Source organism: Haloarcula sp. H-hyl2 (assembly GCF_056934385.1).
In genome coordinates, this window is the sequence record NZ_JBRIIJ010000001.1 from 164743 (window position 1) to 384492 (window position 219750).

The 219750-nt window shown below is 66.8% G+C and carries 224 protein-coding genes and 1 pseudogene (1 of these 225 only partly in view); 112 read left to right on the top strand and 113 right to left on the bottom strand.

The window, feature by feature from the left end; genetic code table 11:
- The 4 genes from Hhyl2_RS00910 to Hhyl2_RS00925 all read left to right on the top strand — a co-directional run.
- Window positions 1-274: the end of a 4-phosphopantoate--beta-alanine ligase gene (locus Hhyl2_RS00910; protein ID WP_483548827.1), read on the top strand. The gene continues 473 nt to the left of window position 1, outside the view; 274 of the gene's 747 nt are visible here — the last part of the coding sequence; its start codon lies beyond the left edge, outside the window; it ends in the stop codon at window positions 272-274.
- The gene (locus tag Hhyl2_RS00915) at window positions 271-2814 is read left to right on the top strand and encodes an AAA family ATPase (RefSeq protein ID WP_483548828.1); all 2544 of its coding nucleotides are present in this window, start codon (window positions 271-273) and stop codon (window positions 2812-2814) included. Before Hhyl2_RS00910 ends, Hhyl2_RS00915 begins: the two co-directional genes overlap by 4 nt.
- Window positions 2815-2857: 43 nt before the next feature.
- Window positions 2858-3646 (top strand): hypothetical protein, encoded by a 789-nt coding sequence (locus tag Hhyl2_RS00920; RefSeq protein ID WP_483548829.1) that lies wholly within the window; start codon window positions 2858-2860, stop codon window positions 3644-3646.
- A gap of 89 nt (window positions 3647-3735) precedes the next feature.
- The gene (locus tag Hhyl2_RS00925) at window positions 3736-4662 is read left to right on the top strand and encodes a sulfide-dependent adenosine diphosphate thiazole synthase (protein ID WP_483548830.1); all 927 of its coding nucleotides are present in this window, start codon (window positions 3736-3738) and stop codon (window positions 4660-4662) included.
- 367 nt (window positions 4663-5029) lie between these two features.
- On the opposite strand, the gene Hhyl2_RS00930 is transcribed toward Hhyl2_RS00925, so the two are convergent.
- Both Hhyl2_RS00930 and Hhyl2_RS00935 read right to left on the bottom strand, forming a co-directional pair.
- On the bottom strand, window positions 5030-5356 hold the full coding sequence (locus Hhyl2_RS00930; RefSeq protein WP_483548831.1) for a VOC family protein: 327 nt from the start codon (window positions 5354-5356) through the stop codon (window positions 5030-5032).
- A 23-nt stretch (window positions 5357-5379) separates the two neighbouring features.
- Window positions 5380-6108 carry a class I SAM-dependent methyltransferase gene (locus Hhyl2_RS00935; protein ID WP_483548832.1) on the bottom strand — a complete coding sequence of 243 codons (729 nt, stop codon included), beginning with the start codon at window positions 6106-6108 and terminating at the stop codon, window positions 5380-5382.
- 286 nt (window positions 6109-6394) lie between these two features.
- On the opposite strand from Hhyl2_RS00935, the gene Hhyl2_RS00940 reads away from it, so the two are divergent.
- The 4 genes from Hhyl2_RS00940 (at window position 6395) to Hhyl2_RS00955 (ending at window position 10099) form a co-directional block, all read left to right on the top strand.
- A complete protein-coding gene (locus Hhyl2_RS00940) occupies window positions 6395-7363 on the top strand; it encodes a transcription initiation factor IIB (protein ID WP_483548833.1) in 969 nt (322 codons plus the stop codon).
- A 66-nt stretch (window positions 7364-7429) separates the two neighbouring features.
- Window positions 7430-8314 carry a methyl-accepting chemotaxis protein gene (locus Hhyl2_RS00945; protein ID WP_483548834.1) on the top strand — a complete coding sequence of 295 codons (885 nt, stop codon included), beginning with the start codon at window positions 7430-7432 and terminating at the stop codon, window positions 8312-8314.
- 37 nt (window positions 8315-8351) lie between these two features.
- On the top strand, window positions 8352-9386 hold the full coding sequence (locus Hhyl2_RS00950; RefSeq protein ID WP_483548835.1) for a DNA-methyltransferase: 1035 nt from the start codon (window positions 8352-8354) through the stop codon (window positions 9384-9386).
- Between the two features lie 23 nt (window positions 9387-9409).
- Window positions 9410-10099: a type I 3-dehydroquinate dehydratase gene (locus Hhyl2_RS00955; protein ID WP_483548836.1), complete on the top strand. Its 690-nt coding sequence runs from the start codon at window positions 9410-9412 to the stop codon at window positions 10097-10099.
- A 5-nt stretch (window positions 10100-10104) separates the two neighbouring features.
- Here the strand turns inward: Hhyl2_RS00955 and Hhyl2_RS00960 are convergent, their stop codons facing one another.
- Window positions 10105-10308 carry a DUF8007 family protein gene (locus tag Hhyl2_RS00960; protein ID WP_483548837.1) on the bottom strand — a complete coding sequence of 68 codons (204 nt, stop codon included), beginning with the start codon at window positions 10306-10308 and terminating at the stop codon, window positions 10105-10107.
- A 197-nt stretch (window positions 10309-10505) separates the two neighbouring features.
- On the opposite strand from Hhyl2_RS00960, the gene Hhyl2_RS00965 reads away from it, so the two are divergent.
- Both Hhyl2_RS00965 and Hhyl2_RS00970 read left to right on the top strand, forming a co-directional pair.
- Complete coding sequence (locus tag Hhyl2_RS00965) at window positions 10506-11120, top strand: DUF8052 family protein (RefSeq protein ID WP_483548838.1); 615 nt, start codon at window positions 10506-10508, stop codon at window positions 11118-11120.
- Window positions 11117-11746, top strand: a complete 630-nt coding sequence (locus Hhyl2_RS00970; protein ID WP_483548839.1) for a DUF6517 family protein — start codon at window positions 11117-11119, stop codon at window positions 11744-11746. The genes Hhyl2_RS00965 and Hhyl2_RS00970 overlap by 4 nt, the downstream gene beginning before the upstream one ends.
- A gap of 30 nt (window positions 11747-11776) precedes the next feature.
- Here the strand turns inward: Hhyl2_RS00970 and Hhyl2_RS00975 are convergent, their stop codons facing one another.
- From Hhyl2_RS00975 to Hhyl2_RS01000, 6 genes are all read right to left on the bottom strand, one after another.
- Window positions 11777-13606 carry a carbon starvation CstA family protein gene (locus tag Hhyl2_RS00975; RefSeq protein WP_483548840.1) on the bottom strand — a complete coding sequence of 610 codons (1830 nt, stop codon included), beginning with the start codon at window positions 13604-13606 and terminating at the stop codon, window positions 11777-11779.
- Between the two features lie 73 nt (window positions 13607-13679).
- Window positions 13680-14654 (bottom strand): ArsA family ATPase, encoded by a 975-nt coding sequence (locus Hhyl2_RS00980; RefSeq protein WP_483548841.1) that lies wholly within the window; start codon window positions 14652-14654, stop codon window positions 13680-13682.
- Window position 14655: 1 nt separating this feature from the next.
- Complete coding sequence (locus tag Hhyl2_RS00985) at window positions 14656-14952, bottom strand: DUF7990 family protein (RefSeq protein ID WP_483548842.1); 297 nt, start codon at window positions 14950-14952, stop codon at window positions 14656-14658.
- Window positions 14953-14995: 43 nt separating this feature from the next.
- A complete protein-coding gene (locus Hhyl2_RS00990) occupies window positions 14996-15220 on the bottom strand; it encodes a hypothetical protein (RefSeq protein ID WP_483548843.1) in 225 nt (74 codons plus the stop codon).
- Window positions 15221-15300: 80 nt separating this feature from the next.
- A complete protein-coding gene (locus Hhyl2_RS00995; protein ID WP_483548844.1) occupies window positions 15301-15711 on the bottom strand; it encodes an SRPBCC family protein in 411 nt (136 codons plus the stop codon).
- A gap of 42 nt (window positions 15712-15753) precedes the next feature.
- A complete protein-coding gene (locus Hhyl2_RS01000) occupies window positions 15754-16071 on the bottom strand; it encodes a hypothetical protein (protein ID WP_483548845.1) in 318 nt (105 codons plus the stop codon).
- Between the two features lie 99 nt (window positions 16072-16170).
- Between Hhyl2_RS01000 and Hhyl2_RS01005 the strand changes: the two genes are divergently transcribed.
- From Hhyl2_RS01005 to Hhyl2_RS01015, 3 genes are all read left to right on the top strand, one after another.
- Entirely contained in the window at window positions 16171-16350 is a 180-nt protein-coding gene (locus Hhyl2_RS01005; RefSeq protein WP_483548846.1) for a DUF8107 family protein, read from the top strand.
- Window positions 16351-16440: 90 nt separating this feature from the next.
- Entirely contained in the window at window positions 16441-16857 is a 417-nt protein-coding gene (locus Hhyl2_RS01010; protein WP_483548847.1) for a zinc ribbon domain-containing protein, read from the top strand.
- Entirely contained in the window at window positions 16854-18125 is a 1272-nt protein-coding gene (locus Hhyl2_RS01015) for an MFS transporter (protein ID WP_483548848.1), read from the top strand. The genes Hhyl2_RS01010 and Hhyl2_RS01015 overlap by 4 nt, the downstream gene beginning before the upstream one ends.
- Window positions 18126-18152: 27 nt before the next feature.
- Here the strand turns inward: Hhyl2_RS01015 and Hhyl2_RS01020 are convergent, their stop codons facing one another.
- Both Hhyl2_RS01020 and Hhyl2_RS01025 read right to left on the bottom strand, forming a co-directional pair.
- Entirely contained in the window at window positions 18153-18260 is a 108-nt protein-coding gene (locus tag Hhyl2_RS01020) for a fasciclin domain-containing protein (protein WP_483548849.1), read from the bottom strand.
- A gap of 62 nt (window positions 18261-18322) precedes the next feature.
- Window positions 18323-19489: a 3-dehydroquinate synthase II gene (locus tag Hhyl2_RS01025; RefSeq protein ID WP_483548850.1), complete on the bottom strand. Its 1167-nt coding sequence runs from the start codon at window positions 19487-19489 to the stop codon at window positions 18323-18325.
- A gap of 219 nt (window positions 19490-19708) precedes the next feature.
- On the opposite strand from Hhyl2_RS01025, the gene Hhyl2_RS01030 reads away from it, so the two are divergent.
- Window positions 19709-20716 (top strand): MinD/ParA family ATP-binding protein, encoded by a 1008-nt coding sequence (locus tag Hhyl2_RS01030; RefSeq protein ID WP_483548851.1) that lies wholly within the window; start codon window positions 19709-19711, stop codon window positions 20714-20716.
- Here the strand turns inward: Hhyl2_RS01030 and Hhyl2_RS01035 are convergent.
- The 4 genes from Hhyl2_RS01035 to trpC are packed head-to-tail and all read right to left on the bottom strand — an operon-like array spanning window position 20713 to window position 24501.
- Complete coding sequence (locus tag Hhyl2_RS01035) at window positions 20713-21516, bottom strand: 2-amino-3,7-dideoxy-D-threo-hept-6-ulosonate synthase (RefSeq protein WP_483548852.1); 804 nt, start codon at window positions 21514-21516, stop codon at window positions 20713-20715. The two genes, Hhyl2_RS01030 and Hhyl2_RS01035, sit on opposite strands and share 4 nt — an antisense overlap.
- A 26-nt stretch (window positions 21517-21542) precedes the next feature.
- Window positions 21543-22376, bottom strand: coding sequence for a tryptophan synthase subunit alpha (trpA, locus tag Hhyl2_RS01040; protein WP_483548853.1), 834 nt, complete (start codon window positions 22374-22376; stop codon window positions 21543-21545).
- Window positions 22376-23710, bottom strand: coding sequence for a tryptophan synthase subunit beta (gene trpB, locus Hhyl2_RS01045; protein ID WP_483548854.1), 1335 nt, complete (start codon window positions 23708-23710; stop codon window positions 22376-22378). The genes trpA and trpB overlap by 1 nt, the downstream gene beginning before the upstream one ends.
- Window positions 23707-24501: an indole-3-glycerol phosphate synthase gene (gene trpC / locus Hhyl2_RS01050; protein ID WP_483548855.1), complete on the bottom strand. Its 795-nt coding sequence runs from the start codon at window positions 24499-24501 to the stop codon at window positions 23707-23709. The genes trpB and trpC overlap by 4 nt, the downstream gene beginning before the upstream one ends.
- 94 nt (window positions 24502-24595) lie before the next feature.
- On the opposite strand from trpC, the gene Hhyl2_RS01055 reads away from it, so the two are divergent.
- Complete coding sequence (locus Hhyl2_RS01055; RefSeq protein WP_483548856.1) at window positions 24596-25066, top strand: MGMT family protein; 471 nt, start codon at window positions 24596-24598, stop codon at window positions 25064-25066.
- Here the strand turns inward: Hhyl2_RS01055 and Hhyl2_RS01060 are convergent.
- Both Hhyl2_RS01060 and lonB read right to left on the bottom strand, forming a co-directional pair.
- A complete protein-coding gene (locus Hhyl2_RS01060) occupies window positions 25061-25909 on the bottom strand; it encodes a lysostaphin resistance A-like protein (protein WP_483548857.1) in 849 nt (282 codons plus the stop codon). The genes Hhyl2_RS01055 and Hhyl2_RS01060 overlap by 6 nt on opposite strands.
- Window positions 25910-25913: 4 nt before the next feature.
- Window positions 25914-28019 (bottom strand): ATP-dependent protease LonB, encoded by a 2106-nt coding sequence (gene lonB / locus Hhyl2_RS01065; RefSeq protein ID WP_483548858.1) that lies wholly within the window; start codon window positions 28017-28019, stop codon window positions 25914-25916.
- 171 nt (window positions 28020-28190) lie between these two features.
- On the opposite strand from lonB, the gene Hhyl2_RS01070 reads away from it, so the two are divergent.
- From Hhyl2_RS01070 to Hhyl2_RS01080, 3 genes are all read left to right on the top strand, one after another.
- Entirely contained in the window at window positions 28191-28763 is a 573-nt protein-coding gene (locus Hhyl2_RS01070; RefSeq protein ID WP_483548859.1) for a nicotinamide-nucleotide adenylyltransferase, read from the top strand.
- Entirely contained in the window at window positions 28760-29518 is a 759-nt protein-coding gene (locus tag Hhyl2_RS01075) for an SAM hydrolase/SAM-dependent halogenase family protein (protein WP_483548860.1), read from the top strand. Before Hhyl2_RS01070 ends, Hhyl2_RS01075 begins: the two co-directional genes overlap by 4 nt.
- 80 nt (window positions 29519-29598) lie before the next feature.
- Entirely contained in the window at window positions 29599-30015 is a 417-nt protein-coding gene (locus Hhyl2_RS01080; RefSeq protein WP_483548861.1) for a DUF5059 domain-containing protein, read from the top strand.
- 338 nt (window positions 30016-30353) lie between these two features.
- Here Hhyl2_RS01080 and Hhyl2_RS01085 read toward each other — a convergent pair whose 3' ends face one another.
- The 3 genes from Hhyl2_RS01085 to thsA form a co-directional block, all read right to left on the bottom strand.
- Entirely contained in the window at window positions 30354-31706 is a 1353-nt protein-coding gene (locus tag Hhyl2_RS01085; protein ID WP_483548862.1) for an APC family permease, read from the bottom strand.
- 140 nt (window positions 31707-31846) lie between these two features.
- On the bottom strand, window positions 31847-32548 hold the full coding sequence (locus tag Hhyl2_RS01090; RefSeq protein WP_483548863.1) for a hypothetical protein: 702 nt from the start codon (window positions 32546-32548) through the stop codon (window positions 31847-31849).
- A 203-nt stretch (window positions 32549-32751) separates the two neighbouring features.
- Window positions 32752-34311, bottom strand: a complete 1560-nt coding sequence (gene thsA / locus Hhyl2_RS01095; protein ID WP_483550541.1) for a thermosome subunit alpha — start codon at window positions 34309-34311, stop codon at window positions 32752-32754.
- 176 nt (window positions 34312-34487) lie between these two features.
- Here thsA and Hhyl2_RS01100 point away from each other — a divergent pair, with 176 nt between their 5' ends.
- Window positions 34488-35297, top strand: coding sequence for an amidohydrolase family protein (locus tag Hhyl2_RS01100; RefSeq protein WP_483548864.1), 810 nt, complete (start codon window positions 34488-34490; stop codon window positions 35295-35297).
- Window positions 35298-35306: 9 nt separating this feature from the next.
- Here the strand turns inward: Hhyl2_RS01100 and Hhyl2_RS01105 are convergent, their stop codons facing one another.
- The gene (locus tag Hhyl2_RS01105) at window positions 35307-36209 is read right to left on the bottom strand and encodes a glycosyltransferase family 2 protein (protein ID WP_483548865.1); all 903 of its coding nucleotides are present in this window, start codon (window positions 36207-36209) and stop codon (window positions 35307-35309) included.
- A 51-nt stretch (window positions 36210-36260) separates the two neighbouring features.
- Window positions 36261-36965, bottom strand: coding sequence for a class I SAM-dependent methyltransferase (locus Hhyl2_RS01110; protein ID WP_483548866.1), 705 nt, complete (start codon window positions 36963-36965; stop codon window positions 36261-36263).
- Window positions 36966-37134: 169 nt separating this feature from the next.
- On the opposite strand from Hhyl2_RS01110, the gene Hhyl2_RS01115 reads away from it, so the two are divergent.
- From Hhyl2_RS01115 to Hhyl2_RS01125, 3 genes are read left to right on the top strand one after another with little or no spacing between them, the layout of a single operon-like run.
- Window positions 37135-37404 carry a MarR family transcriptional regulator gene (locus Hhyl2_RS01115; protein ID WP_483548867.1) on the top strand — a complete coding sequence of 90 codons (270 nt, stop codon included), beginning with the start codon at window positions 37135-37137 and terminating at the stop codon, window positions 37402-37404.
- A 15-nt stretch (window positions 37405-37419) separates the two neighbouring features.
- Window positions 37420-38190, top strand: a complete 771-nt coding sequence (locus Hhyl2_RS01120; protein WP_483548868.1) for an MBL fold metallo-hydrolase — start codon at window positions 37420-37422, stop codon at window positions 38188-38190.
- A gap of 49 nt (window positions 38191-38239) precedes the next feature.
- Entirely contained in the window at window positions 38240-38980 is a 741-nt protein-coding gene (locus Hhyl2_RS01125) for a YkgJ family cysteine cluster protein (protein ID WP_483548869.1), read from the top strand.
- A 47-nt stretch (window positions 38981-39027) separates the two neighbouring features.
- On the opposite strand, the gene Hhyl2_RS01130 is transcribed toward Hhyl2_RS01125, so the two are convergent.
- The gene (locus Hhyl2_RS01130) at window positions 39028-39432 is read right to left on the bottom strand and encodes a TRAM domain-containing protein (RefSeq protein WP_483548870.1); all 405 of its coding nucleotides are present in this window, start codon (window positions 39430-39432) and stop codon (window positions 39028-39030) included.
- Between the two features lie 215 nt (window positions 39433-39647).
- Here Hhyl2_RS01130 and Hhyl2_RS01135 point away from each other — a divergent pair, with 215 nt between their 5' ends.
- A complete protein-coding gene (locus tag Hhyl2_RS01135) occupies window positions 39648-39890 on the top strand; it encodes a DUF7123 family protein (protein WP_483548871.1) in 243 nt (80 codons plus the stop codon).
- 57 nt (window positions 39891-39947) lie between these two features.
- Here the strand turns inward: Hhyl2_RS01135 and Hhyl2_RS01140 are convergent, their stop codons facing one another.
- The 5 genes from Hhyl2_RS01140 to Hhyl2_RS01160 form a co-directional block, all read right to left on the bottom strand.
- Window positions 39948-40559 (bottom strand): winged helix-turn-helix transcriptional regulator, encoded by a 612-nt coding sequence (locus Hhyl2_RS01140; protein ID WP_483548872.1) that lies wholly within the window; start codon window positions 40557-40559, stop codon window positions 39948-39950.
- A gap of 48 nt (window positions 40560-40607) precedes the next feature.
- Entirely contained in the window at window positions 40608-41783 is a 1176-nt protein-coding gene (locus tag Hhyl2_RS01145; protein ID WP_483548873.1) for an SPFH domain-containing protein, read from the bottom strand.
- A 65-nt stretch (window positions 41784-41848) separates the two neighbouring features.
- Window positions 41849-42418, bottom strand: a complete 570-nt coding sequence (locus Hhyl2_RS01150; RefSeq protein WP_483550542.1) for an NfeD family protein — start codon at window positions 42416-42418, stop codon at window positions 41849-41851.
- Between the two features lie 37 nt (window positions 42419-42455).
- Window positions 42456-42818: a DUF7312 domain-containing protein gene (locus tag Hhyl2_RS01155; RefSeq protein WP_483548874.1), complete on the bottom strand. Its 363-nt coding sequence runs from the start codon at window positions 42816-42818 to the stop codon at window positions 42456-42458.
- A 39-nt stretch (window positions 42819-42857) separates the two neighbouring features.
- Window positions 42858-44549: a sensor histidine kinase gene (locus tag Hhyl2_RS01160; RefSeq protein WP_483548875.1), complete on the bottom strand. Its 1692-nt coding sequence runs from the start codon at window positions 44547-44549 to the stop codon at window positions 42858-42860.
- A gap of 136 nt (window positions 44550-44685) precedes the next feature.
- Here Hhyl2_RS01160 and Hhyl2_RS01165 point away from each other — a divergent pair, with 136 nt between their 5' ends.
- The 3 genes from Hhyl2_RS01165 to map are packed head-to-tail and all read left to right on the top strand — an operon-like array spanning window position 44686 to window position 46830.
- Window positions 44686-45537, top strand: coding sequence for an isoaspartyl peptidase/L-asparaginase (locus Hhyl2_RS01165; RefSeq protein ID WP_483548876.1), 852 nt, complete (start codon window positions 44686-44688; stop codon window positions 45535-45537).
- A gap of 33 nt (window positions 45538-45570) precedes the next feature.
- Window positions 45571-45888: a hypothetical protein gene (locus Hhyl2_RS01170; RefSeq protein WP_483548877.1), complete on the top strand. Its 318-nt coding sequence runs from the start codon at window positions 45571-45573 to the stop codon at window positions 45886-45888.
- A 45-nt stretch (window positions 45889-45933) separates the two neighbouring features.
- Window positions 45934-46830, top strand: coding sequence for a type II methionyl aminopeptidase (map, locus tag Hhyl2_RS01175; protein ID WP_483548878.1), 897 nt, complete (start codon window positions 45934-45936; stop codon window positions 46828-46830).
- A gap of 10 nt (window positions 46831-46840) precedes the next feature.
- On the opposite strand, the gene Hhyl2_RS01180 is transcribed toward map, so the two are convergent.
- Window positions 46841-47038 (bottom strand): DUF7835 family putative zinc beta-ribbon protein, encoded by a 198-nt coding sequence (locus tag Hhyl2_RS01180; protein ID WP_483548879.1) that lies wholly within the window; start codon window positions 47036-47038, stop codon window positions 46841-46843.
- A 242-nt stretch (window positions 47039-47280) separates the two neighbouring features.
- Here Hhyl2_RS01180 and Hhyl2_RS01185 point away from each other — a divergent pair, with 242 nt between their 5' ends.
- From Hhyl2_RS01185 to Hhyl2_RS01195, 3 genes are all read left to right on the top strand, one after another.
- The gene (locus Hhyl2_RS01185; RefSeq protein WP_483548880.1) at window positions 47281-47820 is read left to right on the top strand and encodes an HIT family protein; all 540 of its coding nucleotides are present in this window, start codon (window positions 47281-47283) and stop codon (window positions 47818-47820) included.
- Window positions 47821-47900: 80 nt separating this feature from the next.
- Window positions 47901-48788, top strand: coding sequence for a Rieske (2Fe-2S) protein (locus tag Hhyl2_RS01190; protein ID WP_483548881.1), 888 nt, complete (start codon window positions 47901-47903; stop codon window positions 48786-48788).
- A 47-nt stretch (window positions 48789-48835) separates the two neighbouring features.
- A complete protein-coding gene (locus Hhyl2_RS01195; protein WP_483548882.1) occupies window positions 48836-49750 on the top strand; it encodes a cation diffusion facilitator family transporter in 915 nt (304 codons plus the stop codon).
- Between the two features lie 7 nt (window positions 49751-49757).
- On the opposite strand, the gene Hhyl2_RS01200 is transcribed toward Hhyl2_RS01195, so the two are convergent.
- Together Hhyl2_RS01200 and Hhyl2_RS01205 are read right to left on the bottom strand one after the other, a co-directional pair.
- Window positions 49758-49970: a hypothetical protein gene (locus Hhyl2_RS01200; RefSeq protein ID WP_483548883.1), complete on the bottom strand. Its 213-nt coding sequence runs from the start codon at window positions 49968-49970 to the stop codon at window positions 49758-49760.
- Window positions 49971-50033: 63 nt separating this feature from the next.
- Complete coding sequence (locus Hhyl2_RS01205; RefSeq protein WP_483548884.1) at window positions 50034-51317, bottom strand: tRNA (N(6)-L-threonylcarbamoyladenosine(37)-C(2))-methylthiotransferase; 1284 nt, start codon at window positions 51315-51317, stop codon at window positions 50034-50036.
- Window positions 51318-51468: 151 nt separating this feature from the next.
- Here Hhyl2_RS01205 and arlH point away from each other — a divergent pair, with 151 nt between their 5' ends.
- On the top strand, window positions 51469-52245 hold the full coding sequence (gene arlH, locus Hhyl2_RS01210; RefSeq protein ID WP_483548885.1) for an archaellum protein ArlH: 777 nt from the start codon (window positions 51469-51471) through the stop codon (window positions 52243-52245).
- Here arlH and deoC read toward each other — a convergent pair whose 3' ends face one another.
- Window positions 52246-52902 carry a deoxyribose-phosphate aldolase gene (gene deoC, locus Hhyl2_RS01215; RefSeq protein ID WP_483548886.1) on the bottom strand — a complete coding sequence of 219 codons (657 nt, stop codon included), beginning with the start codon at window positions 52900-52902 and terminating at the stop codon, window positions 52246-52248.
- An 85-nt stretch (window positions 52903-52987) separates the two neighbouring features.
- On the opposite strand from deoC, the gene Hhyl2_RS01220 reads away from it, so the two are divergent.
- From Hhyl2_RS01220 to Hhyl2_RS01230, 3 genes are all read left to right on the top strand, one after another.
- On the top strand, window positions 52988-53824 hold the full coding sequence (locus Hhyl2_RS01220; protein WP_483548887.1) for a DUF63 family protein: 837 nt from the start codon (window positions 52988-52990) through the stop codon (window positions 53822-53824).
- Between the two features lie 40 nt (window positions 53825-53864).
- Window positions 53865-54905, top strand: a complete 1041-nt coding sequence (locus Hhyl2_RS01225; RefSeq protein WP_483548888.1) for an NAD(P)-dependent alcohol dehydrogenase — start codon at window positions 53865-53867, stop codon at window positions 54903-54905.
- A gap of 65 nt (window positions 54906-54970) precedes the next feature.
- Entirely contained in the window at window positions 54971-55453 is a 483-nt protein-coding gene (locus tag Hhyl2_RS01230) for a hypothetical protein (protein ID WP_483548889.1), read from the top strand.
- Window positions 55454-55458: 5 nt separating this feature from the next.
- Here the strand turns inward: Hhyl2_RS01230 and Hhyl2_RS01235 are convergent, their stop codons facing one another.
- The gene (locus Hhyl2_RS01235) at window positions 55459-55677 is read right to left on the bottom strand and encodes a hypothetical protein (RefSeq protein ID WP_483548890.1); all 219 of its coding nucleotides are present in this window, start codon (window positions 55675-55677) and stop codon (window positions 55459-55461) included.
- A 79-nt stretch (window positions 55678-55756) separates the two neighbouring features.
- Here Hhyl2_RS01235 and Hhyl2_RS01240 point away from each other — a divergent pair, with 79 nt between their 5' ends.
- Together Hhyl2_RS01240 and Hhyl2_RS01245 are read left to right on the top strand one after the other, a co-directional pair.
- Entirely contained in the window at window positions 55757-56482 is a 726-nt protein-coding gene (locus Hhyl2_RS01240; RefSeq protein WP_483548891.1) for a guanosine phosphorylase, read from the top strand.
- Between the two features lie 70 nt (window positions 56483-56552).
- Window positions 56553-58001 (top strand): HPP family protein, encoded by a 1449-nt coding sequence (locus Hhyl2_RS01245; protein WP_483548892.1) that lies wholly within the window; start codon window positions 56553-56555, stop codon window positions 57999-58001.
- On the opposite strand, the gene Hhyl2_RS01250 is transcribed toward Hhyl2_RS01245, so the two are convergent.
- Window positions 57998-59164 carry an NAD-binding protein gene (locus Hhyl2_RS01250; protein ID WP_483548893.1) on the bottom strand — a complete coding sequence of 389 codons (1167 nt, stop codon included), beginning with the start codon at window positions 59162-59164 and terminating at the stop codon, window positions 57998-58000. The two genes, Hhyl2_RS01245 and Hhyl2_RS01250, sit on opposite strands and share 4 nt — an antisense overlap.
- 106 nt (window positions 59165-59270) lie before the next feature.
- Here Hhyl2_RS01250 and Hhyl2_RS01255 point away from each other — a divergent pair, with 106 nt between their 5' ends.
- Genes Hhyl2_RS01255 through Hhyl2_RS01265 form a run of 3 tightly spaced genes read left to right on the top strand, consistent with a single transcriptional unit; the run spans window position 59271 to window position 62907 of the window.
- Window positions 59271-60488: a potassium channel family protein gene (locus Hhyl2_RS01255; protein ID WP_483548894.1), complete on the top strand. Its 1218-nt coding sequence runs from the start codon at window positions 59271-59273 to the stop codon at window positions 60486-60488.
- Window positions 60485-62590 (top strand): cation:proton antiporter regulatory subunit, encoded by a 2106-nt coding sequence (locus tag Hhyl2_RS01260; protein ID WP_483548895.1) that lies wholly within the window; start codon window positions 60485-60487, stop codon window positions 62588-62590. Before Hhyl2_RS01255 ends, Hhyl2_RS01260 begins: the two co-directional genes overlap by 4 nt.
- A gap of 41 nt (window positions 62591-62631) precedes the next feature.
- Window positions 62632-62907 (top strand): ubiquitin-like small modifier protein 1, encoded by a 276-nt coding sequence (locus Hhyl2_RS01265; protein ID WP_483548896.1) that lies wholly within the window; start codon window positions 62632-62634, stop codon window positions 62905-62907.
- Window positions 62908-62925: 18 nt separating this feature from the next.
- On the opposite strand, the gene Hhyl2_RS01270 is transcribed toward Hhyl2_RS01265, so the two are convergent.
- Window positions 62926-63819 (bottom strand): N-acetyltransferase family protein, encoded by an 894-nt coding sequence (locus Hhyl2_RS01270; RefSeq protein ID WP_483548897.1) that lies wholly within the window; start codon window positions 63817-63819, stop codon window positions 62926-62928.
- A gap of 60 nt (window positions 63820-63879) precedes the next feature.
- Window positions 63880-65127 (bottom strand): Glu-tRNA(Gln) amidotransferase subunit GatD, encoded by a 1248-nt coding sequence (gene gatD / locus Hhyl2_RS01275; protein WP_483548898.1) that lies wholly within the window; start codon window positions 65125-65127, stop codon window positions 63880-63882.
- Window positions 65128-65231: 104 nt separating this feature from the next.
- Here gatD and Hhyl2_RS01280 point away from each other — a divergent pair, with 104 nt between their 5' ends.
- Window positions 65232-65732, top strand: coding sequence for a hypothetical protein (locus tag Hhyl2_RS01280; RefSeq protein WP_483548899.1), 501 nt, complete (start codon window positions 65232-65234; stop codon window positions 65730-65732).
- Here Hhyl2_RS01280 and Hhyl2_RS01285 read toward each other — a convergent pair.
- From Hhyl2_RS01285 to Hhyl2_RS01295, 3 genes are all read right to left on the bottom strand, one after another.
- A complete protein-coding gene (locus tag Hhyl2_RS01285; RefSeq protein ID WP_483548900.1) occupies window positions 65727-66374 on the bottom strand; it encodes an ArsR/SmtB family transcription factor in 648 nt (215 codons plus the stop codon). The two genes, Hhyl2_RS01280 and Hhyl2_RS01285, sit on opposite strands and share 6 nt — an antisense overlap.
- Window positions 66375-66425: 51 nt before the next feature.
- Window positions 66426-67931: a hypothetical protein gene (locus Hhyl2_RS01290; protein WP_483548901.1), complete on the bottom strand. Its 1506-nt coding sequence runs from the start codon at window positions 67929-67931 to the stop codon at window positions 66426-66428.
- 107 nt (window positions 67932-68038) lie between these two features.
- Window positions 68039-68683, bottom strand: coding sequence for a DUF1405 domain-containing protein (locus Hhyl2_RS01295; protein WP_483548902.1), 645 nt, complete (start codon window positions 68681-68683; stop codon window positions 68039-68041).
- A gap of 124 nt (window positions 68684-68807) precedes the next feature.
- Between Hhyl2_RS01295 and Hhyl2_RS01300 the strand changes: the two genes are divergently transcribed.
- Together Hhyl2_RS01300 and Hhyl2_RS01305 are read left to right on the top strand one after the other, a co-directional pair.
- A complete protein-coding gene (locus Hhyl2_RS01300) occupies window positions 68808-69182 on the top strand; it encodes a DUF5802 family protein (RefSeq protein WP_483548903.1) in 375 nt (124 codons plus the stop codon).
- A 24-nt stretch (window positions 69183-69206) separates the two neighbouring features.
- Complete coding sequence (locus Hhyl2_RS01305) at window positions 69207-69530, top strand: DUF7126 family protein (protein ID WP_483548904.1); 324 nt, start codon at window positions 69207-69209, stop codon at window positions 69528-69530.
- Here the strand turns inward: Hhyl2_RS01305 and Hhyl2_RS01310 are convergent.
- The 3 genes from Hhyl2_RS01310 to Hhyl2_RS01320 all read right to left on the bottom strand — a co-directional run bounded on the left by Hhyl2_RS01310 (window position 69513) and on the right by Hhyl2_RS01320 (window position 72397).
- Entirely contained in the window at window positions 69513-70187 is a 675-nt protein-coding gene (locus Hhyl2_RS01310; protein ID WP_483548905.1) for an MBL fold metallo-hydrolase, read from the bottom strand. The genes Hhyl2_RS01305 and Hhyl2_RS01310 overlap by 18 nt on opposite strands.
- Before the next feature lie 127 nt (window positions 70188-70314).
- Window positions 70315-71277, bottom strand: a complete 963-nt coding sequence (locus Hhyl2_RS01315; RefSeq protein WP_483548906.1) for a WD40/YVTN/BNR-like repeat-containing protein — start codon at window positions 71275-71277, stop codon at window positions 70315-70317.
- 247 nt (window positions 71278-71524) lie between these two features.
- Window positions 71525-72397 carry a MogA/MoaB family molybdenum cofactor biosynthesis protein gene (locus Hhyl2_RS01320; protein ID WP_483548907.1) on the bottom strand — a complete coding sequence of 291 codons (873 nt, stop codon included), beginning with the start codon at window positions 72395-72397 and terminating at the stop codon, window positions 71525-71527.
- A 141-nt stretch (window positions 72398-72538) separates the two neighbouring features.
- Here Hhyl2_RS01320 and Hhyl2_RS01325 point away from each other — a divergent pair, with 141 nt between their 5' ends.
- Window positions 72539-72892 (top strand): DUF7977 family protein, encoded by a 354-nt coding sequence (locus tag Hhyl2_RS01325; RefSeq protein ID WP_483548908.1) that lies wholly within the window; start codon window positions 72539-72541, stop codon window positions 72890-72892.
- Between the two features lie 70 nt (window positions 72893-72962).
- Window positions 72963-74717: a histidine kinase N-terminal 7TM domain-containing protein gene (locus tag Hhyl2_RS01330; RefSeq protein ID WP_483548909.1), complete on the top strand. Its 1755-nt coding sequence runs from the start codon at window positions 72963-72965 to the stop codon at window positions 74715-74717.
- Window positions 74718-74742: 25 nt separating this feature from the next.
- Here the strand turns inward: Hhyl2_RS01330 and Hhyl2_RS01335 are convergent, their stop codons facing one another.
- Genes Hhyl2_RS01335 through Hhyl2_RS01345 form a run of 3 tightly spaced genes read right to left on the bottom strand, consistent with a single transcriptional unit; the run spans window position 74743 to window position 76845 of the window.
- Complete coding sequence (locus tag Hhyl2_RS01335) at window positions 74743-75573, bottom strand: hypothetical protein (protein ID WP_483548910.1); 831 nt, start codon at window positions 75571-75573, stop codon at window positions 74743-74745.
- Window positions 75574-75610: 37 nt separating this feature from the next.
- The gene (locus Hhyl2_RS01340) at window positions 75611-76171 is read right to left on the bottom strand and encodes an NUDIX hydrolase (RefSeq protein ID WP_483548911.1); all 561 of its coding nucleotides are present in this window, start codon (window positions 76169-76171) and stop codon (window positions 75611-75613) included.
- A 26-nt stretch (window positions 76172-76197) separates the two neighbouring features.
- Window positions 76198-76845, bottom strand: a complete 648-nt coding sequence (locus tag Hhyl2_RS01345; RefSeq protein ID WP_483548912.1) for a helix-turn-helix domain-containing protein — start codon at window positions 76843-76845, stop codon at window positions 76198-76200.
- Window positions 76846-77156: 311 nt separating this feature from the next.
- Between Hhyl2_RS01345 and Hhyl2_RS01350 the strand changes: the two genes are divergently transcribed.
- From Hhyl2_RS01350 to Hhyl2_RS01365, 4 genes are all read left to right on the top strand, one after another.
- Window positions 77157-77573: an SRPBCC family protein gene (locus tag Hhyl2_RS01350; protein ID WP_483548913.1), complete on the top strand. Its 417-nt coding sequence runs from the start codon at window positions 77157-77159 to the stop codon at window positions 77571-77573.
- 55 nt (window positions 77574-77628) lie between these two features.
- A complete protein-coding gene (locus tag Hhyl2_RS01355; RefSeq protein WP_483548914.1) occupies window positions 77629-77928 on the top strand; it encodes a CGCGG family putative rSAM-modified RiPP protein in 300 nt (99 codons plus the stop codon).
- 2 nt (window positions 77929-77930) lie between these two features.
- The gene (locus tag Hhyl2_RS01360; protein ID WP_483548915.1) at window positions 77931-78998 is read left to right on the top strand and encodes a radical SAM protein; all 1068 of its coding nucleotides are present in this window, start codon (window positions 77931-77933) and stop codon (window positions 78996-78998) included.
- A 145-nt stretch (window positions 78999-79143) separates the two neighbouring features.
- Complete coding sequence (locus tag Hhyl2_RS01365) at window positions 79144-79788, top strand: helix-turn-helix domain-containing protein (protein ID WP_483548916.1); 645 nt, start codon at window positions 79144-79146, stop codon at window positions 79786-79788.
- Here Hhyl2_RS01365 and Hhyl2_RS01370 read toward each other — a convergent pair.
- The 8 genes from Hhyl2_RS01370 to Hhyl2_RS01405 all read right to left on the bottom strand — a co-directional run bounded on the left by Hhyl2_RS01370 (window position 79785) and on the right by Hhyl2_RS01405 (window position 86191).
- Entirely contained in the window at window positions 79785-80951 is a 1167-nt protein-coding gene (locus Hhyl2_RS01370) for a hypothetical protein (protein WP_483548917.1), read from the bottom strand. The two genes, Hhyl2_RS01365 and Hhyl2_RS01370, sit on opposite strands and share 4 nt — an antisense overlap.
- Before the next feature lies 1 nt (window position 80952).
- Window positions 80953-81183: a DUF2249 domain-containing protein gene (locus tag Hhyl2_RS01375; protein WP_483548918.1), complete on the bottom strand. Its 231-nt coding sequence runs from the start codon at window positions 81181-81183 to the stop codon at window positions 80953-80955.
- A gap of 24 nt (window positions 81184-81207) precedes the next feature.
- Window positions 81208-81366 (bottom strand): zinc ribbon domain-containing protein, encoded by a 159-nt coding sequence (locus Hhyl2_RS01380; RefSeq protein WP_483548919.1) that lies wholly within the window; start codon window positions 81364-81366, stop codon window positions 81208-81210.
- 36 nt (window positions 81367-81402) lie between these two features.
- On the bottom strand, window positions 81403-81912 hold the full coding sequence (locus Hhyl2_RS01385) for a GNAT family N-acetyltransferase (protein ID WP_483548920.1): 510 nt from the start codon (window positions 81910-81912) through the stop codon (window positions 81403-81405).
- A gap of 71 nt (window positions 81913-81983) precedes the next feature.
- Window positions 81984-82973: a DoxX family protein gene (locus tag Hhyl2_RS01390; protein ID WP_483548921.1), complete on the bottom strand. Its 990-nt coding sequence runs from the start codon at window positions 82971-82973 to the stop codon at window positions 81984-81986.
- A 253-nt stretch (window positions 82974-83226) separates the two neighbouring features.
- Window positions 83227-84531: an aspartate--tRNA(Asn) ligase gene (gene aspS / locus Hhyl2_RS01395; RefSeq protein ID WP_483548922.1), complete on the bottom strand. Its 1305-nt coding sequence runs from the start codon at window positions 84529-84531 to the stop codon at window positions 83227-83229.
- Window positions 84532-84566: 35 nt separating this feature from the next.
- Entirely contained in the window at window positions 84567-85502 is a 936-nt protein-coding gene (locus Hhyl2_RS01400) for a phosphotransferase family protein (RefSeq protein WP_483548923.1), read from the bottom strand.
- Window positions 85499-86191, bottom strand: a complete 693-nt coding sequence (locus Hhyl2_RS01405) for an HAD family hydrolase (protein WP_483548924.1) — start codon at window positions 86189-86191, stop codon at window positions 85499-85501. Before Hhyl2_RS01405 ends, Hhyl2_RS01400 begins: the two co-directional genes overlap by 4 nt.
- A 101-nt stretch (window positions 86192-86292) precedes the next feature.
- Between Hhyl2_RS01405 and Hhyl2_RS01410 the strand changes: the two genes are divergently transcribed.
- From Hhyl2_RS01410 to Hhyl2_RS01420, 3 genes are all read left to right on the top strand, one after another.
- The gene (locus tag Hhyl2_RS01410) at window positions 86293-86778 is read left to right on the top strand and encodes an Lrp/AsnC family transcriptional regulator (protein ID WP_483548925.1); all 486 of its coding nucleotides are present in this window, start codon (window positions 86293-86295) and stop codon (window positions 86776-86778) included.
- A gap of 149 nt (window positions 86779-86927) precedes the next feature.
- On the top strand, window positions 86928-87389 hold the full coding sequence (locus Hhyl2_RS01415; protein WP_483548926.1) for an NAD-binding protein: 462 nt from the start codon (window positions 86928-86930) through the stop codon (window positions 87387-87389).
- Window positions 87390-87391: 2 nt separating this feature from the next.
- Window positions 87392-89593 (top strand): APC family permease, encoded by a 2202-nt coding sequence (locus Hhyl2_RS01420; protein WP_483548927.1) that lies wholly within the window; start codon window positions 87392-87394, stop codon window positions 89591-89593.
- 87 nt (window positions 89594-89680) lie between these two features.
- Here Hhyl2_RS01420 and Hhyl2_RS01425 read toward each other — a convergent pair whose 3' ends face one another.
- Window positions 89681-90400, bottom strand: coding sequence for a phosphoglycerol geranylgeranyltransferase (locus Hhyl2_RS01425; protein WP_483548928.1), 720 nt, complete (start codon window positions 90398-90400; stop codon window positions 89681-89683).
- A 347-nt stretch (window positions 90401-90747) separates the two neighbouring features.
- Between Hhyl2_RS01425 and Hhyl2_RS01430 the strand changes: the two genes are divergently transcribed.
- On the top strand, window positions 90748-91464 hold the full coding sequence (locus tag Hhyl2_RS01430) for a DUF547 domain-containing protein (protein ID WP_483548929.1): 717 nt from the start codon (window positions 90748-90750) through the stop codon (window positions 91462-91464).
- Window positions 91465-91502: 38 nt separating this feature from the next.
- The gene (locus Hhyl2_RS01435) at window positions 91503-91904 is read left to right on the top strand and encodes a Rieske (2Fe-2S) protein (protein ID WP_483548930.1); all 402 of its coding nucleotides are present in this window, start codon (window positions 91503-91505) and stop codon (window positions 91902-91904) included.
- A gap of 389 nt (window positions 91905-92293) precedes the next feature.
- On the opposite strand, the gene Hhyl2_RS01440 is transcribed toward Hhyl2_RS01435, so the two are convergent.
- Together Hhyl2_RS01440 and Hhyl2_RS01445 are read right to left on the bottom strand one after the other, a co-directional pair.
- Complete coding sequence (locus tag Hhyl2_RS01440) at window positions 92294-94774, bottom strand: DNA topoisomerase I (RefSeq protein ID WP_483548931.1); 2481 nt, start codon at window positions 94772-94774, stop codon at window positions 92294-92296.
- A gap of 159 nt (window positions 94775-94933) precedes the next feature.
- The gene (locus tag Hhyl2_RS01445; RefSeq protein WP_483550543.1) at window positions 94934-96232 is read right to left on the bottom strand and encodes an aryl-sulfate sulfotransferase; all 1299 of its coding nucleotides are present in this window, start codon (window positions 96230-96232) and stop codon (window positions 94934-94936) included.
- Between the two features lie 195 nt (window positions 96233-96427).
- Between Hhyl2_RS01445 and Hhyl2_RS01450 the strand changes: the two genes are divergently transcribed.
- Window positions 96428-96985: a hypothetical protein gene (locus tag Hhyl2_RS01450; protein WP_483548932.1), complete on the top strand. Its 558-nt coding sequence runs from the start codon at window positions 96428-96430 to the stop codon at window positions 96983-96985.
- Here Hhyl2_RS01450 and Hhyl2_RS01455 read toward each other — a convergent pair.
- Window positions 96982-97836 carry a hypothetical protein gene (locus Hhyl2_RS01455; protein WP_483548933.1) on the bottom strand — a complete coding sequence of 285 codons (855 nt, stop codon included), beginning with the start codon at window positions 97834-97836 and terminating at the stop codon, window positions 96982-96984. The genes Hhyl2_RS01450 and Hhyl2_RS01455 overlap by 4 nt on opposite strands.
- A gap of 132 nt (window positions 97837-97968) precedes the next feature.
- The gene (locus tag Hhyl2_RS01460; RefSeq protein WP_483548934.1) at window positions 97969-98967 is read right to left on the bottom strand and encodes a hypothetical protein; all 999 of its coding nucleotides are present in this window, start codon (window positions 98965-98967) and stop codon (window positions 97969-97971) included.
- A gap of 187 nt (window positions 98968-99154) precedes the next feature.
- On the opposite strand from Hhyl2_RS01460, the gene Hhyl2_RS01465 reads away from it, so the two are divergent.
- Window positions 99155-100504, top strand: coding sequence for a winged helix-turn-helix transcriptional regulator (locus Hhyl2_RS01465; protein WP_483548935.1), 1350 nt, complete (start codon window positions 99155-99157; stop codon window positions 100502-100504).
- A gap of 261 nt (window positions 100505-100765) precedes the next feature.
- On the opposite strand, the gene gatB is transcribed toward Hhyl2_RS01465, so the two are convergent.
- A complete protein-coding gene (gene gatB, locus Hhyl2_RS01470) occupies window positions 100766-102280 on the bottom strand; it encodes an Asp-tRNA(Asn)/Glu-tRNA(Gln) amidotransferase subunit GatB (protein WP_483548936.1) in 1515 nt (504 codons plus the stop codon).
- Between the two features lie 141 nt (window positions 102281-102421).
- Between gatB and Hhyl2_RS01475 the strand changes: the two genes are divergently transcribed.
- Genes Hhyl2_RS01475 through Hhyl2_RS01485 form a run of 3 tightly spaced genes read left to right on the top strand, consistent with a single transcriptional unit; the run spans window position 102422 to window position 107346 of the window.
- Window positions 102422-102730: a DUF7518 family protein gene (locus Hhyl2_RS01475; RefSeq protein ID WP_483548937.1), complete on the top strand. Its 309-nt coding sequence runs from the start codon at window positions 102422-102424 to the stop codon at window positions 102728-102730.
- Between the two features lie 21 nt (window positions 102731-102751).
- On the top strand, window positions 102752-106336 hold the full coding sequence (gene smc, locus Hhyl2_RS01480; protein ID WP_483548938.1) for a chromosome segregation protein SMC: 3585 nt from the start codon (window positions 102752-102754) through the stop codon (window positions 106334-106336).
- Between the two features lie 2 nt (window positions 106337-106338).
- Window positions 106339-107346, top strand: coding sequence for a segregation/condensation protein A (locus tag Hhyl2_RS01485; protein WP_483548939.1), 1008 nt, complete (start codon window positions 106339-106341; stop codon window positions 107344-107346).
- Here the strand turns inward: Hhyl2_RS01485 and Hhyl2_RS01490 are convergent, their stop codons facing one another.
- From Hhyl2_RS01490 to tnpA, 3 genes and pseudogenes are all read right to left on the bottom strand, one after another.
- The gene (locus Hhyl2_RS01490; RefSeq protein ID WP_483548940.1) at window positions 107347-108558 is read right to left on the bottom strand and encodes a cation:proton antiporter; all 1212 of its coding nucleotides are present in this window, start codon (window positions 108556-108558) and stop codon (window positions 107347-107349) included.
- A 33-nt stretch (window positions 108559-108591) separates the two neighbouring features.
- A complete protein-coding gene (locus Hhyl2_RS01495) occupies window positions 108592-109080 on the bottom strand; it encodes a cation:proton antiporter regulatory subunit (protein WP_483548941.1) in 489 nt (162 codons plus the stop codon).
- 129 nt (window positions 109081-109209) lie between these two features.
- Window positions 109210-109599: pseudogene (gene tnpA, locus Hhyl2_RS01500) on the bottom strand (IS200/IS605 family transposase); the annotation flags it as partial.
- A gap of 63 nt (window positions 109600-109662) precedes the next feature.
- On the opposite strand from tnpA, the gene Hhyl2_RS01505 reads away from it, so the two are divergent.
- Together Hhyl2_RS01505 and Hhyl2_RS01510 are read left to right on the top strand one after the other, a co-directional pair.
- Window positions 109663-110967: an RNA-guided endonuclease TnpB family protein gene (locus Hhyl2_RS01505; RefSeq protein WP_483548942.1), complete on the top strand. Its 1305-nt coding sequence runs from the start codon at window positions 109663-109665 to the stop codon at window positions 110965-110967.
- 69 nt (window positions 110968-111036) lie between these two features.
- Entirely contained in the window at window positions 111037-112203 is a 1167-nt protein-coding gene (locus Hhyl2_RS01510) for a site-2 protease family protein (protein WP_483548943.1), read from the top strand.
- Window position 112204: 1 nt separating this feature from the next.
- Here Hhyl2_RS01510 and Hhyl2_RS01515 read toward each other — a convergent pair whose 3' ends face one another.
- On the bottom strand, window positions 112205-112855 hold the full coding sequence (locus Hhyl2_RS01515; RefSeq protein WP_483548944.1) for a hypothetical protein: 651 nt from the start codon (window positions 112853-112855) through the stop codon (window positions 112205-112207).
- A gap of 558 nt (window positions 112856-113413) precedes the next feature.
- On the opposite strand from Hhyl2_RS01515, the gene Hhyl2_RS01520 reads away from it, so the two are divergent.
- Complete coding sequence (locus Hhyl2_RS01520) at window positions 113414-113677, top strand: hypothetical protein (RefSeq protein ID WP_483548945.1); 264 nt, start codon at window positions 113414-113416, stop codon at window positions 113675-113677.
- Window positions 113678-113727: 50 nt separating this feature from the next.
- Window positions 113728-114006 carry a hypothetical protein gene (locus Hhyl2_RS01525; protein WP_483548946.1) on the top strand — a complete coding sequence of 93 codons (279 nt, stop codon included), beginning with the start codon at window positions 113728-113730 and terminating at the stop codon, window positions 114004-114006.
- Here Hhyl2_RS01525 and Hhyl2_RS01530 read toward each other — a convergent pair.
- Window positions 114003-114710, bottom strand: a complete 708-nt coding sequence (locus Hhyl2_RS01530; protein ID WP_483548947.1) for a phosphoribosyltransferase — start codon at window positions 114708-114710, stop codon at window positions 114003-114005. The genes Hhyl2_RS01525 and Hhyl2_RS01530 overlap by 4 nt on opposite strands.
- 71 nt (window positions 114711-114781) lie before the next feature.
- Entirely contained in the window at window positions 114782-114931 is a 150-nt protein-coding gene (locus Hhyl2_RS01535) for a hypothetical protein (RefSeq protein WP_483548948.1), read from the bottom strand.
- Window positions 114932-115025: 94 nt separating this feature from the next.
- Between Hhyl2_RS01535 and Hhyl2_RS01540 the strand changes: the two genes are divergently transcribed.
- From Hhyl2_RS01540 to Hhyl2_RS01555, 4 genes are all read left to right on the top strand, one after another.
- The gene (locus tag Hhyl2_RS01540; RefSeq protein WP_483548949.1) at window positions 115026-115937 is read left to right on the top strand and encodes a PhzF family phenazine biosynthesis protein; all 912 of its coding nucleotides are present in this window, start codon (window positions 115026-115028) and stop codon (window positions 115935-115937) included.
- Between the two features lie 85 nt (window positions 115938-116022).
- On the top strand, window positions 116023-118332 hold the full coding sequence (gene ppsA, locus Hhyl2_RS01545; RefSeq protein ID WP_483548950.1) for a phosphoenolpyruvate synthase: 2310 nt from the start codon (window positions 116023-116025) through the stop codon (window positions 118330-118332).
- Between the two features lie 43 nt (window positions 118333-118375).
- Complete coding sequence (locus Hhyl2_RS01550) at window positions 118376-119278, top strand: RAD55 family ATPase (protein ID WP_483548951.1); 903 nt, start codon at window positions 118376-118378, stop codon at window positions 119276-119278.
- 40 nt (window positions 119279-119318) lie between these two features.
- Window positions 119319-119783 carry a DUF3592 domain-containing protein gene (locus tag Hhyl2_RS01555; RefSeq protein WP_483548952.1) on the top strand — a complete coding sequence of 155 codons (465 nt, stop codon included), beginning with the start codon at window positions 119319-119321 and terminating at the stop codon, window positions 119781-119783.
- Window positions 119784-119797: 14 nt separating this feature from the next.
- Here the strand turns inward: Hhyl2_RS01555 and Hhyl2_RS01560 are convergent, their stop codons facing one another.
- Entirely contained in the window at window positions 119798-120448 is a 651-nt protein-coding gene (locus tag Hhyl2_RS01560) for a DUF7504 family protein (protein ID WP_483548953.1), read from the bottom strand.
- Window positions 120445-121374: a GAF domain-containing protein gene (locus Hhyl2_RS01565; RefSeq protein ID WP_483548954.1), complete on the bottom strand. Its 930-nt coding sequence runs from the start codon at window positions 121372-121374 to the stop codon at window positions 120445-120447. The genes Hhyl2_RS01560 and Hhyl2_RS01565 overlap by 4 nt, the downstream gene beginning before the upstream one ends.
- A 122-nt stretch (window positions 121375-121496) precedes the next feature.
- Between Hhyl2_RS01565 and mfnA the strand changes: the two genes are divergently transcribed.
- The 5 genes from mfnA to icd all read left to right on the top strand — a co-directional run bounded on the left by mfnA (window position 121497) and on the right by icd (window position 128044).
- Window positions 121497-122549, top strand: a complete 1053-nt coding sequence (gene mfnA / locus Hhyl2_RS01570; RefSeq protein ID WP_483548955.1) for a tyrosine decarboxylase MfnA — start codon at window positions 121497-121499, stop codon at window positions 122547-122549.
- A 425-nt stretch (window positions 122550-122974) separates the two neighbouring features.
- The gene (locus Hhyl2_RS01575; RefSeq protein WP_483550544.1) at window positions 122975-123559 is read left to right on the top strand and encodes a YqaA family protein; all 585 of its coding nucleotides are present in this window, start codon (window positions 122975-122977) and stop codon (window positions 123557-123559) included.
- A gap of 156 nt (window positions 123560-123715) precedes the next feature.
- Window positions 123716-124393, top strand: coding sequence for a LiaF transmembrane domain-containing protein (locus Hhyl2_RS01580; RefSeq protein WP_483548956.1), 678 nt, complete (start codon window positions 123716-123718; stop codon window positions 124391-124393).
- A gap of 73 nt (window positions 124394-124466) precedes the next feature.
- Entirely contained in the window at window positions 124467-126593 is a 2127-nt protein-coding gene (metG, locus tag Hhyl2_RS01585) for a methionine--tRNA ligase (RefSeq protein ID WP_483548957.1), read from the top strand.
- Window positions 126594-126781: 188 nt separating this feature from the next.
- Complete coding sequence (gene icd / locus Hhyl2_RS01590; RefSeq protein ID WP_483548958.1) at window positions 126782-128044, top strand: isocitrate dehydrogenase (NADP(+)); 1263 nt, start codon at window positions 126782-126784, stop codon at window positions 128042-128044.
- Between the two features lie 33 nt (window positions 128045-128077).
- Here icd and Hhyl2_RS01595 read toward each other — a convergent pair whose 3' ends face one another.
- Both Hhyl2_RS01595 and Hhyl2_RS01600 read right to left on the bottom strand, forming a co-directional pair.
- On the bottom strand, window positions 128078-128881 hold the full coding sequence (locus Hhyl2_RS01595; protein WP_483548959.1) for a DUF7537 family lipoprotein: 804 nt from the start codon (window positions 128879-128881) through the stop codon (window positions 128078-128080).
- Window positions 128882-128927: 46 nt separating this feature from the next.
- A complete protein-coding gene (locus Hhyl2_RS01600) occupies window positions 128928-129266 on the bottom strand; it encodes a cupin domain-containing protein (protein WP_483548960.1) in 339 nt (112 codons plus the stop codon).
- A gap of 79 nt (window positions 129267-129345) precedes the next feature.
- Here Hhyl2_RS01600 and Hhyl2_RS01605 point away from each other — a divergent pair, with 79 nt between their 5' ends.
- Together Hhyl2_RS01605 and Hhyl2_RS01610 are read left to right on the top strand one after the other, a co-directional pair.
- Complete coding sequence (locus Hhyl2_RS01605) at window positions 129346-129870, top strand: DUF5817 domain-containing protein (RefSeq protein WP_483548961.1); 525 nt, start codon at window positions 129346-129348, stop codon at window positions 129868-129870.
- Window positions 129867-130220, top strand: coding sequence for a hypothetical protein (locus tag Hhyl2_RS01610; protein WP_483548962.1), 354 nt, complete (start codon window positions 129867-129869; stop codon window positions 130218-130220). Before Hhyl2_RS01605 ends, Hhyl2_RS01610 begins: the two co-directional genes overlap by 4 nt.
- Window positions 130221-130251: 31 nt before the next feature.
- On the opposite strand, the gene hmgA is transcribed toward Hhyl2_RS01610, so the two are convergent.
- The gene (hmgA, locus tag Hhyl2_RS01615; protein ID WP_483548963.1) at window positions 130252-131463 is read right to left on the bottom strand and encodes a hydroxymethylglutaryl-CoA reductase (NADPH); all 1212 of its coding nucleotides are present in this window, start codon (window positions 131461-131463) and stop codon (window positions 130252-130254) included.
- A 48-nt stretch (window positions 131464-131511) separates the two neighbouring features.
- Window positions 131512-131931, bottom strand: coding sequence for a DUF8059 family membrane protein (locus tag Hhyl2_RS01620; RefSeq protein ID WP_483548964.1), 420 nt, complete (start codon window positions 131929-131931; stop codon window positions 131512-131514).
- Window positions 131932-132148: 217 nt separating this feature from the next.
- Here Hhyl2_RS01620 and nadA point away from each other — a divergent pair, with 217 nt between their 5' ends.
- The 6 genes from nadA (at window position 132149) to Hhyl2_RS01650 (ending at window position 139626) form a co-directional block, all read left to right on the top strand.
- Window positions 132149-133279, top strand: coding sequence for a quinolinate synthase NadA (gene nadA, locus Hhyl2_RS01625; protein WP_483548965.1), 1131 nt, complete (start codon window positions 132149-132151; stop codon window positions 133277-133279).
- Between the two features lie 2 nt (window positions 133280-133281).
- Window positions 133282-134871, top strand: a complete 1590-nt coding sequence (locus tag Hhyl2_RS01630; protein ID WP_483548966.1) for an L-aspartate oxidase — start codon at window positions 133282-133284, stop codon at window positions 134869-134871.
- Window positions 134871-135677, top strand: a complete 807-nt coding sequence (nadC, locus tag Hhyl2_RS01635; RefSeq protein ID WP_483548967.1) for a carboxylating nicotinate-nucleotide diphosphorylase — start codon at window positions 134871-134873, stop codon at window positions 135675-135677. The genes Hhyl2_RS01630 and nadC overlap by 1 nt, the downstream gene beginning before the upstream one ends.
- 94 nt (window positions 135678-135771) lie before the next feature.
- Window positions 135772-137511, top strand: coding sequence for a PAS domain-containing sensor histidine kinase (locus tag Hhyl2_RS01640; RefSeq protein ID WP_483548968.1), 1740 nt, complete (start codon window positions 135772-135774; stop codon window positions 137509-137511).
- Between the two features lie 130 nt (window positions 137512-137641).
- Window positions 137642-138940, top strand: coding sequence for a hypothetical protein (locus Hhyl2_RS01645; protein ID WP_483548969.1), 1299 nt, complete (start codon window positions 137642-137644; stop codon window positions 138938-138940).
- Between the two features lie 38 nt (window positions 138941-138978).
- On the top strand, window positions 138979-139626 hold the full coding sequence (locus Hhyl2_RS01650; RefSeq protein WP_483548970.1) for an RNA 2'-phosphotransferase: 648 nt from the start codon (window positions 138979-138981) through the stop codon (window positions 139624-139626).
- Here Hhyl2_RS01650 and gpmI read toward each other — a convergent pair whose 3' ends face one another.
- The gene (gene gpmI, locus Hhyl2_RS01655) at window positions 139627-141186 is read right to left on the bottom strand and encodes a 2,3-bisphosphoglycerate-independent phosphoglycerate mutase (protein ID WP_483548971.1); all 1560 of its coding nucleotides are present in this window, start codon (window positions 141184-141186) and stop codon (window positions 139627-139629) included.
- A 130-nt stretch (window positions 141187-141316) separates the two neighbouring features.
- On the opposite strand from gpmI, the gene Hhyl2_RS01660 reads away from it, so the two are divergent.
- Window positions 141317-141709 (top strand): DUF7522 family protein, encoded by a 393-nt coding sequence (locus tag Hhyl2_RS01660; protein ID WP_483548972.1) that lies wholly within the window; start codon window positions 141317-141319, stop codon window positions 141707-141709.
- On the opposite strand, the gene Hhyl2_RS01665 is transcribed toward Hhyl2_RS01660, so the two are convergent.
- Entirely contained in the window at window positions 141710-142642 is a 933-nt protein-coding gene (locus tag Hhyl2_RS01665; protein WP_483548973.1) for a sodium:calcium antiporter, read from the bottom strand. It abuts the gene before it with no gap.
- Window positions 142643-142765: 123 nt separating this feature from the next.
- On the opposite strand from Hhyl2_RS01665, the gene Hhyl2_RS01670 reads away from it, so the two are divergent.
- Window positions 142766-144016: a DNA double-strand break repair nuclease NurA gene (locus Hhyl2_RS01670; protein WP_483548974.1), complete on the top strand. Its 1251-nt coding sequence runs from the start codon at window positions 142766-142768 to the stop codon at window positions 144014-144016.
- On the opposite strand, the gene Hhyl2_RS01675 is transcribed toward Hhyl2_RS01670, so the two are convergent.
- From Hhyl2_RS01675 to Hhyl2_RS01690, 4 genes are all read right to left on the bottom strand, one after another.
- Window positions 144017-144313, bottom strand: coding sequence for a HalOD1 output domain-containing protein (locus Hhyl2_RS01675; protein WP_483548975.1), 297 nt, complete (start codon window positions 144311-144313; stop codon window positions 144017-144019).
- Between the two features lie 109 nt (window positions 144314-144422).
- A complete protein-coding gene (locus Hhyl2_RS01680) occupies window positions 144423-144899 on the bottom strand; it encodes an Lrp/AsnC family transcriptional regulator (protein ID WP_483548976.1) in 477 nt (158 codons plus the stop codon).
- Between the two features lie 7 nt (window positions 144900-144906).
- Window positions 144907-145245 carry a DUF7113 family protein gene (locus Hhyl2_RS01685; RefSeq protein WP_483548977.1) on the bottom strand — a complete coding sequence of 113 codons (339 nt, stop codon included), beginning with the start codon at window positions 145243-145245 and terminating at the stop codon, window positions 144907-144909.
- A 56-nt stretch (window positions 145246-145301) separates the two neighbouring features.
- Complete coding sequence (locus Hhyl2_RS01690) at window positions 145302-146084, bottom strand: endonuclease/exonuclease/phosphatase family protein (protein ID WP_483548978.1); 783 nt, start codon at window positions 146082-146084, stop codon at window positions 145302-145304.
- A gap of 127 nt (window positions 146085-146211) precedes the next feature.
- Between Hhyl2_RS01690 and Hhyl2_RS01695 the strand changes: the two genes are divergently transcribed.
- Both Hhyl2_RS01695 and Hhyl2_RS01700 read left to right on the top strand, forming a co-directional pair.
- Window positions 146212-148059 (top strand): ATP-binding protein, encoded by a 1848-nt coding sequence (locus Hhyl2_RS01695; RefSeq protein ID WP_483548979.1) that lies wholly within the window; start codon window positions 146212-146214, stop codon window positions 148057-148059.
- Window positions 148060-148208: 149 nt separating this feature from the next.
- The gene (locus Hhyl2_RS01700; protein WP_483548980.1) at window positions 148209-148913 is read left to right on the top strand and encodes a DUF4396 domain-containing protein; all 705 of its coding nucleotides are present in this window, start codon (window positions 148209-148211) and stop codon (window positions 148911-148913) included.
- A 7-nt stretch (window positions 148914-148920) separates the two neighbouring features.
- Here Hhyl2_RS01700 and Hhyl2_RS01705 read toward each other — a convergent pair whose 3' ends face one another.
- Window positions 148921-149787, bottom strand: a complete 867-nt coding sequence (locus Hhyl2_RS01705; protein WP_483548981.1) for a class 1 fructose-bisphosphatase — start codon at window positions 149785-149787, stop codon at window positions 148921-148923.
- Between the two features lie 139 nt (window positions 149788-149926).
- The gene (locus Hhyl2_RS01710; protein WP_483548982.1) at window positions 149927-150712 is read right to left on the bottom strand and encodes a sulfite exporter TauE/SafE family protein; all 786 of its coding nucleotides are present in this window, start codon (window positions 150710-150712) and stop codon (window positions 149927-149929) included.
- A 127-nt stretch (window positions 150713-150839) separates the two neighbouring features.
- On the opposite strand from Hhyl2_RS01710, the gene Hhyl2_RS01715 reads away from it, so the two are divergent.
- Both Hhyl2_RS01715 and Hhyl2_RS01720 read left to right on the top strand, forming a co-directional pair.
- Window positions 150840-151538 (top strand): hypothetical protein, encoded by a 699-nt coding sequence (locus Hhyl2_RS01715; RefSeq protein WP_483548983.1) that lies wholly within the window; start codon window positions 150840-150842, stop codon window positions 151536-151538.
- A gap of 43 nt (window positions 151539-151581) precedes the next feature.
- Complete coding sequence (locus tag Hhyl2_RS01720) at window positions 151582-152013, top strand: universal stress protein (protein WP_483548984.1); 432 nt, start codon at window positions 151582-151584, stop codon at window positions 152011-152013.
- 1 nt (window position 152014) lies between these two features.
- On the opposite strand, the gene Hhyl2_RS01725 is transcribed toward Hhyl2_RS01720, so the two are convergent.
- Window positions 152015-152458, bottom strand: a complete 444-nt coding sequence (locus tag Hhyl2_RS01725) for a universal stress protein (RefSeq protein WP_483548985.1) — start codon at window positions 152456-152458, stop codon at window positions 152015-152017.
- Window positions 152459-152652: 194 nt separating this feature from the next.
- On the opposite strand from Hhyl2_RS01725, the gene Hhyl2_RS01730 reads away from it, so the two are divergent.
- A complete protein-coding gene (locus tag Hhyl2_RS01730) occupies window positions 152653-153354 on the top strand; it encodes a DUF4013 domain-containing protein (protein ID WP_483548986.1) in 702 nt (233 codons plus the stop codon).
- 6 nt (window positions 153355-153360) lie between these two features.
- Here the strand turns inward: Hhyl2_RS01730 and Hhyl2_RS01735 are convergent, their stop codons facing one another.
- Window positions 153361-154509, bottom strand: coding sequence for a KaiC domain-containing protein (locus tag Hhyl2_RS01735; RefSeq protein WP_483548987.1), 1149 nt, complete (start codon window positions 154507-154509; stop codon window positions 153361-153363).
- A 191-nt stretch (window positions 154510-154700) separates the two neighbouring features.
- Window positions 154701-154976: a PadR family transcriptional regulator gene (locus Hhyl2_RS01740; RefSeq protein ID WP_483548988.1), complete on the bottom strand. Its 276-nt coding sequence runs from the start codon at window positions 154974-154976 to the stop codon at window positions 154701-154703.
- A gap of 273 nt (window positions 154977-155249) precedes the next feature.
- On the opposite strand from Hhyl2_RS01740, the gene Hhyl2_RS01745 reads away from it, so the two are divergent.
- The 4 genes from Hhyl2_RS01745 to Hhyl2_RS01760 all read left to right on the top strand — a co-directional run bounded on the left by Hhyl2_RS01745 (window position 155250) and on the right by Hhyl2_RS01760 (window position 158669).
- Window positions 155250-156767: a TraB/GumN family protein gene (locus Hhyl2_RS01745; protein ID WP_483548989.1), complete on the top strand. Its 1518-nt coding sequence runs from the start codon at window positions 155250-155252 to the stop codon at window positions 156765-156767.
- Window positions 156764-157396 carry a site-2 protease family protein gene (locus Hhyl2_RS01750; protein WP_483548991.1) on the top strand — a complete coding sequence of 211 codons (633 nt, stop codon included), beginning with the start codon at window positions 156764-156766 and terminating at the stop codon, window positions 157394-157396. Before Hhyl2_RS01745 ends, Hhyl2_RS01750 begins: the two co-directional genes overlap by 4 nt.
- A gap of 42 nt (window positions 157397-157438) precedes the next feature.
- On the top strand, window positions 157439-158440 hold the full coding sequence (gene purM, locus Hhyl2_RS01755; protein ID WP_483548992.1) for a phosphoribosylformylglycinamidine cyclo-ligase: 1002 nt from the start codon (window positions 157439-157441) through the stop codon (window positions 158438-158440).
- A gap of 103 nt (window positions 158441-158543) precedes the next feature.
- Complete coding sequence (locus Hhyl2_RS01760; protein WP_483548993.1) at window positions 158544-158669, top strand: hypothetical protein; 126 nt, start codon at window positions 158544-158546, stop codon at window positions 158667-158669.
- Window positions 158670-158693: 24 nt separating this feature from the next.
- Here Hhyl2_RS01760 and Hhyl2_RS01765 read toward each other — a convergent pair whose 3' ends face one another.
- Together Hhyl2_RS01765 and Hhyl2_RS01770 are read right to left on the bottom strand one after the other, a co-directional pair.
- Window positions 158694-159236, bottom strand: a complete 543-nt coding sequence (locus tag Hhyl2_RS01765; protein ID WP_483548994.1) for a CBS domain-containing protein — start codon at window positions 159234-159236, stop codon at window positions 158694-158696.
- Window positions 159237-159282: 46 nt separating this feature from the next.
- Window positions 159283-159651 (bottom strand): DUF555 domain-containing protein, encoded by a 369-nt coding sequence (locus Hhyl2_RS01770; protein WP_276180407.1) that lies wholly within the window; start codon window positions 159649-159651, stop codon window positions 159283-159285.
- A 256-nt stretch (window positions 159652-159907) separates the two neighbouring features.
- Between Hhyl2_RS01770 and Hhyl2_RS01775 the strand changes: the two genes are divergently transcribed.
- From Hhyl2_RS01775 to Hhyl2_RS01795, 5 genes are all read left to right on the top strand, one after another.
- Window positions 159908-160078: a hypothetical protein gene (locus tag Hhyl2_RS01775; RefSeq protein WP_483548995.1), complete on the top strand. Its 171-nt coding sequence runs from the start codon at window positions 159908-159910 to the stop codon at window positions 160076-160078.
- A 52-nt stretch (window positions 160079-160130) separates the two neighbouring features.
- Window positions 160131-160862 carry an archaeal proteasome endopeptidase complex subunit beta gene (gene psmB, locus Hhyl2_RS01780; protein ID WP_483548996.1) on the top strand — a complete coding sequence of 244 codons (732 nt, stop codon included), beginning with the start codon at window positions 160131-160133 and terminating at the stop codon, window positions 160860-160862.
- Window positions 160863-161363: 501 nt separating this feature from the next.
- On the top strand, window positions 161364-162725 hold the full coding sequence (locus tag Hhyl2_RS01785; RefSeq protein WP_483548997.1) for a phosphohexomutase domain-containing protein: 1362 nt from the start codon (window positions 161364-161366) through the stop codon (window positions 162723-162725).
- Between the two features lie 58 nt (window positions 162726-162783).
- A complete protein-coding gene (cdd, locus tag Hhyl2_RS01790; protein WP_483548998.1) occupies window positions 162784-163176 on the top strand; it encodes a cytidine deaminase in 393 nt (130 codons plus the stop codon).
- Window positions 163173-163997: a nucleoside phosphorylase gene (locus Hhyl2_RS01795; protein WP_483548999.1), complete on the top strand. Its 825-nt coding sequence runs from the start codon at window positions 163173-163175 to the stop codon at window positions 163995-163997. Before cdd ends, Hhyl2_RS01795 begins: the two co-directional genes overlap by 4 nt.
- Window positions 163998-164004: 7 nt before the next feature.
- Here Hhyl2_RS01795 and Hhyl2_RS01800 read toward each other — a convergent pair whose 3' ends face one another.
- Complete coding sequence (locus Hhyl2_RS01800) at window positions 164005-164325, bottom strand: hypothetical protein (RefSeq protein WP_483549000.1); 321 nt, start codon at window positions 164323-164325, stop codon at window positions 164005-164007.
- Window positions 164326-164516: 191 nt separating this feature from the next.
- Between Hhyl2_RS01800 and Hhyl2_RS01805 the strand changes: the two genes are divergently transcribed.
- Window positions 164517-165293 (top strand): class I SAM-dependent methyltransferase, encoded by a 777-nt coding sequence (locus tag Hhyl2_RS01805; protein ID WP_483549001.1) that lies wholly within the window; start codon window positions 164517-164519, stop codon window positions 165291-165293.
- A 253-nt stretch (window positions 165294-165546) separates the two neighbouring features.
- Here the strand turns inward: Hhyl2_RS01805 and Hhyl2_RS01810 are convergent, their stop codons facing one another.
- Complete coding sequence (locus tag Hhyl2_RS01810; protein ID WP_483549002.1) at window positions 165547-166710, bottom strand: NAD(P)/FAD-dependent oxidoreductase; 1164 nt, start codon at window positions 166708-166710, stop codon at window positions 165547-165549.
- A 147-nt stretch (window positions 166711-166857) separates the two neighbouring features.
- The gene (locus Hhyl2_RS01815; RefSeq protein WP_483549003.1) at window positions 166858-167391 is read right to left on the bottom strand and encodes an HTH domain-containing protein; all 534 of its coding nucleotides are present in this window, start codon (window positions 167389-167391) and stop codon (window positions 166858-166860) included.
- Window positions 167392-167493: 102 nt separating this feature from the next.
- Between Hhyl2_RS01815 and Hhyl2_RS01820 the strand changes: the two genes are divergently transcribed.
- The 3 genes from Hhyl2_RS01820 (at window position 167494) to Hhyl2_RS01830 (ending at window position 170852) form a co-directional block, all read left to right on the top strand.
- Window positions 167494-168411: an NAD-dependent epimerase/dehydratase family protein gene (locus Hhyl2_RS01820; protein ID WP_483549004.1), complete on the top strand. Its 918-nt coding sequence runs from the start codon at window positions 167494-167496 to the stop codon at window positions 168409-168411.
- An 83-nt stretch (window positions 168412-168494) separates the two neighbouring features.
- Window positions 168495-170078: a hypothetical protein gene (locus tag Hhyl2_RS01825; protein WP_483549005.1), complete on the top strand. Its 1584-nt coding sequence runs from the start codon at window positions 168495-168497 to the stop codon at window positions 170076-170078.
- Between the two features lie 3 nt (window positions 170079-170081).
- Complete coding sequence (locus Hhyl2_RS01830) at window positions 170082-170852, top strand: PH domain-containing protein (RefSeq protein ID WP_483549006.1); 771 nt, start codon at window positions 170082-170084, stop codon at window positions 170850-170852.
- Window positions 170853-170905: 53 nt separating this feature from the next.
- Here the strand turns inward: Hhyl2_RS01830 and Hhyl2_RS01835 are convergent, their stop codons facing one another.
- Window positions 170906-172477: a sensor histidine kinase gene (locus Hhyl2_RS01835; protein ID WP_483549007.1), complete on the bottom strand. Its 1572-nt coding sequence runs from the start codon at window positions 172475-172477 to the stop codon at window positions 170906-170908.
- A 72-nt stretch (window positions 172478-172549) separates the two neighbouring features.
- Here Hhyl2_RS01835 and rocF point away from each other — a divergent pair, with 72 nt between their 5' ends.
- On the top strand, window positions 172550-173464 hold the full coding sequence (gene rocF, locus Hhyl2_RS01840) for an arginase (protein ID WP_483549008.1): 915 nt from the start codon (window positions 172550-172552) through the stop codon (window positions 173462-173464).
- A gap of 63 nt (window positions 173465-173527) precedes the next feature.
- On the opposite strand, the gene Hhyl2_RS01845 is transcribed toward rocF, so the two are convergent.
- The 5 genes from Hhyl2_RS01845 to gyrB all read right to left on the bottom strand — a co-directional run bounded on the left by Hhyl2_RS01845 (window position 173528) and on the right by gyrB (window position 180044).
- A complete protein-coding gene (locus Hhyl2_RS01845; protein ID WP_483549009.1) occupies window positions 173528-173860 on the bottom strand; it encodes a DUF7521 family protein in 333 nt (110 codons plus the stop codon).
- Window position 173861: 1 nt separating this feature from the next.
- Window positions 173862-174221, bottom strand: coding sequence for an ArsR/SmtB family transcription factor (locus tag Hhyl2_RS01850; protein ID WP_483549010.1), 360 nt, complete (start codon window positions 174219-174221; stop codon window positions 173862-173864).
- A 92-nt stretch (window positions 174222-174313) separates the two neighbouring features.
- The gene (locus Hhyl2_RS01855) at window positions 174314-175519 is read right to left on the bottom strand and encodes a hypothetical protein (RefSeq protein WP_483549011.1); all 1206 of its coding nucleotides are present in this window, start codon (window positions 175517-175519) and stop codon (window positions 174314-174316) included.
- Window positions 175520-175668: 149 nt separating this feature from the next.
- The gene (gyrA, locus tag Hhyl2_RS01860; protein WP_483549012.1) at window positions 175669-178119 is read right to left on the bottom strand and encodes a DNA gyrase subunit A; all 2451 of its coding nucleotides are present in this window, start codon (window positions 178117-178119) and stop codon (window positions 175669-175671) included.
- Window positions 178116-180044 carry a DNA topoisomerase (ATP-hydrolyzing) subunit B gene (gene gyrB / locus Hhyl2_RS01865; RefSeq protein WP_483549013.1) on the bottom strand — a complete coding sequence of 643 codons (1929 nt, stop codon included), beginning with the start codon at window positions 180042-180044 and terminating at the stop codon, window positions 178116-178118. Before gyrB ends, gyrA begins: the two co-directional genes overlap by 4 nt.
- A gap of 233 nt (window positions 180045-180277) precedes the next feature.
- On the opposite strand from gyrB, the gene Hhyl2_RS01870 reads away from it, so the two are divergent.
- The 4 genes from Hhyl2_RS01870 to Hhyl2_RS01885 all read left to right on the top strand — a co-directional run bounded on the left by Hhyl2_RS01870 (window position 180278) and on the right by Hhyl2_RS01885 (window position 184947).
- Window positions 180278-182665: a DNA topoisomerase VI subunit B gene (locus tag Hhyl2_RS01870; protein WP_483549014.1), complete on the top strand. Its 2388-nt coding sequence runs from the start codon at window positions 180278-180280 to the stop codon at window positions 182663-182665.
- Window position 182666: 1 nt separating this feature from the next.
- Entirely contained in the window at window positions 182667-183770 is a 1104-nt protein-coding gene (locus Hhyl2_RS01875) for a DNA topoisomerase IV subunit A (protein ID WP_483549015.1), read from the top strand.
- A gap of 83 nt (window positions 183771-183853) precedes the next feature.
- Window positions 183854-184012 (top strand): hypothetical protein, encoded by a 159-nt coding sequence (locus Hhyl2_RS01880; RefSeq protein WP_483549016.1) that lies wholly within the window; start codon window positions 183854-183856, stop codon window positions 184010-184012.
- Between the two features lie 83 nt (window positions 184013-184095).
- On the top strand, window positions 184096-184947 hold the full coding sequence (locus tag Hhyl2_RS01885; RefSeq protein WP_483549017.1) for an NAD(+)/NADH kinase: 852 nt from the start codon (window positions 184096-184098) through the stop codon (window positions 184945-184947).
- Here Hhyl2_RS01885 and Hhyl2_RS01890 read toward each other — a convergent pair.
- Window positions 184944-185231, bottom strand: a complete 288-nt coding sequence (locus Hhyl2_RS01890) for a DUF8006 family protein (RefSeq protein ID WP_483549018.1) — start codon at window positions 185229-185231, stop codon at window positions 184944-184946. The two genes, Hhyl2_RS01885 and Hhyl2_RS01890, sit on opposite strands and share 4 nt — an antisense overlap.
- Before the next feature lie 122 nt (window positions 185232-185353).
- Between Hhyl2_RS01890 and Hhyl2_RS01895 the strand changes: the two genes are divergently transcribed.
- On the top strand, window positions 185354-185917 hold the full coding sequence (locus Hhyl2_RS01895; protein WP_483549019.1) for a response regulator: 564 nt from the start codon (window positions 185354-185356) through the stop codon (window positions 185915-185917).
- Between the two features lie 72 nt (window positions 185918-185989).
- Here Hhyl2_RS01895 and Hhyl2_RS01900 read toward each other — a convergent pair whose 3' ends face one another.
- Entirely contained in the window at window positions 185990-186586 is a 597-nt protein-coding gene (locus Hhyl2_RS01900) for a hypothetical protein (protein ID WP_483549020.1), read from the bottom strand.
- Between the two features lie 92 nt (window positions 186587-186678).
- Between Hhyl2_RS01900 and Hhyl2_RS01905 the strand changes: the two genes are divergently transcribed.
- Window positions 186679-187251, top strand: a complete 573-nt coding sequence (locus Hhyl2_RS01905; RefSeq protein WP_483549021.1) for a response regulator — start codon at window positions 186679-186681, stop codon at window positions 187249-187251.
- Between the two features lie 34 nt (window positions 187252-187285).
- Here Hhyl2_RS01905 and Hhyl2_RS01910 read toward each other — a convergent pair whose 3' ends face one another.
- Complete coding sequence (locus Hhyl2_RS01910; RefSeq protein WP_483549022.1) at window positions 187286-187909, bottom strand: TetR/AcrR family transcriptional regulator; 624 nt, start codon at window positions 187907-187909, stop codon at window positions 187286-187288.
- 247 nt (window positions 187910-188156) lie between these two features.
- Here Hhyl2_RS01910 and Hhyl2_RS01915 point away from each other — a divergent pair, with 247 nt between their 5' ends.
- The 3 genes from Hhyl2_RS01915 (at window position 188157) to Hhyl2_RS01925 (ending at window position 194113) form a co-directional block, all read left to right on the top strand.
- Window positions 188157-190085: a COG1361 S-layer family protein gene (locus Hhyl2_RS01915; protein WP_483549023.1), complete on the top strand. Its 1929-nt coding sequence runs from the start codon at window positions 188157-188159 to the stop codon at window positions 190083-190085.
- 1 nt (window position 190086) lies between these two features.
- Window positions 190087-192606 carry an efflux RND transporter permease subunit gene (locus Hhyl2_RS01920; protein WP_483549024.1) on the top strand — a complete coding sequence of 840 codons (2520 nt, stop codon included), beginning with the start codon at window positions 190087-190089 and terminating at the stop codon, window positions 192604-192606.
- A 103-nt stretch (window positions 192607-192709) separates the two neighbouring features.
- Window positions 192710-194113 carry a dihydrolipoyl dehydrogenase family protein gene (locus Hhyl2_RS01925; protein WP_483549025.1) on the top strand — a complete coding sequence of 468 codons (1404 nt, stop codon included), beginning with the start codon at window positions 192710-192712 and terminating at the stop codon, window positions 194111-194113.
- A gap of 18 nt (window positions 194114-194131) precedes the next feature.
- Here the strand turns inward: Hhyl2_RS01925 and Hhyl2_RS01930 are convergent, their stop codons facing one another.
- The 11 genes from Hhyl2_RS01930 to Hhyl2_RS01980 form a co-directional block, all read right to left on the bottom strand.
- A complete protein-coding gene (locus Hhyl2_RS01930) occupies window positions 194132-194929 on the bottom strand; it encodes a DUF7847 domain-containing protein (RefSeq protein ID WP_483549027.1) in 798 nt (265 codons plus the stop codon).
- Window positions 194930-194969: 40 nt separating this feature from the next.
- Window positions 194970-196898 (bottom strand): sensor histidine kinase, encoded by a 1929-nt coding sequence (locus Hhyl2_RS01935; RefSeq protein WP_483549028.1) that lies wholly within the window; start codon window positions 196896-196898, stop codon window positions 194970-194972.
- Window positions 196899-196965: 67 nt separating this feature from the next.
- On the bottom strand, window positions 196966-197700 hold the full coding sequence (locus Hhyl2_RS01940) for a 5-formyltetrahydrofolate cyclo-ligase (protein ID WP_483549029.1): 735 nt from the start codon (window positions 197698-197700) through the stop codon (window positions 196966-196968).
- Window position 197701: 1 nt separating this feature from the next.
- Window positions 197702-198562, bottom strand: coding sequence for a DUF8054 domain-containing protein (locus Hhyl2_RS01945; protein ID WP_483549030.1), 861 nt, complete (start codon window positions 198560-198562; stop codon window positions 197702-197704).
- Between the two features lie 42 nt (window positions 198563-198604).
- Entirely contained in the window at window positions 198605-199141 is a 537-nt protein-coding gene (locus tag Hhyl2_RS01950; protein WP_483549031.1) for a DUF7974 family protein, read from the bottom strand.
- Between the two features lie 41 nt (window positions 199142-199182).
- Window positions 199183-200508, bottom strand: a complete 1326-nt coding sequence (locus Hhyl2_RS01955) for an ABC transporter ATP-binding protein (RefSeq protein ID WP_483549032.1) — start codon at window positions 200506-200508, stop codon at window positions 199183-199185.
- On the bottom strand, window positions 200498-201586 hold the full coding sequence (locus tag Hhyl2_RS01960) for an ABC transporter ATP-binding protein (protein WP_483549033.1): 1089 nt from the start codon (window positions 201584-201586) through the stop codon (window positions 200498-200500). The genes Hhyl2_RS01955 and Hhyl2_RS01960 overlap by 11 nt, the downstream gene beginning before the upstream one ends.
- Window positions 201583-202620 (bottom strand): ABC transporter permease, encoded by a 1038-nt coding sequence (locus Hhyl2_RS01965; RefSeq protein ID WP_483549034.1) that lies wholly within the window; start codon window positions 202618-202620, stop codon window positions 201583-201585. The genes Hhyl2_RS01960 and Hhyl2_RS01965 overlap by 4 nt, the downstream gene beginning before the upstream one ends.
- A 2-nt stretch (window positions 202621-202622) precedes the next feature.
- Entirely contained in the window at window positions 202623-203576 is a 954-nt protein-coding gene (locus tag Hhyl2_RS01970) for an ABC transporter permease (RefSeq protein ID WP_483549035.1), read from the bottom strand.
- Window positions 203577-203600: 24 nt separating this feature from the next.
- Window positions 203601-205589, bottom strand: a complete 1989-nt coding sequence (locus tag Hhyl2_RS01975) for an ABC transporter substrate-binding protein (RefSeq protein ID WP_483549036.1) — start codon at window positions 205587-205589, stop codon at window positions 203601-203603.
- Window positions 205590-205771: 182 nt separating this feature from the next.
- Window positions 205772-206914 carry a PGF-CTERM-anchored ABC transporter substrate-binding protein gene (locus tag Hhyl2_RS01980; protein WP_483549037.1) on the bottom strand — a complete coding sequence of 381 codons (1143 nt, stop codon included), beginning with the start codon at window positions 206912-206914 and terminating at the stop codon, window positions 205772-205774.
- Window positions 206915-206973: 59 nt separating this feature from the next.
- On the opposite strand from Hhyl2_RS01980, the gene btuC reads away from it, so the two are divergent.
- From btuC to Hhyl2_RS01995, 3 genes are read left to right on the top strand one after another with little or no spacing between them, the layout of a single operon-like run.
- Window positions 206974-208041 carry a vitamin B12 ABC transporter permease BtuC gene (btuC, locus tag Hhyl2_RS01985; RefSeq protein WP_483549038.1) on the top strand — a complete coding sequence of 356 codons (1068 nt, stop codon included), beginning with the start codon at window positions 206974-206976 and terminating at the stop codon, window positions 208039-208041.
- Window positions 208038-209213, top strand: a complete 1176-nt coding sequence (locus tag Hhyl2_RS01990; RefSeq protein ID WP_483549039.1) for a heme ABC transporter ATP-binding protein — start codon at window positions 208038-208040, stop codon at window positions 209211-209213. Before btuC ends, Hhyl2_RS01990 begins: the two co-directional genes overlap by 4 nt.
- Before the next feature lie 52 nt (window positions 209214-209265).
- A complete protein-coding gene (locus Hhyl2_RS01995) occupies window positions 209266-211626 on the top strand; it encodes a DEAD/DEAH box helicase (RefSeq protein ID WP_483549040.1) in 2361 nt (786 codons plus the stop codon).
- Window positions 211627-211631: 5 nt separating this feature from the next.
- On the opposite strand, the gene Hhyl2_RS02000 is transcribed toward Hhyl2_RS01995, so the two are convergent.
- On the bottom strand, window positions 211632-211940 hold the full coding sequence (locus Hhyl2_RS02000; protein ID WP_483549041.1) for a HalOD1 output domain-containing protein: 309 nt from the start codon (window positions 211938-211940) through the stop codon (window positions 211632-211634).
- A gap of 192 nt (window positions 211941-212132) precedes the next feature.
- Window positions 212133-212546, bottom strand: a complete 414-nt coding sequence (locus Hhyl2_RS02005; RefSeq protein WP_483549042.1) for an Lrp/AsnC family transcriptional regulator — start codon at window positions 212544-212546, stop codon at window positions 212133-212135.
- Window positions 212547-212648: 102 nt separating this feature from the next.
- Between Hhyl2_RS02005 and carA the strand changes: the two genes are divergently transcribed.
- Complete coding sequence (gene carA, locus Hhyl2_RS02010) at window positions 212649-213695, top strand: glutamine-hydrolyzing carbamoyl-phosphate synthase small subunit (RefSeq protein ID WP_483549043.1); 1047 nt, start codon at window positions 212649-212651, stop codon at window positions 213693-213695.
- A 122-nt stretch (window positions 213696-213817) separates the two neighbouring features.
- Here the strand turns inward: carA and Hhyl2_RS02015 are convergent, their stop codons facing one another.
- The 4 genes from Hhyl2_RS02015 to Hhyl2_RS02030 form a co-directional block, all read right to left on the bottom strand.
- The gene (locus Hhyl2_RS02015; RefSeq protein WP_483549044.1) at window positions 213818-214246 is read right to left on the bottom strand and encodes a DUF6069 family protein; all 429 of its coding nucleotides are present in this window, start codon (window positions 214244-214246) and stop codon (window positions 213818-213820) included.
- Window positions 214247-214303: 57 nt separating this feature from the next.
- Window positions 214304-215941 (bottom strand): histidine kinase N-terminal 7TM domain-containing protein, encoded by a 1638-nt coding sequence (locus Hhyl2_RS02020; RefSeq protein ID WP_483549045.1) that lies wholly within the window; start codon window positions 215939-215941, stop codon window positions 214304-214306.
- 137 nt (window positions 215942-216078) lie between these two features.
- A complete protein-coding gene (carB, locus tag Hhyl2_RS02025; protein WP_483549046.1) occupies window positions 216079-219330 on the bottom strand; it encodes a carbamoyl-phosphate synthase large subunit in 3252 nt (1083 codons plus the stop codon).
- Window positions 219331-219453: 123 nt separating this feature from the next.
- On the bottom strand, window positions 219454-219684 hold the full coding sequence (locus tag Hhyl2_RS02030) for a hypothetical protein (protein WP_483549047.1): 231 nt from the start codon (window positions 219682-219684) through the stop codon (window positions 219454-219456).
- Between the last annotated feature and the right edge of the window lie 66 nt (window positions 219685-219750).

A 219750-nucleotide genomic window follows, 5' to 3' on the forward strand; every position in this document is an offset into this window, starting at 1 on the left:
CGTGCTCGTGCCCCTGGAGGACGGCGACCGCGCCGAAGCGCTGGGCGAGATGGGCAAGACCGAACTGGTCGTCGATCTGAACCCACTCAGCCGGTCGCCACAGGTCGCGACGGTGCCCATCGTCGACAACATCATCCGGGCGATGCCGACCATGATCGAGCACGCCCGCGATCTGGCCGATGATCCGGCGGCACAGCAGGCCGCCATCGACGAGTTCGACGCCGAGGCGGCGCTCGCGGACGCGAGAGAGCGCATCCGGGAGGTCGAGGAATGACGCTCTCGCCCTACATCGACGTCGACGAACGCGTCCCCGAGGAGCAGACGGTCCGGGAGGCGCTCGCCGACCGGACGCTGACGAAACTCGGCGACGACGAGCGCCTCGAACGCCTCCACCGGGTGTTCTACCCGGTCTTCCGGGTGGCGTACACCTACGAGACCGGTGAGGGGAAACTGTTCGGGACCGAACGACGACGCGCGACCGCACTGCTGGACGGTCTCTGGGCGGACAACGACCGAGCGCTCTCCCAGTACAGCGACGGTGCCCAGGATATCTTGCGACTGCAGACCGACAACTTCGATCTCGGGACCGAGACGCCGACGCTGGGGCGGTCGGTGCTGTTGCAGTTCCAGGGGACGACCGACGACGCGGCCTCGATCATCCCCAGTCGACTCACCGAGTACCGCGAACAGAACGCGGGAACGGCCAACGTCTTCCTGCGGAAACTACGCGAATCCTACGGGCTCCCTGGGGATTTCGACCCCGACGGCTTCGACGAAGTGACCCAGGTCGATCGCATCTACCTCCCGTTCTGGCTGGCCGAGTACCACTCGCCACACACCGAGGATGTCGTGATGGTCTCGTTCCGGGACCCCGACGCGCCGACCGACGAACTGCGCCGGCACGCCTGGCTCGCGGAGTTCGTCAGCGAGGATCCCCGTCGGCTGGCGACCTACGGCTACGAGGTCGACCCCGACCGCCTCGAGAAGGCTATCCGCGACCGCGTCGACCAGCCCGACGACGAGGGTCGGCAGGGCGGGCGTGAACGGTCGAGCAACACCGACCCGGCCGACGAACCAGACGGTGCGCCGACGATCAACCGCCGTAGCCCCTCCGACGACGACACCGTCGTCCAGCCCGACGGCATCGAGATGGACGCCGACTCGCTGGTCGATCCCAACCCCGAGCGGAGCTTCGCCGACGTGGGTGGGATGAGCGAACTCGTCGACACGCTGAACCACAAGGTCGTCAGGCCGCTCCAGAACCCCGAAGCGTTCGAGGAGTACGGCATCGGCGTCGTCAACGGCGTCCTGCTGCACGGGCCGCCGGGCTGTGGGAAGACCCACGTGGCTGGTGCGCTGGCCGGCGAGGTCGACCACAGCTTCGTCGAGGTGACGCCCGCCGACGTGACGAGCAAGTACATGGGCGAGCCCGCCAAGAAGGTCGAGGAGCTGTTCGAGATCGCGCGGGCAAACGCGCCGTGCGTGCTCTTCATCGACGAGATAGACGGCATCGCGAGCTCCCGCAGCGGCGAGGGCAACATGAACGCCAGCGAGCAACAACTGGTCAACCAACTGCTCACCGAACTCGAAGGCATCGCGGAGGAGGACGTCGTCGTGGTGGCGGCGACGAACCTCGTCGAAGACGTCGACGACGCGATCCGGCGATCGGGGCGCTTCGACGAGCGCGTCGAGGTGCCGCCGCCGGACGCACGGGCCCGCCGACAGATCCTGGCCCTCCATCTTGCAGGGCGACCGACGGTCGAGGACCTCTCGCTGGACACCGTCGTCGAGGAGACGGCCGGTTTCGCGGCCAGCGACCTCGAACTCGTCGCGGAGAACGCCGCCAGAGAGGCGCTGCGCGAGGACGCACCGATCGGCACCGATCATCTCATGGCGGTCGTCGAGGCGTCCGAGACGAGTATCGAGGACTGGGTCGACCCCGCGGACGTCGCCGTCGACGGGGTCGTCCAGCCCGACGGCGTCGACCTCCAGGCGTCCAGTCTCGTCGAGACCGACGTCGGTCGGGACTTCGCGGACGTCGGCGGCATGGACGATCTGAAAGAGCGACTCCACGACACCGTCATCGACCCGCTGGAGAACGCCGACACCTACGCCGAGTACGGTATCGACGTCCTCTCGGGGCTGTTGCTGTACGGGCCGCCGGGCTGTGGGAAGACCCACCTGGCCGGAGCACTGGCGGGTGAACTCGACCACAGTTTCGTCGAGGTCACGCCCGCCGACGTCGCCAGCAAGTGGATGGGCGAGCCCGCACAGAACGTCACGGAGGTGTTCGAGGTCGCACGGGCAAACGCGCCGTGTGTTTTGTTCATCGACGAGATCGACGGCATCGCCGGCTCGCGGCACGGCTCGATGAACACGAGCGAGCAGCAACTGGTCAACCAACTGCTGACCGAACTCGAAGGTGCATCCGACGACGACGTTGTCGTAGTGGCGGCGACGAACTTCGTCGAGGACATCGACGGTGCACTCCGTCGGTCGGGGCGTTTCGACGAGCGTGTCGAGGTGCCCCCGCCGGACGCAACGGCCCGCAAACAGATCCTGCAGATCCACCTCCAGGACCGGCCGCTGGGCGAGGAGATCGACTGGGAGCCGATCATCGAGAACACCGAGGGGTACGCAGCCAGCGACCTCGAACTGCTCGCCGAGGACGCGGCCCGCGAGGCGCTCCGTGACGGCTCGGAACTCATGCAAGAGCATCTGGAGATCGCGGTCTGGGAGACCCATTCCAGCATCGAGAACTGGTCGGGCCGGGACCGATACGAGGCCGCCGACGGGACGACGGCACTGGACTGACCCGGCGGGACCTTCTTGCGCGTTCGGCGCCTACCTTCGAGAGATGCCCGTCTATCCCTCGGTGCGTGACCACGGCGTAGAGCTGTGCGAGCGGGCCGGCTACGAGATCGAGGCGACGGCGGACCGGCGGACGACGCCCGCGGTGGCCGTCCCGACGCGGGAGGCGATCGGCCTGGTCGACGCCGAGGACCCGCGTCCGGTGGCCGTCGAACCGCTCACCGAAGCCGACGTCGGCCCGGCGGGACTGGTCCCACGCTTTGCCGACGCGCTCCGGGAAGGCCGCGACTGTCTGTTCGTGGTACCTTCGACGGAAGCAACGGGGACGACGCTCACACAGGTCGTCGCGACGGTCCTTGGCGAGCCAGCCTGCGTCGCCGACGACGGTCCAGATGGCAGGCACTTCTACAAGGGGCCGGACAGGATTCCGCTCTCGGACGGGAGCTACGCCTGTGCCAGGGCACCGACGGCGGATCTCCAGTGGCGCGAGATCCCCGTCGCCGAGGATCGACCTCGTCTGGAACTGGGCGTCGGGACCGAGATCGTCGCTGTCTTCGAGAACGTGGACGCGCTCGCTGCCGCGGAACGCCACGCGTTCCAGCACGCCTACCGCCGGGCGACGGATGGCCGCTTCGAGGTCACCGCCCAGGGTGAGGTGATCGAGCGGTACCCCGGCCCGACGGCGATGCGCCGGAACGGCTACGCTCCGGTGCCGATGCCCATCGTCCCCGAACACCTCTTTCCCGAGGGTGCGAACCTCGGCCGCTGGGCGGTCTGCCAACCCGACGGCGGGGAGCAGATCCTGACGGCTGCAGGGCTGCACGCTTGGTCCTGACGGCTTCTTGCGGTCGGTTCGTTCGCTCGGCAGCCACGGCGCCGGACACCACAACACATTTTTACCACGCTATGATATCACTAAGTGGTATGCAGAACTTCGACCAGTTCAGCGACGTCGGCGAGGCGGAAGTGACACGCGCGATCGGGCAGGAGTGGACCGAGGAGTTCATGGACTTCTCGGATTCGGAGGTCATCATCGTCGGGGGTGGTCCCTCGGGACTGATGGCCGCCACGGAGCTCTCAGAGCGTGGCGTCCAGACGATGGTCGTCGAGAAGAACAACTATCTGGGTGGCGGGTTCTGGCTCGGGGGCTTCCTGATGAACAAGGTCACCGTCCGTGATCCGGCCCAGGAGATCCTGGCCGACCTCGACGTGGACTTCACACAGTCCCAGGACAGCGAGGGGCTGTACATCGCCAACGGGCCCGAGGCCTGTTCGGGGCTCATCAAGGCCGCCTGCGACGCCGGCGCGAAGATGCAGAACATGACCGAGTTCACCGATATCGTCATCCGCGAGGACCACCGCGTCGGCGGCATCGTGATGAACTGGACGCCGGTCCACGCGCTGCCCCGCGAGATCACCTGTGTCGACCCCATCGCTGTCGAGGCGGACCTGGTCATCGACGCGACGGGTCACGACGCGATGGCAGTCACGAAACTCGACGAACGCGGTGTCCTCGAATCCACCTCGATCGAGGCCGGCGACGCCGGCATGGACCAGACCGACGACGACACCTACGGCGCTCCCGGCCACGACTCGCCCGGCCACGACTCGATGTGGGTCAGCGAGAGCGAGGACGCCGTCGTGGAGCACACCGGCCTCGTCCACGACGGCCTCATCGCGACGGGGATGGCCACTGCGACGACCCACAGCCTCCCGCGCATGGGCCCGACCTTCGGCGCCATGCTCGTCTCGGGCAAGAAGGCCGCCCAGGTCGCACTCGACGAACTGGAGGTCGACGCGCCCGCGGTGGATCTGTCGAGTCAGGGAGTCGCGACGACTGCTGACGACTAACCACTTTTTACGCGGGGGGTTCGGCGAGCGCGGCGCGCTCGCCTCAACCCCCGCGCAAAAACTTGGGGAAAAAAGCGGGACCGTCGCTTCGCTCGGTCCCGTGAAACCGCGCCTCCGGCGCGGTATGCTGGCGGTGACCGCAACCGCCCCGCTCCACTCGGTACAACGACCGCCTCGCCCAACTCCGCAACCGTGTATTTTCGCTCTTCCGCCCGCGACCGCCACGGCCCTCCCCAGCCGACTCGCTCACTCGGGCTCCCTACGGTCGCACCTCGCTACGCTCGTCCCTCGCGCGGCGCCGAGCCGCGACGGGACGCGGCCCGGCGCGCGCCGACGTTTGAGATGTGGTGAGTGTGGCGACGGTCCGCTACTCGAACGTCTGGAACTCGACCGTCCGGCCCTCGGGGTCCGTCGCGAAACACTGGTAGATGTCGTAGGTGTCGTTGAACGCCGGTGGGTCGCCGGGGTCGTCCAGGGCGTCGTAGGCCGCGTCCACACCTGTGCGGTCGGGGAAGACGAACGTCACGATGCCCTCGGTGTCGGCGTCGTCTCTGGCACAGAAGCCAAAGCGGAAGCCGCCAGCCTGGAGGATGGTGCAGTCGGGCTGTTCGAGCCACACTTCGGCGCCGAGGCCGCGGTAGAAGCCGACTACCTCGTCGTGGCGCTCGGTGGCGAAGAAGACGATGCCGTCCATGGGTCCGCTGTGGTCGGGCAGGCTCAAATACCCACCGCGGACCTGTTGCCGTCGAAGCCCGCCGTTCCGGTGACGACCAGCGTCTCCGTCGCGCCGGGCTGGAACTCGTAGGGGACCGGCCAGCGGTCGACCGTGAGGCCGCAGCCACGGAGGCGGTCGACCGTCGGTCCGAGCAGACTCGATTCATTCTGGTCGAGGCTGTGCAGCGGGAACACGCGGACCTCCTGGCGGGCCACGCGAGCCAGTTCCAGCAGCGCGTCGACGTGGAAGTCGGCGTCCAGTCGGTCGTCGTACAGGAACAGGAGGTTCCCCGAGAGGACGATATCGACGCTATCGGTCGCCAGTGGGAGCGTGGGGAGCGCACCACAGAGGTACCGACTGGGGCGGTGTGCGTAATCTGCGAGGAACCGTTCGGCTGCCGCACGGAGGTAGCGGCCACGCGTCTCGGGGTCGCCGTATTCGTCCCAGACGAACCGGTCCGGGTCGGCCTGCAGTTGCGCGACGGTGCGCTCGACGGCGTCGGTACAGACCGGTTCGAGTTCCGCCACGGGCGGCCCGTATATCGGGTCGACCGCCACCGCCCGGTCGGCTATCCCGGTGGCCACGGCGGTGAACGATCCCGGCCCGCCTGGACAGTCCAGTACCGACTGTCCGGCGAGGGCCCCGGCATCGAGCCCGAACATCCGGCAGTACTCCCCGAACGTCCGGCCGATGAACCGGTAGTCCTCGTTCACCTCGAACTGTCGAGACATAGAGTACAAATACATACACTGATGTATAACTTTGACCATCGAATGTTCTCGGGATCGAGCCAGTTTCCACCGGTAATACTCCGGAACAACCCCGGAGAGGTTGTCTATATGGGTATTTCAATGGTGGACGTTGGAGAAGACAGAGCAGGTTCTCGTGGCGTGAACGGCCGCTCCTCGAATCGATACCACAGCGTTTAAATCACTTTCGACCGAAGCCAGGCTTACCGATTGCCTCCGGGTTTCTCTAGGCCTTACCCTGCCCGGTGAGCACCCGCCTTCGCAACCAATGAGCGAACACACCCGCACACGACGACGAACCGAGGAACAGACAGAGGAATCCGAATCTGCCTCGACAGAGACGGCCTGCCCCGAGTGCAGCGGCACGCTCGTCATGGACGACGAACACGGCGAGACCGTCTGCCAGGACTGTGGCCTGGTCGTCGAGACCGACGAGATCGACCGCGGCCCCGAGTGGCGCGCCTTCGACGCCAGCGAGAAAGACGAGAAGTCCCGCGTCGGTGCCCCCACGACGAACATGATGCACGACAAGGGCCTCTCGACGAATATCGACTGGCGCGACAAGGACGCCTACGGCAATTCCCTGTCGGGCAAGCAGCGCCAGAAGATGCAGCGTCTGCGCAAGTGGAACGAGCGGTTCCGTACCCGCGACTCCAAGGAACGGAACCTCAAGCAGGCACTCGGCGAGATCGACCGCATGGCCTCCGCACTCGGCCTGCCCGAGAACGTCCGCGAGACCGCCAGCGTCATCTACCGGCGCGCGCTCGACGAGAACCTCCTGCCCGGACGGTCCATCGAGGGCGTCTCGACCTCCTCGGTGTACGCCGCGGCCCGGCAGGCCGGCGTCCCGCGCTCGCTCGACGAGATCACCGAGGTCTCCCGCGTCGAGAAGAGCGAGATCGCCCGCACTTACCGCTACGTCGTCCGTGAACTCGGTCTGGAGGTCGCGCCGGCCGACCCCGAGAGCTACGTCCCTCGCTTTGCCTCCTCGCTGGAACTCTCCGACGAGGCCGAGCACCGCGCCCGCCAGCTCCTCCAGAACGCCAAGGAGCAGGGCGTCCACTCCGGGAAGTCCCCGGTCGGGCTGGCCGCTGCGGCCGTCTACGCCGCCGCGCTGCTGACCAACGAGAAGACCACCCAGGCCGCGGTCAGCGAGGTCGCCGACATCTCCGAGGTCACCATCCGCAACCGCTACCACGAACTGCTGGAAGCCGAGCAGGACCTCCCGGTCGCCTGATCCGGCGAAATCACCGCTGATAACTGCGGAGGTACGTTTAATTCGCTGGCTCCCGGTCGGTCTCCTATGGCCTCTGATATCGGTAACACCGGCATAGACGGTGTCGGTGACGTTTCCGGCGACAACCTCGGGAACGCGATCGACGAACTGCTCCGGGTCTCTGAGAACGTCTCGTCTAGCTCACAGGAGATCAGCGATCTCGCGGACCAGCAATCCGAGAACATGCGCGAGGTCGCCGGCGAGGTATCGAACCTCTCGGCGACGGTCGAAGAGGTCGCCTCTAGTGCGAGTCAGGTCCGCCAAGTCAGCGACGAGGCCAGGGAACTCGCCGCCGAAGGTCGCGACGTCGCCGACGACGCCATCAGCGCCATGGAGTCCGTCGACGAGGCCAACACAGACGTGTCCGAGGACGTCAAACAGCTCCAGGAGCGGATCGACGAGATCGACGAGATCGTGGAGGTGATCAACGATATCGCCGACCAGACGAACATGCTTGCGCTGAACGCCTCTATCGAGGCCGCCCGTGCCGGCGAAGCGGGCGAGGGCTTCGCCGTCGTCGCCGACGAGGTCAAATCGCTGGCCGAGGAGTCCCAGCAGAACGCGACCGAGATCGAACAGCTCGTCGCCAACATCAAGTCCGACACCGAGGAGACCGTCGACAGCATCGACCACGCCAACGAGCAGGTCGAGTCCGGTATCGAGCAGGTCAGCCGGACCGTCGAGATCCTTCGGGAGATCGACGAAGCCGTCGAGGAGGCCGCCCGCGGTGCCGAGGAGGTCGCCTCCGCGACCGACGAGCAGGCCGCCTCGACCGAGGAGGTCGCAAGCATGGTCGACATGACCGCCGAGAACGCCGAGGAGGTCGCCGAACAGATCGAACAGATCGCCGCGGCCAACCAGGAGCAGACGGCCAAGATCACCGAGGTCCAGAACGAACTCGACAGCCGATAACCGCAAGACACGAGTCACCCCGCCTTCTCGGGCCGGTATGGAGACGACACATCGGGTCGTCACCGGTGACGCCCGCGACCTCTCGCTGCCCGACGACAGCGTCGACCTCGTCGTCACGTCGCCGCCGTACCCGATGATCGAGATGTGGGACGACATCTTCGGGGACCTCGACCCGGCCATCGCCGACGCGCTGGCGACCGACGATGGCGACCGGGCGTTCGAGTTGATGCACGACGTGCTCGACGAGGTCTGGGCGGAGGTCGCCCGCGTTCTCGCTCCGGGTGGCATCGCCTGTCTCAACGTCGGCGACGCGACCCGCTCGCTCGACGACGGCTTTCGCTCGTACCCCAACGCCGCCGAGGTGACCGCACGTGTCACCGACCAGGGACTGCGAGCACTCCCGGACATCCTCTGGCGCAAACCGACCAACAGCGGCGCGAAGTTCATGGGGTCCGGGATGGTCCCGCCCAATGCCTACCCCACGCTCGAACACGAGCACATCCTCATGTTCCGGAACGGGGAGCGCCGCCGCCTCGAACCTGGGGCGACCCGGCGCTACGAGAGCGCGTACTTCTGGGAGGAGCGCAACGAGTGGTTCTCGGACCTCTGGGAACTGCCCGGCGAGACCCAGGACCTCGAAGACGGACTCCGGGACCGCTCCGGTGCGTTCCCGCTGACGGTCCCCTACCGATTAGTCTCGATGTTCTCGGTGTACGGCGACACGGTGCTCGATCCGTTCCTCGGGACCGGCACGACGACGCTGGCGGCGATGATGGCCGGCCGAAACTCCGTCGGCGTCGAGCGCGACCCCGAACTGCTGGCGGCACTGGACGACCGGGTCGAACGGGCGCCAGCACGCTCGCGAGAAATCGCCAGCGAACGGCTGGCTGCCCACCGTGAGTGGGTCAGCGAGCAACGCGAAGCGGGGACCGAACCGGGCTACAGCGCCGAATACTACGACTTCCCGGTCAACACGAAACAGGAGCGCGAGCTCCGTCTCTACGCCGTCGAGGACGTCGACCGAACGGACGAGGGGTATCGCGCCACACACGTCCCCGTCGAGTCATTTTAGTCGCCGTCCGGCCAACGGCGGGTATGGAGTTCGAGACGTTCACGCTGCTGGCGGCGACAGACGACCTCTCGGTCGAACCGGCCGCCCGCGACCACGCCGACGGCGTCGAGTTGCGGATGGACTTCGCGACCGAGCCACTGGCACAGCTCGATGCCTACGACGGCAGCCTTCCCGTGCTCGTCACCAACCGCGTCGACTGGGAGGGCGGCGAGGCCGCCGACACAGCGGGGCGGTTGGACACCCTGGAGCAAGCGCTCGAACACGAAGCTGTCACCGCGGTGGATCTGGAACTGGCGGCACTGGACGGCGGCGGCGACCACGACGCTGGCCGCGTGGCCGACGTGGCCCGCGACCAGGGCGCGTCGGTGGTCGTCTCGACCCACGACTTCGAGGCCACGCCCGCCCAGGCCGCCATCGTCGACCGTCTCGAACGCGCCTGCGAGTACGGTGACGTCGGGAAGATGGCCTCGACGGCCCACTCGCCGGACGACGTCCTGGCGATGCTGGGGGCTACCCGCGAGTGTACGGCGGCGGGCCACCGCGTCGCGACGATGTGTATGGGTGCGGCGGGGCGCCATTCACGGGCGGTCGCGCCGCTGTACGGCTCACGGATCGGGTACGCGCCGGTCGACCCAGCGGACGCGACTGCACCGGGGCAGTACGACCTCGCGACGCTGCGGTCGCTGGTCGAGCAGTTAGAAAGTGAGGCGTGAGTACACTACCGACCGTAGGTCAGGCGCGTCGCCCAGTCGTCCAGTCGCCGTTTGATGCCGGTCAGCCACGCTCCGGGGGAGACGCGCCGGGCGTCGGCGTCGTCGACCTCGATACGGCCGCCGGCGAACAGGTCTTCCCCGTCGCCGTCCGTCGTATCGACGACGGTGGTCATGCTGCACCGGCCACACGCTTCACGGTCGTTCCCCATCGTTCCTTCACAATTGTCGGCGGACGGGAATAAAGCTTGTCGCGAGCGGGCCGACGTTTTACGTGGGACGCCGTTCTGCGCTGTGGTATGTGCTGTCATCACGAGTCGCTCGCGGCTAGCCGACCGGTACGGGACGGGAGCCAGGGGGCCCAACAGAGCGTCGGAGCACCGGTAGCTGTTGCAGCCGAGACAGGGCCATGAGTGGGGCCGACCAGGAGCATTCGGGGGCCGACGCAGCGACCCAGGAGGCCGACCTCCCGACCTGGGAGGACGACTACCTCCAGCGGGTCGCCGAGCGACTCAAGTTCAACTACGACCTGGAACGGGCGTCGACGGCCGGCGGCGAGCGCTTCGATATGTACGGTCGCCTGTCGATCGAGAGCCAGAAGCAGTTCCTCCACCAGTCGATCAACTGGGCCAACTACGAGACGGTCGAGCACCTGTTCGCCCGTCGGGTCGACGGCGTCTCGCGGGCCGACCTCGACGCGCTGGTCGACCTCGGCCACGACCTCGCCGAGGAGTGGATCGAGGCCGACGAGGAACACCAGGGCACCGAGTTCACGTTCGTGCTGGTCGCGCCCCAGATCCCCGACGCGGTCCGGTCGTTCGTCGACGGCTTCCGTGACCGGACACTGTTGCGCTACGGCTACTACGGCGACTACGAGGTCAACCTGGCGGTCGTCGCGCCCGAGCGGGAGGACGTGGTCGCCAGCAGCGAGGCCGACACGGCGGCGGCGTTCGAACTGTGGCGCGACCCCGAGGACGTCGCGCCGTCGGGGCTGCTGGGCCGGCTCAGAGCCTGGCTGGGATGACCCGGCCGGTCCTCGCTTGTCTGCTCGTGCTCGCAGTTACCGCCGGCTGTTCCAGCGGTGGCCCGTCGCGAGCGGTCGTCGAAGGGTCGTCCGCGACGATAGCCGACGGAGCGCTGTCGGCGACCGGGTACGAGCACGTCGGCACGACTACCAGGACACTGAACACGACCGTCCACGCGTCGATCAGCGGCGACGTCCAGCTGAACGCCGACCGGCCGGTCACCGCGACCACGCCCGTCGCGACCTACCGGCGGGCGACCGACGCCGGGCCGGCGCTGGCCCTCGTGGCGACGGCCCCTGCCGTCCGACCGATAGAGAACCAGCCGGTGGTCCGTGACCCCCTGGCGACGCTGTCGACGGCGGCCCTCGTCGAGTACGTCCAGTCGACGTACACCGTCGAAGAACTCTCGAAGAGCGGGAACAGAAATCTTTCCTTCCTGAGTACCAGTATCGGTGCGGGTACCTACACCGCTACTGGCCAGGGCGAGGACCAGTCGACCTCGGTTGGGGTGACCATCGGCACCGTTCGCCACGAGGGGGAGTTCGTCACCGTCGTCGCCGTCCGTCCATCCTCGTCGGCGGATGCCGAGCGGTTCGAGCGACTCCTCGCCGGTGTCACGCACTGAAAAAACGAGTCCGCAGTCGGGTCGTACGGATCAGTCGTCGGCCGGAGCGGCGCTGGGCTGGTCGCGGACCGACTTGATGTTGCTGTAACCGATCCAGACCAGCGACAGGGCCAGGCCGACCAGGACCAGCGCCAGGACGATCTGGACCGCCACCGAGATGCGTGCGAAGATGCCCGCACTCTCGGCGAAGCCGCCCTGGATGAACTGCTGGTAGAGATTCTGGTACAGCGAGAGGTACAGCAGCGCACACACCGTGATGACCGTCATCAGGGCCATCGGGACGCCGGTGCTGATGAGTTGTTTGTCGTCGTCCCAGTTGGCCAGCCAGACGGTCGCAGTCAGCAGCGCCAGCGCGGCCAGGAGCTGGTTGGCGCCGCCAAAGAGCGGCCAGAGACTCGCCCAGGAGCCACTGGCGACCAGTGCGTACGCAAGCAGACACTGGATGGTCGCGTTGCTGTATCGGTTGATGCCGACCTCCTGGATCTGGCGGACGACGACCATGTCGGCGTCGGGCGTCCCGACGATCTCCTCGGCCATGTACCGGCCCAGGCGAACCGCCGTGTCCGTCGAGGTCAGCAGGAAGCTCACCAGGACCAGCGCCATGAACGGCGCGCCGAGCGAGGTCGGGATGCCGAAGCTCGTCAGCATCACGCTCCCGCCGCTGGCGAAGTTCGGGAGCGCACGGCCGATACCGCCGCCGGCCGTGACGCCTGCGACGGCGACGGTCCCCAGCGCGACGGTCGCGAGCAGCCCCTCGCCGAGCATCCCGCCGTACCCGATCGGGCGGGCGTCGGACTCCTTGTTCAATTGTTTGGCCGTGGTCCCCGAGGAGACCAGCGAGTGGAACCCGCTGATGGTCCCGCAGGCGATGGTCACGAACAGGAGCGGGAACAGCGGCAGCCCCGCCGTCCCCATGAACCCGTAGTACGGTTCGAGGTTGATGACCAGCGGCTCGCTCGCGGTCCCCAGCAGCGTGCCGACGATGACCGCAACTAGCGCGCCCCCGACCCCTGCATACAGCAGGAACGACGAGAGGAAGTCACGCGGCTGGAGTAGTGTCCACACCGGGAGCACGGACGCGATGCCCGCATAGACCAGGATAACGGGGATCCAGCCCGCTGTGTTCGCGCCGAGGGTCCCTGCCGCGGGGACCAGCGAGGCCGCGCCAGAGCCCAGCAGGACGATCGTCCCGGCCGGATAGGAGCCGGCTTCGGCGGCCGGGAACAGTGCGATCGGGAAGTTGACGCCGACCCAGACCCCGGCGAACACCGCCGAGACGAAGACGGCTGTGCCGGGCAGGAACGGCAGGTCCAGCTGGTAGAGGTACACCCCGAACACCAGCGCCAGGGCGATGTAGACGAAACTCGCCGTCGCTGCCTGCGGATAGGCGTTGAAGACGATGGCGACGACGAGTGCGAACACCGCGACGACGAGGATGATCGTCAGGAACGCGAACCACAGCAGCATCTTCTTGCCGCGCTCGCCGACGTACTCGCCGATGATGTACCCGATCGACTTCCCCTCGTGGCGGAGGCTCCCCGACAGCGAGACGAAGTCGTGGACGCTCCCCATCAGCGGGTTGCCGATGGCGATCCACAGCAGCGCTGGCACCCACCCCCAGACAACGCCGGCGGTGATGGGGCCGACGATGGGTGCCCCGCCGGCGATGCTGGAGTAGTGGTGCCCCAGCAAGACCGGTTTCTTCGAAGGTACGTATTCCTGTCCGTCTTCGTACTTGTGCGCCGGTGTCTGGTTGGAATCGTCGAGTTCGACGAACTGTGCGAGGTATCTCGAATAGCCGAGATACCCGATACTGAACGTGATGAGCGTCGCCAGGACGAGCCAGATTACCTGTACCATGATAGGATACCTCACGCATGCCTGCGAAGGAAAGATATTTAACAATTATGGGGGATAGCCCGAGAATAACCCCCTATCGGGTCGTCGGCGGTGTCGCCGCTGTCGCGATGGCCAGTTCCGCGGCGACCTCGGCCAGGAGATTCCCTTTCACCTCGGAAACGCGCTGTTCGATGACACCGACGACCGGTTGCTCGAACTCCTCACGGATGCGGTCGAGGCGCTTCTGTTCGGTCCGATGTCGCTCACGAAGGTAGGTCGCCCCGGTTCCGGATTCGCCGTCGTCCGGCGCAGGGGCGACCTTGTTGACGACCAGGCCGCCCACGGTCAGGCCGGCGTCCGTGAGGTCCGTGACGGCACGGTGGGACTCCTCGATGGAGAGTTCGTCCGGGTTGAGCACGAGGTAGAACATCGCCTCCTCGCGGAGGGTCTCACCGGCGAACTCGAAGTTGGCTTTCCGTTCACTGAGCCGCTGGAGGATCGGATCCTCGTCGAGTTTCTCGCGGGCCTCCGTATCTCCGACAGCGGCCTTCTCGAAGAGATCCACGCTCTGTTCGCGTTTCGCTGCCAGCCGTTCGATCCACGATTCGAGGAACTCCGGGAGTGCGAGCAGTCGGAGCGTCCCGCCCGTCGGCGACGTGTCGAAGATGACCCGATCGTACGCCTCGCTGTCGCGCATCACGTCGATGAACCGGTCGAACAGCGCGGCCTCGTAGGCGCCCGGCGTCCGGTGTGCGAGTTCGATCTGGCGGTCGATCTCGTTGACGATTGCGGGGCTCACCTGGTCGGACATCGACTGTTTGATCGACCGCATGTGGCGCTGAACCTCCTCGTCGGGGTCCAGTTCCATCGCCCAGAGGTTCTCGTGTCCTTCGACGGAAGCAGGGTCGTCGTCGAACTGCTGGTCGAAGACGTCCGAGGTGCTGTGTGCGGGGTCGGTCGAGACCAGGAGCGTCCGTAACCCCTCGCCCGCACAGCGCAACCCGTACGCACTGGAGACGGTCGTCTTGCCCACACCACCCTTCCCACCGAAGAAGACGAACTTGTTCATGTCAGAAGTGGTATTGCTGGCCCTTCCGTTCGACGAGCGACTCACGGTCCCACATCCGCCGCTCCCATTGGACGAACTCCTCGGTGAGATACGGCAACAGTTCCGCGGTGTAGTACGAGATAGGGCTCGGAATGCCGAAGGCGTCGGCGAAACAGGCGAACATGAACACGTCTGTCGTGTCCTCGGCCTCCTTCTCGATCTTCTCGAAGGACGGGTGTTCGATCATCCCGTGATAGAGGCCGTGGAGCCACTCCTCCAGCGTGTCCAGATAGGCCTGGATGCGGTCTGCGGAAGTCATGTGTGCGGCTACCACACGCTTCCCTCATACGTGTTCCGGCGGCTCAACACGCACACCCGGTCGACCCAGGGGAGCGCTCGAACCGCATCTGGTCGTCGCACTCCGGACAGGTCGGCGGTTCGGACTCCTCTACCTCCACGTCGCGGATCCGCACGTCGCAGTCGTCACACCAGTACGCACCCTCCGAACGCTCGTCTGTGACGTCACCCCGGTTCGCGGATTCTGTCGACGCCTGCATGATCGCCTTGACGGTCGTCAACATGCCCATGAGGGCACGTTCTGGAGTCTCGAACATAAACGTTCGTGCAGGACTGGGTTCGGGTTGTGGCTGGCTCCAGTCCCGGTCGCTCAGCCCGTCGCGTCGTCGATGCCGTCGAGGAGGCGGTCGAGTTCACCCCGGCGTTTCCAGGCGGCGATGCGGTCGCTCACCGCGGACACCGGGAGGCCGAGGCTGACCGACGAGCGGATGGTGACGTCGCATCCGTGGTCTCGCGGCGCGTAGGACAGTGTCGTCGTCATCGCCTCGAAGGGGCCCTGCTGGCCCACCTGGCGGTACTCGTAGCCGTTCTCCAGCGACTCGAAGACGAACACCGCCTCCATCCCACCGCCGCTCGCGGTCACTCGCACCCCGTCGGTCGTCTCCTCGGTGGCGTCGACGGTGAACGTCCCCTCGTGTTCGAGGACGGTCGGCGGCGAGAGATGGCGTTCGAGTTCCGCCGGCGACCCGTCGACGAACCTGACGCGTTCGACCTCGCGCATGAAGGCTGTCTCACTGCGGGCGGATTTAGTTCCAGGGGTTGATCAGCCTGCGACGAGTGGCAGCGCGAGCACGGCGACGAGCAGGAAGCCGCCGACGAGTCCGTACACCAGCCGTCGGAACCGGACGGGGGCGGGAATCTCGGCTCGCAGCCCTGGTCGCTCCGTCCAGACGTACCGGTAGTACGCGAGGGCTGTCGTCGCGACCGTCACGGCGCCGGCGATCGCCAAACCGACCGGGAGAGATGCGCCGAAGGTCATCACGTAGATGGGGCCAAAGGAGAAACAGAGGGTGAATCCCAGAGCGCTGACCACGAGGAACGGGACCGGATCCACGGGCGTGCCGTCGCTGTTGTGCAACATCATCGTGTCTTGGCGCCGCGAGGGTATGAATGCTATCGTGTCATCGATTGTCCACGAACGTCCCAACAGTTCAAAGTACGTCGCGCTGGCAGAGTCGCTATGGCATCCGACGGGGACATCAGGGTCCTGCTGGTGCTGGATCTGGTCCTCTCTGTGATCTTCAGTACCGTCGTCGTCTGGGGATTGAGCGTCGTCGGGCTAGCTGCGTTCACCGTCGAGACGGTCGCCCTCTGGACGCTCGCGCTGGCCGTGCTGACGTACCTGGTCGTCCTTCGGTAACGGCAGCTCGGGGGCCGCCGGTGGCTGCCCGCACACGGTCCGCCCGGACCTTCGGAAGATATAGGGGCATGGCTGTCACACATCGGAGGTATGACCGATACGGGGCGCAAGCGACCGTGGCTCGCGGTGTTCCTGGCGTTCATCTACCCGGGACTGGGACACGCCTACCTCCGGGAGTGGTTGCGCGCCGTCCTGTGGTTCGGCCTCGTGTTCAGTACCACGACGTTGCTCGTCGGCGAGGGCGACCTCCCCACCGAGTTCTCGGTCGAGGCGTTCCTCGCTGCCTCCCGGAGCCTCCCGATCGAGGTGTCGGTGGCGTTGCTGACGATCACCGTCCTCAGCATGGCCGACGCCTACTGGATGGCCACCCGTGAGAACCAGAGTGTCGCCGTCGAGGCCGACATGCAGTGTCCGAACTGCGGGAAGGAACTGGACGAGGACATCGACTTCTGTCACTGGTGTACAGCCGACCTGTCGACGCCCGAGGACGCTAGCACCGAACGGTGACAGAAGACGGGACGGCCTCGCCCGCGTTCCGCTGGGTGCTCGTCGCCGTCGCCGCCGGTGTGATGGGCGCGGCCGGCACCTACCAGTTCGTCTGGAGTTCGATCAGCGGCGCTGTCGGAACACGAGTCGGTGCGTCGGCGACCGAACTCGGGACGATATTTACTGCCTACGTCGTCGCACAGACCGCGGTCCAGTTCCCCGCCGGGAGTATCAGGGATCGATACGGGCCGCGGGTGATCCTGGCGCTGAGTGGTCTGTTCCTGGCCAGCGGCTACGCCGGTCTCGCGGTCGTCCGGTCGTACCCGCTCGCGGTCCTCGCGTACACGCTGGGTGGGGTCGGCTGTGGCATGGCCTACACCGTCGCGGTCAACACGCCGGTCAAGTGGTTCACTGCCCGCCGGGGCCTGGCGACGGGCGCGGTCACGATGGCCTACAGCGCGGTGAGCGTCGCCGCCATCCCGTTGTTACAGTCCCGGCTGGGCGTCTCGTACCGCGGGACGCTGCTGGCCCTTGCCGCGGCGGTCGGCGGAATGGGGCTGCTCGCCGCAATCGTGCTCAGGGACCCGCCGTCGGGCGAGGCGGCGGCGACTGACGAGGACACGACGACCGGCGACGACACCGTTCGGCTGGACGCGTCCGACGCGGTCGGGTGGCGTTCTGTGGTCCGGACCTGGCAGTTCTGGGTCTTCTACGGCGTCATGCTCGTCGTCAACGGCGTCGGCTTGATGCTCATCGGGCAGTCCGTCGGGTTCACGACGGGCCTGGGGCTCGGACCGGGGACGGCGACCACGGTCGCCTCGGTGATCGCGCTGGCCGACGCGGGCGGGATCGTCGTCGTGAGCGCGCTCTCGGACCGCCTGGGTGGCGAACGGGCTGTCGGTGGCTCACTGCTCCTCTGTGGTGGCTCGCTCGCCGGCGCGGTGATCGTCGGGAGCCGTGGAATCGCGCCGCTGTTCGTCGTGCTGGTCGGGGCGACCGCCTTCTTCCGGAGTCCGGTGTTCGCGGTGTTCCCGTCGCTGATCGGCGAGTACTACGGACGGGCCCGCTCCTCGGAGAACTACGCGCTCGTCTACTCGGCGAAGATCCCCGGTGGCGTCTTCGGCGGGACCGTCGCCGGGTTCATGATCGCCCGTCTGGGTTGGGGGCGGTCGTTCCTCCTCGGGGCCGGCCTCCTCGTCGTCGCCGGTCTCGCGGCACTGGTGCTCCGCCCGGACGGACTCGCCGCCGAGAGACAGCGCGGGACGCCCGAACAGGAACCGGAGCAGTGAGCGACAGACACCCGGCTCCTCGGCTCGCTACGGCAGCAACACGCCGTCGATGACGTGTACTACGCCGTTGGACGCCTCGATGTCCGTCGTCGTGATGCCGATACTCCCGTTCAGCGTCGTCCCGTCGATGGTCACCGTATCGCCCGAGAAACGACGGCTAAGTCCGGATTACCGGCCGATATGCCGACCCGAAGCGATCACTTCTCGATGATGCTCTCTTCGATCTTCTCGCCGAAGTGCGTCGCCGTGTCCTCGTAGTAGACCAGCAGTTCGTCGCCGGGTTCCAGATCCGTCACCGCGGTCCGGCCCTCGCGGGTGTGGACCTTGATCGTCTCGGCGTTCTGGAGGAGCGTCTCGATGCGGTCGCCGTCTTCTGTCTCGGCCTGGACCCGGAACATCGGGCGCTTCTCGATCTTCGCGCGGCCGACGATGGCCTCGCGGGTGTGGCCCTCGCTGTCGACAACCTGGACCTCGTCGCCGGACTGCAGTTCCGAGAGGTACTTCGTGCCGCCGTCGGGCGTGCGGACGTAGGCGTGGACCGCGCCGGCGTTGACCCGGAACGGGCGGGAGGCGACGTAGGGGGACTCGGCGGTCTCGGCGTGGACGAAGAACAGGCCACGGGCCATCGAGCCGACGAGCATCCCCTCGTCGTGTTCCATCAGGTTGCCCGTGTCGATACAGACCCGGTCGGCAGAGCCGGTCTGCTCGACGGCGGTGACAGTCGCGTACTGCAGGTCCAGTTGTTCGCGACCGACGGCATCCCGGACCTCACAGGTCTTGCGGATCTCGTCGACGTCGTCGGTGTCCAGCAGGACGCCGTCGGCGCCGTGTTCGAGCGTCTCGTAGGCGGTGCGGGCGTCCTCGGCGGTCTGGACGCCGGTGATGAGTTCGGTCTCGTCGCCGACCCGCGCGATGAGGTTCTCCAGCGGGATGATCTGCCAGTCCTCACCGATGACGATGGTGAAGTCGGCCTCGGTGGCGACCGCTTCGGCGAAGGCCTCGTAGTCCTCGTCGAAGATCCGGACGTACCCTCCGTCGGTGGTGGTGCCGTTTCGCCGCAGCGTCGAGAGGTCCGCAGAGCCAGAGAAGTCAGAGGGTAGGTCGACGGTGCCGTCGCCCTCGCCGTCCTTCCCGACGATGGTGGCGTCGCTGGCCGACGCCTCCTCCTCGGCCTCCATAACGTGGACGTCGCCGTTCGAGAAGGCGGCGATGTTGACGGCACCGAGTTCCTTCACCCGGTCGACGTCGCTCTCGTCGACCAGGACCCAGTCGACGCCGGCCTCGAGGCCAGCGGTGATGCGTCGCTTCCGTGTCTCCCAGTCGCCGACCTCGTCGTCGGCTTTGAGCCACACGCTTCGTGTCATACGCCCACGTGTGCGACGCCGGGGCTTGAACGTGGCGGATTCAGCAACGCGGGCGCAGTCCCCCGGAACGACGACTGCCGTCTGGCCAGCCCGCCGAGGATCGAACCCCTCGATCTCACCGGATTAGGATGTTCCTACGGGGTGAATCCCATCGGGTAAGTGAACGTATAACAAAGATACTCGCTCACTATAGTCGGGGCTACAGGGGTTCGGTGTCAGATGGCAGACAAGGTAAGCAACGTGTACGCGGTGGCAGGCGCGAAGGGCGGCGTCGGCAGGACGACCACCAGTATCAATCTGGGTGCGGCGCTGTCGGCGGCCGGTTACGAACCGGTCGTCGTCGAGGTCGACCTGACGACGGCGAATCTCGTCGACTACCTCGACGTAGATATCGACGTCACAACGGCGCCGACGCTCCACGATGTCCTCGCCGGGGACGCGCCCGTCGAGGCAGCCACCTACGCGGCCGCCGACGGGCTGGATATCGTGCCGAGCGGGACCGGACTGGAACGCTTCGGCGGTGCGAACCTCGACGACCTCCCGGAAGTCTTCACGGCACTCCAGGAGCGCTACGACGTGGTCCTCGTCGACACACCGGCGGGCCTGGGGTCGGCGACGGCCCGGCCGATCGAACTGGCCGACGCCGTCGTGCTCGTCTCGACGCCCAGGATTGCGGCCATCCGAGACACCGACCAGACGCGCAAACTCGCCGGCCGGGCCGGGACCGACGTCCGAGGGTTCGTGCTGACGATGTCCGGCCAGGGTGACGGACCGTGCGCCGAGCACGTCGCGGGGTTCCTCGACGTCGATCTGCTCGGGCACGTTCCCGAAGACGACGCGGTCCCGCACGCACAGGACCGGGGGAAAGCGGTCGTCGAGTACGCCCCACACAGCGGTGCTGCCGTCGCGTACCGGAAGATAGCCCGCGGGCTGGTCGGGTCGACGCCGGTGGTCGCCAGCGAGGAGCGCTCGGCCTGGTCGAAGAGTGCCTTCGAGACGCTCCAGTCTGCCGACGAGTCGCCAGCGCGGGCCGCTACGAACTCGTCCCAGCAGCCCGAGGAGACTCCGCCGCAGCGACCCGACGGAGGGCGTGTCATCGAGGATGAGGCAGGGGCGGGGTCCACTGGCGCGTCGGCCGACGAGCCAGCGGGTGCGGAGCCAGCAGACCCCGAGCCGGCGGCTCCCCGGTCTGTGGCCCAGAAAGTGCGATCGGCGCTCGGCCTCTAGGCTTCGACCGCCAGCCCTGCTTCGTGGAGGGCGTCGACGGCGCTGGCGTCGTCGTGGACGACCGCGGCGACGGCGCGCGCGATCTTCTCCGGTTCGTCGTGCTGGAAGATAGAACGGCCCATCGAGATACCGGAGCCGCCTGCGTCCATCGTGCCCCGGACCATCTCCAGGGTCTCCTGGTCGGTCCCCTTCGAGCCGCCGGCGATGACGACCGGCAGCGAGGTCGATTCGACGACGTGCTGGAAGCTCTCGGCGTCGCCGGTGTAGCCGGTCTTGACGACGTCGGCGCCCAGTTCCTCGGCCAGCCGGACGGCGTGGCCCACCGCCTGGTTGTAGTCGTCGGCTGCGGGGTCGATGTCGGGGCCCCGTGCGTAGGCCATCGCCAGGACCGGGAGGCCGTAGCGGTCGGCCTCGGTCGTCAGCGCCGAGAGCTCCTCGATCTGCTCGGGTTCGTAGGTGCTGCCGACGTTGATGTGGAAGGAGACGGCGTCGGCGCCGACCCGGATGGCGTCCTCGACGGTGCCGGTCGTGCGCTTGTCGTTCTCGTCGGGCCCGATGGTCGTCGACCCGTTGAGGTGGACGATGTAGCCCGCGTCGTTCTTGTTCGGGTGGACGCGGTCGGCGATGCCCCGCTGGGTGAGGACGGCGTCGGCGCCCCCGCGTGTGACCGCGTCGATAGTCGATTCGATGTCCTTCAGTCCTTTGACGGCTCCCATGGTGATTCCGTGGTCCATCGGGACGATGACGTACCGGTCGTCTGTCCCGATGCGTGTGAGCCGTGCGCGTTTCCCTGTGTTCATGATATGAGACAGTGTGGCAAGTACAATTATGTGCGTTCCGGTTGCGGCCGGTTCTGTGCGCCCCGCGTGGCACCCTCCTTCAGTTCGCGGGCCTTCGCTGCCAGTCGGTCGGCGACGGCGTCGGTGTCGTCGTCGTTCTCGTGGCCCTCCGCGACGATATCGACCAGGGCGGAACCGACGATGATGCCGTCGGCACCCGCCGAGACGATCCGTTCGGCGTGGTCGCCGGTCTTGATGCCGAAGCCGACGGCCTTCGGGACGTCCCAGTCCGACAGGCGAGCCAGCGACTCTTCGGTGGCGTCGTCGACGTCGTCGCGCGCGCCGGTCACGCCCAGGCGGGCCTGGACGTAGACGTAGCCCGAGACCTGCTCTTGCATCCGGTCGAGTCGGTCGCCCTCTGTCGTCGGTGCGACGATGAACACTAGGTCCAGCCCGAACTCGTCACAGGCCTCCCGGAGCGGCCCGGCCTCCTCGGCCGGAAGGTCGACGACGACGAACCCCTCGATGCCGACCGCGGCGGCCTTCTCGACGAACGGCCGCGGTCCCTCCTCCTCGCCGTACTGGAACACGAGGTTGTAGTAGGTCATACAGACCAGCGGCACGTCGACGTCGAGGTCCTCGACGAACTCGAAGTAGCGCTCGACGGTCATGCCCGCCGCCAGCGACCGGACGACGGCGTCCTGGATGGTCTTGCCCTCCGCGATGGGTTCCGAGAACGGCAGGCCGAGTTCGATCAGGTCGGCCCCGCCCCGCTCCAGGGCCTCGATGTAGGCCTGCGAGGCCTCGTAGTCGGGGTCGCCCGCCGCCAGGTAGGGGACGAACGCGGGGTCGTCGCGCTGGAAGACACGTTCGAGTCCCATCAGTGATCGCCCTCCGTGTGGCCGCCAGGACTCATCATCCCACCGGTGTCGAAGACGGACATGTCCGGTGCGATATCGAGGTCCCGCTTGCTCGTCTCCTCGATGACCGTCTCCAGGTCCTTGTCACCGCGGCCCGAGACGTTGACGACGACGGTGTCGCCGACCTCGTCGTGGTACTCCTCTAGGTACCCGAACGCGTGAGCGGTCTCCAGTGCGGGGATGATCCCTTCGTCCTGGGAGAGGCGGTGGAACGCCTCCAGGGCGTGGTCGTCGTCGACGTTGACCGGTGTCACTCGCTCCTCGTCGACCAGATGGGCCAGTTCCGGCCCGACGCCGGCGTAGTCCAGCCCCGCCGAGACCGAGTGGGACTCCATGATCTGGCCGTCCGAGTCCTGCAGGAGCTTCGTCCGCGCGCCGTGGAGGACGCCCTCGTCACCGGTCGAGAGCGTCGCCGAGTTGGGGGCGACGCCGCGGTCCTCGTCGACAGCCAGCGAGGAGCCGCCGGCCTCGACGGCGTACAGCGCGACACGGTCTCGCGGCTCGTCGCCGCTCGACTGTTCCGGGGAGCGTGGCTCCCCGTCGTCCTCGACGAACGCCGCGAACGCCCCCATCGTGTTCGAGCCGCCGCCCGCGCAGGCGATCACCGAGTCCGGAAGCGAGCCGGTCTTCTCGATGGCCTGCTCGCGGGCCTCCTCGGAGATGACCGCCTGGAAGTCCCGGACCATCTTCGGGAAGGGGTGCGGGCCGACGACGCTGCCGATGACGTAGTGGGTCGTCTCGACGGTGGTCGCCCAGTCGCGCATCGTCTCGGAGATGGCCTCCTTGAGCGTCCCGCGCCCGACGGTCACCGGATTCACGTCGGCCCCGTTGATCCGCATCCGGAAGACGTTGGGTCGTTGCCGAGCGATGTCGGTCTCGCCCATGTAGATCTCACAGGGCATGTCCAGGTGGGCGGCTGCCATCGCCGTCGCGGTGCCGTGCTGGCCGGCGCCGGTCTCTGCGATGATGCGCTCTTTGCCCATGTACTTCGCCAGCAGCACCTGGCCCAGGGCGTTGTTGAGCTTGTGTGCGCCGCCGTGGAGCAGGTCCTCGCGTTTCAGGTAGACGTCGGTGTCGTACCGCGCCGAGAGCTGCTCGGCGTACTGCAGCGGGGTCGGCCGGCCGCCGAAGTCGGCCAGTCGCTCACGGAACTCGTCCATGAAACCGTCCTCGTTGTTCAAAACGTACCGCTCGTAGGCGTCCTCCAGCTCCTCGATGGCCGGCATCAGCGCCTCTGGTACGTACTGTCCGCCGTACTCGCCGAATTTGGGGTCGTGTGCGTCCTCCGTGCTCATGTCTGTGTCTCCGCGTTCGTCAGTCGTCGCGTGTTCGCTGCCACGTCGGTGTCCGCGCCGTGGTCCATGATGGCCGAGCCGACCAGCAGTGCGTCGGCACCGGCGCTGCGCATCCGCCGAACGTCGTCCGGCGTGTGTATGCCGCTTTCGGCAATGAGGGTGACGCTCTCAGGGGCCGACTCGCTCACCCGCTCGAACGTCCCCAGGTCTACGTCGAGTTTCGCCAGGTCGCGGTTGTTGATACCGATCACGTCGGCACCGGCGTCGACGGCCTGTTCGACCTCGCGTTCGGTGTGTGCCTCCACGAGGACCTGGAAGCCCCGGTCGCGGGCCGCAGTCACCAGGTCGTCCAGGTCGTCGGTGCCGTCTTCCTCCAGGAAGCGGACGATGAGCAGGACGACGTCGGCCGCGACGACGTCCAGCTGGTCCTCGTGGAGGACGAAGTCCTTGCGCAGGACGGGCACGTCGACGGCCTCGCGGACCTGCTGGAGGATCTCCGCCGAGCCGCCGAAGTGGTCGGGCTCGGTCAGCACCGACAGCGCCGCCGCGCCGCCTGCGACCATCCGCGTTGCGAGCGCGACCGGATCGTCGGTCCGCTCGCCATCGGTCGTCGGGCTGGTCGGCTTGATCTCCGCGATCAGCGGCACGCGGCCGTCGTCCTCGGCGTCCTCGAACGCGGCGGACAGCGAGCGCGCGTCGACGGCGACCCGCTCGCCGCCGCCACCGCGCTCGCGCGCCGCCGCGAGTATCGACTCCACTTCCGGTGCGATTGTACCCACACTGTCGTCCATTACTGAACACTAACGTACAGAAGTGTACATAAGGGTTGTCTTCGGCGCCGACCGGGGGCGCACGTTGAAGGGGTGAGCGGGCCACAGGCAACGCATGGACACGCCGACAGACGACGCTGGCATCTACGCGCGGGAGTCGGACTACCTCGACCGGTACGTCCAGTTCGGGGCGGCCGGTGACCGGATCATCTCGCTGTCGTTCCCGACACATCCCGAGGACGTCACCAGCGACGAGCACGCGCTGCTGGACCGCATCGACGACTACCTCACCGGCACCGAGGACGACTTCCGGGACGTCACCGTCGGGCTGACGGTCCCGACCGATCAGCGCCGCGTGCTGGAGGCGGTCCGCGAAATACCCTACGGCGAGAACGCCACCGTCGAACAGGTCGCGCGGATGACCCCCGATCTGGACTCGTCCGACCAGGAGGATCAGACTGCGGTCCGCGAGGCACTGGCGGGCAATCCCGTCCCGTTGCTCATCCCGGACCACCGGGTGCGCGACGGCCCAAGCGCCGCCCCGCCGCCGGTCGAGCAGAAACTCCGGTCGCTGGAGGGGCTATGACCACAGTCGTTCGATCCCGAGTCCCTCGTGGACACCCAGTTCCAGGGCGTTGACGAGGTAGTGCGCGACGACGACGGCCAGCAGGCTGTCGGTGACGATGAACAGGCCGGCCAGCCCCAGGCCGAGCGTCCCCGTGACGACGATTCCGACACGTCCCTGGGCGCCGTGGCCGAGCGCGAACGCGACCGAGGAGACGATGGCCATCGCCCACGCCGGCGCGCCCAGGCCGGCGACGGGGACGCCGATGGCCGCCGCGCGAAAGAGCAGTTCCTCGACGATGGCGATGATCGGCAGGATGACCCCCAGGAGGACCACCCAGCCGCCGACGGTGTCCGGTGCCAGCAACCCGCGGACCGACTCGTCGAAGGCCATGTCGAACCCCGCCGCGAGCGACGCGGCCGCCTCGTTGCCCAGCCAGAAGCCGACGCCGGCGGCGACGCCGATGGCGAGTGCCGGCCACCCCGTCGAGAGCGGCGCGGCCGTGACACCGAAGGCGCTGGCCGGGATCTGGAAGTAGAACGCGCCCGCCAGCAAGAGCGCACCGAACAGCCCCTGTGTGAGTGCGACGTTCGCGAGCAACGCGCCCGTGGAGATGTCCGCTGGCTGGCTCGCCCGCTGCGATTCGATCCAGCGTCGCCGTCTTGCGCTCTCGGGTGTCTCGAAGCGGGGAATGACGGGATCGGTGGCCGGCCCGTCGGCGTGGTCGTCCAGCGACGGCACGCCCTCGGCGGTCGCGGAGAGCGCTCGCTCGTCGTCGGTGAGTCCCTGCGAAAGGCGTGCGAGCGCGAGCAACGCGGTCAACAGAAGTCCCGTCAGGCCGACGAAGGCGGCCCAACCGGACACGGCTCTACTGCGGGCTGGGGCTGCCGCCCTGGCGGCCGACCTCGTGTTCGAGGGCCTTGCCCGTGATGGACTTCAGGCGGTCGACCAGCGAGTCCTTCTCGGTCTCGCCCGACAGCGCGACCTCCAGGACCTCCGAGATGTGGGAGACGGGGACGATCTCGATCATGTCCTCGTACTCCTCCTCGATCATCACGTCCTGGGTGTTGGCTTCGGGGATGATGACCGTGTCGAGGCCGGCCTTGGCGGCCGCCTCGATCTTGTGGGTGACACCGCCGACCGGGAGCACGTCCCCGCGGACGGAGAGCGACCCGGTCATGGCGATGTTCTGCTCGACGGGGACGTCCTCCAGCGCGGAGATGACCGCCGTCGCGACCGTGATGGAGGCGGAGTCGCCGTCGACGCCGCCTTCGCCGGCCTGGACGAACTGGATGTGGACGTCCTTCTCGGAGATGTCCTCGTCGCTGAACTTCTTGATGATCGCCGAGACGTTCTGGACGGCCTCCTCGGCCATCTCCTTGAGTTGGCCGGTCGCGATGACCTGGCCGGGGCCCTGCGAGGGCGTGACCTCGGCCATGACGGGCAGGACGATCCCGCTGTCCTCGCCCATCACGGCGAGCCCGTTGACGCGACCGACGACGTCGCCGGTGTTGACCGTCAGTTCGTAGTCCTTGCGGCGCTCGATGTAGTTGTCCGCGAGCTGTTGCTCGATCGAGCGGCTGCGGCGCTTGGCTCGCAGGACGTCCGAGCGTTCGGTGCGGTCCTTGTCCTCGGCGCGGGCGATGTCGCCCGCGACGCGGACCAGGCCACCGAGGTCGCGGAACTTCAGGGTCAGGTGACCCTTCCGACCCGCACGGCGGCGGGCTTCGAGGATGAGTTCCTCGACGGCGTCCTCGGTGAAGTGGGGGAGTCGCCCGTCGTTCTCGACCTCCTGGGCGACGAACCGGGCGTACTTCCGGCGCATCTCGGGGTCGTCCTCGATGGTGTCGTCCATGTACACCTCGTAGCCGTACCCCTTGATACGGGAGCGCAGCGCCGGGTGCATGTTCTCCATGGCGTCGAGGTTCCCGGCCGCGATCATGATGAAGTCACAGGGGACGGGTTCGGTCTGGACCATCGCACCCGAGGAGCGCTCGGACTGGCCCGTGATCGAGAACTCGCCCTCCTGGATGGCCGTCATCAGCTTCTGCTGGCTGCGGATGTCCAGGGTGTTGATCTCGTCGATGAACAGGACACCCTTGTTGGCCTTGTGGATGGCGCCGGCCTCGACGCGGTCGTGGCTCGGAGTCTCCATGCCGCCGGACTGGAACGGGTCGTGGCGGACGTCGCCCAGCAGCGCACCGGCGTGGGCGCCGGTCGCGTCCTCGAAGGGGGCGGTCTTCTGGCTGGCGTTGCTGATCAGGAGGTTCGGGATCATCGCGTCGCTGCCCCGCGATCCGTAGCGGAAGGCCAGGTAGATGACACCCGCTGCAAGGATGCCCAGCAGGATCTGCTGGACGATGATCAGCGAGTAGCCGATCACGATGGCGATGATGATCCACATCAGGAAGGTCCGCATCTGGTTGCGCTTGCGGGCTTCCTCCTTGTGGGCATCGACGATCTGTTCGCCCTTGCCGCTGGGAACCGTCCGGACCTTCGGCTCGTTCCCGTCGTCGGGGTTGTGATAGACGAGAACGTCCTGGAGTTCCTCGCGGGGGAGCAGTTGGCTCATCGCCTTCGCCAGCATCGACTTGCCCGTTCCGGGCGAGCCGATCATCATCACGTGTCGGCGCTGCTTTGCGGCTTTCTTGATCACGTCTCGGGCGTGGTCCTGCCCGATGACCTGATCGACGAGGCGGTCGGGGACCTCGATGTCGGCGGTCGAATCGATATCGAGACCGCCAAGCAGGTCCTCCTCCTCGCCGTCCAGGTGTGAGTCTCCCTCGACCTCGACGTCGCTACCGAGCGTCGTCTCGGACGAGGTGCCGTCATCGCTTCGTGGCTCGTCGACCGTCGGCTCTGACCCCTGGTCGTCACTGGTCTCGCCAGGGCTGTCGGCCGCCGTGGCCTCGCCGGCGTCGGACTCGTCCTGGCCGGCGTCGGGAGCCGCGTCTTGTTCGGTATTGTCGCTCATACAAACGTTGCTAACATCGGATTTCAAGGGCTGTCTACTGATATACTTTCTCCCCGTATCCGGCACCGACACACACCGAAAACCGCCAGACTGCGTCGGGGTACAGCACAATCGAACTGTCCCTGCTGTCCCGTCGTCGGGTTTATGAAACCACCAGTCACACAGTGGGGTATGCGTGGTTTCTACATCGGGCGGTTCCAGCCCTATCACGACGGCCATCACGCGATGGTCGAGCGGATCACCGACGAGGTCGACGAACTCGTCCTGGGGATCGGGAGCGCCGACGACTCCCACACGACTCACGACCCGTTCACCGCGGGCGAGCGCATCATGATGATCACCAAAGCGGTCGCCGAGTTCGACCTGACGACCTACGTCGTCCCCCTGGAAGACATCAACCGGAACGCCGTCTGGGTGAGTCACGTCCAGAGCATGTGTCCGGACTTCGACGTGGCTTACTCGAACAACCCGCTGGTGGTACGGCTCTTCGAGGAGGGCGGCATCGAGGTCCGTCAGTCGCCGATGTTCGACCGGGACCGCCTGGAGGGCAGCGAGATCCGCCAGCGGATGATCCACGACGAGTCCTGGCGCGACCGGGTCCCGGACTCGGTGGTCGACGTCATCGAGGAGATCCACGGCGTCAAACGCCTCCAGCACGTCTCGGACAGCGACTCCATGGACCGCTACACCGCAGAGGACGAGGAGATCGACGAACCCGGTGTCGGTGACCCCGCGGATCAATGATCACACTCGCGTCGGACTTCGGGTCGCCGTATCCGGCGGCGATGAAGGGCGTTGTCTGCCAGCGGAGCGACGCCCGTATCGAGGATATCGCCCACGACTTTCCCCGGCAGGACGTCCGCGCCGCGGCGTTCTGGCTGACACAGACGCTGCCGTACTTTCCGCCGGCGGTCCACTGCGTGGTCGTCGACCCCGGCGTGGGGACCGACAGAGACGCGGTCGTCGTGCGTGCGGGCGATCACGCCATCGTGGCGCCGGACAACGGAGTCGCGCTCCCGGTCGCTCGCGCGCTCGGGGACGACGATTTCGAGGTGTTCACCTGGGCCTACGAGGACCCGGCCAGTTCGACGTTCCACGGCCGGGACGTCTTCGCGCCCGCCGCGGCGGCGGTTCACGAGGCCGGCGTCGACGCCCTTTCGGCGATGGAGCGGACCGCCCGGACCGACGACTTCGTCGACCTGCAGTTCCCAGTTGCGGAGACGACCGCCGACGGTGCGAACGGCGAGGTGCTCGTCGTCGACGGCTTCGGCAACGTCATCACGAACGTTCCGGGGAGCGTACTCGACGGCCGCTTCGGGGGGCGTATCGAGGTGGCCGACGAGTCCGTCCCGGTCCGGCGTGCCTACGCAGCCCTGGCACCGGGCGAGCGACTCGTCACCGTCGGGAGCCACGGCAACGTCGAACTCGCGGTCAACCAGGGGCGGGGCGACGCGGCCTTCGACGTCGACGTCGGCGACCCGATTCGGCTGGGACTGTAGCCGAACACGTTCGGCTTGCCACGTTTTAGGGGGGCCAAAAATAGATGGCGTTGAGTGCTTTAGGGGAACCTAATCCAAATATGCCGGAGAGACGAGACCTGTTGAAGACCGTTGGAATCGCCGCGACTGGCCTGCTCGCCGGCTGTCCGGACTCGACTTCGAGTGCGGAGTCCGGTGACCAGGAGACGACGGCTACGGCCACGGCGACCGAGGAACCGACGGCCACCCAGGAGCCGACAGAGGTCGACGCGATGACGGCTGTCGCGGCCGAGTGGTCCGTCTATCGCGCCCGGCTCTACGACGCAGTGGCGCTGGGTCGGGCCGGTGCCCCCGCCGCCGGTGCAACCGTCGCCCAGAACGTCTTCGCTCGCTTCGAGGGCGCCGTCCAGTCCGGCCAGAGCTACGTCCACACCTTCGAGACGACCGGTGAGCACGGCTACTTCTGTGTCCCCCACGAAGCGGCCGGGATGAAAGGAACTATCGTCGTCGAGGCCTAACTTTAGGCCGACCGAAAACCGGTGGCTTTTTGTGTTTTAGGCAAACCTAGAAAATTGTATGCCGGGTCACCGACCACACAGATGGCCGCCAGCAGTGGGAGGAGCGAGCGTGGTGGCAGGCACCGGTCCCGCCGTCGGTCGACCCGGAGCCAGCACGACGACGGGGGGTGTTCGCCAGGGGCTGTAGCTGTCCATGCTCGGTTCGTGGCTGCGCGGCGGCGTCTACCGTGGGCACGGTTCTGCCGCCGCACACGCGAGTCCCGGCTCGCGTCTGTCCCATCTTCTCGCCCGCACGAGCGGGCATCCCGGAATCTCCCAGCAGTCTTCGCGTCTCCCGCTTAGCCCTGGGTGTGTCCCGACTCGATCGGGTCGAACTGCTCTATCTCCCGCTCGATGTACTCCCGTTCGAAGTAGAGGAGTTCGACGCCGACGACGGTGACGGCGACGACGAGCACCGCATAGAACGTCGCCGGCTCTCTCGAATAGAGGTTCCACAGCATCAGCGGGAAGAACACCGCCGAACCGACCGTCCCGACGGCCGGCGGGAGCGCCCACACCTCGTCGGCGTCGCGCTGCCGGAACGCGAGCGCACACGCCCCGCCGAAGACGACGATGAACGACAGCGACGCGAAGGACGTGATGGCGCTGAGCGATCCGACAGCCGCGAAGGCCGCGGTGACGCCGCCGACGAGCAGCAGGATGCGCTCCGGTGCACCGTCGGCGTCTGCATCACCGATGTCGTCGGGCAACAGGTCGTCCGTGAGCAGTCCCTGAGCGAAGTGCGCCGTCGAGAACAGCGTCGCGTTGATGGCGCTCCCCGTCGAGAACAGCGCCGACGCCGAGAGCAGGACGGCACCGGCCGTCGCCAGCCCGTACGGTTCTGCCATCGTCGCCGCCGCGTCCTTCAGCGCGACGTGGGGATGGCTGGTGAGCGCGTCGGGCACTAGCGTGACCGTGACGACGCCGACGAGGACGTAGACGGCGACGGCGACCGGGATGGAGATGTAGACCGCTCGCCGGATGGTCTCGACGGGGTCCTCGATCCGACCCTGGTCGTAGAACAGCAGTTGCCAGCCCTGGAACGCGACGAAGGAGATGGCCGCCGCGACGATCGGACCAGGGCCCGTCAGTCGGCCGAGACCGAGCGCCAGCGAGACGTCACCCCGGTTCGCGACGTAGCCCAGACCGACCACACCGAACGCGACGAGGATGGCGACCTTCAGCCCGACCAGGACGGTCTCTGCAAGCCCCGTCGAGCGGGCCCCCAGAAGGTTCAGTCCGACGAACGCCGCGACCGCCAGCACCGAGACGACTGGCCGGGTCGGCAGGCCCGCGACGCCGTCGGGCAGCCCCAGCGCGACCGTGAACTCCGCGAACGCGAACGCGTACATCGCCATCGACCCGACGTAGCCAAAGAGGAGCGTCCAGCCGACCATCCCGGCCAGCGTCGAGTTCCCCAGGTAGGACTGGACGAACGAGACCGTCCCGCCACGGGTGTCGCCGAGATCGTTGAGCGCGTTGTACGAGTAGCCCGCACACAGCGCGACGACGCCGGCCAGTACGAAGGCGGCCCACGTCGCTCCCATCGTGATGCCCGCGACGACGCCCAGCACCGCGTAGATACCGCCACCGATCATCCCGCCGAGCGCGATCGAGACCGCAGCTGTGAGTCCAAGGTCTCCGTCGCTCATTGGACCCGGGGCTTGCTGGGCGAGATAAAAGAACGTGGTGTCGCACTAGGCGGACGAGGAGTGCGAAAAATTGCTAGCTGGGGCGCTCACGGCCACGCAGCCGCGGTTCTGGCCGCCTGGATCGATACTGTCCCACTCCGTCACGAATCCTCGACCGACGCGAACCCGCTCACCTCGATCCAGCCGTCCTGTGGCCCGCGCAGTCCGACGAACAGCCGTTCGTAGTACATGTCGACCCCGCGACGCGGTGCCTCGTAGCTGTTCACGCCGTTGTGGACGAGTCTGATTCCGACGTCTGCCTCGGGCGGTGCGTCGTAGGCGACGTACACCCGGCTCGTGTAATCGAAGCAGGTCTGCCCCGGGTCGGGTCCCGCCACGTTCGGACAGGGGCGTTCCCGGCGGCCGTCTCTCGGCCCGATCACCGGTTCGTTGCTGTACGGGTCGCTGGTATCGATGACTCCGTCGGCGGGTACGGTCGCTCCGAACTGGGTGACCGAGTAGCGGCGGCCGTCCGGCTGGCGCTCGGCCGGGAGCTCGTCGACCTCGATCCGGACCATCCGCCCGTGGTCGGTCTCGATCACGCTGTAGCGCCACGACTCGGGCGCGTCGGCGGTTCCGTCCCGGATCGCCGAGGCGACCGGGCTCTCACCGGCCGCCGAGACCGGGAGCGGGAGATACAGCGTCACGTTCGACAGCGTCGCGTTCGTGTCCAGCGAGACGCCGTAGCCGTACGTGCTGTCCTCGACGACGGGCGGCGACGTGACGGCCGGCCCGAACAGGAGGACCGCCACGACCAGGGCGACGAGGGCGAGCCCGATTCCGGCCTTCGTAGTGGGTCGCACGTGTGATCGACTCCCGATGGGCGGACGTTCTCTATCGACCTCCGAATAGGTACGGGCTTGGTTTCGGGGACTCGCGTCTGCTCGCTCCCGGCGAAATAAAAATACGAGTTCCGACCGCCAGCTTCGAGGGTCGCTACGCGACCTCGCTTAACTCGACTCGAACTCTCGTCGAGTTAGTCGCTCGCGCTGAACTGCTCGCGTGTCTAACTCGACGAGATGACGTCGTCGATACGGACGATCATCGTCGCGGCCTCGGTCGCCGAATCGACGGCCTCGCGCTTGACTGCGGCGGGGTCGAGGATGCCGTACTCGACGGGGTCGCCGACGACGCCGGTCTGCCCCTCGCTGATGACGCCGGCGATGCCCTCGCTCTCGTGTTCGGAGCGGAGGTCGACGAGCGCGTCGATGGCGTCCAGCCCGGTGTTCTCGGCGAGCGTGCGGGGGAGGACGTCGACCGCGTCGGCGAACGCTTCGACGGCCAGCTGCTTGCGGCCCTCGATCGAGGCGGCCTCGTTACGGATGTGGTCGGCGATGGCGATCTCGGTCGCGCCAGCGCCGGGGACGACACCGCCCTTGTCCAGGGCGGCGGTGACGACGTCCAGCGCGTCGGTGAGTGCGCGCTCGATCTCGTCGACGACGTGCTCGGTCGAGCCGCGGGCGAAGACGGTGACGGACTTGGCCGCGGCGCCGCCGCGGATGAACGTCACCTCGTCGTCGCCGTGCTTCTCGACGGCGACGCTGTCGGCGTGGCCCAGCGCGTCCTCGGTCAGGTCGTTGACGGAGCCGACGCGCTTGGCGCCGGTCGACTCGACGATGTCCTTGGCCGTCGAGGAGTCGACGCTCTTGGCGACGAAGATGCCCTCTTTCGCCAGCGTGGCGGCGACGAGGTCGGCGACGCCCTCGGTGACGAAGACGACGTCGGCCCCGCTGTCGACGATGGCCTGCGCGTAGCCCTGGAGCTCCTGCTCCTCGGCGTCGAGCGCGGCGTTGAGTTCGTCGACGTTCGTGACGTTGTAGCTGGCGTCGATGTTGCTCTCCTTGACCTCCAGCTCGGCGTCCAGCACCGCGATGTCGGCGTCGTCGACCGACGTCGGCATGTTGTCGTGGACGGGCGTCTCGTCGATGATGACGCCCTCGACCAGTTCGGTCGCCGACGAGGCGGCGCCGGTCTGGGTGTGGATCTCGATGTTGTCGCGGACGACGCCGTCGTCGGTCTTGGCGTGCCGGACCGCGTCGACGACGACCTCGGCCAGACGGTGGGCCTCGACGTCGCCGGTGCCCTTGCCGGTCATCGAGGACTCGGCGACTTCGACGAGCGTGTCGTCGTCCAGATCGACGTCGAGGACGTTCTCCTCGATGGACGCCTGGGCCAGCTGGGCCGCAGCGTGGTAGCCCTCGACGATGGTCGTCGGGTGGACGTCGTCGTCCAGCAGGTCCTCTGCCTTCGCGAGCAGTTCACCGGCCAGGACCGACGCCGTGGTCGTCCCGTCGCCGACCTCGTCCTCCTGGGTCTGGGCGACCTCGACGATCATCTGCGCCGCGGGGTGCTCGATGTCCATCTCCGAGAGGATGGTCGCGCCGTCGTTCGTGATGACGACGTCCCCGTCGTCGGAGACGAGCATCTTGTCCATTCCGCGGGGGCCGAGCGTCGTCCGTACCGACTCGCTGACGGCCTTTCCGGCGGAGATGTTCGACGACTGTGCGTCCTTGCCGTGTGTGCGCTGGGCGTCCTCGTCGAGAATGAAGAGGGGCTGGCCGCCCATGCGTCGCTGGCCAGATGACATATGTGGGTTACCTCACCTAAGTCATCGTAAGCGGTTCTATATAAAAGTATCGAACAGGGGCGCCCCCGTGACCGACCGACGACGCGGGTACACTCCCCGTCGGACGGTCCCCCGCGGCGATGGTTTAATGCGGCGGTACGCGTACCGTAGGGGTGATGCTCGAACTGGAGCACGGGTTCCGTATCGTCGACGTGGCGGGCCAGATAGAACCCGACGAACAGCGCCGGCCGCGACCCGGTATCGGCGGCGCCGAGCAGTTCGAGCGGGAGATGCGTCAGGCCGGCATCACGCGGGCGCTCGTCCACCCGAAGGCACGCGAGGGGAGCTACCTGAAGGCCAACAACGCCGTGGCACGGACGACAGTCGAGCGGCCACTGGTCGTGCTCGCCCGACTCAACGGCGCACGGGAGGTCGGTGACGGTCCGACGGCGACACTCCGGAACCTCGCCAGTCGGCGTGGGCCCGAACACGTCTCGCCGGAGGACGTCGAGCAGTTCGCCTACGACGACCGGTTCTGTGGGTTCGTCCTGGACCCTGCGGTGGACGGCCTGCCCGACGAGGCCGTCCTCGAAGAACTCGCCGCCGTCTCACAGCCGGTCCTGGTCCACGGCGGCGAGGCGTTCCCACCCGCCGCAGTGGCCGACACGCTACTCGACGGTGGCTTCCCGGTCGTCCTCTCGCATTTCGGTGCCCATCCGCTGCGCCGGGACCTGATGGAGGAGGCCATCGAACTGCTCGACAGCTACGGGTCGCTCTATCTGGACACCAGCGTCGTGCGCTACCGTGACCCGCTGGAGCGGGCCATCCGCGAGCATCCCGACAGGGTCTGTTTCGGCAGCGGTGCCCCGGACGCCCATCCCAACGTCGCCGTCATGGAGATTCTCACGCTGGATGTCCCCGAGGACGCGATGAAGAAGGTGTTCTCGAACAATCCCGGCCGCGTCTTCGAACCGCTCGCGCCGTAGTCCGGCCCGCTAGCGCCAGTCGTAGACCGTCACCGCCCGGTCGGCACGCACCGAGCGACCGTTCGGGTTCCGTCTCTCGGTCCGATCTCTGACGGATGCGCCCAGCCCGTCTTTTATCCCCCGGCCGATACCGGCCACGACCTCCCGGCCCGTCCCGACCCACTCCGAGAGGGCCGTCTCGTTCCTGGCGACGCCTTTCAGCGCGTCGGCGCCGTCGCGCCCGGCGTGACTGGCGATCCGCCGGACGACGGTCGGTCGGGGGCCGTAGTTCTTCACGAGCCGATAGGACAGCGACTGGTACTTCGACCGCCAGTCGGTCGCCAGCATCCCGCCGTCGGACTCGAACTCGCGGCTGGCGGTCATCGTCCCGTCCCAGATGACCTCGTGGTCGGTCCCGGCCAGACGGTGTGCCAGGTCCCGCGCGCCGCCGACGTCCAGGTACTCGTCGAAGCCATCCAGCGCGTCGAGTACCTCGCGTCGGAACGCAACGTTCCCCGGATTGAAGTACGTCACCTCCCGGCCGGCGATGGTCCGCATCTCCTTGGTCTCGGTCGTCAACCCGGCCGTTAGATGTTCGTGCGTGGGGCCGGTGACGACGTCGCCGGCGGACAGTCCGGCTCGGACCGCCTCGGCCCATCCGGCCTCCACCGAGAGGGTCTGGTCGATCAGCGCGACGGCGTCGCCGGTGATCCTGTCGAGGCCGGCGTTGCGCGCCGTGTTGACCGACCGGTCGGCGATCTCGACCAGTACCGAGACGTCCTCGTGGTCCCGGACCATCCCCGTGGTCCCGTCGGCCGAGGGGCCGTTGACCACGACGACTTCGGCCTCGGGTACGTGCTCGGCGAGTGCGTCCAGACAGCCGGAGAGTTCCTCCCGGCCGTTCAGTGTCGGGACCACCACCGATAGCTCCATACTACCCGGTACTTCGCCGGAACTGCATAAATGTCGCGGGGTTGTGACCGTCTAGACGTGGGTGTTCCAGTACGAGACGGAGGCGACCTTCTCGCCCAGCGGTGTCCCCCCGATGACCGTGTCGATCGAGCGGAACGAGGCCGCCAGTTCGTTGGGGATCTTCCGGTAGAATCCGTACGGAAGGACCCAGTCGTGGGTGGCCTCGGTCAGTTCGAGTCCGGCGCCGTCGAGCAACCGGTCGACCTCCCAGCGCGAGTAGAGCCGCGAGCCCATCGGAAGCGCCCAGTTGTAGATCGAGCGCGTCGAGAACCGATTGAACGTGTCGAAGACGACCTGTTCTTTGGCCACTCTGCGCATCTCTGCGAGGAACGCTGCCGGGGTGTCCGCCAGATGGAAGAAGCGCATCGCGAGCACCGCGTCGAAGTGGTCGTCGGGGAACGGGAGCCGAGCGGCGTCACCACGCATGAACTCGACGTGATCGTCGACACCGACCGCCGCGGCCTTCTGGCGGCCCTGCTGGAGCATCGGACCCGAGATATCGAGTCCGACGATGTCGGCGCCCCGCTCGGCGAGCATGACGGTGAACCGTCCGGTACCGCAGGCGACCTCGAGGATGCTCCGATCCTCGACAGGGCCCAAGGCGTCGAGGACGGCCTGCTTCTCCCGGCGGTCGATGAGCCGGCCGCCGCGAGAGAACCGCTTGTCCTCGTACTCCTCGGCCACGTTGTCGGCCTGGTACCACTCCTGCCCTTTCACGACTCAATCGTCCCCACTGGGGGAATAAAACGATACTGGAATCGTCGGTCGGTTGTGAACCGTCACACGGCGTGCGTGTTTAAGGTATCATAATACAATCCATACACTCCGTATTGTATGATCATACATATAGCCAACTTTTACGAGGATGTTTGCACTCTTGTCCAGTATGAGCTCGATTTCCGACGAAACGCTGGCAACCCCCTTCGCGACCGACGAGTTCCGCGAGCGGCTCCGTGATCTGCCGCCGAGCGCGAAACTCGTCGCGAAGGTACTGGAGGACGAGGCGCCGCTCTCGCAGGGACAACTGGCCGACGCATCGTTGCTCCCGGACCGGACCGTCCGCTACGCACTGAACCGACTCGAAGACTCCGGACTCGTCGAGTCCCGCTATAGCTTCACCGACGCACGCAAACAGGTGTACTTTTTGTCGACCTGACCGTCACGTTCGATGATGGACTGGACGCGGGTCGCGGTCCCCGTGGCGACGCGTGCACCGACAGGAGAGACTGCTGCCTACGTGCTCGACGATACACTTCTCGTCGACCCCGCCGCCCGCAGCGACGCGCTCGACGCCGCCGTCGGGGCCGCCGACGTCGACCACGTCGCGGTCACGCACCACCACCCCGACCACGTAGGCGCGCTCGCGCACTATGTCCGCGAGACGGGTGCGACCGTCTGGGCCCGCGAGGGACGGACGGCCGCCTTCGAGCGCGCGACCGGACTGGCGCCGGACCGGACCTTCGCCGAGGGGACGACGATTCCGACCGCCGAGGGGTCGGTGACGGTGCTGGACACGCCCGGTCACGCCCCCGAGCACGTCGCCTTCGCCGCGGACGAGGCGGTCGTGACGGGTGATCTGGCCGTCGCGGCCGGGAGCGTCGTCGTCGGCGCCCCGGAGGGCGACATGCGCGCTTACCTGACCTCGCTCCGGCGCCTCGCCGCCAGGGAACCAGCTCGCCTCCTGCCGGGCCACGGCCCCGTCATCGAGGACCCGACGGCGACTTGCGAACGCCTGCTGGGACACCGACTGGACCGCGAGGCGCGCGTTCGCGCGGCGGTCCTCGACGGTGCCGTGACCCCCGACGAGGTGCTGGACACTGCCTACGAGAAGGAGCTCTCCGGCGTTCGGGACCTCGCTCGTGCGACGGTCGTCGCCCATCTGGAGAAACTCGCCGTCGAGGGGGACATCTTCTGGGACGGCGAGCGGGCGACGCCCGCGTGAGGTCGGTCCGCGACACGCACTTTTTCCGCGTCCACGCGAAACGAAGGGTATGGAGTCGCTCGAATCCGAACTGGCCCGCGCTCGGGACCTCGACGTGGGGGCACTCGCCGATGCTATCGAGGCCATCGGGTTCGAGTGTACGCGCTGTGGCGCCTGCTGCAAAGCCGAATCCGGGTGTGAAAGCGAGGTCGACGAGGACGACGGCGATCCACACACGGCGACGGTGTTCCCAGACGAGATCCGGCGGTTGCAGGCGACCGGCGACTACGACTTCCGTGACGTCGCCCGGCCGATGCCGTACGGGCTGACCGACGGCCCCGAGGGGCCCGAGGGCGAGACCTTCGAGTGGGCGCTCCAGACCGACGACTGTGGCGACTGCACGTTCTACGAGGAGACCGACGGCGTCGGCGCCTGCACCGCCCACGGGGACCGGCCGCTCATCTGTCGAACGTATCCGTTCAGCGTCGCGCTCGGTGGGACCTCCCAGCCGATGGGCGAGATCGTCGACAGCGTCTCGCTGGCCAACCCCGGTGCCAACGAAACCGACGACGACTCTGGAACGCTCCAGGCCCACGAGTGCGAGGGACTGGGTCGCGATATCGACCGTGCCGACGCGGAGGAACTGGCGGCAGCGCTGAAAGAACGGGCCATCCGTGAACTGGAAGAAGCGATCGGCGTCCGGGAGCAGTACCGGCCGGTCGAGACCGGCCACGGCGAGGTCGTCGTCCACGATTCAGAGGGGCAGAAGCGTCCGGACGGGACGCCGATCGAGACAGAGCGAGAGGGGTGACCGAGACGTGACTCACCGGCCGTGGGATGGCTGCCGCGGTGGTCGGCCTAGATGTTCTCGTCGAGGATCTCGCCGACCGCGAAGTTCGATTTGACCTCCGTCACTTCGATCTTGACCCGCTCGCCGATCTCGGCACCGGGGACGATGATGACGTAGCCACGCTCGACGCGGGCGATGCCGTCGCCCTGCTTCCCGATATCCTCGATCTCGACGTAGCGCGTCTCGCCGGGTTCGACCGGGGGCTGTGGCTGGTCCGGCGGCGTCTCGCTCACCGACGCCTCGCTCGATTCGGCTTCCTCGTCTTCTGCAGAGATGAGTGCGACGCGATAGGTACCGCCCGCCTCGACGGCGCCGGTCTCGACCTCGCGGCGCGGCACCTCGACGACGTACCGGTCACCCTCGTCAGTCACGTCAGCACTGAACAGACACAGGAGTTTCTCCGAGATTTCCAATGTAGTAGACCTCCGTTTTCGCTACTGTTCGCCCACCACCATAGAACTGCCGGACGCTTCACCGCCTGTTTTCCCCCTGTACCAACCACCGGGTCGAGGCCGCTGTGGCGGTGTCGATTCAGGATAGCTTACCAGGAAAACCGCAGGACGGCGCGGCGTTAACCGACTGTACCAAACCCCCTAAGGGAGTCTCGGGTGTACCCTGATACGTACCAATGAGCGCGACCGCACAGGCGACCGATGCCCCACTCTCGGACAAGCAGCGTCGAATCCTGGAGTACCTCGAAGCCAACGCCGATAGCCAGACCTACTTCAAATCACGGCTCATCGGCGAGGAACTCGATATGTCCGCGAAGGAGGTCGGCGCGAACATGACCGCCATCGCCAACAGTCCCAACACGCTCGACGTCGAGAAGTGGGGCTACTCCTCGTCGACGACCTGGATGGTCGACGCCTGAAACTGGCCGTTCTGACTCGATATACCCACTACCCCCGCTGCCGTTTCTCCGCACCGTTCAGGGATCGTACCGGAGCAGCGAGTCCGCCTCGCCGGCCAGCGCCGCGGCGTCGTCACCGAACGAATCAGCGTACCGGACGACCAGCGTCAGCACTGTCTCCGGCTTCGTGATGGTGTAGCCGTCGGTCCGCGAGAGCAGGCTGGCCGCCTCCAGGTCGCTGGCGTAGTTGCTCACCGTCGGTCGGGAGACGCCGAGTTCCGTCGCCAGCGCCGAGGCCGTCACGTCGGGGTTCCGCAGGAGCGTCACGAGCATCCCGCGGGCCGTCTCCCGGCGGAGGAACCCCAGGATGACCTGTTCGGTCTCGGAGAACTGCCCGGCCGGGAAGTACCGGCGGTAGTCCCCGTCCTTCCGGGAGGCGACGACGTTCTCGTTCTCCAGGCGGTGGAGGTGGTGCTGGGTCTCACCGGTACCCAGTTTGAGGTCGTCACGGAGCTTCGAGAAGTGCGTGCCGGGGTGGGCCGAGACGTAGCCGGCGATCGCGCCGGGCGCGTCACTGTCGCTGGACTCGTCGCCGTCGCCGAAGCGGGCGAACGGGCTCGCTGCGCCCAGGGCAGCGAAGCGGCGGAGCGTGGCCCGCTTGTCTTCGTCGACCGTCCCGTCCCGACCCATAACTGTATAAGGGAAAGCGATTCCGCTGTAAAAAGGCTTCGGCCTCGATCAGGAGGACTTCTCGCTGCCGTCGTCGTCCGGGCCGCCGGCGACGTCGGTCTTGTTACCGCTGTCGATCTCGGCGTCCATCTGTTCGATCATCTCGTCGGCGCTGTCGACGCCGGCGTCCTCGCCGTGTTTGATCTTCTGGGCCTCCTCCTCCATGGCCTCGACGTCGACCTCGGCCTCCTCGTCGATCTGGCCGAGGATCTCCTCGATGTCGTCCAGGCCGAGCATCTCGCGGGTCTCGGCGTCGAAGTCGAGTCCTTCGAGGACGTGGCCGTTCTCCTTGACGTCCGAGCCCTGGAGGTGCTTGCCGTAGCGGCCGACCAGCGACGTGAGTTCCTGTGGGAGGATGAACTTCGTCGACTCGCCCTGACCGATCTCGGCCAGCGTCTCCATGCCCTTGTCGATGACGGCGCGCTCGCCCATCGACTCGGCGGATTTCGCACGCAGGACCGTCGAGATCGCGTCACCCTGGGCTTCCAGGATCTGGCTCTGCTTCTCACCCTGTGCGCGGATGATGTTGGACTGCTTGTCACCTTCCGCCGTCTCGATGGCGGAGCGCCGTTCACCCTGGGCTTCCAGGATCATGGCACGGCGTTTCCGCTCGGCGGAGGTCTGCTGTTCCATTGCCTGCTGGACGTCCTTCGAGGGGTTGACCTCGCGGACCTCGACGCTCTCGACGCGGACACCCCACTCGTCGGTGGGTTCGTCGAGTTCTTTTCGGATGCGCGAGTTGATCTCCTGGCGCTTGTTGAGCGTGTCGTCCAGTTCCATGTCACCCAGGACGGCACGCAGGGTCGTCTGGGCCAGGTTCGAGACGGCGCGCTCGTAGTTGTCGACCTCGAGGAACGCCTTCTTGGGGTCCATCACCTTGATGTAGACGACGGCGTCGGCGGTCACTGGCGAGTTGTCGCGGGTGATCGCTTCCTGCCGCGGGACGTCCAGCGTCTGGGTCCGCATGTCGAAGCGGGTGACGTCCGAGACGAACGGGTAGATGAAGTGGATACCCTGGTCGAGCAGGCCACGGTAGGTCCCCAGCACGGTGTAGGCACCTTGCTGGTACGGCCTGATGATCACGACGCTGGAATATACCAGCGCGATGGCGATGAGCAGGAACACGACGGCGACGAATCCGATGATGCCGCCGAGAATTTGCAGCGGTACTAACGCGGGGAGCATGACGCTTCGAACTCCGGGTCGCTGAAAGAAAAGCCTTCGGTGTCTGTGTCACATACTGACGCGTCTCACGCCTTCTCGGATTCGGTCGATCGCTCGCGGTCCCGCTCCAGCGCCCGGTCGATGTCGTCGTCGGTCGCCGAGACCCGTTCGACCTTCAGAACGTTGCCGCCGCCCGGGTCGACGACCATCACTTCCGCTCCCTCCTCGATGGTCCCGTCGATGCTGCGGGCCTGGTAGTAGGGGTTGAAGCCGCCGTCTTCGAGTTTGACCTCCCCCTCGGATTTGGTGACTCGCTCGGTGACGACGCCGAACTGGCCCTTGAGCGAACTCGAACTGAGCGTCTGGCCCCGTCCCGGCGCCGCGAAGTCCAGTTTCCGGTAACCCCACAGCGTCACCGCCGTCGTCGCCAGCACGACGATGGTGAGGACGATGGGTGCGAAGATGCCGAGGCTCGCGGGGATGAACAGTCCGACCAGCCCGGCCGTCAGGAGCGCCACACCCAGGACGAAAAAGTGCGTCCCCGGCGCCAGCGCCTCGCCGACGATGAGGGCAGCACCGGCGAGAAACAGCAGGATCGAGAGGGACATACCGAACAGTGGGTCGACCTGGGCGGGGGCGAGGACGGGGGCGACCAGCGAGCCTACCATACACTCCAGTAGGGGCGGCGCAGGATTAAGTGTCAGGGTTGGTCTGGACGAACAGCCCGTACAGCAGTGCCGCGCCGACGGCGACGACGGCGGGCAGTCCGAGCATCACGCTCGGGGAGGACAGCGCCGCACTGGCGAACATCCCGCCGATGGCGAGCAGGCCGATGTAGACCCCGAGTGCGACGAAGACGACGCTCTCCAGGCGTGGCCGGCCGGGCGTCACCTCGATATCCGGCGCGAACGTCCCGACCTCGCTGCTCTCGGCCTCGATATCCTCGTCGGGGTCCTCGACCCTGATGACGTCGGCCTCCGTCGCGTTCTCGTACTCCTCGACGAAGCGACTGTTCCCGTCTCCGTCGGTCGCTCGCCGCTCGTCCCCGTCGTTCATATCTCTCGGTAGCGGGTGCGCCTACAAAAGGACTTGTGACTACGGTGCCCGCTCCGTCTCGACGCCGGTGAAGACGAATCGGGCACCCTCGACCGACTGGTCGACCCTGACCGTCCACCCGTGGGACTGGGCGACGGCCCGGACGATGGCGAGACCGAACCCGGTTCCACCGTCGCTCGTCGTGTAGCCGTACTCGAAGAGCTGGTCGGGGTCCGCAGTCGAGAGTCCGGGGCCGTCGTCGGCGACGTCGAACCCGTCGTCGAGCAGTTCGACGGTCACGGTCGGATCGGTACCACCGTGCTCCACGCTATTGCGAAAGAGGTTTTCTAGCAGCGTGAGCAGCCGCGTCCGGTCGGCGTGGATGGTCCCGGCTGTCGTGATGGAGAGCCGTGCGTCGGCCGTCTCGACGTTGTCCCAGGCGTCAGTGACGACCGACCGGAAGTCGAGCGGTTCCTGCTCGGTCACGTCACCGCCCTGGCGAGCGAGCGTGAGGACATCCCCGATGATCTCGTCCATGCGCTCGTGGGAGTCCTCGATGGAGTCGACGTACCGGCGGAGTTCGGGGTCGGAGAGTTCCGAGTCGAGGACGTTGGTGTAGCCGTCGGCGACCTGGAGTGGGTTCCGGAGGTCGTGGCTGACCGTCGCCGCGACCTGATCGAGGCGGTCGTTTCGCGCCTGGAGTTGCTGGCGTGACTGTTCGAGCTCGGTCACGTCGCGCAACAGTAGAGAGTGTCCGATCCGGTGTCCGGTGTCGCGCTGTTCGATCGGTGCGACCCGCAGCGAGTAGTAGCGCGTCTCGCCATCGCGTGAGAGCGTGATACGGCTGGTCTGGTCGGCGGCTGGCAGCGTCACTTGCCCTGCGAGTTCCGGGCAGGCGGTCGCGAACGACGCCCCCTCGTGGCCGGGGAGGTCTGGCCACATCGTCACCGCCTCCTCGTTGTAGTCGACGACGCGTGTGGACTCGTCGACGACGATCACCGCGTCCGAGAGTGTCTCGACCAGGCGCGTCCTGGCGACCGGCGCGATGTCGAACAGTCCCATGCCGAAGACGCCGACGGTCGTCGCGACGATGAACGGCAGCGCGCCGTAGCCGCCGTACTGGAAGGACGGGACGGGGCCGAGCCCGAGAACCGAGGTAACGTTTCCCGTCCCGACGCCGACCGCGCCGGCGAACAGCAGTGCCGTCCGGAACCGACTGCTTCGGCGAGTCCGCCCGATGAACCGTGCGAGGACGAATACGCCCGTCAGGACGAACGCGTAGGTGATGACGAGAAAGAGGAAGTACACCGGGCCACGGACAGCACTCCCGTGGAAGAACGGTTCCTGGACCTGAATCACGTCCGTTAGAAGCAGACGGTGCCGCGGGTTCGTCACCGCCAGCACGGCGTAGCCGCCGACGACGAACGCCGACGCGGCCTGCACCCAGCGGCGCCGATGGAGGTCGCTGTCCGTGTACGCCGCGACGAAGGCGACCCACAGGAAACTCGCGACGAACCCGGTGAACTTCTCGCTGACGACGAACAGCCGCGCGAGGCGCCACTCGGTCGTCAGTACCAGCCCGATCAGTTGGGCTTGCCAGACGATCCCCGCGACGAAGATGAGCGCGAGGTACAGCCGGACGCCACGGACGCTGTGCTGTGTCCGCCAGAGGACGCCACCGACCAGCAGCGACAGGATGATCGTGACGACGGGTGGCAGGAGATGCGCCACGACGACGGAGTGAGCCGACACAGCCGTTCTATCTGATGAATGATTATCAATATACCGGCGACTACGCCGTCAACTCCCGAACTTCGCTGTGTTCACGAACCATCGGAGTGGCTACCGCGGGGCAAGCGACTTTCGGGATGGCGGCCGACCTCGCTGTATGCATCTCATCGTGCATGGCGGCGCAGGACGTTCCCCCGAACTGCCCAGTGAGCGCCGCGAGACGTTGCGGGAGGCGGCCGAGGATGCGCTGACGGCGACGACCCCGCTGGACGCGGTCCTCGCGGCAGTCCGTCCACTCGAACGGGCGCCGACGTTCAACGCCGGTCTCGGTGGCGCCGTCCAGAGCGACGGGCAGATCCGGACCGATGCGGGCGTGATGACCGACGACGGCACTGCGGGCGCAGCGTGTTCGATGGCCGGCGTCGTCCATGCGGCCGAGGTCGCACGAACTGTCGCGACGGAGACACCCCACCTGCTCGTCGCCGGCGAGCCTGCTGTCGACCTGGCGGCCGCCAGCGGTATCGAGACCGACGCGGACCTCTGGACCGACGAGACGCGGCGCCGCTGGGAGGCGACCGACCCGCCCGGCGACCTCGACGAGGCCCATCTCCAGTGGGTCCGGGACCGCTTTGGCGGGCACGACACCGTCGGTGCGGTGGCAGCCGACGGCGATCACCTGGCGACGGCAACCTCGACGGCCGGGCGATGGTACGCCCTGGCGGGCCGGGTCGGCGACGTGCCCCAGCTGGGCGCGGGGTTCTACGCCGACGAGCGTGGCGGCGCGAGCGCCACCGGCGAGGGCGAGGCCATCGCTCGGTTCGGCCTGGCCCGCCGTGCGGTCGCGGCGCTGGATACCTACGGTCCACAGCAGGCCGCCAGCGAGGCTATCGACGCCTTCGAAGCCGAAACCGACGGCCGTGCCGGGGTCGTCGTCATGGACCGGGCCGGCCACGCCGGCGCGGAGTTCAACACGCAGGCGATGCAGACCGCACGGGCTGGCCCGGAGTGAAGGTTTATCAGTGATAGCGGCGAATTTCGGCCTGTGAACCTCGCTTTCGTCGCTCTCGCGTTGACGTTCTCCCTCCTCGCAGCCCTCGTCGCCGGCCGTGACGCAGCCGGGAGAGGCGCTCCCTGGGGACGCGTCGCTGTCGCAGTCGGCGGCGTGACGCTCCTCGGCTGTGGTGGCGTCCTCCTGGGCAGCGACTCGCTCGTCGCCGCCTACGCCGCTGTAGCCGGTGGCCCCGTCGTCGTCACGTCGCCCCGGGTGGTGTTCGCGCTCGTGTTCGTCGTCGCCGCGCTCGTCACCGGCGTGGTCCTCTCGGGCTACGGCGCCCTCTCGCGGTCCAGGCCAGACGCCTGAGCGACAACGGCAAATGCTTTCACCCACAGCCCACTACGACGGGGCATGACAGACGTTGACCTCCAGGCCGAGCAGTACGAGAAGTGCCGCGAGGCCGGCGAGATTCTGGCACAGGTACGCGACGAGGCAGCCGAGCGGGTCGAGGTCGGCGCCAGTCACCTCGAACTCGCCGAGTGGGCCGAGGAGAAGATCCGAGAGCTGGGCGGCGAACCCGCCTTCCCGGTCAACATCTCCATCGACGAGGAGGCCGCCCACGCGACCCCCTCGCGCGACGACGACGCCACGTTCGGTGAGGAGATGGTGAACCTCGACATCGGCGTCCACGTCGACGGCTGGCTCGCCGACACCGCCGTCACGGTCGACCTCTCGGGGCAGGACGAACTGGCCGAGGCCTCCGCAGAGGCACTGGACGCCGCGCTGGAGGTGGCCGGCCCCGGCGTCGACGTCGGACGGATCGGTGCGGCCGTCGAGGACGTCATCGAGGGCTACGGTTTCAATCCGGTCGTCAACCTCACCGGGCACGGCCTGGGCCACTGGGAGCAACACACCGCCCCGAACATCCCGAACCGGGAGGTCCAGCAGGGCGCGGTCTTAGAGACGGGCGACGTCGTCGCTATCGAACCGTTCGCCACCGACGGCGGCGGGAAGGTCCAGGAGGGCGCCGACGAGGAGATCTTCGCGCTCGAACGCGAGGGTAACGTCCGGAACCGGCAGGCCCGCCAGGTGCTCGACCAGATCACGGAGGAGTTCCGCACGCTCCCCTTCGCCGCCCGCTGGCTCGACTCGCCGCGGGCGGAGATGGCGCTCCGCCGGCTCAAACAGCAGGACATCGTCCACGGCTACCCCGTCCTCAAGGAGAAGGACGGCTACTACGTGAGCCAGAAGGAACATACCGTCATCATCACCGAGGACGGCTGTGAAGTGACCACGCGGTCACGGTAAGCAGGGCTTTTCAGGCGTTGTTCATCCGGATCTTCGTCGTCGCACCGCAGACCTGGCACTCGCTGACCCGGTAGGGCTCTCGCGAGAACGCGGCGTTCTCGGGCTTCTCGCTCTCGGTCAGGATCTCGACGCTGACAGCGTGGGGCGTCTCGCGACCACAGTCCGCACAGGCTTCGGCCATGTCGGGGTCGTGGGGTGTCGTTGCCATCGTGGTCGAGGAGACGGTGACAGACCGCATAAAAACCCAGTTCAGTTCGGCTCCGTTCAGACCGTTTATCGCCGGATGGCGGCCGGATAGCTACGAAACGAACAGAACCCGGACCAGCGCTTTCAGACACCGTTCTGTGCCGGTTTCGAGCGGATGGAGGGATTGAACGGCCGAAATATTTAAATATCAAAAGGTGGCCGCGGTCGAAGTCGTTTAGGACCCACTTGCCCGACTGTCCGAGCATGGACCAGGTGTTCGCGCCGTGGCGTATCGAGTGGGTCGAACGCGAGGAGAACGACCCCGACGTCGACTGTGTGTTCTGTGCGTTCCGGGACGATGGGGCCGACCGGGAGAACCGGGTGGTCGCACGGAGCGAGCGGTCGTTCGTCCTGTTGAACAACTACCCGTACAACCCCGGCCACGTGATGGTCATCCCGCACGACCATACCGGCGAGTACGGTGACCTGGACGAGGCGACGCTGCTAGACCACGCGCGACTCAAGCAGCGGACCTTCGACGCCCTGGAGACCGCACTCGGTCCCGACGCGTTCAACGCGGGGCTGAACCTGGGTGGCTCCGCGGCCGGAGGCTCCATCGACGACCACCTGCACACGCACGTGGTCCCGCGCTGGGACGGCGACACGAACTTCATGCCGGTCGTCAGCGACACGAAGGTCATCGTCGAGGCCGTCGCGGACACCTACGACCGGCTCCACGAGGCCTTCGCCGGACAGGACGACGCCGAGATGCCCGCTCCCGACAGCGCGGTTCGTTTCGCGTAGCCCGCGACCGATTTCCGGATTCTGGAAAGCGGTCCCACCCCTCTTGTCGACAGCACCGGCAGAGACGATTGTGGTCTCCGATGACGGATACACCTCCTCCAAACGACGGGCAGTCCGACAAATATCCTCCCGAATCCGACCGCCGCCGCTTCGTCAAGGGGATGGTCGGTGCCGGCGCGCTGGCCAGTGTCACGACCGCCGGCCAGTTTGCCGTGGACGCGACGACCGACCAGAGCGGTGTCGGTGGCGGTGGCGCCACCTACGTCGGCATCAACAACATCGACGGGCCGGCAGGCCGGCCGATGCCACTCCTTCCACTCGAAATCGAGGACGGCGCGCTGAAGGGTGTCTGGCCCGAGGTCGTCGAGAAGACCAAAGGTGACCGAACCTATCGGGTGGCCGAGCAGGAACTCGGCGGCATGACCTACTCCCAGCGGTGGTTCCAGTACTGCGGGCTGGAGGTCACCGAGGGACTCCAGCCGGACCCGGACCGTGACCCGTACCTCCGGTCGGTCGGCCGCTACCAGTGGCAGTCTGCACTCGAAGAGGGCTCGAAACTCCGTGTCGAGCAGTTCGAGGACTACGAGGAGTGGGGCAACGGTATCGGGAACGCCGGCCTCGGGAAGCCTGCCATGGCCAACTGGCGGTCCCAGGGCGACGTGACGACACCGATCCAGATACAGGTGTTCCGTACCCCCGAACTCCCGAAGATGATCGCCGGCGAGGGGGAGTACGCCGACCTCTCGGAGTCCGTCAGGACCTTCCTCGAGGCCGCGACCGCCCAGGACTTCATGGCCTGGATCAACAAGTGCACCCACCTCTGCTGCAACCCCGGCTACAAGACGATTCCCGGGAGCGCGAACTTCGGTGCCGAGGATCTCGTGTACTGCAACTGCCACCAATCGGTCTACGACCCGTTCCGACCCATCGAGAAGACGTTCGTCGCCCGCCCCCGCCCCGTCGAGTGATTGCGCGGGCGAAGCGGCTTTGACGGGGGGCCGTCTACCATCGCCCGATGTCACGCCGCTCGACGCTCCGGCGGGTCGGCCTCCTCGTGCTCGGTGTGAACCTCCTGCTGGTGCTGCTGAAGGGGGGCGTCTGGGCGGTCACCGGCAGCCTCGCCGTCCAGTCCGAGGCCGTCAACAGCGCCGCCGACACCGTCTACTCGCTGGTCATCGTCGCCGGCCTCTACCTGACGACCCAGCCCCCGGACTTCGAGCACCCACACGGCCACGAGCGCATCGAACCGTTCGTCTCGCTGTTCGTCGCGGCCGGTATCTTCGTCGCCGGCGGCGTCGTCTTCTGGCAGGCGGGCGCGGCGCTGCTCTCGGGCGATGTCGCTGTCACACAGGGCCCGGCTGCCGTCGGCGTTCTGGTGTTCTCAGCGGTCGCGAAGTACGCTCTCTATCGCTACTGTCTGGCTGCCGGCGAGGAACGGAACTCCCCGGCGCTGGTCGCGACCGCGAAGGACAACCGCAACGACATCCTCACCGCGGCGGCGGCACTGGCCGGTGTCGCCGGCGCACTGCTGGGGTTCCCGCTTGCGGACCCGCTGGCTGCGCTCGTCGTCGCCGTGGGGATCCTCTACACCGGCGTCGAGGTGGTCCGGGACAACGTCGCGTATCTGGTCGGTGCCGCACCGCCCGAGGAGCTCCGCAAGGAGATACTCAGGCGGGCACTGGCCCATCCCCAGGTCCAGGGGGCCCACGACGTCATCGCCCACTACGTCGGCCCGGAGATCGACGTCAGCCTCCACATCGAGGTCGAGGGCGACCTGACGCTCCGGGAGGCTCACGACATCGAGACGGCCGTCATCCAGTCCGTCAAGGAACTCCCCGAGGTCGACGACGTGTTCGTCCACGTCGACCCGAAGGAACTGGGCGAGTGGAAAGACGACGACGAGGTCGAGCGGCTGGCCGACCTCGAATGACCACTCGTCAGCCGGCGTCGTACCGTTCGAGCACCTGCTCGAAGTCCCGGTCGAGGAACTCGGCGACGTAGGCCTCCCAGCAGTCCGGGCACAGGCGGTCGATCCGGGTCGGCCGGGGTCTGTCCACGAAGTCCCGCCGGACGAGTTCCGTGTGGTTCGCTGTCCCCGGAAACGCCTCCCCACAGCGACCACACTCGTAGGTCGGTTGTCCCTCGGTCATACGTGGCACTACGGACCGTTCGCACATAGTTGTACGCCGGCTGATACCGACCGTAGCCGTTCGTCAGTCGGCCGCCAGCGGCGTTTCGAGCGGTTCGCCGAACGCGTAGACGGTGTTGTGGCTCGTGATCTCGACGTCGACGACATCGCCCACTTCAAGCCCGCGTTCCTGGGCGTCGGCGATGACGACCTGTCGGTACGCCTCGTCGTAGCCGACCAGCGACTCGTCGGTACCGTCCTCGACGAGCAACACCGAGGACTCCCGGCCGAGCATCTCCTCGTAGGCCCCGCCGGTCACCTCCATCTTCAGGTCGGTCATGGCCTTCGAGCGGTCCTTCTTGGTCTGGCCGCCCAGCCCCTTCATGTCGGCGGCGTCGGTACCGGGCCGCTTCGAGAAGCGTGTGACGTTGATCTTCTCCGGGCGGGTCTCCCGGAGCAGCGCCATCGACTGCTCGTGGTCCTCGGGGTCCTCCGTCGGGAAGCCGACGATGAAGTCCGTCGAGAGCGTCCAGTAGTCCAGTGCCTCGTCGAAGGCCTCGACGACCTCGACGTACTCGTCGACGGCGTGCTGGCGGCGCATGTCCGCGAGCACGTCGTCGCTGCCCGACTGGACCGGCGCGTGGATGAAGTTGTACAGTTCGTCGTGTTCGGCGAACACTGCTGCGAGTTCCTCGCGCACGCCGTGCAGCCCTTTCGGGTTCGCCATCCCCACGCGAACCCGGAACTCGCCGTCGATCTCGGTACAGATGCGGTCGAGCAACTCGGGTAGCAGGCTCTCGCCCTGGTTGGTGTCCCAGCCGTAGACGCCGGTGTCCTGGCCGGTGATGCGCAGTTCCTTCGCGCCGGCGTGGACCAGCGCGCGGGCCTTCGCGACGTTCTCCTCGACCGAGGGTGAGTCGATGCGGCCGGTTGCCTGCTTGGTGATGCAGTACGAGCAGTCGCTCATACAGCCCCGGGCGATGGGCAGGATGCCGACGACGCCGTTCAGGACCGTCTCGGTGTCGGGCGTGACCGTCGGACACTCCCCGTTGAGGACGTGCTGGGGCACGTCGTCCCAGTGGAGGATCTCGGCGTCGACGCCGGCATCGGTGAATTCCTCGCCCTGTGCCAGCGCCATACAGCCGGTGACGACGAGGTCCGCCGGCGTCTCGGCGTCCAGTTCCTTGGCCCGTTCGAGCATGTTGCGCTCGGTCTTCTCCAGGACGGTGCAGGTGTTGAGGATCGCCACGTCCGCCGATTCGGGACTGTCTGCCGGGTGGTGGCCGCCCTCCCGGAGCGCCTGCTCGATCTGCTGGGTTTCACCTCTGTTGGAGGTGCACCCGTACGTCTCGATGTGATAGCGGGCCATCTGCAGTCGTCGTACACTTCTCCCGCGCGGGCAAAAGGACGACGATTGGGGGTCGTCGGGCCAAACTGGCTCCGGGATTCTTGTGTGTGGCACCCCCACGAGGAGACGTCATGCCCCGTCGAACAGCGCCCACTATCGCACACACCAACCGATGAGCCCGTCCGGAACCATCCAGCCGCCGCCGTCGCGGTCGCCGCTCGCCCCGGACCTGCTCGCGCTGGGACTGGGCCACCGCGATCGACTGACCGCGGAACTCGGTGGCGGCCTTCCCCAGCGCAGTATCGTCCTCGTCACCGGCGAGTACGGCGGCGGGAAGAGCGCGCTGGCACAGCGGTTTACCTACGGCCTCTGTGAGGAGAGCCATCAGGTCACCTACCTCTCGACGGAACTGTCGGTCAGTGGGTTCATCTCGCAGATGCACTCGCTGGATTACGATGTCGTGAACCACCTCCTGGACGAACGGCTCCTCTTCCTGTTCGGCGAGACTGCCCCCCGGTACGAGGGTGACCGGCTGAACTTTCTCGAACGGCTGATGACCGCGCGGGACATGTGGAACGCCGACGCCATCGTCATCGACGCCTTCGACGCCATCCTCCGCAACGACGAGTCCTTCGACGCGCTCGTCCGCGAGGGCGAGCAACGCCAGGCCGCCCTGGAGATCATCTCCTTCTTCCGGCGGCTGGTCAGCAACCGGCGCGTGCTCGTACTCACCGTCGACCCGACGAACCTCCCCGACGGCGCGCTGGCGCCGTTCCGCTCGATCGCTGACGTGCTGTTGGAACTGGAGACGACGACCGTCGGCAGTAGCGTCCGGCGACAGATCTCCGTCCGCCGGTTCGCCGGGATGGGCCAGCAGGTCGGCGACAGCATCGGCTTCTCGGTCAGGCCGGGCGTCGGGATCGTCGTCGAGAACCGCGGCGTGGTGTGACTACCACTCCCGCTGGTCGGCGTCGTCGTGCTGCTCGCGCCACTCGCCGACGATCACGTCCCCGCTGGAGGCGCCGATCCGCTCGGCGCCGGCCTCGAACATCGCTTTCGCCTCGGCCCAGGAGCCGACGCCGCCGCTGGCCTTGACTGGGAGGTACTGGCTCAGCAGTTCGACGTCGGGAACCGTCGCCCCTCCCTCGGAGAAGCCGGTCGCCGTCTTCAGGAACGCTGCGTCGGCATCGACGGCCAGCTGACCCACGCGGTGGAGTTCGTCCGTGGTCAGTAGCGGCGCCTCGACGATGACCTTCACAGGGATCGGGACCGCGGCGACGACCTCCGCGATCTTCTCCCGGACCGCCTCGTCCTCGCCGGCTTTCAGGAGCCCGACGTTACAGACCAGGTCCAGTTCCTCGGCGCCGTCGTCCCAGGCCTGTCGCGCTTCGGCACAGGCGGCGTCGGGGTGGCCCTGGCCGTGGGGGAAGTCGATCACCGTCGCCAGCGTGACGTTGGCGTACTCTGTCGCCAGCGGGAGATAACAGGGCGGGATGCAGGCTCGCATCCCGTACTGCAGTGCCTCGTCGAGGCAGCTCCGCACGTCCTCGGGGGTCGTCGTCGGTCCCAGGACCGTGTGTTCGATCCGGTCGGGAACGTCGTCCATACGGCGGGCAACGACGGGCCGGTACGTAAACGTCTCGGCGATCAGGGCCGGAACCTTTTCCCGCGCCCGGGTCCCCGCCTGGGGTATGGTACTGCCGACCGGGTTCGGGTTGCCGCCGGTCCCCTATCTCATCGCGCTCGTCTCGGGGGGCCTGCTGGTGACGGCGCTGTTGTACGCGGTGGAACCGCCCGTCGACCAGCGGACCGTCGCAGCACTGGCGCCGTGGATGGCCGTCGGCGGCGCTCTGCACGCGTTCAATCAGCCACCGATCGAGGCCTACGACGCGGTCTATCAGCCGCTGTTCGGGACACCGGCAGTCTATCTCACGACCTACGTCGTCCTCGGCGTGGCCTGGATCGCAGCGTCGCTGTTCGGCGTCCGGAGCGGCCACGACGAGACCGTCACGCGGAACCTCGGGCTCATCGGGACCGGCGTTCTCACGGTCCTGCTGGTGATCGCGGTGACGATGGCACTGAACGCAGGACGGCTGTTCCTGCTCTGGCCGACAGTGGCAATCGTCGCGTCCGTCGTCGTCGCGGCCGTCGTCGTCCTCATCGTCGCGCTCTGGCGGACACCGGTCGTCGTCCGGGCGCGCTTTGCCGCGCCGGTCGTCGTCTTCGCACACACCTTAGACGGCATCTCGACGGCCATCGGGACCGATATCCTCGGGATCGGCGAGCGGTCGCCGGTCCCGCGAGCGATCATGGAGTTCGCCGGCAGTCTGGAGGCCGCCTCGGTGCTGGGCCGTGGCTGGCTCTTCGTGGCGGTCAAACTCGTCGTCGCCGTCGCCGTCGTCCTGCTGATGCACCAGTATCTGGAGGACGAACCCGTGGAGGGTGGGCTCCTCCTCTCGCTCATCGCCGCGGTCGGACTCGGGCCGGCGACGAACAACCTCGTCCTGTTCCTGTTTCTCGCCCCGTAAGTAACGAATATTTATCATAGATCGGTCCCCAGTGGGCACGATGCGCGCAGCACGACTCCACGAGTACACACACGACATGGCGGACGGGCTCTCGATCGACGAGGTCGACGAACCGCAGGTCTCGACGAGTAGCGACGTCGTCGTCGAGGTCGAGGGCGCCGGCTGGTGTCAGACAGACAATCACATCATCGAGGGGATGTGGGAGCAGTACGTCGAGCAACCGCTCCCCATGACGCTGGGCCACGAGAACGCCGGGACCGTCGTCGAGACGGCCGAGGAAGTCGACATCGTCGACGAGGGCGATCAGGTGATCTGTCACCCGGTCCAGACCTGTGGCACGTGCCGGCCGTGCCGGCAGGGCGAGACGATGTACTGCGAGAACCAGTCGTTCAACGGATTGACGACCGACGGGGGGTTCGCCGACGAACTGCTGACCAGTGAACGGTCGGTGATCCCGCTCCCCGACGGCGTCGACCCGATCGACATCGCACCACACGCCGACGCGGGGATAACGGCCTACCACGCGGCGAAGAAGGCCGTCGACGGCCTCAATCCCGGTGACACTGCGGTCGTCATCGGTATCGGTGGTCTGGGCCACATCGGGCTCCAGTGTCTCACGGCGATGAGCGCCGCCGACATCGTCGCCGTCGACATCAAACAGTCAGCACGGGACCTCGCAACCGAGCTGGGTGCTCACTACACCGTCGATCCCGAAACTGCAGACGTCGCCAGCGAGGTCGACGACATCAGCGACGGGGTGGGTGCCGCGCAGGTCCTCGATTTCGTCGGTGCGGACCAGACGACCGCGCTCGCGCCGGACCTCTGTGCCGCCGGCGGCGACCACCACATCATCGGGTACGGCGGTCACATCCACGAACCGGCCCAGGCGCTGGTCAACGGGGAGTTCAGTTTCCGCGGCAACATCGTCGGTCGGCACGCCGAACTCCAGGAATTGGTCGCGCTCGTCGAACGTGGCGACGTCAGCCTCCATACGACTCGGTACGACCTCGAAGACGTCAACGACGTCGCGGTCAGTCTCGAGAACCGGGAGATCGACGGCCGAGCGGTCATCACTCCCTGAGCCGCCGTCGCAGTCCCTCGTCGCGGTCCGCAACGCCCTTTGTGCTGCCTGTTCCATCGGTTGGTATGCTCGCCCTCCCGCTCGGGCAGTGGGTCCTCGCGTGTCTCGTCTCCGGTGCCGTGGCAGCGGCCCTGCTGAACATCCCGATGTACGTCCAGCCACAGGGGTATCTGCCGGCCTACGTCGCCGCGGCGGGGCTCCGTCGATGTGATCCCGACGAGGTGGGACAGCCACTCGCTATCGTGGTCCACCAGGTCACCGGGACGGTCGCGCCACTCCTCTACGGTGCCGTCGTTCTGGCTGTCTCGGCGGTGTTACCGACGGCGCTCTCGATCAACAGTGTACCGGCGATGCCCCATCTCGTCGGCGTCACAGTGCTCACGGTGTTCCTCTACGTATTCTTCGAGCGGATCGCGATGCCGCGTGCCGGGGGCAGTCTCAGAGAGGACGCGGAGCCCATCGTGCGCCAGTGGGTGCTGTCGGTGTTCATCTACGGTGTGACGCTGGCACTGCTCGTTCCGGTGATCGTCAGGCAACTCGTCTTTTGACCAGGTCACTCGTCCCGGCGCGAGAGGTTGCGGTACATCACGGCGTACAGTGCGATGGCCGCGAGCACACCGAACGGGACGCCGGCGATCCAGGGTGGCCCGGCGCCCGCGTTGGTCCGCTGGGCCGTGAGCACGGCCAGGCCTGCGAGCCCGAACCCGGCGACGAGGGCGAACATCCCCGGACCGAGCATCCGTCTGTCGAACAGTGAGAGGTCGTCGCTCATACCGCCGAGACGACCGCCGGCCACCTGACTGTTCCGCCGAACCCCACGGTTTTTCGCCCCGGCCGGTACAAGCGCGACCATGGCGAAACAGCCACATCTGCTGGTCGAACCGGGTGACCTGAACGACGTCGCGCTCATCCCCGGCGACCCGGGCCGGGTCGACCGCATCGCGTCCCACTGCGAGGACAGCGAGACCGTCGCCCAGAACCGCGAGTACAAGGTCGTCAACGCCACCTACGAGGGCCGTGACCTGACGATCTGTTCGACCGGCATCGGCTGCCCGTCGGCCGCCATCGCCGTCGAGGAACTGGCCGCTGTCGGCGTCGAGACGTTCATCCGTGTCGGGACGACGGGGGCGCTCCAGTCCGACATCGAGATCGGGGACATGGTCGTCGCCACGGGCGCCGCCAAGGACGAGGGGACCAGCAAGCGCTACGAGGACGTCTCGGTGCCGGCCGTCCCGGACTACGACGTCCTCTCGGCGCTGGTCGACGCCGCCGAGGCCAACGACGAGGACGTCCACGTCGGCCCCATCGCCAGCGACGACGCGTTCTACGCGGAGACCGACGAGTACGTCGCCGACTGGGAGGAGGCGGGCCTGCTGGCCGTCGAGATGGAGGCCGCGGCCGTCTTCTCGCTGGCCCGCCGGAAGGGCCTGGCTGGCGGTGCCATCTGTACCGTCGACGGGAACCTCGTCGAGGGGACCCAGAAGGGCGAGACCGAGGCCGACGAACTGCCCGAGAAGGCCCGGAACAACGTCGAGCGGGCCATCGAACTCGGCCTGACGGCCGCTGCGTCGCTGTAGGGCGGGCGACGGTTCGCACATCTCGTGAGCGGTGGTTTTACGCCGGCGAGGCCGTACGGGTGAGACAGCGATGCTCGACGAGTACAGGGAGCGTCTACGCGCCGGCGTGCGACGTCTCCACCGCATCGAGCGGCGTGAACTGCGGGAGTTCCGGCGCTGGATGGAGACGACCGACCACCTCGTCCACCTCTCGATGCTGGTCGTCGTCCCCCTGCTCATCGGGCTGGTGACCGCGCTGGCCAACGCCGTCCCCGAACTGACGTTCCTCCTCTTTCCGCCGCTGGCCTCGGGGACCTACACGCTCTTCGTCGACCCGACGGGCAAGTACTCCAGCCCGGGTCGGTTTATCGCTGGTCTGACACTCGGTGCCGCCTGCGGGCTCGCGGCCCTGTGGGTTTCCCAGGCGTTCCTGGTGACTCCCCCGGGGACGTTCGGCGTCAACGCTATCGCAGCAGCACTGGCTGTGCTGTTGACCGGGCTGCTCACCTGGCCGCTGAACATCGAGGAGCCGTCCGGCTACGCCACGGCGCTGCTGACGCTGTTGCTCCAGCCGTCCCAGCAACTTCCCTTCCTGGGCAGCATCTTCCTGGCGAGTTCGCTCGTCGCTGCCGTCTTCACCGTCTGGCGCGAGCGGTTCTACGACCGCCGGGCAACGTACCTCTACGAGTCGACCCACGGCGACGACCACGTCCTCGTCCCGATGCGCGGTGAGACACCCGGCCGGACGGCCCTGCTGGGGGCACGGCTGGCGGCCGCCCACGACGCCGGGAAGGTCGTCCTGTTGGACCTCGTCTCGAACCAGGACATCGCGGCCGCGGAGCGGGCCCTGCTGGACGACCGGGCGACGGACATCGACCCTGATGTCACCGAGGACGGACCACCGCTGGACGAGGACCTGTCCGAACGCGTCGACGCACTCGAAACCGAGGCCGGTCGGATCAGGACCCGCGCAGGCGTCCCCTGCGAAGTGGTCGTCGCGGTCGGCGACGGCGACGCGGCGACGACGACGCTGCATACTGCCGACGAGGTCAACTGCGACCTGATCGCTGCACCCTACGAGAGCGAGCACGGGGCGCTGACGCCGTACCTCCGGCGGTTGCTCGGCGGCGATACCGACGTGCTGGTCCACCGTTCGCGGACCGAGCGGACCCGCTGGAAGCACGTCCTGGTCTCGGTCCGGCGGGCCAGCGACGTCGCGCACAACATGGTCGACTTCGCGACGCGACTGGCGGGTCGGAGCGGCCGGGTGGCTGTCGCGACGTGTATCGGGGACCGGTCGGACCGACGGCGCGCCGAGGAGATGCTGGCGAATCTGGTCGAACCGTTCGACGGCACCTTCGAGACGCGGGTCGCTCGGTCGGAGGTCCAGTCGTTCCTCGCCGACACGGGCTCACAGTACGACCTCGTCGTCATCGGTGCCAGCCAGGACCGCAGCGCCGCCTCGCGGTTCATCTCGCCGCCGACGTTCGAGCGACTGGAAGACGTCGATGCCGACGTCGCCATCGTCGACCGGAACTAGATGTCCGGCTCATTCTCCTCGACTTCGAGGATACTGTCCGCGATAGTCTCCATCCCTTCCCGGCCCAGCGCCGACTGGACGATGAGGTGGCCCCCGATGACGGCCGGGCTGATGACGGTGTCCGCGCCGGCCCGACGGAGCTTCTCGATGTTCTCGCGGTCCGTCGCCGCGGCCACCAGTGTTGCGTCCGGATTCATGTTGTTGGCTGTCAGCAGTGCCAGCGCGTCCTGTGCGTCGTCGTTCGTCGCAGCGACGACCGCCTTCGCGTCCTCGATGCCGGCCCGCTGGAGCGGTTCCTCGTCGCTCGGGTCGGCCGTGAGGACAGCGATGTCTCGCTGTTGCAGTTGCGTTGCCGTCTCCGAATCCGGCGTGACGACGATGAACTCCACGGCGCCGGAGAGTTCTTCGAGTATCGGTTCGGTCAGGTCGCCATAGCCCAGGACCAGCACGTGGTCCTGGTACAGTTCCAGTTGTGCGTCAGTCATGTTCCCGAGTGCCTCCGAGAGTCGTTTCTCTATCGCGGGCCCCAGCAGTGACCCCAGCGCGATGGCGAAGCTCGCGGTCCCGAGGACGACCACCGACATGGCGAACAGCGTCGCCTGCTCACTCGTCGGCGTGACGTCGCCGTAGCCGACGGTACTCGCCGTGACCAGCGTGTAGTAGAACGCGTCGGTCAGCGTCGAGACGTTGCTGAACTCGTCCCGGAGCGCGAAGGTTCCGACAGTCCCGTACACCTGCGCCCCGATCAGTGCCGCGCCGGCTGCCAGCTGTGCCGTCGAGAGGTCGATGGGCCGGTCGAACCGCCGGCGATTGAACAGCATCGTCGGAATCGACAGCAGCGAGAGGACGACCAGCGGTACCGAGACCGGCGAGGACTGGACGAGTCCCTGGGCGGCCGAAACCGGCAGCAGGATAACTGTCACGTACCACGCCAGCCGGAGCCGGCGACGGAGGCCGACGACGCCGACCAGCAGCGTGAAGCCGGTGAGCGCCCCGGTGAAGCCAGCGGTACGCTGGATGCTCCGGGGGATATACACCGCCAGCGGCCCGAACGTGGGCACGTCGCTGATACTGGCGACGCCGGTCGCGAAGGAGAAGATGGCCACCACTGTCGGGAGGAGGATGGCCGCCCGTGCGCTCACCCAGTCCCGTGGCTGGTCCATACCTCCCTCTGTCTGTGTACTGTGGCCTAAATGTACTGCCTCGGTCCTCCGCTGTGGGGTGGTCGGTGCCGGAAGCGATTTACTATCGGACATACACGGTGAGGACATGGCTTCGCTCCCGGTCGAAATCCTCCTCGGCGTGTACCTGGGGCTCCTCGTGGGCGTCATCCCGGCGCTCGTCTCCGGCGGACTGGGGTTCACGTTCAAGTACTTCACCGGGGTGACGCTCCCCGGGTTCGCGGTCGTCGTGCTGGCGATCGCGCTGGCCGGGGTCAGCGGCGGGCTGCTCGCGCTTGCCGACCAGTCGATCACGTCCTTGCCGAACGCAGAGCGCGTCGTCACTGCCATCCTCGTCGTCGCCATGGTATCGCTGTACGCCCACGCGAAGGGCGACCAGCTGGGGGGGACGATGCCGAAACGCCTCTCCCTGCAGTCGCTTCGCGAGCGGAAACTCTCGACGGACCTGGCGGATCTGGTCGGTGGCCGTGACGAGGTGCGCATCCACGTCGTTGGCGAGGTGGCCGACATGGAGGGGTACCCGCCGCTGTCGGAACCGCTCCGGGCGGAGATCCGCGGGAGCGAGTGGACGTTCCCGGTCGACCTCCGCATCGGCGAACTGGAGTCGCGACTGGCCGACCGACTCAAGACAGAGCACGACCTGGGCGACGTGGCGGTGAGCATCGACGAACGCGGCCAGGCGACGGTGGTCGCCGCACCGCCCTTTTCGGGGCTCTCGAAGCGTGTCGGCGATGGCCGCCACGCCGTCTCCGTCGACGCACTCCTGCCGACGGGGCTCGCCCGCGGCGACGAGGTGACGGTGCTGACCACCGACGCCCAGGTCCGCGGGACCGTCGTCAGCGCCCGCTGTGAGGGATCGAAACCGGTCGAGACGCCCGAGGAACCGGACGTCGACGCGACCGAGAAACCGCCGACGCCGGTCCAGGCACCGACGACCGACGGCGGCCAGGGGCGGCTGACGGTCGGCGTCCATCGCACCGACGCCCAACCGCTCTTGCGGGCCTCGCAGGCGAAGGTGGTCGTCGAGCCACGGGGCACCCGCCGGGAGTTCGAACTCGTCTCGTTGCTGCGACGCGCCGGGAGCCGCTTCCAGCGGGTCACTATCGGGGCCAGCGGTGTCCTCGACGGCCGGACCATCGGCGAGGTGCACGTCCGTGAGCAGTACGGTGTCGCAATCTTCGCGGTCCGCAAACAGAGCGGCTGGCAACTCGCACCCCGTGGGGACACGGAACTGTCGGTCGGTGACGACCTGTACGTCGTCGGTCCCCGCGACGCCCTCACCGCGTTCACGGAGGCGGTCGCATGACTGTCGACGTCCTCGCCCTGGCGCTCCAGGGCGTCGTCCCGGACGACGGGACCATCACGGAACAGGTCGTCAGCGCCGTCGCCAATCTGATCGGGATGGGGATCGTGGCCGGGTCGCTGTCTGGGACCGTGGCCTTGCTGTACCGCTGGTACGTTCGCGAGCGAGTCCCGGAGGGGCTGGCGATCCTGGTCGGCCTGAGTGCCGTCGCGATCCTCATGAGCACGACGACGGCGCTGGGACAGGTCATCGGCGGGAGCGAGGACGTCCTCGAAGCGGAGGCGATCCTCGCCAATCTCGGCGCGTTCGTCGTCGGCGGTCTGGGTGCCTACACCGGGATCCGGATCGGGGACAGGGTGGGGACCGACCTGTTCGTCGCCACGGGGGGCCGGGAGATCGACGCCGACGTCAGCGAGATCGTCCGGACCGTCGGGCGGGTCACCTCGGTGACGCTCCCCGAGGAGATCGACGACATCGTCGGCTACGACCCGATGCCGGCGGAGACGAAAGAGAAACTGGCCGGGCGACGGTTCCTCTTTCCCCGGCGCCTGACCAAGAACGAACTCCGCGAACGGCTGGTCTCGCGGTTGAAGACCGACTACGGCGTCGGCCACGTCGACCTGGAACTGACCGGCGACGGGGCCGTCGAGTATCTGGCCGTCGGGTCCCGGGCGGCCGGTATCGGCCCCACCCTCCCGCCGGCGACGAACGCAGTGGCGATCCGTGCCGACCCGGCCAACGCCGCCAGTGCCGGCGATCTGGTCCAGGTCTGGGAGCCCAACCCGCTCCGGCGGGTCCTGACCGGCGAACTCCGCGGTGTCGCCGGCGAAGTGGTGACCGTCGCCATCGACGCCGCCGACACGCAGAAACTCGACCCCAGCCAGCAGTACAAACTCGTCACGCTCCCGGTCCAGGACCGCCCTGATCGGGAGTTCGCGTCGCTGCTCCGGGCCGCCGACGAGACGCTCGGGACGGCCACCGTCGAACCGGGGAGCGACCTCGACGGCGTCACCGTGGGCGGCGTGCAGGCCACCATCGTCGCCATCACGCGCGAGGACGCCAAACCCGAGCCGATCCCCTCCAGAGGGCGCGTCCTGTCCGCCGGCGACGTCCTCTATGCCATCGCCACACCGGAGACGCTCCGCCGTCTGGAAGCCGCTGCCGTCGGCGACGATCCGACCGATGTCGACGCCGGCGGTGCGCCACCGGCGGTCACGCCGGCCGTCGAGAGCGACCCGGCCGACGAGGACGTCGCCGGGCCACCGGACGCTGCCCAGTCGGCAGCACAGACCGGGCAGTCGGACAGCGAGTCGTCCCAGCCACCCGAACCGAGCAGCGAGAGCGAGCCAGGGGAGACGACGGCTGTGGCCGACGAACACTCCGAGGACGCCGACGAGTCGGAGGACGAAATGACCGATGGGGTAGACGATGGCGAAGCCGACGAAGCGGAGTCCGAGGAAACCGACGAGCCAGCAGACGAGACGGATGCCGACTCGACCGGAGCAGCCGACGACGGACAGTCGATCGTCGAGACACTCGGAGGGACACCCGAGCCGCCCGGCGACGACGAACCCGACACGGGGTCGGGAGCGGACGACGACACGGCAACGGCGAGCGACGAGGAAGAATCCGCTACGGATGCGTCAGCGGAACCGGCTTCGACCGACGACGACACGCCAGCCGAACCGGCCTCGACAGACGCTGATTCACCTGCAGAACCCGACTCGGCCGACACCGACCCGTCGACAGCCGACGAGACGACCGCGTCCGACGCCGACGGCGACGAGGAGACCGAGTCGGACGAGGACGTCCTCGATTCGTTCGCGGGCGACCAGCCGATCCTCGGAGCCAGTGGCGACGCCGGCGAGGAAACGGACTCGGAGACCGATCCGGCAGTCGACACCGCCGACAACATCTTCGAGTCGCTCAACGAGGGCGACGACGAGGACGTCGATCTGGACGCACTCCTGCAGGGTGACGACGAGGACGTCGCCGTCTGGGACCCCGACGAGGTCGCCGGTGAAGGTGACGCTGCCGACGCGGACGATACGGGCGGCGAAAGTGACCCCGACGGCGACGACGAGGACGACACCGACCGCGTCTGACCTTCGGAATCCTCTTTAGTTCCTGGCTGTGCCGTTCTGGTATGGAGTGGAAACTGTTCGCACACCTCCGGGACGTCGCCGGTGGCGACACAGTCGCGGTCGACGTTCAGGAGGAGGCGACCGTCGGTGCCGCGCTGGACGCGCTGGTCGAGGGCCACCCGGCGCTGGCCGCGGAGGTCTACGAGGACGGTGCGCTGGTCGACCACGTCCGCCTGCTGGTCGACGGCGAGGACCCGTTCGCCGGCGGCGACGGGCTTGACACGGTCGTCGACGAGGACGCCGAACTCGCGCTGTTCCCGCCCGTCAGCGGCGGCTGACGCGGCGGACTGTCTCTCTCAGGCGCCGGTCAGATCCGCCGAGAGGACGAACGTCGGCCAGTCGCTCGTGTTCGCGCGGACGTAGGCCGCCTCGGCGACGTGGCGTGGCGTCTCCGGAATAAACACCCTCGTCCCCTCGACGCCCAGGTTCGCCGCGTCGGCTCTGATGGCGTCGAACAGGGCGTCGGCCGCGTCGGTGTCCTCCCAGGTCCCGACGGCGTACTCCGCGAGCGTCTCCTCGCTGGTCGCGTCCTGGGTCGTCCGCACACGGCAGGCCATCGCCCGCGTGCCGTTCCCGGTGACCGCGAAGACGGCCTGTTCGTCGGCCAGTCGTTCGAGCCGTTCGGGGGTCAACTCTGCGACGGCCCAGGACCTGTCCGTGTCCAGCGTGACGCCGGCCATGGCCGTCCGCCCGTCGCTGTGGGTCCAGTAGCTCCAGGCGGTCGTCGGGTCGTGTTCGACCGGCATCGACGGCTCGACGTCGGCCGGTTCGGGGTGTGCCCAGCGGAACGCGCTCTCGGGCTGGAGTCCGGCTGCGACGGCCTGTCCGAGGCCGGCGTCGTTCCACGAAAAGACCATCCCACGGGCAACCGTCGCGCCCCGGTCGCTGGCCCACTCGAAGAGGGTCCCGAGCATCGCCAGCCCGTAGCCGGCGCCCCGATGGGCCGGGTCGACGCGGATCCCCTGGACGTAGGCCTCGTGATCGGTGACCATCGCCGCCTGACAGAGGCCGACGGCGGTCCCGTCGCGGTCGACGACGACCGTCCGCTGGTCCGGGCCGTCGCTGTCGACCCAGTCGTGGAACACCGCCGGGACGTAATCGCTCGTCTCGCGGTCGTCCCAGACGTCCTCGACGACCGATACCACGTCCTCGTAGTCGTCGTGCCGGGCCTGTCGGACGGTCGGTGACATACCTCCATCTGGCGGTTGCCAGTGTCTTGAAACTTCGTCGTCGGAAAACGTTCTCGCCGATTACAACCAGGGCGTCGACCGCTGCTGGATTTCGCCCGCTAGCGGCTCCTGAATTGTGTCTGCGACGTCGCCGGCGTTCTCCAGCGCCCACATCAGTTTCACCTTGGCGGTCCCCGGGAGCATGTCCTCGCCCTCGATGACGCCGGCGTCGAGCAGGTCCCGGCCGGTGTCGTAGACGCGGTCACAGACCCGCCCTTCCAGACACTGGCTCGTCATCACGACCGGGATATCCAGCGCGGCGATGGCGTCGATCCAGTCGGTATTGACGTGGCCCAGGCCGGTCCCCTCGATGACGATACCGTCGCTGTCAGCGGCGGCGGCCTCCAAGAGGGTCGCGTCCATCCCCGGCGTGAACTTCACGAGTTCGACGTCGGTCGCCAGGTCGTCGGCCAGCGCCAGGTCGGTCTCGCCACGCTGTGCGTACTCCCGTCGGAAGGTGACCTCGTTGTCGCCGTCGGTGTCGTAGTCGACCTCGCCCAGCGGCTTCGCGCCGACGGTCTCGAAGGCGTCACGGCGCGAGGTGTGGTTCTTCCGGACGCGGGTCCCACGATGCAGCGCACACCGGTCGTCGGCCTCGTCGGCGTGCATACAGACCAGCACCTCCGCGCAGTCGCTCGTGGCGGCCTCGACGGCACAGACCGCGTTCATGACGTTGTCCGAGGAGGGGCGGTCCGCCGAGCGCTGGCTCCCGGTGAAGACGATGGGAACCGGCGTGTCGAGCATGAACGCCATCGCGGCGGCGGTGAACTGCATCGTGTCGGTGCCGTGCATCACGACGACGCCGTCGGCACCGGCCTCGATCTCCTCGGAGATGGCGTCGGCGAGGTCCTGCCAGACCGCTGGGGTCATGTTCTCCGAGAGGATGTTCGCGACGACGCGGCCGCGGTAGTTGGCCATCCCGGCCAGGTCCGGCACCGCCCGGAGGACGTCCTCGGCGTCGAACTGTGCGGTCACCGCGCCGGTGCGGTAGTCGACGGTCGAGGCGATGGTCCCGCCCGTCGAGATGAGTGACACCGTCGGCAGGTCCTCGTCGAATTCGATCTCCGACTGTCCCTGTTCGTCCTGTGCGCTCTCGACGTCGTAGACGTCTGCTTCCAGCACCTCCACCTCGGCATCGTCGCGGTCGACGCCGACGTTGTAGCCGCCGTCGAGCTTGATGGCGAGGTGCTCGGGCGTACTCGACGGGAGCAACACGCCCTCGTAGGTCTGGTCCGCGCGGTCGACGCGGACGCGGTCGCCTGCGTTCATGGGCGCTCGTTCCCGCCGGCGCGACTTGAACCCATCCGTTTGTGCTCTCCGGAAGCTGACACGCACCCGAAAGGTCCATGGCCCTCGGCGTGCCACTCGTAGGTATGTCCGAGCGAACCGAGGAGCGGACCCGCGAGGTGGATACAACCGCCGATACCGATACTGGCGTCGATATCGGTGGTCTCGGTGGGTCCACCACGACCGAGCGCGCAGCCACCGAGGCGGACACCGACGAGGGTGGGAGCTACGTCTCGGCAAGGGCGCTCCTGTTCGCGCTCGTCGCCACCGGGGGCGGGGCCGTCGCAGGGAGTTTCGTCCCGCTGATTCCCTTTTCGGCGATGCTCGGTATCCCCGTCGGTGCGTTCCTCTACGGCCTGGTCGCGAGCGAGCGCCGGTACGTCGAGACCGGGTTGGCCGGCGGCCTGGTCGCGGGCGTCGGCGTCGTCCTCTCACTGTTCTCACAGCTCGCGCTCCGGGGTGTCGCCGGTGGCAACGTCGGCGCCGGTCGGCTCTTCCTGGTCGCGGCGACGCTCGGCCTGGTCGCCTCGCTCGTGGCCCACTACTTCGGACGGGACCTCCGTGCCGGACTCACGCAGGACCTATAGTAACTGCCAGCCGCTCTCGGTCTGCTCGACGACGTGCTGTGAGGCCAGCCGTTCCAGTGCCTGTTCGACCATCTCTGGTGGTGCTTCGACCTCGCTGGCGAGGGCTGGAACCGAGTCGACGCCCGACGCGAGCGCGCTGACCAGTTCGGCGTAGAGCCGCCCGTCGCCGTCCTCGACCGCGTCGTCGATGCGGTCCCGGACCTCCGTCGCGCGGCCCTGGACCCACCGCTGGGCCAGCGAGAGTTCGTTCTCCAGTTGTTCGAGGCGTTCGAGTTCGCTGGCGAGGTCGCCCAGCGTCTCGTCGTCGGTGTCGCCGATGTCGATACTGATGTGCCGGCACCGGGACATGTCGAAGCCGGGGTTGGTCGGATAGGCGCTCTTGGTCCCGAACTCGTATGGCGAGACCCGTACTTCCAGCCGCAGGTTCCGGGAGATAGAGAAGTACTTCCGCCGCTTGTCGTCGGTCCGTGAGGTGACCAGGCCCGCGTCCTCCAGTTTCTGGAGGTGGTCGATGACCGCCTTCGGGCTGACGCCCAGATACTCGCTGATCTCCGTGATGTAACAGGGTTTGTGAGCGAGCAGTCGCAGGATACGCCGTCGATTGGCGTTCCCCAGGAGGTCAAGCAACTCGGCGGAGTCCATTCACCCGAGGGTAGCGGGTCGCAGTAGAAAAGAGTGACTCCTCAGGCCCCTCTATGGTGGGCCGCCGCCGCTTCCGGGCGGACCTCCGCCACCGCTGCCGCCGTTGCCACCGCTGCCGTTGTTCGGTGGTGCGCCGCCATTCCCGGGAGAACCGCCATCGCCGCCGTCACCACCGTTGCCGCCGTTGCCACCGTTGCTCGGTGGGGCTCCTCCATTCCCAGGAGAACCGCCATTGCCACCGTTACCGCCGTTGTTCGGTGGTGCACCGCCATTCCCGGGAGAACCGCCACCACCGCCGTCGCCGCCGTTACCGCCGTTGCTCGGAGGTGCACCGCCATTCCCGGGAGAACCGCCACCACCGCCGTCGCCGCCATTGCCGCCGTTACCGCCGTTGTTCGGTGGTGCGCCGCCATTCCCGGGAGAACCGCCGTCGCCGCCGTCACCACCATTCCCGCCGTTGCCGCCGTTGCCGCCATTACCACCGTTGTTCGGTGGTGCACCGCCATTTCCAGGAGAACCGCCATCGCCGCCGTTACCCGGTGGGCCACCGTTGCCGCCGTCACCAGGCTGGCTCCCGTTATCTCCGTTATCTGGCGGGCCCCCATTGCCGCCGTCACCGGGTTGGCTCCCGTTGTCGCTGTCGTCAGGTGGTCCCCCCTCACTCTCGTTGTCGTCCGGCGGGCCGCCCTCACCCGGCCCGCGGTCATCTGGTGGCCCGCCCTCGTCAGGCGGACCACCGTCGTCCGGCGGTCCTGGGTCCTCCGGTGGGCCCTGATCGCTATCGTTGTCGTCCGGCGGACCACCATCGGACGGCGGACCTGGGTCAGCCGATGGCCCTTGATCGCTGTCGTTATCGTCCGACGGACCGGCATTGCCGGGCGGTCCGGCGTCGTCCGGTGGCCCGCGGTCCGATTCGTTCTCGCCTGGTGGTCCACGCTCGCTCTCGTTGTCCGGCGGCCCGCGTTCGCTCTCGTTCGGCGGGCCCGCGTGATCGGGTGGCCCGGCGATGCCGCGCGCGATCTCGGACACCTCGGGTCCGGTCAGGTTGCTCGCGTTCTGTTTGAGCCGTTCGAGACGCGTCTCGTTGACGCCGGTCTCCTTCGCGGCGTCGTCGGTCTCGTTGACGGCTGTCTTCAGTGCCGTGATGCGAGCGGCGAGGCGGCTCTTCTGTGCGACGTAGGCCTGTTTCGGGAGCGAGCCGTTCTCGAACTTCTCCCTGAGCGAGTCGTTCTGCCGCTGGAGTCGTTCCAGCCGGCGTTCGAGTCGACTGGTCCGGTTCCTGACGAGGTCGTCCCGATCGTTCTCCTGTGCCTGCTCGAATCCGGCCCGCCACATCCCGGATTCGACCGTGTCGTCTGTCGCTGCCGAACTGGCTTGGAGGAAGGCCGTCAGCTCTGTCCCCAGGGTCGTCTCGTTAGGGCCGGCTTCGGCCTGTACCGACGCCGTGGCTGTCCCTGGCTGGGTACCGAGGTCTCCCATCGCGTCCTGTGCAGCGACCGCTGGCACACCGGCGATCACAACGAGGACAGCGACCAGCAGGACGTGGCGGTGGCGCATCTACCTACAGCTATTGCCATACTGTGGTAAAAATAGGGGCCTTCGTTCGGACGGTTCACTCCCTCAGGATATCACCTCAGACCGTCCAATAGTGTTTATAAACGAACCTAATCCAGTTTCGGCAGGAGCCACCAGGCGAGGCCGACCGAGGCGACCGAGAGGGCAACCGTCGCCGCGGGAAGCACGATGCCGGGTTCGTAGCGAAGCGGTGGATAGTAACCGAAGCCGTAGTCGAGGATGTCGTTGCCCAGCGCGAGCACCAGCGCCGTCGCGAGTGCCCCGCGAGTCGTCCGGGCGTAGTGGGGGACGAGCAGTCCTTCGGCGACGAACCCCAGGTGGGTGATGATGATGCCGAAGTACGCCCACGGCGCCGGGAAGTAGGCGTCGAACCCGAGGTTGAGCGCGACCACGGTCCAGAGCCCCATCTTGACGAGCCAGACGAGCGCCAGTGTGTGGAGATACGCAAGCGGCAGCGACACCGGGACGTCGTCGAGTGAGCGCCCCAGGAACGGGACGAGCGTCACGAGCGACAGGGTCATGAGGAACAGCGCTGCCGGCGAGTCGGCGTACAGCGGCCAGAGGAACGTCGAGACCTCGGGCATGGTGTCGACGTAGAACCGCACGCCGACGAGCATCGCGACGACGTTGACCAGCAGCAACCAGATCAGACTCGGCGTGTTCTCCAGGTAGTACCGGGCGTATCGACGTGGCAGCGGCCCGCGGTTCACGCTGGACGCTCGCTCGCTGCTCATACCGGGTCGCCGGTCGCTCGGGGCAAAGCCCTGTCGGAGTCGCCGCGGGCGGTGGGTTTGTCCGTCGACAAAAGCCTGTGGGCCAGCGTTTATGCGTGTCGATAACACACATACAGCTGTACCGATGTTCGAACAGTTCTCCCGAGGCTACTATCTCGGCCGGCTCTACGTCGAACCACACGACGACGAAGCCGCCACGATGTGTCGCGAGCAACACGAGCGAGTCAACCAGCAGCTATACGCCACTGGCGAGGGGGTAGAGCGTACAGACCTCCCGCTGGTGATGAAACTCGGCTCGCAGCATTTCACGGTCCACGGCGACGACGGGATGCCGGCCGACACGCTCGCGGTCCCCAGAACACTACTGGACGAGCAGCGATTCGAGAACCCGCCGGACCTCCGTGAGGTGTTCCTCGCGAAGGCCGACCACGCACGACAGCTCCTCTCTGTCACCGGTGACGCCGCCGACCGGGGGCCGTGCTGGAACCGAACACATTAACGCCTCGAAGCTCCCCGACAACGTATGAACATCGTCATCGCCGGGCCCGACGAGGACGGACTGGGTGAGGCACTCGCCAGTCTCGACGCCGATATCCGGGCGACGGACATCGCGAACCGACCGGGACTGGAGGAAGCCGGCATCCACGACGCCGACGTCTACCTCTTGACGGAGATGCGACAGGCGACCTCCATCGCCGTCGCGAAGGACCTCAACCCGGACCTCCGGGTCGTCATCTACGCCGAGGGGTCGCTCCCGGACTTCGCCAGCCGCCAGGCCGATCTCGTCGTCGACCCGAACCTGCTGGGGCCCGACGCCGTCGCCGAGGAACTACAGGCGAGCGGCTAGGTCGGCCAGTCGGTCCATCCCGCCGCGTTCGAAAGGGGTGCCGTGGCCGGGGACCGCGATCTCGACGTCCGGCGCCCGCTCGACCAGCGACGTGATCGACTCCCGAACCGTCCGGGTGTCGTAGCTCAGATGCCAGGGAGAGGGGTGGAACTGCCCGTCGCGTTCTCGGACGACGTCGCCCAGGAGCCCCGCCGATAGCGCTTCACTGACGTAACTGACGTGGCCGGGGGTGTGTCCCGGCGTGTGATAGACGGTGAAGCTCCCGATGGTCTCGCCGTCAGCGAGCGGTTCGATCGGGAGGTCGGGAACGTCGGTCAGTGTCGAGGCGAGTCGCTGGAACGCGCCCTTGTGTTTGCCGAGCGGTGGCGACCGCTCGCCAGCGACGTACTGCGCGTCGGCAGCCCCGACGTAGACAGTGGCGTCGGTTCGCTCGAACGCGGGGAGACCGCCTACGTGGTCGAGGTCGTAGTGTGTCAGGAGGATGCGCTCGACGTCCCGGCGCTCGAAGCCAGCCTCGATGAGCCCGGCGATAAGCCGGTCACCGTGCCAGGGCATCCCCGTGTCGACGAGCGTCAGCGTCCCCCCGTCGTCGACGAGCGTCGCGTTGACTCCCGTAAGATCGTACCACCAGACGTCGTCACCGAGAGACTGAACCATACCCGGGTGTAGGAACGCCGTCGTCAAAATCCTTCTCTGCCAACACCTATGGTAACTATCAGCAATCGCTGCATGGCCGGTCGGACTCTGGAGGGCCGAAGTCACAGATCACCTCTCGCCGCGTCGGTTACCGTTCGAGGATGATACCGCCAGCGCCGACAGCGATGTCGGTCCCGCCGCGGACGACACCTTTCAGGTTCTGGCCACTGGGGGTCGCCTGCTGGACCCACTCGCTGTCGAGGTCGTACACTGCCCCGCCACCGCCGACTGTGAGGCCGTCGTCGTCGCCGTCGGTGACCTCGATGTCGCGCAGGCTCGCGTCGCCAGTATCCGCAGGCGTCCACTTCGTCCCGTCCCAGTGGAAGATCATCCCGCCGCCGCCGGCGATCCAGACGTCGTCGAAGCCGTCCGAGTCGACGCCGTAGAAGTTGACGTTGGCGTCGGCCAGCCCGATCTTGTCCCAGGTCGCCCCGTCGGCGGTCTGGAAGACCGACTTGTTGCCGTCGACGATGTGGCCCTTGCGGTCGTCGAAGAAGTCGATGGCGTTGATCGCCGCCCCGGAGCCTGGCGTGACGTACTCCCAGGTCTGGCTGGCGCCGTTCTCGAAGGAGTAGTACACCTTCCCGGAGTCGCCCGCGACGTAGACGTTGGCCTCGCCCGCCGGTCCCGTCACCGAGACGTCGTTGAAGTTGTTGGTCACGTCCATCGGCGCGCTGTGGTCGGTCAGGACGCCGGACTCGACGTCGTACTCGCCGATGGCGCCCGAGGAGCCGACGAACCACAGGCGCTTGCCGTCGTCGGTCACGTCCGCGCCGTAGAGGTTGTTCCCGTTCCCGGTCGGGCCGCCGTCGAGGATCTTCTGCCAGCCCAGCGGTGTCCGTTCCAGGACCACACCGGCACCACCCACCGCGTACGCACCCTCGCTCGTGTACTCGACGTCGTGGAGGGTGTTGCCCGTGGGCGACTCGACTGCGGTCCAGGGTGACTGCGCGGCCGCCGACCCCGAGAGGGCCGTGAGACCTGTCGCCGCAGCAACTGACGCTCCGATACCCTTGAGCATGCCGCGTCGCGTCGCAGTTCGATCGAACATTGCAGGCTCACCTGGTGTGCGAGAACTACTTGAAGGTAGGAAGCGATTTACGCTCTTCATTCGGTTTAGAGCGTTTGTACGGCCGATTCTAGACGGTCTTGTGTGGTTTAGCGGCAACTGGGAGGCCGAGTCGGTCAAGCGAGACAGAGCGTCGTCGGTTCACCCGTTTTATCGAACCGGACGGCGATTAACACGTTTTATTCGTTTTATGCGGTCGATTTCGCGGCGAAAACCGGTCCGAACCCCGCTATTCGAGTTCGGCGACGATCGCCGGTGCTTCGGTCACGACGACCTCCTGAACGGCCCGGTTCGCCAGCTTCCGCTCGCCAGGGAGACAGAAGACCGGACACCCACCAGTAATTCCTGCCGCCGTTCGGACACCGACGACACCCGTCCCGGCCTGGTAGAACAGCAGGTTCCTGACGACTTCACCGAACCCGGGGAGGACCTTCTCGAACAGCGGGTGGACCGCCTCGATGACGACGTCGGACTGTGCGACCCCGGTCCCGCCGACACTGACGACGGCCTCGACGTTCGGTCGGGCGACGAGGCTGTCGATGGCCTGTTGCACCTCGTCGTACCCGCCCTGTAGCTCCCGTGTCGCCGTCACCGTGTGGCCGGCCGTCGTCAGGCTGTCGGTGAGTCGTTCGGTGACCGGGTTGGGATCGCCCTCGGGCGTCGTCGCGTCCCCGACGGTCACGAGTGCCACCTCGACCGGACGCACCCCGCCGCGTGCCGTATCTGCGGTCGCCGTTCCGCGCTCGATGTGGTCGCTCGCTATCGGGCCGGTGTCCGAGGGCTCGTCGGTCACTGCCGGTTCGGTGTTCGGCGCCGATTGCTGCTCCCTCGTGGGCGGTGCTGTCTGGTGCTCCTGTGTGTCGTCCGCTGGCTCCTCTGCTGGTGTTGTCTCGCCCGCGTTCTGCTCCACCGAGGGTATCTGGTCGGACTCCCGACCCACGGGCGCTGCCCCGCTGGGTTCCTGCTCGGTCGACTGTGACTCGTCGGTCGACTGCGACTGTTCTTCCTCCCGGTCGTCCGCTGTGTCGCCCTCGTCGTCCCGGTCCTCGTCGGACTCGTCGCTGACCCCCCGCCGCGTATCCCGTGACTGGAAATCGACCATGGTGGTACGTGTACAGCGGCGGATAAATAGCCCGTGGCCACCGGAATGGACCGCCAGCGTTTTGCGGCCGCTGGCCCGACTGTCGGCCATGAAGCGTCGTGAGCACGGTCACAGGGCCGCCGTCATTGCCCACACCGCGTCATGAGTGACGACGCGGCGGACGAACGCGTCACCATCGACAGCGACGGCTCGGTGACGGTCACCGACGAATCTGGGTCCGACGAGACTGCCAGCGGCTACGACCGACCAAGCGGCGAACCCCCGCGGCAGGCCGAGCCTGGCGAGTTCGGCTGGCACGGCTGGCTCCTCGTCGGGGTCCTGTTCGTCGCGTTCATCGTCGTCCCTGGGGCTATCCTCTTCCTGCCGGCCGCACAGGGTGTGGTCCGCTCGCTGGGGCTGACGCTCCGTGATGCCTACCTGACGCTCCCGCTGATCCCGGCGCTCGGTCTGGGAGCTGTGGCAGTGTGGTCCGCGCTCCGGTCGCGGCGCGTGTGAGCGCACCACAGTATCATTGCTTGTAACGCCGGGGAACGATTTATGCTCGGGTTCGCTGTAGCTCCGCTCGATGCTCCTCTCGGTCGTCCTCCTGGCGGCCGTTCTCGGGATGTGTGTCGCCTTCCTGGTCTGGCTCCACCGCGACCGCCCGGGTGCGGGCCCCCTCGCGGCGTTCGTCGTCGCGGCCAGCCTGTGGGCCGTCGCACACGGGCTGGAACTGGCCGTCCCCGACATCGCGACGATGCGCTGGCTGTTCCAGGCCCAGCTGACCCTCTCGGTCGTCATCCCGGTGGCCTGGCTGGCGACCGTGCTCGAATACAGCGGACGTCCGGAGTGGCTCAACAGACGGCGCCTCGCGCTCTTGCTCGTCGAACCCGGTGTGTTCGTCACGCTCGTCTGGTCGAACCCGGCCCACAGGCTCGTCTGGGAGGGAAGCGCGACGACGCTGCTCGGTGGCACCAGCGCGCTCGCGCCCGAGTGGACACTGGTCTACTGGGGCCATCTCGCGTACATCCTGGCACTGATCCTTGGCGGGGGCGCCCTGCTGGTCAAGACGATGTTCCGTACCAACGAGTCGTTCCGGGGCCAGGCACTCGTCCTGTTGCTCGCGATCACCGCGCCGACCGTCGCCCAGGCGCTGTACGTCCTGGATCTACTCGCGATACAGTTCGACCCGACGAGCCTCGGCTACGTCGTCTCGGGGGTCGTGCTGTCGGGCGCGCTGTTACGTGGACAACTGCTCGACGTGGCGCCGGTGACGCGTGATTTGGGCCGCGAGGCGGTCTTCGCCGAGATGGACGACCAGGTCGTCATCGTCGACGAGGCGGGGCGGATCGTCGACGTCAACGAGTCCGCACTGACGCTGTTCGACTGCGAGCGGGACGAGATACAGGGCGAGACCCTCGCTGCGTTGCTCCCGGCGCTGTCGGCGACGGTCCCCGAACCGGGCGAACATGCCCAGACGGAGACGGAACTGGAGCAGGACGGTGTCGTTCACTACTACGACGTCAGGGTGACGCCGCTGTACCGGGCCTACGGGGTCGTCTCGGGCCACCTCGTCAGCCTCCGGAACGTCACCGAACGGCGCCAGCGTGAGCAGCGCATCGACGTCCTCAACCGCCTGCTGCGGCACAACATCCGCAACGAGATGAACGTCGTCCGGGGCAATGCCGACATGCTTGCCGACGAGGTCGGCGACGAGGAACGGCGCCGCATCGACCGCATCCGGGAGACGGTCGACACTGTCGTCGACCGCAGCAACAAGATCGGCCAGGTCTCCGAGTCCCTGGAAGACGAGGCCGTCCGTCCCGTCCGTCTGTCGAGTCTGCTCGATCCACTCGTCGCGGCGGCCAGCGAGACCTATCCGGAAGCGGACATCTCCCTGTCGTGCGCCGACGACGTCTGGGTCTCGGGTGCCCCCTCGCTCTCGCTGGCCTTCGAGGAACTCGTCGACAACGCGGTCGAACACGGCCGGGACGACACCCACGCTGGAGCGGGGACGGAGGGTGGGGCAGCAGCGACCGGCCGAACCGACGGCGGCGATACGGTCAGCGTCGAGATCGACGTTCACCGCCGTGAGGAACCGCCAGCCGTCGTCGTCACGGTCGCGGACGATGGGCCTGGTATCGCCCCCCACGAACGGGAGGTGATCCAGGCGGGCGAGGAGACACCGCTCCAACACGGCTCCGGGGTCGGCCTGTGGCTGGTCGCCTGGGTGGTCCGAAACGTCGGCGGGACCCTCTCGTTCGAGGACGGCCCCGGAACGACCGTCGCCGTCGGCCTCCCGGCCACCGACCCGCCGACGGACGACTCGCAACAGGGTTGATATTCGACGGAGAGGGGGTTACTTCTCAGAGGACGCCGGCCGTCAGCGACATCACGATGGCGCCGCCGAGGAAGACGAGTATACCGGCCACGCCGATGCGAGGGATGTTGCTGGCGAACCGCTGCAGGTTCCGGTTCCCCGCCGACGCGACGACCACGGGGTCGACCAGGCGGCCGGTGTCGGCCCGCCCGACGACGACCACCTCGTCGCCCGGCGCGACTGCCCGTTCGAGGACGCCATCCTCGACTTCGCCGTACAGGAAGGCGAGACTGGCCCCGGACGGGTCGACGCGGACCTGCCCGTACTCGCCGACGAGGTCGAAGGGCGTCTCACTGCGCTCGACGTCGAAGAGTCCCTGCGCGCGGGTGGTGTCCGGGCTTCCGTAGTTGCTCCCGGCGACCCGGCCGGCCTCGACTGCCAGGACGGACCGGCCGCTGTGTGGCGCCGTCACCGTCCCTGCGCCGACGGCCTCGGCCGTCCCGGTAACGGCGACAGTCCCCGACGACGGGAGATCACCGGGCGTCACGACGGCAGCGTTCCTGATCGTCGTCGCGACCCGGTAGTGTCGCCCGCCGTGGACGAGCATGAACGCGCCGGCGGCGGCGACGACGAGGCCGAGATGGTAGGCCGTGATCCCGTCGTCGCGACCGCCCAGCGGGGGTGGCGAGCCCAGTGCGTAGGTCAGGGCTGTGAGCCCACAGACCAGTCCGAGCAGTACCGCTGCCCCTGCCGCCCGCTCGCGGTCGGCCCGGAGGGAGGCGACGAGGCCGACGTCCTGATACCGGTCGACGGCTGCCAGGACCACCGCGACGACAGACAGCGGGAGGACGAACTCCCAGAGGAACCCGGAGAGCATACCCACCAGTCACCCAGAAGTGGAAAAAGCGTACCGTCTACCGTTCCTCGTCGCGTCGCATCGCGATCTCGAACCACGGACAGAGACGCAGTTGGCGGTAGTACTCGGGGTGTTCGCGGAGGCGCTCGTAGGGGACCCACATGAGGCCGTCGACCTCTTCGGGGTTGGGGTCCAGTGTCGTGTCGTGCAGCGTGGCCTGCAGAACGGCACAGACCTCCCACTCCAGGCCGGCGTTCTCGTAGTAGCGTTTGTACTCGAAGCGGTCGGTGACCCGCAGGTTGTCGTACTGTTCCGGCGAGATGCCCAGCTCCTCTTCGAGTCGCTCGCGGGTCGCTTCGACCTGTGTCTGGCCCTGGACGGGGTGTGAGGCGACGGTACCGTCCCAGTGGGTGTCCCAGAGGCGCTTGGTGGCGGCTCGCTGGGCCAGCAGGATCCGGTCGTTCTCGTCGAACAGCAGCGCAGTGAAGGCGCGGTGGCGGACGCCGTCGCCGGTGTGGGCGTCGAGTCGGTTGACCAGCCCCTCCTCGTTGTCGTCGGCGTCGACTGCGATGACGTCCTGCTCGGCGTTCTCGTGAACCTCGGCCGCGTCGTTGCTCATTGTCGAGTCAGTCACAGCGGGGATTCTTACGCGCTTCGACTCGGCGCGGCCTCCAGTTCGGCGACGAACCGTTTGAGGACCTGCTCTTCGGCCCGGTGGAGCGTCTCGCTGCAGGTCGACTTCGCGATACCGACCGTCTCGGCCAGTTCCGTCAGCGAGCACCGGCGTGGCGTGTCGTAGTATCCCTCTTCGACGGCCGTCTGGACGAGTTCGCGCTGGCTCTCGGTCAGCACCGGTTCTTCGGTGACGTGTTGCTGGACCTTCTCGACGGTGAAGGGGATGCCGAACTCGTCGAGTTGTTCGCCCAGTTCAGAGAGTCGCTCCCGTGGGGCCGTGATCTCCCAGATGGCTTGCCCGTCGGTCAGGGTGAACGGCATCTCCAGGGGGATACCCGATCCCTGGATCGGGAACAACAGCAGCGGCGTCGAGGTCTCGAACTGGATCAGCGCCGTGTCCTCGCGGTTCGAGAGGATCTCCATCGACGTGACCGGGTCGCGCCCCTCGATGTCCCGCAGGACGGCCGGGAGGTCCGCTGCGGTGACCTCTGCGAGGCCCACCCCGGACTCCTCGCCGGGCAATGCGGCCAGCACTCTGACGGTGACATCGTGTTGCCGGGAGACGTCGCCGATCCAGATGTCGTCGGGCACCGTGAGCGTGAGTTCAGCGCGTGGCATCGTTCCTACCCGAATATATTCGGTGGCCCCACTGGGCCGTGTTGCCGAACATGTTCGGTTAGGGTGCCACAGCTATCAGTGTGTTGGCTAGTCTCTCAGACCGCGTCCAGCAGCCGCCGGTACTCGTCGAGGGCCTCGCGGCCCCGCTGGAGCCGTCGCGCCCGGCAACGCCTCGATGGTACACAGAACCTCCCTGTTCGCGCGGACGAGCGGCGCACGCCGGGCGAGTTCGCTCTCCAGCGGAAAGAGCTCGAAGACGAACATGTGCGGCCCTGGCGAAGGCTTATCCCGCCGGCCGGTCGCCATCCGATATGGAACGTGTCTCGGTCTCCAGAACGTTCGACGCCGGTCCCGAGGCTGTCCGCGACGCGATGGCCGACCTCGAAGCGTTCATGCTCGGTGCGGGGTTCGACGACGTCTCCGTCGAGGGTGACACCATCACCATCAACAACCGGGTCGGGTTGTTCGACATCGAACTCGTCCTCGACGTCGTCGACGCCGAGACGGCGCTGGCCTACGAGCAACGGGACGGCGTCTTCGAGTCGATGCGGACCGAGTACCACGTCGAGGAGACCGACGGCGGGACGACGGTGACGGCGACCACCGAGTACGCGGCACTCGACCTCGCCGTCGTGGGCCAACTGCTGGACTCGACGGTCGTCGACCGCCAGCGACGCAAGGAACTGAACGCACAGTTCGACTGGCTGGCCGATCGGCTCCAAGCATAACCACCCGAACATGTACGGGACAGGACGGACCGCCGCGGCGACGTAACGTCCCGGTATGAGCCACGCCCACGAGGACGTGCCGCCGGTGACCGAGGCGGTCCACGACAACTCCTGGTCGGCGAACCTGGAGCAACCGGTCCACGCCGAGAACCGCGAGGTGGTCGTCGAGCAGGCCATCACGGCTATCGAACACACGACCGCGGGCAATCACGTCAACCTGGTGACTCACGGCGAGAACGGCCATCCCGAGCGGTACCTGTTCGAGCCGCTCCGGGCCGAGTTCGGCGACAAGATCGGTATCGAGTACGTCCAGCAGTGTGGCTGTGGCGGCCACGTCACCCGGGTGTTCCTGTGATCATGTACGGGGACATGGACCTCGACGAGCGGCCGCTAGTGCTCATCTGGGAGCTGACCCAGGCCTGCGAGCTGGCCTGCAAGCACTGCCGGGCCGACGCCCAGCCCCGACGGCATCCCCAGGAGCTGACGACCGCCGAAGGGAAGGCGCTGCTCGACGACGCCCGCGAGTTCGGGGAGGGACAGCTGGTCGTCCTCTCCGGCGGGGACCCGCTGGCCAGGGACGACGTGGTGGAACTCGTCGACTACGGCACCGACCAGGGGCTCCGGATGACGCTGACGCCGAGCGGGACCACGTCGGTCACCCGCGAGCCGCTGGCGGACCTCTCCGATGCCGGTCTCCGGCGGCTGGCCCTCTCGCTGGACGGCGGCGACGCCGTCGCACACGACACCTTCCGTGGGGAAGGCGGGAGCTTCGAGGCGACGATGGCGGCCGCGCGGGCGGCCGACGACCTCGACATCCCGCTGCAGATCAACACCACGGTCTGTGCGGAGACGGTCGATCAGTTACCCGCCATCCGGGACCTCGTCGCCGATCTCGGTGCCGTCCTGTGGTCGGTGTTCTTCCTCGTCCCGGTCGGCCGCGGCCGCGTCCTGACGCCCATCTCTTCGGACCGAGCCGAGCGGGTGATGGAGTGGCTCCAGACGGTCAGCGCCGAGGCGCCGTTCGGCGTCAAGACGACCGAGGCACCCCACTACCGTCGCGTCGGGATGCAGCAGGCCGAGGACGGCGGCCCGACCCGGCGGATGGGCGTCCGCGCCGGTAAGGGGTTCGCGTTCGTCAGCCACACCGGCGAGGTGTTCCCCTCGGGGTTCCTGCCGAAGTCGGCCGGCGACGTCCGCGAGGAGAGCGTCGTCGACATCTACCGCGACTCCGAGTTGTTCCAGTCGCTCCGTGACGACGACGCACTCTCGGGGAAGTGCGGGGCCTGCGAATACCGCGGCGTCTGTGGCGGCAGTCGGTCCCGTGCCTACGCGACGAGCGGCGATCCACTGGCGTCGGACCCGCTGTGTGATTACGTGCCACCGGGCTACGAGGGGTCGATTCCCGACCAGCACCCGGCTGATTGAGAGAGCGTTGTAGCGACCGCGTAGGACGCCCCGGGTCCGCGGTCAGCGGTACCGGAACCAATCTACAACCTTCGCTCTGAGGGGGTTTTTCAGTCACTGGGAACGGGCGACCCCCGTTTTATGGCAGTGGTACGCACACTCGGATATGAGTGACTCGGGTATCAGGGTCGAACTGTCGGTCGACTCCCCCGGTGCGTGTCCCGTCGCGGACGTCACCGAGGAAGTCGGCGCCTCGGTGACGGACGTCTCGCGCAGCAGTCCACAGGGCGACGGGCACGTCGTCGAGGAGTTCACGACGGACGGCGACGCCGACGTCGTCGAGGCGTATCCGGGTGCCGAACAGGTGTTCGCCGCGGGCGACGGCGGTCGCTTCCGCTTCGAGCGCGACCGGACCGACTGTGTCTGCGAGGCCGTCGAGACGTTCGAGTGTCCCGTCGCGGACATCCGCTCGGTCGACGGCCGACTCCTGTTGACCTTCCACGCACCGGACGTCGACCGCGTCCGCGCGATCGTCACGCGCCTGAAGGACCTCTACGAAGGGGTTTCGCTGCGCTCGCTCCGCCGTGACGGCGAGGAGACGGCGATGGACACCACCGTCGTCGACCGGAACGTCCTCACCGACCGCCAGCGGGAGGTTCTGGAGACGGCCGTCGAGATGGGCTACTTCGAGTATCCGAAGGGGGCCAACGCCGGCGAGGTCGCAGAGGCGCTCGATATCTCGGTCTCGACGTTCGCCGAGCATCTCGCGGCGGCCCAGACCAAGCTCATGGACTCGATCCTCACCGATTAGCCCTGCCGGCGGAACGCGGCCAGCAGGAGCCAGCCGTACAGGCCGGCCCCGGCGACACCGCAGAGCCCGCCAGCGGCCGCGAGTTCCGAGATACCACCGAGCACCCCGAGTAGCTGCCCCCCGAGTCCTACGACCAACAGTCCGATAGCGAGCAGTGCCGTCCGGTCCGACGAGAGCGCACTCTGGCCGACGGTCGGTGGGTAGAACTGGAACGTCGCGCCGACGACGGTCAGCCCCAGAAAGCCCGCGAGCATCGCTCGGAAATGTGCGCCGACGAGCGTCGCGTCACGGCCGGCCAGCACTGCTGTCAGCGCGAGCGCCACGCCGACCACCCCGAAGCCGACGGCGGCGAGCACGGCGTAGAAGCCGACACGGCGCCGGTCCGAGCGGACGAACAGGACGGCGTAGGTCACCGCGAACCCGACGATGGCGACAGCTTCGAGGACGCCGCCAGCGAGGAGCAACTGTCGTTCGAACAGCCCGCCGGCCAGCAGCAGGGGCGCCACCGCGCCCGTCGGCAACACGAGCCAGACGAGTGTGCGGGGCGGCCGGGTGACGAGAAAGCGCGGGAAGAGTCGGAGTCCGACACCGAACACGAACAGCGCCGCAGTACCGGCCGCCAGGAGGTGCGATATCTGTACCGGCACGAGCCAGGTGTCGCCGACGACGGGGAGTGCCACGGCGACCGCCGCCGCTGCGAGGTACAGCAACCCGATCGGGAGGACCGCGTTGGCGAGTCGGTCGACCGGCTCCCGGTGGGCGTTCGCGCCGCCGGTCCCCGTGGCTGCGCCGGTGCGGTTGGTCCTGATCGTCCAGCCGACCGTGCCGACGAACACTGCTGCGCCCAGTCCCCAGAGTACCCCTCCCGCGGCCCCGAGCCACGGTGGCCCGATCTGTGCGCCCGCCAGCCCCAGCGTCCCGACGACCGACAGCGGCAACTGGACGGACGGTGCCCGCGGGAACGCCAGATTTCGCTCGAAGTACGTCGGGACCAGCGCGTATGCCTTCCCGAACAGGACGTGCAGGACGAAGCCGTACAGGCCGAGGACGACGACGGTGCGACGGGTCGCCCCCACGGCCATCGCGACCTGGAACGTGAGGAAGAACAGGGCGCTGGCGGCGACGAACCTGCGGGCCCCGCGCGTGACCCGCGGCGCGCTCATCTCAGGCCGGTTCGATGTGGACGTGCCACTCGTCGTCGGCGACCTGTTCCGTCTCGTGGGCGTAGCCGCGCGCTGCGAGGACCTCGTAGAGCGGGACCGGCTCGAAGCTGTTTACGAGTTCGAGCGACTCCTCGTCCCCCAGGTCGCCCAGCGCGCTCATGATGTGGGGAAACGGTTCGCCGTCGATGGTCCTGACGTCGAGCGTCCGGGCGTCACGCTGTTCCGTGGCCATACTGGAGTGGACGGCTGCTGTCGGTCAGACGCTTGTCCCGAACGTGTTCGCCACGGTGAACGCCGCGGTGCCGACGGCGGCCCCGCAGACCGGACAGCCGGCCGCCAGCAGTCGCTCGCGCGCCCCGGCGTCGACCTCGACACGGGCCCCACAGTCGGGGCAGGTGAACCGATACGTCGACATCGGTATCGGAACGTCCCGCGACGGCGGCAAAACCCCTCAGCCATCATTCTGTGGGATTTCAGGTGCGATCCGGCGACGCATGGTCCTGAACGGCACTGTCACGCCGTCTATCTCGCGCTCGCTCGTCCCGACCTGCTCGTAGCCGTTGCGCTCGTAGAACTCGACGGCGTTGAGCGAGGCGGAGAGTTCGACCGTCTCGATGCCGGCGAACCGGGCAGCGGTCTCCAGTTGCTTCAACAGCGTCGTCGCGATTCCCACACCGGCGTAGAACGGGCTGACGAACAGCGCGTCGAGTCGCTGTTCGGGGAGCTGGAGGACGCCGTATCCGACGACCGTCTCGTCGATGGTAGCGACCCTGATCTCGTACTGGTCCGCGGACGGGGAGGCCTCGAAGGCGTCTAAGTTCTCTTCGTCGGGCGCCCAGGCCCGTAACTGACGCTCGTCGTACCGCTCGTCCTCGATGCCGAGGATCGCTGCACGCTTGACCGACAGCATCGTGCCCGCGTCGTCGGGCCTGGCCTTGCGGAACTGGACGTCGTCTACCACTTGCGGCGGTCGGTAATTGTGGGAAATAAACGTTCCGGCCGAACGACGTGTGTACGAAACGAATGGATGACTCACCGTCGCTGATGGAGCCATCCCCCCACCGAACGCTCTCGTCCGAAGACGGCGCGCTCCAGCGAGAGTCGTCCGGCGCCCGAGAGCGCCAGTGCGAGCGCGCCGAGGATAGTGAGTGCCATGACCTCCAGGGTCACCGCGTTGCTGCCGGCGTAGCCCGCCGGGAGCACGAGGTAGAAGACACCGCCGAACAGTCCGGCGACCGCGAGCGCGTTGTACCGGGTCAGCACACCCACGACGAGCAGGAGACTGCAGCCGAGTTCGGCGGCAGTGATCACCGTCGGCATCGGTGTCGTCGCCGGAACGAGCGGCAGGGACGACAATCCTTGCTGGACTCCGAACATCGGGTTCACCGGGTCCGCAGGGCGTCCCAGGAGTCCGATACCGAACCGGCCGAGCCCCTCGTATATTCCCACGACGGAAACTGATAGTCTGGCCGGAACCGGCGCCCACTCACTGGGATCGAACGCGTCGAGTCGATTACGGAGTCCAGCCGCGCCGAGGACGTCGCTCAGCCAGCCGAGCGGACGCAGTTCACGTCCGAGGACGGCCCGTTCCAACGAGAACTGGCCGGCACCCCAGAGCGCGAGTGCCAGTCCCAGAGCGGTCGCCGTCGCCGCGACGTAGAACTCCATGTCGACCCCGGTCGGTTGTCGGACGAGGACGGTCATCGTACCCATCGCCACGGCGGCCAGCAGTCCTCCGACGCGGGTGAGTACGCCGACAAGGAGCAACAGGCCCGCGAGCAGCTGTGCGAGCGTGATCGCCCAGCCGAACAGCGTCGGCGCTGGGAGCCCCTGTTGCTGGAACAGGAACACGAAGTAGCTGACGCTGTGGTGGTCCCGCGGCCCGATGCCGAAGCGTGCCAGCGAGCGGGCGAGCAACACGCTTGCGAGCGCGATCCGAGCGACTACCGGGGCGAGTCGATCGACCGATACCGTCGTGTTGATCGGCAGTGCATCCGTGACTGTCGTGTTCGACGTGGGCATAGCTGCAGGACTCGTAGCCGCTGGAATAAAGGCTCGGAGAACGGCCGTTCTCGTCTTCAGTTGACAGGTCTGCCGACCCGATGTCGGGCAAATCGACTCCGACTCGAAGCGGTACGTCAGAACGAGTTGATCGACGAGTCTCGATCGGTAGCGGTCCTGTCTCAGGGACTCAGTCGTTGACGATCCCGCGGGAACAGAGAGAGACTCGCTCTACTCGCCTCTCTGGCTCCCGCTCGCCAGTCAACGGTGAGTCCTACGGACTCAGCCGTTGACGGTCTCGCGGGAACAGCACCGCTTCCCGGATGTTCTCCAGCCCGAGCATCGTCATGATGAGCCGTTCGCCACCGAGGCCCCAGCCGGCGTGTGGCGGCATGCCGTACCGGAACATCTTGGTGTAGTACTCGAAGGCTTCGGGGTCGAGGCCCTGCTGTTCGAAGCCAGCGACGAGCTGGTCGTAGCGGTGTTCACGCTGGCCGCCGGAGACCAGTTCCATCGACGGGTGCATCATGTCGAAGCCGGTCGAGACCGCCTCGTCGTCGTCGTGGTCCTTGATGTAGAAGGGCTTGATCTCGCTGGGCCAGTCGGTGATGAAGTAGTGCTCGCCGACCTCCTGACCGAGGACGTGCTCGGCCTCCGTCGAGAGGTCGTCGCCCCAGACCAGCGGCTCGTCGAGTTCGCCGGTCGCGTTGATGCGGTCGATGGCGTCCTGGTAGGTCAGTCGCGGGAACTCGCCCTCCGGCGCTTCGAAGTCGTCGGCCAGGTCCAGTGCTTCGAGCTGGGCCTGACAGTTCTCGGCGACGGCCTCGTAGGCCGACTTGACGACGTGCTCGCAGGCGTCCATCGCCTCGGTGTGGTCGAAGAAGGCCGACTCGAAGTCGATCGAGGTGGCCTCGTTGAGGTGCCGGGGGGTGTTGTGCTCCTCGGCACGGAAGATCGGGCCGATCTCGAAGACCCGTTCGAGGCCGGAGCCGACCATCAGCTGCTTGAACAGCTGGGGGCTCTGGTTCATGAACGCCTCGCGGCCGAAGTACGTGATCGGGAACAGCTCGGTGCCGCCCTCGGTCCCCGTGGCGACGATCTTCGGCGTGTTGATCTCGGTACAGCCGATCTCGCGGAAGGCGTCCCGGACCGCGCGGAGGACCTCGGCGCGGATCTCGAAGATGGCCTTGACCTCGGGCTTGCGGAGGTCCAGCGTCCGGTTGTCCAGCCGCGTGGGCAGTTCGGCGTCGACCTTCCCCGAGGGGTCCAGTGGCAGTTCGGGGTCGGCCTCGGAGATGACGTCGACGGACTCGGGCGTGACCTCGACGCCGGTAGGCGCGCGGGGCTCCTCCTCGACGGCGCCGGTGACCGAGATGACCGATTCCCGGTGGACGTTCAGCCCGGTCTCGACGAGGTCCTCGTCCATCTCGTCTTTCTCGAACTTGACCTGGATCTTCCCGGTCGTGTCCCGCAGGATGAGGAAGGCGATACCACCCAGATCGCGAAGCTCGTGGACCCAGCCGGCGACGGTGACCGTCTCGCCGGGTTCGGCGTCCGCTGTGTAGGTTCGGTCGTCCATACCTGCCCGTTTGGGGGGATGGACTTAAACTCCGTTTATTCGATTCCGTCGGCGTCCAGCCACTCGGTCAGCCACTGCCGATGGACCGTGACCGCGTCGTCGCCCGTCCGTTCGGGGTAGTGGGGCCGGGTCACCACTCCCTCGGAATCGACTGCAGCGGTGACGACGGCGGCGACGCGGTAGGCTCGCGGGACCGCCGGGAGGGAGCGCACATCGCGATAGCCGGCGCGGAACGCCGACCGGAGTGGCTCCGGGTCGGTGCCGTACCATCGGGCGACGAGGTGTTCGGTCTTGGCCACCGACAGCGCCGGATCGGCGGCGCAGGGGTGGTCCCAGTCGAGGACTGCAGCGAGACCGCCGTCGGAGAGGAGCGCGTTCCCCGGCCGGAGGTCCCAGGGGAACAGCCGCGGTCGGCGCATCTCGGATGGTGGTTCCAGCGTGGACGCCAGCGCGGGGCGCAGATCGTCGAACGCGGGGGGAAGCGCCGCCAGGCCGTCGTCTGCGGTGGTGGCGAACGCTTCGGGTGGTGTCAGCCCGGCCGCGACCAGCGATCCCGTCTCGTCGACTGACAGTGGCCCGGCCGACGCGAAGGGGAACGCCTCGTGGAGCCGCGCGAGGACGGTTCCGAACTGCCGGGTGATCGTTCGTCGCCGTTCCGGCGACAGTCTAACGAACCGCTCGTGGAGGTCCGCACCGTCGACGTACTCGGTGACGAGATACCCTCTGTCTCCGAGCCGGCCATGCGCGACCAGCCGTGGGACTGGCACGCTCGTCCGGTCGGCGACGGCGCCCAACAGCACCGCCTCCGTGTGGATCGCGTCGGCGTCGTCGGCCACCTGGACGACCAGTGCCGGTCGGTCGGCGTATCGCGCTACGACCGTCTCCTTGTGGTTCCCCTGTCGCGGCCGCGTGATCGTCTCGGGCGGCCGGTCGGGGACAACGCGCCGGAGCACGCGCTGGGCGTCGGTCACGGCTGGTGGACCCGATCTGTCTCCGACAGCACGTCCAGCAGGTCGTCCAGCCGGCCGAGGATGTACTCGGGCTCGTACCCCTCGGCCTCGCCCGACGTTCGCGGGCACCAGGCGGCCTGGAGGCCGGCGGCGTGAGCACCGGCGACGTCGTAGGCCAGCGAGTCGCCGACGTAGAGCGTGGTTTCGGGCGCGGTTCCCAGTTGCTCACAGACATCGAGAAACGGCTCGGGATGCGGTTTGCGTCGCGGGCGGTCCCCGGCGTAACAGACGGTTCCGACGCGCTCGTCGAGGCACAGCGTCTCGACTTTCGGCCGCTGGCGGTGTGCCGGGCCGTTGGTCAGCACACCGACCGGGCCGCTGTCGCAGGCCGCCGACAGCGCCCGCTCGGCACCTTCACGGAACGCGACGGCACCCCGATCGACGGCGTCGAGCAGGCCGGCAGCCATCTCGTCGGCCGGGACGCGTCTGTGACCGTACTGTGCAGCGACTCGGCGGAACCCCGCCGCGAGATAGGACTGCTCGTTCGACGGTCCCGGCGGCCCCTCTAGCGCCGCCCACAACTCCTCGGCGGCACCGAACGGAGCCAGGTCGACGGCGTCGAAGGCCGCGGCGTACAGCGTCGCCTCGTCCTGTGTGGACTGACACAGCGTGCCGTCGAGGTCGAAGACCACACCGGCTGGGGGATCCATAGCCACGGAAGGGGATCGCTGGAAAAAAGCCGTTCGGTGGGACGGGGAATCGGCTCGGAGAACCCTGAACGTTTGTACCACGCCCCGTCCAAGCGGCGGGTATGACCGACGACAGGTACCAGATCGACGACCTCGACCGCCGGATCATCCACGCGCTCCAGCAGGACGCCCGACACACCACTGCAAGCGAAATCGCAGAGTCCTGTGACGTCTCCGCCCGTACCGTCCGCAACCGGATCGACCAGCTCGAAGCCAACGGGATCATCCAGGGCTACGACGTCGATGTCGACTACGAGGCGGCGGGCTATCAGCTCCACACGCTCATCGTCTGTACCGCGCCGATACACGAACGCGAGGAGATCGCCCGTCGTGCACTCGACGTCGACGGCGTCGTCGCGATTCGCGAGGTGATGACCGGGGCGGACAACGTCCACGTCGAGGTCGTCGGCGTCGACAGCAACGACCTCAGCCGGATCGGACGGGACCTCAACGACGTGGGCCTGGAGGTCGTCGACGAGGACCTCATCCGCAACGAGTACACCCGCCCGTTCCACCGGTTCGCCTCGACGGCCCCCGACGACGAGTAGTTCTGTAATAGGAGTTGCAATCTACCTAAATTTCCGCATCGGAACTAGAAGCTAGGTATTTATCCCCTCTCGGAATAATACTGTGGTATGAACGGTTCTGGACCGTCGGTGACGCCCCGGCGGCCCCGGGTCGCCGGTCGTCTCCACCCATGCTATCCGAACGTATATCCCGAGAGAGGCTCGCACGGGGACAGGACCCACTGTCCGTCCTCGTCGTCACGGACCGGTTCGCTGGTGCGGTCATCGCAGCCGAACTGACACCGACCGCGACAGTCAGTATCGTCACGGATATCGAACCTATCGCCGCCCGCGTCGGTGACGTCGACGCGACGATCGGCGATCCGATCGCGGCCGAGTCGCTCGCGGCGGCGAACGCGAGCGACGTGGCGGGTGCCGTCGTCGTCCTGCGACGCGACCGCCACGCACTCCTGGCGGCACAGCTACTGCGCACCCGGTTCGATCTGGATCACGTCGCGGTCCTGGTCGACGACCCCGAACTGCTCGACGCGTTCGAGGGCATCGCGACCGTTGCCGTCCCCGAGGGCGACGTCCTCGCCGCGGCGGCGTGTGCACAGTTCGAGGACTCACTCGCCGCCACGCATCTGGACTGACGATGCCGAAGGACCTCGAACGCGATCTCGGACTGCCGGCAGTCGTCGCTATCTCCATCGGGGCGATGGTCGGCAGCGGTATCTTCATCCTGCCCGCGCTGGCCGTCAAAGAAGCCGGTGCTGGCGTGATCCTCGCGTACCTGTTCGCAGGCGTGCTGGTGCTTCCAGCGGCGGTGAGCAAGGCCGAGATGGCGACGGCGATGCCCGAAGCCGGTGGGACCTACGTCTACATCGAGCGTTCGATGGGGCCGCTGCTGGGGACCGTCGCCGGCGTCGGGACCTGGTTCTCGCTGTCGTTCAAGGGCGCACTCGCGCTGGTCGGTGGCGTCCCCTACCTCGTCCTGGTGTTCGACCTCCCGGTCCGTCCGGTCGCGGTGGGCCTCGCGGCGCTGCTGATCGTCGTCAACATGGTCGGTGCAGAACAGACCGGGCGACTCCAGGTCGGAATCGTCGTCGTGATGCTCGCGGCGATGGCCTGGTTCGTCGTCGGCGGCGGTCCGGCCGTCGAGACGGCGTCCTACGGTGGGCTCTGGAGCTACGGCGTCGAGGGGATCTTCGCCGCGACGGGGCTCGTCTTCGTCTCCTACGCCGGCGTGACGAAGATCGCCAGCGTCGCCGAGGAGGTCGAGGACCCCGACCGCGTGATCCCGCTCGCGATGCTCGGATCGCTCGGGGTGACGACGCTGTTGTACGTCCTCATCGTCGCCGTCATCGTCGGCGTCGTCCCGCTGGAGACGATCGCCGGGAGTTCGACGCCGGTCGCCGACGCGGCAGACGCGACGCTGGGGGCCGCCGGCGTCGGTGCGGTCGTCCTCGCAGCCCTCCTGGCGCTTGTCAGTACCGCCAACGCGGGAGTACTGTCGGCTTCGCGATACCCCTTCGCGATGGCCAGGGACGGCATCGCACCCGCGGTCCTGAGCAGCGTCAGTGATCGGTTCACGACCCCAGTCAACGCGATCACGCTGACCGGCCTCGTGATGCTGGTGTTGATCGCGTTCGTCCCGATCCTCGAAATCGCGAAACTCGCGAGCGCGTTCAAGATCCTCGTGTTCGCACTCATCAACGTCGCACTCGTCGGCTTCCGCGAGTCGGACACGGCAGCCTACGACCCCTCCTTCGAGTCCCCGCTGTACCCGTGGACACAGATTTTCGGCGCGGTGACCGGCCTCGCGCTGCTCACGCAGATGGGGACGGTCGCGATCGTCGGTGCGGTCGTCATCGTCGTCGCGAGCGTGCTCTGGTATCTCGGCTACGTCCGCGGCCGGGTCACCCGCGAGGGTGCGATCCGGGAATCCGTGCGCCGGACCGTCGGCCAGCGGGCGATGGAGGAGACCAGGACGGCACTCGAACCGACGCCGGGCGAGACCGTCCTCGTCGCGCTCCCGGAGGGCGCACCTGCCCAGAGCGAGCGCTCGCTGGTCGATCTCGCTGCGACGCTCTGTGCCGACGACGGCCGCGTCGTGGTGGTCCAGTTCGACGAGGTTCCCGACCAGACGCCCCTGCGGTACGCCGCCGATGTCCAGTCGGTGACCGACGCCGAGTTCGAGCGCCGGACCGACGAACTCGCGGCCCACGTCGACACGCCCGTCGAGTACGGCGAACTCGTCAGCCATCACCCTGATCGGGCAGTCGCGAACGCCGTCACCGACCTCGGTGCGGACCTTCTGGTGGTCGACCGCGACGCGACCTTCGAGTCCGCCGTCTTCGGCGATAGCGTCGCCCGGATCGCCGACAGGGCCGACTGTGACACGCTGGCGGTCCGGACCGGCCAGCTCGCGGATATCGACACCGTCTCGCTCGTGACGACCCGCGGTCCGTACGACCCGCTGAAGGTCCGTCTGGGCGACGCGATCGCCAGCGAGACGGGGGCCGCCCTGCGGTTCGTCTACCCGCTCGCCGAGGACAACTCCGGCGAGCAACTCCGCGTGCTCCGGGAGTACCACGACGACCTCGCCGAGGCGTGTTCGGTCCCGACCGCCTGTACCTTCGCCCGCGGCGACGCTATCGACGCCACCGTCGCGACCGAGGACCCCGCGAGCAATCTCGTCGTCCACAGCTGGGCAGGTGGCCTGACGGCCCACCGCTCGGGACGCGCCCGGGCGACCCGCGCGGCGATCGACGGTGCCGGGCAGGCGGTCGTGGAGGTCCATCCGCGGACCGACAGCGGCCCCCTCCGCCGCCTGATCGACAGACTCGCGTTCTGAACTGTCGGTTCACGCACGGCTCTCGCGGGGGAGACACAGCGGAGAAGTGGGTGACTGAGCGGTGGTTCGCGTCGCTGGCGTGACCGGTCAGCGGTCGGCGGTCGCCGCGTGGGCGTCTCTGGCCCCCTCGACGGTCTCGCGGACGGCCTCGACGCCCTCGTCGTGGACTAGATCGCCGACGACGATGGTGTCGGCGTACTGGGCCATCGTCCGGGCGGACTCGTAATCGCCGATCCCGCCGCCGTAGAACAGCGTCGCGTCGTCGATGGCGTCCGCGGCCGCAGCGACGACCTCTGGATCACCGAGCGTGCCCGAGTACTCGACGTAGACGATCTCCTGGCCCAGCAGGTGTTCGGCCGCTTCGGCGTAGGCCGCGACCTCCTCGGCGTCCAGATCGCAGTTGGCCTGTGTGTAGGTCGCGACGGAGGCCTCGGGGTTCATCACGATGTAGGCCTCGGTGAAGGTCCGTGACCAGTCGATCTCGTCGTCGATGCGGATCCACTCCTTGTGGGCGCCCGTGATCCAGGTCACGTCGCCGGCGTTCATCACGACGGGGACGAGATAGCCGTCGTGGCGGTCGCTGTGGACGACAGACGCCGGATTGGATGGTTCGATGTAGACGGGGATGTCGTACTTCCCGCAGGCCTCGACGACCCGCTGCATCTTCTCCTCGGTCATCCCGGTGGTGCCGCCGACCTCGATGGCGTCGGTCCCGGTCGCTGCCACGTCCTCGAATGTCTCGCCGTCGACCAGCGTCTTGTCGGGGTCGATCTTGACGATGTGGTCCCAGTCCGCCCAGTCGCTCATACCGCAGTGACGTTCGTCTGTCGGCATAACCGCTTCGGATGGGCCGGGCGTTCTGGTATCTCTCATCTCGTGTCCGCTAGATCCCCCTCGTCTGCTTCCTCTGTCCACCGCCAGAAAGCCCCCGGCCCCTTTCAGTCCCGCCCGCGACGACAGCCACACCCTCCCCAGCCGACTCCGTCGCTCCCTGCGGTCACTCCGTCGTCCCTCGCACGGTGTCGTCTCGCGACGGCGCGCGAGACAGCGTGCGCCTGGTTGGTTCGTGGGGTGGCTGTCGCAGTTCCGGTGGACGGGCCACGGTCGAACACACCCGCACAAGCCTTTTCGAGGGGCCTGCCCTCCTGTTCGGTATGCAGCCCCAGGCGGCGACGCCGACGGCGCTGGCCGCGGACCTGCTCGTCGCGACGCGCGTGGGCGACGACCCAGACCCCCTTCTGGAACGGCTGGCAGTGCTCGACGAGACGGCACTCGACACGGTTCGCGAGGACCGAGCGACAGCGCTGGCGTTCTGGCTCAACTGCTACAACGCGGGGACGAACGTCCTGCTGGACCGCCGGCCCGACCTCTACGAGAGCCCGCTTCGGTCGCTGCGGTTCTTCCGGGCGCCGGCGGTGACCGTCGCCGACCACCCGCTCGGGCTGGATACTATCGAGCACGGCATCCTCCGGGGATCGCGCTCGAAGTTCGGCCTGGGCTATCTCCCTCGCTTGCTGCCCGACAGCTTCGAACTCCGCTATCGAATGGCCGACCCCGACCCGCGGATCCACTTCGCGCTGAACTGCGGTGCGGCGAGTTGTCCGGCGATCCGCGCCTACGAACCCGACTTCGTCGACGAGCAACTCGACCTGGCGACACGGGCGTATCTCGACGAGACAGTGACCTACGACCCAGCGGCGGACGTGGCGCAGGTCCCGAGGGTGTTCCGGTGGTTCCCCGGCGACTTCGGCGGGCGAGCCGGAACGAGAGCGTTCCTCCGGCGGTACGAACAGATACCGACGGATTCCAGTCCGACGCTCCGCTATCTCCGGTGGGACTGGTCGCGCGAGGACCCGACGTTCGTCGAGTGACCAGCACGCCTTAGCCGCTGGCGCCCGAGGCCGACGCTATGCACCAGTTGACGACCGTCGAGGCCGTCCACGAGGACGGGTCGTTCCTGTTCACCGCGACCGATTCCTACGGCGACCTGGAGGAGATTGTCGTCGTCCCCTGCGAGGACGGCGTCGAAGCCTGGGTCAACACCTGCACGCACGAACAGCAGCGCTTCGACACCGGCCGCGGCGTGCCGATGCGGGACGGGCAACTGATCTGTCCTCGTCACGGCTCGCTGTTCGACGCCTGTTCGGGCGACTGTGACAACGGCGAGGCCGCTGGCACCACGCTCCCCGGCGTCGCCCTCGCCGAGCGCCACGGAACGGTCTTCCTGACGGACGACGACTACGAGTTCCACCACGAGGGCGGGATCGACGACGACGACGGCCCGAGTTCGACGTCGCACCTGCAGCTGTAGGCGGCGGTTGCGGTCGCGGTCGCGGTGGCGGTTGCGGTGGCCAGGAGCGAGTGCCGCGACGGCAGTCGCGGCCGAGCGAAGACGGGGAAGGGCAGGGCTGTGCCGGGAGCATACCGCGAGCGGAGCGAGCGGTTTCACGGGACCGAGCGAAGCGATGGTCCCGTTTTTTCCCCACGTTTTTGCGCGAGCGGTGGCCGAGCGCAGCGAGGCCACCCGAAGCGGAAAAAGTGGTTGCCGGCAGGGCTGTGTGTGAAGCATCCGGCGAGCGGAGCGAGCCGGTTCACTCGGCCGAGTGTAACGAGGCCGAGCAGTTTTTCCCCATGTTTTTACAAGGAGCGGTTCGCGCGCCGCGAAGCGGCGACGCGAACCCGACGAAGTAAAAAGTGGTCTTACGCCTCGAGTTCGCTCTGCCACTCGCGGACCTGGCTCGCACTGACGCCCTGGACTTCGGTCGCGACGGTGTCGGGGTCGGCCTCGCGGAGGGCGTCGAGGTCGGCGACGCCGGCGGCCTCCAGCTTCTCGGCGGTCGCCCCGCCGATGCCGTTCAGATCTTCGAGGTCCTCGACGGCGTTGCGGGCCTTGTACTCCTCGTAGTTACAGATCGGACAGCCCAGTTCCCAGGGGTCGTCGCTGTCGGGGTCGACCACGAGTTCCGGGAGGTCGTGGTCCTCGCAGAAGGTGTCGGTGACCTCGATGTCGCCGTTGCGCGGCAGCGGCAGCGAGTAGTCACAGTCGGGATAGCGCGTACAGCCCACGAGCCGCGACCCGGAACGGAGGTGCTTGATGGCGAGTTCGCCGCCCTCCTCGTCGTGGCACTCGGGGCAGGGGCCGATGACCTCGTCCTCGCTCTCGTCGGCGGCCTCGGCCTCACAGCGGGGGCAGCCGTGGACGAACGTGTCCCGGCCGGCCAGCATCTTCACGTGATGCATGTCGTGGTCCTCGCAGACCTCCTCCAGGACGAGTGGGTCGCCCGTCGAGGGGAGTGGGAGTGTGTTGCGACACTCGGGGAAGCCGTCACAGCCGACGAAGTACGAGCCCTGGCGCGACCGGCGGAGCAGGAGGTCCTCGCCACATTCGGGACACGGTCCCAGCGTCTTGTCGGCCTTCAGGGACTCCTGGAGGTGGTCGCCGATGTCCTCGCGGGACTCACGCAACTCCTCGAAGACGCGTTCGAGCATCTCGCGGGACTCGTCGGTGACCTCGTCGAGTGTCACCTCTCCGTTGGCGATACGGGTCATGTCCCGCTCCAGCTGGGCGGTCATCTCCTCGCTGACGACGTGGTCGGCGAACTCCTCGGCGGCCTCGACGACGGCCATCGCCAGCGTCGTCGGCCGCGGCGGGTCGCCCTCGATGTAGCCCCTGTCGTACAGCTTTTCGAGGGTATTGTGTCGGGTCGACTTCGTCCCGACCCCATGCTCCTCCATGGTCTGGATGAGCCGCGACTGGCCGTACCGGCGCGGTGGCTGGGTCTGTTTGTCTTCCATCCGGACCTCGCTCATCGCAAGTTCCTCGCCCTCTTCGACGTCGGGGACGTGGTTCTCGCTGGCACTGGAGTACGGGTAGACGGCGTGGTAGCCCGCTTCGACCAGGCGCTTGCCGTTGGCCTTCAGCGAGCGGCCCGCGGCCTCGGCGACGACGCGCAGGTGCTCCCAGGTGGCGGCTTCGGCGACCGTCGCGAAGAACCGTCGCACGACGAGTTCGTAGACCTCCCATTCGTCCTCCGAGAGATCTGCCTTCGAGGGTAGCTCACCTGTCGGGTGGATCGGCGGGTGGTCGGTGGTCTCCTTGTCGCCCTCCGTCGGGACGATATCGTCCTGTTCGAGCAGGGACTCCGCGTCCTCGCCGAACGCCGACCCGACGAACTCGTCGAGCAGCGCGTCGGGTTCGAGGTCCTCCGGATAGACCGTGTTGTCGGTCCGGGGATAGGTGACGTAGCCGGCGGTGTACAGTTCCTCGGCGATGGACATCGCGCGCTGGGCGGAGTAGCCCAGCGAGCCGGCCGCCGAGATGAACGCGGTGGTGTTGAACGGCGTGGGCGGGCTGTCGGTACGGGTTCGGCGTCGGACGCTCGTGACGGTCGCCGCGCCGACGCTCCGGAGGTCGGCGTAGGCGGCTTCGGCGGCGCTCTCGTCCCAGACGCGTTCGGCCTCGGTGCCGTCGTCGTCGTAGAAGTACTGGGCCTCGAAGGCGATGTCGTCCTTCTGGAGGTCGGCGAACAGTTCCCAGTAGTCTTCGGGCTCGAACGCCTGAATCTCGCGTTCGCGGTCGACGATGAGCTTCAGCGTCGGCGACTGCACGCGGCCGACGGAGATGAAGTCGTCGCCGAGCTGGCGGGCCGACAGCGAGAGGAAGCGGGTGAGTGCGGCCCCCCACACGAGGTCGATGATCTGGCGGGCCTCGCCGGCGGCGGCGAGGTCGAAGTCGATGTCGTCGGGGTCGGCGAACGCCTCGCGGACCTCCCGGTCGGTGATCGAGGAGAAGCGGACGCGGCTGACCGGAACGTCGGTCTCCTCGCGGATGAGTTCGTAGGCTTCCTTGCCGATGAGTTCCCCCTCACGGTCGTAGTCGGTCGCGATGACGGCCTCGTCGGCGCGGCGGGCCAACTGCTTGAGGGTCGTCACGATGTTCTCCTGGGTCGGTTCCTTGGTCACGTCGGCCGAGATGAGTTCGACCGGTTCGACGTCGCGCCAGTCGCTGTACTCCGGGGGGAAGTCGACGCCGACAACGTGGCCCGAGAGGCCGACGACGCGCTTGTCGCCCCATCGGTAGACATTGACACCGTTGCGTCGCTCGGCGGACGCACTCCCCTCCGAGAGGATCTCCGCGATGCGGCGTGCGGCGTTGTCCTTCTCGGTGATTATCAGTTCCATCGGACACCACCTGCTGTTGTCATTGGTCCAGATAGGCCCGGAGCTGTTCTAAAGTGTTTCGGGCGAAATCGATGGACAGCGCGGGTGTGCGCGGCGTCTGCGCCCGCTCGCGTACGCGTGCGAGAGGTGTATCGAGGGTGCCTCTGCCCAGATGGATTCCTACCGGTCGCCGAGGCGCCTTCGCCCGTATCGGACTCCCTCTGTGAGAGCCCACCCGACGAGGAGGAGGCCGGCCAGCAGCGCGTAGAAGAGGTCCCAGCCGCTCATCCATACCGGACGCAACCAGGGCGTGTAGTGGCCCCAGAGGGCCCCGACCTTGATCGCGGAACCCTCCAGCGGCGTCTCTGCGAACGTCGCCTCGATGAACGTATCGACGGAGGCTGTCTGGTTGCTCCCGGCGGTGAGGTTCGCACTCCCGGTGATCTTGTAGCTGCCCGTAGCGTCCTGCTCGCGGATGGTGGGGCCGTTCGACCCGTCACCGTGGGCGACACGCTCGGCGTCGTAGGGGCCCCAGGTGGCGTAGTACTCCCAGACCACCTCGCCGGTCGGGGTGACTTCGATGACCCGGTGGTTCAGCGTGTCGGTGATGAGCGTGTTGCCGTTGGGGAGCCGATCGGCGTCACGCGGCCAGTTCAACTGGCCCGTGCCGACCTCCCAGGTCAGTGTCCAGGTCCCGTTCGTGTAGGCGTACTCGACGACCCGGTCGTTGTGGCTGTCGGCGACCAGGATGGTCGGTGTCCCGCCCTCTCCTCGCAGGAAGTCGGGGTTGTGCTGCTCGTTGAGGATCGAGTGATCGTCGTCCTCGCCCAATCGCAGTTCGATCTCTTTGGTCGTCCGGTTGACGAGGATGACCTGGTCGAAGTTCCGCGGCGAGGCCAGGAACTTGTCCTCACCCACCGGATCGATGTCGTTGCTGTGGGTCCAGTCCGGGCTCTGGCCCCCGTCGGTGCTGTCCGGGTAATGGTCCCGGTACCGCCACCGCCAGGTCACCGAGTCGGTCGTCAGGTTGTAGACGAGGAGTTCGTCGTTGGAGACGCCCTCGCTCTCGTTCCAGGCTCGCATGTGCGAGATCGCCAGTGCGGTGTCGTTCAGCATGTCCACGTCGTGGGTGTCCTTGTACGGGAGGAGGCGCTCCCACTGGCGTTCCTTCGTCTCGGGATCGAGTTCGTACACCAGCGTCTTCCCGTCCCGCGGCGAGACAACGAGCAGGTTCCCGTTGGGGAGCGGGTCGACGTCGAAGAACCATGCGTCGGTCCCCACCCTGCTCGTGTAGGTCCACTCGTGACGGCCGCGCTCGTCGACCGCTACCAGCCGGGCCGGTTTCTTGGGGTTCGTGTTCCCCCGGAAGGTATACCCCTGCGTACTGACGACGGTCGTTCCCTCGGCCGGGGACGTGACGGTACCGCGTTTGAGCGTCGAGGCCTGCTCCTGGTCGGCGGTCACGGCGCTGATTGCCATCGGTGCGAACAGCGAGACGACGAGGAGGGCGACGACGAACCGAGCGACGGTCGCTCGGGAGCGGTCGGCGGGAAGCACACCCCCGTCTCGGACAGCCCGCGGATTAACGCTTTTGAGTCGAGACGGCCCCGTACTGGCGGGCTGGTCACCCACCAACTCCGATGGCCTCTTGTCGCCGTGGCTCCGAGCAGGCGCATGGACAGTCGGTACGTCAAGGTACTTCGCGCGGCCGGGGCGGCACTGGTGTTCGCGACGGCGGCGTTCCACCTCTGGTGGGGGCTCCCCCGCAGCATCGTCTACCTTCAGGCCGCCGAGGGGCTGTTCCTCCGGGGGCTCCCGCCGGACCCGCGCCCCTTCTTCTTCGTCGCGTTCGCCGCGGTGTTGCTCGCTGGGCCGTATCTCGTCACGCGACGCCTCGTCACCCTCCGCAACGCCTATCTCGCGGGGATGGTCATGCTCGTGGGTTCGATCGGTGCCTGGGTGTTCTGGCACGCGACCGGCCACGGCGCGTTCCTCGTCGACGGCTTCGAGGCTGCTGGGGGCGGCACCGGCCACCACGGTGGGAGCCTCCTCGTGCTCATCCTGGACCACTTCGTCACCGAACCGGTCGAGTCGGCGATCAAGACGATCGAGTTCTTGGGCGTCGCTATCTTCGTGACTCTGCTGTGGAAAGACCCGGCGATCATCCCCGACCAGGGCGAACGCGACACCGGGTCCGCCGACGCCGAGGCCGGAGAGTCGGCCGAGAACTAACTCTCGGCCGTCGTCTCTTCGACGAATACTGTCGCGGCCCGTGTTCCGCCGGGCCAGGACAACTCCACCGTCAGTTCCTCGCCGGCGGATCGTTGCATCGGCGTCTCGCTGGCCCCCCAGGCAATCTCTGTCGTGAACTGTCGCTCCTCGTCGGCTGGAACCTCGTGCTCGACGACCGTCGGATACACCGTGAAATGTGGGACCGTCGCCCGGAACGTCCCGTCCCGAGTGCCGACGTTCGCCACGGTGAGGTCAGCGACGAGCGTCTCGGTCGGCTGGACCCGCCCTGGAAGGGAGAACTGTCGGACCTCGAAGGCCGGATCGCCGGTCAGGCGCTGCCGCGCCGATCGACCGAGTTCGTGGATCGGCTGTCCGCGGTAGGCGAGCGTCGCCCGGTCGATGGTGTCCCGCACCGGAACGACGAACCCGGTGACCGTCTCGTCGTCGTCCACCCCGTCGCTCGTTCTGGCGATGGCGTCGAAATTGACGTACGACCCCTTCGGCCGTTCGGGGGCGTACTGGGTGCTGTCGACTCGGAGCGCGAACCGCTCGGGATGGATGGTGCTGTCGTCGCGGTAGCTGGCGAAGACGAACTGATAGCCGTCGGGTGCGCCGGTGACCACGAGGCTGTCGACGTTGGCGACGTGAGCGACGCTGTCGGTCACCCAGACGGCGCCTAGCTGCGGGGTGACACTGTCGGAACTGTCGGTGGTGGGAGTCGTCGACTGGTCGCTGGTAGCCGGCGCGCCGGTCTCGGGGGCCTGGAACGTGCCGTCGAGACAGCCACCGAGTCCGGCACACAGGCCGGCGACACTGCCGAGGAGAGCTCGGCGGGAGGGTTCAGGGGGCATACCGATAGCTGCCGGAAGCACTACTAAATGTCTTCTGCTGGACTGGTACTGCTGAAAGAACGAGCGGGCCGAAGTGGGGGAATACGGGTTCAGGTGGGCGCTACCACTGCAACTGCTGGATTGCCGATCGATTTACAGGCCGACGATGCCGCTCGCAGTACCGTTCGCGGACGCATTGCCCTCGGCACTGGCCGTCGTCTCCGCGTCGATGGTCGTCTGGGCGTCGGCGTCCGACTCGGCGGTCGCGTTCGATTTGCTCTCGGCGTCCGCATCGGCATCACTATCGGCGTCCGCGTCACCGTCGACGTGGACGGCCGCGTTGGCGTCGGCGTTCGCGGTCGCGTTCACGTCCGCGTTGGCGCTGGCGTTCGCGGTCGCCCGGGCCTCGGCAGCCGAATCGGCCGCGTTGTCGCTGCCAGCGTTGCCGTTGTCGGCCTGGGACTGGGAAGCGTTACCCTGGCTACCGCGGTCGCTGGCGTTGTTGCCCTGTGCGTTCTCGTTTGCGGGCGCTGCGGGCTCACCGGGGCCGCCGGCGAACAGTTCGACGACCATGTCGATGACGACACTGGCGTCGAAGCCGTTCCCGTTGTCGCCGGACCGGTCGGCCGCGGACTGGTTCTGCTCGCTGGACTCGCTGTCGTCGTCGGTCGGCATGGGCTGCTCGCTCTCGTTTGCGGACTCCTCTTCGGCAGTCTCGTTGTTCTCGGTCGCGCGGGCGTCCGAGTCGGTCTCGACGTCGACGGTGACCGTCATCGTCCGCTCGGCGGCCACCTCGCCGGCGAGGGTGACGACACCCTCTGCGTCGACATGCTTACTTTCGAGCTCGACGTCGACGGCCGCGGTGGTCCCGGGCGTGGGGACACGGATCTGTCCCTCGGCGTCGGTCTCGTACTCGCCCTCTGCGGCGACGTCGGCGTCGCCGACGGCGTCGATCTCCACGGACGCGTTCGAGACGGCCTCGCCGTCAGCTTCGACGGTCACCACGGTCTCGTTCGCCATGGTGTGGACCGTCACGGTCAGCGACTCGCTGGCTGTACTACTCGCGTCGCCGCTGGCCGCGGCCGCCGGCGCGATACCGGCCGTCGCCAGCAGCACTGCCATCACGACTGTCAGTGTGGTTCGTCCAATCATCGTCCACTCGGATGGAAGGGGGATTATTAAAAGGAGTTTCTGACAAAACCGTCCAAAGGTAGGAAATAGGGTGATAGATGATCTCTTGGGCACGATCTCTGAATTACGATGGGTACTTAAATCGCGCGCGGTCGGGCACAAGATACTTGCGTCTCTCTGGGAAACTAGCCGTCGACAGGACCAGTCGATGACTCGGTCGACCATCGCCCTCGCGGTCGGGCTCGTCTGCTGTCTGTTGCTCGCTTCGGGTCTCGGAGCGGCAGCGACGGTGGGCGGGAGCGGTGTGACGCAGCACCAGGTCGCGGACGACGGCGTCGTCTCCGGGGACGACACCACGGCCAGGAACACGACAGACGGGGTTTCCGAGACGACGGAGAACACGACCGAGGCGGTCAGTGATACGACCGAGAACGCCGTGGATCCGACAGAGAATACAACGTCGACGGTCAGCGACACCACGGAGACGGTAGACGACACCACCCAGAACACGACGGAGACAGTCAGCGACACCACCGAAGCGGTCGACGATACCGCCGAAACCGCCGCCGACGCCACAGCGAACACCAGTGAGACAGTCGGCGATGCAGCCGAGAACGCCGCGGACACGACGGAGTCGGCCAGCAAGTCCGCCGAATCGACGCTGGCGAACGCGACTGCGCCTGCGAACCAGGCGTCGACGCCCGGCCAGGCCCAGGCGACGCCCCGGACGAACGCCAACAGCACCGCGCCACGGGCGGCCAACGCCTCGGCTGCGAACGCGTCCGGGACCGCAGCCAACGCTTCCGCCGGGGCGGCCAGTGGGTCCGAGCCGCCGGGACTCGGGGGTGAGATGCCGACGCCGGACGGGAAGACCGTCGCCGTCGGCGTCGGTGCGACCGTGGCAGCCGGTGCGGCGGGCCGTGCCTACGTCGGCGCGACCGGTGGGAGCCCCACGGCAGCCAGCGGCGTGGCCCAGTCCAGCGTCCCACTCGTCCGGGCCGCCTACCGCGACGTCGTCGACCGGCTCTGGCGGTTCCTGGGCCTGGCCGGCTACGCGCTGCACTCCGGCGACACGCTGGAGCACGAGACGCGCGCGGAACTGGCGTCGGCTATCGAGGACAACCCCGGCGCGTACCTCTCGGAACTGGCCGACGCCAGCGACGCCTCACTGAGTACCGTCCGCTACCACCTCAAGGTCCTCGAACGCGAGGCGCACGTCACACCGGTGAAGATCCGCGGCAAACGGCGCTACTTCCCCGGCGACGAGCGGGCCGACGAACTCGCCGCGGCGCTGGCCGACGACGCCACGGAGAACGTCCTCCGTGCGCTCGCGAGCGTCGGGCCGGCCTCGGTGTCGGCGCTGGCCGACGAACTCGACCGGGACCCCAGCACCGTCACCCACCACCTCGACCGCCTGCAGGAGGCCGGCCTCGTCGACCGCGAGCGCGACGGCCGGTCGGTCCTGAACAGCCTCTCGCCCACCGCCGAGGCAGCGATGGCGCCCCGCGTCGAGGAGGGTCAGCGGTCGACGGTGGCGGGGTCGAGTCCCAGCGACTAGAGACCACCTTTTTGCGGTTCGGGTCGCCGTAGGCGACCACTCACCGCAAAAACGTGGGCGAAAAAGGCCGGAATCTCGGCCTGCGGCCTCGATTCCGGGGTCCTGCGGGAGCACCGCGACCGCAGGGCTCGAAAGACGAGCACAGCGAGTCTTTCGGTGAACCGGCTCGCTCCGCTCGCCGGATGCTTCACACACAGCCCTGCCCTTCCCCGTCTTCGCTCGGCCGCGACTGCCGTCGCGGCACTCGCTCCCGGCCGACCGCTACGCTTCCAGTTCGGCCCGTAGCCGCTCGTTGACGTCGCCGGGGTCGGCACTGCCGCCGGTCTTCTGCATCACCTGTCCGACCAGGAAGTTGATGGCGCCGCCTTCGCCGTCGTGGAAGTCCTGGACGGCATCGGGGTTCTCCTCGATAGCCGCCTCGACGGCGTCCTGGACGGCGTCGCCGGAGGTCTTGCCGAGGCCCTCGCGCTCGACGATGTCGTCTGGCGCGGCACCGTCGTCGAGCATCCCCCGGAGGACCGTCTCGCGGGCGTTCTTGGCCGTGATCTCGTCGTCGGCGACCAGTTCGACCAGGCGCATCACGTCGTCGAAGCGGTCGTCGACGTCGGTGATCGCCAGGTCGCGGTAGTTCAGTTCGCCAAGCAGGTTGTCGGCGACCCAGGTCGCCGCCAGGTCGGCGTCGAACCGCTCGGCGACGTTCTCGAAGAAGTCCGCGACCTGTTTCGTCGAGGTGAGCTTCGAGGCGGCCTCCTCGCTGAGGTCGTACTCCGCGACGAACCGTTCGCGGCGGGCGTCGGGCAGTTCCGGGATCGACAGTTCCGCCTTCCAGTGGTCGACCCGCAGCGGCGGGAGGTCGGCCTCACGGAAGTAGCGGTAGTCCTTCTCCTCTTCCTTCGAGCGCATCGAGACCGTGTTGCCGTGGGTCTCGTTGAAGTGGCGGGTCTCCTGCTCGACCGCGCGACCGGACTGGATGAGCTTCCGCTGGCGCGAGGCCTCGAACGAGAGCGCCTGTTCGGCGCCCTTGTGGCTGGAGATGTTCTTGACCTCGGTGCGGTTGGCGTCTTCCAGGACCGACTCGTCGATGTCGCCCTCGTCGCCGACCTCCTCGGCGTCGACCATCGAGAGGTTCGCGTCGATGCGGAGACTGCCGTCGCGGCTGGGGTCGAAGACGCCCAGATATTCGAGTACCTCCTCCAGTTTCTCCAGGAACGCTCGGACCTCGCCAGGTGCCCGGAAGTCCGGTTCCGTGACGATCTCCATCAACGGCGTGCCGGCGCGGTTGTAGTCGATCAGCGTGTAGTCGGCTCGGTCGATCGAGCACGTCCGGGACTCCAGTGGGCCGGTGCCCTCGCGGACGTGCTTGATCGAGCCGGGGTCCTCTTCGAGGTGGGCCCGCCGGATGTCGACGGCCCGGCGGTCGCCTTCGACGGCGAAGGCGAGTTCGCCGTCCTGGCAGATCGGTGCGTCGTACTGCGTGATCTGGAAGTTCTTGGGCAGGTCGGGGTAGTAGTAGTTCTTGCGGTGGAACGTCGTCTCCTCGGGGACGTCGGCGTCGATGGCCTTCCCCACCTTCACGGCGGCCTCGACGGCGCCCTCGTTGACGACCGGCAGCGCACCGGGGAGCCCGAGACACACCGGGCAGGTGTGGGTGTTGGGCTCGTCGGTCGGCGCAGTCGAACAGCCACAGAAGATCTTCGTGTCCGTCTCCAGCTGGACGTGGACCTCCAGCCCGATGACGGCCGCGAGTTCGCGGGACTCGGCGGCTTGTGCAGTCATTACCCGCCGTTCGGTGTCGGGTGGCTAAAGACTAACGACCACGTGCGAGCGCGAAGATGGGAGCGACTAGTCCGGTAGTTGTCAGAATCCATGATATTGTCTGACGTAGGTATAAGTGGCCAGGCCGGAACGTGTGTTGATATGAGCGACAATCGCGTCGCGGAACTGGAAGCACGCGTCCAGGAACTGGAAGCATCCGTGGAAGGACTCACCGACGAACTCGTCGAGTGCAAGGTCCGTCTGCGCGAAATGGAGAACGCCGTCGACGGGGAAGTGGGCCCCATCGCCAGTCAGCAATCCGACGTCGAGGAGGAGGTCGACGCGGAGGCCGCGGCCCCGGCCGATACACCTAACACCGAGGCCCCCGAGGAACCGGCCGAGGAGGGAGCCGAGGTGCCCGCCGACGCCGAGTCCACCGAGGAGTCCGAGTCGGACATCATCGTCGCGTAGGGACCCGGCCTACCACACCGCATGCACATCAAAGAGCTCGTTCTGGACAACTTCAAGAGCTTCGGTCGGAAGACCCGAATCCCGTTTTACGACGACTTCACTACCATCAGCGGTCCGAACGGCTCTGGAAAGTCCAACATCATCGACGCCGTCCTCTTCACGCTCGGCCTGGCCCGAACGTCGGGCATCCGGGCCGAGAAGCTGACCGACCTCATCTACAACCCCGGCCACGCCGACGAGGACGCCGAGGTCTCGGGCGAGCGTCAGGCCAGTTGCGAGGTCATCCTCGCCAACGAGGACCGCACGCTCTCCCGGTCCCAGGTCGTCAACGCCGCCGGCACCGAGGACGTCGGCGACGTCGACGAGATCGCGATCAAACGCCGGGTGAAACAGACCGAGGACAACTACTACTCCTACTACTACATCAACGGCCGCTCGGTCAACCTCTCGGACATCCAGGACCTGCTCGCACAGGCTGGCGTGACTCCGGAGGGATACAACGTCGTCATGCAGGGCGACGTCACCGAGATCATCAACATGACCGCCGGCTCCCGTCGGGAGATCATCGACGAGATCGCCGGTGTCGCCCAGTTCGACGCCAAGAAGGAGGACGCCTTCGAGGAACTGGAGACCGTCCAGGAACGCATCGACGAGGCCGAACTCCGCATCGAGGAGAAACAGGACCGCCTCGACCAACTGGAAGACGAACGCGAGACGGCCCTGGCGTACCAGTCGCTGCGTGAAGAGAAAGAGGAGTACGAGGGCTACCGCAAGGCAGCCGAACTGGAGGACAAACGCGCCGAACTGGACGCCGTCGAGGCCGAGATCGACGATCTGGAGGCCGAACTCGCGGAGCTCCAGGCCGAACTCGACGAGCGCCAGGGGAAGGTCGTCCGGCTCGAAGACGAACTCCAGGCGCTGAATCAGGAGATCGAACGCAAGGGCGAGGACGAACAGCTCGCCATCAAGCGCGACATCGAGGAGATCAAGGGCGACATCGCCCGCTTCGAGGACAAGGTCGAGGCCGCCGAGGAGGCCGTCGAGGAGGCCGAGAACAAGCGCCGACAGGCGTTCGTCCAGATCGACCGCAAACAGGAGACCATCGACGACCTGGAGAGCCAGATCCGCGAGACGAAGGTCGAACAGTCCAACGTCAAGGCCGACATCGCCGAGAAAGAGACCGAACTGGCCGACGTTCAGGAGCGCATCGACGCCGTCGGCGAGGAGTTCGAGGAGGTCAAAGACGAACTCGAAGCCAAACGCGACCGACTGGAGACGCTCAAGAGCGAGCACAACGACCTCCAGCGCGAGCAGGATCGCCTGCTCGACGAGGCCCGCCGGCGCTCCAACGAGGAAGACGAGAAGCGCGCCCAGATCGAGGAGTGCGAACAGCGCATCCCCGAACTGGAGGCCGACATCGAGGACTTAGAGACCGAACTGGAGAAGGCTCGAAAGAACAAGGCGACCATCGGCGAGGTGGTCGACGACCTGCGGGCGGAGAAGCGCGAACTTCAGTCGGACCTGGACGAACTGGAAGACGAGATCAGCGCGAAACAGCAGGAGTACGCCGAACTCGAAGCGAAGGCCGGCCAGGAGGGCGACTCCTCGTACGGCCGCGCGGTAACGACCATCTTGAACAACGACTTCGAGGGGGTCCACGGCACCGTCGGGCAACTCGGCGGCGTCGACCCCGAGTACGCGACGGCCTGTGAGACGGCCGCTGGCGGGCGACTCGCCCACGTCGTCGTCGACGACGACGGCGTCGGCCAGCAGTGTATCGACTACCTGAAATCGCGCAACGCCGGCCGTGCGACGTTCCTGCCGATCACGAAGATGCAGCGCCGGTCGCTCCCCTCGTTGCCGAGCCACGACGGCGTCGTCGACTTCGCGTACAATCTGGTCGACTTCGACTCGGAGTACGCCGGTATCTTCGCGTACGTCCTGGGTGATACCGTCATCGTCGACGACATGGACACCGCCCGGGACCTCATCGGCGACTACCGGATGGTGACCCTGGAGGGCGACCTCGTCGAGAAGAGCGGCGCGATGACCGGAGGGTCGTCCTCGGGGACGCGGTTCTCCTTCTCCGGCGGTGCGGGCAAACTCGAACGCGTCGCCCAGCGGATCACCGATCTGGAGGACGAACGCGAGAGCGTCCGCAGCGACCTCCGGGACGTCGAAGGGCGCCTCGACGACGCGCGTGACCGCGAGTCAGACGCGACCGAGCAGGTCCGTGACATCGAGGCCCAGATCGAACGCAAGCGGGAGGCGCTCGACGACACCGAGGACCGCATCGCGGAACTGGACACGGAACTGGCCGAGATAGCCGCCGAGCGGGCCAACGTCGCCGACGAGATGGACGAACTGGAGGCCGAGATCGCGGACAAAGACGAGGAGATCGACGCCGTCGAGGCCGAGATCGAGGACCTGGAAGCGGAGGTCCAGGACTCCGAACTGCCGGCCCTGACAGACGAGCGCGAGGCCATCCAGGCCGAGATCGACGATCTGGAGGACCGGCTGGACGACCTGGACGGGACGCGTAACGAACTCGAACTGGAGAAACAGTACGCCGAGGACGCCGTCGAGGACCTCCACGACGACATCGAGGCCGCCCAGAACCGCAAGGCCGAACAGGAAGAACGCATCGAGGAGTTCGAGGAACAGGTCGCAGACAAACAGGCGCTCAAAGCCGAGAAGGAGGCGAAGATCGCGGACCTCGAAGAAGAACTGGCCGACCTCAAGGCCGAGCGAGAGGATCTGCGCGAGGACCTCTCGGTTGCCAAGGAGTCCCGCGACGAGCAGCAGGCCGAGGTCGGCGACGTCGAGCGCGACCTGGAAGACGCCCGTGAGGACCAGAACCGTCTGGAGTGGGAGATCGACGAACTCGAAGCGCAGGTCGGCGACTACGACCCCGAGGATGTCCCCGACCACGACACCGTCGAGGCCGAGATCGAGCGCCTCGTCGGCGAGATGGAGGCCTTAGAGCCGGTCAACATGCGCGCTATCGACGAGTACGACGACGTCGCGGCCGACCTGGACGATCTGGAGGAGAAACGCGAGACGCTCGTCGAGGAGGCCGACGGCATCCGCGACCGCATCGACACCTACGAGGCCCGCAAGAAGGAGACGTTCATGGAGTCGTTCGACGCCATCAACGAACAGTTCCAGGAGATCTTCGAGCGGCTCTCGAACGGCACCGGTCACCTCCACCTGGAGGACGAGGACGACCCCTTCGAGGGCGGCCTGACCATGAAGGCCCAGCCCGGCGACAAGCCCATCCAGCGGCTCAACGCCATGTCCGGCGGGGAGAAGTCCCTGACGGCGCTGGCCTTTATCTTCGCCATCCAGCGGCACAACCCGGCACCGTTCTACGCACTGGACGAGGTCGACGCCTTCCTCGATGCGGCCAACGCCGAACTGGTCGGGGAACTGGTCGACGAACTCGCCGGCGACGCGCAGTTCGTGGTCGTCTCGCACCGCTCGGCCCTGCTGGAGCGCTCCGAGCGCGCCATCGGCGTGATGATGCAGGGCGACAACGTCTCGGCCGTCACCGGGATCGACCTCTCCGGCGACGGCCCCGAGGAGGAGGCACCAGCCGACGATTGACCATGTCAGACGACGACATCCCGCTGGATATAACCGGACACGAGGACAGAGAGCCGCCACGCGGCTCTGATAACCGAACGGGGAGCGATTCGACCCGTGAGGACAGGGAGCCGCCAGGCTCCGGCTCCGACGGGTTGTTCGGTGCCGACGGTGAGTCCACCCCGGACCCGGCGGACGACACCGAACAGGCTCCGGCCGACGAGGACGCAGCCAGCGACGAAGCCGACGGGGAAGAGGTCGAACCCGTCGAGGTGCTCGTCCAGCTGGCCGACGACGGGGAGATCGACCCCTGGGACATCGACGTCGTCGAGGTCACCGACAAGTTCCTCGACCACATCGACGACGCGGACCTGCGGACCTCCGGACGGGTGCTGTTCTACGCCTCGGTGCTCATCCGGATGAAGAGCGACGCGATGCTGGGCGAGGGCGAGGACGCCGAAGAGCCAGCAGAGCCCTGGGAGCAGGCGATGACGGAGGACGCCCCCATCGAGGACCCGGACCCGTTCAGCGCCCTGGAGTCCGAGATGGACCGGCGGCTCGAACGCCGGCGGGCCCGCGGGATGCCCCAGACGCTGGACGAACTGGTGCGTGACCTCCGGGAGGCCGAACGCGACTCCTGGTGGAAGGAGTCCCGCGAGTACGACACCAGCGACTCCCCGAGCGGCTACGACCGCGGGACACAGGAACTGGACTACCGGGCGACCGACGACTTCCGGATGGACGACGAGCCGACGGCCGCGGACGTCACCGGGACGGCCCACGCCGAGGACATGGACGCCATCATCGAAGACGTCCACGCGGCGGTCCGGGAACACTACGATCAGGGTCGCGAGGAGGTCCTGTACAAGGAAGTCAGCGACGCCGGCGGGACCCGCGTCGAGACCTTCCTGGGGCTGCTCTTTCTGGCCCACCGCGGGCAGGTCCGTCTCCAGCAGGACGACCTCTTCGGTGATCTCTGGATACAGGACCCGAACGCGGCGCTGGGATCGGAAGAAGCGGTCGCCGACTGACTACTCGGGCCCGAGGCGGGCTATCACGGCCTTCTCGATCGGTTCGGAGTACTGCATCAACAGCGTGCCGAGGATGCTCATCACGAGCACGTAGCCGACGGCGAAGGAGTACAGGGAGGTGGCCATCGCGGTCGGCAGCGAGGTCCCGGCGCCGGTCAGTGCCACCGCGGCGATGATGAGCGAGAACTCGCCGCGGGTGACCATCCCTAGTCCGACCCGTGTCGAGCGCCGGGTGTTGAGTCCGTAGACGCGACCGCCGAGGTAGCCCGAGAACGCCTTCGTCGGCACGGAGACGACGGCGGCGACGGCGACGAGGCCGGCGACGCCGGCGACCAGAACAGGGTCCGTCTGGACGCCGATCCAGAAGAAGAAGACGGCGGCGAATGTGTCCCGGATGGGTTCGAGCAGTTCTTCGAGGTCGTGGACATGGGAGGTCGAGGAGAAGGCCATCCCGACGAAGAAGGCGGCGACGGCCTCGCTGACTCCCAGCGCCAGGGCCGCGCCGGCGATCAACACGGTGATACCGACCGCCCGGAGGACGGTGAACTCCCTGGAACTGGTCGCCAGCGACCGCTCGAACCAGGCGGTCCCCAGGTAGACTACGAGCACGAGCGCGAGGATGAAGCCGACGGCGACGCCGACGGAGGTGGCCGTCTCGGCGATGTCGTCCCCGCCGGCGACCAGCGCCGCGGCGATGGTCAGGTAGACCGCGATGAAGAGGTCCTCGAAGACCAGCGTCCCCAACAGCGGGTCGGCCTCGTCGTTGGCGATCCAGCCCAGGTCGATGAGCGACTTCGTGATGATAGCCGACGAGGAGATGTAGACGATGCCGGCCACCAGCAGCGCCGCCAGTGGATCGCCGAAGAGCAGGAACCCGACGACGAGGCCCGCCGTGAAGTTGACCAGAAGGTCGACGGTCCCGGCACGGACGATCTGCTCTCTGCTCTCGACGAGGCGACTGGGATTGAACTCCAGGCCGAGGAAGAAGAGGAGGAAGACGATGCCCAGTTCGGCGCCGATCTCGACGAACTCGGTCGACTCGACGCTGGGCAGTGGGTAGCCAGCGATCGATAGCTCGCCGGCGACCGACGGCGACAGGAGCATCCCGACGACGATGTAGAAGGGGATGACCGACTTGTCGAGCCGCGTCGAGAGGACACCGGCGGCCGCGATAGCTGCGAACATCACGCCGACTTCCAGCAGATTCGCCACGGCTCGTCACCTCCGACAGGCGTGGGGCAGCACCTACGCGTCCCCCGCCAGCAGCTCCTCGAACTGGTCGCAACTCGCCCGGTCCCCGACAACGACGAGCGTGTCCCCAGGCTGGATCTCGGTCTCGCCGAGCGCGGACGCCAGGACCTCCTCTCCCCGTTGGATAGCGACCACCGTGACGCCGGTCCGCTGGGCGACGTCGGCACTGCGGAGCGTCTCGCCGACCAGCGGCGAGTCGTCCTCGACACCGTACCACTCCAGTAAGGTCCCCTCGGTCAGCATCGTCTCGACCTTGTCCGAGGCGACCGGCTGGAAGTACGCCCCTTCGAGGATGGTCCCGACGGTCCGGGCCTGCCGGTCGGAGAGTTCGAACAGTTCCTCGGAGTCGGCGTCTTCGCCAGCTTTCAGGAAGACCTGCCGCTTCCCGGTGTTGTGGGTGACGACGACCAGCCGTTGGCCGCCGCCGATATCTATCTCGTGTTTCTTCCCGACGCCGGGAAGGTCGCTCTCGGTGATGTCCATACGTACGCCGTCGGCGTGTATCACCATAATCCTCCGGGCTGGATGGACGCTCGGACCCTCGACGGCAAACAGGTCTAAACGAAAAGCAGCGCGAGTTCCCCGCCCCACCGTGGACGGGGGTGAAGCGCGTCACTCCGGCGCGTGTTCCGTCTCCTCGATATACCGTTCAACCACGTCCTCCGGCACCGCTCCTGTCGTCCCTACGTAGTATCCGACTTTCTAGAATCCACCACCCCAGAAATATGCCTCCCGAATCTCAGGGAATTGTTCCAGTAAGTGCTTTCCAGAGTACGACTTGAACTGTCGAGCGATGTCCGCTGGACTGTGCTTCGGGTCTGTTTGCACGAACAAGTGAAAGTGGTCGTCTACAATCTCCAACGCCAGAATCTCGTGCTCGAAGTGGTCAGCAGTCCCACCAAACAACTCCCACACATCGTCCTCGACTACATTGAGAACAGGGTGGCGGTACTTCGGACACCAGACGAAGTGATACTTGCAGGAACTAACCGAGTGTGCATGACATCAGGGACTCCTTCATCCCAAATCTACAAATTTATGACAGTCTGAAACGATTATCAACGTATGGGTGAGGAAGCCACGAAGACGATTCAGACGCGTCTTCACGTAGCGTCTGGTGAGCGGTCGTGGCTTCACGACGCCCGCCTCGCCTCACGCGAGATTTTCAACGACACTATCCGCCTCAAACAACGTGGGTACACTCGTACCGAAATCCAACGGGAGGTTGACCGCGACGACTTCTTGCGGAACAACAAGTGCGCAGTCGTCGGCAAAGCCCTTGAAACATGGGACTCCTACCAATCACTCAAAGAGTGGTGGGAGAATCAAGACGACCCTGACGGAGGGAAGCCGACGCCGCCGAGTACGGACAAATCTGGTGCATACCCGCTCGTGATGGCCCACACGGAAGGCTACCGCCTCACCGTGGACAACGACACAGAGCGCGTCCAGTTCCGCATCAGCCCGAAACCCTACAAGAAAGTGAAAGGGCATTTGCGCGGTGAACCGGACGCGATGGACGAACTTCGAGACGCCCTCGCGTCGGATGAGGTGGATGTGGGGCAGGCCGAACTCCTGTACCGCGATGGCATGTATTACCTACACGTCACGGTCACACGCGAGTTCGACGTGCCCGAACCCGACACCACTGATACTGTGGTCGGCGTGGACATCAACGAGCGTAACGTCGCTCTCACCGCCCTTGACCGCGAAACGATGCGAACGAAGGGCACACTCGTCCTTGACTACGGACGAGTCAAGCGGGAACGCCAACGTTACCACACCATCACCACTCGCTGTCAGGAACACGGCAAGACGAGCATCCACCACCAGCTCAGTGACAAGGAAGAGCGATTCACTGGGTGGGTGTTGCATCGGCTTTCCCGTACTGTTGTGGAGTTCGCAGAGCAGTTCACGAACCCGATTATCGTGTTCGAGGATATGAGCGGTATCCGCGACGAAATCACATACGGGACGTATATGAACCGCCGGTTGCACAAACTGCCGTTCCACAAGTTCGAGACGTTCGTCTCATACAAGGCGACGTGGCAAGAGATACCCACGGACACGGTGGACGCGTACCACAACTCGAAGACGTGTTCCTGCTGTGGTGAGCGCGGGTATCGGAAGGGGCGACGGTTCCGGTGTACAAACGACGAGTGTGGCGTGGTGCAAGACCACGCCGATCGGAACGCGTCGGTGAACATCGCGTGGCGCGAGACAGCGAAACTTGACGGTGACGAGTCGGATTACCGGACTCACAAAACCCAACCACAAGTACGGTTGGTGCGTCTGTCCGGGTCGGGGCGTGTAAGCCGCCCAGCCTCATCCCGCTCGCTTGCCGAGCAGGGAGTGCTAGCGCACGGCTGAGGGAATTAGAAAAGCCTCGGGCCACTGCGCCCGAGGGAGTTTATACGGGTCGAGTCCCTAGCCGGCACGATGAGCGAGGAGCCGCTCCCAGGTGAGTTCCCCGGCCACGAGCAGTCGGTCGGGGACACCCACGACCGGACCCGCCTGCCGTCGGACCTCCCCGCCCCGGGACTGCTGGCGGCGACGTTCCACGTCTACGAGGTCGACGCGTCGACCGACGAGGGGGTGAAGTACTACGGGGAGCCGGTCGTCGACAGCGATCAGGTCCTCCAGCGGATCGGGCCACGGTTCCGCGAGCGGGGCTACCGCGTCACGCTCCGCGAGGAGATGGGCGAGTACGTCCTCGTCGCCCAGCAGCGCTCGCTGGGTGTCGACGGTATCCCCTGGACGAACGTCCTGCTGGCCGTGGCGACGCTGCTGTCGACGCTCTTTGCCGGCAGCCGCTGGTACGGGCTGGACGTGCTCGGCGACCCGGCGAGTATCCTCGCCGCGTGGCCGTTCGCCGCGGGCGTCCTGGGGATCCTGGCCATCCACGAGTCCGGCCACTACGTGCTGAGCCGGTACCACGAGGTCCAGGCCAGTCTCCCGTATTTCATCCCGCTGCCGTTCAACGTCATCGGGACGCTGGGTGCGGTCATCAAGATGCAGGACAACATCCCGGACCGGCGGGCGCTGTTCGACATCGGCGTCGCTGGCCCGCTCGCGGGGCTGGTCGCGACGGTCGTCGTGACGGCCATCGGCGTCACGCTGCCGCCGGTCGAGGTGGCCGGTGGCATCGTCACGCAGGTCCAACTCGGGTTCCCGCCGCTGATCCAGGGCATCGCGGCGCTGGTCGGCGAACCGCTCCAGTATCCGGGGCGGACGACGCTGGTCAACCCGGTCGTCATCGCCGGCTGGGTCGGTGCGTTCGTCACGTTCCTGAACCTGCTCCCGGTCGGCCAACTCGACGGCGCCCACATCGTCCGGTCGCTCGTCGGTGAGCGGTTCGGAACCGTCCAGTTCGCGGTCCCCATCGCGCTGTTCGGTCTGGCGGGCTACCTGCTGGCCTTCGAGAGCGGACAGGGGGCGTTCCTCTGGGGGTTCTGGGGCGTGCTGGCGCTCGTGTTCAGCCGGGCCGGCGCGGCGACGCCGTTCGACGAGACACCGCTGGACCGCCGTCGCATCGCCGTCGGCGTCCTGACGCTGGTACTGGGGGTCCTCTGTTTCGTTCCGGTGCCGCTGGTCGTGTCGGCATGAGTCAGATCCCGTAGGGGTCGTAGTCGGGCCGCGTATCGGTCCCCGGCGGGCAGTCGTACAGGTCACGGAACTCCGCGAGCACGTCGTCTGCGCCCCTCGCGAACAGGACGGCGACGCCAAACGGGCGACTGTAGCGGTCGGCGCCCGGCGGATCGGGGTCGATGAACAGCGCGTGTGTCGCCGGCTCGCCGACGCTCGGTAACGCCGTGAGCCACGGCTCCAGCGGGAGGAGGCCGGTAAGGATGCTCGGGACGAACGAGCCGCCGGGTAGTGGCTCGCGCGGCTGGACGTACACCTCCGCGACCGGGTCGCCGTCCTCTTCGAGGATCGCTCTGGCGGGCTGGCGCATCCCCTCCTCCCACAGCTCCGTCGCGACCGCGGGCGGGTCGGCGTCGACGGCGAAGTCCATCGTGACGCCGCCGGTGCGCTCGACGGACTGGATCGACCAGGGTTCCTCCTCGTCGTCGGGGTCGCCGGCCAGGGTCGCTTCGACGAGGTCGCCGGTCCGCAGGTCGTCGACGAGGGGCTGGCGGTCGCCGTAGCCCGACTGGAACACCGTGTACAGCCGCGTCCCGTCCGTGTCGAAGAAGTTGATGTGGGGCACCGACTCGACGACCCGGAAGACGCGGAACGTCCCCGTTCGTTCCTCCATGCCCCTCGTAGCGGGTCCACCCTCAAGACTCCGCGGGTCCCTAGCAGCAGTGTATTGCTCTATGAACGTGAGTTCGAACAGCCAGAAAGCCCCCGCGATTTCGGCTCCCGCGACTCGCTGTCGTCCGAAAGGCGCTGCGCGCCTTTCGTGATCACGAGAGAGCTTTGCTCTCTCGAACGACGCTCCAGTAGGTGCTTGCGTCACCGGGAGAGCTCGCTCTCCCGAGCCCGCGGCGAAGCCGCGGACGTCGGGGTTCGCCGAACTCGCGGCCCCTTTCAGTCCCACCCAATGCTGATTGGCCAACCGGCTACGGGTGGGACTGAAAGAGGCGGCAGGCTCCGGGAAGGCGGCCGACGTAAGGACCGCAACGCAGTGAGTAGCGAGGGACCGGAGGTCCCTCGGACCATGCGAACGGCGGCTTTGCCGCCGTGAGCAGAGACCGCAGCGAGGCCCCCGACCGGAGCCTGCCGGGGCTTTCTGGCTCTCAGCAGTCTCTCTGGCATGAACGACAACTCCTAGCGGGCAAAGCACAAGACGCCGGGCGTTGTTGGTTCGACCATGAGCCAACAGGCGGGAGTTCCGGAGCCGGAGCCCGAGGAGTTGCTGGCGGCGGTCGAACGGCTGCTGGACGAGACAGTCGACCGCGAGGAGGCGATCCACCTCGAAGCCGACGACCTCGCGGTGGACGTGCCGATCCGCTTTGGCGACGACTCGCCGCGGGCGACCTGGAAGTTCAACGGCGGCGTGACCGTCGACGTCGACGGCATCAGGGGCCCGCTCCGTGAGTGGATCGCGCTCCACGAGTCAGAGCGGGACGACTAGATCGGTCACGAAAACGTTTCAACGGAGCGACTCGAACTGCCGACTGTCCTATGACTGGCAACGACTGCGACACCCTCGATGAGGATCCGGAACGAGCGGCAGAACGGTCGGCGACCGTCGGCGGCTTCGTCGGCGCGGTGCTGGGCTCGCCCGGTGGCCCGGTCGGCGCGAGCATCGGGGGGCTCGTCGGCGGGTCGACCGGCTACGCGGTCGGCTACGCGCTCGGGGAGGCAGAGCAGGACCGGCGACACCGTGACGACGATGACGACGGACCGGTCAGCGTGCCCGTCGACGAGGAGGACGGGGACGACGATGACGACGACAGCTAATCGTCGGTGAGTTCCCAGGCGTCGGTCCCGTCGACGGTCGTCGGGGTGACGACGTCGCGACGCTCCATCTCGTCGAGGACTTCGTCGAGTCGGCCCGGCTGTGCGACCTCCATCGAGATGCGTGTGACGTCGTGGTACTCCTCCAGTAACCGCCGGAGGTCGTCGGCGGTGTGGACCGACTCGTCCGACTTCTCCATGACGCCTTCGAGCAGTTCGATCATGTCCTCGACGAAGTTCCAGGGGTAGACGACCCAGGACCAGGTGTCGAGTTGTTCGCCGACGAAGTCGGGTTCGTGCTCGCTGGTCTCGAGTAGCTGGAGCGTCGCTGTCCGGACGCTCGCCGGGTCCTGCTCTCTGACGCACTCGGCGGCCGTCGAGATGGAACCCCCGGTGTCGGCGATGTCGTCGACGACGAGGACGTCCTTCCCCTCGACGGCGCCGTCGGCTAGCGGATAACGGATCTGAGGCTCGCCGCTCTTCTGTGCCGTGCCGACGTAGTGTTCGACCTTGAGGCTGGCCAGGTCGTCAAGTCCGAGGAAGTCACACAGGCACCGCCCGGCGAACCAGCCGCCACGCGCCAGCGCGACGATGACGTCCGGTTCGAAGTCGGCGGCTTTCACGTCGTCGGCCACGTCACGGCAGAGCCCGTAGATATACTCCCAGTTGGTGATGGTACACGGGAACTCCTCCGGTAACTCGCCCATATGGCATCGCGGGTACGGCGGGACTTAACCGTTTCAGGATGTCGGTCATACTGACGGGATAGCCAGCAGTATCAGTTCAGCAGGGGGTTATCGACCGTCTCGAAGCGGTGGCCACACGACGGACAGGCGACGACCTGTGGCGACCGTTCGACGACCGTGAACCGTCGGCTCCAGCCGATGTGGCCGCAGTCGGGACAGCGACGGACGAGCGGTGGGAGCATAGGTGGGGGTACGCGAGCGCCGGGCTTGAACGGAGCGGGACTCGCGTGCCAGTCACCAACAAAGGTTATCAGCGGCTCCCCACAACGGGCGGGCATGGAGACGAGACAGGCGCTGCTCGTCGATGCGTTCGCCGAGGAGCCGATGACGGGCAACCCCGCCGGGGTCGTGCCGGACGCCGAGGGACTGACCGACGACCAGATGCAGTCGATCGCCACCGAACTGGGGGCCAGCGAGACGGCGTTCGTCCTGCCGGCGACCGACAGCGAGGCCGACCGGCGACTGCGCTTTTTCTCGCCGGAGCAGGAGATCGACCTCTGTGGGCACGCGACGATCGCCGCCCACGCCTACCTCTCCGAGCGGGCGCTGATCGACGCCGACCAGCACACGATGGCGACGGCGACCGGCGTCTTCGAGGTCGAGACCAAGGAGAACGGCATGGTCTGGATGGAACAGGGCGAGGCCGACATCCGCACAGTCGACCTCGACGAACAGCGGGTCGCCGACGCGCTGGGACTGGACGTCGCGACGCTGCGGGACGTCGGCGCGGACCTGCCGCTCTCGGTCGGTGACACCGGGTTCCCGTGGCTGCTCGTCCCGGTGAACTACTTCGAGCATCTCAGCAGCGTCGAGCCCGACGTGACTGCCATCGAGGAACTGTGCGAGGCGGTCGACGCGAAGGGTATCTACCCGTTTACGTTCGATACCATCAGCGGCCAGGCGACGCTGCACGGGCGCGCGTTCGCGCCGCTGGCCGGCATCGCCGAGGACCCCGTGACAGGCACCGCTGCAGGGGCCTGTGGGGCGTTCATCAGACGCCACGGTGCCATCGACAGCACGGTCGAACAGGTAGTCGTCGAGCAGGGCCACTTCCTCGATCGACCGGGGACCGTGACAGTCGATACCGATGGGCGCGAAGTGTGGGTCGGCGGTCGCGGCGTCACGACGCTGTCCGGCGACTGTACCGTGCCGGATGCTACCAATGATGACGACATCATCGAGATATAATTTTCTCGATTTCGAGTGAACAGAAGCCGGGAATGCCGCGACCGGAAAGACCATACTTGTCGTTCATGAAGGTCCCGATGAGTCAATGCCAACACTGTGGCTCGACGATATCGGTGCCGGCGACCTCGACGTGGTCGGCGGCAAGGCAGCGTCTCTCGGAGAACTCACCGCGGCCGGCCTCCCGGTCCCGTCGGCGTTCGTCGTCACCGCCGACACCTATCGCTCGTTCATCGAAGCGTCGGGAATCGACGAGGAGCTGTTCGCCGCGGTCGACATCGACAGCGACGACTCCCAGGAGCTCGCGACGGCAGCAGAACATGCACAGGAACTCATCCTGGAGACGGAGACGCCACCGTCGGTACGTGAGGACCTCCTGTCGGCCTACGACGAGATGGGCGACTCGGACGTCGCGGTCCGGTCGTCCGCGACCGCTGAGGACCTCCCGGACGCCTCCTTCGCCGGGCAGCAGGAGACGTTCCTGAACGTCTCGCGTGTCGACCTGCTGGATCGAGTCAAGGAGTGCTGGGCCTCGCTGTTCACCCAGCGTGCCATCTACTACCGCCAGGAACAGGGCTTCTCGCATACGGACGTCGACATCGCGGTCGTCGTCCAGGAGATGGTCGACGCCGAGAAGTCCGGCGTGATGTTCACGAGCCACCCCTCGACCGGCGCCCCGACGGCCATCCTCGAAGCCGCGTGGGGACTCGGTGAGGCCGTCGTCTCCGGGGCCGTCTCGCCGGACAACTACGTCGTCGACCGCGAGAGCGGCGAGATCGAGGATGTCACCGTCGCCGACAAGAAGGTGATGTGTGTCCGCGGCGAGGACGGCGAGACCATCGAGCGCTCTGTCCCCGAGGAGAAGCGGACCGAGCGGGTCCTCTCGGCCGACGAGATCGAACGCCTGCTCGCGATCGGCGAACAGGTCGAAGAACACTACGGCGAGCCACAGGACGTCGAGTGGGCGATCGACGACGACACCGTCTACGTCCTGCAGTCCCGGCCGATCACGACAATCGACGAGGAGACCGCCGAGGCGGCCGAGACGACCGCCGGTGAGCAGGGCAACAGCGCCGACGCCGGCGTCGCGGATGGCGGCGAGATGCAGGCCCCAGAGGACGTCCGCCTGACCGGCATCGGATCGAGTCCGGGGACGGTGACCGGGACGGTCAGCGTCGTCACCAAACTGGACAACCTCGACAAGGTCTCGGAAGGCGACATCATCGTCACCGAGATGACGACGCCGGACATGGTGCCGGCGATGAAACGCGCGGCCGGCATCGTCACCGACGAGGGCGGGATGACGAGCCACGCCGCCATCGTCTCGCGCGAACTCGGCGTTCCGGCTGTCGTCGGCGCCGAGGACGCGACCGACAAACTCCGGGACGGCCAGACCGTCACACTCGACGGCGACATGGGGACCGTCGAGCAGGGAACGTCGGTCACGACCGAGGACGACGACGAGCCCGAACCGGCCGCACAGGCCAGCAGCGAGCACTCCCCGGTCAAGCCGATGACCGGCACCGAAGTGAAGGTCAACGTCTCCATCCCGGAGGCTGCAGAGCGGGCCGCGGCGACCGGCGCCGACGGCGTCGGCCTGCTGCGTATCGAGCACATGATCCTCTCGACGGACAAGACGCCCGCCCGCTACGTCGAGGACCACGGCGAGCGGGCCTACATCGACGAGATCGTCGAGGGCGTCCGCACCGTCGCCGAGGCGTTCTACCCCCGCCCGGTCCGAGTCCGGACGCTCGACGCCCCGAGCGACGAGTTCCGACAGCTCCAGGGCGGCGAGGACGAACCCAGCGAGCACAACCCGATGCTGGGCTACCGGGGTATCCGGCGGTCGCTGGACCGGCCCGGCGAGTTCAAACTCGAACTCCGGGCCTTCGAGCGCCTGTTCGACCTGGGCTACGACAACGTCGAGTTGATGCTCCCGCTCGTGACCGACGCCGAGGACGTCATCCGAGCGAAGTCGCTCATGCGCGAGGTCGGTATCGACCCCGAGAAGCGCCACTGGGGCGTGATGGTCGAGACACCTGCCAGCGCGCTGTGCATCGAGGAGCTCTGCGAGACGGGGCTGGACTTCGTCTCCTTCGGGACCAACGACCTCACCCAGTACACGCTGGCGGTCGACCGCAACAACGGTAACGTCGCCGGCCGCTTCGACGAACTTCACCCGGCCGTGCTGGACCTGATGGGGAAGGTCATCGGTACCTGCCGCGAGGCGGACGTGGCCACGAGCATCTGTGGCCAGGCCGCCTCGAAGCCCGAGATGGTCCAGTTCCTCGTCGACGAGGGCGTCACCTCCATCTCGCCGAACATCGACGCGGTCCGTGACGTCCAGCACGAGGTCAAGCGGGTCGAACAGCGGCTCCTACTCGAATCGGTTCGCTGACAGGCGCCATACGATTTTTCACGCCAGTCGTCGTCGCTTCGGTATGACTCCCTCTGCACCGGAAGCAAAGAGCATCAGTGCGGGCGTCTCGTACATACCGTTCGGGATTCCAGGACTTGACGGGAACGTCCGCGGCATTCCGACCGGGAGTACCGTTCTGTTGGCTGGGGCGCCCGACGCCGGCGGGGACGCGTTCGGCTACACGAGTCTGGCGACGTTGATGCTGGCCAAACACCAGCCGGAGATGGTCCCGAACCGACTCGCCCGTCGGAGCGAGGCCATCCCGGAGTCTGTCACCTACGTGACTCTCTCGCACGACCGCGACCACGTCTACAGCGAACTCGACGCGGTGCTCGACGGCTACCAGTTCGAGACGCTGACGGACAACATGACCGTCGTCGACTTCTCCCAGCGGTTCATGGAACTGCTGCCGGTTCCGAAGGCGCTGTTCGACGCCCGGCGGGGCGACAGCGACATCGAGACCGCCGAGCAGCCGGCGGCCGACAGCACGCCGGCCGACGACGCCACCTTCGGCAGCCTCCTGGAGGATATCAGCGAGGCGATCGCCGACTCCACCGACGATATCCTCGTGATCGATTCGCTGTCCGACATCGAGCGCGCGACGGAGTTCGGCCTCTCGAAGGGCCGCGAGATCGCTTTCCTCATGGGGCTGCGGGAGGCCGTCGTCAACTGGGAGAACGTCGCGTACGTCAAACTCGACCGCCGGGCCAGTGACGTCCGTGACGACGACCGCATCCACGGACTGCTCCACGGCGCCGTCTACTTCTACTCCAACGACAAGGGGTTCGAGACCTACCGGACGATGCGTGTCGGCTCGTTCGGCGGGGCGCTGGACTCCGAGCGACAGATGGTCTTCGAGTCGCTGGTCGGGCCGACGGGCTTTCGCGCGAAGGCCACCAAGAAGATCGGTCCCTCGAACTGGTAGCTCGGCGAACGCTTATGCTGGTATCGCTCCCGCTGGACGTATGGGTTCGATCGGCCAGTCCGTCCTGTTGATCGCGATCGGCGTCGCCTTCGCCGGGATCGGTGGCTACCTCTACACCGACCAGCAAGCGGCCATCGAGAACAGCGTCCCCATCGAGGGGACCGTCGTCTCCGCCGGGGTCGACGTCGACCGACCGTCCGATCCGGACGACGCGGTGAGCTACTACCCCGAGATCACCTATCGCTACGAGTACGAGGGCCAGACGTACACGAACGACAACGTCTTTCCGGGGAGCGGTCGCCAGAGCACGTCCGAGTCACGGGCCCACAGCATCGCCGCGGAATACGCCGAAGGCGAGACGGTGACGGTCTACGTCGATCCGAGCGATCCACAGCAGTCGTTCCTCGTCAGGGAGAGTTCGGAACTGTTCCACTTCGTCTTCGTGGGGATCGGTGTCTTCGCCGCCCTGGCCGGCGTCGTCTCGCTCGGGCGGCGAGTGATCTGAATCGAACGACTGGCTCAGAGCGAGACGGTGACGGTGTCGTCGGTCCCCGACAGGCCAGAGATCGTCAGTTCCGCCTCTCTGCGTCCGGTTTTCTCGACCTCGATGTGGGCCGAGAAGGAGGTCGTGAGCCCGCTGACGATGCTCCGGGCATCGCCACCGACGTCGGCACTGGTGTCGACCGCGCAGACGCCGATGCCGTCGCCACGCCGGAGGTCGGTCAGAAAGCTGGAGTTGAGGAACCGGTAGACAGAGCGCGTGTCGTCGACAGCCTGACAGAGGCTCGAACACAGCAGGATGCCGGTGCGGAACCGGTCCGTGTCCTGCTGGGACTCGGCGACGAGCGAGGAGAAATCCATCCCCAGACGGGTGAGGTCGCTGACGTCGTCGATAGTCTCGATGTTCGATCCGCTCCGGCCCTCGCCGGTCAGGACGTACGAGCGGTCGCCGGCCTGCCGACGAGCGCTATCGAGCGACCGCTGGACGGACCGCCCCGAGAGATCGGTCGCGAGGACGACACTGCGCTCGTCGGTATCGGGTGCGACCAGCCCGTGGAAGACGCTCTCCAGCGCGTCGCTGTCGTCGCCGGTCAGCAGGATGCTCGTCCCGCTCGGGATGGGGCCGATAGCGCCGTCCTCGACGTCGAACTGACTCTCGACGGCGCTCATCGTTCCACCTCCACGGCGTCGGCGGCTGGATCGGGGGTCGCGTCCGCCCCTGCCTGTGCGTCACGGAGCGACTGCCGGAGTTCGAGGATCTCCATGGCCGTCTCGGCGAACTGCTGGAGTCGTGCACGCTCCTCGTCGTCGTAGCTCCGGACCTCGTAGTCGATGAGACAGACCTGTCCGATGACGTGGCCGTCCGGTGTCGTCATGTTGGCGCCGGCGTACGAGCGGATGCCGAGGTTCGCCAGTTGCGTGTTCTCGCTGAAACGGCTGTCCTCGCGGATGTCCTCGACGACCATCACGTCCTCCTGGAGCATACTGTGGGTGCAGATCGTGTCCTCGCGGGTCAGGGAATCCCAGTCGCCGCCGTGACACGCCAGGAAGTTCTCCTCGTCGCGTTCGATGAGCCCGATGAAGGCGATGGCCGCGTCGAAGTGATCGGCGATGAGGTCGGTCAGCCGCTCGAAACTGTCGGTGATCGGGAGTGACTCGACCTCGTAGCGCGCCAGCGCGTCGAGGCGGTCGCCCTCGTCGTCGGGCGCGAGGAAGCTGACCTGGGCGCTGTGTTCGATAAGGTCGTTGGTGACGAACTGGAGCCGTTCCTCGGCGTCCGGTAGATCCCGGTTGAGGTACTCGACGATGGTCTCTTCGAAGGAGCCCGTGTCTATCTCGTCGGGGGTCCGGCCGGTAAAGAGGACGCTCGGCGTCTGTGGTGCGAGCTCTCGAACCGCCGCGACCACGTCGAGTCCGGTCCCGTCGGCGAGGTCGTATGCCGTCACCACACAGACCACCGGTTCCTCGTCGAGCAGTTCCTCGGCCTCCGAGAGAGTGGTCGCCGTCAGTGCCTCCAGCGAGTCGTCGGCGTCGATCGCCTTCGATACGTCGTCGATCCGTGCTTCCGTGTCGATGCAGAGTACGCGTCTACTCATCTACGGCCCAGTCACGATATGATGTAAAAAGGACGATACCTAACGGAATCAGTGCTGATAACTGGAGCGCCGGTCGGTCGAACAAAACCGATAAACCGTTTGCCCCCGGTATAACGGGTAGAATGCTTCAGCGGGCCGAGCCACAGGAGTTCGAACGTGTGCTCTCTTCGATGTGCACCGTCCCCCACCCGTCGGCCCGCGAGGCGGCCGAACGGTTCCTGGCGACCAATCCCGGCGATCCCGGCACCTACGAGACTGTCTCGGAGTTAGAGACGGAGGCCGTCGACTACCTGGGCGAGGTGACCGGCCTCGACGACCCCGCCGGCTACGTCGCATCCGGCGGGACCGAGGCCAACATCCAGGCGGTCCGCATCGCGCGCAACCGCGCCGAGACCGACGACCCGAACGTCGTCGCGCCCGTCCACGCCCACTTCTCCTTTACCAAGGCCGCGGACCTGCTGGACGTGGAACTGCGGACCGCACCCGCACGCGACCACCGGGTGAACGTCGACGCGATGGCCGAACTGATCGACGAGGACACTATCTGTGTGGCCGGGGTCGCCGGCTCGACGGAGTACGGGTACGTCGATCCGATTCCCGCTCTCGCCGACCTCGCGGCCGACGCCGGCGCGCTCTGTCACGTCGACGCGGCCTGGGGCGGGTTCTACCTTCCGTTCACCGACCACGACTGGCACTTCGGCCATGCCGACGTCGACACGATGACTATCGACCCCCACAAGGTCGGGCAGGCGGCGGTACCGGCCGGTGGGCTGCTCGCACGCGACCGCTCGCTGCTGGACGACCTGGCCGTCGAGACGCCCTATCTGGAGTCGACGAGTCAGTTGACGCTGACCGGCACGCGCTCGGGCGCCGGCGTGGCCTCGGCCGTCGCCGCGATGGAGTCGCTGTGGCCCGCCGGCTACCGCGAGCAGTACGAGCGCTCGATGGCCAACGCCGAGTGGCTTGCCGACCAGCTCGACGCCCGCGGCCACGAGGTCGTCGGTCCGGAACTCCCGCTGGTCGCGGCCGATCTCTCGGTGCCGATGACCGACGAACTCCGCGACCGGGGCTGGCGCGTCTCCAAGACCGGCGCCGGCGAGATGCGCGTCGTCTGTATGCCTCACGTCACCCGGTCGATGCTGCGGTCGTTCGTGGCGGACTTAGATTGGTACTGAGTAGAGCCGCGAGCGGAGCGAGCGGCTTTTTCGCCCACGTTTTTGCGGCGAGTGGGTCGCAACGCGACCCCGAACCGGAAAAAGGTGGTCTCGTATGCCTCACGTCACCCGGTCGATGCTGCGGTCGTTCGTGGCGGACTTAGATTGGTACTGAGTAGAGCCGCGAGCGGAGCGAGCGGCTTTTTCGCCCACGTTTTTGCGGTGAGTGGGTCGCAACGCGACCCCGAACCGGAAAAAGGTGGGGTCCGATGCTGCGGTCGTTCGTAGCGGATCTGGACTGGTACTGAGTAGGGCTGCGTCTCGCCGTGTGAAGGGTAAATTCTGGCTCTGCGGAACCGCTACGTACTGGCTATCGGTTTCCCTTCTCTATAGCCCTCTGGAGAAAACATACCAAGGTTTAGAAACCCCTGATTGCTATGGAGGGTGTGGACCTGGTAGCACCCATCCAGGCGCTGGTCATCCTCGTCGGTGACTGTACGTCGTCGGGCACGGCGTTGACCCCGCTAGAGGAGGCTGTCTGTACGGCGACGGGCCCGACCGGCCTGGGTATCATCGGTCTCTACTCGTTCCTCATCGCGTTCATCTTGCCCTTGCCCAGCGAGGTCGTCCTCGTCCCGGCCGAGACACTCCGACTCGGGCTGTCGACGACGGGGAACATGGCGGTCATCATCGTCGTCAGCGCGTTCGGGAAGGCCGTCGGGAGCCTCTTTGCCTTCCACATCGGCCAGGAGGCCAAGGAATACGGCCCGCTGGTCCGGCGCATCAAGAACTCGCGGTTCGACATCATCGAGTGGTCCGAGCGGAAGACCATCCAGATCGCGAAACGCTACGGCTACGTCGGCCTCGCGCTGGCGCTGTGCGTTCCCTTCTTCCCCGACACGCTCTCCATCTACGCATTCACCGTTCTGGAGGAGGATTACCTGCGGTTCGGTGCCGCGACGTTCGCCGGCAGCGCGGGCCGCCTCCTCGTCACGCTCGGACTCGCCGGCGGGACGCTCGCGCTGCTATGACATCCTCCGCACCGTAAACAGAGGGGGAGCGTGGCTCCCTCAAGCAGTCGGGTGTAGCCCGACGACGGCGGGACTCCCTCGCTGTTGAAAGGTAGTCCGCGGCGTGCCAGCACCTCTCAGCACAGTTTCATGTGCTAGCCAGGACGATATCTACGTATGAGCCAGCGACGCCTCACCGCCCAGACCTTGCTCGGTGCGATCATCGTCCTCGTCGGCCTCGCGCTGCTCGCGCGCTCGACGGGGCTGTTCGACGTCGGGAGCCTGTTCGTCTTTGTCCCATCGCTGTTCATCGTGCTGGGGCTGTACGCTCTGGTCACCAGCGGGTTCCGGAACATCGTCGGCCCGCTGCTGGTCGTCCTCATCGCGACCGCGTGGCAACTGGTCGCGCTGGACGTCCTCGCGGCCGGTGACGTCCTCCAGTTCTGGCCGCTCCTGATCGTCCTGTTCGGTCTGTCGCTGCTCCTCGGACAACGCCGCGCTCGTGCCCGCAGCCAGAACAGCGATGACATCATGGCGTTCGCGTTCTTCGGTGGCGCCGACCGCCGTGTCACGTCCGCGGAGTTCCGGAGTGCCGACCTGACGGCCGTGTTCGGCGGCGTGGAACTGGACCTACGGGACGCGGGGATCACCGATCCGCCGGCCCACGTCAGCACCACGTCGATCTTCGGCGGGACCGAGATTCGCGTGCCGCCGGAGTGGAACGTCCGGATCGACGTGTTGCCGATCTTCGGCGCGAGCGAGGACAGCCGGCCACGCCGCGACGAGGAACACGAGACCGTCGACCTCGTGGTCACCGGCTTCGTCGCCTTCGGCGGGCTGGAGATTCTGGACTGAACTGGGCTGAAACGACATTCCCGACCGCCCGGAAACCGCCCCCCTTTTGACCCGTGGGCGGCACACAACGGGTATGAGTCACGACGAGTTCCCGACGGACCAGCCGGCGGTGGTGACCTGTGGGTTGCCCTACGCCAACGGCGACCTCCACGTGGGCCACCTCCGGACCTACGTCGACGGGGACGCCCTGTCGCGTGCCCTGCGTCGCATCGGCCAGCAGACAGCGTTCGTCTGCGGGTCGGACATGCACGGGACGCCGGTGGCGGTCAACGCCGCCGAGACGGGCGTCGAGCCCCGCGAGTTCGCCCTGGAGTACCACGAGACCTACGCCGAGACGTTCCCGCAGTTCAACGTCGAGTTCGACAACTACGGCCACACGGACGACGAGACAAACACCGAACTCACCCAGGAGTTCGTCCGGTCGTGGGTCGACAACGACCACGTCCACGAGAAGGAGATCCAGGTCGCCTGGGACACCGAGGAGGACCAGCCCCTGCCCGACCGCTTCGTCGAGGGGACCTGTCCGTACTGTGGCGAGCAGGCCCGCGGCGACGAGTGCGACGAGGGCTGTCAGCGCCACCTCGAACCCGGTGAGATCGAGGACCCGGTCAGTACCATCACCGGCAACCCCGCCGAGTACCGGGAACGGAAGCACAAGTTCCTCCGCCTGGCGGACTTCCAGGAGTACCTCCAGGGCTTTCTGGACCGCCTGGAGGGGACAGACAACGCCCAGAACCAGCCCCGCGAGTGGGTCGAGGGCGAACTGCAGGACCTCTGTATCACGCGGGACATGGACTGGGGGATCGACTACCCAGGTGAGGATGGTGACGGTGAGAATCTCGTGCTGTACGTCTGGGTCGACGCGCCCATCGAGTACGTCGCCTCTACGAAGCAGTACTCCGAGCGGGTCGGCGCCGACGGGTACGACTGGGAGGATGTCTGGAAACTCGACGGCAAGACCGAACACGGCACCCAGTGGGACGACGACTGGAGCGCCGACAACGGCGAGATCATCCACGTCATCGGCCGTGACATCATCCAGCACCACGCCGTCTTCTGGCCGGCGATGCTCCGTGGGGCGGGCTACAACGAACCCCGGACCATCCTGGCGACGGGCTTCGTCGGCATCGACGGCAAGGCGTTGTCGACCTCCCGGAACCGAGCTGTGTGGGCCGACGAGTACCTCGACGCCGGCTTCCACCCCGACCTGTTCCGGTACTACATCGCGACGGGCGCGGGCCTGGAGATGGACGTCGACTTCTCGTGGGACCGATTCGCCGAGCGGGTCAACGGCGAACTCGTCGGCAACGTCGGCAACTTCGCCTACCGCTCGCTGCTCTTTGCCCACCGGAACTACGACGGTACCCCCGACGCGGACGTCAGTGCGGACGTCCAGCAGCGCATCGAGGACGCCATCGACGAGTTCGAGACGGCCGTCCGGGAGTACGACATCCGGTCGCTGGCCGACGTGGCCATCGAACTCTCGAACTACGGTAACGAGTACATCCAGCGCAACGAGCCCTGGAACCTCGTCGGCGAGGAACCCGAGGAGGCCGCCCAGGTCATCCGCGACTGCGTCCAGTTGACGAAGGCCGTCGCCGTCGTCATGCAGCCGGTCATGCCCGGCAAGGCCGAGCGGCTGTGGGGCCAACTGGGCGAGCGCGGCTCGGTCGCCGACGTGACGCTGGACACCGCACTGGAGGCCCCGCCAGCCGAGTTCGACGAGCCCGTCGAGCTGTTCGAGCAGGTCGAGGACGACCATATCGAGGCCCTGGAGGAACAGCTCCAGCGCCGCGTCGAGGCCGCGAACGAGGACGCCGAGGACGAGAGCGACGACGAAGAGGGTGCCGACGAAGCGGTCGACCTGGAACCGCTCGTCGAGGAACGGATCGGCTTCGAGGACTTCGAGGGCGTCGACATGCGCGTCGGCGAGATCGTCAGCGCCGAGCCGGTCGACGGTGCGGACAAGCTCCTCAGACTGGAGGTCGACATCGGCCACGAGGTCCGGCAGGTCGTCGCCGGGCTGGCCAAGCTCCACGACGTCGACGACCTCCCGGGCACGCGTGTCATCCTGCTCGCCAACATGGAGAAAGCCGAGCTGTTCGGCATCGAGTCCGACGGGATGGTGCTGGCGGCCGGCGACGAGGCCGACCTGCTGACCACCCACGAGGACGCGCCGCTGGGTACCCGGATCCAGTAATCCCGCGAACATCGTACGACGGTCTTTTCGGTCGTCGCTGTCCCGACACTACCGACGGGTCTCGCGAAGACGTGACAGACTACCAATTTATCCTCGGGCTGTCCGGCCACCCTACGTTCGTGTGTCTCACGTTACCGTTCTTGTAGCAAAACGGCAATTCTTTACGCCCCACTATCGATGCCCGAGATATGGGATACGATTACGACAAAGTGGAGGTGCCCGACGAGGGTAACCCGATCGAAGTCACAGCGGACAACGAGCTCGACGTCCCCGAGAACCCCATCATCCCCATCATCCACGGGGACGGGATCGGGACCGACGTCGGCCCCGCCGCCCAGAAGGTCCTCGAAGCCGCCGCGAACGCCACTGGTCGTGACATCTCCTGGATGCGCGTCTACGCCGGGCAGTCGGCCCGCGACAAGTACGACGAGAACCTCCCCGACGACACCGTCGAGGCGATCAAGGAGTTCAACGTCGCCATCAAGGGCCCGCTCACGACGCCGGTCGGCGCCGGCTTCCGCTCGCTGAACGTCGCGCTGCGCAAGACGCTGGACCTCTACGCGAACGTCCGGCCGACCTACCACCTCGACGGCGTCCCGTCGCCGGTCTCCGAGCCCGAGAAGATGGATATGGTCACCTTCCGGGAGAACACCGAGGACGTCTACGCCGGCATCGAGTGGGAGGCCGGCACCGACGAGGTCGCGGAGGTCAAGGAGTTCGTCGAGGAGGAGATGGGCTTCGACAGCACCATCCACGACGGCCCGGTCGGCATCGGCGTCAAGCCGATCACGGAGTTCGGCACCAAGCGGCTGGTCCGCGAGGCCATCGACTACGCCCTCGAAGAGGACCGCGACTCGGTCACGCTGGTCCACAAGGGCAACATCATGAAGTTCACCGAGGGCGCCTTCCGTGACTGGGGCTACGAGGTCGCCGAGGAGGAGTACGACGACTCCGTCATCACCGAGGACGAGCTGTGGGAGGAGTACGACGGCGAGGCCCCCGAGGACGCGCTGGTCGTCAACGACCGCATCGCCGACAACATGCTCCAGCAGCTGCTGACCCGCACCGACGAGTACGACGTCATCGCGACGATGAACCTCAACGGGGACTACATGTCCGACGCCGCAGGCGCACAGATCGGTGGGCTCGGCATCGCCCCCGGTGCGAACTTCGGTGAGGCTCGCTGTCTCGCAGAGCCGGTCCACGGCTCGGCGCCGAAGTACGCCGGCGAGGACAAGGTCAACCCGACCGCGATGATCCTCTCCGGGCGCCTGATGCTCGAGTACATGGGCTGGAAGGACGCCGGCAAGCTCGTCCGTGACGCCGTCGAGGAGACCATCTCCAGCGGCCAGGTCACCTACGACCTCGAACGTCAGATCGAGGGCGGCACGAAGCTCGCGACCAGCGAGTTCGCAGACAAGGTCGTCGAGAATATAGAGAAGCTCGCGTAACGCGGCGCCACCCGACTTCAGTTTTTTCTGACGCTACTCCGCGGTCGAGAGCGTCGCGTTCGCGACCCAGTCCGGTCGATCGACGGTCGTCCGCCCCTCGCGGGTGACGCGAGTCTCGCGGACGATGTGGATCTCGCGCCCGCTGAGTGTCGCGTCGTATTCGAGCCGTGCTGCGACGATGGTCCCGTCCGAGCGGACACGCAACTGGGTACGCACGTTCGTCGGGTGGCTGACGAACAGCGGGCGGATGAGCCGCTCGCGGTCGACGAACTCCGAACCGACGAGGACGACGTCGCCGTCGGCCTCGTGGCGCGCGACGCGCACGTCGACGGCCGCCAGGATCGACGCCAGTCGCTGCCGAGCGGTGAGGTCCGTCACGGAGTCGACGCTGTCGGCGGGCCACATGTGCAGCGACCGCTCGCCGGTCCGCTCCTGGTAGCGCGTGGCGACGACGGTCCCGTTGGTCCAGTAGTCGACCCTGCTGGTCAGCCCCGCGGTCGGATACTCGGTGGTGTTCTGCTCGAAGTACCCCCGGTAGCTGGTCGCGTTCGTCGCGACCTGGCGCGACTGGTTCGTCCGGCGCAGCACTTCGCCGTCGGCCCCGACGATCCGCTGCCGGCTCGTCAGGGTGTAACTCGTGGTCCGAAGGGACCCCTCGTGGGCACGTGCGAGGATTCCGGGGTCGACAGCACGCTCGGAGATGCCGGGGGGATACGGCGCGGCGTCGGTCGGTATCGGCGCCGGCGTCACCGGCTCGGAGCCCCCCTGGCCGCCGAAGCCGCTACACCCCGCCAGGACGAGGACAAGAGCGAGGGTCACGGGACCGAGACGCGTCATCGACCGAGGTTAGAGGTCCTCCTACAAACGCTTGTGGGCCCGACTATCAATCGCGCCAATCGGGGTCGTCCCGTGGCGGGCTGAACACGTCGATGCCGGTCACCGGTTCGTCGGTCCGATTCTCGACGCGGTGGGGTTCCCCGCTGGGGATGACGTAGGAGTCGCCCGAACTGATGACGAACTCCTCGCCGTCGATACAGAAGGTGCAGGTCCCCCGGACGACGAAGCCGATCTGTTCGTGCTCGTGGCTGTGTTCGGGGACGACCGCGTCGGGTTCGATGTGGAACTGCTGGGCACTCATCCGCTCGCCGACGGCCAGCTGTGTCAGGTGGACACCCTCGACGGCCTCGACCGTCTCGCTGGCAGCCTGTGGCACTTCCTCCATAGCCAGGGCATCGACAGCGAGGGGTGTAAATCCAGGGGCAATCCGAACGTTCAATCGGGGGCGAGCCCAACCCCGATGTATGTACGCCGTCGTGGGCTGTAGCGAGTGCAGCGCCCTCTGGGTCGTCGAGGGCGAGCAGAAGACGAGCCAGTGCCCCCGCTGTGGGTCCCGTCGGCAACACGACAAGCGAAAGAAGTTCGTCGAGACCGACGACGAGACCCACGCCAGGGAGGTCAGGGCGTCGATGCTCGCCAACCGTCAGGGTCAGGGCGAGGCGTTCGCGGACCTGGACTCGTTCGCCGAGATGGAGAGCCAGGTCGAGGCGGCCGGCGTCGACGACGAGACATACCTCGAACGGTCGGGTGTCGACGCCGACAGCGTCGCGGCCGCTGGCGACCGCGCCGAGCGAGGGACCGGGGGCACGACCTCGCGAAAGGAGACGGTGCTCGCGGCACTCCGGACGCTCGATGCGCCGACGGAGGACGAGGTGGTCGCCTACGCCAGCGAGCGGGGAGTTCCCGCCGAGTACACGCGAGAAGCGCTGACGAAACTGACCCGTGCCGGCGAGGTCACCGAGTCGCGAGGGACCTACCGGCTCGTATGAGCGCCCGGCTGGACCTGGAGGCCGGCCCGGTCGCTGTCGGCCTGCTCGTGGGGCTCGCGGGACTGCTCTTCCTCGCGACACCCGTGATCGGACCGCTCACGCTCGGTGGGCTGGCGGTGAGCCCGGTGGCGCTCTCCGCGGTGGTACTGACCGCCGGGTTCACGCTGGGTGCCGTCGTCTTCGCCCGGCGCGGTCGGCGGCTGTTCGCCCTCGCTCACGGTATCTTCGCCGTCGCGTGGGCGCTGCTGGTCGCGGGGCCGTTGCTCGGGAACGGCGACCTGTTGCTGGCCGGTGTCGTCGTGCTGGTCGCCGGTGTCGGCTTCCTGGTGAGCCAGTCGCGCTCCCGATAGCGTGGCGCTGATCGAGGGTCCGCGCGACGAGTTACCGGCCCAGTTCGGCGTGAGCGGATGAGAGGTGCCGCGAGGACAGCGCCGCCAGCAACGAGAGTTCCCCGGCCAGCACGCCGGCGGCGATGACCTCGGCGAGCGCGTCGGCGTTGCTCCCCGCCGGGTCGCCGCCGCCGCCGTAGCCCAGTATCTCCAGGGCTTCTGACTGGGTCGGCAGGGAGGTACCGCCGCCGACGGTGCCGACCTCCAGCGACGACAACGTCACCGAGGCGTAGAGGCCGTCCTCGCGGGCGTCGACGGTCGTGATGGTGTTGGCGCCCTCGACGACCTGGGCAGCGTCCTGGCCGAGCGCGAGGAAGGCGGCGGCGACGACGTTGGCGGCGTGGGCGTTGAACCCGAGCGCGCCGGCTTTCGCGGAGCCGACGAGGTTCTTGCGGGTGTTGGCCTCGACGATGGCGTCGGTGGTCGTGTCCAGACGCTGCTCGACCTGCTCGTGGGGGATCAGGACGTCCGCCGAGACGGTCCGCCCCCGACCCTCGATGGCGTTGATGGCCGCGGGCTTCTTGTCCGAACAGAGGTTGCCCGAGAGGGCGACCAGATCGGCCGGCGTCTCGGTCTCGATCACCTCGCAGGCGGCCTCCGTGGCGATGGTGGCCATGTTCATCCCCATCGCGTCTTTCGTGTCGTAGGAGAAGCGCAGGAAGACGTTGTCGCCGACGACGTAGGGCGTCACGTCCTGGAGTTCGCCGTGGCTGGTGGTCGCCTCGGCGGCCGCAGCGAGGTCGTCGACGTGTTCGCGGACCCAGGCCGACACCTCGCCGGCGGCGGCGACGTCCTCGACTTTGAACACCGGTGCGCGGGTCATCCCCGACTTGAGGACCCGTGCCGTGGCGCCGCCGGCAGTCCGGATGGTCGAGACGCCGCGGTTGACCGAGGCCAGCAGCGCGCCCTCGGTGGTCGCCAGCGGGAGGTAGTGCTCGCCGTCGGCCGCGCCGCCGTCGACCGGCAGCGGCCCGACGACGCCCATCGGGATCTGGGCCGCGCCGATCATGTTCTCGACGTTGTTCTCGGCGTCACCGGCGTCGAAGGCGTAGTCGCCGACCGTCGAGAGGTCGACCCCGGTCTCCTCGACGAGCAGGTGGCGCCGGGCAGCGGCGGCGGTGTCCGGGTCGGCGTGGTCTTCGAGTTCGTACAGGCGAAGGTCGCCCTCGCGAACGCGCGCTGCGAGGGACTCGGCGTCGGTCATACAGGGGCGGTGGCGGGCCGCCCCCCTAACAGTTGCTCTTGGGACTCGTCAGTCGTCGGCCGCGGGGGTCCCCGCCAGGCCGCCGCCGGCGCCGGTCGTGTCCTGTGTCAGGGACATGTAGAACATGATCAGCATCGACGCGATGAGCGCACCGGCCCACACGAACCCAGTTGGAAGGAGGATGGTCACACCGAACCCTTCGCCCAGCCAGACGGTCGCGGGAATCCCCCACTGGCCGGCGAGAAACAGCGTGGTCACGCTCGTTCGGAGCCGTCCGGTGACGCCGAGAGCGGGGACAGCAAACCCCATGACGATCGCCAGGATCGACAACACCCCGAGGTGTGCGTGGCCACCGACGATCCACGGCGGGACGGCCGCCCCACTCGAGAGGAGCACGAACTGGTATACGCCGACCGTCATCATCACTGCCAGGCCCAGGAACCCAGATGCTTTGAGTGTTCGTGTCATTGTCCTGTCTAGACTAGCTCGTGTCGTGTGTTAGAAATTGTCACGGTTTGGGTCCGTTCCCATACCAGTTGATCACACTGTGTTCTCTGCTACCATAAACCAATACCCATCAATCGGGGATTTAGACTTCAGTATGGCCTCCATTCTACCGTATTGAAGGCAAAATTTTTTCAATATCGGGGTACGAAGCGTCTAGTGACAACGGGACCACGCACTCATGCCACAGATGGAAACAGCTGCGTTCGAAACGGACCTCAGTCTCTTCAAATACGACAACCTCGAACAGCTTCCCTCCGAGTACCGGGAGCTCGGGGAAGACGAGCGAACGGACCGGATCGAGGCCGCGCTCGACGAACTCGGCGACGACGTGGTCATCCTGGGCCACAACTATCAGCGTCGCGAGATCGTCGAGCACGCGGACTTCATCGGCGACTCCTACCAGCTCTCGAAGGAGGCCGCGGCCGCCGACGCCGAGTACGTCATCTTCGGCGGGGTGACGTTCATGGCCGAGTCCGCCGATATCATCACGGACGACGAGCAAAGTGTGATCCTCCCGTCCATGGAGGCGTCCTGCCCGATGGCCGGGATGGCCGAGGCGCTCCAGGTCGACGCGGCGTGGGCGGAACTGACCGCCGCGACCGACGAGAACATCGTCCCGATCACGTACATGAACAGCTACGCCGACCTGAAGGCCTTCTGTGCCGAACAGGGCGGGCTGGTCTGTACGTCCTCCAACGCGCACAGGGCCTTCGAGTACGCCTTCGAGCGCGGTGACAAGCTACTGTTCCTGCCCGACAAGCACCTCGGGGAGAACACGGCCCATCGGCTCGGACTCGAAGACGAGATCGTCGAGTGGGACCCCTGGGACCCCGAGAGCAAGGACGCCGCGGCCGCCGTCGAGAACGACGTCATCCTCTGGGAGGGGTACTGCCAGGTCCACGAACGGTTCCGCGAGTCCCACATCGAGGAGATCCGCGAGGAACACCCGGACGCGAACGTCATCGTCCACCCCGAGTGCCGCCGCGAGGTCGTCGAGGCCGCCGACGTGGCCGGCTCCACGGCCGATATCTGTCAGGTCGTCGCGGACGCCGACCCCGGCGACACCTGGGCCATCGGCACCGAGATCCACCTCACCCACCACCTCCAGCGGTGGCACCCCGAGGTGAACGTCGTCCCGCTGTGTGGCGACGCCTGTATGGACTGCAACGCCATGCGTCAGATCGACCCGAACTACCTCACCTGGGTGCTGGAGGAACTCCTGGCGGGTCGCGAGCGCAACGTCATCGAGGTTGCACCGGAGGAGAAGCAACTCGCACAGGTCGCACTCGACCGGATGCTGGAGATATAGCCATGCGTGACCACAACACCACGGACGTGCTCGTCGTCGGCTCCGGTATCGCCGGGCTGGCTGCGGCGCTGGCGGCCGCCCGCGAGGGCAGCGACGTGACGGTCGCGACGAAGGCGACCCGTCCGGAGGGGGCCTCCTCCTGGTGGGCCCAGGGCGGTATCGCCGTCTCCCGGGACGACCCCGAGCAGTTCAAACGGGACATCGTCACCGCCAGCGCGGACACAGCCGACCCCGACGCGGTAGACATCCTCGTCGAGAACGCCAACGAGGCCGTCGAGGACGTGCTGTTGGAGACGCTCGAAGTCGAATTCGACCGCGTCGAGCCGCGCTCGACGGGTTCGGAGGAGCGGGCGTCGACGACGCCCGCGAGTCGCGAGGACCTCGACTTCGCGCGGGAGGCGGCCCACAGCGAGGACCGCATCCTCCACGTCGACGCCGCGACGGGCAAGCACATCCACGTCCCGTTCCTGAACTACCTCGACGCCCACGACGCCGTCCAGATCCGGGACGACACCGCCGCGCTGGAACTGATCCGCCACGAGGGACGGGTCCACGGAGCGATGCTCGAATCCGACGGCGCGGTCGACCCGTGGTTCGCCGGCAGCGTCGTCCTGGCGACCGGGGGCATCGGCGAACTCTACCCGCGGACGACCAACCCCGACGACGCGACCGGGGACGGCATCGCCATGGCCGCGCTGGCTGGCGCCGACGTAGCCGACATGGAGTACGTCCAGTTCCACCCGACAGCGTGCGTGCTCGACGAGGACGACACCGGTGGATCCGCCGACACAGGCGAGATCGCCTTCCTCGTCAGCGAGGCGGTCCGCGGCGAGGGCGGCCTCCTCCGCAACGGCGACGGCGAGCGGTTCATGCCCGACTACCACGCCGACGCCGAACTGGCGCCCCGTGACGTGGTCGCTCGCGCGGTCAAAGCCGAACGCGAGGCCACCGGCGAGGTCCGACTGGACGTCTCCCCGCTCGCGTTCGCCGAGGAGTTCCCCGGTCTGGCCGACCGCTGTGCGGACAACGACATCGACTGGGAGGGTGGCATCCCGGTCGCGCCCGCCGAACACTTCCTCTGTGGCGGCGTCGCCGTCGACGACCGCGGCCGGACGACGCTGGACCGGCTCTACGCTGTCGGCGAGTGTTCCCGCACCGGCGTCCACGGCGCGAACCGACTGGCCTCCACGTCGCTGCTGGAGGGACTGGTCTGGGGCCTGCGCGCCGGCGCCGACGCCGCCGGCAACGAGGTCCAGCCCATCGAGGCGCCGGAGTTGCTCGAACGCGACCCGGACCTGCCGGCGACGTTCGCCCGCGACAAGTTCCACCGGCTGCGCCGGGTGATGGACGAGTACGTCGGCGTCGAGCGCGACCCCCAGGACCTCCAGCGGTCGATGGCCGTCCTGCGCCGTCTCAAGGGCGAGGTCGACGCCTACGTCCGCACCCGAACCACCCGGTCGCTGTACGAACTCCGGAACGCAAGCGTCACGGCGCTGCTGGTCGCCCGCCACGCCGCCGAGAACGACCGGAGCGTCGGCACGCACAACCTGGTCACGGCGGCCGACGAGCCGCCGGAACCGGCCGCGGACTGATGCTCACCGACGCCGACGTCGAGCGGTGGCTCCGCGAGGACGTGGGCCACCACGACGTCACGAACCAGGTGCCGGGCGACACCCAGGGACGACTCGTCGCGAAGGAGTCCGGCGTCGTCGCCGGACTGGACGCCGCCCGAGCGGTGTTCGACTACCTCGGTGTCGCGGTCACGACACCGGTCGAGAACGGCGACCGGGTCGAGTCCGGCGACGTCGTCCTGCGGACCGACGGCGCGGCACGCGAGACGCTGCGGGGCGAGCGGGTCGCGGTCAACCTCGTCGGCCACGCGTCCGGCGTGGCGACGAAGACTCGGCGAGCGGTCGAGGCCGCACGCGCGGTCACCGACGACGTCCGGATCGCCTGTACGCGGAAGACGACTCCAGGACTGCGTGGTATCGAGAAGCGGGCCGTCGTCGCCGGCGGCGGCGACACGCACCGACTGAACCTCTCCCACATGGTCATGGTCAAGGACAACCACGTTGCCGAGATGGGTCTGGAGACGGCCATCGCCCACTTCCGGGAGTGTGCCTCCTTCGCGACGAAGCTAGAGGTCGAGGTCGAGGACCCGGCGACGGCACCCGACGCGGCCGCCGCCGGCGCCGACATCGTCCTGCTGGACAACATGACGCCAGCGGCGACCGAACGGGCCGTCGACCTCGTCGACGGGACCGCGCTGACAGAGGCCAGCGGCGGCATCACCGTCGAGGCCGTGCCGGAGTACGCCGCGACCGGTGTCGACGTCGTCTCGATGGGAGCGCTCACCCACTCCGCACGGACACTCGACGTCTCGTTCCGGACCGGCTGAGGCGGGCTCGACGTTCCATCTAATTATCAGGACGTGTAACTGGAAGGCGGAGTTTATAAATCATTGACAGTAACTACTGTGTAGGGACAGAAACATGTCTGGGCGAATCTCGGTACTCCTGGCGCACGACGACCCCCAGCCGCTGGCGTCGGCGGTCGAGGCCACGGCAGACGACCTGTCCGTGACTGCCGTTCGGTCGGCGGCGGCGGTCCTCGACGGTCTCGACGCGGCAGACGCCGTCGTGAGTCAGTACCGACTCCCGGACGATGATGGCCTCTCGCTGCTCCGAACTGTTCGACAGCGGGCCGGCGACCTCCCGTTCGTGCTCTGTGCCGGCGACGGGTCCGAGCGGGTCGCGAGCGAGGCTATCGGTGCCGGGGTGACCGACTATCTTCCCCGGGCTCGACCGGCTCCGGAGCAGGTAGTCGAGACGGTCGTCGAGGCGGTCGGGACCCATCGAGCGCGCCGCCGCGAGGTGCGTCGCGCGGGCGCCGTCGAGACGACGACCAGCGGTGTCGCGATCATCGACGAGGACGGCCAGTTCGTCGACGTCAACGAGGCGTACGCCGACATCATCGGCGTCGAACCCGACGAACTGCTGGACGAGAACTGGCAGACGGTGATCCCCGACGACAGGACCGAATCGATCAGTGACGAGATCGAGGCCGAACTGGGCCGGGCCGGTGAGTGGACTGGCGAAACGGTCGGCCTCCGTGCGGACGGCTCCCGGTATCCCAAACGGTTCTCGGCGGCGTGTCTCGACGGCGGTGGGTACGTCTGTGTCACCCGAGATATCACCGAACGCAAACAGCGCGAACGGGAGCGCGAGCGGACCACTGCGTTGCTCTCGATGCTGCTCAACGAACTCCCTGCCGGCGTGCTGGTCACGTCCAGCGACCGCGAGGTAGTGACGGTCAACGAGCGCCTGCTGGAACTGTTCGAACTCGATACCACACCCCAGGGACTGGAGGGGGCGGACGCCGAAGCGCTGCTGGTACGTCTCGGCCAGCAGTTCGTCGACCCGGCGACGTTCCTCGATAGCGTCGACCGACTCGTCGCCGGCCACCGTGAACACCTCCGAGAGGAACTCGCGCTCGCGGACGGACGGACCTTCGAACGTAGCTATAGACCGATCGAGGCCCCCGGCGAGGCGTGCCACCTCTGGGTGTACCGTGACATCACCGACCGTATCGAGCGACAGGCCGAGCTCGTCCGACAGAACGATCGACTCGACGAGTTCGCCAGCATCGTCTCTCACGACCTCCGGGGGCCGCTGAGTGTCATCGACGGGTCGCTGTCCCTCGCTGAAGAGACTGGCGAACCGGCGAACCTCGACCGCTGTCGACGCGCCGTGGACCGGATGGACGAACTCCTCGGGGATCTCCTCACACTGGCACGCCAGGGGGAGGCGATCGACGAGACGGCGCGCGTCGATCTTGCAGCAGTTGTCACAGACGCGCTGGCGACGATCGGATCGCAACCCGCCGACCTTCGACTGCGCACCGACCGGACGGTGCAAGCCGACCGGAGCCGTCTCCAGGAACTCCTCTCGAACCTGCTGATCAACGCGGTCGAACACGGCGGCGAGTCCGTGACGGTGACCGTCGGCGAGCTGTCAGACGGCTTCTACGTCGCTGACGACGGGTCCGGTATCCCGCCGGGAGACAGAGATCGTGTGTTCGAGCCCGGCTACTCGACGGCCGAGGACGGGACGGGGTTCGGACTGGATATCGTCGCACGGATCGCGACGGCACACGACTGGTCGCTCTCGGTCACGACCAGCGACGACGGCGGTGCCCGGTTCGAGTTCCGCGACGTCGAGGCCGTGCCGTGAAAGTAACCGTGAATGTCTCTATAATTACTTTGTGATGCCGGCAGCCTGGGGGAAAACCAGTATGTTTATTACAAAATTGTATCACACATAAGAATAGGGCGGATTTGCCGCCGAGCAACGAGAGCCAGGTATGGGACCGTCAGTTCCGGGGGACGACACCGACGTGGACGATTTTCTCGAACAGCGTGAGCTGCGTGCGTACCTCGGGAGCGACGAACAGTTGTTCCATCTCATGACGAACCGGCGTGTCGGGCTTCAGCGCACCGAGGACGGCGACACGACGAAGATCAAATCCGGCGACGGATACGGCGCCATCGCGGCCCTGACAGATCGGCGGGTACTCCTGCTCGTTGGGAACCCGAGAGAGCGGTCCGACGGCGACTACGTCGCGTCGCTCCCGTATGCAGATATCGATGAAGCGGCGGCTGTCACAGAACTGCTGACGGCCAAACTCCAGTTCGAGACGAGCGCCGGCGCGACCTGGGAGTTCACCGCCAGAGAGGCCGACGTCGACGAGGTCGCCGAGTTCCTCCAGGAGGCCTGTGGTGTCTGGGGTGAGGTCACAGTCGCCCTGGACGCGCTGGCCGACCACTGCGACCGACTCGCGAACGCGCTCGAATCGGCCGACTGGACCGCGTTCGACCAGTATCGTTCGGACGCCGAGGCCGCACTCGAGACTGCGAAGGAGGGCGCTGCCGCTGCCCCCTTCGACGGCGTCGACGACCGTATCGGCCGACTGGAGGCGGACCTCTATCGGCTGGTCAGGGACCGCCACGTCGTCCGCGGCGAGGAACTGCTCTCCGAGGCCCGTCGGCTGCTCGACGAGGAGCGGTACGAGGGGAGCTACGACCGGGTCCAGACGGCGCGACAGCGATTCCAGGACGCCACCGACGTGGCGACGGGCTACGACGTCGACGACGAGGCCGCACAGGAGGGGCTCGCGACGGCGGACGAGCTAGCCGAGACGGTCGCCGAGCGGCCGCTGGCGACCGCACGCGAGACTCACGACCGGGCGATGGAGCTCGACGACCCGACGGAGCGAGCAGCCACGCTGGAGGAGGCACTCGACAGCTATCGCGTTGTCGCCCAGCTGTTCGCCGGCGACGACGCCCCCTTCGAGGGGGGCGAAGCGGCCGCCAGAGACCAGATCGAAGCGGTCATCGGCGACCTGGTCGAGGCACGTCTGGCCTCGGCCCACAACCGACGGCAGGCGGGCGACTGGGAGTGGGACGCCGGCAACGAGGAAGCCGCCTACGAACTCCTCTCGAGTGCCAGGGACGACCTGGACAGGGCCATCGAACTCGCAGAGGAGTTCCCGCCGGGCGACCCCGATGAGATCCGCGAGGTACGCGAGGAACTGGCAGACCACTTCGATATCCTGGCGATCCGGTACGAACTCTCCCAGGCGAACGACGAACTCCAGAACTGACCGAGCGAGTTTTCCGCTCGGTGTGTGAACTGCCGCCCATGCCAGCCGACATCTTCGCCTGCGAGTCCCACGGCTACCACCAGGGGGAGGCCTGTCCCGTCTGTGACGACTCCGGCCGGCAGGTTCTAGACGGCGGCCGTCGCCGTCGGCTCTCGAAGTTCCTCAGTGGCGCACTCCGACACTTCCCGGACGACGCGGGTATCGAACTCGACGACGCCGGGTGGACGCCGCTGGCCGACCTCGTCGATGCCGTCGAGGGCAAGTACGACTGGGCGACCCGCGACCACGTTGAAGGTGTCGTCGCCACGGACCCGAAAGGCCGCTTCGAGCGCGACACGGCCGGCGGCGAGGAACGCATCAGGGCTGCGTACGGCCATTCGGTCCCCGTCGATCTCGAATCGGCGCCGACGCCGGTCCCGGAGACGCTGTACCATGGCACCGCTCCACGGCATCTGGACGTCATCATGGACGAGGGACTGCGGCCAATGTCCCGCCAGAAGGTCCACCTCTCGGAGACGGTCGCGGAGGCCCAGGCTGTCGGCGCGCGCCACGCCGAGGACCCGGTGGTGCTGGTCGTCGACGCCGCGTCGATGCGGACCGACGGCCACGACATCGTCAAGCGCGGGACGGCGACCTACACCACAGATCGGGTGCCGACGCGGTACCTCTCTCGACGGTCGCTGTGACTACTCGACGAGCGACTGGCCGGTCATCAACTCCGGTTGCTCGATGCCCAGCAGTGCGAGCATCGTCGGCGCCAGGTCCGCCAGCGTCCCCCCCTCGCGGGCCGTCTTCCCGGCGGCGGTGCCGTCCGGCGAGAGGTAGATGAACGGAACCGGATTCGTGGTGTGGGCGGTGTGGGGGTCGTCCTCGGTGCCCATGTCGTCTGCGTTGCCGTGGTCGGCACAGATCAGGACGTGCCCGCCGGCGCCGGTGATGGCCTCGACGAGGCGTCCAAGCTGTTCGTCGACGGCCTCGACGGCCGCGACCGCGGCGTCGAAGTCGCCGGTGTGGCCGACCATGTCGGGGTTGGCGAAGTTGAGTACCAGCGCGTCGGGGTCGTCGGACTCGATGAACTCGATGGCGGTGTCGGCCACTTCGGGGGCGCTCATCTCGGGCTGGAGGTCGTAGGTGGGGACGTCCGGGCTCTCGACGATCTGTCGCATCTCGCCCTCGAACTCGACCTCGCGGCCGCCGTTGAGGAAGTACGTGACGTGGGGATACTTCTCCGATTCGGCCAGACGGACCTGGGTCAGCCCGTTCTCGGCCAGCACCTCGCCCAGGACGTCCTCGGGCTGGTTCGGCGGGAAGGCGACGGGCACGTCGAAGGTCGCGTCGTACTCGGTCATCGTCACCAGGCGGGTCTCGGGCGGCGAGGTGTCCGCGCCCCAGTCCTCCGGACGGATATCGGCGAGCATCCGGGTGAGCTGTCGGGCGCGGTCGGCCCGGAAGTTGAAGAAGACGACCGCGTCGCCGTCGGCCAGGCCGGGGTGGTCGCCGACGGTGGTCGGCTCGATGAACTCGTCGGTGTCGTCCCGTTCGTAGGAACTGGTCGCCGCGGTGACGGCGTCCTCGGCGTGGTGGTCGGCCATGCGGTCGACGATGGCGTCGTAGGCCCGGCGGGTCCGGTCCCAGTTCTGGTCCCGGTCCATCGCGTAGTAGCGGCCACAGACGGTGGCGACGTGGCCGGTGCCGTGTTCCTCGGCGTGGGCTTGGAGTTCTCCGAGGTACTCCTCGCCACCAGTCGGCGAGGTGTCACGGCCGTCGGTGAAGGCGTGGGTGACGGCTTCCGTCCCGCGCTGGCCGGCCAGTTCGATCAGCGCGTGGAGGTGGTCCTGGTAGGAGTGGACGCCGCCGTCCGAGACCAGCCCCATGAAGTGGACCCGGCCGTCGTTTGCCTCGGCGTGCTCGAACGCCGACAGGATGGTCTCGTTCTCGAAGAACGGCGGGTCCTGCGCGGCGTCGTCTGACGGGCTCTCGCCGCGGGACCGGGCGATGCTGTCGGTGATCCGCGCCGAGTCCTGTTTCACGACGCGGCCGGCACCGATGTTGAGGTGGCCGACCTCGGAGTTACCCATCTGTCCCTCCGGGAGACCGACCCGGCGGCCGTGGGTCTCCAGCGTCGAGTGGGCGCCGCTGTCCCAGTAGCGGTCGAAGTTCGGTGTCTCGGCCGCGGCGACGGCGTCCCGCGTCTCTTCGTCCGGATTGAGCCCCCAGCCGTCGAGGATGACGAGCCCGACTTGCATATCTGGACCCTCGCGGGAGACCCAGAAGAGGGCTTCGGTCGGGTTCCCGACGTAACGGGCGCCAGGTGATGGGGTTGTCGGGGGTTCCGCGAACATCGAAATTAATAGGGTGGGACGTCTCGGCTCCGGTATGAGTCCAGATATCCTCTCGGACGAGCTCGCCGACAGTATCGTCACGACCGCCCGGACGGCGACCGGCGACTCACTGCGCTCTGTCACCTACTTCACTCGCGCGAACTACGAACAGCTCTACCTCCGCGAGGACCTCGAACAGGATGCGGACCTCAACGACTTTGTCGGCCACGAGTGGCAGGGATACAAGCAGACCGAGAACGCCTACCAGGAGTCCGAACTCGGCGACTACCGCTTCACTGTGCGGGCCTTCGAGAACGGCTACCTCCTCCGTGTGGCGACCGAGCGACAGGGCGTCCTCATCACCACAGATGGGCTGTCGATGAACTCATACGAGGAGATCGCCGACGCCATCGACAAGCTCCTGCGCGAGGAATCCGGCAAGGAGTGATCAGCTGAAGACGACAAGGTCGAGCACCCAGTTGAGCGCGTTGAGGACGACCAGCACTGCCCCTTCTGCACGCGAGAGTGCTTCGTTGGTGTAGAACATGATCGTCACCAGCACCGCTACCCCCAGCAGCCACAGCGTCGTCTGCATTGCCGCACCTGCGACCGCGAGTGGCTGGACCGCCGCGGCCAGTCCCAGGACGCCGAGCGTGTTGAACACGCAACTGCCGACGATGTTGCCCGCAGAGATACCGGCCCGGCCGGCCCGGAGCGCGGCGACGGAGGTGGCGAACTCCGGAATCGAGGTTCCAGCGGCGACGACGGTGACGCCGATGACCCACTCGGAGATTCCGACCGCGAGCGCGATGTCGACCGCGGATGTGACCAGCAGATGCGCGCCGCCGACGACCAGTCCGAGGCCGCCCACGAGGCGTCCAAGGTCCAGCCAGCCGAACGACGGTTGCGACCGGCCCATGGGCCCCTCGGCGTTCTGTGCACCGGCGCGTGCGAGTACGGCCAGGTACACCACGAGCGCGCCGAACAGCACCGCCCCCTCCGTGCGTGACAGCGTGAGGTCGCGGAGAGTCACGAGCAACAGGACCGTACTGCCGATCAGCAGCGTCCCGTCCCGCCGGACCAGGTCTCGGGCTGTCGGGAGCGCCCGGACCAGCGCCGTCCCGCCGAGGATGAACCCGAGGTTGAGGATGTTCGAGCCGACGACGTTGGCGACAGAGACGTCCGGCCGGCCCGAGAGTGCGGCGTCGAGGGTGACCGCGAACTCCGGCGCCGACGTCCCGAACGCGACGACGGTCAGGCCGATGACGAGGCCGGGGACGCCGAGCCGTCTGGCCGCCTGACTCGCGCCGGCGACGAACTGGTCTGCGCCGACCCACAGCGCCAGGACGGCGACGCCGACGAAGAGGACGTCGAACAGCACGTCTCAGCGTCGCCCTCCCTCGTCGCGACGCCAGCCAGTCGGTCCCATGTCGCCTTCTGACGGCCCGACCCTCCTAACAGTTGCCCACCGAAGCTTTAGGTCGCCGGCGGCGAACCCATCGGCATGACCCTGGATCCGGTACACGTCGACGGCATCGCTCACCTGGCTCGACAGGTGCGCCAGACCGTCGAGACGAGCGACCAGGACGCGGCCGCCCAGCGGGTGTGGGACGAGTTCCTCGACCCGCTCTGGCAGGATGGGACCGAGATCCTGGCCCCGATGGGCGAGCAACGCCGTCGGACGGTCCCCATCGAGGACATCGCCCTGGCGGATTCCCCCTTCCCGACCCAGCACGGGCTGGATTCGGGGACGATCAACCCCACGACGTTCAAGAACGGCCTGGTGCTGGACGTCGCGCAGGCGGCGATGAGTGGTGTCCCCTCCGACGTCGAACTGCACCGCGGGCGGACGATCATCATGGCGGTCCACACGAACGACGCGACTATCTCGCTGAGCGAGGACTGGGAGATGGACGACCGTGGCTACGCCAAACGGCGCGTCCTGAACGCGCCACAGGTCGACCGCTACGAGCAACGGGTCGTCCATGCGCTGGCGCTGTACCTCGCCGAGTCCGAGCACGCGCTGACGAACGCCGACGTGGTCGAGGACCTGTTCATGCTCGACGGTCCCATCTATCCGACGGGACTGCTCCGGTGGGCCGACAGAGAGACGGAACTGGCCGACCTGCTCGCCGAGGACGACCGGCCCAAGACCGTCGTCGGCAACTACGTCGAACTCGTCGAGCGGTTCGTCGAGCGCGAGGTCCCACTGCTGGGATTCGTCAAGAACTCCGCGACGAAGGCGCTGACACGGGCGGTCCGCCGGAAGACCAACGCGCCGTGGGTCGACGACGCCGCGTTCTTCCGGCGGGTGCTGGAGCGACGTGACGACGGCGGTGAGGTCCGGACCGACTGTCTGACCTGTACGAACTGGTTCCGCTCGCGGGCGGGGACCGACGGCGTGATGGCCGCCGAGGGTGACGCGCTGGGGATCGAACGCGAACTCGACCCCGAGGCCTACGAGGTGACCTTCTTCGTGCTCTACGACCCGCGACGCGACCTCGTCTTCCGTGTGGAGGCACCCTACGCGTTCACGCGGGACGAGGCGTGTCGCGAACGACTCACGCGGCAGGTGCTCCACGACGTCGCGGCCGAACGGGGGCCGCCGCTAGCCATCTCGAAGGCCGACGAACTCGCGAGTATCGACCGGCAGGGTGGGGAGGAACTCACGCGCCGTATCGAACGCGCCTTCGATACCGACCGCGAGCGCGACTTCGACGACACCCGATGGGGCGCCATCGAGGAAGCGTTCTGATCAGGTCCGGACGGAATCGGAACTACTAGCTGCGTCGGCGACGGCCGGCCCGTCGGTGACCGTGACGACACCGCCGGAGTGGACCTCGATCAGGTGGCCACGGTAGACGAACGAACAGGAGACTGGCGAGTTCGCGTCGGTGCCCTGGGGGAACAGCGCGTCCAGTGCGTCGGGATCGACGACGTCGAACAGCGGCGGCGTCAGCGAGATCGGATCGACCCCCTCGTACTCGGCGACTGCTGTCACGATCCTGTGCGAGATGGGTTCCTGGTGGACGGTTTTACTAGCCTCTGACATGGCTTGGGTCCCCAATGCTCGACGATGGTATAACTGTTGGTGATGATACCTTCCAGTTCCTGTCGAAACAATCGGTCCGATGCCAGAATCTATCGGAGGGAGTCGCATCTCACTCCTCGGCGCGCTCCGGTCGCGGGAGTCGGATCGGACTGTGTCGTGTCGAGCGGATCAGTACCTCGTCGACGACGGTCAACCCGAACTCGTCGAGCGTGGCGGCGATTCGTGTCATGTCGTGCGTCGACGCTGCGACGGCACGAATGTGGACGTTCTCCTGGCCGGTCATCAGTTCACGTACCTCGATGACCCCCTCGATGGCCAGCGCCGCGTCGATCTGCTGGGGGCGTTCGGCGATGGGGGCTGTACAGACGAACAGTATCTGGAGCGGGAATCCCGTCTGCTCGTACTCCAGGATCGGTACGTATCCCTGAATGATCCCCTCGTCTTCGAGAGTTCTGATGCGCTTGCCCACCGTGCTCGCGGAGATATCCAGTTGCTCGCTGATCGCCGCGTTCGTGTTGTTGCGAGCGTCGTCCTGCAGCGCTCGGAGGATCGCCAGATCGACGTCGTCGATGTCGGCTTCGTCCATCGTGGCGTTATCCGGCTTCGGCCGTCTGTTTGACCGTCACCTCGACGGCCGTCTCGGGGACCCCGAGGCGGGCGAACTGGGTCCGGATGTGTTCTTTGGCCCCCTCGATGGCCGCCTCGCGGGACTCGAACCCCTGGGGCATCGGCGCTTCGAAGGCGACGTTGATCTCGCGGCCGTCGATCGTCTGCTGTTGGCCCCCGCTCTCGACCTCGTAGAAGGCGTCACACACCCAGACGTAGGGTGCGCCGCCGTCCGGTGCGCCTTTGAACGATGGCGCGGCCTCACCGGGTTCGTACAGCGTCCCGGTCAATCCGGTCCCGCCTGCCGACCCGCGTATGAGTAACATGCACCAAGATAGGTGCCAGACGGGGAAAAGGTTCGCTGCTGCGTGGACGCCCGCACTCAGTCGTCGATATCGACCACGACGGGGAGGTGGTCGGACGGGTAGTGGTCGTCGTCCCGGTCCGTACAGACGGTGTGTGCTCGGACCTCGACGTCGTCGGTGACGAACACGTGGTCGATGCCCATATCCGGGCGTAGATCGTGAAAGTCGGTCCGCGTGGTCGTCGGACCGTGTCGGTGGTCTGCCAGTCCCCTGGTGTCCCGGAGCCGTCGTCCATCACCGAGTGGGTAGCCCTCGGCCCGCTCGTGGGCGGGGTCGCCGACGACGCAGTTGAAGTCCCCCATCAGGATGGCGCGCTCGCCGTCCAGCAGGTCGTCCAGCCGCTCCAGGACCAGTTCGATCCCGTTCCGGCGGGCCTGCTCGCCCTCGTGGTCCAGATGGGTGTTCACGACGACCGTCGGGACGCCGTCGTCCAGTCGCGCCCACGTCGCGACCCTGGGATACGCCGCGTCCCAGCCGACCGTACCGGGCTCGTCGGGCGACGCCGAGAGCCAGAACGTCTCGGTCTCGACGCACTCGAAGCGGTCGGTGCGATAGCCGATAGCCGTGTGTTCGCCCCCGAGCGCGACGCTGTCACGCGGGTCGCCGACCCAGGCGTACCCGTCCAGCAGCGACTGCAGTTCCCGGAGCTGGTGGTGCATCGCCTCCTGGACGCCCACGATGTCGGGCGCGTGGTACCGGATGGTCCCGGCGACGAGCCGACGCCGGTGTGCCCAGTTGTCGAGCCCGTCCTTGGCTGCGTCGTACCGTACGTTGAACGACATCGCCCGCACCCGGTTCATACCCCTGCTCCGGGGCCCTCCATGGTAAGGGTTCCAGTTCCGCCCGTGTCGTGATGGCGGGCTGTCACCTCCCGACAGCCACCGACCCAGGGAAAGGCGTTAGTCCCCCGCCGCCCTCGGTGGGACCATGTCAGACCTCGGGGACTTCACGGACTTCGACGCGGACGACGACGGGACAGCCGAGGCGGATGCCGGCGAGGGGGTGGCTGAGAACGAGGCTGCCAACGACGCTGGCGACGAGGCGGTGTCGGAGGCCCAGACCGACACCGACGATTCCTTCGAGGAGATGGACGTCGCGCCGGCCGGCGCCGACAGCGGACTGGGCGTGCTCTCGGCGGCGAACGGTCTCCGCATCAGCGAGGAGGCCGACGAGTCGCTGCTGCTGGCCTACGTCACCGCCGCGAACCGCTCGGCGGTCCGACTGGGCAAGTATCTGCTGGTTCCCTACCCCGACGGCGAGCGCCTGTTCTGTCGCATCACCGCCCTGGAGTACGCCCAGGAGTTCCGGGCCGACGACGCGACCGAGATCCACGCCCGCCGGGCGATGCGCGAGCAGGGCATCGACGAGCAGGACTTCAAGTTCATCGCGGAACTGGACCCTGTCGCCGTCCTCTACTCGGACGGCGGGGAACTCAAACGCCGGATGACCGACCGGGTCCCCAAACCGGAGACGGTCGTCCGCGAGGCCACCGACAAGACAGAGATCAAGACCGGGCTGAAGATTCCCGAGGACGGCGTCTTCCTCGGTCACCTCTCGGTCGGTGGCGAGAAGGTCCGCACAGCCGCGGAGCCGCCGACCATCGACTATCGCCTGAAAGACAGCTACGACGAGGGCGACCCGCTGGTCTTCCGGCACACGCTGGTCGCCGGCGGGACCGGGTCCGGGAAGACCCACAGTTCCAAGAACGTCCTCCGGCAGTATCTCGGGCGGACCTACGAGATGGGCGACGGGCGCTCGCCGGAACTGGCGGTCGTCCAGTTCGATCCCCAGGACGAGTACGCCCAGATGCACGACGACAACCCCGCGATGACCGACGAGTTCGCGCGGCGTTGTGAACGGGAGGGGGTCGCCCACGGCGGCTACGACGACACCATCGCGTTCGTCCCGAAGGTGGCCGGCGCCGACTACAGCGCTAGCCACCACCACGCCGAGCAGGTCGAGTTCACCGTCCCGTTCTCGCTGGTGTACGACAACCCCTGGCTCATCGCCGGCTCCGCCCTCAACGACACCCAGTACACCGCGCTCGTCAACACCCTACTTCGTCGGTTCAAGCGCCAGTACGGGTCCAGCGGGACATACAGCGAGTTCCTGAGCTTTCTGGACGACCCGGCGCTCAAGGAGGAACTCCACGAGGCCGGCGACGTCCACGAGGCCACCTTCGACGCCGTCAAGCGGCGGGTGCGTGGGTTCGGCGCCGTCTTCGACCAGGACGCCCGCCCGATCACCGACCAGATCTCCCAGTTCGTCCGGGCGGGCGGGCTGACGGTCATCCCGACGTATCACATCTCGGACTCCCGGACGGCCTCGACGGTCGTGCTGGCGGTGTCGAGTCTGCTCATCGACCAGAAGCTCTCGAACGACCCGACCTACGACCGTATCAAGGAGACGCCGCTCGTCCTCGGGATGGACGAGGCCCACAACTTCCTGACCGACGCCGACAGCGTCCAGGCCCGGCAGGTCATCGGGAAGTTCACGGAGGCCGCCAAACAGGGCCGCAAGGAGCGTCTTGGCCTGTATCTGATCACACAGGACCCCCAGGACATCGCGGATCCGGTGTTCAAGCAGATCAACACCACGATGGTGCTGAACCTGGGCGACGAGGACGCCATCTCCGCGGTGAACATCCCCGCGAACCTCGAATCGAAGGTCCCCTACATGGAGAAGGGCCAGCGCGTCGTCTACTCGCCGGACAACTCCGAACCCGTCGAACTGATCGGGCTCTCGACGTGTGTGACCCGCCACGGGCGGGAGTGAGGTGACACCAGACGACGCCGGGGTCTCGTCGGAGTCATCCAAACTGTACCGTCGCGCTGACTTTCGCTTTCTAGCCGCAACTGTGGAAAGGCCGTCCCGACTAGGTCCAGGCCCGTCGCCGGCGATTCGCGGGGTACCCACTCACTATCATGGTACTGGAATCGCTGTTCGCACGGATCGAACACGCGCTCGCACCGGTTCGCGAACTAGTGACGCCGATCCTCTCGGACCCTGCCGTCCTGGTCGCGTGGCTCGCGCTCGTCCTCGGATCGCTGGCGGTCCTCGCGTGGGACCTGCGGAACCGTAACGAGGCGCTCCCGTCGCTGATGCAGTTCGTCTGGACGCTCTCGGTGCTGTACGCCGGGCCGCTCGCGCTCGTGGTCTACTGGTACGCCGGTCGGACACAGATCGCCCGCGATTCGCTCTGGCGGCGCGGCCTCCGGTCGACCGCTCACTGTTTCTCGGGCTGTGGCGCCGGCGAAGTGACCGGTATCGTGCTGGCGCAGGGGCTCCTGGGACTGGCTGTCGGCTGGGTCGCGGCCGTCACCTTCGGGTTCGCGTACCTGTTCGGCTACGGGCTGACCGTCGGCCCCCTCGTGCAGGAAGGGGTCGACCTCCGGACGGCGCTGGTCGACGCCTTCTACAGCGAGACGCCGTCGATCACGGTCATGGAGGTGGTCGCCATCGGCTCGGACCTCCTGCTGGCGGCACACGCCAGCATCACCGACGTCCTGTTCTGGCTGTCGCTGTCACTATCGCTGTCGCTGGGTTTCCTCGCGGCGTTCCCCGTCAACCTCGCGCTCGTCGATCGGGGGGTCAAATCCGGGATGCAGAACCCGGCGGAGATGGCCTGACGGTGGCCTATTCCAGGCTGGCTTCCAGCCGCTCGACGAGTTCGGTGTTCCCGACGTGGAGTGGACACCGCTGGTGGAAGCCGTCGGGCTCGACATCGAGCATCGACTGCGTCCCGTCCGAGGATGCGCCGCCAGCAGCCTCGAAGACGAACGCGATGGGGTTCCCCTCGAACTGGAGGCGCAGTTTCCCGTCGGGGTTGCTCTTCAGCCCGGGATACGCGAAGATGCCGCCGTAGGTGAGCAGTTGGTTGATGTCGGCGATCATCGCCCCGCCGTACCGGAGCTTCAGCTCTTCCTCGATCTCGCGAGCGAACGCCAGGAAGTCGTCCGGCCAATCGGGTACGAAACCACCGAAACCGTAGATGTCCGGATCGTCGGGGAGCGTGATGTCGTCGCTGAGCACCTGTGGTGTCTCACCCTCGATGAGGTAGTCGGTCACCGTGTCGTCGCGTGCGACGACCATCGTCGTGATGGGGCCGTAGAGGACGAACCCACCGGCGACGAGGTCACGACCCTTCGCGGGCAGGGGTGCGTCGTAGATGCCGAAGACGGTCCCCATGGCGTTGTTCGACCGGAGGTTCGAGGAGCCGTCCAGCGGGTCCAGCGCGATGTGGTACTCGCCGTCGCCGCCGTCGATCAGGTCCTCGCGCTCCTCGCTGGCGTAGGTCGCGACGGCGTCGTGGGCCAGCATCGCATCCTCGAACAGTTCGTCCGCACGGACGTCGGCTGCCTCCTGTTTCTCGCCGCTGGGATTCGTCCCGACCTTCGCGGTGCGGTCCTCCGCGAGTCCGTTCCGTACCTCGGTCGCCGTCTCGGCGATGCTGTCGACCATTCTGTCGACCGCGTCACCGTCTGTCGGGTCGTACGCGGGCATCAGTATCCTCCCGACAGCAGCACGCTGTGTCCGGCCGTCACGGCCGCGTGAGTGCGTATCGCAGTGTGGTGGTGCATCGTCCGTCTGTAGACGTGACAGCTACGTAACTCTCCCGGCTGGGAAGGCCGAGCGTGCGGACTCACACGGCTCCGAGTCCACCCGCCAGGAGTCGGACCCCGATGACGACGAGCAACCCGAGGACGGCGCTCCGTCGGAGCCGTTCGCTGATCCGTGTCCGGAGTCGCCTGCCGACGGACACACCGACAGCGGCGGGGACGCCAGCCGCTAGCGAGGCGAGCGCGACGGCCGTGTTCGGATAGAGGCCGAGCGCCCCGGCAGCGGCCACCCTGATCCCGCTCAGACCCAGGAACACCATCGCGACGACGCCGACGAAGACGCCGTGTGTGAGATCGAAGCTCCGGACGTAGGCCACGAGCTGGACGCCGACGTTGGTCCCGCCGAACAGCAGCCCCGAGAGGCCGCCGATCAGGGCCATCGCCGCCGGCCGCTCCATCGTCGTCCGGCCGATCAGATCCGACAGCGTCGGGGCCGGGACGCGGTTCTGGACGGTCGCGACGAAGGCCAGCGAGACTAGTCCCAGCCCAACGCGGAGCGGCGCTTCGGGGACGCGGTCCAGCGCGGCCATCCCGACGACGGTCCCGACCAGCGCCGCCGCGACGAGCGGGCCGAACCGGCGGCCACAGGTCCGCAACTCCTCGGCCGAGAGCTCCCGGACCAGCGAGATATTCACGACGAGGATCGGGACGATCATGAACACGACGGCGACGGCAGGGTCGAGTACTGTCGCCAGCGCCATCGTGCTGACGACGGCGAACCCGAAGCCGGCGACGCCGTTGACCGACCCGGCAACCAGCACGACCACGGCGACCAGCACCAGCACCCCCGGCGTCATCGGGATCGGCATGCCCCCCAGTTTCGGCCCGGCGGGTATAGAGCCTACCCCGGTTACGGCAACCGATAGCAGGGGGTGGTGTTCTGTCTCGGAACGACTGGACCAACTTACAAGTGTGGTGACGGAGAGAAACCGGGATATGGTGGAGTCTGCCGGATACGGATCGGTCGGTGCACAGCCGACAGCAACGACGAACGTCAACAAGGTAGCGGGCATCGCCTCGCTGCTGGTCGTGGTCAACATCCTGTTGATACTCGGGCTGGCGTACACGCCAGTCGCACAGATCGGCGTGGTGCTGTTCTCGAACTTCTTCGTCGGGATCGCCACGTTCCTGGTGACCGTCGGTGGCGGCTACTGGCTCGCCAGCATGGGGATCGAGAAGGGTATCTTCCCGCTTGCTGGCGCCGGTGTCGCACTGACACAGACGGGATACGGCCTGTTCGGAGCCGCGATCCTCCAGTTCGCACCGTCCTCGCTCTGGGCCCCGGCGCTGGGCATCTCGGCAGTCGTCACCGGACTCATCACCGCTGCCGCCGCCGTGCTCGTCTTCAAGAGCGACCACGACTTCTCGCGCTGGCAACTGTACTCGTGGGTCTTCTTCGGTGGCGGGTTCGTCATCGGCGCGGTGGCGTACTTCGCCGCGCCGGCGTTCGTGGCAATCGCGGGCGTGTTCTTCTTCTTCGGCTTTCTGGCCGACCTGGTATACGAGATCTGGGCGGTCCGTGAGGACCGGTACGCCAGCGACCTGCTCAACGCGCTGGGCATCTACATCGCAGTGATGGGTGTATTCGTCCACATCCTCCAGCTCGTCCTCCGTATCCTCTCGGAGATGGAGTAACGACGGGCCAACATTCAAGCCCGACGCCGTGGGCAGGTACTGTATGGGTAAGCGCATCCTCGTTCCCGTCGACGGCTCCGACGGGGCAGCGCACGCGTGTGAGTTCACCGCCGAGGAGTTCCCCGACGCGACGCTCGTCCTGTTACACGTCATCAACCCTGCGGAGGCGGGCTACAGCGCACAGGCGTCGGTCCCCTCCTTCTCCGAGCAGTGGTACGAACAACAGGAGAGCGCCGCCGCGGAACTGTTCGACCGGCTGGAAGAGACGATCGCCGGCATTGGAAAGTCCGAGGTCGAGCGTGCACTGGAGGTCGGTCGGCCGACGAAGACAATCGTCGAGTACGCCGACGAGCACGACATCGACCACATCGTGATGGGGAGTCACGGTCGCTCGGGTGTCTCGCGGATCCTGCTGGGAAGTGTCGCAGAGATCGTCGTCAGGCGAGCGTCGGTCCCGGTGACGGTCGTCCGCTGACTCAGGTGTGTCGGACGATGTGGACGTCGTACTGTGGGTCCTCCGAAACCGGCGCACCGACGCTGCTGACCGGGGTCGACACCCGGCCCGCGTTCTCGCTACCGATGAAGACGATCGAGGCGTCGACCTCGTTCGCCACCGCCCGGATGGTCCGGACGATGTCGGTCGTCAGCGAGGCCATCGAACTCACGTCCTCGGGGACCTCACAGCGAAAGCGCGCGTCCGGGGCGATCTCGCTCGCCTGCGCTTCGAGCTTCTCGGCGATCAATCCGGTGCTGAACGTCTCGTCGGCGTTGAGCCAGCCCCGGTCCAGTGCGAACTCGACCGCGTCGGGGACGACACTCAACACGAGCACCTCCTCGTCCCGGTAGGCGGCGAACTCGGTCGCTCGTTCGAGAGCTGCCTCTGACAGGTCCGATCCGTCGAAGGGGACTAGTAGAACCATACCGGGCGTCTCGAACGGGGGTGAGTTAACTGTTGTCGGTTGCCTCGACTGGACGGCGCCCCACAGATCGACTCCGTTCAATATATGAATCTATAGAATCCGGTGAAAGGGCAGCGTTGAACCCTGATGTGGGCTGTGCTCTCCAGTGTGTCCGGACGAAAAGATTTAGTCAGTGTAAATTAGTTACTGGTAACATGAGCTTCAGTGAAGACTCGCTAACGTATCCCATGGAAAGTGACGACTGGGTAAAGACGGTGATAATCGGTGGCGTGCTGGGGTTGTTCAGCTTCCTGATCGTGCCGGGCATCCTGGTCAGTGGATACGTCGTCAGGGCGGTTCGTGAACGAGCCGCTGGGGCGACCGAACCACCGGTATTCGACGAGTGGGGTGACCTACTCGTCGACGGGCTGAAGGCGACGGCCATCGGGATCGTGTACATGCTCATCCCGCTGGCGGTGTTCGCGTTCACCGTCGGGACGGCGATCCTGAGCTTCCTGACGGGGACTGACGCCGGTGCCGGGATCGGCATGGCGAGTCTGTTCGGCGGGATGATCGTCTCCGGCATCCTCTCGCTGATCTTCGGCTACTTCGCGGTCGCCGCCGTCGTCAACTTCGCGTGTGAGGAGCGCCTCGGGGCCGCGTTCGACATCGGTACGATCCGGAAACTGGCGCTCTCGGCCGACTACGCGGTTCCGTGGCTCATCTCGGTCGGAATCTTCTTCGCTGCCGGGATCCTCGTCAGCGTCCTCAACGTCGTCCCCGGACTCGGTGCGATCATCGGGCCGTTCTTCTCGTTCTACGCCTACATCGTGGCGGCAGAGCTCTGGGCGGGCGGATACAACGACGTGATGAAGCGGACCGACGAGACCGAACCGTCGGCCGCGGCGGCGGTCTGAACGCTCTCAGAAGATATTCGCCTGCTGGTAGACGCTGATACCGTCCATCGTGATCTCGTAGGGTTTCGTCTCGCGTGAGTGGTTGGCGTTCCTGATCTTCTGGATCTCGACGGCCAGTCGCGTCTCTCTGGTCTCCGAGCGGACGTACTGGAGGATGAACACAGCGTCGGTCAGGTACTCGATGATGCCGTGTCGTGAGGCGTAGGGGTTGTCCTCGCTGGCCTCGGAGGTGAGCATCGTCGTGACGCCGGCGTTCTTCAGCGCGCGCGTGAAATCGAACACCTCTGTCCGTCGCTTGGCCTGGTTGTCGTACATCATCTCCAGCAAGGAGACGGAGTCGAGCACCAGGCGGTCGGCGTCGAAGTCCTCGATGAGGTCCGGGAGTTCGCCACGGATGTTGTCGAGACTGTTCGCCATCTCGACGGGGTCGAGGTCGACGACCGCGAGCTGGCCGTTGGCCTCGTAGGCCTCGAACTCCCAGTCCCGGTCGCTCGCGGTGTCCATGATTGACTCGTAGGACTGTTCCAGAGTGATGAAGATACAGTTCTCCCCGTTCTCCAGGCCGTGATGGAGGAACTGGAGACCGAAGGTCGTCTTCCCGGTCCCGGCCGACCCGACGGTGACGATGAGGTGACGCTCCGGAATCCCGCCCTGGATCATCCGGTCGAGGCCCTCGATGCCGATGTCGATCCGTGGGATATCGGAGTCGAAATCCTCGTCTTCGAACTCCCCGCCGCTGCCGCCGCCACCGCCACCGCCGGCCGAGTCGAATGCCGAGGCGAAGTCGTCCTCGAACAGTCCTTCCTCGCCGCTATCGTTTCCGCTATCGAAGGGGCTGTCAGTACCACTCTCGTCGAAGGGGCTGTCCTCGCTGCCACCGTCGAAGGGGCTGTCAGTACTACTCTCGTCGAAGGGGCTGTCCTGTTCACCGCCATCGAAGGGGTTGTCGCCACCGTCGTCGAAGGGACTGTCCTCGTCACTACCACTATCGGCACCACCGAAGGGGTCGTCGGATTCCCTTTCACCACCGTTGAACGGGTTCTCCTCGTCAGGCTGGCTCTCGGTCTCCTGCTCGTCGGTGAGGTCACTGTCCTCCTCGTCGATGGCGCCCTCGAACCAGTCGCCGTCCTGCTCCGACGAGTCATCGTCGCTCATGCGTCCGACCACCAACCGCGAAGACGCACCATAGTCGAGAGTTTTCGTGCAGACTGATATAACCTTCCCGTCGTTTTCAGAGCCAATTCCGGTCGTCCTGTCGTCTCTCTCACCGGTCGGAGGCGGGGACGGCACGGTGAACGGAGCGAGCACTCAACGGCCGTGAACAGTGGGACAGCGCCGACGACTGCTCAGGCCGACACGTACTGTGCTTCCCAGTCGTTTCGGGCGTCGAGTTCGCGGCGGCCGCGCTTGGTCAGTGTGTAGAAGTTCGTTCGACGGTCCAGTTCCCCTTTCTCGATGAGTCCCTTCTCGACGAGCGTATCGAGGTTCGGGTAGAGGCGGCCGTGGTTGACGTCGCCCTCGTAGTAGTTCTCCAGTTCGTCCTTGATCGCGAGCCCGTGCGGTTCTTCGAGCCCCGTGATCACGTATAGCAGATCTCGTTGGAAGCCGGTAAGATCGTACATTCCTCTCCAGACAGTTTTAGCTCCGTACATATCAATATTCTTGATTGATGGGTAACCTACTTACTTTCTGGTAAGCCGACTACGTCCTGTAGTTCTCGGGTTCGAGCGGCTAAATCTAATCCTATAGCGGTCGGGATGTCCGCGATAACGGATGTGGTATGTTCCCAAACTTGAATGGTTGTTGGCGAACAAATACGTCTCCTCTCCCGTCGGAACTGCGATCGGAATCCGTGTCCCGACAAGGGTAAAGGACCCGACTGTGTAGAGCGGTTGATGACCGAACACGCGGAGTCGGTAGCAGACGAGCTACCGGAGCCGTCTGGCGCGGGCCGTGTCCGTGTCGTCGGCACCGCCCACGTCTCGGAGCACAGCGTCGAGGAGGTACGTGAACGGATCAGCGAGGAGCGTCCCGACATCGTGGCCGTCGAACTCGACGAGGGTCGATACCGCCAGATGCAGGGGGAGACGCCCGACGATCTCGACGCCAGTGACCTGCTCCGTGGGAACACTGTCTTCCAGTTTCTGGCCTACTGGATGCTCTCGTATATCCAGGCACGACTCGGCGACCGGTTCGACATCGAACCCGGCGCCGATATGAAGGCCGCTATCGAGACCGCCGAGGAACACGGTCTCGGCGTCGCACTCGTCGACCGGAACATCCAGACGACGGTCCAGCGGTTCTGGTCACGGCTCACCGTCCGCGAGAAGCTGAAACTGGTCGGGAGCCTCATGGCTGAGATGGGCCCGCCGCTCACGGTCGGTCTCACAATCGGTGCCGTCTTCGGTGTGATGGCCGCCGTCATCTCCGGCGCCGCGGGCTGGCCGGTCCTCCTCCCCGCTACTCTCGCCGGATCGCTGGGCGGGTTCGCGTCCGTCCTGAACACCGTTCTCGTCGGCGTGCTCGTGACCGCCGGCATCGGTATCCCTATCTCCGCGTTCATCACGCAACTCCACGGGGGGGAGGACATCGAGGAGTTCGACATCGAACAACTGACCGATACCGACGTCGTCAGCGCGATGATGGAGGAGTTCCGTCGCTTCTCACCCGGCGGTGCCGAGGCGCTGATCGACGAACGCGACGCCTACATCGCCCACCGACTCGTCGCCCTCCGTGAGGCCGGCTACGACGTCCTCGCGGTCGTCGGCGCCGGTCACCGGGAGGGTATCGAGCGGTATCTCGAACATCCCGAGGAACTGCCGCCGATGGAGTCACTGACCGGCAAAGAGACCGGCGGTCGGTTCTCGGTGTACAAGCTCCTGGGATACGCGATGACGCTCGGATTTCTGGTCTTTTTCGTCCTGCTCGCGATGGCCGGCGTCAACGACGCCTTCCTCCTTCGGCTGTTCGGCGCGTGGTTCCTCATCAACGGTGTCATCGCCGCGGCGCTTGCGCGTCTGGCCGGTGCCCACTGGACGAGTTCGCTCGTCGGCGGCGGCGTCGCCTGGATGACCAGCGTCAACCCGTTGTTGGCCCCCGGATGGTTCGCCGGCTACGTCGAGCTACGGTACATCTCGGTCAACGTCGGCGATATCGCGACGCTCAACGAGATCCTGGCCGACGAGGAGTCGCCGATCCTGGATCTGCTCCAGCGGTTGCGTGCGGTGCCGCTGTTCCGTCTCATCATGATCGTCGCGCTGACCAACATCGGGAGCATGATCGCGAGTTTCCTGTTCGCGACGGTCCTGCTGCCGTACTTCTCACAGGAGATCGGCGGCGTCGACGGCGTCGCCCGCGTGATGCTCCGTGGCGCCCGCAACAGCGCGGACCTGCTCTGGGGGCTGGTACAGTGAATCTAACCTTCTCACAGCAGGAGCTCCGGGACCTGCTGATCGCCTGGCTGGCGCTCGGACTGGCCTTCACGATCCTGCTCGAACCGGGATTCACCCGAACACTGCTCGGGACCGCTGGGGGCGTATCTATCGGCACACTTGCCCAGACGCTCGTCGTCAGCCTGCTGACCGTCGGCGTCGGGTTCCTGTTGCACGAACTCGCACACAAGGTCGTCGCGGTACGGTTCGGCCAGATCGCGGCGTTCCGGGCGGACTACCGGATGCTCGGGTTCGCCATCGTCGGCGCGCTCGTCGGGTTCCTCTTTGCCGCACCCGGCGCTGTGGTCCACCGCGGCCGGATCTCGCTCAAGGAGAACGGCCTGATCGCGCTGGCCGGTCCGGTGACGAACCTCGGGCTGGCCGCCGTCTTCCTGGTCCCATACCTCGCGTTCGCCGCCAGCGGCGTCGGCGGCTTTCTCGGCGAAATAGCCAGCCGCGGCCTCCAGATCAACCTCCTGCTCGCCGGCTTCAACATGCTCCCGTTCGGCCCGCTCGACGGCCGGAAAGTCCGCGAGTGGAGCACGGGTGTGTTCGTCGCCGTCGCCGCCCCCTCGATCCTGCTCGGCTTCGGCGCGCTCTTCTTGCTCTAACGGAACGATGGGCTTTTGCCCGCGCCACGCACCCTCTCGGACATGACAGCCGACGAGCCTGCCGAGGACGACTCCGACGAGGAGGGACTCACATACGCCGAGACCGGCGTCGACATCGACGAGAGCGAGGCGGCCACGATGGCGCTCATCGGCGCCGCCGGCGAGTTCGAGGGCGACTACGCCGGCCTGGTCGACATCGGCGACCAGTACCTCGCGCTGGCGACCGACGGCGTCGGGACGAAACTGCTCGTGGCCGAAGCCGTCGACGACTACTCGACCATCGGCATCGACTGCATGGCGATGAACGTCAACGATCTCGTCGCGACCGGCGTCGAACCCGTCGCGTTCGTGGACTACCTCGCGGTGGAGGCGCCCGACGAGAAGACGAGCGAGGATATCGGAGCGGGGCTCCGCGAGGGGGCCGAGCGGGCCGGCGTCGCGCTCGTCGGCGGCGAGACGGCGGTGATGCCCGACGTCATCAAGGGGCTGGACATCGCTGGCACCTGTGCGGGTCTGGCGCCGAAAGACGGTGTCTTTCCCGGCGAAGCCCAAGCCGGTGACGCCATCGTCGGCTGGCCGTCCTCGGGTATCCACTCGAACGGGCTGACACTGGCCCGCGAGGCGGTCACCCGCAATCACGAGTACACCGATCCGTTCCCGCCGAACCCCGAGGTCACTATCGCCGAGGAACTGCTGACGCCGACCAGAATCTACACCGACGTGCTGGAGACGCTGCGGGCCCACGAGACCCACGCAGCCGCCCACGTTACCGGCGGCGGCTGGACGAACCTCACGCGGATGGGTGACGCCCGCTACGATATCACCGACCCGTTTGCGGCCCAGGCTGTCTTCGAGTTCGTCCAGGAGGAGGGCAACGTCGACGACGAGGAGATGCATCGGACGTTCAACATGGGTACCGGCTTCGTGGCGGCGCTGCCAGAGGACGACGCGGAGTCAGTGGTGGCGGCGAGCGAGGACGCACGGATCGTCGGGCACGTCGAAGCGGGAGACGGCGCGGTCGCGATTCGCGGGCTGGAACTCTAACGCTGCCCACTGAGACTCAGTGCGGTTTTTTCGCCCACGTTTTTGCGCGAGTGGTGCGCGAAGCGGACCCGACGCGGAAAAAGGTGGATGCGGGACTGGCTTCGTGGCGGCGCTGCCAGAGGACGACGCGGAGTCAGTGGTGGCGGCGAGCGAGGACGCACGGATCGTCGGGCACGTCGAAGCGGGAGACGGCGCGGTCGCGATTCGCGGGCTGGAACTCGACGACTGAGCGAGCGCTTCTGTTCGGGTCGCTCTAGCTGACCGTCCGGGCGATGTCGGCCTCGGTGATGACGCCGACGGTCCGGCCGTCCTCGACGACCATCACGGCGGCATTGTGGTTGAGGTAGTCGTCGACGGTGTCGATAGTCGCGTCGGGTTCGACGGTGGTGATCGACTCGTGCATCACCTCGGCGACCGGGAGTTCGCCGACGTTCTCCTCGTCGCGCTGGCGGATGTCGGAGTTCCCGATGAGTCCCTCCGGGGAGCCGTCACGGATGACCGGCACCTGCGAGTAGCCCTTCTCGTCCATCAGTTCCTTGGCGTTGTGGACCGAGTCGTCCGGTTCGACGCCGTGGACCGGTGCGTTCATGAGGTCGCGAGCGCGGATGATGCCGCCTTCGGCCTCCTCCAGGGCGTTGACGATCCGTCGCAGCGTCGACAGTCGCGGGTCGACGTCACCACCCTCGATTCGGGCGATCAGTGGCTGCGAGACGTCGGCTCTGTCGGCCAGTTCGCTCTGGGTCAGGTCGAGTTCGGTACGGCGTTCCCGCAGGTCTGCTGACGTGGGGAGGTCCATACCTCTCGATAACCCATGGTAATACAAAAAGCCACCGGCGGCCGGCTCAGGCCTCGGCTTCGGACTCCTCGTCGGCTTCGGTCTCGAAGGACTCGACGACCTTCAGGGGGACGTCACGGAGCGCGCCGCCGATCTCGCTCTTGGCGATGCGCTGGGCGTGCTCGGTCGACTCGGCGTTGAAGACTTCCATCTCCAGGACTAGCCCCACCAGTGCCGTGTCGGCGGCGATGAACGCCGAGTCGAACGGTTCCCCACAGGCCGGACAGCCGGTCGCGCCGACCTCGACCTCGACGTAGTCCATGTCGGCCTCGTTGAGGCGCTTGCCCGCTTCGCTCACGGCTACGCCGATAGCGTCGTCGATATCCTCTACGTCACGAACCAGCCAGGCTGCTTCCATCGCCACGAGGTAGTTCATATGGTCCCCAATGAAGGCCGACTACTCGATAGTTTTGATTCGTCGGCGGGTGCGCACGTCATCGTCATCATCGTCATAACTTATGCGAACGACGCAGTTCATCGACGCTCCAGTTACGTCCTGAGACGGTTCCTGGAGTCGCCGAGGGTCCCTGTCTCCGAACTGCGAGCAAACCGCAAGACGGCGGCGGCATACATTCGACAAGCACGTCACAAGGTTTATATACTCGTCTCGCGCTGGATAGCGCCATAGGACGATGGAAGCTCGACTGTACTCTACCGTACTGCTCGCACTGTACCAACTGACGTTGCTGCTGGGCATCGTGATGCTCCCGGTGGCGATGGTCACCGAGCGGCTGGGCCTGCGCCTACCGATCGACCGACTGGTGACCGAGCTGGGCACCGCCTACGAGCGGGCCAGCGCGTAGGGGACAGTTCCAAGAAGAGGATTTATCACCGCCCGACCGGAACTGGGTGGTAATGCGCGACACGACTCCTGACTCACCGTTCTCCCAGCAGCAGCGTCCCCCGTCGGCCGACGAGTTCCACACCGACCCCTACGAGCCCGAGGTCGGCTCGCTGCCCGACCGCAGCGAGCAGGACACCGAGAAGGTCAACAAGACCGGCACGACGACCATCGGTATCTCGACCAGCGAGGGCGTCGTCATCGCGACGGACATGCGCGCCTCGCTGGGCGGCCGGTTCGTCTCGAACAAGAACGTCCAGAAGGTCGAGCAGATCCACCCGAACGCGGCGCTGACCCTGGTCGGCAGCGTCGGCGGCGCCCAGTCCTTCATCCGCTCGCTGCGCGCCGAGGTCAACCTCTACGAGGCTCGCCGCGGCGAGGACATGTCGATGCAGGCGCTCTCGACGCTCGCGGGCAACTTCGCCCGTGGCGGCCCGTTCTTCATGATCAACCCCATCCTGGGCGGCGTCGACGCGGACGGCCACCACGTCTACTCTATCGACCCCGCCGGCGGTGTCATGAAGGACGACTACACCGTCACCGGGTCCGGCCTGACCGTCGCCTACGGGACTCTGGAAGACCGCTACGAGGACGACATGACCAACGAACAGGCCCGCGAGGTCGCCGCCGCCTCCATCAAGGCCGCCGCCGAGCGTGACACCGGGTCGGGCAACGGGATCTACCTGGCCGACATCACCAGCGAGGGTGTCGACATCGAGGGGTACGACTTCGACGAACTGCTTTAGTACCATTTTCCGGTTCGGGTGGCCTGCGGCCACCGCGTGGCGGCCTTGCCGCCACGTTATGCGGTCGCGGCCCGTGCCGCGACCCACTCACCGCAAAAATCTACGCTAAAAAGGCCGGAATCTCGGCCATCGGCCTCGATTCCGGGGAAACCGCGCCTGCGGCGCGGTATGCTGTTGTTCCCGCCCCGCGGCCCCAACGCAGAACGGTGGCTATCCACTCTCTCAGTTGAAGCCGTGCTGTGCGGTGTGGGGACCATAGCATACCGCGAGCGAATCGAGCAGCCGGCTTTTTCGCCCACGTTCGGTAGAGCGGCGCTCTACCGCAGTCGTCCGAAAATCTTCGATTTTCGGGATGACGAGAGACGCCGCGGCGTCTCTCGAACCACTCATCAGAAATCCCTGATTTCTGAGGACGTTTTTGCGCGAGCGGTGCGTGGAGCGCACCCGACGCGCAAAAAGGTGGTCCCGGAAACTTAAGCGACCGCCGGCCCGAGGTCGGGTATGGAACTGTTCGGGACGGCTGGGATTCGAGGCGACGCTGTCGAGCGGGTGACGCCCGAACTCGCGCTGCAGGTGGGGCGTGCGGCGGGCCGTGACGCCGAGGTGTTCGTGCTCGGGTACGACGGGCGAGTGACGTCGCCCGCGTTAGCCGACGCCCTCGCGTCGGGGCTGGCGAGTGCCGGCGCCCGCGTCCGCCGAGTCGGTCGGGTGCCCACGCCCGCGCTGGCGTGGGCGTCACAGGGACGTCGTGGGGCGATGATCACGGCGAGTCACAATCCGCCACACGACAACGGCATCAAACTGTTCGTCGACGGCCAGGAGTACGACGGCGCGGCCGAACAGCGGATCAGCGACCGCGTCGACGCCGGGAGCGACCCCGTCGCGTGGGGCGAGTGGGGCCAACCGGATACGCTGGACGTGCTGTCGGAATATCGCAGCGAGGTCGCGAGCTACGCCAGCGAGCACGGGGCCGATCCCGACGGGGTGACGGTGGCTGTCGACAGCGGCAACGGGATGTCCGGCGTCGCGACGCCCCAGGTCCTCCGGGAACTGGGCGCCGACGTCCGGGCCGTCGAGGCCAACGTCGACGGCTACTTCCCGGCCAGAGAGAGCAAGCCGACCGCCGAGACCCTCTCGAAGTTCAGGTCGTTCGTCGCCGACACCGGGGTCGCGTTCGGCATCGGCCACGACGGCGACAGCGACCGCATCGTCGTCGTCGACGGCGAGGGCGACGTCGTCCACGAGGACACCATCCTGGCGATGCTTGGCGAGCACTACACGCGAGCGGCGACCGCCGGCGACCCGGTCGTCGTGACGACGCCCAATGCATCCGGCCGAGTCGACGAGCGCGTCGAAGCAGCAGGCGGTCGCGTCGAACGCATCCACCTCGGCGCGCTCCACGAGGGTATCGCCAACGTGCGCGCCGACGCCACCGAGGAGACGAGGGTCGTCTTCGCCGGCGAGCCCTGGAAGCACATCCACCCTGACTTTGGCGGCTGGATCGACGGCGTCGCCAGCGCGGCGGTCCTGACGCGCCTGTTCGCGGCGGAGTCGCTTCCCGAGCGGCGTGCGGCCGTCCCGGAGCGACCGTACCAGAAGGTCAGCGTCGAGTGCCCCGATGCAGCGAAGGCGAGCGTGATGGAGACGTTGGCCGAGACGCTCCCGGCGGCGTTCCCCGACGCCGGTGTCTCGACGGAGTACGGGGTTCGACTGTCGTTCGAGGACGGGTCGTGGACGCTCGTCCGACCCAGTGGCACCGAACCGTACGTCCGGGTCTACGCCGAGAGCGACGACGTCGACACGCTCGTCGAAGCGGTCGTGGCGACGGTCGAGGACGCGGTGGCGGATCGGAGTGGGGCCTGACCGCTCCCCATTCGTCGACGCCGGTGGGTATTTGCCCTCGCCGCGAGTTGCCCGGCGTATGGACGACCTGCTGGACGCGGCCCGCACGGCCGTCGAGGACTCGTACGCGCCCTACTCGGAGTACCACGTCGGCGCGGCCATCGAGACGGCCGACGGGACCGTCTACACGGGCTGTAATATCGAGAACGCCAACTACAGCAACAGCCTCCACGCCGAGGAGGTCGCGCTCGGCGAGGCGGTTCGGGACGGCCACCGTGATTTCGCCCGCCTTGCGGTCGCCTCTGACAAGCGCGACGGAGTCACGCCCTGTGGGATGTGTCGCCAGTCGCTCGCGGAGTTCTGTGGCGAGGCGTTCCCGATCTACTGCGACGAAGGTGACGGCGAGGTCGGCGAGTACACGCTCGGCGAACTGCTCCCGAACACCATCACGAAGGCGCACCTGAACGTATGACCGGGGACAGCGAGGACCCCAACGACGACCAGCAGTACCACCTCGAAGTCGGGCCGGGCGACGTGGCCGACAGCGTCCTCCTGCCGGGCAACCCCGAACGGGTCGCGAAGGTCGTCGACGGCTGGGACGACCACGAGGTCGTCGGTGACCACCGCGAGTACCGGACGGCGACGGGTACCCACGAGGGGACGCCCATCTCGGTCACGTCGACGGGGATCGGGTCGCCCTCGGCGGCGATCGCCGTCGAGGAACTGGCCCGCGTCGGTGCGGACACGCTCTTGCGCGTGGGCTCCTGTGGCGCCATCCGCGAGGAGGCCAGCGTCGGCGACCTGATCATCACGACCGGTGCCGTCCGCCAGGAGGGGACCAGTGACGAGTACATCCGGGAGGACTATCCCGCGAGTGCGGACCACCGCGTCGTCTCGGCGCTGGTCGCCGCCGCCGAGGAACTGGGCTACGACTACCACCTCGGGGTGACCTGCTCGACGGATAGTTTCTACGCCGGCCAGTCACGGCCGGGCTTCGGTGGGTTCGAGGCGCGTGGTTCGGAGGACTTACTCGAAGAACTCCGCGAGGCTGGCGTCCTGAACTTCGAGATGGAGGCCGCGAGTATCCTCACGCTGGCGAGTATCTACGGCCTCCGGGCCGGCGCGGTCTGTACGGTGTACGCCAACCGCGTCACCGGCGAGTTCCGCACTGAGGGCGAGCGCAAGGCCGCCAAGTGTGCCAGCCTCGCCGTGACCTACCTCGAACGGATGGACGAAGCCGTCGCGGCTGCCGACGCCGACCAGTGGCACGCTGGACTCTCGATCGAACGGTAACTGGCGATCAGGAGTTGTAGGCCGCGATGACGGCCATCACGTCGTCGGCGGTGACTGGTTGCCCACCGATCGACTGGTTCCTCTCGTAGGCGTCGATCGCCGCGACGACCTCTGACCGCTGGATGCCCTGCTGCCCGTTCGTATCGAACCGTGAGACGGGCGACGACGAGGTCTCACCGTAGCCACCGGCGCCGTAGCCGCCGGCACCGTACCCCGTCGTCGTCGCTGCTGTACCCGTTCTCGATCCGAGCGCCAGCAGGACGCCGGCTCCTGCCGCCGCCTGCAACACTGCCCGGCGGGAGTATGCACCCGACTCACCGGTTTTCATACCGACTAGATACCGTCTACGAATGATAAACGCTCCGCGACCTCAACCCTCCCGACACTGGCTTCACTCGCCCCTTCACTTTCGAGTGTTCGAGCCACTGGCGCCAGTGTCTCGTGACGAACTGAGTGGCCCCTGCCGTGGTATCACATCACGGCCCAAGACTCATCAGAGCGATCCGGCGTACGATTCGTATGACCGACCCGGACAGGGAGAACCGACGGCTGTGGGACGCGTGGAGCGACGAGCATCAGGCGCTGTGGAACGCCGGGACTGCCCAGGGCGGACTCCCGCCAGTGTACTCGCCGCTCCCGGAGCCGGCGGCGATGGCCGACTGGCAGGCTGCTCGTCTCTCCGACCGCGAGGAACTGGCCGTCGTCGAACTGGGCTGTGGCGGCGGCCAGGGGACCGTCGGGCTCGCTCGGGACGGCGTCGAGACGGCGGTCGGTGTCGACTTTTCCATCGAGCAACTCCGCCACGCGACCCGCTTGCGGGACTGCTACGACGTCGACGCCGAGTTCGTCACCGGCGACGTGACGGCCGTCCCGCTCCCCGACGATACCTTCGACCTGGCGTATTCGGGGTTCGTCTACTTCATGGTCGAGGACATCGACGCGGCGCTCTCGGAGGCTCACCGTCTCCTCCGGGACGGCGGCCTCCTGACCTTCGACGTCCCTCATCCGTACCACGAACTGTTCGACCCCGAGACCCTGACGCTCGAACGCAGCTACCACGACACGGGCCCCCGCCGCGACAAGCACGACCCGGTCCTCCACGACGATATCGTCGTCTTCGACCGGACCGTAGGGGACCTCCACACCGCGCTCGTCGAGGCTGGTTTCACGGTGAGGGAGGTCTACGAGGCCCCGGACAGTTCCGACCCCGATGACTACGACGACCAGCCCAGCACCTCACCCGAACTGATGGCCACGGTCCCGCGGACGCTGGGGTTCTGGGCGGTCGCCGAGTAGCGACGGGGTCGCGGTCGTGGGGACTGCGGTGTGGCGGTTTTCTGTGCAGTGCGGTGGCCGTGAGCGAGTGCCGCGACGGTAGTCGCGGCCGAGCGAAGACGGGGAAGGGTAGGCTTGCACGAGCATCCGGCGGCGAAGCCGCCGGTTTACTCGACCGAACGGAGTGAGGTCGAGCAGTTTTTCCCCACGTTTTTGCGAGGAGAGGTTCGCGCGCCGCGAAGCGGCGACGCGAACCCGACGAAGTAAAAAGTGGTTACATATCGGGCCACGCCTTCGCGGCGCGGCCGAAGCCGGTGACGTCGGAGATCCAGCGGGCGGCGATGCCCTTCTTGAGCAACTTCGCCGGGAGGCCACCGAACGTGTCGACGGGAACGTTCATGACGTCGTGGGCGACGGCCTCCTCGCCGACGGAGATGACGGTCCCCTTGTCCTTGTGGGTCCAGGTCGTGAGTGGCTGACCGCGGACGGCGCGTGCGAGGTTCTCGCCGGCCACTTCGGCGGCCTGCCAGGCGGCCTGTGCGGTCGGCGGCGCGGGGTTCTCGCCGGGCTGGTCGACCAGCGCGCAGTCGCCGATGGCGAACACGCGCTCGTCAGCGGTCTGGAAGTCGCCTTCGGCATGCACGCGGTGGTTGCGTTCGTCCTTGTCCAGCGGCACGTCCTGCATGCACTCCCGGCCGGTGATGCCGCCGGTCCAGATGAGCACGTCGTAGTCGAGTTCCTCGTCGTCGCCGATGTAGACGGTCTCCTCGTCGACCTCGCCGATGAACTCGCCACACATAATGTTGACGTCGCGCTTCTCCAGGCGCTTGCGCAGGGCACCCTGGAGTTCGGGGTCGTTGCCGGGGAAGATCTCGTCGAGCCCTTCGACGAGGTGGATGTCCAGCGGCGCACGGTGTTCGTCGCGGAACTCCGCGATCTCGCCGCAGGTCTGGATACCGGAGAGGCCGGCGCCGCCGACGACGACCTGGGCGGGGTCGTTCCGGGAGGCCTCGCGGGAGGCCTGCTGGATGGCGTCGTGGATGCCCAGCGCGTCGTCGAGGCTCTTGAGCGTGTGGGCGTACTCCTTCAGGCCGTCGATGCCGAAGAACGCGGTTCTGGTCCCGAGGCCGACGAGTAGGTAGTCGTACTCGACGTCGTCGCCGTCGGCGAGTTCGACCACACGCTCGTCCGTGTCGATGCCGGTGACCTCGTCCTGGACGAACTGGGTGCTGGGCTCTTTGATCTCGTGGACGGGAATCGCGACCTTCTCCTGGACGCTCGGATCGCGGATGCAGCGGTGGGACTCGTGGAGCACGAGATGGTAGTCGGTATCGGAGATCCAGGTGATATCGGCTTCCCCGTTCAATTCAGATTCGAGGCTGTTGACGGTGCCAGCGCCGGCATAGCCTGCACCGAGGACGACGACGTTGTCTGTCATACACGGGGCTCGGGAGTCAGGCGATACAAAGGCTTTGAAATCGCTGTCTGGAGCGTACGTACCCGGATAATCTTTCGTTAGCGACTCCACTGGGCGGCGGCTCACTCGGCCAGCGCCACAGAGAGAGAAGAGACGCGTCGCGGCCGGTCAGTGCTCGGGCTCGCCGGCGGGGGCGCGCATGTCGTCGATGGTCAGAATGAGCTTGTTGTTCGTGTCGTCCTTGCCTTCGAGGGTCCCGATGATCTGGAGCTTCGAGAGCGGTGTGGGGCCGACGGTCACCGAGTCGCCCTCGTGGAACTGCGAGATAGAGCCCTGAAGCTGGATCTCGGCGCGGCATTCCTCGGGATGGTGGACGCTCGTGAGGTCGATCTCCTCGACGTTGGCGTTCTCGACGAGGTCGCCGTTGTGCCGGAGCGGGACCTCGGCGGCCTGGTCCATATCCTGGATCTGGAGGGCGTCGTAGGCCGTCGCCGTCGGCTTGTAGCCGCCTTTCGGACCGGGGACGCCTTCGACGAGTTGGAGGGCCTTCAGACTCTGCATCTGGTTCCGGATCGTGCCCGGGTTGCGGTCGACCTTCTCGGCGATGTCCTCGCCCTTGACGGCGCTTTCGCTCTCCCGGTAGAGGTTTACGAGTTCCTGCAAGATATTTTTCTGGCTGGGAGTCAGTTCTATCGATGACATAATATTTCGTTCGGTACAGCCGTCCTTAAAAGCGACGGTGGTCGGGCCTGTCGCTGACGGCCAACCGACACGACTTTGGTACGCGGTTGTCGTCCATCGAGTATGGACGGACAACGAGTGTTGGTCACCGGCGGTGGCGGGTTCATCGGCGCGAACCTGGCGAACTCGCTGGCGGCCGACAACGACGTGGTCGTGGTCGACGACGGCTATCTGGGGACGCCAGAGAACGTCGTCGAGGACGTCGAGTACGTCGAACGAAGCGTCGTCGAGGACGATCTCCCGACGGATGTCGACGTCGTGTTCCACCTGGCTGCGCTGTCCTCGTACGCGATGCACGAGGACAACCCGACACACGGAGCACGTGTCAACGTCGAGGGATTCGTCAACACGGTCGAGCAGGCCCGCGACGACGGCTGTGACACGGTGGTGTACGCGTCGACCTCCTCGATCTACGGAAGCCAGACCGAGCCCTCCCCCGAGGCAATGGACGTGACGGTCAACACGGGCTACGAGGCCTCGAAGATGGCCCGCGAGACCTACGCGGAGTACTTCCACAACCACTACGACATCTCGCTGGCCGGGATGCGATTCTTCTCGGTCTACCAGGGCTACGGCGGCGCCGAGGAGCACAAGGGCGAGTACGCCAACGTCATCGCACAGTTCGCCGACGACATGGCCAACGGCGAGCCACCGGTGCTGTACGGCGACGGAACACAGACGCGGGACTTTACCCACGTCGACGACATCGTCCGCGGGCTCGAACAGGCAGCCGACCACGAACTGGACGGCGTCTACAACCTCGGGACCGGCGAAGCCTACGACTTCCTGACCGTCGTGGAGATGCTCAACGACGAACTCGGGACCGACATCGATCCGGAGTTCGTCGAGAACCCCATCCCCGACGACGTCTACGTCCACGACACCTGTGCGGACTACGCGAAGATCAACGAGGCCACCGGCTGGGAACCACAAATCTCCTTCGAGGAAGGTATCGAACTGGTCTGTGAACAGTACACGTAGAGCGCCATCTCGCGGTCGGTCGTCGGATGGGCGGTGGGCAAAGATGTCTGTGTTTTATTAGGTCCTGCTTGGAACGCCCGGCAATGCCCCCCGACGGTGATGGCCCTCCGACAGTCGTGGTGCTCCTCGTGAGTGTGACCCTGCTCAGTGTCCTCGCTCCGGGGATCAGTGCCGCCGAGCAGACACGTCCCGCGGCCGATGGCTGGTCGTCCACTGCACGGACGACGTCGGCACAGAACGCGACCGCGAGCCCGACGCCGACGGACAGCCAGTCGGCGACAGCGACGCCGAATCCAACCCCAACGCCGACGACGACATCGACAGCCTCACCGACGCCAACGCCGACGGGGACGCCAACACCGACACCGATCGAAACTTCGACGTCGACGCCGACTGGGACACCAACGCCCACTCGGACTCCAACGCCGACCCCCAGTCCGACCCCATCCCCGACCGGCGCACAGGGCGGGGCCAAGGGCAAACGGACGACCACGGTCGCTGCGCCGCCGGGACTCTCCGTGACGAACATCTCGACACCCGAGCGTGTTCGACCTGGTGAGCGGTTCACCGTCCGGGCGACCGTCAGGAACCCGGCCGACGAGACGCGCTCCGAGCGGATCGAGTACGTCTTCGCCGGTTCGACGGTCACGACTGACGTCGTGACGCTCGACGGTGGCGAGTCGGCACGGATCGGCTTCGAGCCGGCCGCCGACGCCGGACTGGTCACCGACACCGCTCTCGACACCGGGACCTACGTCCACGGGGTCCGGAACGAATCCGGTGAGGGGGCGCCGCGGTATCTCCGTGTTACTCCGGATGTCGACCTCGGCGTCGAGGCGTTCGAGGCACCCGTCGCCGTCCCGACGGACCGCCAGTTCGTCGTGCTGGCGACGCTCTCGAACCCGTCAGAGACGACGGTCACGCGGCGTGTCAGCTACCGGTTCGCTGGCACGACCGTCGACCGGAAGACGATCACCGTCGCCGGCGGTGAGCGAACGCAGATCGCGTTCGCCGTCGGGGCGACCGACATCGAAGCCGCGGGAGGAACCATCCGTACCGGGACGACCTACGACCACAGTGTCGTCTCCTCGGGTGGCGCGACTGCGGGCGACGCTGTTCGGTTCGAGGACAGCCAGCAAGCGAGTGCCGAGTCGCTCACCATCCAGCAGTCGACGCTCCCCAACACACTCCGTGCGGGCGAGACTGGCAACGCCAGCGTCACCGTCCGGAACGTCGAGACGGTCCGGTTCGACGGCCAGTTCGTCTACCACGTCGGCGGCAGCGTCGTCGCGACGCGTCAGCTCTCGATCCAGCCCGGCCAGCAGCGGACGGTCACGTTCAGCCCCAGCTACGCTGCAGTGGAACGGGCGGCCTTCCCGCTCCCGGCACCGACGACGCGTCAGCAGATCACAGTCGGCAACGATTCCATCGCCGGCAGTTCGCTGACGGTCGACGGGGCACGGACGCCGACGGCGACGCCGACACCGCGTGAGTCACCGACGTTCGCAGGGGCGTCCGAACCGCCCGCCGCGACTGAGACGGCGAGCTGTGACCGTGGCTTCTTCAATCGGTGCGGACAGAGCACGGTCGATCAGATGACACTGACCGTCATCGGAACTGTGTCGTCGATACTGGGCATCCTGTACGAGATGCTCACGGGGGGCTGAGCGATGGCACGAGGACTCCCATCGGTCTGGGGTGGCGTCTTCGGCCTCCCGCTGACGGCCATCGGCGTCTACCTCTACGAGTTCGAGACGCAGTATCCGCTCGTCGAGTCACAGCCCCAGACACCGCCGGCAGTCGGCATCGTCCTCGCGGTGTTCGGGCTGTTCGTCGTCGGTCTGGGGCTGTACGTCCACTTCGTCGCCGCACCGGAGGCCCCACGGATGCGCGAGGGCGAACGTGTCGTCGAGGAGCGACGGCCCGCCCAGCGGAACGCACTCGCCGAGGCGATCGTCGCGGTCCCGGTCCTCGGGGTCGCCTGTTACCTGCTGTACTTCACCGGGCGCCCGCTGTACCAGCCGACGGTCGGCTTCGCTGTGGGGCTGTTCCTGTTCTCCAGAGGGCTGTACCGCTACTGGCAGCACACGCTGACGACGTACTTCCTGACGAACCAGCGAGTCCTCGAGGAGTACCGGTTCATCTCGCTGCTGCGCAACGAGGTCCCTCTGGAGAAGGTTCGGGGCGTCGAGGAGACCCGCTCGGCGTGGGACTCGCTGTTCGGACTGGGGAACGTCGCAGTCCGGTCCGGCGCCAGCGGCGGCCTGACGGTCTCGGTCGACGAGATCTACGAACCCGCCGCGTTCGCCGACATGGTCCGGGATGAACTGCCCGCTGGCCCGACGGCGGACGACGAGGTGACCAGCGACGGCGAGCAGTCCGAGGACGCGGCGGGCTCGGAGACTGGCCAGCAGCCGCTCGACTCCGGCGACGCACACTGATTGCGTCCGTGCATTCGGCCGGTATGTTCGTAGCTGTCTGTCCCGGCTCGCTGTCAGGACTCTCTCAGGTCGCCGTCGCTCGGCTGGTCCGTCTCCGCTGCTGGTCGCTCGACTCCGGTGAACTCCAGCCGCGCGCCCCCGCCGTCGCTCTCTGTCGCCGTCACTGCCCAGCCGTGGGCCTCGGCGATCTCGGCCACGATGGAGAGCCCGAATCCGGTTCCCGCCTCGCTCGTCGTGTACCCGGCTTCGAACAGGTCCTCGTCGTCGGTGTCCGGAAAGCCGGGGCCGTCGTCCGCGACGTAGAACCCCGAACTGCTGGCGAGGTCGCCGACGCGTACTGCCACCGCGGGGCCGCCGTGCTCGATCGCGTTCCGGAAGAGGTTGGCCGCGAGTTGTCGCAGCCGACCTTCCTCACCGAGCACCGTGCCGGGCGAAGCGTCGACCGCGAAGGTCGCGTCCGGTGCGTCGACGGACAGCCAGGCGATCCGGAACACGTCCTCGAGGTCGACTGGCTCCGGGTTGACGACGCGTTTCCCCTGTTTCGCGAGCGCGAGGACGTCCTCGATGAGGGCGTCCATCCGTTCGAGCGCGGTCTCGACGTCGTCGAGATGGGCCGTCGGGTCATCGGCACGACGGGCCAGTTCCATCCGCATCGTCGCCAGTTGAAGCGGGTTCCGGAGGTCGTGGCTGACCATGTTCGCGAACCGTTCGAGCCGTTCGTTCTGGCGTCTGACCTCCTCCTGGCGCTCCTTGCGGGCCGAGATGTCCCTGGTCACACCGATGAGCCCGACGACCTCCCCGTCGGGGCCGTGCCAGGGAACCTTCGAGGTGAGGTTCCACTGGTCGAGCATCGGGAGGTACTCGACCTTGTCCAGTACCGGATCCCCGGACTCGATGACGTGCTTGTCCTCACGGTAGGCCCGCCGTGCGTGCCTATCGGCCACGAGACCGATCTCGGGATCGGTGTTGCCGTGGAACTCGTCCAGTGATTCCTCGAAGTAGCCCGTGCTGACATAGAGGTGGCGGGCGTCGACGTCTTTGATGTAGAGGTGGACCGGAATCGATTCCAGGATCGTGTCGAACAGCCTGCTCTTGTGGAGTAGCTGTGCGAGTCGTTCGCGGTCCAGGCCAGCCGCGAGCAGTTCGTCGACCGTCTCGCCGTCGACGTTTGGGGTGACGTTGTCGTCGAGTGGTGGGGTCGTCAGATCGTCCTGTGCTGTCGAATCCAGTGCGACGTCGTCGATAGCGCTGGCAAGCCGGGCGACTCCATCGGACCCGGAACCGGTGACGAACTCGTCGACGGCGGTGCCGACGGCGCGCTCTGCGATGGACGAGTCGCCGTCTGTCGTGTACAACACGATCGGCAGGCAGGGGTGTTTCCCCCCGATCCGTTCGGCCGCCGTGACGGCATCGAACGTATCGCCGTCGTGGCGGACCACCAGACAGTCGATGTCGGGCCAGGCGAGTCGGGTGACCGCGCCGTCGGTCGAGGTCGCGGTGTACCCCTCGACCGCTGCGTGGGACTGGAGCCCGTCGGCCAGACGGTCGCCACGCAGTTCGCTCGGGTCGACGACGAGGACGTGCCGGTGGGTGTCGTCGCCCCGACTCGACTCGCGCTGTACCATGCTACCGGAAGTATCTGACAGACCGACTTAACTGGTGCCATTTTTTTACTGCTGCGGGAGAGAGAAACAGGTATGCGACCGACCGTGCGCGTCCTGGGTGTTCCGATGGACCTCGGTGCCGACCGCCGTGGTGTCGACATGGGGCCGTCGGCTATCCGGTACGGCGGACTGGCCGACGGTCTGGTTGACCTCGGCTACGACTGTGTCGACGGTGGCGATATCGCCGTCCCGCGTCCGGAGGCCGGCGATCCAGACGCCGACGACCTCGCCGACGGGCGGGCGAAGTTTCTCACAGAGACCCGTGAGGTGTGTGCCGACCTCGCGACCGCCGTCGCAGGGACCCGCGAAGACGGCGAGTTCCCGCTGGTCCTGGGTGGCGATCACTCTATCGCGATGGGCACAGTAGGGGGTGCGGCCGACCCGGACGAGGAACTGGGCGTCATCTGGTTCGACGCCCACGGCGATTTCAACACGCCACAGACCACGCCGAGTGGCAACATCCACGGGATGTCGCTGGCGGGTATCCTCGGCAAGGGCCAGTTCGGTGAGTTCGAGTGGGCACACGCGCCCGGCGTCAGCGAGGAGAACGTGGTGCTGGTCGGGCTCAGAGACATCGACGAGGGGGAGAAACGGCTCATCACCGAGAGCGACGTGACCGCATACACCATGTCGGATATCGACGCCCGTGGCGCCTCGGCGGTCGTCCAGGAGGCGCTGGACGTCGCGACCGACGGCACCGACGCCATCCACGTCTCGCTGGATCTGGACTGGCTCGATCCGACGGAGGCCCCCGGCGTCGGGACACCGGTCAGGGGCGGCGTCTCCTACCGTGAGGCCCACATCGCCATGGAGTACGTGGCCGACAACCGCGACGCGATCCGCTCGATGGAGGTGGTGGAGGTCAACCCCATCCTCGACGAACACAACCAGACCGCGGAGTTGGCCTGCGAACTCGTCGCCAGCGCGTTCGGCGAGCGAATCCTCTAGGTCAGTCCCCCACGCCGGACACTCCCGGGCGTTCGGGGTCAGGCGCACAGACGATGTGTCCGCTCACTGGGACGCGACCCCCTTGCCGGCGGCGAGTCGGAGCGAGTACGCGATGAGGACGAGGCCGGCGAACTGGAGGAGTCGGACGACCAGTCTGAACGCGCTCTGGTAGCGGATGCCGACGACGTGGTAGGTGATGAGCCCCTGGCCCAGCAGCGCGACCAGGTACGTCACGCCGAACACGACGATCATCCCGAGCGAGAGGTACCGCATCGACGGGTCGCCGTGTCGGCGGAGCCCGCGGTAGGCGTGGGCGCCGATGTAGAGGCCGACGACGGCGGAGCCGGTGGCCGCGACACCCGCGAGCAGGCCGGTGAGTGAACCGAGCGTGACCATCTCAGAAGTTCCTCCAGAGGCGGGTCAGCTCGTCTGCCACGTCCGTCTCGCCCGCTTCGACTGTCCAGTCCAGCGACCCGTCGCTGATGGTGAGTTCGAACCGTCCCAAAAGCGAGACGTAGACGGTCTCGTGGTGGCCGTCGCGACGCGGACGGGTCTGTTCGTCGACCAGGTCGGCCGCTTCCAGGCGGTCCAGTCGGCGGTAGATCGAGGAGACCGACACGTCACAGCGCTCGCTCAACTCCGCCGCCGACAGCGGTTCCTCGCTCGTCTCGACCAGGATGGACCGGGCGTGCTCGTCGTCGAGGAGGCCGACGACGGTCGACAGATCGGTATCCTCGGCCACAGGTGTCTCTGTCATGGGCTGGGGAAATAACCTCCCGTGGTGGCTGGGCGTGCTGGGGGTGGACGGCAGCGACCGGCCCGGCGGGTCGGATAGCGAACGTGCCACACTCATCCGTCCCCTCCCGTCTCGACGGCGAACAGTGACCCGTACGCGGCGTCCGTGACGTACCGGAGTACCAGTGTGGCATCCGTGTTCGTGGCCGATTCGGCGAGTGTAACCGTCGCTGTGTCTCCGGCCGAGACGGTGTCGGTGTCGGTCCACGGGGCACCGCTCTGGACGGTCTCGTCCAGTCGTGTCCGGAGTTCGTACTGGAGGGCCGATGCATCGACGTCCTCGCCTGCTTCGTGGCGGAGCGTCAATGCCCGCCCGTCGGAGTCCTCGGTACTCCCCCAGGTGATCTGTGGCGGATACGTCGCCGTCGCCGGGTCGACCCCCTCGCCGGCCGGGACGCGCCCTACCACCGTCGCTAGCTGGCCGTCGACCGAGTAATCGAAGGCGTCTACCTCGCGGGTCAACAGCGTCTTCTGGACGCTGCGCTGCTTGAGCCGGTCGGTCGGGACCGGTTCACCGTCGGGATAGTGGTGTTTGACGACATGATAAGCGGTCTCGCCGTCGAACCGGAACCCCTCTGCCTTGAGCCAACTGCGTGCGCCGTTCGGACGCAGGAATTCGACCATCCTGCTCTCGCCGATAGCGGCGCTCGCCCGAGCGAACCGCTCGGCGACCTCGTGATAGCGGTCGATGCGGCCTGCCTTCGCGTCGAGAAGTGCCTGCACGTCGGCATCTTCGTGGACACGCTCGCTGGCGTAGACGAGTGCTCCGTCCCCGAGCGCGACCGTCCGCGGTTCGTCAGCCCGCGTGAACAGGTCGTACTCGTGGTAGGTACCGTCCGCAGTGTACCCGCTGTCGGTGAGGGTATCGGCGACTTCGGTTCGCTCGAACGCCCCTTCCAGGACGATTCCGAACCGCGTCCAGAGGAGTCGGTCGTAGTTCGCGTAGCCGACCCCGAAGTAGTCGAGGTCGGTCAGGAGCGATATCTTCGGCGTCGTGAACCGAACCGGTGCCCGGTAGTCGAGCGCGCTCGGGCGGCGAAACAGGACGTTGTAGTGCTCGCGGTCGGTTGCTGCCACCGACGGTGTCGGGAGCCACTGTCTGTACGTCGGGTCGTCGGCGTCGGGGACGTCGACACGGCCGAAATCGAGCTGTGAGCCCAGCGGCGGGAGGGCGGAGCTGCACCCACTCAGGCTCGTAGCCGCGACCGTGCCCGCGCCGAGTTGGAGGGCCTCACGTCGTGTCAGCTTGTCGGGGACCATCGCATCTGGACTGTCGGTCCCCTGGATTATTATTTAAAAGGTCGGGTTGCGACCGAGCGCAATCGGCGACAGGTTTTTACGTGTTGAATCTCCCTTCAGAGCAGGCACTCGTGTGCTATCGTCTCGGGCGAAAAAGGCCGCTCGCGGTGCTATTCGTCGGTCGGCGTCGGCACGACGGTGACGCTCGCGACACCGTCGCCGTCTTCGAGTTCCATGATCGTGACACCCTTCGTGTTCCGACCGACCTGGGAGATGTCGGCGGCGCGGATCCGCATGATCTGACCCTGCTCGGACATGATGACCAGGTGGTCGTCGTCGGTGACGGCCTTGGCCGTCCGGACGCGGCCGTTGCGCTCGTCGGTCTTGATGTCGACCAGGCCCTTGCCGTACCGCGATTGGGCGCGGTACTCGGTGAGTTTCGTGCGCTTGCCGTAGCCGTGTTCGGTGACCGTCAGCAGCGCTCGCTCGTCGTCGTCGTCGGTGGCGACCATCGCCGCGACTCTGTCGTCGTCTCCCAGTTTGATGCCGTTGACACCGCGTGCCGACCGGCCCATCTGGCTGACCTCGTTCTCGTCGAAGCGGATCGTCATCCCGCCCTCGGAGGCGATGACCAGATCCTTGGAGCCGTCGGTCACCTCGACGTCGACGAGTTCGTCGCCGTCTTCGAGTTTGGCCGCCCGGATACCGGTCGAGAGGATGTTCTCGAAGTCGGCGGCACACGTCCGCTTGACGTAGCCGTTCCGGGTGACCATCGTGAGACACTCGTCTTCCTCGAAGTCGTCCGTCGAGACGACCGCGGTGATCTCCTCGCCGTCGTCTAAGTTGATGATGTTGATCGCCGACTTCCCGCGTGCGGTGCGGGACATCTCCGGGATCTCGTAGGTCTTGAGCCGGTAGACCTGCCCCTGGTTGGTGAAACAGAGCAGGTAGTCGTGGCTGTTGGCCCGGAAGACCTTCGAGACGCGGTCACCCTCCTTGGGATCGGCGCCGATGATGCCCTTCCCGCCGCGGTTCTGGGGATCGAAGTTCTCGACGGGCATCCGCTTGATGTAGTCGTCCTCCGTGATGACGACCACGCAGTCCTGCTCGGGGATCAGGTCCTCGTGGGTGACCTGACCCTCGTCCTCGATGATCGAGGTCCGGCGCTCGTCGTCGTACTCGGCTTTGACCTCGCGGAGTTCGTCTTTGATGACGCCGTCGAGTTTCTCCTTGCTGTCGAGGACTGCCTGGAGGTACTCGATAGTCTCCTGGACGTCCTCGTACTCCTCCTCGATCTCGGCGGCCTCCATCGAGGTGAGCGAGCCCAGTTGCATCCGGACGATGTGGGCGGCCTGGTCCTCCGAGAAGTCGAACGTCTCGTGGAGGCCGGCCCGTGCGGCGTCGCGGTCCTCGCTGTTGCGGATGAGGTCGACGACGTCCTCGACGTTCTCCAGGGCCTTCAGCCGGCCTTCGAGGATGTGTGCGCGGTCCTCGGCCTCGGCCAGGTCGTGCTCGGAGCGCCGGCGGACGACCTCGCGGCGGTGGTCGATGTAGTGTTGCAGACTCTCTTTCAGCGAGAGGACCTGTGGCTGGCCGTCGACCAGTGCGAGGTTGATGACGCCGAAGGTCGATTCGAGGTGGTGGTCCAGCAGGCGGTTCTCGACGACGTCGACGTTCGCGCCGCGTTTCAACTCGACGACGATCCGGACACCGTTCCGGTCGGACTCGTCGCGCAGGTCCGCGATGCCCTCGATCTTGCCCTCGTTGACGTCGTCGGCGATGCGCTCGACGATACGGGCCTTGTTCTCCTGGTAGGGGAGTTCGCTGATGACGATCCGGCCGTCCTCGCGGTCGATCTCGTACTCCGCACGCACTCGAAGCCGTCCCCGGCCGGTCGCGTACGCCGAATAGATGGCGTCCCGGCCGACGATGTTCCCGCCGGTCGGGAAGTCCGGCCCGGAGACGTGTTCCATCAGGTCCTCGACGGTCGCCTCGGGGTTGTCGATCAGGTGGACCGTCGCGTCGACGAGTTCCCCGAGGTTGTGGGGCGGGATGTTCGTCGACATCCCGACGGCGATGCCCGACGACCCGTTGAGCAGGAGGTTCGGGACCTTCGCGGGCAGGACGTCCGGTTCCTGCAGGCGGTCGTCGTAGTTGCTCGTGAAGTCGACGGTGTCCTTCTCGATGTCCGCCAGCAGTTCCTCGGCGATGGGGGCCATCCGGGCCTCCGTGTACCGCATCGCCGCGGGCGGGTCGCCGTCCATCGAGCCGAAGTTCCCCTGGCCGTCCACGAGGGGATAGCGCATCGAGAAGTCCTGTGCCATCCGCACCAGCGTGTCGTAGATGGCCGAATCGCCGTGTGGGTGGTAGTCACCCATCGTCTCCCCGACGATCGAGGAGGACTTGCGGTGACTGGACCCCGAGGAGACGCCCATCTCGTGCATCGCGTAGAGGATGCGCCGGTGGACGGGTTTCATCCCGTCGCGGACGTCCGGCAGCGCCCGCCCCGCGATGACCGACATCGCGTAGTCGATGTAGGACTGCTCCATCTCGTCCTCGATACGGACGTGTTTGATGCGGTCGGCCGGTGCGTTCGCGTCGTCTGGTACGTCCGAGCTCATATGTCCACCCACTCCGCTTCCGGCGAATGTTCCTTGATGAACTCCTTGCGCGGTTCGACTGCGTCACCCATGAGGACGTTGAACATCTTGTCCGCGGCCGCGGCGTCCTCGATGGTGATCTGTTTGAGGATGCGGTTGTCCGGGTCCATCGTCGTCTCCCAGAGCTGTTCGGGGTTCATCTCGCCCAGGCCCTTGAACCGCTGGACCTGGGTCGGGTTGCCGTCGCACTTCTCGGCGACGATCCGGTCCCGCTCCTCCTCGGTCATCGCGTCGTAGGTGTTGCCCCGGTACCGGATCCGGTAGAGTGGCGGCTGAGAGGCGTAGACGTATCCCGCTTCCAGCAATGGCTTCATATGACGGTAGAGAAGCGTCAGCAGGAGCGTTCTGATGTGGGCGCCGTCGACGTCCGCGTCCGTCATCAGAATTATCTTCTCGTATCGGAGATCCTCGATATCGAACTCCTCGCCGATGCCGGTGCCCAGCGCGGTGATGAGGTTCCGGATCTCGTCGTTCTCCAGGATGCGGTCCAGCCGGTGTTTCTCGACGTTGAGGATCTTTCCCTTGATCGGGAGGATGGCCTGGTACTCGGGGTTGCGGCCCTGTTTGGCACTCCCGCCGGCGGAATCACCCTCCACGACGAACAGTTCGGCCGCTTCGGGGTCGCGTGTCTGGCAGTCGGCCAGTTTCCCGGGCAGCGCCGTCGAATCGAGCGCGGACTTCCGGCGGGTAAGTTCCTCGGCCTTCTTGGCGGCCTTGCGCGCCTTGGCGGCCTCGACGGCTTTTCCGACGACCATCTCCGCGGTGTCGGGGTTCTCCTCGAAGAACGTCGCCAGGCCGTCGTGCATCGCCGACTCGACGATCCCGCGGACCTCGCTGTTACCGAGTTTGGTCTTCGTCTGGCCCTCGAACTGCGGGTCGGGATGCTTGACCGAGATGACCGCAGTCAGCCCCTCCCGGATGTCGTCGCCTTTGAGAGTGTCGTCGAGGTCCTTGAGCAGGCCGTTGTCGGTCGCGTAGTCGTTGACGACGCGGGTCAGCGCCGTCTTGAACCCGGTGAGGTGGGTCCCACCCTCGCGGGTGTTGATGTTGTTGGCGAAGGCGTGGATCGAGCCCTGCAGGTCGTCGGTGCCCTGCATCGCGATCTCGACCTGGACGGTCCCCTCGGCGATGTCGTCCTCGTCCTCGAAGTAGATCACCTCCGAGTGGAGCGGCTCTTTGGTCTCGTTGAGGAACTCGACGAACTCCCTGATACCGCCCTGGTACTCGAAGGTCTCGCTGGTCCCGTCGCGTTCGTCCTCGATGGTGATGGCGACCCCGGAGTTGAGGAAGGCGAGTTCACGCAGCCGTGACGAGAGCGTCGAGAAGGAGAACTCGCCGGTCTCGAAGATCTCCTCGTCCGGCCAGAAACGGACCGTCGTCCCGGTCTCTTCCCCGGGGTCGAGGTCGCGAATCTTCTTCAGGTCATACTCCGGTGTGCCGTGGTCGAACCGCTGGCGCCACAGGGCCCCGTCGCGCTTGATATCGACCTCCAGCCACTTCGACAGCGCGTTGACGACGCTGACACCGACCCCGTGCAGGCCACCGGAGACCTGGTAGGACTTGTTGTCGAACTTCCCGCCCGCGTGGAGGATCGTCATCACGACCTCGACGGCCGGGCGGCCGTGTTCTTCGTGTTCGTCCACGGGGATGCCCCGCCCGTCGTCGCTGACGGAGACGGAGCCGTCCTCGTGGATGGTCACATCGATAGTGTCACAGTAGCCGGCCAGGGCCTCGTCGATGGCGTTGTCGACGACCTCGTAGACGAGATGGTGGAGGCCTCTGGCGTCCGTCGACCCGATGTACATCGCGGGCCGTTTCCGGACGGCTTCCAGCCCTTCGAGGGTCTGGATCGACTTTGCGCCGTACTCATCAGACTCTCCTGACATAGGAACTTACTCTTGTTAGTAGATGGGGGTTGATAAAACTCCCGCACGCGCGTGCGGGGCAACAGCGAAGAAACCACACGAGGGCGACCGTTCCTGGATAAATTTTCTGGCCTCGTTTCAGACAATATATCGGTTTCGGCACCCACATCGGACACCTCGATAGGGGGAGCGTTTCACTTTCACCCCGGTGGCGAACACCTTTTAACCCCGACGCCGGTACCTACCGCACGACAATGACCTCGTATCAGTCACGACTCGGCGACGGTGAGGGAATCGCCGAGGAGTTGGCCGAGTCCCAGCGGGCCATCTCCATCGCCGAGTTCTTCGAGAAGAACAAGCACATGCTGGGGTTCGACTCGGACGCCCGGGCGCTCGTGACGGCCGTCAAGGAGGCCGTCGACAACGCCTTGGACGCCTGCGAGGAGGCCGGCATCCGCCCGGACATCTACGTCGAGATCCAGGAGGCCGGCGACTACTACCGACTCGTCGTCGAGGACAACGGCCCCGGCATCACGAAGGAACAACTTCCCAAAATATTCGGGAAGTTGCTGTATGGGAGTCGTTTTCACGCCAGAGAGCAAAACCGCGGTCAGCAAGGTATCGGGATCTCGGCGGCCGTCCTATACTCTCAGCTTACTTCTGGCAAACCGGCGAAGATTACCTCCCGGCCGAAGGGCCAGTCCGAGGCCCAGTACTTCGAACTCATCGTCGACACGGACACGAACGAACCCGAGATCAGTGTCGACGAGACGACCACGTGGGAGCGCCCTCACGGGACCCGGATCGAACTGGAGATGGAGGCGAACATGCGCGCCCGCTCGTCGCTGCACGACTACATCCAGGACACGGCGGTCGTCAACCCCCACGCCCGCATCGAGTTCGACGAACCTGGGCTGGACGAGCCACTGAAGTTCGAACGCGTCGAAGGCGCCGATCTCCCCGACGAGACCGAGGAGATCCGACCCCACCCCCACGGCGTCGAACTCGGGACGCTGTTGAAGATGCTGGAGGCCACCGACTCGTATTCTATCTCGGGGTTCCTCCAGGAGGAGTTCACCCGCGTCGGCGGCAAGACCGCGGACAAGGTCATCGCGAACTTCAACGACCGTCACTACGGGCGCGGGATGGCCTGGAGTCCGCCACAGGCCCACGAGGACGAAGACGTCGGGGCGGCCGTCGAGGACGCCGTCGCCAACAAGGGCGCCGAGGCGACCGCCGACTTCGCCGCTGGGGTGGCCGAGGCTGTCGCCGACCACGACCGCGTCGCCCACCACGAGATCGCCGCGATCGTCGACGAGACGGCCGCCGCCGTGGAATCAGAGTACGACACCACCTTCGGGTCGACGGTCCGGGAGAACGCCGTCGAGGCGGCCTGGACGGCCGTCACCGCCGACCGCACGAGCGACTGTTACGCGCTGGTCGACGCGGCGACGACCAAACGGAAGGACGACGCCGCCGTCGAGGGGCTGGCAAGCCGACTGGCCGACAAGTTCGACGACGGAACACACGTCCTGACACGCGACACGCTCCGTGGGTACGTCGACCGCGCCGCGGATATGACCGAGGAACAGGACGACGAGACGTTCGGCGAGACGGCCCGAGAGAACATCGTCGACGAACTGTGGGACGTCGCCGTCCGCGTGCCCGACGACCCGCCGAAGGTCGCCGACGTCGCCGACGACCGCGACACGGCCAGCGAACTGCTCTCGGCGATGCGCGAGACCGACATCATCGCGCCGCCGACGGATTGTCTCGCACCGATCAGTGCCGACCTCGTCGAACAGGGGCTTCGCAAGGAGTTCGACGCGGACTTCTATGCGGCCTCGACACGTGACGCATCGGTCCACGGCGGCGACCCGTTCATCGTCGAGGCCGGCATCGCCTACGGCGGCGACATCCCCGCCGAGGGGACCATCGAGGTGATGCGATTCGCCAACCGCGTCCCGCTGGTCTACCAACGGGGCGCCTGTGCGACGACCGACGTGGTCAAGAGCATCAACTGGCGCAACTACAACTTAGATCAGCCCGGCGGTTCCGGCATCCCCAACGGCCCCGCCGTACTGATGGTCCACGTCGCCTCGACGAACGTGCCGTTCACGAGCGAGTCGAAAGACGCCATCGCCAACGTCCCCGAGATGGAAGACGAGATCGAACTCGCCATCCGGGAGGCGGCCCGCGAACTCAAGAGCTACCTCAACAAGCGCCGGTCGATGCAACAGCGCCGGAAGAAACAGAACAAGCTGGCGACCATCCTCCCGGAGATGGCCGCAAAGCTGACCGAGGTCACCGGCAACGACGAGCTACAGATCGACGACTCGCTGGCCCGGATCATGAACAACGTCCTGATCGAGCGCGAGGTCGAGGACGGCCGCGTCCGACTGATCGTCGAGAACAACGACGATACGAACGCCGACGTGGACGTGACCGACATCGTCACCGCCGAGCCACAGGACACCAACGGCGCGACCGTCGTCGAGATGGACGGCGAGTGGTTCGTCAAGTGGTCGCCGACGGTCGGCGCCGGCGAGCGCGCTGTCCTGGAGTACAGTGTCACCGACGAGGCCGAGTTCACCGTCTCGGTCGACGGTATCGAGGACGAGAAACTGACGGTGGATGCCTGATATGAGCAGCGAGAACACGACACCCGATTCGACGGCAGCCCGCGAGCAACTGATCGACCTCGCGGCGGAGTTCTACGACCAGTTCGCCGAGGGGGACGTCCCGACGATGACCATCCCCACCCGGACGAAATCGAACATCGAGTACGACGAGGACAAGAAGGTCTGGGTCTACGGCGACCGCACCTCGACGCGGTCGGCCAAGTCGGTCTCCGGGGCACAGAAGCTCCTGAAGGCCGTCTACACCATCGACTTCCTCTCGAAACAGCTCGACGAGGACCGCTCGTCGACCCTGCGTGAGCTGTACTACCTCTCGGAGTCCTGGGACCTCGAAGACGCCCAGTTCTCCAGCCAGGACGAGTCCAACCAGCTCATCGAGGACTTAGAGATCGTCTCGGAGGTCACCCGCGAGGACTTCCACATGCGCCCCGAGGAGTCGGGCGCGACCATCATGGGCCCGCTGGAACTACGCGAGCAGACCCGACGGGGCGAGCGGGTCATCCACTGCCAGGCGGACGTCGGCGAGGGTGGCTACCAGATCCCCAACAATCCCGACACCATCGAGTTTCTGGACAACGACGCCGACTTCGTCCTCTGTGTGGAGACCGGCGGGATGCGTGACCGACTCGTCGAGAACGGCTTCGACGAGGAGTACAACGTCATCGTCGTCCACCTGAAGGGCCAGCCCGCCCGTGCGACCCGGCGGATCACCAAACGGCTCCACGACGAACTCGACCTCCCGGTCGTGGTCTTCACTGACGGTGACCCCTGGTCGTACCGCATCTACGGCTCGGTCGCCTACGGCTCGATCAAGTCCGCCCACCTCTCGGAGTACCTCGCGACCCCGGAGGCCCAGTTCGTCGGTATCCGCCCGGAGGACATCGTCGAGTACGACCTTCCGACGGACCCGCTGTCGGACTCGGACAGCAACGCGCTGGAGTCCGAACTCGAGGACCCCCGGTTCCAGACCGACTTCTGGGAGGAGCAGATCGAACTCCAGTTGGACATCGAGAAGAAGGCCGAACAGCAGGCGCTGGCCTCGCGCGGCCTGGACTTCGTGACCGAGACGTACCTCCCCGAACGGCTCGACGAGATGGGCGTCATCTGATCAGTCCGCCAGTACCGGGTCGCGACCGGCAGTCGGTGTCCGGGAAGGCTGGATTTATACTGCTGAGTGCCATCTCTCGGAGTATGCCGGTCATGGCGAGCGACGACTTCTCTATCCACCGGGAGGGGTGTGCGGAGTTCGACGACGGGATGCCAATCTCGTCGTTGCCCGACGAGGTGACCTCGATCGACGATCTGGACTGTGCGTGCTGGAGTGAGTTCGACTCGCTCGACGAGATCTAGCGGCGGTACCGTATCCGACGACCGACGCGGACGTGGCGCCCAACCCGTGGCTGGTTTATGGTCGGGGCGCCGTAGCAGTCGATATGACCGTCGGTATCGTGGCCCAGCGCAACAACGACCGGGCCCTCTCACTCGCGAGTACGCTGTCGGACCGCCTCGACGAGGTTTCCGCGTCGGTCGTGGTCGACGAGACCACCGGCGAGACGGCCGACGACCACGACGACTGGGACGGCACGTCGCCGGCGACGGCGCCCGTCGATGCGATGGGTGACTGTGACCTCGTCGTGAGTATCGGTGGCGACGGCACCTTCCTCTACGCGGCCCGCGGCGCCGGGTCGACGCCGATCATGGGCGTCAACCTCGGCGAAGTGGGGTTCCTGAACGCCATCGCGCCCGAGGAGGCCATCGAGACGGTCGTCGCGGAGGTCGAACACATCCAGAAGACCGGTAGCGCACGCACCCGAGCACTGGCACGTATCAACGCTAGCGGCGACGACTGGTCGCTCTCGCCGGCGCTCAACGAGGTCGTCGTCCAGGGTTCGCACCGGGGACACGGCGGTGGCGCCACCTTCCGGGTCCGCGTCGACGGCGCGACCTACACGGCCACCCACGCCGACGGCGTCCTCGTGGCGACACCGACCGGGTCGACCGCGTACAATCTCAGCGAGAGCGGGCCGCTCGTCCACCCGGACGTCGACGGCCTCATCGTCACCCAGATGGCCGGCGCGGCGGGGATGCCACCGCTGGTCGTCGACGCCGATAGCGAAGTCGTCGTCGAAGTCGCGGACGCGGACACGGGTGTCGTCGTCAGTGACGGGCGTATCAGACAGGAGATCGCGCCGCCGACACGGGTCACCGTCTCGCGGGCGAGTGACCCGGTCCGTCTCGCAGGACCGCCGCTGGACTTCTTTACTGCGCTGGAGAAACTGGCCTAGCGACGGCCCAGCGAGAACAGCACCGGGGCAGTCACCAGGAGGACGATCCCGAACAGTTTGTACTGGAACGACGAGGTCAGCAGACTACCGGCTGCTGGCTCCATCGTCGCCGTCGGCAGGATCAACAGGACGACGCCGACGCCGACCGTGTGCAGTCCCAGCAGCCGGAGCGACCGCGTCGGCAGGACGCCGACAGCGCCGAGGACGAACGCCAGCAGCAGGACGTCGCCGACGTTGTAGTTCAGCAGGAAGCTGTCGATGAGTTGCAGCGGTGGCGAGAGCATTCCTATCCCGAATCTCGCCGTGACGCAATCTTTAAACTTCCGTTCCGAGTGTATCGTCGACAGCTCCGTCCGGCCCTCGCTCCACTACAGTTATATGAACGTAGCCGGCACTACAGCATACTGTGACAGAGGCTACTGTGCTCGTCGTCGACGACGAGACGGAGGTCGCAGACGTCTACGCGTTGCGACTCCGGAACGAGTACCAGACGGAGACGGCCTACGGTGGGGGCGAAGCCCTGGAGGCGATCGACGACGATATCGACGTCGTGTTGCTCGACCGACGGATGCCGGATATCTCCGGAGACGACGTGCTGGACGAGATCCGCGAGCGCGAGCTGAACACACGGGTGATCATGATCACGGCCGTCGACCCGGACTTCGATATCATCGAGATGCCGTTCGACGACTACCTCTGCAAGCCGGTCGACAAGGACGATCTGGTGGCGGCAATCGAGCAGCAACTGGCCGCGCGCCGCTACGACGACCGGCTGACCGAATACCTCGAAACGACGTCGAAACTCGCGTTGCTGGAAGCCGAGAAGACGCCTCAGTCCATCGAGGACAACGAGGAGATGGAGCAGCTCCAGCGACGGGCACAGGAGCTCAGAGACGAGATGGACGAGGCACTGGCGGAGTTCGAGGACATCGCGACGGCCTTCGAGGAGATCGGCCGTCGGCCGGGCTGATACTGGTTGCTGTGACTGAGTGGCGATATTCACATCGCGCATTCGTGACCGACGGACAGCCGACAGTATGTGCTACTCGACCGGCGTGTAGAGCAGGTAGCCGTCACCACCGGCGTCGACCGACCGGAGCCGGAACCGCCGGATTCCGCTGCCAGTTCTGCAGTCGATCGTCGTCTCGAACGCTGCGTCGGTGATCGTTTCCGTATCGACGGCGTCCGCGTCGGTCGTCATCAGCGTCTCCTCCAGTGGTGTCCCCGCGATCCGGGCGGGCGGGACATCGAACGTCGTTCCGAAGGACTCGTTCGCGGCCCGGACCACCGGGCCGTACCCCTCGTCGGCGTAGTAGAGGATCGGATCGGGGTGGCCGTCGAACAGATCGACCGGTTCCGGGGCCGGAATCGCCTCCTCGTCCATCTCGACGGTCATCGGCTGCCGGTCGGGCTGGGTCTCGTCGATGTCGTCGGTCGAGAGGAGATATCCGACCGCACCGATCCCCCCGCCGAGGGCGATCCCGAGACCGACGAGCAGCGCTCGCGAGAACGGCAGCGTGAAGGTCATTTCGACGGCGAGTGCTCCGGCGGCGACGAGCAGTGCGCCAGCACCGATCCAGCCCACCATCGTCGCGACGCCTCCGAGGCGGCCGCCGTCTCCGTCTGATGTCCCGGCCATCATGCGTTCGGTCGTTCGGCGGCGGGTTAACATTTTCCGCCTCGGGTCGGGGCGCCAGACATAAACACGGCCCCGAAGTAGGTGGACAGACTGTGACAGCGTCCCATCGTGGCCGAGTACTGGTCGTCGACGACGAACGGGCCGTCGCCGACACACAGGCGGTCCGGCTGGAGGGCCACTACGAGACCGAGACCGTCTACGGAGGTGAGGCGGCGCTCGACCGTGCCGGGCCGTCCTTCGACGCGATCCTCCTCGACCGACGGATGCCGGACGTCCACGGCGACGACGTGCTCGACCGTCTCCGAGAGCGGGGCTACGAGGGGGCTATCGTGATGATCACGGCCGTCGATCCGGACCTGAACATCCTGGAGATGGGCTTCGACGACTACCTCTGCAAGCCTGTCGACCGGGAGACCTTGCTCACGACGCTGGACCAACATCTGGAGTCACCTGGTGAGGACGACCGGCTCGACGAGTACTTCGAGATCACCGCCAAGCTGTCGGTACTCGAATCCGAGAAGACCGGGACACAGCTCGACGATAGCAGGGAGTACCAGGCGTTGCAGGAGCGGGCGGAAGAACTGGCGTTCGTGCTCCGAACGGAGCTCGACGATTTCGAGGCGATCGTCGAGGCTCACGAATCCATCCGACGGGACTCGGGCTGATACGTCGGCTGTCACTGAGAGGAGACAGTACGGGTCAGGCTGCCTCGGCGACCAGTTGCTCGTCGATGTACCGCTCCAGCGCCGCTCGCATCGGTTCGACCGGGTCGTCCTCCCGCGTCGCGTTCTGGAGGACGATGCCGTCGAGCATCGTCAGCAGGAACTGGGCGGTCTGTTCGGGATCGACCGTGACGAAGGCCCCCGTCTCGATCCCTTCTTCGATGATGGCCGCGACACGCTCGGTGAACCGGTGGTCGGTCTCCGTAAACTTCGCGCGGAACTCGGGGTTGCGGACACCGTGGGCGCGCAACTCGACGTAGGTCCGTAGCGCTTTCTCTTGATCGGGGAGTTCCTCCGCGTGGGGGAACTCGCCCAGGATCAGCGTGAGGAACGTCTTGAGGTCGCTCTCGGGGTCGCCGGTCGATTCGAGCTGGAACAGCTGGTCGAAGACGTCCAGGATATACTCCAGAAACGACAGCAACAGGTCGTCCTTGTCGTCGAAGTGGTGATAGAACGTCGACTTGCTCAGCTCGGCCTGGTCGGCGATCCGCTGGATAGAGAGCCCTGCGTAGCCGTGTTCCTGGAGCGCACAGAACGTTGCCTGCATGATCGCCTCTCGGGAATCAGTCGGTTCGCTTGCGAACGGCAACCCATCGACCATCCTGACCGAATATTCGTTCGGTCACATAAATACCCTGCAGATGACGGCCGAACCACAACGTTCATAACCAACCGAACGTTCATTCGAGTCGAGAAAGCGGAATGGATCACGACAGTCGAGACACTCGTGGGGGGGTCGGTTCGTCGCCGCACTACCCGTATCACTCTCGGTCCTCGTTCTCTCCGCGTCTCACACTGATCGGTTCCGCTACTGATTGTTGTCGCGCGGCACGTCGCTATTCACAGCCATGAACTCACGCACATCCATCACGTTGGCAGTTGTCGCACTGTTGGTCGTCCCCGGACTCGCGGCCGGTGCGGTCGTCGGAAGTCCCGACATCACGGCCTCGCTCACCGACCGGACGGTCGTCCCCGGCGAGGAGACGACGTTCGACGTCGTCCTGACGAACACCGGCGACCTCGATACCGCCTCTTCGCGGAACCCGAGTTTCAACAGCGAGGTGACCACCGCCCGTGGCCTCCGTGTCGACGTCAAGGACGGCGGCGGGCCGTTCACCATCACGACCGACGAGCAGGTCTACGGATCGCTCCCCCAGACGACCACGCAGCCGATCTCGTTCGACGTCGTGGTCCACGAGGACGCCGACCCGGGCGCGTACCGCGTCCCGGTCGTCCTCAAGTACAAGTACACCGAATACATCTCCGAGACCTCCGGTGACCGCGACGAGGCGACCGAGACCACCCGCGAGTTCGTCACGGTCAGAGTCTCCGACCGGGCGAAGTTCGACGTCACCGACGTCGACTCGAACGCCCGCGTGGCCTCGACCGGAACCGTCGCCGTCAGCGTCGAGAACACCGGCTCCGAGGCCGCCAACGACGCCTCGGTCGTCTTCGAGTCCAGCAGCTCCGACCTCTCGGTGGGCGGCCAGCAGGCCAGTTCCCGGTACGTCTCCGAGTGGGAACCCGGTGAGGTCCGGACCTTCCGGTACCGGGTCGGCTCGACACCGAACGCCGAAGCGGACGCCTACGAGTTCGGTCTCACCGTCGACTTCGACGACGAGGACGGCGCCAGCCGTCAGTCCGCACGACAGTCCGTCGGCGTCGAACTCGACAGGGAACAGACCTTCAGCGTCACCGGCATCGAGAGCGACGTCTCGATCGGCGACACCGGGACCTACAACGTCACGCTCCGCAACGAGGGGCCGATCGCGGTCAACGACGCGACGGTCCAGGTCGTCTCTCAGAGCAGCGACATCTCCTTCAGCGGTTCGGAGTCGACGACCCAGTACATCGGGCCGTGGCAGCCCGGCGAGACCCGCACGGTCCGCGTCGAGGCGACCACGAGCGAGGACGCACAGGTCCGCCCCTACGCGTTGACCGCGACGGTCGGCTACACCGACGCCGAGGGTGACGCCGGCGCCGACGAGAACATCCAGCTCGGCCTCCAGCCAGAGCCCGAGCAGACGTTCAGTCTGACCAACGTCGAGTCGAACCTCAGAGCCGGCGACGACGGTCGACTCAACGCGACGATCACCAACACCGGCGCGAACCCGGTCCGCAACGTCGTGCTCGTCTGGGAGAGCGACAACTCGAACATCTCCCCCAAGAAGACCGAGTACGCCGTCGGTAACCTCGAACCGGGCGCGTCCGCGCAGGTCTCGTTCGGTGTCGACGTCTCCGATGCGGCGGAGGGCGGCCCGCGGCAGTTCGACTTCGTCACCCGCTATCGCAATCGCGAGGGCGACAGCCGCGAGAGCGACACCATCGAGATCCAGCAGTCGGTCAGTGACAGCACCGACGAGTTCCGCGTCGAGACCACGGACGTCAGTGTCGGTGCCGGTCAGTCCAAGACGATCGAACTCACGATCACCAACGTCGACAACGAGCGTCTGACCAACATCGAGGCGAAGCTCTTCACCGATGCCCCGATCTCGGCGACCGACGACGAGGCGTTCATCTCCGGGCTCGATCCCGGCGAATCGGCGACGCTCAAGTTCGGTATCAGTGCCAGCGGCACGGCGATGCAGAAAACCTACCCGATCTCCATGGACTTCCAGTACGAGGAGCCCGACGGCGACACCCCGGTCTCCGACACGTACCGCGTGCCGGTCGAGGTGACCGAGCGCAGCGGTGGCGGCGGGCTCCCGCTCCCGCTCATCGGTGGCATCGTGCTGCTGAGTGTGCTCGCGGTGGCCGGCTACGTCAGGTATCGGTAAGATGGAGCACCAGCGGTACATCGACTGGATCGACGACCGCATCGTCGAGGACTCCAGGAGAGTCGTCATCACCTTCCTGGTCCTGACGGTCCTGTTCGGCGCCGGCCTCGGCAGCGTCTCGACGAACGCCGGGACTTCACAGTTCACCACTGGGCTTCCAGCAGAGGAGGCATTCGAGCAGGTCAACACGAAGTTCTCGCCGACCTTCGAGACCGATACCGGCAACACACAGCTCATCCAGGACGGCAACAACGTCCTCTCCAAGGACGCGATGTTGCGGATGCTTCGCTCACAGAACCGCCTGGAGGATCACGCGGAGTTACGCGTCACGTCGACCTCGTCGGCAGCCGGGATCGTCGCTAGACAACTCGATCCCGACGCAGGGACCACCGAGGCACAGATCCGCGCTATCGAGCGTGCGAGCGATAGCGAGGTCGACGCCGCGGTCCGCAGTGCGGCCGACGAGAACCCCCAGTTCACCTCGCTCGTGAGCAACGACTTCAACCGTGGCTCGGCGAGCGCTTCCGCGACGATCGGGCTGGTCACCCACGAGGTTCCGGCTGGCCTCTCCTCGGGGTCGGGACAGGGTGGTTCGAGCCCGTTGACGAGCATCCAGCAGCGGTCGGATTTCATCGTCTCGTCGACTGGTCCGAACGGCATCACCGTCTTCGGGTCCGGTATCCTCGCCGCAGAGTTCTCGAACGTCGTCGGTGACTCGCTCATCCTGACGGTGCCCGCGGCGGTGCTGTTCATCCTCCTGTTCCTGACTATCGCCTATCGGGACCTGGCGGACATGGCCCTTGGCCTGATCGCCCTGTTCATGACCATCGTCTGGACGTTCGGATTCATGGGGCTGGCCGGGATTCCGTTCTCGCAGATGCTCATCGCCGTCCCGCCGCTGTTGCTGGCGGTCGGGATCGACTTCGGGATCCACGCGGTCAACCGCTACCGCGAGGAACGCGAGAACGATACAGGCATCGAAAAATCGATGCGGATCACGACAGATCAGCTCATCGTCGCGTTCTTCATCGTGACCGGGACGACGGTCATCGGGTTCCTGGCGAACCTGACCAGTTCGCTCCCACCGATCCAGGACTTCGGGTACGTCGCCGCTATCGGGATCCTGTTCACCTTCGCTATCTTCGGCGTCTTCCTCCCGGCCGCGAAGGTCGAACTGGACCGCCTGCGCGAGCGGTTCCCCATCCCCACGTTCAGTCAACGCCCGCTCGGCTCCGAAGGATCGGCGCTGGGCGGCGTCCTCCGGGGTGGTGTCGTCATCTCGGAGCGGGCACCTGTGGTCTTCCTGCTGGTCGTCCTCGTGGTGACCGGCGGTGCAAGTGTCTACGCGACGGGTGTCTCGACGTCGTTCACCCAGGACGACTTCCTGCCGCCCGAGGACAACCCCGACTACCTCGAATCGCTCCCCGAACCGTTCGCCCCGAGCGAGTACACGGTGACTGGGATCACCAACTTCCTCGAGGACAAGTTCTCCTCGACACAGAGCAGTCAGGCGACCATCTACGTCGAGGGACCGATGCGGAAAGATAGCGCCCTCGAACAGATCCATCAGGCGGGTGCGAACCCACCCGACTCGTTCGTCCGTGAGAACGGGCGGGCGTCCTCGACCTCGATCGTGACAGTCATCCAGGACCACGCCGAACGCGACGAGGAGTTCCGCCGACTGGTCGAGCGCAACGACGCCAACGACAACGGGGTCCCCGACGACAACCTGGAGACGATATACGACTACTTGCTGGACTCCTCGGCCCGTGGGCAGGCACTGAACTACATCACCGAGGACTACCGGAGCACGCGCGTCGTCTACACCGTCGAGTCCGACGCCAGTGACTCTGAGGTCGCCACCGACGCTCGGACGGTTGCCGACGACTTCCGGTACGACGCGACGGCGACGGGCTCGATCGTCGTCTTCCAGGCTGTCTCGGACGCCATCTTCGCATCGGCGATCCAGTCGCTGGCGATCGCGTTGATCGGCGCCTCGCTGTTCCTGGTGGTGATATACCACCTGCTCGAAGGCAGGGCGTCGCTGGGTATCGCGAACGTCATCCCGGTCGTCGTCACCGTGGCGTTGCTCGCGGGGACGATGCGCTACCTGGAGATCCCGCTCAACGCGCTGACGGCGACGATGCTGGCGATTACGATCGGGTTAGGTGTGGACTACTCGGTCCACGTCACCCACCGCTTCGCCGACGAGATCCAGCAGGCGGATCTGGCGACGGCGCTCGACCGAACCGTCCGGGGGACCGGCGGAGCACTGCTGGGCAGCATGCTGACGACCGTCTTCGGCATCGGCGTCCTGGCGCTGGCGGTGTTCCCGGCGATCGGCCAGTTCGGTATCCTGACGGCCATGTCGGTCGCGTACGCCTTCCTCACGTCGCTGCTGGTCCTGCCATCGGTGCTGGTCATCTGGGACCGGCTGTTCAACCGGAACCGGTCGATGGGGACCCTACCCGACGACGATATCTCGGCGGTCACCGACCAGGCTGCCGGCACCGACGACTGACACAGTATCCCGGTCGACCTCCGCCGTGTCACGCGGCTGGCGGTCGTGTCCACGGTGGACACACTTCTACAGACTTTATGCCCGCGGGAATCCTGGCACCGGTATGACTCACGTCGTTATCATCGGTGCCTACGGGAGCGCCGGCGCGGCGACCGCCGGCGAACTCGTCGCGGAGGACGGGATCGAACTCACACTCATCGACGACGGCGATCCAGGGGGCGGCCTCTGTATTCTGGAGGGGTGTATGCCCTCGAAGGAGGTCCTCTCTGCGGCCGCCCACCGCTTCCAGGCACGCCACGATCATCGCTTGGTCGGTGACGTCCCCGACATCGATCTGGATGCCGTCGTCGAGACGAAGAACGACCGGACACGCTGCTGGGCCGGTCACCGCCGGGACTCCATCCACGAGATGGCCGAACGCGACGACGTCGAGTTCGTCCACGACACCGCGACCGTCGTCGACGACCACACCGTCCGCGCCGGCGGCACCGACTACGAGGCCGACTACATCGTCGTCGCGACCGGCTCGTCGGTCAACGTCCCGGACACCCCGGGTATCGAGGACGTAGAGTTCATGACGAGCAAGGACGTCCTGCACGCGACCGAACTGCCGGACTCGGGCATCGTGATGGGATTCGGCTACATCGGCATGGAGATGGTGCCCTATCTCGCGGAGGCCGGCGGGATGGACCTGACCGTCATCGAGCACGACGAACGGCCCATCGACGAGGCCGACCCGGCCTTCGGCGACGAGGCTCGCCGGATCTACGAGGACAACTGGGACATCGACATCCCCACGAACTGCTACGAGTGTGAACTCGAGGAGATTGCCGACGGCGGCGTCCGCCTTCACGTCGAGTTCGACGACGGCAGCGAGGACACCTACGAGGCCGACCAGCTGTTCTGTTTCACCGGTCGGCGGCCCACAGTCGACGGCCTCGGCCTGGAGAACGCAGGTATCACGCCCGAGGGTGACTGGGCCCGAGACACGATGCAGACGGCGGACGCCGACCACGTCTACGCCGTCGGCGACGTCAACGGGAAGGAACCGATCCTCCACGTCGCCAAGGAGCAGGGGTTCACGGCGGCCGAGAACATCGTCCGCCAGGAAGCAGGCGCCGAGCCCCAGTCCTACGAGAACGTCCACCACCACGTCATCTTCTCCGGGTTGGGCATCTATCCGTTCGCTCGTGTCGGTCACACCGAAGCGAGTGCCCAGGAAGCCGGCTACGACGTCGTGACGGCGACGCGGCAGGCCAGCGACGACGGCGTCTTCAAGTCCAAGGACGTCCCCGAGGGACTGGCGAAACTCGTCGTCGACGCCGACGACGGGACGGTGCTGGGCTGGCAGGGACTGCACTACCACGCCGACAGCTTCGCGAAGGCGCTCCAGATGGTCGTCGAACTCGGGCTGGACGTCCGCGAGCTACCCGACCGGGCCTACCACCCGACGCTGCCCGAGAACCTCGACGGCCTCATCCGGGACTGTACGGCCCAACTGGAGTGAGTCGGCCGGTCAGCAGTATCACCCGAGGTTCGCCTGCCGCCGGTTGAAGTAGGCGACGTGGTAGGTGTTGCTGACGACCCGCCAGAGGGGGATTCCAACCATGAAGTAGCCAAGTAATCCCAGCGCCAGCACGCCACCGGCCAGTGGGTTCCCACCGGATGTGATCTCGGCCAGGCCAGCGCCGGTCAGGACGACCGCGCCGAAGGGCACACCGAGCAACAGGGCGCCCAGGACGGCCTTCGTGAGCGTGAACCCGAGCGTACTGATCGGCGCTTCGGCGGTCATCGACAGCGACGTAGCGAACGACTCGACGACGCCGGCACCGCTGACGATGGCGATGTTGAAGAACTGGAAGGCGAGATACACCAGGGCGACGAGCAGGCCGACGAACGCGAACACCAGCAGGATCGGTCCCGCCGTCGACATCGGTGACGGCGACGCCCCCATCCCGGTCGCCGTGGTCCCCATCGGCATCGCGAAGACGGCGGCGAACGAGAGGACCATCACGACGACGAACGTCGGGATCCCCAGCAGCGCGTACCCGCCGAGCAACTTGAGATAGCTGTCGCCCAGTCCACGTGTGAAGTCGTCGACACCGGCGTTCCCGTTCCGGCCGGCGTAGATCAGTGACAGCAGGCCGGCGATGAAGGCCGGATAGATGAAAAACGACAGCAGGTTCCCGACGAGTGGAATCAGTCCGAGAACGAAGTTGACGACGGCGAACAGCGCCATCGCGGCACCACCCAGCAACAGGATGATCGGATTGTGTCGCAGCAGCTTGCTCGTGTCGGACAGCGATTTAATTGCAGCCCCCATGGAAGTATCGATTTCGGGACAGGTGGTAAATATATCGGAATCAGTGGCTGTCGACAGGAATATCGCGGACCTCGAACCGCGCCCCACCGTCGTCGCCCTCAGTGAGCGTGACGCTGCCGCCGTGGGCCTGTGCGATCTCCCTGACGATCCGGAGTCCCAGCCCGGTCCCGTCGTCGGCGGTGGTGTAGCCCCGTTCGAACACCTGCTCGCGGTCGGCTTCGGGAACGCCTGGGCCGTCGTCGGCGACGAAGAACCCGCGGTCGTTGGGTAACGGACCCATGCGGACTGTGACGCCGTCGCCCGGTGCCGCCGAACTGGCGTGTTCGACGCTGTTCCGAAGGAGGTTCTCGAACAGTCGCCGGATCCGGTTCCGGTCTCCCTCGATGGCGAAGTCGTCGACGAGTTCCAGCGTCCCGACGTCACTGCCGACGGCGGCCCAGGCAGGCGTGACGACCGCGTTTGCCGCGACGGTCTCCGTTTCGACGACCCGCTCACCCGAGCGGGCCAGCGTCAGGAGGTCCTCGATGAGGTCGTTCATCCGGCCCAGCGACGTCTGGACTTTCGCGACGTGTTCCGGGTCCCCGTCGTACTCCGCGGCGATCAGATCGAGGTGGCCGACGGCGATGTTGAGCGGGTTGCGCAGGTCGTGACTGACGAGGCTGGCGAACTCGTCCAGTCGGTCGCGTTCGCGGGTCAACTCCCGCTCCTGTCGCTGGCGCTCCCGTTCGTAGCTGACCCAGTTGCCCATCAACTCGACCAGCGTGACCTCCCACTCGGCAAACGGGTCCTCGCGGATCGACTGGTCGTAGAAGCAGAACGTCCCCGTGATGTCGTTCTCGACTTCGACCGGTGTCCCGAGATAGCAGACGACACCCATCTCGGTGAAACCGGCCCGATCGGTCAACTCCGGGGCCTGTTCGGCGATATCTGAGAGGACGAGCGTCTCCTCGTCGAGGATCGCCCGCTCGCAGTTCGTCGCCTCCAGTGGCACCACGTCACCGACGCTCGGCCCGTCGTCGGGCGCGTCGACGATATGGAAGGTGTAGTCCTCGCCCTCGACACGTGAGAGCGCCGCGAAGTCGGTCCCGAGTATCTCCTTCCCGATCGCCAGCAGGGACTCGACCTTCGCTTCGAATGACAGGTCCTTCTCGGAGACGACACGATACATCTCCCGGAGTGCCTGCTCGCGGTCGGTGATCTCCTGTTCCCGCTCGCGACGCTCGGTGATGTCACGGAAGTATACCGACAGGCCGGTCGAGGAGGGGTAGGCCCGAACCTCGAACCAGGTGCCCAGTCCCTCGTAGTAGGCCTCGAAGTTGACTGCGGTCTGCTCGTCTAGCGCCCGGTGGTACTGCTCGTAGAACTCCGTCCCGATGGCCTCGGGGATGACGTGCCAGATGTTCTCGCCGAGGAACGCGTCGTCTGCTCCTGGGCCGCTGGCGGCCTGGCTGATGATCTCCCGGCCACGGTCGTTGAGGTAGGTGAACTCCCAGTTTCCGTTCAGGGCAAAGAAGGCGTCGGTCATCCGGTCGAGGATGGCAGCGCGCTCGTCCCGTTCGGAGACCGCCGTGAGGACACGACGGAGCAACACCGGCGTCTGGTCGTCGATGGGCGTCTTCGCCAGGTAGTCGGTGACGTCCAGACTGATCGCATCGCTGGCGACCGACTCGTCGCCGTCGTCGGTAAACAGCACGAACGGCAGGTCGGGTGCCCGCTCTCTGACCTCGCCAAGCAGGGCGATACCGGTCCTGTCCGAGAGCGTGTACTCGCTGACGATACAGTCAACCTCCTCGTTGGCGAGGATGTCGAGTGTGGCCGAGACGGAGTCACAGGTAGTAACCGTGACCGGCGTACTCGCGTCACGAACAGCAGCGGCGACTGCGGTCGCGGCGTCGGTGTCGTCGACGTACACCAGATGAATCTCACCCTCCGCTTCCCTCCCCACCCCGATTGCATCGGGGGTATCCATATACTACCGTCTGGCACTGCAATGGTAAAGAACACCGGGATACGTGACGTTTCGTGAACGTGACCCGTTACGATTCCGGCGAGCGATCAGCCAGGACCGGAATCTCGTCGAGTCGTTCGTCCGGCAGGGTATCCCAGTCGACGCCGCGTGGCCGGTCGTACGGTGTCGCCGTCCGCACGTGTCGCTCAGGCGTGACGACAGCGTCCATCGGAACGTCGTGGTCGGCGACGGGAACCGACACTGCATCGACGGCGCCGGAAGGCCCACCGACGACCTGTAGTTCGTGGACCGTCGTCACGACTGTCGTGGCCGTGTCCACGAGTCCGAGTTCCGCCAGCACGGCGAACTCCAGGTCGCTGAACCCCTCGCCCTTCCCGATCCGGGCGCCATCCTCGGTGACCGCGACAGAGCCAGAGACGACGAGGTCGATGGTCGGGACGGCCTCGGGCCCGACCTGGTCGGCGTGGGCAGCGACGTTCGAGACGGTCGGCGCGGACTCGATGTCGGCCAGTTCGGCCGGATCGAGTTCGTAGAAACACCGCTCGTCGCGCAGTCGCGGGACGGCCATGTACACCGTCTTCCCGGCCCGTAGCGCCCGGCGACGGACGGGCAACTGCGGCGCGTCGGGGTTGGCCTTGATCGTCTCGGCGTCGTTCCAGACCGTGGTCTCGGCCAGTCGCTGGGCGGCCCGGTCGGCGCCCTCGAAGTTCGGGATGCGGCCGTGTGGCGGGAAGGGAAAGCGCGCGACGCTCTCGGCTTCGAGCGCGTCCCACACCTGCTGGCGAATCGTCTCTTTGTTCATCTCAGGAGGTCAGTTTCGCGTCGTCGGTCGTCGCGTCGAGTTCGGCGATCCGTTCCTCGCAGTCGGTACACTGGACGCCGACGACCTCGTGGATGCCACAGCAGGCCTCGACGGTGTCGCTGGTCTCGGCGACGGTGCCACCACAGGCCGGACAGCGCTCGACGAGGGTCCTGATCGTCCCGAGTGCATCCAGGCGCTGTTCGAGCGGGACGCCTGCCCAGTCGTCGGTCCACTCCGCGAGGACCGCGTCGGCGGCGACGTCGACGGCGAGCGCGCTCTCGGAGGGCCAGTTTCGGACGCGCTTCTCGACGACGTAGGCGGGGAAGGGTTCGTCCTCGCGAGCGATGGTGTCGGCCTCGACGTCGAACAGCCGCGCCAGGCGTTCGCGGACCACCGACTCCGCGGCGTCCGGTCCGACACGACCGTCGAGGGCGCTCCGGAACCCGTCGGTCAGTGTTGCCTCGCCACCCTCGTCCGCGACGACGCCGGCGTCCCGGAGGAACTGGTCCACGTCGACGGCGTTCTCGCGGTGCTGTTCGACCTTCTTGAGCGTCTCCCACTCCTGCTCGGCCGCCGGATCGCGCGGCGTCGCCGGCTCCTTGCCGAACGCGCGCAGCACGGACTCGGGGAGGTACCGTTTCGTCAACGTCGGCGTCCCCGGCACGAGATACCCCTTGAAGTAGATGGCCGACAGCGAGAGGCCCAGCAACACCCCGGCCAGTTCCACCGACAGGAGCGCCGCCGTGGCACTCGCGACACCCGCGATGCCGAGGTTGAGTATCGTGCACGGCCAACAGCGGTTCTCGCCGGTGTAGGCCGGGTCACGGAGCTGGTCGATCACCGACGCGCCGTCACTGCTCATGGAACACGACTGGAGCGGCGCTCGGGTAAAAGAGTCGGTCCCTCATCCTTCGATACGTACGGTCGTCTCGGCGGCGACGCCCTTGCCGACCGCGTCGGGGACGTTGAGCGCGGCCCCGATGGTGTACTCGCCAGGCCCCGCGGGCTCCCATTCGTCCTCGCTGACCCGGAACGACTGGCGCCAGTTCCGGGTGAACACCTTGCGCTCGCCACGGTCGAAGGTGAAGGCGCCGCGCTCGTCGGCCATGTCACGCTCGACGTGGGAGGCCTCGGGCACGTCGTCGACGTGCCAGGTCCACAGCAGCGGCGACTCGGTCGAGAGTGTCACCGGGATCGGGAGCGCGTTGCGCATCGTCACCCGGATCGGGATCGTCTCGCCGACCGCGAAGACCTCCGTGGGCGTCTCGACGGCAACCGACAGCGCCCGGTAGCGCAGCCAGTCCGGGACGAGCAGGCTGCTCAGCCGCTTGCCGGGGACCGACCGCATCGCCTGGGGCCGGACCTCGTCGTCGCGCTCGTTGGGCGCGAACGAGTCGTCGTCGTCCCGAGAGATGGCCTGTGATTCGTAGATGCGACGCATTGGTTGTGATAGGAGTGCAGTCGTGGAAACCGTTTCGACGCTCAGTCGTCGGCAGCCGCCCCACCGGTCGCGCTGGCGTGCTCGTCGTCGAAGCGGTCCTCGTAGAGCAGGCAGGCGATCGAGTGGCTCTCGCCGGTCTCGATCATCTCGGGGTGGTGTTGCTCACACGGCGACTCGAATGCCCGGTCGAGATGCTCGGTCGCGCCCTCCATATCGCCGTCGTGGAGCAGGTCGACAGCCGTCGCGAGTTCGTTCTCCGCGTCCGGGTCCGGCACCCGCGCGGGGAGATCGAACTCCGCGCGGACCAGGTCGCCCAGCGTCGCCCGGTCGGCGGTCGCCGGGTCGTCGGTCTCGTCGGTGACGGCGGTGACCGACTCCAGCCCTTCGGCCTGGTGCAGCCGGAGCTTCAGGTCCATGATCGACCGCCAGACGTCCTGTGGCAGGTCGTAGCCCTCGGGCTGGATGATCTCCGGACAGCGGGTGTGGAACCGACAGCCCGACGGCGGGTTCATCGGCGACGGGACCGTGCCGGGGAGGAAGATCTCCTCGCCCTCCCACAGCGGGTCCGGTTCCGGCACCGCCGACAGCAGTGCCTCCGTGTAGGGGTGGTACGGCGGTTCGAACACCTCGCGGGTGGTGCCGACCTCCGCGAACTCGCCCAGGTACATCACGCCGATGCGGTCGGAGATGTGCTCGACCACGCTGAGGTCGTGGGCGATGAAGATGTACGACAGCCCCAGTTCCTCCTGCAACTCCTCCAGGAGGTTGAGGATCTGTGCCTGGACAGAGACGTCCAGTGCCGACACCGGCTCGTCACAGATGATGACCTCCGGGTCGACCGCCAGCGCGCGGGCGATGCCGATGCGCTGGCGCTGGCCGCCGGAGAACTCGTGTGGGTAGCGGTGGGTGTGGCTGGGGTTCAGGCCAACCGTCTCCAGCAGGTCGTAGATCCGCTGTGTCCGTGCCTCGCCGGAGGCGATGTCGTGGATGTCCAGCGGTTCGCCGATGATGTCACCGACGGTGAGCCGCGGGTTCAGGCTGGCGAAGGGGTCCTGGAAGATGTATTGCAGGTCCTTTCGGAGGTCCCGGAGTTCACCAGACCCCATCTCCGTGAGGTCGTCCCCGCGGTAGTAGACCGAGCCGTCGGTCGGCTCGGTGAGCCGCAGGAGGGTGCGACCGAGTGTGGTCTTCCCACAGCCGCTCTCGCCGACGACACCCAGTGTCTCCCCTTCCATGAGTTCGAGGTCGACGCCGTCGACGGCCTTGACCTGCTGCTCGCCGCCCAGCAGGCTGTCGATGAAGCCACTGGAGGCGTCGTAGTACTTCGTGACGTTCTCCGCGCGGAGGATCGGTTCCTCACCAGGCATCCTGTTCCTCCTGTCGGTTCGCGTCGATGTCGTCCGGGCCCACGTCCAGGTCGTCGTCGACGACGACCTCGTAGTCGAGGTCGCCGTCGAGGTCGCCGGTGTAGGCCAGACACGCGCTGGCGTGGTCGGCGTCCGCGTCGGCGGGTTCCCCTGTCTCGGGGTCGACCAGGCCGGGCTGTTTGCGCGTACAGGACTCCTCGGCGTAGGGACAGCGCGGGTGGAAGCTACACCCGGGCGGTACCTCCACGAGGTCCGGCATCGTCCCCGGGATGGTCTGGAGCCGGTCCCGGGTGTCCCCGATCCGCGGAATCGAGCTCATCAGCCCGACCGTGTAGGGGTGTTTCGGGTCGTAGTAGAGCTCCTCGACCGGCGCCTTCTCGACCGGCCGGCCGGCGTACATCACCATCACGCGCTCGCAGATCTTGGCGACGACGCCCAGGTCGTGAGTGATCAACTGGACCGCGGTGTCGAACTCCTCGGCCAGATCCTCGATCTGATCTAAGATCTTCGCCTCGGTGGTCACGTCCAGCGCGGTCGTCGGTTCGTCGGCGATCAGCAGGTCCGGGTCACAGGACAGCGCCATCGCGATGACGGCGCGCTGTTGCATCCCGCCGGAGAACTCGTGTGGGTAGTCGTCGTACCGGCTCTCGGCGTCCGGGATGCCCACGCGGTCCAGCAGGCGGATCGTCCGTTCGCGGGCCGCGTCGTCGTCGTAGTCCATGTGGTGGCGGATCGCCTCCGAGATCTGCTCGCCGACGGAGTAGACGGGGTTGAGCGCGGTCTGTGCGTCCTGGAAGATCATCGCGATCTCGTTGCCACGCACCGACCGGATCTCCTCGTCGCTCATCGACAGCAGATCCTCGCCCTTGAACCGGATCTCGCCGCTCTCGATGCGACCCGGACTCTCGATGAGTCGCATCAGCGACAGCGCGGTGACGCTCTTGCCGGCGCCGCTCTCGCCGACGACGCCGAAGGTCTCGCCGGCTTCGATCTGGTACGAGAGGTTGTCGGCGGCCGTGACGACCCCGTCCTCGGTGTAGAAGTTCACCGTGAGGTCGTCGACTTCGAGGAGGCTCATCCGCCACCTCCCTGGCCAACGTTGCCGACCTCCTGGGCGTCCAGGGCGTCGTTGACGCCGTCACCGATCATGTTCATGGCCATCACGAACAGGAAGATGGCCCCGCCCGGGAACACCGTCGCCCACCAGGGGATGGTCCCCTGTGGGCCCTGGATCAGCGTCTCGCGGGTCTGGTCCAGCATCGTCCCCCACTCGGGCGTGCCGGGCTCGAAGCCCAAGCCGAGGAAGCCGAGTGCGGCGACGCCGATGACGACCGTCCCGATAGCCAGCGAGGCCTGGACGATCAGCGGCGCCATCGCGTTGGGCACGATGTGGCGGAAGATGACCGACCGGTCGCGTGCGCCCAGCGCCTGAGCGGCCAGGACGTACTCGTTCTCCTTCACCGAGAGGATCTCCCCGCGGATGATACGCGCGTAGCCGGTCCAGCCGGGCACGCAGAACGCCACGACGAGCGGCCAGTAGCCGCCACCGAGCAGCGCGACGATGACCAGCGCCAGGACGAGCCCTGGGAACGCGATCATGACGTCGACGAACCGCATCAGCACCTCGTCGACCCAGCCGCCGTAGTACGCCGCGACGGCCCCGTAGATGAGGCCGAACGTCGCGGTGATACCGACGACCACGAAGCCGATGGAGATGCTGCGGCGCCCGCCGACAAGTACCCGCGAGAACAGGTCACGCCCGGAGGCGTCCGTTCCCATCGGGTGGGCAAGCGTGGGCGGGTCGTAGCGGCCGACGCTTGGGTCGCTCAGGTAGAGGATGTTGCTGGGGTCGTAGGGCGCGATGGCGAACGGCTGGACGGTGACGCCGCCGAGGGTGATCGGCCGCGCGAAGATCGCCAGCAGCGACATCGCCGCGACGACGTAGACGCCGATCATGGCGACGCGGTTCTGGCGGAACCGGTCGAGCGCACGCCGCCACCGGCTCACCGTCTGGCCGCCCGTCTCTTCGCTCCAGTCCGACAGTGGTTCTCGCTCGGTCACTCGGTCCGTGTCGAATCCGGTCACCCGGATACGTCCTCGTTCAGTTGACATTGTCAATCGTACCTGATCCGTGGGTCCAGTACCGCGTACATGATGTCAGCCGCCAGGTTCGCCAGGATGATCGCCACCCCGATGAAGAGGGTGATCGCGAGGATGAGATCGATCTCGCGGTTCCTGACAGCGCCGACGAGCGCCTGTCCCAGTCCCGGCCAGCCGAAGACCGACTCGACGACGACCGACCCGGCGACGATACTCGCGGTCAGGAAGGCTGCGACCGTCGTCACCGAGATCAGGGAGTTCCGGAGGACGTGCTTGAGCACGACCGTCCGTTCGGGCAGCCCCTTCGCTCGTGCGGCTGTCACGTACTCCTTGTTCATCTCCTCGGCCATCGACGAGCGCATGATACGCATCAGCGTCGAGGCCGACGCGGTACCGATGGTGATCCCCGGCAACAGCAGGTACCACAGCGTCGATGGGTGATACAGCGGCTTCCGCGGGGGTAACACCGGCCACGCACCGATGATGAGCGAGCCGACGAGGATCAACATCAGCCCGAGCCAGAAGTTCGGGATCGAGATCCCCGACAGCGCGACGAAGCGGCTGACGTGGTCGCCGAACTCGTCCTTGCGGACGGCCGCGTAGATCCCGGTCGGGATGGCGATGATGACCGCGAATACCCAGCCGAACAGCCCCAGCGCGATGGTCTCGGGGAGCCGCTCGACGATGACGTCGCTGACGGCACGGTCGGTCGCGATGACCGTCCCGAAGTCCCCGCTGAGGACGTCGGTCAACCACTGGATGTACTGCGACCAGATGGGGTCGTTCAGCCCGTACCGGGCGCGCAGTCTCGCCTCTTCGGCCGGCGAGATGTCCGGGTTCAACGCCACCACCACGTCGATCGGATCACCCGGTGTCAGCTGGACCAGTGCGAACGTGATTACGGAGACACCGAACAGTATCGGGAACACCAACAACAACCGCTTGACGATGAATCGTCGCAGGCTCATGTTCTAAAATGGGATCGACCGTCGTTACTGGTCGAGGTAGGTGACCTGTTGGTCGGGCGCGTTGTACATCGCGTACCCGACGACGTCCTGGGTACTGGGGTAGGTGTTGAACCCTTTGACGTTGTTGTTGACGACCCCGACCAGTGTGCTGTGTGTGCCGTACGAGTTGGCGTTCTGCTCGAGGATCGTCTCCCAGACCGCTTCGTAGCGCTCGGCACGGAGCGACGGGTCCTCGACGACGTCGACGCCGTAGCGGGCTTCCCGGAGCTCCTGATTGAGCTCGTCGATGTCGATGTTCTGGAAGTTACAACACTGGGCGAAGTTGTCCGGGTGGTGGACGGACTTCGCGTAGCCGTGCGGGTTGAACCCACCGGAGAGGCCGATGAACGCGAGCTTTCCTTGCTGCCAGTATTCGGTACTCAGCAGTTGGCTGACGAACGTCAGGAACTCCTTGGTGTTGACGGTCACGTCGAAGAACTCCGTCTGGTTCATCGACTCGGCGATGAGTTCGACGGTCCGGACGCGGTCGTCGTTGTCGGAGTTGGTCTCCAGCGTGACCTCGATGGGTGTCTCGATGCCCATCTCGTCGACGGCCTCCTGGGCGAGTTCTTCGGCCGCCTCGACCTCGTAGGTGTTGTAGCTCTTGAGCTCCTCGACCATCGCCTCGTAGTCGGTCGAACCGGCACCGGCCGCGAGCGGGGGCAGCGGGACCCAGGCGGGCTTCTCCCAGCCCTGGAAGATGTTGTTCGAGATGCTCTGGCGCGGAATCAGCTTGTTGACGGCACGGCGGAGCTTGGCGTTCGTCCAGGGCTCTTGCTTGACCGGGAACTGCAGGAACGTGTAGCCGGCGCCGTTGGTCGGTGCCGTCCGGAAGTCCTCGGACTCCTTGTAGTTGGTCAGCGTGCTCGCCGTCAGCCCGAAGGCCATGTCGATCTCGTCGTTCTGGAGCGCGGCCGAGCGCTGGGCGTCGGAGCTGATGATCGAGATGTCGACCTCGTCGACGGCCGGCCCGTTCGGGAACTCCGAGGGGCCGTCGAACCAGTCTTTCATCCCGGTCTCGAACCAGTGGTCCTCGAACTTCGTGAACCGGGCGAAGTCCTCGTTCGAGAACTCGGCGAGCTGGAACGGACCGGTTCCCAGCGGCGTGTTCCCCTGGCGGGGGTCCATCTCACCGAGCGCAACGTTGTCGGTAATCTCCGACGGGTAGATCGGGAACTCGCCGAGTTCACGGATCGCAGCCGCGTCGGGGCTCTGGGCGTAGAGGTTGACGGTGTAGTCGCCGTCGGCTTCGATGTGCAACAGCGAGTCGTACACCTGGCCCGAAAGCGCGGAGTTCTGGAGGCGGTTGTAGGAGGCGACTACGTTGTCGGCGGTCATCTCCTCGCCGTTGTGGAAGGTGACGCCCTCGTGGAGCTGGAACTGGAAGTGCATCCCGTAGGTACCGTCGGCGACGGCGTCGGCTGCCTCGTCGACGGTCAGAATCTGGGCCTCGTCGCCGCCGGAGGGATCGCTCGGGTTGTCGGGATGCTGGACGACGATCTGTTTGTCGGTGTCGATGAACACCGCTCCTTCCTCGCCCTCGGCGTACGGGGCGGTGGTCATGTAGTCGGTGTAATCGCTCGCGCTCGCTTCCTGGACGTCGACACGCTCGTAGGACTCGGCCAGCCACGAGTAGATCTCACCGCTGGCACTCGTCGTGGTCAGCCCCTCGAAGATGAGGTTGTGCATGATCGACGCCTGTGCGGAGGAACTCTCCGCGAACTCGAAGGTGTCGGGGTTGGCGCCGACCGCCGTCCGGAAGGTGCCGCCTTCCTGGATCTCGCTGGGGGTAACTTCGACGCGGTCCTGAACGGGGTCGACAGAACCGCTGCCGCCGTCGCCGCCACCGCTGCCACCGCTGCCGCCGTCGCCTTGACAGCCGGCGACCGCTGCAGCGGCCAGCCCGGCCGCGCCTCGCATGAGTGTTCGTCGGGACAGTGCGTCAGGGAGGACGTCCGCAGGTACTCTATCCATAGTGGAATCTCCTGAGCTACGTTGACACTGAAACCCCTAAATTAAGAATGTTATGTATGTTTATGGCCGTCTCATAGGCTGTAATGCGGAGAGAGCATTTCGACGAACACTCGACATGCGCAAGGGTAATTTTAACCGCCCCTTACCTGACAGAAAACGCGAGGCTGGGTGTTTCGGGCGCGTTACCGATGTCGCGCGAGCAGCGCACTCGCGAGCAGCGCGAGCAGCGCACCGAAAACGGTGAAACCAGGGCCACTACCGCCGGTCGTGGTCGGATCGGTGTCGACTGCTGCCGTCGTGGACTGGTCTGTGGCGGTCGCCGCCGTGTCCGCGGGCGTCGCGGTGATCGGCTGGCTCTCGGTCGCGGTGGGTGTCTCCGTCCGGGACGACTCGACCGCCGACCGCGGGACGTAGACGTCACTACTGTACTGGTCCGGATAGAAGCCGGCCGTCAGGTTGTGTACAGCGGTGACGACGCTCCGTGGGGCCGGCTGATTGAGGTCCCGGGTTCGGACCCGGACCGTCGCGTTCCGCTCGCCAGCGGTCGTGCTGGCGTAGGGCTCCCTGGTGACGATACCTGGATCGCGCGTGACGACGATGATCTCCGGATCTAGCTGGAGCAGAACCTCGTTGCTCAACTGCGGATAGCCGGTGTGGTCGCGCGCGGCCACGTTGTCGGCGCCAGCGACCTCGAAGAGTGCGTCGATGAAGGTATCGTCGGCGGCGACGAAGCCGCTCCCCAGCGGGTAGAGCGCCTTCGGGCGGGACTCGGTGTCGGCGGTCACCTGCTGGACGGCCTCGACGTTGGCGTCCATCCAGGCGTTGGCCGTCTCGGCACCGTCACAGTTCCCGGTCAGTCGGCCAATGGTGGTCGTCTTCTCCCGGATATCGTCGATATCGGTCGCAGCACGGAGGTGATAGACCGTCAGTCCAGCGTCACGCAGGGCCTGGACGTCGCCCGCACTCGCGTTCGGCGTGATGACCAGGTCAGGGTTCGTCCCGACGACTTTCTCGACGTCGACGCCGAACCCGGCCGAGACGTTCGTCCGCTCGTCGGCACCGTCCAGATACGAGGCGTACTGCGTGAGACCGACGACCTGGTCACGGCCGCCGATCTCCCACATCGTCTGTGCTGCCGAGGGGTTCGTCGTCGTCACCCGCTCCGGGCGCTCCTCGATGGTGATCTCGGTCCCGGTCGCGTCAGTCATCGTGACCGGGAAGCTACAGTGGTTGCTCGTCGTCGTCTCTGTTGCCGTCGCCGGCGCGATACCGACCGCAGAGGTCACGAGGATCAGTCCGACAAACAGCGTCGTGTACCGTCGCATCGTCTAGAGGGCGCCAGAGGAACAATAAATATTTAACTACTCCAAGTGGGCTTGTAACCATGCATTCCGCGGGGCGGACGATCACGTGGTCTGCGGGGCTCGTGGTGCTGTTGCTCGCCGTCGTCACCGTTAGCGCCGGGATCGGGCCCGTCTGGATCCCGCCCGAATCGGTGGCGAAGGTGCTGCTCAACGCCGTCGCGGTCCCGACCGGGGTCTCGCTGGCCGGCGGTATCGAGGTGACCACGACCTCGCTGTTCTCGTTCCCTGTGAAGGACCTCCAGACACAGATCGTGATGCAGGTCCGCCTGCCGCGGATCGTCCTCGGTGCCGTCGTCGGGTTCTCGCTTGCGGCCGCGGGCACGGTGATGCAGGGGGTCTTCCGGAATCCGATGGCGGATCCCTCGATCATCGGCGTCTCCTCTGGCGCGGCCGTCGGGGCTGTCGGATTCATCGTCCTCCCGCTGGCGCTCCCGTGGGGGATGGGCCTCCGGGGTGCGGCGTTCATCGGCGCGTTGCTCGCCACGTTCGGCGTCTACCTCATCGCGACTCGCAACGGACAGACGCCGGTCGCGACACTCCTGCTCGCCGGCGTCGCCGTCCAGACGTTCCTCGGCGCCGTCGTCTCGTTTCTCCTGCTCCAGAGCGGCGAGAGCATGCGACAGGCCGTCTTCTGGCTGATGGGCCACCTCGCCAACACCGCCTGGACCGACGTGACGGTCAGTCTCACGCTGGTCGCTGTGCCGTTCCTGCTCCTCCTCGCGTACACGCGCGACCTCAACGTCCTCCTGCTGGGCAGCGAGGACGCCCAGAGTCTCGGTATCGAGGTCGAGCGGAGCAAGCGCGTCCTGCTGGCCGGGTCGGCCGTCGTCACGGCTGCCGGCGTGGCGGTCTCCGGGGTCATCGGTTTCGTCGGCCTCATCGTCCCCCACGCCATGCGACTGGTCGTCGGGCCGGACCACCGTGTCCTGCTCCCGACGGCGGCGCTCGCGGGCGCCTCGTTTCTCGTCGCGACGGACACACTCGCACGCTCGGGCAGCGCGGAGATCCCGGTCGGCATCGTCACCGCCGCGCTCGGTGCGCCCTTCTTCCTCTATCTGCTGCGAAAGCGGGAGGTCCACGAGCTATGAGTCACGGCCCCGTCGTCGACGTGGTCGACGTCTCGGTGTCGCTGGCCGACCAGCGGGTGCTCTCGGACGTGGACCTCGCGGTCGAGCAGGGGACGCTGGTGGGGCTCGTCGGCCCCAACGGTGCGGGCAAGACCACGCTGTTGCGGACCGTCGGCGGGACGCTGGACCCGGATACCGGGAGCGTGACCGTCGCCGACAGGGACATCCACGAGTGCGGTGCCAGAGCTGCCGCGCAGTCTGTCGCCCGCCTCCCCCAGTCGACCACGCTGTCGTTCGACTTCACCGTCGAGCAGGTCGTCGAGATGGGGCGGACGCCGCATCTGGGCCGGTTCGACCGGCTGGGGCCCGAGGACGGCGAAGCCATCGAGCGTGCGATGGAGCGGGCCGAGGTCGCCGAGTTCGCCGACCGGCGCGTCACGTCGCTGTCCGGCGGCGAACGTCAGCGTGTGCTGCTGGCGCGCGCGCTGGCACAGTCGACGCCGGTCCTGTTGCTGGACGAACCGACGGCGAGTCTCGACATCAACCACGCCGTCCGCACGCTGGAACTGGTCTCGGAACTCGTCGAGGCTGGCAAGACCGCCGTCGCGGCCATCCACGACCTCAACCTCGCGGCGCGGTACTGTGACGAACTCGTCCTCGTCGCCGACGGGCAGATCCAGGCAGCCGGGCCGCCCGGCGACGTCTTCGGTGCGGAGACGCTGGGCGAGGCGTTCGACACGACCGCGCTCGTCACGGACCACCCGGTCACCGACGCGCCGCTGGTGACGCCGCTTCCGGACCGCACGAACGCTTCCGGCCGGATCCACGTCGTCGGGACCGGACAGCCGGCGGCGTCCGCGCTCTCACGACTCGCAGGCGTGGGCGTCGCGGTGACACTCGGCGTCGCGCCCGCCGGCGACGTCGCGACCGACCGTGCGGCCACGCTGGACTGCGAAGCGGTGACGGTTCCGCCGTTCGCCGGCATCGACGAGCGATCCCGCCGCCGGGCGGTCGAACTCGCACGTGACGCTGCCGCCGTGGTAGTGGCCGGCGACGTGGCACCGGGGAACCAGGCGGTCGTCGACGCAGCACAGACGACCGTCAGGGTCGACGGCCAGGCGAATATCGACCATGTGCTCACCGCGCTGGACGAGGGGAGCCACCCCCAGCAGCGGTCGGCCGGCGACGACTGATCGCCAGGACTCGACCGCGAGACTCAACACCGCTGGCTCCCCAACGACAGGCGTGGACGACACCAAAGCGTGGCTCCGGGACCGTCCGTACTACGAGGGACAGATCGCCGCCGAGCGGACGGTCCCCGCCCGTGACGCGACACTGGCGGACTGCGACCTCGATTCCCGAGTGGCCGGTGTCCTGGCCGAGGAGGGGATCGATTCGCTGTACGCCCACCAGGCCGCGGCCATCGAGGCGACCCGCGCGGGCGAGAACGTCGTCCTGGCGACCGAGACGGCCAGCGGGAAGAGTCTCGCGTATACGGTCCCGTCCTTCGAGCGAGCACTGGACCGGCGGGCGACGACGCTGTATATCGCGCCGCAGGTCGCGCTCATCAACGACCAGACCGAGACGCTCTCTGAGCTGGCACAGGGCCTGGGCTTCGCCTCGGGCGTCTCCGTGGCCCAGTACACCGGACGGCAGTCGAAATCCGAGAAGGAAGCTATCCGCGAGCGCCAGCCGACGGTCCTGCTGACGACGCCGGACATGCTCCACTACGGTATCCTCCCGCACGCACACCGGCTCTGGGACTGGTTCTTCCAGCGACTGGAGACGGTCGTCGTCGACGAGGTCCACGGCTACCGCGGCGTCTTCGGCAGCCACGTCTCGCTCGTGTTGCGGCGCCTCCAGCGCATCGCCGAACGCTTCGACAGCGACCCCGACTGGGTGTGTTGCTCGGCGACTATCGGCAACCCCGTCGAACACGCCGCATCGGTCACCGGCCAGTCCGAGGCGTCGTTCACCCTCGTCGACGAGGACACGAGCGCCAGCGGGCCGCGCCACTGGCTGTTGTGGAACCCCCCGGAGTACGAGAGTGAAGGCGGGTGGGGCAGCGGCCGACGCAAGTCCAGCCACGTCGAGACAAAGCGGCTGTTCGTCGACCTGGTCGAACGAGGCTACCAGACCGTCGTCTTCGCCGGCTCGCGCCAGACGGCAGAACGGTACGCCGACGAGAGTGCCAGCGACCTGCGCGACCGCGGCGAATTCGATCTCGCCGACAGCGTCGGCGCCTACCAGGCGGCCCTGACCAACGAGCGCCGGCGCGAACTCGAATCTCGCCTCCAGTCGGGCGACCTGCGCGGCGTCTGGTCGACGAGCGCGCTGGAACTGGGCGTCGACGTCGGCGGGCTGGACGCCGTCCTGCTCGACGGCTATCCCGGCACCCGCATGCGGGCGTTCCAGCAGGCCGGGCGCGCAGGCCGTGGCACCGACCCGGCGCTCGTGGTCCTGGTCGGCGGCGAGGACCAGCTCGACCAGTTCGTCATGCGCACACCGAGCGAACTGTTCGAGAAACCCCCGGAGCGGGCGGTTACCAACCCCGAAAACGACCAGCTCCTGCCGGACCACGTCCACGCGGCCGCCCGCGAGAACTGGCTCTCGCCCGACGACGACCGCCACTTCGGGCCGACGTTCCCCGACGTCGTCTCGGACCTCGAAGCCGCGGGGACGCTGGACCGCCGGACGACCGACGACGGGATCCGCTGGCTCGCCAACGGCACTCCACACCACGAGATGAGTCTGCGGACCGTCGACGACCGCGAGGTGAAACTGGTCGCCGACGGTGACGTGCTCGCGACGCTGCCCTTCGAGGACGCACTCCGGGACGCCCATCCCGGCGCGATCTACCACCATCAGGGGCGCCGCTACGAGGTGACCGACCTCGATCTGGCGACGGGCGTCGCCGAACTAGACCGCACCTGGGCGGATTACTTCACCCGTGTGCTCCACGACAAGACCATCACCGTCGAGGCGGACCACCAGGACCGGACGCTCGTGGCCCGCCCCGACGTCCCTGTCCGGTTCGCGTCGGTGACGATGCGCAAGCAGATCACGGGCTACGAGCGCCGCCACGGGTCCTCGGGGGAGGTGCTCGGCCAGCGCTCGCTGGACCTCCCCGAGACCACGCTGGAGACGAAAGCACTCTACTACACTGTCCCCGAGGACCTCGAAGCCGAGGCGCGCCGCGTGACGGCTACGGACGACGCGACGGCCGGACAGTCGACAGCTATCGAGACGGGGCTGGGCGATTTCCCCGGGTCCATCCACGCCGCCGAGCACGCGATGATCTCGATGTTCCCCTTCGAGTACCTCTGTGACCGGGGCGACATCGGTGGCCTGTCGACGCCGCGCCACCCGCACACGGGCGCGCCGACGATCTTCGTCTACGATGGCTATCCGGGCGGTGTGGGGCTGACCCGCGCCGGCTACGCGGACGTCGACTCGCTCATGAAAACGACGCTGTCGATGCTCCGGGGCTGTCCCTGTGCGGACGGCTGTCCGGCCTGTGTGCAGTCGCCCCACTGTGGCAACGCCAACGACCCGCTGGACAAGACTGGTGCTATCGCCTTGCTGGACGGACTGACGGACGACTGAGCTGCTCAGGGCGCGATACGGATGTGACCGCTCCGGAAGACGGTGACGGTACAGCCGTCGTAGGTGAACGTGGTGTGGTCGGTCGGATCACCACCCGCTCGCTCCGGTTCGAACAGCGACTCCAGCGCGTCCGGCTCGATCGCCTTCGCGAGCGGCGACATCGCTGCAGCGTCCTCGCCAGTGAGTGCGGCGACCGCGGTACAGACGGTGTAGTTCACCGGAACCGTCCCCGTCCAGTCGTGGTGTGTGTGGTACGTCCCCGTCTGGGGGTCGTACCCCCGTTTTTGCCGGGGTTCTCTGTCCATGCTCGTCATGCCTGGGGCGTACTCCTCGGTCACTGCTTCCCGTTCCTGTCACTTTGTTAGCGACTCTCACCTGGATCTGTGTGACAGCTTACTCTCCCGAATGGAGCGTATACGGAGGTTACTCGAACCCTGTCAGGCTATGCGAGACTGAACGTCACCACGTCGACACGGGTTCGCGATCGCGGCCCGATCTCGCACCGCTCAGCCAACGCGCTCGTCGAGGATTAACCTCGTCTTCGTGCTCGCGACCTCGTCCAACTCCCTGGCTTTCGTGATGAGATCGTTGACCGCGCCGGTGTCGGCGGCGTCGACGACGACTACGATGTCCTCTTCGCCCGAGACCTGCCAGACGAAGTCGACTTCGGGCCACTCGGCGATGCGGTCGGAGACTTCGGCCGTGTCGACGTCGACGTCGACGCCCACCTCGATCATCGACTTGACGTTCCCCGTTCGCGTGGCGATGGTGAACCGCTCGATGATCCCCTCGTCGATGAGGTTCTCGACGCGGTTCCGGACGGTCCCCTCCGAGGTCCCCACCTCGTCGGCGATCTCCGTGTACGGGGTGCGGGCGTCCTTCCGGAGGATCGAGAGTATCTCGCGGTCGAGTTCGTCCATCGAGATTAGACGCTACCCCGGCCCCCCTCTTGAGGATTACGAAATTCGTAACTCGACTTCGAAAGCAACCCTTATCAGCCACTATAGTATACGCATCTCGTAATGGCAGACGCATACGTGGCTCTGGAAGGCGAGCGCGTCGTGGAGGCCCGCGCTCGCGCACCGGGCACAGCACGCGGTGAACTGGTGTTCACGACCGCTTACACCGGCTACGAGGAGAGTCTCACCGATCCGTCCTACGAGGAACAGGTCCTGACGTTCTCGTATCCGCTGATCGGTAACTACGGCGTCCGCGAGGAACGCTTCGAATCCGACCGCGTCCACCCGCGCGCGGCGGTCGCCCGCGAGATGACCGACGACGTCGCCGAGTGGCTCGAAAGCGAGGGCGTCCCCGCCGTCGACCACCTCGATACCCGCGACATCGTCACCGAGATCCGCGACGAGGGTGCGATGAAGTGCGGCATCGCGGCCGGCCCCGACGCCACCGAGGAAGCCGCGCTCGAACAGCTCGCCCAGTGCAAGCACATGTCCGACCACACCGACATCGGCGCGCAGGTCTCGGTCGACGAGGTCCAGACCCACAATGCCGACGGCGACGGCGCCTCCGTGGCGCTGGTCGACTGTGGTGCGAAGGGCTCGATCATCGAGTCGCTGGTCGAACGGGAGGCGACCGTCCACGTCTTCCCCTACGACGCGAGCGAGGACGACGTCGCGGCCGTCGATCCCGACCTGCTGTTCATCTCGAACGGCCCCGGCGACCCACAGAACTTCGAGCAGGCCGGCGAACTCGTCGATACCTACGTGGGAGACGTTCCGCTGGCGGGCATCTGCCTGGGTCAGCAGGTCGTCGCCAACGCGCTGGGCGGCGAGACCGAGAAGATGGAGTTCGGCCACCGCGGGGTCAACCAGCCGGTCCGTGACCTGCGCTCGAACCAGGTCGTGATGACGACCCAGAACCACGGCTACACGGTCGCCGATCCCGGCGACAGCCTGGACGTGACCCAGGTCAACGTCAACGACGACACGCCGGAGGGTCTGGAGAACGACGACCTGGACATCATCACCCGCCAGTACCATCCCGAAGCAAATCCGGGTCCCCACGACTCGCTCGGCTTCTTCGACGATGTGCTGGCAATGGCAGAGGAGTAGGAGACGCTGAGCGTAGCGAAGCGTCTCCATACATCCGAGCGGCCCTCGAATGCGAACGGGGAGACGACCCGTGAGCAGAGAGTCGCCCTCGAATCAGCCCGATCGAAAAAACAGCTGGATTGCTACAGCCGAACCGCACCGGCCACGAACGCGACCAGCGGGACGGCCGCGGTGAGGTGGAACACGACGAGAACGGCCTGTCCGATAGTCGTGACACCCAGCGTCGGGGCGACAGCGACCACCGGGATCAGCATCCCGACGAAGACGGCGGCAGCCAATATCGTGAAGTTCCGAAGCGGACGCTCTGTCAGGCGGACGAGCGCGGCGTAGGCGACCGCTGCGCCGATGCCGGCGACGACGATGCTCCCGAGGATAGGACCAGTGGCGAACGGGCTCATCGCGCCCATCGGGCCGACGTCGAGCGCGAGGACGCCGACGATGCCACGTACCAAGAGCGTCGCGACGATGGCGACGAGCACGCCGACCGTGGTCCGGCGGGCGAGGTCACCAGCGCCTGTCGCAACTGGATACCGAGTGATTGCAGCTCCCATAGGATATGAGACACTTTCTACGAAGATAAATGCGGTAGTAACCTGCGAGTTACCTGTTCATTCGAGAGTGACGGCCACGTCGGTCCCCTCGCCGTCGGTCCGGAATTCGATGTCCCCGCCCAGCATCGACACGCCCCAGCTGACGATCCAGAGGCCGATGCCCGTCGAGTGCTCGAGTGAGGTCTCACGCCCCTTCTCGATCGGGGCCAGTTCGTCGGCTTCGATACCCGGGCCGTTGTCACTGATCGAGATCTCGACGCCATCGGCACCCTGGTCGTCGAGCGCGAGGACTGCGTGCGGTTCGTCGGTGTCGTTGTGTCGGAGCGCGTTCTCCAGAAGGCTCGACACCACGAGCGAGAGGACGCGGGGGTCCGCCTCGACCGGTGTCGCCCCCACCGGGAGGTCGACGTCGACCGTCGCGTCCGGGAACTCGGCGTTCAGTTCCGTCGCGACGGCACTCACGAGTTCGGTGAGGTCGACAGTCTCGGTTCGGGCCTGGCTACCGCGCAATCGCTCGAACTCTCGGGCCTTCTCACCGGTCGCGAGGAGTCGATCACCGCTCCGACGGATTGCTTCGGTCGATTCCTCGACCGCCTCGTCGTCGCTCCGCCGGGCGATGTTGTGGGCGTGGCCCATGATGACCGTCATCTCGTTGCGGAGGTTGTGTCGTATCACCCGGTTGAGGACGTCCAGACGCTGTTCTCGCTCGCGCTCTCGCGTGACCTCCTGGAGGATGACCGTCCGGCCTACGTCGCGGTCCGTCGGGTCCGTCAGCGGCGAGGTGACGACGGTGAACTGGCGGTCACGCCCGTCGCAGGTGACGGTGGCGATCTGGTGGTCCGACTCGCCGTCGGGGTCGATACCGACGACCTCGGGAAGCGGGCGTCCCAGGACGTCGTCTTCGTCGAGCTCGAACACGTCGACGGCGGCGTCGTTGACCGTGACCACCCGATCGGCGGTGTCGAGGACGAAGATCGGACTCCCGATATCGTCGACGGCCGAGCGTTCGGCGGCCCGCTCTGTCGTGGGGTTCGTCTCGAACATGTTGCTCCCGACGAAGGCGTAGCCGTCCAGCGCCAGGTGGGCCAGGAACAGCATCGGTGCCAGATTGAGCTGGGGGGCCGGTCCGAACTCGAACAGCCAGGGCAACGCACCCAGCGAGGGCGGGACGGTACTGAGTGCGACCGCGGTGGCCTCCGTCCGGTAGAGCGGGCCGTAGCTGATGACGGTCTCGACGAGCAAGAGCGCGCCCAGCCCGGTACACACCAGCACGAAGATGGCGACGAAGTAGAGGAGCGGTCCGAGCGCGTAGGTCGGGACCGAGAGGCCGAACACCGGCGCCGGTCGGAGGTCGGTCCAGAGCAGCGGGTGGTACTGGTGGGTCAGCACTAGTCCAGACCCCACTGCGGGCACCGCGAGCACCACCGCGGCCTGCCAGCTCCGGGCGGCTGCCGTCCGTCCGGTGTACTCCAGCGCGAACATGAGAAAGAGCGGGCCGGTCCAGAACGCGGCCAGCAACGCCAGTGCCTCCAGATGTGCGCGCAGGGGATAGGCAAAGACGAGCAGCCCCACACCGTAGACGAGACACCAGGTACCGATCGCGAGGATCGACGAGATGAACCAGTAGACGCCGGGACTCCCCCGGTGTCGGACCAGATAGCCGGCGAGTGCCAGCGCAGCGATGCCGGCGCTCAACGACCCTCCGGCGATCCAGCCTCCGAGCGGGACTCCGGCGACCAAGGTCTGCGAAGATTACGGCGACAGTCTCTTAGCAGTTATGCCGAAGTTACCAGCCGAAACCACTACGAAGTCGCTGGGACCTGGCGGTATCCCTACTGCCCGCCCCACTCGCGCTGGGTCTTGGGGCGCTCGTCGACTGCCTGGACCGCCAGGGGCTGGTCGTCGGAGTTGATCGCTTCCAGTGCGGCCTCGGCGCTCTCGCGGGTCGAGAAGTACGTCACCGTCTCCTCGACACAGGCCTCCAGCACGTCCCGGTCACGCGAGGCGACGAGGTCAACCTTACCGTCCTGGATGGCCTGGACAACGGCCTCGGTGTCCTCGTAGTCGTCGAGGCTCTTGACGTCGAAGTGCTCCTCGTAGCCCAGCACCGGCAGGTCGACGATGGCGGTCCCCGAAAGCGGGATCGGCTTGCCGACACACTGCTGGGCCTTCTGGTAGGCCTTGCCGAACGAGCCGGCAGTGCCCATGACCTCGCCGGTGGACTTCATCTCGGGACCCAGCCGTGGGTCCGAGCCCGGCAGGCGGTCGAACGGCAGGACGACCTCCTTGACCGAGACCTGCTCGGGGATCTGTTCCGCGACGTCCAGCTCGGCCAGCGAGCCGCCGGCCATGACCTTCGCGGCGAGCTTGGCGATGGGGACGCCGGTGGTCTTGGAGATGAACGGCACCGTCCGCGAGGAACGGGGGTTCGCTTCGAGGACGTACACCTCGCCGTCACGCACGGCTAGCTGGACGTTCAGCAGGCCGACCGTGTCCAGCGCCTCCGCGATGTCTTCGGTGACCTCGCGGATGCGGGGCATGACGTCCCTGATCTCCTGGGACCGGGGCGGGATCATACACGCCGAGTCCCCGGAGTGGACACCGGCAGTCTCGACGTGCTCCATCACGCCGCCGATGAGCACGTCGTCCTCGTCGGCGACGGCGTCGACGTCCAGTTCGACGGCGTCGGCCAGGAAGTCGTCGATGAGGATCGGCTTGTCCGGGGAGACACGGACCGCCTCCTCGATGTAGGTCGTGAGGTCGTCGTCGTTGTAGACGACGTCCATCGCACGCCCACCCAGGACGTAGCTCGGCCGGACCAGGACTGGGTAGCCGATCTCCTCGGCCAGTTCGAGGGCCTCGTCCTCGCTCGTCGCGGTGCCACCCTCGGCCTGTGCGATGCCGAGCTCGTCCATCAGCTGGTTGAAACGGTCCCGATCCTCGGCGAGGTCCATCGCCTCGACGGAGGTGCCCATGATCTCACAGTCGAGATCACGGCGCTCCAGTTCCTGTTCGAGCGGGTGGCCGATGTCGACGGAGGTCTGGCCGCCGAACTGGACCATCACGCCGTCGGCGTTGGTCGACTCGACGACGTCGGCGACTTCCTCGGCGGTGATCGGCTCGAAGAACAGTCCGTCGGAGGTGTCGTAGTCCGTCGAGACCGTCTCTGGGTTGTTGTTGACGACGTGGGCGTCGATGCCCAGTTCCTCCAGCGCGCGGACGGCGTGGACCGAACAGTAGTCGAACTCGACACCCTGACCGATCCGGATCGGGCCACCGCCGACCACGACGACGCTCTCGATGTCGGGGTCGATCTGGAGTTCGTTGCGGTCGATGCCCGAGATCGGATCGCGGGTCGAGTAGTAGTACGGCGTCGTCGCCTCGAACTCGCCGGCGCAGGTGTCGACGAGCTTGTAGTCACGGTCGGTCGTGTCGGCCTCGACCGTGTCGATCGAGACGCCAGCGCCGTCCGTCGCGGCCTCGACTTCGGGTTCGTCGCCGTCGTCGGCGTCCAGTGCGGCCGGGAGCCAGGAGACGTGCGTGTCCTCGAACTCGCCGCCGGCCAGTGCGGTGATCTCCTGGTCGGTGAAGCCGGCCTGGGATGCGGTCTCGAAGTCGCCGTGCATCGCCGCGTCGGCGGCGTCGGCGACCTGCTTGAACCGCTCGACGTACCACTCGTGGATGTCGGTCAGCTGGACGACCTCCTCGACTGTGTAGCCACGCGAGAACGCCTCGAACATGGCGTAGGGCCGGTCGGGGCTCGCACGGACGAGGTACTCCGTCTCCAGTTCCTCGTCGTCGAGTTCGCCGAAGTCGACCGCGGGCGTGTACTCCGAGGAGCGGAGCGCCTTCAGCAGCGACTCGGGGAAGGTCCGGCCGATGGACATCGCCTCCCCGGTCGATTTCATCGCCGTCGAGAGCTCGAAGTCGACGTCGGTGAACTTGTCGATGGGCCAGCGTGGTACCTTCGTCACGACGTAGTCGATGGCGGGCTCGAAGGCAGCGGTGGTCTCGCCGGTGATCTCGTTCTCGATCTCGTGGAGGCGCTTGCCGAGTGCGACCTTCGCGGTGACACGGGCGATGGGGTAGCCGGTCGCCTTCGAGGCCAGTGCCGAGGAACGGGAGACGCGGGGGTTGACCTCGACGACGCGGTACTCGCCGCCGGGCGTACCGTCGTCGCGCCAGGCGTGCTGGATGTTACAGCCGCCCTGGATACCGAGTTCGCGGATGACCTTCAGCGCGGAGTCACGCATCTCCTGGTGACCCTCGTCGGGGATGACCTGCGAGGGAGTGACGACGGTGGACTCCCCGGTGTGGATGCCCATCGGGTCGATGTTCTCCATGTTGCAGATGATGATACAGGAGTCGTCGGCGTCACGCATCACCTCGTACTCGAGTTCGACCCAGCCCTCGATGGACTCGGTGACGAGCACCTCGCCGTTCCGGGAGAGGCGCAGGCCCTTGCGGACCCGCTCGACGAGTTCCTCGAAGTCGTGGACGACGCCGGAGCCGGAGCCACCGAGCGTGTAGGTGGTCCGGGAGATGACTGGGAGGCCACCGACCTCGTCGACTGCGTCTTCGACCTTCTGCCGGAACGTCTCCTCGTCGAAGTCGGTGACGGACTCGTCGTCGTCGAGCGCGATGGTCGTCGACGCACACACCGGTTCGTCGATGTCTTTCATGCGCTGGCGGAACAGGTCACGGTCCTCCGTCGCGTAGATGGTGTCCAGCGGCGTCCCCATCACGTCGACGTCGTACTCGTCGAGGACGCCCTCCTCGGCGAGTTCGGCCGTGACGTTGAGGCCGGTCTGGCCGCCCAGGCCGGCGATGACCCCGTCGGGGTTCTCCTTCCGGATGATCTCGCTGATGGCCTCGGTGTTGATGGGTTCCAGGTACACCTTGTCGGCCATCTCCGGGTCGGTCATGATGGTCGCCGGGTTCGAGTTCACCAGGACGACTCGCGCACCCTCCTCCTGCAGGGCGCGACACGCCTGTGCGCCGGAGTAGTCGAACTCGGCGGCCTGTCCGATCTTGATCGGGCCACTCCCGATGAGAAGTATCGTGCGGTCTTCCTCGGCTGTCATTACCCGACCGGAGTCTACACATCGTAATAAGCCCGGCGAAAAGGTACGAAGCTCGAAGCCGAATTTCGAATATCGTAATGTGGGGGCGTCACACGGGAGACTCTCTCACCCGCTGTCGGTGAGCTAGTTCTCGGCGTCGCTGAACTGGTACTGGTAGGGTTGCCCCTGGATGACCTCTACCTCGCCGGTCTGGGCGCGTCGACCCAGCACCGTCGCGACACGGTGGGCGCTGTCGAAGTCCTCGTCGTGCTCCGACAGGAGTTCGAGAATCTCGCGCGCAGTCAGCGGCCCCTCGGCGTCGGCTTCTTCGAGCACCGACCGGATGCGCTCGAACTCACCGTGACGTATGCGCATACCATTCCTTATACCTCATTCCCCATATAACGCCGTCAGACAGCAGTCAGACGGGCGATTCGCAGA

What these genes read in the sequence shown, in the direction of transcription:
- Hhyl2_RS01805 (WP_483549001.1), top strand. Translation starts at nt 164,517, where the DNA reads ATGACCGACCCGGACAGGGAGAACCGACGGCTGTGGGACGCGTGGAGC.
- Hhyl2_RS01950 (WP_483549031.1), bottom strand. Translation starts at nt 199,141, where the DNA reads ATGCGTCGCATCTACGAATCACAGGCCATCTCTCGGGACGACGACGAC.
- Hhyl2_RS01310 (WP_483548905.1), bottom strand. Translation starts at nt 70,187, where the DNA reads ATGGTTCAGTCTCTCGGTGACGACGTCTGGTGGTACGATCTTACGGGA.
- Hhyl2_RS01245 (WP_483548892.1), top strand. Translation starts at nt 56,553, where the DNA reads ATGCTCGACGAGTACAGGGAGCGTCTACGCGCCGGCGTGCGACGTCTC.
- Hhyl2_RS01365 (WP_483548916.1), top strand. Translation starts at nt 79,144, where the DNA reads ATGAGTGACTCGGGTATCAGGGTCGAACTGTCGGTCGACTCCCCCGGT.
- Hhyl2_RS01675 (WP_483548975.1), bottom strand. Translation starts at nt 144,313, where the DNA reads ATGTCAGAGGCTAGTAAAACCGTCCACCAGGAACCCATCTCGCACAGG.
- icd (WP_483548958.1), top strand. Translation starts at nt 126,782, where the DNA reads ATGGGATACGATTACGACAAAGTGGAGGTGCCCGACGAGGGTAACCCG.
- rocF (WP_483549008.1), top strand. Translation starts at nt 172,550, where the DNA reads ATGCGACCGACCGTGCGCGTCCTGGGTGTTCCGATGGACCTCGGTGCC.
- Hhyl2_RS01035 (WP_483548852.1), bottom strand. Translation starts at nt 21,516, where the DNA reads ATGAACACAGGGAAACGCGCACGGCTCACACGCATCGGGACAGACGAC.
- Hhyl2_RS01520 (WP_483548945.1), top strand. Translation starts at nt 113,414, where the DNA reads ATGAGCCAACAGGCGGGAGTTCCGGAGCCGGAGCCCGAGGAGTTGCTG.
- arlH (WP_483548885.1), top strand. Translation starts at nt 51,469, where the DNA reads ATGAGCCCGTCCGGAACCATCCAGCCGCCGCCGTCGCGGTCGCCGCTC.
- Hhyl2_RS01285 (WP_483548900.1), bottom strand. Translation starts at nt 66,374, where the DNA reads ATGGACTCCGCCGAGTTGCTTGACCTCCTGGGGAACGCCAATCGACGG.
- Hhyl2_RS01220 (WP_483548887.1), top strand. Translation starts at nt 52,988, where the DNA reads ATGGTACTGCCGACCGGGTTCGGGTTGCCGCCGGTCCCCTATCTCATC.
- Hhyl2_RS01415 (WP_483548926.1), top strand. Translation starts at nt 86,928, where the DNA reads ATGCTATCCGAACGTATATCCCGAGAGAGGCTCGCACGGGGACAGGAC.
- Hhyl2_RS01680 (WP_483548976.1), bottom strand. Translation starts at nt 144,899, where the DNA reads ATGGACGAAGCCGACATCGACGACGTCGATCTGGCGATCCTCCGAGCG.
- smc (WP_483548938.1), top strand. Translation starts at nt 102,752, where the DNA reads ATGCACATCAAAGAGCTCGTTCTGGACAACTTCAAGAGCTTCGGTCGG.
- Hhyl2_RS01360 (WP_483548915.1), top strand. Translation starts at nt 77,931, where the DNA reads ATGTACGGGGACATGGACCTCGACGAGCGGCCGCTAGTGCTCATCTGG.
- Hhyl2_RS01205 (WP_483548884.1), bottom strand. Translation starts at nt 51,317, where the DNA reads ATGGCCCGCTATCACATCGAGACGTACGGGTGCACCTCCAACAGAGGT.
- Hhyl2_RS01030 (WP_483548851.1), top strand. Translation starts at nt 19,709, where the DNA reads ATGGCAGACAAGGTAAGCAACGTGTACGCGGTGGCAGGCGCGAAGGGC.
- Hhyl2_RS01565 (WP_483548954.1), bottom strand. Translation starts at nt 121,374, where the DNA reads ATGAGTAGACGCGTACTCTGCATCGACACGGAAGCACGGATCGACGAC.
- Hhyl2_RS01540 (WP_483548949.1), top strand. Translation starts at nt 115,026, where the DNA reads ATGGAGACGAGACAGGCGCTGCTCGTCGATGCGTTCGCCGAGGAGCCG.
- Hhyl2_RS01335 (WP_483548910.1), bottom strand. Translation starts at nt 75,573, where the DNA reads ATGCTCTCCGGGTTCCTCTGGGAGTTCGTCCTCCCGCTGTCTGTCGTC.
- Hhyl2_RS01960 (WP_483549033.1), bottom strand. Translation starts at nt 201,586, where the DNA reads ATGAGCCTCCTCGAAGTCGACGACCTCACGGTGAACTTCTACACCGAG.
- Hhyl2_RS01270 (WP_483548897.1), bottom strand. Translation starts at nt 63,819, where the DNA reads ATGTCACCGACCGTCCGACAGGCCCGGCACGACGACTACGAGGACGTG.
- btuC (WP_483549038.1), top strand. Translation starts at nt 206,974, where the DNA reads ATGCATTCCGCGGGGCGGACGATCACGTGGTCTGCGGGGCTCGTGGTG.
- Hhyl2_RS01515 (WP_483548944.1), bottom strand. Translation starts at nt 112,855, where the DNA reads ATGGAGGAACGAACGGGGACGTTCCGCGTCTTCCGGGTCGTCGAGTCG.
- Hhyl2_RS01815 (WP_483549003.1), bottom strand. Translation starts at nt 167,391, where the DNA reads ATGTCATCGATAGAACTGACTCCCAGCCAGAAAAATATCTTGCAGGAA.
- purM (WP_483548992.1), top strand. Translation starts at nt 157,439, where the DNA reads ATGACAGCCGACGAGCCTGCCGAGGACGACTCCGACGAGGAGGGACTC.
- Hhyl2_RS01640 (WP_483548968.1), top strand. Translation starts at nt 135,772, where the DNA reads ATGTCTGGGCGAATCTCGGTACTCCTGGCGCACGACGACCCCCAGCCG.
- Hhyl2_RS01280 (WP_483548899.1), top strand. Translation starts at nt 65,232, where the DNA reads ATGTCCGAGCGAACCGAGGAGCGGACCCGCGAGGTGGATACAACCGCC.
- Hhyl2_RS01180 (WP_483548879.1), bottom strand. Translation starts at nt 47,038, where the DNA reads ATGGCAACGACACCCCACGACCCCGACATGGCCGAAGCCTGTGCGGAC.
- Hhyl2_RS00930 (WP_483548831.1), bottom strand. Translation starts at nt 5,356, where the DNA reads ATGGACGGCATCGTCTTCTTCGCCACCGAGCGCCACGACGAGGTAGTC.
- Hhyl2_RS01880 (WP_483549016.1), top strand. Translation starts at nt 183,854, where the DNA reads ATGCCGGTCATGGCGAGCGACGACTTCTCTATCCACCGGGAGGGGTGT.
- cdd (WP_483548998.1), top strand. Translation starts at nt 162,784, where the DNA reads ATGGACGACCTGCTGGACGCGGCCCGCACGGCCGTCGAGGACTCGTAC.
- Hhyl2_RS01630 (WP_483548966.1), top strand. Translation starts at nt 133,282, where the DNA reads ATGCGTGACCACAACACCACGGACGTGCTCGTCGTCGGCTCCGGTATC.
- Hhyl2_RS01980 (WP_483549037.1), bottom strand. Translation starts at nt 206,914, where the DNA reads ATGCGACGGTACACGACGCTGTTTGTCGGACTGATCCTCGTGACCTCT.
- Hhyl2_RS01225 (WP_483548888.1), top strand. Translation starts at nt 53,865, where the DNA reads ATGCGCGCAGCACGACTCCACGAGTACACACACGACATGGCGGACGGG.
- Hhyl2_RS01100 (WP_483548864.1), top strand. Translation starts at nt 34,488, where the DNA reads ATGCTCGAACTGGAGCACGGGTTCCGTATCGTCGACGTGGCGGGCCAG.
- carB (WP_483549046.1), bottom strand. Translation starts at nt 219,330, where the DNA reads ATGACAGCCGAGGAAGACCGCACGATACTTCTCATCGGGAGTGGCCCG.
- Hhyl2_RS01600 (WP_483548960.1), bottom strand. Translation starts at nt 129,266, where the DNA reads ATGGAGGAAGTGCCACAGGCTGCCAGCGAGACGGTCGAGGCCGTCGAG.
- Hhyl2_RS01560 (WP_483548953.1), bottom strand. Translation starts at nt 120,448, where the DNA reads ATGAGCGCCGTCGAGAGTCAGTTCGACGTCGAGGACGGCGCTATCGGC.
- Hhyl2_RS01315 (WP_483548906.1), bottom strand. Translation starts at nt 71,277, where the DNA reads ATGTTCGATCGAACTGCGACGCGACGCGGCATGCTCAAGGGTATCGGA.
- map (WP_483548878.1), top strand. Translation starts at nt 45,934, where the DNA reads ATGACAGACGTTGACCTCCAGGCCGAGCAGTACGAGAAGTGCCGCGAG.
- Hhyl2_RS01455 (WP_483548933.1), bottom strand. Translation starts at nt 97,836, where the DNA reads ATGCCCCCTGAACCCTCCCGCCGAGCTCTCCTCGGCAGTGTCGCCGGC.
- Hhyl2_RS01195 (WP_483548882.1), top strand. Translation starts at nt 48,836, where the DNA reads ATGTCACGCCGCTCGACGCTCCGGCGGGTCGGCCTCCTCGTGCTCGGT.
- Hhyl2_RS01295 (WP_483548902.1), bottom strand. Translation starts at nt 68,683, where the DNA reads ATGAGCAGCGAGCGAGCGTCCAGCGTGAACCGCGGGCCGCTGCCACGT.
- Hhyl2_RS01550 (WP_483548951.1), top strand. Translation starts at nt 118,376, where the DNA reads ATGACTCCCTCTGCACCGGAAGCAAAGAGCATCAGTGCGGGCGTCTCG.
- Hhyl2_RS01930 (WP_483549027.1), bottom strand. Translation starts at nt 194,929, where the DNA reads ATGGGGGCTGCAATTAAATCGCTGTCCGACACGAGCAAGCTGCTGCGA.
- Hhyl2_RS01305 (WP_483548904.1), top strand. Translation starts at nt 69,207, where the DNA reads ATGAACATCGTCATCGCCGGGCCCGACGAGGACGGACTGGGTGAGGCA.
- Hhyl2_RS00960 (WP_483548837.1), bottom strand. Translation starts at nt 10,308, where the DNA reads ATGGGGAACGACCGTGAAGCGTGTGGCCGGTGCAGCATGACCACCGTC.
- Hhyl2_RS01465 (WP_483548935.1), top strand. Translation starts at nt 99,155, where the DNA reads ATGACTCGGTCGACCATCGCCCTCGCGGTCGGGCTCGTCTGCTGTCTG.
- Hhyl2_RS01445 (WP_483550543.1), bottom strand. Translation starts at nt 96,232, where the DNA reads ATGGCAATCAGCGCCGTGACCGCCGACCAGGAGCAGGCCTCGACGCTC.
- trpA (WP_483548853.1), bottom strand. Translation starts at nt 22,376, where the DNA reads ATGGGACTCGAACGTGTCTTCCAGCGCGACGACCCCGCGTTCGTCCCC.
- Hhyl2_RS01820 (WP_483549004.1), top strand. Translation starts at nt 167,494, where the DNA reads ATGGACGGACAACGAGTGTTGGTCACCGGCGGTGGCGGGTTCATCGGC.
- Hhyl2_RS01235 (WP_483548890.1), bottom strand. Translation starts at nt 55,677, where the DNA reads ATGAGCGACGACCTCTCACTGTTCGACAGACGGATGCTCGGTCCGGGG.
- Hhyl2_RS01485 (WP_483548939.1), top strand. Translation starts at nt 106,339, where the DNA reads ATGTCAGACGACGACATCCCGCTGGATATAACCGGACACGAGGACAGA.
- Hhyl2_RS00970 (WP_483548839.1), top strand. Translation starts at nt 11,117, where the DNA reads ATGACCCGGCCGGTCCTCGCTTGTCTGCTCGTGCTCGCAGTTACCGCC.
- deoC (WP_483548886.1), bottom strand. Translation starts at nt 52,902, where the DNA reads ATGGACGACGTTCCCGACCGGATCGAACACACGGTCCTGGGACCGACG.
- Hhyl2_RS01740 (WP_483548988.1), bottom strand. Translation starts at nt 154,976, where the DNA reads ATGTACGATCTTACCGGCTTCCAACGAGATCTGCTATACGTGATCACG.
- Hhyl2_RS00950 (WP_483548835.1), top strand. Translation starts at nt 8,352, where the DNA reads ATGGAGACGACACATCGGGTCGTCACCGGTGACGCCCGCGACCTCTCG.
- Hhyl2_RS01770 (WP_276180407.1), bottom strand. Translation starts at nt 159,651, where the DNA reads ATGAACTACCTCGTGGCGATGGAAGCAGCCTGGCTGGTTCGTGACGTA.
- gyrA (WP_483549012.1), bottom strand. Translation starts at nt 178,119, where the DNA reads ATGAGCTCGGACGTACCAGACGACGCGAACGCACCGGCCGACCGCATC.
- Hhyl2_RS01990 (WP_483549039.1), top strand. Translation starts at nt 208,038, where the DNA reads ATGAGTCACGGCCCCGTCGTCGACGTGGTCGACGTCTCGGTGTCGCTG.
- Hhyl2_RS01475 (WP_483548937.1), top strand. Translation starts at nt 102,422, where the DNA reads ATGAGCGACAATCGCGTCGCGGAACTGGAAGCACGCGTCCAGGAACTG.
- Hhyl2_RS01055 (WP_483548856.1), top strand. Translation starts at nt 24,596, where the DNA reads ATGGACACGCCGACAGACGACGCTGGCATCTACGCGCGGGAGTCGGAC.
- Hhyl2_RS01250 (WP_483548893.1), bottom strand. Translation starts at nt 59,164, where the DNA reads ATGGACCAGCCACGGGACTGGGTGAGCGCACGGGCGGCCATCCTCCTC.
- Hhyl2_RS01200 (WP_483548883.1), bottom strand. Translation starts at nt 49,970, where the DNA reads ATGACCGAGGGACAACCGACCTACGAGTGTGGTCGCTGTGGGGAGGCG.
- Hhyl2_RS01775 (WP_483548995.1), top strand. Translation starts at nt 159,908, where the DNA reads ATGGAAGCTCGACTGTACTCTACCGTACTGCTCGCACTGTACCAACTG.
- Hhyl2_RS01700 (WP_483548980.1), top strand. Translation starts at nt 148,209, where the DNA reads ATGGTACTGGAATCGCTGTTCGCACGGATCGAACACGCGCTCGCACCG.
- Hhyl2_RS01785 (WP_483548997.1), top strand. Translation starts at nt 161,364, where the DNA reads ATGGAACTGTTCGGGACGGCTGGGATTCGAGGCGACGCTGTCGAGCGG.
- Hhyl2_RS01345 (WP_483548912.1), bottom strand. Translation starts at nt 76,845, where the DNA reads ATGCCACGCGCTGAACTCACGCTCACGGTGCCCGACGACATCTGGATC.
- Hhyl2_RS01940 (WP_483549029.1), bottom strand. Translation starts at nt 197,700, where the DNA reads ATGAACAAAGAGACGATTCGCCAGCAGGTGTGGGACGCGCTCGAAGCC.
- Hhyl2_RS01765 (WP_483548994.1), bottom strand. Translation starts at nt 159,236, where the DNA reads ATGGACCTCCCCACGTCAGCAGACCTGCGGGAACGCCGTACCGAACTC.
- Hhyl2_RS01070 (WP_483548859.1), top strand. Translation starts at nt 28,191, where the DNA reads ATGCGTGGTTTCTACATCGGGCGGTTCCAGCCCTATCACGACGGCCAT.
- Hhyl2_RS01650 (WP_483548970.1), top strand. Translation starts at nt 138,979, where the DNA reads ATGCCAGCCGACATCTTCGCCTGCGAGTCCCACGGCTACCACCAGGGG.
- Hhyl2_RS01870 (WP_483549014.1), top strand. Translation starts at nt 180,278, where the DNA reads ATGACCTCGTATCAGTCACGACTCGGCGACGGTGAGGGAATCGCCGAG.
- Hhyl2_RS01955 (WP_483549032.1), bottom strand. Translation starts at nt 200,508, where the DNA reads ATGCCTGGTGAGGAACCGATCCTCCGCGCGGAGAACGTCACGAAGTAC.
- Hhyl2_RS01610 (WP_483548962.1), top strand. Translation starts at nt 129,867, where the DNA reads ATGAGCGCCCGGCTGGACCTGGAGGCCGGCCCGGTCGCTGTCGGCCTG.
- Hhyl2_RS02005 (WP_483549042.1), bottom strand. Translation starts at nt 212,546, where the DNA reads ATGGACGAACTCGACCGCGAGATACTCTCGATCCTCCGGAAGGACGCC.
- Hhyl2_RS01495 (WP_483548941.1), bottom strand. Translation starts at nt 109,080, where the DNA reads ATGGACATCACCGAGAGCGACCTTCCCGGCGTCGGGAAGAAACACGAG.
- Hhyl2_RS01555 (WP_483548952.1), top strand. Translation starts at nt 119,319, where the DNA reads ATGGGTTCGATCGGCCAGTCCGTCCTGTTGATCGCGATCGGCGTCGCC.
- Hhyl2_RS01535 (WP_483548948.1), bottom strand. Translation starts at nt 114,931, where the DNA reads ATGCTCCCACCGCTCGTCCGTCGCTGTCCCGACTGCGGCCACATCGGC.
- Hhyl2_RS01890 (WP_483549018.1), bottom strand. Translation starts at nt 185,231, where the DNA reads ATGCTCTCGCCACCGCTGCAACTCATCGACAGCTTCCTGCTGAACTAC.
- Hhyl2_RS00925 (WP_483548830.1), top strand. Translation starts at nt 3,736, where the DNA reads ATGCAGAACTTCGACCAGTTCAGCGACGTCGGCGAGGCGGAAGTGACA.
- Hhyl2_RS01320 (WP_483548907.1), bottom strand. Translation starts at nt 72,397, where the DNA reads ATGGTCGATTTCCAGTCACGGGATACGCGGCGGGGGGTCAGCGACGAG.
- Hhyl2_RS01975 (WP_483549036.1), bottom strand. Translation starts at nt 205,589, where the DNA reads ATGGATAGAGTACCTGCGGACGTCCTCCCTGACGCACTGTCCCGACGA.
- Hhyl2_RS02000 (WP_483549041.1), bottom strand. Translation starts at nt 211,940, where the DNA reads ATGACGAGCATGGACAGAGAACCCCGGCAAAAACGGGGGTACGACCCC.
- Hhyl2_RS01145 (WP_483548873.1), bottom strand. Translation starts at nt 41,783, where the DNA reads ATGCTCCCCGCGTTAGTACCGCTGCAAATTCTCGGCGGCATCATCGGA.
- Hhyl2_RS01000 (WP_483548845.1), bottom strand. Translation starts at nt 16,071, where the DNA reads ATGTTGCACAACAGCGACGGCACGCCCGTGGATCCGGTCCCGTTCCTC.
- Hhyl2_RS01920 (WP_483549024.1), top strand. Translation starts at nt 190,087, where the DNA reads ATGGAGCACCAGCGGTACATCGACTGGATCGACGACCGCATCGTCGAG.
- gyrB (WP_483549013.1), bottom strand. Translation starts at nt 180,044, where the DNA reads ATGTCAGGAGAGTCTGATGAGTACGGCGCAAAGTCGATCCAGACCCTC.
- Hhyl2_RS01830 (WP_483549006.1), top strand. Translation starts at nt 170,082, where the DNA reads ATGGCACGAGGACTCCCATCGGTCTGGGGTGGCGTCTTCGGCCTCCCG.
- Hhyl2_RS01645 (WP_483548969.1), top strand. Translation starts at nt 137,642, where the DNA reads ATGGGACCGTCAGTTCCGGGGGACGACACCGACGTGGACGATTTTCTC.
- Hhyl2_RS01430 (WP_483548929.1), top strand. Translation starts at nt 90,748, where the DNA reads ATGCAGCCCCAGGCGGCGACGCCGACGGCGCTGGCCGCGGACCTGCTC.
- Hhyl2_RS01685 (WP_483548977.1), bottom strand. Translation starts at nt 145,245, where the DNA reads ATGTTACTCATACGCGGGTCGGCAGGCGGGACCGGATTGACCGGGACG.
- Hhyl2_RS00975 (WP_483548840.1), bottom strand. Translation starts at nt 13,606, where the DNA reads ATGGTACAGGTAATCTGGCTCGTCCTGGCGACGCTCATCACGTTCAGT.
- Hhyl2_RS01745 (WP_483548989.1), top strand. Translation starts at nt 155,250, where the DNA reads ATGACCGAACACGCGGAGTCGGTAGCAGACGAGCTACCGGAGCCGTCT.
- gpmI (WP_483548971.1), bottom strand. Translation starts at nt 141,186, where the DNA reads ATGCAAGTCGGGCTCGTCATCCTCGACGGCTGGGGGCTCAATCCGGAC.
- Hhyl2_RS01825 (WP_483549005.1), top strand. Translation starts at nt 168,495, where the DNA reads ATGCCCCCCGACGGTGATGGCCCTCCGACAGTCGTGGTGCTCCTCGTG.
- trpC (WP_483548855.1), bottom strand. Translation starts at nt 24,501, where the DNA reads ATGGACGACAGTGTGGGTACAATCGCACCGGAAGTGGAGTCGATACTC.
- Hhyl2_RS01720 (WP_483548984.1), top strand. Translation starts at nt 151,582, where the DNA reads ATGGGTAAGCGCATCCTCGTTCCCGTCGACGGCTCCGACGGGGCAGCG.
- Hhyl2_RS01105 (WP_483548865.1), bottom strand. Translation starts at nt 36,209, where the DNA reads ATGGAGCTATCGGTGGTGGTCCCGACACTGAACGGCCGGGAGGAACTC.
- Hhyl2_RS00945 (WP_483548834.1), top strand. Translation starts at nt 7,430, where the DNA reads ATGGCCTCTGATATCGGTAACACCGGCATAGACGGTGTCGGTGACGTT.
- Hhyl2_RS01725 (WP_483548985.1), bottom strand. Translation starts at nt 152,458, where the DNA reads ATGGTTCTACTAGTCCCCTTCGACGGATCGGACCTGTCAGAGGCAGCT.
- Hhyl2_RS01900 (WP_483549020.1), bottom strand. Translation starts at nt 186,586, where the DNA reads ATGGCCGGGACATCAGACGGAGACGGCGGCCGCCTCGGAGGCGTCGCG.
- Hhyl2_RS00940 (WP_483548833.1), top strand. Translation starts at nt 6,395, where the DNA reads ATGAGCGAACACACCCGCACACGACGACGAACCGAGGAACAGACAGAG.
- Hhyl2_RS02030 (WP_483549047.1), bottom strand. Translation starts at nt 219,684, where the DNA reads ATGCGCATACGTCACGGTGAGTTCGAGCGCATCCGGTCGGTGCTCGAA.
- Hhyl2_RS01370 (WP_483548917.1), bottom strand. Translation starts at nt 80,951, where the DNA reads ATGAGCGCGCCGCGGGTCACGCGCGGGGCCCGCAGGTTCGTCGCCGCC.
- Hhyl2_RS01435 (WP_483548930.1), top strand. Translation starts at nt 91,503, where the DNA reads ATGCACCAGTTGACGACCGTCGAGGCCGTCCACGAGGACGGGTCGTTC.
- Hhyl2_RS01690 (WP_483548978.1), bottom strand. Translation starts at nt 146,084, where the DNA reads ATGAACCGGGTGCGGGCGATGTCGTTCAACGTACGGTACGACGCAGCC.
- Hhyl2_RS01460 (WP_483548934.1), bottom strand. Translation starts at nt 98,967, where the DNA reads ATGATTGGACGAACCACACTGACAGTCGTGATGGCAGTGCTGCTGGCG.
- Hhyl2_RS01935 (WP_483549028.1), bottom strand. Translation starts at nt 196,898, where the DNA reads ATGGATACCCCCGATGCAATCGGGGTGGGGAGGGAAGCGGAGGGTGAG.
- Hhyl2_RS01410 (WP_483548925.1), top strand. Translation starts at nt 86,293, where the DNA reads ATGACCGACGACAGGTACCAGATCGACGACCTCGACCGCCGGATCATC.
- Hhyl2_RS01970 (WP_483549035.1), bottom strand. Translation starts at nt 203,576, where the DNA reads ATGAGCCTGCGACGATTCATCGTCAAGCGGTTGTTGTTGGTGTTCCCG.
- Hhyl2_RS01440 (WP_483548931.1), bottom strand. Translation starts at nt 94,774, where the DNA reads ATGGAACTGATAATCACCGAGAAGGACAACGCCGCACGCCGCATCGCG.
- Hhyl2_RS01185 (WP_483548880.1), top strand. Translation starts at nt 47,281, where the DNA reads ATGGACCAGGTGTTCGCGCCGTGGCGTATCGAGTGGGTCGAACGCGAG.
- Hhyl2_RS01120 (WP_483548868.1), top strand. Translation starts at nt 37,420, where the DNA reads ATGGACTGGACGCGGGTCGCGGTCCCCGTGGCGACGCGTGCACCGACA.
- nadC (WP_483548967.1), top strand. Translation starts at nt 134,871, where the DNA reads ATGCTCACCGACGCCGACGTCGAGCGGTGGCTCCGCGAGGACGTGGGC.
- gatB (WP_483548936.1), bottom strand. Translation starts at nt 102,280, where the DNA reads ATGACTGCACAAGCCGCCGAGTCCCGCGAACTCGCGGCCGTCATCGGG.
- Hhyl2_RS01695 (WP_483548979.1), top strand. Translation starts at nt 146,212, where the DNA reads ATGTCAGACCTCGGGGACTTCACGGACTTCGACGCGGACGACGACGGG.
- Hhyl2_RS01660 (WP_483548972.1), top strand. Translation starts at nt 141,317, where the DNA reads ATGAGTCCAGATATCCTCTCGGACGAGCTCGCCGACAGTATCGTCACG.
- Hhyl2_RS01800 (WP_483549000.1), bottom strand. Translation starts at nt 164,325, where the DNA reads ATGAAAACCGGTGAGTCGGGTGCATACTCCCGCCGGGCAGTGTTGCAG.
- Hhyl2_RS01405 (WP_483548924.1), bottom strand. Translation starts at nt 86,191, where the DNA reads ATGGATCCCCCAGCCGGTGTGGTCTTCGACCTCGACGGCACGCTGTGT.
- Hhyl2_RS01420 (WP_483548927.1), top strand. Translation starts at nt 87,392, where the DNA reads ATGCCGAAGGACCTCGAACGCGATCTCGGACTGCCGGCAGTCGTCGCT.
- Hhyl2_RS01230 (WP_483548889.1), top strand. Translation starts at nt 54,971, where the DNA reads ATGCTCGCCCTCCCGCTCGGGCAGTGGGTCCTCGCGTGTCTCGTCTCC.
- Hhyl2_RS01505 (WP_483548942.1), top strand. Translation starts at nt 109,663, where the DNA reads ATGGGTGAGGAAGCCACGAAGACGATTCAGACGCGTCTTCACGTAGCG.
- Hhyl2_RS01705 (WP_483548981.1), bottom strand. Translation starts at nt 149,787, where the DNA reads ATGCCCGCGTACGACCCGACAGACGGTGACGCGGTCGACAGAATGGTC.
- ppsA (WP_483548950.1), top strand. Translation starts at nt 116,023, where the DNA reads ATGCCAACACTGTGGCTCGACGATATCGGTGCCGGCGACCTCGACGTG.
- Hhyl2_RS01945 (WP_483549030.1), bottom strand. Translation starts at nt 198,562, where the DNA reads ATGAGCAGTGACGGCGCGTCGGTGATCGACCAGCTCCGTGACCCGGCC.
- hmgA (WP_483548963.1), bottom strand. Translation starts at nt 131,463, where the DNA reads ATGACCGACGCCGAGTCCCTCGCAGCGCGCGTTCGCGAGGGCGACCTT.
- Hhyl2_RS01325 (WP_483548908.1), top strand. Translation starts at nt 72,539, where the DNA reads ATGAGTGACGACGCGGCGGACGAACGCGTCACCATCGACAGCGACGGC.
- Hhyl2_RS01080 (WP_483548861.1), top strand. Translation starts at nt 29,599, where the DNA reads ATGCCGGAGAGACGAGACCTGTTGAAGACCGTTGGAATCGCCGCGACT.
- Hhyl2_RS01140 (WP_483548872.1), bottom strand. Translation starts at nt 40,559, where the DNA reads ATGGGTCGGGACGGGACGGTCGACGAAGACAAGCGGGCCACGCTCCGC.
- Hhyl2_RS01115 (WP_483548867.1), top strand. Translation starts at nt 37,135, where the DNA reads ATGAGCTCGATTTCCGACGAAACGCTGGCAACCCCCTTCGCGACCGAC.
- Hhyl2_RS00990 (WP_483548843.1), bottom strand. Translation starts at nt 15,220, where the DNA reads ATGGGCATGTTGACGACCGTCAAGGCGATCATGCAGGCGTCGACAGAA.
- lonB (WP_483548858.1), bottom strand. Translation starts at nt 28,019, where the DNA reads ATGAGCGACAATACCGAACAAGACGCGGCTCCCGACGCCGGCCAGGAC.
- Hhyl2_RS01910 (WP_483549022.1), bottom strand. Translation starts at nt 187,909, where the DNA reads ATGGTCGATGGGTTGCCGTTCGCAAGCGAACCGACTGATTCCCGAGAG.
- Hhyl2_RS02015 (WP_483549044.1), bottom strand. Translation starts at nt 214,246, where the DNA reads ATGGGAGCTGCAATCACTCGGTATCCAGTTGCGACAGGCGCTGGTGAC.
- Hhyl2_RS01190 (WP_483548881.1), top strand. Translation starts at nt 47,901, where the DNA reads ATGACGGATACACCTCCTCCAAACGACGGGCAGTCCGACAAATATCCT.
- Hhyl2_RS01530 (WP_483548947.1), bottom strand. Translation starts at nt 114,710, where the DNA reads ATGGGCGAGTTACCGGAGGAGTTCCCGTGTACCATCACCAACTGGGAG.
- Hhyl2_RS01925 (WP_483549025.1), top strand. Translation starts at nt 192,710, where the DNA reads ATGACTCACGTCGTTATCATCGGTGCCTACGGGAGCGCCGGCGCGGCG.
- Hhyl2_RS00915 (WP_483548828.1), top strand. Translation starts at nt 271, where the DNA reads ATGACGCTCTCGCCCTACATCGACGTCGACGAACGCGTCCCCGAGGAG.
- Hhyl2_RS01885 (WP_483549017.1), top strand. Translation starts at nt 184,096, where the DNA reads ATGACCGTCGGTATCGTGGCCCAGCGCAACAACGACCGGGCCCTCTCA.
- Hhyl2_RS00935 (WP_483548832.1), bottom strand. Translation starts at nt 6,108, where the DNA reads ATGTCTCGACAGTTCGAGGTGAACGAGGACTACCGGTTCATCGGCCGG.
- metG (WP_483548957.1), top strand. Translation starts at nt 124,467, where the DNA reads ATGAGTCACGACGAGTTCCCGACGGACCAGCCGGCGGTGGTGACCTGT.
- Hhyl2_RS00965 (WP_483548838.1), top strand. Translation starts at nt 10,506, where the DNA reads ATGAGTGGGGCCGACCAGGAGCATTCGGGGGCCGACGCAGCGACCCAG.
- trpB (WP_483548854.1), bottom strand. Translation starts at nt 23,710, where the DNA reads ATGAGCACGGAGGACGCACACGACCCCAAATTCGGCGAGTACGGCGGA.
- Hhyl2_RS01375 (WP_483548918.1), bottom strand. Translation starts at nt 81,183, where the DNA reads ATGGCCACGGAACAGCGTGACGCCCGGACGCTCGACGTCAGGACCATC.
- Hhyl2_RS01670 (WP_483548974.1), top strand. Translation starts at nt 142,766, where the DNA reads ATGACCCTGGATCCGGTACACGTCGACGGCATCGCTCACCTGGCTCGA.
- Hhyl2_RS01240 (WP_483548891.1), top strand. Translation starts at nt 55,757, where the DNA reads ATGGCGAAACAGCCACATCTGCTGGTCGAACCGGGTGACCTGAACGAC.
- Hhyl2_RS01850 (WP_483549010.1), bottom strand. Translation starts at nt 174,221, where the DNA reads ATGACAGAGACACCTGTGGCCGAGGATACCGATCTGTCGACCGTCGTC.
- Hhyl2_RS01715 (WP_483548983.1), top strand. Translation starts at nt 150,840, where the DNA reads ATGGTGGAGTCTGCCGGATACGGATCGGTCGGTGCACAGCCGACAGCA.
- Hhyl2_RS00980 (WP_483548841.1), bottom strand. Translation starts at nt 14,654, where the DNA reads ATGAACAAGTTCGTCTTCTTCGGTGGGAAGGGTGGTGTGGGCAAGACG.
- psmB (WP_483548996.1), top strand. Translation starts at nt 160,131, where the DNA reads ATGCGCGACACGACTCCTGACTCACCGTTCTCCCAGCAGCAGCGTCCC.
- aspS (WP_483548922.1), bottom strand. Translation starts at nt 84,531, where the DNA reads ATGGACGACCGAACCTACACAGCGGACGCCGAACCCGGCGAGACGGTC.
- Hhyl2_RS01510 (WP_483548943.1), top strand. Translation starts at nt 111,037, where the DNA reads ATGAGCGAGGAGCCGCTCCCAGGTGAGTTCCCCGGCCACGAGCAGTCG.
- Hhyl2_RS01425 (WP_483548928.1), bottom strand. Translation starts at nt 90,400, where the DNA reads ATGAGCGACTGGGCGGACTGGGACCACATCGTCAAGATCGACCCCGAC.
- Hhyl2_RS01380 (WP_483548919.1), bottom strand. Translation starts at nt 81,366, where the DNA reads ATGTCGACGTATCGGTTCACCTGCCCCGACTGTGGGGCCCGTGTCGAG.
- Hhyl2_RS00985 (WP_483548842.1), bottom strand. Translation starts at nt 14,952, where the DNA reads ATGACTTCCGCAGACCGCATCCAGGCCTATCTGGACACGCTGGAGGAG.
- Hhyl2_RS01735 (WP_483548987.1), bottom strand. Translation starts at nt 154,509, where the DNA reads ATGAGCGACGATGACTCGTCGGAGCAGGACGGCGACTGGTTCGAGGGC.
- Hhyl2_RS00955 (WP_483548836.1), top strand. Translation starts at nt 9,410, where the DNA reads ATGGAGTTCGAGACGTTCACGCTGCTGGCGGCGACAGACGACCTCTCG.
- Hhyl2_RS01525 (WP_483548946.1), top strand. Translation starts at nt 113,728, where the DNA reads ATGACTGGCAACGACTGCGACACCCTCGATGAGGATCCGGAACGAGCG.
- Hhyl2_RS01605 (WP_483548961.1), top strand. Translation starts at nt 129,346, where the DNA reads ATGTACGCCGTCGTGGGCTGTAGCGAGTGCAGCGCCCTCTGGGTCGTC.
- Hhyl2_RS01620 (WP_483548964.1), bottom strand. Translation starts at nt 131,931, where the DNA reads ATGACACGAACACTCAAAGCATCTGGGTTCCTGGGCCTGGCAGTGATG.
- Hhyl2_RS01265 (WP_483548896.1), top strand. Translation starts at nt 62,632, where the DNA reads ATGGAGTGGAAACTGTTCGCACACCTCCGGGACGTCGCCGGTGGCGAC.
- Hhyl2_RS01260 (WP_483548895.1), top strand. Translation starts at nt 60,485, where the DNA reads ATGACTGTCGACGTCCTCGCCCTGGCGCTCCAGGGCGTCGTCCCGGAC.
- Hhyl2_RS01005 (WP_483548846.1), top strand. Translation starts at nt 16,171, where the DNA reads ATGGCATCCGACGGGGACATCAGGGTCCTGCTGGTGCTGGATCTGGTC.
- Hhyl2_RS01845 (WP_483549009.1), bottom strand. Translation starts at nt 173,860, where the DNA reads ATGGTCACGCTCGGTTCACTCACCGGCCTGCTCGCGGGTGTCGCGGCC.
- Hhyl2_RS01255 (WP_483548894.1), top strand. Translation starts at nt 59,271, where the DNA reads ATGGCTTCGCTCCCGGTCGAAATCCTCCTCGGCGTGTACCTGGGGCTC.
- Hhyl2_RS01875 (WP_483549015.1), top strand. Translation starts at nt 182,667, where the DNA reads ATGAGCAGCGAGAACACGACACCCGATTCGACGGCAGCCCGCGAGCAA.
- Hhyl2_RS01810 (WP_483549002.1), bottom strand. Translation starts at nt 166,710, where the DNA reads ATGACAGACAACGTCGTCGTCCTCGGTGCAGGCTATGCCGGCGCTGGC.
- Hhyl2_RS01290 (WP_483548901.1), bottom strand. Translation starts at nt 67,931, where the DNA reads ATGCGCCACCGCCACGTCCTGCTGGTCGCTGTCCTCGTTGTGATCGCC.
- Hhyl2_RS00920 (WP_483548829.1), top strand. Translation starts at nt 2,858, where the DNA reads ATGCCCGTCTATCCCTCGGTGCGTGACCACGGCGTAGAGCTGTGCGAG.
- carA (WP_483549043.1), top strand. Translation starts at nt 212,649, where the DNA reads ATGGCAGACGCATACGTGGCTCTGGAAGGCGAGCGCGTCGTGGAGGCC.
- Hhyl2_RS01580 (WP_483548956.1), top strand. Translation starts at nt 123,716, where the DNA reads ATGAGCCAGCGACGCCTCACCGCCCAGACCTTGCTCGGTGCGATCATC.
- Hhyl2_RS00995 (WP_483548844.1), bottom strand. Translation starts at nt 15,711, where the DNA reads ATGCGCGAGGTCGAACGCGTCAGGTTCGTCGACGGGTCGCCGGCGGAA.
- Hhyl2_RS01085 (WP_483548862.1), bottom strand. Translation starts at nt 31,706, where the DNA reads ATGAGCGACGGAGACCTTGGACTCACAGCTGCGGTCTCGATCGCGCTC.
- Hhyl2_RS01155 (WP_483548874.1), bottom strand. Translation starts at nt 42,818, where the DNA reads ATGAACGACGGGGACGAGCGGCGAGCGACCGACGGAGACGGGAACAGT.
- Hhyl2_RS01915 (WP_483549023.1), top strand. Translation starts at nt 188,157, where the DNA reads ATGAACTCACGCACATCCATCACGTTGGCAGTTGTCGCACTGTTGGTC.
- Hhyl2_RS01450 (WP_483548932.1), top strand. Translation starts at nt 96,428, where the DNA reads ATGGACAGTCGGTACGTCAAGGTACTTCGCGCGGCCGGGGCGGCACTG.
- Hhyl2_RS01835 (WP_483549007.1), bottom strand. Translation starts at nt 172,477, where the DNA reads ATGGTACAGCGCGAGTCGAGTCGGGGCGACGACACCCACCGGCACGTC.
- Hhyl2_RS01795 (WP_483548999.1), top strand. Translation starts at nt 163,173, where the DNA reads ATGACCGGGGACAGCGAGGACCCCAACGACGACCAGCAGTACCACCTC.
- Hhyl2_RS01710 (WP_483548982.1), bottom strand. Translation starts at nt 150,712, where the DNA reads ATGCCGATCCCGATGACGCCGGGGGTGCTGGTGCTGGTCGCCGTGGTC.
- thsA (WP_483550541.1), bottom strand. Translation starts at nt 34,311, where the DNA reads ATGGGCGGCCAGCCCCTCTTCATTCTCGACGAGGACGCCCAGCGCACA.
- Hhyl2_RS01330 (WP_483548909.1), top strand. Translation starts at nt 72,963, where the DNA reads ATGCTCCTCTCGGTCGTCCTCCTGGCGGCCGTTCTCGGGATGTGTGTC.
- Hhyl2_RS01075 (WP_483548860.1), top strand. Translation starts at nt 28,760, where the DNA reads ATGATCACACTCGCGTCGGACTTCGGGTCGCCGTATCCGGCGGCGATG.
- Hhyl2_RS01595 (WP_483548959.1), bottom strand. Translation starts at nt 128,881, where the DNA reads ATGACGCGTCTCGGTCCCGTGACCCTCGCTCTTGTCCTCGTCCTGGCG.
- Hhyl2_RS01350 (WP_483548913.1), top strand. Translation starts at nt 77,157, where the DNA reads ATGGAACGTGTCTCGGTCTCCAGAACGTTCGACGCCGGTCCCGAGGCT.
- Hhyl2_RS01135 (WP_483548871.1), top strand. Translation starts at nt 39,648, where the DNA reads ATGAGCGCGACCGCACAGGCGACCGATGCCCCACTCTCGGACAAGCAG.
- Hhyl2_RS01025 (WP_483548850.1), bottom strand. Translation starts at nt 19,489, where the DNA reads ATGACACGAAGCGTGTGGCTCAAAGCCGACGACGAGGTCGGCGACTGG.
- Hhyl2_RS01965 (WP_483549034.1), bottom strand. Translation starts at nt 202,620, where the DNA reads ATGTCAACTGAACGAGGACGTATCCGGGTGACCGGATTCGACACGGAC.
- Hhyl2_RS01355 (WP_483548914.1), top strand. Translation starts at nt 77,629, where the DNA reads ATGAGCCACGCCCACGAGGACGTGCCGCCGGTGACCGAGGCGGTCCAC.
- gatD (WP_483548898.1), bottom strand. Translation starts at nt 65,127, where the DNA reads ATGAACGCAGGCGACCGCGTCCGCGTCGACCGCGCGGACCAGACCTAC.
- nadA (WP_483548965.1), top strand. Translation starts at nt 132,149, where the DNA reads ATGCCACAGATGGAAACAGCTGCGTTCGAAACGGACCTCAGTCTCTTC.
- Hhyl2_RS01730 (WP_483548986.1), top strand. Translation starts at nt 152,653, where the DNA reads ATGAGCTTCAGTGAAGACTCGCTAACGTATCCCATGGAAAGTGACGAC.
- Hhyl2_RS01165 (WP_483548876.1), top strand. Translation starts at nt 44,686, where the DNA reads ATGCATCTCATCGTGCATGGCGGCGCAGGACGTTCCCCCGAACTGCCC.
- Hhyl2_RS01010 (WP_483548847.1), top strand. Translation starts at nt 16,441, where the DNA reads ATGACCGATACGGGGCGCAAGCGACCGTGGCTCGCGGTGTTCCTGGCG.
- Hhyl2_RS01390 (WP_483548921.1), bottom strand. Translation starts at nt 82,973, where the DNA reads ATGCCCACGTCGAACACGACAGTCACGGATGCACTGCCGATCAACACG.
- mfnA (WP_483548955.1), top strand. Translation starts at nt 121,497, where the DNA reads ATGCTTCAGCGGGCCGAGCCACAGGAGTTCGAACGTGTGCTCTCTTCG.
- Hhyl2_RS01125 (WP_483548869.1), top strand. Translation starts at nt 38,240, where the DNA reads ATGGAGTCGCTCGAATCCGAACTGGCCCGCGCTCGGGACCTCGACGTG.
- Hhyl2_RS01855 (WP_483549011.1), bottom strand. Translation starts at nt 175,519, where the DNA reads ATGGTCCCCGACAAGCTGACACGACGTGAGGCCCTCCAACTCGGCGCG.
- Hhyl2_RS01300 (WP_483548903.1), top strand. Translation starts at nt 68,808, where the DNA reads ATGTTCGAACAGTTCTCCCGAGGCTACTATCTCGGCCGGCTCTACGTC.
- Hhyl2_RS01340 (WP_483548911.1), bottom strand. Translation starts at nt 76,171, where the DNA reads ATGAGCAACGACGCGGCCGAGGTTCACGAGAACGCCGAGCAGGACGTC.